This is a genomic window from Streptomyces sp. NEAU-YJ-81 (assembly GCF_017592595.1).
In the GTDB taxonomy this organism is placed as follows: domain Bacteria; phylum Actinomycetota; class Actinomycetes; order Streptomycetales; family Streptomycetaceae; genus Streptomyces; species Streptomyces hygroscopicus_B.
Window position 1 is genome coordinate 1 of sequence record NZ_JAGFNO010000008.1, and the last position, 227,661, is coordinate 227,661.

Annotated in this window: 203 protein-coding genes, 2 tRNA genes and 6 pseudogenes; 125 read left to right on the forward strand and 86 right to left on the reverse strand. The window is 70.7% G+C overall.

Translation table 11 applies throughout. The annotated features are described in order from the left end of the window. Positions 1-14 precede the first annotated feature (14 nt). Positions 15-248 (reverse strand): hypothetical protein, encoded by a 234-nt coding sequence (locus tag J5X86_RS19425; protein WP_208518054.1) that lies wholly within the window; start codon positions 246-248, stop codon positions 15-17. 328 nt (positions 249-576) lie between these two features. Here J5X86_RS19425 and J5X86_RS19430 point away from each other — a divergent pair, with 328 nt between their 5' ends. Continuing rightward, positions 577-1,428, forward strand: a complete 852-nt coding sequence (locus J5X86_RS19430; RefSeq protein ID WP_208518055.1) for a hypothetical protein — start codon at positions 577-579, stop codon at positions 1,426-1,428. A 410-nt stretch (positions 1,429-1,838) separates the two neighbouring features. Then, entirely contained in the window at positions 1,839-2,108 is a 270-nt protein-coding gene (locus tag J5X86_RS19435; RefSeq protein ID WP_208518056.1) for a hypothetical protein, read from the forward strand. A gap of 444 nt (positions 2,109-2,552) precedes the next feature. Here J5X86_RS19435 and J5X86_RS19440 read toward each other — a convergent pair whose 3' ends face one another. Continuing rightward, entirely contained in the window at positions 2,553-2,909 is a 357-nt protein-coding gene (locus tag J5X86_RS19440; protein ID WP_044570566.1) for a hypothetical protein, read from the reverse strand. Between the two features lie 378 nt (positions 2,910-3,287). On the opposite strand from J5X86_RS19440, the gene J5X86_RS19445 reads away from it, so the two are divergent. Then, a complete protein-coding gene (locus J5X86_RS19445; RefSeq protein WP_208518057.1) occupies positions 3,288-3,470 on the forward strand; it encodes a hypothetical protein in 183 nt (60 codons plus the stop codon). A 39-nt stretch (positions 3,471-3,509) separates the two neighbouring features. Then, complete coding sequence (locus tag J5X86_RS19450) at positions 3,510-4,070, forward strand: GrpB family protein (protein ID WP_243980855.1); 561 nt, start codon at positions 3,510-3,512, stop codon at positions 4,068-4,070. A gap of 403 nt (positions 4,071-4,473) precedes the next feature. Here J5X86_RS19450 and J5X86_RS50775 read toward each other — a convergent pair whose 3' ends face one another. The 3 genes from J5X86_RS50775 to J5X86_RS19460 all read right to left on the reverse strand — a co-directional run bounded on the left by J5X86_RS50775 (position 4,474) and on the right by J5X86_RS19460 (position 6,794). Further along, positions 4,474-5,112, reverse strand: coding sequence for a transposase family protein (locus J5X86_RS50775; protein WP_308124672.1), 639 nt, complete (start codon positions 5,110-5,112; stop codon positions 4,474-4,476). Further along, positions 5,034-5,423, reverse strand: coding sequence for a hypothetical protein (locus tag J5X86_RS50780; protein WP_243980857.1), 390 nt, complete (start codon positions 5,421-5,423; stop codon positions 5,034-5,036). Before J5X86_RS50780 ends, J5X86_RS50775 begins: the two co-directional genes overlap by 79 nt. 624 nt (positions 5,424-6,047) lie before the next feature. Further along, positions 6,048-6,794 carry an alpha/beta fold hydrolase gene (locus J5X86_RS19460; RefSeq protein ID WP_208518059.1) on the reverse strand — a complete coding sequence of 249 codons (747 nt, stop codon included), beginning with the start codon at positions 6,792-6,794 and terminating at the stop codon, positions 6,048-6,050. 93 nt (positions 6,795-6,887) lie between these two features. Here J5X86_RS19460 and J5X86_RS19465 point away from each other — a divergent pair, with 93 nt between their 5' ends. Continuing rightward, a complete protein-coding gene (locus J5X86_RS19465) occupies positions 6,888-7,430 on the forward strand; it encodes a TetR/AcrR family transcriptional regulator (RefSeq protein WP_099014814.1) in 543 nt (180 codons plus the stop codon). 130 nt (positions 7,431-7,560) lie between these two features. Here J5X86_RS19465 and J5X86_RS19470 read toward each other — a convergent pair whose 3' ends face one another. Further along, positions 7,561-8,019: a VOC family protein gene (locus J5X86_RS19470; RefSeq protein ID WP_243980859.1), complete on the reverse strand. Its 459-nt coding sequence runs from the start codon at positions 8,017-8,019 to the stop codon at positions 7,561-7,563. Here J5X86_RS19470 and J5X86_RS19475 point away from each other — a divergent pair. Next, the gene (locus J5X86_RS19475; protein WP_243980994.1) at positions 7,979-8,281 is read left to right on the forward strand and encodes a hypothetical protein; all 303 of its coding nucleotides are present in this window, start codon (positions 7,979-7,981) and stop codon (positions 8,279-8,281) included. The genes J5X86_RS19470 and J5X86_RS19475 overlap by 41 nt on opposite strands. Before the next feature lie 630 nt (positions 8,282-8,911). On the opposite strand, the gene J5X86_RS19480 is transcribed toward J5X86_RS19475, so the two are convergent. Then, on the reverse strand, positions 8,912-9,850 hold the full coding sequence (locus J5X86_RS19480) for an AraC family transcriptional regulator (RefSeq protein WP_079258828.1): 939 nt from the start codon (positions 9,848-9,850) through the stop codon (positions 8,912-8,914). 81 nt (positions 9,851-9,931) lie between these two features. Between J5X86_RS19480 and J5X86_RS19485 the strand changes: the two genes are divergently transcribed. Beyond that, positions 9,932-10,771: an SDR family NAD(P)-dependent oxidoreductase gene (locus J5X86_RS19485; protein WP_208518061.1), complete on the forward strand. Its 840-nt coding sequence runs from the start codon at positions 9,932-9,934 to the stop codon at positions 10,769-10,771. 122 nt (positions 10,772-10,893) lie between these two features. After that, positions 10,894-11,523: an NAD(P)H-dependent oxidoreductase gene (locus J5X86_RS19490; RefSeq protein ID WP_208518062.1), complete on the forward strand. Its 630-nt coding sequence runs from the start codon at positions 10,894-10,896 to the stop codon at positions 11,521-11,523. A gap of 678 nt (positions 11,524-12,201) precedes the next feature. Here the strand turns inward: J5X86_RS19490 and J5X86_RS19495 are convergent. Further along, positions 12,202-12,483 carry a hypothetical protein gene (locus J5X86_RS19495; RefSeq protein ID WP_243980861.1) on the reverse strand — a complete coding sequence of 94 codons (282 nt, stop codon included), beginning with the start codon at positions 12,481-12,483 and terminating at the stop codon, positions 12,202-12,204. A 6-nt stretch (positions 12,484-12,489) separates the two neighbouring features. Continuing rightward, positions 12,490-12,723, reverse strand: coding sequence for a hypothetical protein (locus tag J5X86_RS50785; RefSeq protein WP_243980996.1), 234 nt, complete (start codon positions 12,721-12,723; stop codon positions 12,490-12,492). Here J5X86_RS50785 and J5X86_RS19500 point away from each other — a divergent pair. Next, entirely contained in the window at positions 12,692-13,126 is a 435-nt protein-coding gene (locus J5X86_RS19500) for a transposase (protein WP_243980863.1), read from the forward strand. The genes J5X86_RS50785 and J5X86_RS19500 overlap by 32 nt on opposite strands. A gap of 212 nt (positions 13,127-13,338) precedes the next feature. Here the strand turns inward: J5X86_RS19500 and J5X86_RS19505 are convergent, their stop codons facing one another. Both J5X86_RS19505 and J5X86_RS19510 read right to left on the reverse strand, forming a co-directional pair. After that, a complete protein-coding gene (locus J5X86_RS19505; protein WP_208518063.1) occupies positions 13,339-15,072 on the reverse strand; it encodes an alpha/beta hydrolase in 1,734 nt (577 codons plus the stop codon). 69 nt (positions 15,073-15,141) lie between these two features. Beyond that, entirely contained in the window at positions 15,142-15,396 is a 255-nt protein-coding gene (locus J5X86_RS19510; RefSeq protein WP_208518064.1) for a helix-turn-helix domain-containing protein, read from the reverse strand. Positions 15,397-16,525: 1,129 nt separating this feature from the next. Between J5X86_RS19510 and J5X86_RS19515 the strand changes: the two are divergent. Beyond that, positions 16,526-16,984, forward strand: a pseudogene (locus J5X86_RS19515) (transposase); the annotation flags it as partial. A gap of 12 nt (positions 16,985-16,996) precedes the next feature. Here J5X86_RS19515 and J5X86_RS19520 read toward each other — a convergent pair. Together J5X86_RS19520 and J5X86_RS19525 are read right to left on the reverse strand one after the other, a co-directional pair. After that, positions 16,997-18,181: an alpha-hydroxy-acid oxidizing protein gene (locus J5X86_RS19520; protein ID WP_208518066.1), complete on the reverse strand. Its 1,185-nt coding sequence runs from the start codon at positions 18,179-18,181 to the stop codon at positions 16,997-16,999. Positions 18,182-18,195: 14 nt separating this feature from the next. Further along, entirely contained in the window at positions 18,196-18,813 is a 618-nt protein-coding gene (locus tag J5X86_RS19525) for a TetR/AcrR family transcriptional regulator (RefSeq protein WP_208518067.1), read from the reverse strand. A gap of 350 nt (positions 18,814-19,163) precedes the next feature. Here J5X86_RS19525 and J5X86_RS19530 point away from each other — a divergent pair, with 350 nt between their 5' ends. The 9 genes from J5X86_RS19530 to J5X86_RS51990 all read left to right on the forward strand — a co-directional run bounded on the left by J5X86_RS19530 (position 19,164) and on the right by J5X86_RS51990 (position 30,340). Further along, a complete protein-coding gene (locus tag J5X86_RS19530) occupies positions 19,164-19,985 on the forward strand; it encodes a class II aldolase/adducin family protein (RefSeq protein WP_374229270.1) in 822 nt (273 codons plus the stop codon). Positions 19,986-20,117: 132 nt separating this feature from the next. Further along, a complete protein-coding gene (locus tag J5X86_RS19535; protein ID WP_208518068.1) occupies positions 20,118-21,611 on the forward strand; it encodes an MFS transporter in 1,494 nt (497 codons plus the stop codon). 75 nt (positions 21,612-21,686) lie between these two features. Then, positions 21,687-22,778: a mandelate racemase/muconate lactonizing enzyme family protein gene (locus tag J5X86_RS52480; RefSeq protein ID WP_079258835.1), complete on the forward strand. Its 1,092-nt coding sequence runs from the start codon at positions 21,687-21,689 to the stop codon at positions 22,776-22,778. Positions 22,779-22,868: 90 nt separating this feature from the next. Next, the gene (locus J5X86_RS19545) at positions 22,869-23,726 is read left to right on the forward strand and encodes a fumarylacetoacetate hydrolase family protein (RefSeq protein ID WP_162496077.1); all 858 of its coding nucleotides are present in this window, start codon (positions 22,869-22,871) and stop codon (positions 23,724-23,726) included. Between the two features lie 138 nt (positions 23,727-23,864). Next, positions 23,865-25,382, forward strand: coding sequence for a long-chain fatty acid--CoA ligase (locus J5X86_RS19550; RefSeq protein ID WP_208518069.1), 1,518 nt, complete (start codon positions 23,865-23,867; stop codon positions 25,380-25,382). An 11-nt stretch (positions 25,383-25,393) separates the two neighbouring features. Continuing rightward, complete coding sequence (locus J5X86_RS19555) at positions 25,394-27,124, forward strand: CocE/NonD family hydrolase (RefSeq protein ID WP_208518070.1); 1,731 nt, start codon at positions 25,394-25,396, stop codon at positions 27,122-27,124. A 672-nt stretch (positions 27,125-27,796) separates the two neighbouring features. Further along, a complete protein-coding gene (locus J5X86_RS19560; protein WP_243980866.1) occupies positions 27,797-29,302 on the forward strand; it encodes an amidase in 1,506 nt (501 codons plus the stop codon). Positions 29,303-29,725: 423 nt separating this feature from the next. Further along, entirely contained in the window at positions 29,726-30,163 is a 438-nt protein-coding gene (locus tag J5X86_RS19565) for an HIT family protein (protein ID WP_208518071.1), read from the forward strand. A gap of 48 nt (positions 30,164-30,211) precedes the next feature. Beyond that, the gene (locus J5X86_RS51990) at positions 30,212-30,340 is read left to right on the forward strand and encodes a hypothetical protein (RefSeq protein WP_279595256.1); all 129 of its coding nucleotides are present in this window, start codon (positions 30,212-30,214) and stop codon (positions 30,338-30,340) included. A gap of 669 nt (positions 30,341-31,009) precedes the next feature. Here J5X86_RS51990 and J5X86_RS19570 read toward each other — a convergent pair. After that, positions 31,010-32,386 carry an FAD-binding oxidoreductase gene (locus J5X86_RS19570; RefSeq protein ID WP_208518072.1) on the reverse strand — a complete coding sequence of 459 codons (1,377 nt, stop codon included), beginning with the start codon at positions 32,384-32,386 and terminating at the stop codon, positions 31,010-31,012. 124 nt (positions 32,387-32,510) lie between these two features. On the opposite strand from J5X86_RS19570, the gene J5X86_RS19575 reads away from it, so the two are divergent. Next, positions 32,511-33,125, forward strand: a complete 615-nt coding sequence (locus J5X86_RS19575) for a TetR/AcrR family transcriptional regulator (RefSeq protein ID WP_208518073.1) — start codon at positions 32,511-32,513, stop codon at positions 33,123-33,125. Here J5X86_RS19575 and J5X86_RS19580 read toward each other — a convergent pair. Beyond that, positions 33,085-33,519: a hypothetical protein gene (locus J5X86_RS19580; protein ID WP_243980868.1), complete on the reverse strand. Its 435-nt coding sequence runs from the start codon at positions 33,517-33,519 to the stop codon at positions 33,085-33,087. The two genes, J5X86_RS19575 and J5X86_RS19580, sit on opposite strands and share 41 nt — an antisense overlap. Positions 33,520-33,700: 181 nt before the next feature. On the opposite strand from J5X86_RS19580, the gene J5X86_RS19585 reads away from it, so the two are divergent. Continuing rightward, complete coding sequence (locus tag J5X86_RS19585; protein ID WP_208518074.1) at positions 33,701-34,501, forward strand: SDR family NAD(P)-dependent oxidoreductase; 801 nt, start codon at positions 33,701-33,703, stop codon at positions 34,499-34,501. A 341-nt stretch (positions 34,502-34,842) separates the two neighbouring features. Here J5X86_RS19585 and J5X86_RS19590 read toward each other — a convergent pair whose 3' ends face one another. Further along, entirely contained in the window at positions 34,843-36,735 is a 1,893-nt protein-coding gene (locus J5X86_RS19590; RefSeq protein ID WP_208518075.1) for a S9 family peptidase, read from the reverse strand. A gap of 427 nt (positions 36,736-37,162) precedes the next feature. Here J5X86_RS19590 and J5X86_RS19595 point away from each other — a divergent pair, with 427 nt between their 5' ends. Continuing rightward, positions 37,163-37,816 carry a GPP34 family phosphoprotein gene (locus tag J5X86_RS19595; RefSeq protein WP_208518076.1) on the forward strand — a complete coding sequence of 218 codons (654 nt, stop codon included), beginning with the start codon at positions 37,163-37,165 and terminating at the stop codon, positions 37,814-37,816. Positions 37,817-38,502: 686 nt separating this feature from the next. Continuing rightward, positions 38,503-39,723 (forward strand): DMT family transporter, encoded by a 1,221-nt coding sequence (locus tag J5X86_RS19600; protein ID WP_208518077.1) that lies wholly within the window; start codon positions 38,503-38,505, stop codon positions 39,721-39,723. Positions 39,724-39,849: 126 nt separating this feature from the next. Here J5X86_RS19600 and J5X86_RS19605 read toward each other — a convergent pair whose 3' ends face one another. Together J5X86_RS19605 and J5X86_RS19610 are read right to left on the reverse strand one after the other, a co-directional pair. Beyond that, positions 39,850-41,379: an AMP-binding protein gene (locus tag J5X86_RS19605; RefSeq protein ID WP_208518078.1), complete on the reverse strand. Its 1,530-nt coding sequence runs from the start codon at positions 41,377-41,379 to the stop codon at positions 39,850-39,852. Positions 41,380-41,750: 371 nt separating this feature from the next. Further along, on the reverse strand, positions 41,751-42,320 hold the full coding sequence (locus tag J5X86_RS19610) for a TetR/AcrR family transcriptional regulator (RefSeq protein WP_208518079.1): 570 nt from the start codon (positions 42,318-42,320) through the stop codon (positions 41,751-41,753). Positions 42,321-42,748: 428 nt separating this feature from the next. Between J5X86_RS19610 and J5X86_RS19615 the strand changes: the two are divergent. Beyond that, positions 42,749-43,716: pseudogene (locus J5X86_RS19615) on the forward strand (NADP-dependent oxidoreductase). A 719-nt stretch (positions 43,717-44,435) separates the two neighbouring features. After that, a complete protein-coding gene (locus J5X86_RS19620; RefSeq protein WP_044570451.1) occupies positions 44,436-44,690 on the forward strand; it encodes a hypothetical protein in 255 nt (84 codons plus the stop codon). A gap of 331 nt (positions 44,691-45,021) precedes the next feature. Here J5X86_RS19620 and J5X86_RS19625 read toward each other — a convergent pair whose 3' ends face one another. The 7 genes and pseudogenes from J5X86_RS19625 to J5X86_RS19655 all read right to left on the reverse strand — a co-directional run bounded on the left by J5X86_RS19625 (position 45,022) and on the right by J5X86_RS19655 (position 54,387). Next, entirely contained in the window at positions 45,022-45,645 is a 624-nt protein-coding gene (locus tag J5X86_RS19625; RefSeq protein WP_208518080.1) for a TetR/AcrR family transcriptional regulator, read from the reverse strand. A 590-nt stretch (positions 45,646-46,235) separates the two neighbouring features. Continuing rightward, positions 46,236-47,945, reverse strand: a complete 1,710-nt coding sequence (locus J5X86_RS19630; protein ID WP_208518283.1) for an MDR family MFS transporter — start codon at positions 47,943-47,945, stop codon at positions 46,236-46,238. A 240-nt stretch (positions 47,946-48,185) separates the two neighbouring features. After that, positions 48,186-48,863, reverse strand: coding sequence for a DUF3159 domain-containing protein (locus J5X86_RS19635; protein WP_208518081.1), 678 nt, complete (start codon positions 48,861-48,863; stop codon positions 48,186-48,188). Positions 48,864-49,455: 592 nt separating this feature from the next. Further along, positions 49,456-50,304: a MerR family transcriptional regulator gene (locus J5X86_RS19640; RefSeq protein WP_208518082.1), complete on the reverse strand. Its 849-nt coding sequence runs from the start codon at positions 50,302-50,304 to the stop codon at positions 49,456-49,458. 133 nt (positions 50,305-50,437) lie between these two features. Then, a complete protein-coding gene (locus tag J5X86_RS19645; RefSeq protein ID WP_243980870.1) occupies positions 50,438-51,673 on the reverse strand; it encodes a peptide synthetase in 1,236 nt (411 codons plus the stop codon). Positions 51,674-51,763: 90 nt separating this feature from the next. Beyond that, a pseudogene (locus J5X86_RS52490) lies at positions 51,764-53,226 on the reverse strand (alpha/beta hydrolase family protein). Positions 53,227-53,766: 540 nt separating this feature from the next. Beyond that, complete coding sequence (locus J5X86_RS19655) at positions 53,767-54,387, reverse strand: TetR/AcrR family transcriptional regulator (protein WP_208518084.1); 621 nt, start codon at positions 54,385-54,387, stop codon at positions 53,767-53,769. A 138-nt stretch (positions 54,388-54,525) separates the two neighbouring features. Between J5X86_RS19655 and J5X86_RS50805 the strand changes: the two are divergent. After that, positions 54,526-54,882: pseudogene (locus tag J5X86_RS50805) on the forward strand (chitinase); the annotation flags it as partial. 241 nt (positions 54,883-55,123) lie between these two features. On the opposite strand, the gene J5X86_RS52880 reads toward J5X86_RS50805, so the two are convergent. Then, positions 55,124-56,356 carry a polyprenyl synthetase family protein gene (locus tag J5X86_RS52880; RefSeq protein ID WP_374229271.1) on the reverse strand — a complete coding sequence of 411 codons (1,233 nt, stop codon included), beginning with the start codon at positions 56,354-56,356 and terminating at the stop codon, positions 55,124-55,126. A gap of 350 nt (positions 56,357-56,706) precedes the next feature. Between J5X86_RS52880 and J5X86_RS50810 the strand changes: the two are divergent. The 4 genes and pseudogenes from J5X86_RS50810 to J5X86_RS19675 all read left to right on the forward strand — a co-directional run. Further along, positions 56,707-56,790: pseudogene (locus tag J5X86_RS50810) on the forward strand (hypothetical protein); the annotation flags it as partial. 109 nt (positions 56,791-56,899) lie between these two features. Beyond that, entirely contained in the window at positions 56,900-57,043 is a 144-nt protein-coding gene (locus J5X86_RS50815; protein WP_243980998.1) for a hypothetical protein, read from the forward strand. Positions 57,044-57,150: 107 nt separating this feature from the next. After that, complete coding sequence (locus tag J5X86_RS19670) at positions 57,151-58,119, forward strand: SDR family oxidoreductase (RefSeq protein ID WP_243980908.1); 969 nt, start codon at positions 57,151-57,153, stop codon at positions 58,117-58,119. Between the two features lie 212 nt (positions 58,120-58,331). Continuing rightward, positions 58,332-58,547: pseudogene (locus J5X86_RS19675) on the forward strand (type II toxin-antitoxin system Phd/YefM family antitoxin); the annotation flags it as partial. 27 nt (positions 58,548-58,574) lie between these two features. On the opposite strand, the gene J5X86_RS19680 reads toward J5X86_RS19675, so the two are convergent. Together J5X86_RS19680 and otnK are read right to left on the reverse strand one after the other, a co-directional pair. Beyond that, positions 58,575-59,213, reverse strand: coding sequence for a class II aldolase/adducin family protein (locus J5X86_RS19680; RefSeq protein WP_208518085.1), 639 nt, complete (start codon positions 59,211-59,213; stop codon positions 58,575-58,577). Then, positions 59,210-60,505 (reverse strand): 3-oxo-tetronate kinase, encoded by a 1,296-nt coding sequence (otnK, locus tag J5X86_RS19685; RefSeq protein WP_208518086.1) that lies wholly within the window; start codon positions 60,503-60,505, stop codon positions 59,210-59,212. Before otnK ends, J5X86_RS19680 begins: the two co-directional genes overlap by 4 nt. 138 nt (positions 60,506-60,643) lie before the next feature. Between otnK and J5X86_RS19690 the strand changes: the two genes are divergently transcribed. The 3 genes from J5X86_RS19690 (at position 60,644) to J5X86_RS19700 (ending at position 64,299) form a co-directional block, all read left to right on the forward strand. Further along, positions 60,644-62,056 carry a homoserine dehydrogenase gene (locus tag J5X86_RS19690; protein WP_208518087.1) on the forward strand — a complete coding sequence of 471 codons (1,413 nt, stop codon included), beginning with the start codon at positions 60,644-60,646 and terminating at the stop codon, positions 62,054-62,056. Beyond that, positions 62,053-63,405: a gluconate:H+ symporter gene (locus J5X86_RS19695; protein ID WP_208518088.1), complete on the forward strand. Its 1,353-nt coding sequence runs from the start codon at positions 62,053-62,055 to the stop codon at positions 63,403-63,405. Before J5X86_RS19690 ends, J5X86_RS19695 begins: the two co-directional genes overlap by 4 nt. Before the next feature lie 66 nt (positions 63,406-63,471). Beyond that, positions 63,472-64,299 carry a DeoR/GlpR family DNA-binding transcription regulator gene (locus J5X86_RS19700; RefSeq protein WP_208518285.1) on the forward strand — a complete coding sequence of 276 codons (828 nt, stop codon included), beginning with the start codon at positions 63,472-63,474 and terminating at the stop codon, positions 64,297-64,299. Between the two features lie 74 nt (positions 64,300-64,373). On the opposite strand, the gene J5X86_RS19705 is transcribed toward J5X86_RS19700, so the two are convergent. From J5X86_RS19705 to J5X86_RS19715, 3 genes are all read right to left on the reverse strand, one after another. Further along, positions 64,374-65,666: an MFS transporter gene (locus J5X86_RS19705; protein WP_243980872.1), complete on the reverse strand. Its 1,293-nt coding sequence runs from the start codon at positions 65,664-65,666 to the stop codon at positions 64,374-64,376. 353 nt (positions 65,667-66,019) lie between these two features. After that, a complete protein-coding gene (locus J5X86_RS19710) occupies positions 66,020-66,772 on the reverse strand; it encodes an SDR family NAD(P)-dependent oxidoreductase (RefSeq protein ID WP_208518089.1) in 753 nt (250 codons plus the stop codon). Continuing rightward, entirely contained in the window at positions 66,769-67,086 is a 318-nt protein-coding gene (locus J5X86_RS19715; protein WP_208518090.1) for a hypothetical protein, read from the reverse strand. The genes J5X86_RS19710 and J5X86_RS19715 overlap by 4 nt, the downstream gene beginning before the upstream one ends. A 70-nt stretch (positions 67,087-67,156) precedes the next feature. On the opposite strand from J5X86_RS19715, the gene J5X86_RS19720 reads away from it, so the two are divergent. The 3 genes from J5X86_RS19720 (at position 67,157) to J5X86_RS19730 (ending at position 68,689) form a co-directional block, all read left to right on the forward strand. Then, positions 67,157-68,062 (forward strand): LysR family transcriptional regulator, encoded by a 906-nt coding sequence (locus J5X86_RS19720; protein WP_208518091.1) that lies wholly within the window; start codon positions 67,157-67,159, stop codon positions 68,060-68,062. Positions 68,063-68,153: 91 nt separating this feature from the next. After that, complete coding sequence (locus J5X86_RS19725) at positions 68,154-68,438, forward strand: type II toxin-antitoxin system Phd/YefM family antitoxin (RefSeq protein ID WP_208518092.1); 285 nt, start codon at positions 68,154-68,156, stop codon at positions 68,436-68,438. Next, positions 68,435-68,689 (forward strand): Txe/YoeB family addiction module toxin, encoded by a 255-nt coding sequence (locus tag J5X86_RS19730; RefSeq protein ID WP_137967268.1) that lies wholly within the window; start codon positions 68,435-68,437, stop codon positions 68,687-68,689. Before J5X86_RS19725 ends, J5X86_RS19730 begins: the two co-directional genes overlap by 4 nt. A 240-nt stretch (positions 68,690-68,929) precedes the next feature. Here J5X86_RS19730 and J5X86_RS19735 read toward each other — a convergent pair whose 3' ends face one another. Both J5X86_RS19735 and J5X86_RS19740 read right to left on the reverse strand, forming a co-directional pair. Next, entirely contained in the window at positions 68,930-69,511 is a 582-nt protein-coding gene (locus J5X86_RS19735) for a Uma2 family endonuclease (protein WP_208518093.1), read from the reverse strand. 52 nt (positions 69,512-69,563) lie between these two features. After that, a complete protein-coding gene (locus J5X86_RS19740; protein ID WP_208518094.1) occupies positions 69,564-71,030 on the reverse strand; it encodes a M1 family metallopeptidase in 1,467 nt (488 codons plus the stop codon). 132 nt (positions 71,031-71,162) lie between these two features. Between J5X86_RS19740 and J5X86_RS19745 the strand changes: the two genes are divergently transcribed. From J5X86_RS19745 to J5X86_RS19775, 8 genes are all read left to right on the forward strand, one after another. Further along, positions 71,163-71,408: a hypothetical protein gene (locus J5X86_RS19745; protein WP_208518095.1), complete on the forward strand. Its 246-nt coding sequence runs from the start codon at positions 71,163-71,165 to the stop codon at positions 71,406-71,408. Positions 71,409-71,438: 30 nt separating this feature from the next. After that, positions 71,439-71,561 (forward strand): hypothetical protein, encoded by a 123-nt coding sequence (locus tag J5X86_RS51995; RefSeq protein ID WP_279595294.1) that lies wholly within the window; start codon positions 71,439-71,441, stop codon positions 71,559-71,561. Positions 71,562-71,803: 242 nt separating this feature from the next. Continuing rightward, complete coding sequence (locus tag J5X86_RS19750) at positions 71,804-72,556, forward strand: GntR family transcriptional regulator (RefSeq protein ID WP_208518096.1); 753 nt, start codon at positions 71,804-71,806, stop codon at positions 72,554-72,556. Positions 72,557-72,778: 222 nt separating this feature from the next. Then, positions 72,779-74,515 carry a cytosine permease gene (locus J5X86_RS19755; protein ID WP_208518097.1) on the forward strand — a complete coding sequence of 579 codons (1,737 nt, stop codon included), beginning with the start codon at positions 72,779-72,781 and terminating at the stop codon, positions 74,513-74,515. 166 nt (positions 74,516-74,681) lie between these two features. After that, positions 74,682-76,394, forward strand: coding sequence for an APC family permease (locus tag J5X86_RS19760; RefSeq protein WP_243980873.1), 1,713 nt, complete (start codon positions 74,682-74,684; stop codon positions 76,392-76,394). Between the two features lie 174 nt (positions 76,395-76,568). After that, on the forward strand, positions 76,569-76,754 hold the full coding sequence (locus J5X86_RS19765; RefSeq protein ID WP_078643335.1) for an SPOR domain-containing protein: 186 nt from the start codon (positions 76,569-76,571) through the stop codon (positions 76,752-76,754). A gap of 280 nt (positions 76,755-77,034) precedes the next feature. Continuing rightward, positions 77,035-77,475 carry a (deoxy)nucleoside triphosphate pyrophosphohydrolase gene (locus J5X86_RS19770; RefSeq protein WP_208518099.1) on the forward strand — a complete coding sequence of 147 codons (441 nt, stop codon included), beginning with the start codon at positions 77,035-77,037 and terminating at the stop codon, positions 77,473-77,475. 246 nt (positions 77,476-77,721) lie between these two features. Next, the gene (locus J5X86_RS19775) at positions 77,722-80,415 is read left to right on the forward strand and encodes a SpoIIE family protein phosphatase (protein ID WP_208518100.1); all 2,694 of its coding nucleotides are present in this window, start codon (positions 77,722-77,724) and stop codon (positions 80,413-80,415) included. A 67-nt stretch (positions 80,416-80,482) separates the two neighbouring features. Here J5X86_RS19775 and J5X86_RS19780 read toward each other — a convergent pair whose 3' ends face one another. The 4 genes from J5X86_RS19780 to J5X86_RS19795 form a co-directional block, all read right to left on the reverse strand. Next, positions 80,483-81,253 carry a succinate dehydrogenase/fumarate reductase iron-sulfur subunit gene (locus J5X86_RS19780; protein WP_208518101.1) on the reverse strand — a complete coding sequence of 257 codons (771 nt, stop codon included), beginning with the start codon at positions 81,251-81,253 and terminating at the stop codon, positions 80,483-80,485. Continuing rightward, positions 81,250-83,205 carry a fumarate reductase/succinate dehydrogenase flavoprotein subunit gene (locus J5X86_RS19785; RefSeq protein WP_208518102.1) on the reverse strand — a complete coding sequence of 652 codons (1,956 nt, stop codon included), beginning with the start codon at positions 83,203-83,205 and terminating at the stop codon, positions 81,250-81,252. Before J5X86_RS19785 ends, J5X86_RS19780 begins: the two co-directional genes overlap by 4 nt. Positions 83,206-83,220: 15 nt before the next feature. Beyond that, positions 83,221-84,072 (reverse strand): hypothetical protein, encoded by an 852-nt coding sequence (locus J5X86_RS19790; RefSeq protein WP_078643342.1) that lies wholly within the window; start codon positions 84,070-84,072, stop codon positions 83,221-83,223. A gap of 75 nt (positions 84,073-84,147) precedes the next feature. After that, the gene (locus J5X86_RS19795) at positions 84,148-84,432 is read right to left on the reverse strand and encodes a hypothetical protein (RefSeq protein WP_078643343.1); all 285 of its coding nucleotides are present in this window, start codon (positions 84,430-84,432) and stop codon (positions 84,148-84,150) included. A 307-nt stretch (positions 84,433-84,739) separates the two neighbouring features. Between J5X86_RS19795 and J5X86_RS19800 the strand changes: the two genes are divergently transcribed. From J5X86_RS19800 to J5X86_RS19830, 7 genes are all read left to right on the forward strand, one after another. After that, positions 84,740-86,896 (forward strand): ABC transporter family substrate-binding protein, encoded by a 2,157-nt coding sequence (locus J5X86_RS19800; protein WP_208518103.1) that lies wholly within the window; start codon positions 84,740-84,742, stop codon positions 86,894-86,896. A gap of 302 nt (positions 86,897-87,198) precedes the next feature. Next, on the forward strand, positions 87,199-89,094 hold the full coding sequence (gene typA, locus J5X86_RS19805; RefSeq protein WP_208518104.1) for a translational GTPase TypA: 1,896 nt from the start codon (positions 87,199-87,201) through the stop codon (positions 89,092-89,094). Between the two features lie 534 nt (positions 89,095-89,628). Continuing rightward, positions 89,629-91,272, forward strand: coding sequence for an ABC transporter substrate-binding protein (locus J5X86_RS19810; RefSeq protein ID WP_208518105.1), 1,644 nt, complete (start codon positions 89,629-89,631; stop codon positions 91,270-91,272). Between the two features lie 148 nt (positions 91,273-91,420). Then, entirely contained in the window at positions 91,421-92,347 is a 927-nt protein-coding gene (locus J5X86_RS19815) for an ABC transporter permease (RefSeq protein WP_059145286.1), read from the forward strand. Continuing rightward, positions 92,340-93,314, forward strand: a complete 975-nt coding sequence (locus tag J5X86_RS19820) for an ABC transporter permease (RefSeq protein WP_208518106.1) — start codon at positions 92,340-92,342, stop codon at positions 93,312-93,314. The genes J5X86_RS19815 and J5X86_RS19820 overlap by 8 nt, the downstream gene beginning before the upstream one ends. Positions 93,315-93,325: 11 nt before the next feature. Further along, on the forward strand, positions 93,326-94,384 hold the full coding sequence (locus J5X86_RS19825) for an ABC transporter ATP-binding protein (RefSeq protein WP_208518107.1): 1,059 nt from the start codon (positions 93,326-93,328) through the stop codon (positions 94,382-94,384). Then, the gene (locus J5X86_RS19830) at positions 94,377-95,534 is read left to right on the forward strand and encodes an ABC transporter ATP-binding protein (RefSeq protein WP_208518108.1); all 1,158 of its coding nucleotides are present in this window, start codon (positions 94,377-94,379) and stop codon (positions 95,532-95,534) included. The genes J5X86_RS19825 and J5X86_RS19830 overlap by 8 nt, the downstream gene beginning before the upstream one ends. Before the next feature lie 81 nt (positions 95,535-95,615). Here the strand turns inward: J5X86_RS19830 and J5X86_RS50820 are convergent, their stop codons facing one another. Next, positions 95,616-95,771 (reverse strand): hypothetical protein, encoded by a 156-nt coding sequence (locus J5X86_RS50820; RefSeq protein WP_243980874.1) that lies wholly within the window; start codon positions 95,769-95,771, stop codon positions 95,616-95,618. A 35-nt stretch (positions 95,772-95,806) separates the two neighbouring features. Here J5X86_RS50820 and J5X86_RS50825 point away from each other — a divergent pair, with 35 nt between their 5' ends. From J5X86_RS50825 to J5X86_RS19850, 4 genes are all read left to right on the forward strand, one after another. After that, positions 95,807-96,016 (forward strand): hypothetical protein, encoded by a 210-nt coding sequence (locus J5X86_RS50825; protein ID WP_243980875.1) that lies wholly within the window; start codon positions 95,807-95,809, stop codon positions 96,014-96,016. A 159-nt stretch (positions 96,017-96,175) separates the two neighbouring features. Further along, complete coding sequence (locus J5X86_RS19840; RefSeq protein ID WP_208518109.1) at positions 96,176-97,060, forward strand: helix-turn-helix transcriptional regulator; 885 nt, start codon at positions 96,176-96,178, stop codon at positions 97,058-97,060. Between the two features lie 12 nt (positions 97,061-97,072). Continuing rightward, the gene (locus J5X86_RS19845; protein ID WP_208518110.1) at positions 97,073-97,273 is read left to right on the forward strand and encodes a DUF397 domain-containing protein; all 201 of its coding nucleotides are present in this window, start codon (positions 97,073-97,075) and stop codon (positions 97,271-97,273) included. A 274-nt stretch (positions 97,274-97,547) separates the two neighbouring features. Further along, positions 97,548-98,066 carry a hypothetical protein gene (locus tag J5X86_RS19850; protein ID WP_208518111.1) on the forward strand — a complete coding sequence of 173 codons (519 nt, stop codon included), beginning with the start codon at positions 97,548-97,550 and terminating at the stop codon, positions 98,064-98,066. 3 nt (positions 98,067-98,069) lie between these two features. Here the strand turns inward: J5X86_RS19850 and J5X86_RS19855 are convergent, their stop codons facing one another. From J5X86_RS19855 to J5X86_RS19875, 5 genes are all read right to left on the reverse strand, one after another. Further along, a complete protein-coding gene (locus J5X86_RS19855; RefSeq protein WP_374229272.1) occupies positions 98,070-99,107 on the reverse strand; it encodes an ABC transporter ATP-binding protein in 1,038 nt (345 codons plus the stop codon). Further along, the gene (locus tag J5X86_RS19860; RefSeq protein ID WP_208518112.1) at positions 99,100-100,206 is read right to left on the reverse strand and encodes an ABC transporter ATP-binding protein; all 1,107 of its coding nucleotides are present in this window, start codon (positions 100,204-100,206) and stop codon (positions 99,100-99,102) included. Before J5X86_RS19860 ends, J5X86_RS19855 begins: the two co-directional genes overlap by 8 nt. A gap of 119 nt (positions 100,207-100,325) precedes the next feature. Next, positions 100,326-101,363 carry an ABC transporter permease gene (locus J5X86_RS19865; RefSeq protein WP_208518113.1) on the reverse strand — a complete coding sequence of 346 codons (1,038 nt, stop codon included), beginning with the start codon at positions 101,361-101,363 and terminating at the stop codon, positions 100,326-100,328. After that, positions 101,356-102,279, reverse strand: a complete 924-nt coding sequence (locus J5X86_RS19870; RefSeq protein WP_208518114.1) for an ABC transporter permease — start codon at positions 102,277-102,279, stop codon at positions 101,356-101,358. Before J5X86_RS19870 ends, J5X86_RS19865 begins: the two co-directional genes overlap by 8 nt. A 3-nt stretch (positions 102,280-102,282) precedes the next feature. Next, on the reverse strand, positions 102,283-103,923 hold the full coding sequence (locus J5X86_RS19875; protein WP_208518115.1) for an ABC transporter substrate-binding protein: 1,641 nt from the start codon (positions 103,921-103,923) through the stop codon (positions 102,283-102,285). Between the two features lie 415 nt (positions 103,924-104,338). On the opposite strand from J5X86_RS19875, the gene J5X86_RS19880 reads away from it, so the two are divergent. Both J5X86_RS19880 and J5X86_RS19885 read left to right on the forward strand, forming a co-directional pair. After that, a complete protein-coding gene (locus J5X86_RS19880) occupies positions 104,339-105,463 on the forward strand; it encodes an epoxide hydrolase family protein (RefSeq protein WP_208518116.1) in 1,125 nt (374 codons plus the stop codon). Between the two features lie 108 nt (positions 105,464-105,571). Continuing rightward, on the forward strand, positions 105,572-105,769 hold the full coding sequence (locus J5X86_RS19885; protein WP_208518117.1) for a hypothetical protein: 198 nt from the start codon (positions 105,572-105,574) through the stop codon (positions 105,767-105,769). 11 nt (positions 105,770-105,780) lie between these two features. Here the strand turns inward: J5X86_RS19885 and J5X86_RS19890 are convergent, their stop codons facing one another. Next, positions 105,781-106,182, reverse strand: coding sequence for a type II toxin-antitoxin system VapC family toxin (locus J5X86_RS19890; protein WP_208518118.1), 402 nt, complete (start codon positions 106,180-106,182; stop codon positions 105,781-105,783). A gap of 27 nt (positions 106,183-106,209) precedes the next feature. Next, on the reverse strand, positions 106,210-106,485 hold the full coding sequence (locus J5X86_RS19895) for a hypothetical protein (protein ID WP_208518119.1): 276 nt from the start codon (positions 106,483-106,485) through the stop codon (positions 106,210-106,212). A gap of 119 nt (positions 106,486-106,604) precedes the next feature. On the opposite strand from J5X86_RS19895, the gene J5X86_RS19900 reads away from it, so the two are divergent. Beyond that, entirely contained in the window at positions 106,605-107,300 is a 696-nt protein-coding gene (locus tag J5X86_RS19900; RefSeq protein ID WP_208518120.1) for a M15 family metallopeptidase, read from the forward strand. A gap of 7 nt (positions 107,301-107,307) precedes the next feature. Next, positions 107,308-108,090, forward strand: coding sequence for a GNAT family N-acetyltransferase (locus J5X86_RS19905; RefSeq protein WP_308124654.1), 783 nt, complete (start codon positions 107,308-107,310; stop codon positions 108,088-108,090). A 48-nt stretch (positions 108,091-108,138) separates the two neighbouring features. On the opposite strand, the gene J5X86_RS19910 is transcribed toward J5X86_RS19905, so the two are convergent. From J5X86_RS19910 to J5X86_RS19930, 5 genes are all read right to left on the reverse strand, one after another. Continuing rightward, positions 108,139-109,284, reverse strand: coding sequence for an ABC transporter ATP-binding protein (locus tag J5X86_RS19910; RefSeq protein ID WP_208518121.1), 1,146 nt, complete (start codon positions 109,282-109,284; stop codon positions 108,139-108,141). 19 nt (positions 109,285-109,303) lie between these two features. Then, a complete protein-coding gene (locus J5X86_RS19915) occupies positions 109,304-110,377 on the reverse strand; it encodes an ABC transporter ATP-binding protein (protein ID WP_208518122.1) in 1,074 nt (357 codons plus the stop codon). A gap of 19 nt (positions 110,378-110,396) precedes the next feature. After that, on the reverse strand, positions 110,397-111,374 hold the full coding sequence (locus J5X86_RS19920; protein ID WP_078643376.1) for an ABC transporter permease: 978 nt from the start codon (positions 111,372-111,374) through the stop codon (positions 110,397-110,399). Between the two features lie 91 nt (positions 111,375-111,465). Continuing rightward, positions 111,466-113,259, reverse strand: coding sequence for an ABC transporter substrate-binding protein (locus tag J5X86_RS19925; protein WP_208518288.1), 1,794 nt, complete (start codon positions 113,257-113,259; stop codon positions 111,466-111,468). 71 nt (positions 113,260-113,330) lie between these two features. Next, on the reverse strand, positions 113,331-114,335 hold the full coding sequence (locus J5X86_RS19930) for an ABC transporter permease (RefSeq protein ID WP_208518123.1): 1,005 nt from the start codon (positions 114,333-114,335) through the stop codon (positions 113,331-113,333). A 476-nt stretch (positions 114,336-114,811) separates the two neighbouring features. Here J5X86_RS19930 and J5X86_RS19935 point away from each other — a divergent pair, with 476 nt between their 5' ends. Further along, the gene (locus tag J5X86_RS19935; protein ID WP_208518124.1) at positions 114,812-116,053 is read left to right on the forward strand and encodes a hypothetical protein; all 1,242 of its coding nucleotides are present in this window, start codon (positions 114,812-114,814) and stop codon (positions 116,051-116,053) included. Positions 116,054-116,259: 206 nt separating this feature from the next. Here J5X86_RS19935 and J5X86_RS19940 read toward each other — a convergent pair whose 3' ends face one another. Continuing rightward, on the reverse strand, positions 116,260-118,422 hold the full coding sequence (locus tag J5X86_RS19940) for a S9 family peptidase (protein ID WP_208518125.1): 2,163 nt from the start codon (positions 118,420-118,422) through the stop codon (positions 116,260-116,262). A 319-nt stretch (positions 118,423-118,741) separates the two neighbouring features. On the opposite strand from J5X86_RS19940, the gene J5X86_RS19945 reads away from it, so the two are divergent. From J5X86_RS19945 to J5X86_RS19980, 8 genes are all read left to right on the forward strand, one after another. Beyond that, on the forward strand, positions 118,742-118,936 hold the full coding sequence (locus tag J5X86_RS19945) for a hypothetical protein (protein ID WP_078643382.1): 195 nt from the start codon (positions 118,742-118,744) through the stop codon (positions 118,934-118,936). Between the two features lie 62 nt (positions 118,937-118,998). Beyond that, positions 118,999-119,883 carry an N-acetyl-1-D-myo-inositol-2-amino-2-deoxy-alpha-D-glucopyranoside deacetylase gene (gene mshB / locus J5X86_RS19950; RefSeq protein ID WP_208518126.1) on the forward strand — a complete coding sequence of 295 codons (885 nt, stop codon included), beginning with the start codon at positions 118,999-119,001 and terminating at the stop codon, positions 119,881-119,883. Further along, positions 119,880-120,248, forward strand: a complete 369-nt coding sequence (locus tag J5X86_RS19955; protein ID WP_059145262.1) for a DUF6113 family protein — start codon at positions 119,880-119,882, stop codon at positions 120,246-120,248. Before mshB ends, J5X86_RS19955 begins: the two co-directional genes overlap by 4 nt. 196 nt (positions 120,249-120,444) lie before the next feature. Then, a complete protein-coding gene (locus J5X86_RS19960; RefSeq protein WP_208518127.1) occupies positions 120,445-122,658 on the forward strand; it encodes a hypothetical protein in 2,214 nt (737 codons plus the stop codon). 161 nt (positions 122,659-122,819) lie between these two features. Further along, on the forward strand, positions 122,820-123,797 hold the full coding sequence (locus J5X86_RS19965; protein ID WP_208518128.1) for an ABC transporter ATP-binding protein: 978 nt from the start codon (positions 122,820-122,822) through the stop codon (positions 123,795-123,797). Next, complete coding sequence (locus J5X86_RS19970; protein WP_208518129.1) at positions 123,794-124,537, forward strand: ABC transporter permease; 744 nt, start codon at positions 123,794-123,796, stop codon at positions 124,535-124,537. Before J5X86_RS19965 ends, J5X86_RS19970 begins: the two co-directional genes overlap by 4 nt. 102 nt (positions 124,538-124,639) lie before the next feature. Beyond that, positions 124,640-125,911 (forward strand): sensor histidine kinase, encoded by a 1,272-nt coding sequence (locus J5X86_RS19975; protein ID WP_208518130.1) that lies wholly within the window; start codon positions 124,640-124,642, stop codon positions 125,909-125,911. Between the two features lie 90 nt (positions 125,912-126,001). After that, the gene (locus J5X86_RS19980; protein WP_043235457.1) at positions 126,002-126,607 is read left to right on the forward strand and encodes a response regulator transcription factor; all 606 of its coding nucleotides are present in this window, start codon (positions 126,002-126,004) and stop codon (positions 126,605-126,607) included. 652 nt (positions 126,608-127,259) lie between these two features. Here the strand turns inward: J5X86_RS19980 and J5X86_RS19985 are convergent. Together J5X86_RS19985 and J5X86_RS19990 are read right to left on the reverse strand one after the other, a co-directional pair. Further along, positions 127,260-128,096, reverse strand: a complete 837-nt coding sequence (locus tag J5X86_RS19985; RefSeq protein ID WP_208518131.1) for a transglutaminase-like domain-containing protein — start codon at positions 128,094-128,096, stop codon at positions 127,260-127,262. Between the two features lie 18 nt (positions 128,097-128,114). Continuing rightward, a complete protein-coding gene (locus J5X86_RS19990) occupies positions 128,115-129,131 on the reverse strand; it encodes a GNAT family N-acetyltransferase (protein ID WP_208518132.1) in 1,017 nt (338 codons plus the stop codon). 114 nt (positions 129,132-129,245) lie between these two features. Here J5X86_RS19990 and fdxA point away from each other — a divergent pair, with 114 nt between their 5' ends. Together fdxA and dapC are read left to right on the forward strand one after the other, a co-directional pair. Next, positions 129,246-129,572 carry a ferredoxin gene (gene fdxA / locus J5X86_RS19995; protein ID WP_014054705.1) on the forward strand — a complete coding sequence of 109 codons (327 nt, stop codon included), beginning with the start codon at positions 129,246-129,248 and terminating at the stop codon, positions 129,570-129,572. Positions 129,573-129,785: 213 nt separating this feature from the next. Then, complete coding sequence (gene dapC, locus J5X86_RS20000; protein ID WP_208518133.1) at positions 129,786-130,907, forward strand: succinyldiaminopimelate transaminase; 1,122 nt, start codon at positions 129,786-129,788, stop codon at positions 130,905-130,907. A 60-nt stretch (positions 130,908-130,967) separates the two neighbouring features. Here dapC and J5X86_RS52885 read toward each other — a convergent pair whose 3' ends face one another. Together J5X86_RS52885 and J5X86_RS20010 are read right to left on the reverse strand one after the other, a co-directional pair. Beyond that, positions 130,968-131,558: an ATP-binding protein gene (locus J5X86_RS52885; protein WP_374229273.1), complete on the reverse strand. Its 591-nt coding sequence runs from the start codon at positions 131,556-131,558 to the stop codon at positions 130,968-130,970. Positions 131,559-131,773: 215 nt separating this feature from the next. Continuing rightward, the gene (locus tag J5X86_RS20010) at positions 131,774-132,694 is read right to left on the reverse strand and encodes a hypothetical protein (RefSeq protein ID WP_208518134.1); all 921 of its coding nucleotides are present in this window, start codon (positions 132,692-132,694) and stop codon (positions 131,774-131,776) included. 160 nt (positions 132,695-132,854) lie between these two features. Between J5X86_RS20010 and dapE the strand changes: the two genes are divergently transcribed. Next, positions 132,855-133,925 carry a succinyl-diaminopimelate desuccinylase gene (gene dapE, locus J5X86_RS20015; protein WP_078643394.1) on the forward strand — a complete coding sequence of 357 codons (1,071 nt, stop codon included), beginning with the start codon at positions 132,855-132,857 and terminating at the stop codon, positions 133,923-133,925. Between the two features lie 253 nt (positions 133,926-134,178). Further along, on the forward strand, positions 134,179-134,928 hold the full coding sequence (locus tag J5X86_RS20020) for a TIGR00730 family Rossman fold protein (RefSeq protein WP_208518135.1): 750 nt from the start codon (positions 134,179-134,181) through the stop codon (positions 134,926-134,928). A 49-nt stretch (positions 134,929-134,977) separates the two neighbouring features. Here the strand turns inward: J5X86_RS20020 and folP are convergent, their stop codons facing one another. Further along, on the reverse strand, positions 134,978-135,838 hold the full coding sequence (folP, locus tag J5X86_RS20025; RefSeq protein ID WP_208518289.1) for a dihydropteroate synthase: 861 nt from the start codon (positions 135,836-135,838) through the stop codon (positions 134,978-134,980). A gap of 138 nt (positions 135,839-135,976) precedes the next feature. Here folP and J5X86_RS20030 point away from each other — a divergent pair, with 138 nt between their 5' ends. Both J5X86_RS20030 and J5X86_RS20035 read left to right on the forward strand, forming a co-directional pair. Next, on the forward strand, positions 135,977-136,474 hold the full coding sequence (locus tag J5X86_RS20030; RefSeq protein ID WP_308124655.1) for a DivIVA domain-containing protein: 498 nt from the start codon (positions 135,977-135,979) through the stop codon (positions 136,472-136,474). After that, the gene (locus tag J5X86_RS20035) at positions 136,471-137,067 is read left to right on the forward strand and encodes a DNA-3-methyladenine glycosylase I (protein WP_208518136.1); all 597 of its coding nucleotides are present in this window, start codon (positions 136,471-136,473) and stop codon (positions 137,065-137,067) included. Before J5X86_RS20030 ends, J5X86_RS20035 begins: the two co-directional genes overlap by 4 nt. 54 nt (positions 137,068-137,121) lie before the next feature. Here the strand turns inward: J5X86_RS20035 and J5X86_RS20040 are convergent, their stop codons facing one another. Beyond that, positions 137,122-137,928: an enoyl-CoA hydratase-related protein gene (locus J5X86_RS20040; protein WP_208518137.1), complete on the reverse strand. Its 807-nt coding sequence runs from the start codon at positions 137,926-137,928 to the stop codon at positions 137,122-137,124. Positions 137,929-138,288: 360 nt separating this feature from the next. Here J5X86_RS20040 and J5X86_RS20045 point away from each other — a divergent pair, with 360 nt between their 5' ends. Beyond that, positions 138,289-138,456 (forward strand): DUF3117 domain-containing protein, encoded by a 168-nt coding sequence (locus tag J5X86_RS20045; RefSeq protein ID WP_003966491.1) that lies wholly within the window; start codon positions 138,289-138,291, stop codon positions 138,454-138,456. 122 nt (positions 138,457-138,578) lie between these two features. On the opposite strand, the gene J5X86_RS20050 is transcribed toward J5X86_RS20045, so the two are convergent. Next, positions 138,579-139,244: an O-methyltransferase gene (locus J5X86_RS20050; RefSeq protein WP_014054715.1), complete on the reverse strand. Its 666-nt coding sequence runs from the start codon at positions 139,242-139,244 to the stop codon at positions 138,579-138,581. Between the two features lie 130 nt (positions 139,245-139,374). Between J5X86_RS20050 and sigE the strand changes: the two genes are divergently transcribed. The 5 genes from sigE to J5X86_RS20075 all read left to right on the forward strand — a co-directional run bounded on the left by sigE (position 139,375) and on the right by J5X86_RS20075 (position 144,825). Next, positions 139,375-140,193 carry an RNA polymerase sigma factor SigE gene (sigE, locus tag J5X86_RS20055; protein ID WP_208518138.1) on the forward strand — a complete coding sequence of 273 codons (819 nt, stop codon included), beginning with the start codon at positions 139,375-139,377 and terminating at the stop codon, positions 140,191-140,193. Then, complete coding sequence (locus tag J5X86_RS20060) at positions 140,190-141,113, forward strand: anti-sigma factor (protein WP_208518139.1); 924 nt, start codon at positions 140,190-140,192, stop codon at positions 141,111-141,113. Before sigE ends, J5X86_RS20060 begins: the two co-directional genes overlap by 4 nt. A 518-nt stretch (positions 141,114-141,631) precedes the next feature. After that, entirely contained in the window at positions 141,632-143,476 is a 1,845-nt protein-coding gene (locus J5X86_RS20065; protein WP_208518140.1) for a trypsin-like peptidase domain-containing protein, read from the forward strand. Positions 143,477-143,576: 100 nt separating this feature from the next. After that, on the forward strand, positions 143,577-144,047 hold the full coding sequence (locus J5X86_RS20070) for a sec-independent translocase (RefSeq protein ID WP_208518141.1): 471 nt from the start codon (positions 143,577-143,579) through the stop codon (positions 144,045-144,047). A gap of 118 nt (positions 144,048-144,165) precedes the next feature. Next, positions 144,166-144,825, forward strand: a complete 660-nt coding sequence (locus tag J5X86_RS20075) for a hypothetical protein (RefSeq protein ID WP_208518142.1) — start codon at positions 144,166-144,168, stop codon at positions 144,823-144,825. 101 nt (positions 144,826-144,926) lie between these two features. Here the strand turns inward: J5X86_RS20075 and J5X86_RS20080 are convergent, their stop codons facing one another. From J5X86_RS20080 to J5X86_RS20090, 3 genes are read right to left on the reverse strand one after another with little or no spacing between them, the layout of a single operon-like run. Continuing rightward, a complete protein-coding gene (locus tag J5X86_RS20080) occupies positions 144,927-146,081 on the reverse strand; it encodes an Mrp/NBP35 family ATP-binding protein (RefSeq protein ID WP_078643409.1) in 1,155 nt (384 codons plus the stop codon). Positions 146,082-146,123: 42 nt separating this feature from the next. After that, positions 146,124-146,654, reverse strand: coding sequence for a DUF1003 domain-containing protein (locus J5X86_RS20085; protein ID WP_208518143.1), 531 nt, complete (start codon positions 146,652-146,654; stop codon positions 146,124-146,126). After that, positions 146,644-147,927: a magnesium transporter MgtE N-terminal domain-containing protein gene (locus J5X86_RS20090; protein ID WP_208518144.1), complete on the reverse strand. Its 1,284-nt coding sequence runs from the start codon at positions 147,925-147,927 to the stop codon at positions 146,644-146,646. The genes J5X86_RS20085 and J5X86_RS20090 overlap by 11 nt, the downstream gene beginning before the upstream one ends. Before the next feature lie 187 nt (positions 147,928-148,114). On the opposite strand from J5X86_RS20090, the gene J5X86_RS20095 reads away from it, so the two are divergent. Then, positions 148,115-148,864, forward strand: a complete 750-nt coding sequence (locus J5X86_RS20095) for a hypothetical protein (RefSeq protein WP_208518145.1) — start codon at positions 148,115-148,117, stop codon at positions 148,862-148,864. A gap of 180 nt (positions 148,865-149,044) precedes the next feature. On the opposite strand, the gene J5X86_RS20100 is transcribed toward J5X86_RS20095, so the two are convergent. After that, positions 149,045-149,590: a hypothetical protein gene (locus J5X86_RS20100; protein WP_208518146.1), complete on the reverse strand. Its 546-nt coding sequence runs from the start codon at positions 149,588-149,590 to the stop codon at positions 149,045-149,047. A gap of 85 nt (positions 149,591-149,675) precedes the next feature. On the opposite strand from J5X86_RS20100, the gene J5X86_RS20105 reads away from it, so the two are divergent. Then, a complete protein-coding gene (locus J5X86_RS20105; RefSeq protein WP_208518147.1) occupies positions 149,676-150,635 on the forward strand; it encodes a DMT family transporter in 960 nt (319 codons plus the stop codon). Between the two features lie 115 nt (positions 150,636-150,750). Here J5X86_RS20105 and J5X86_RS20110 read toward each other — a convergent pair whose 3' ends face one another. Beyond that, a complete protein-coding gene (locus tag J5X86_RS20110) occupies positions 150,751-151,851 on the reverse strand; it encodes a magnesium and cobalt transport protein CorA (RefSeq protein ID WP_208518148.1) in 1,101 nt (366 codons plus the stop codon). A gap of 449 nt (positions 151,852-152,300) precedes the next feature. Between J5X86_RS20110 and J5X86_RS20115 the strand changes: the two genes are divergently transcribed. The 6 genes from J5X86_RS20115 (at position 152,301) to J5X86_RS20140 (ending at position 156,945) form a co-directional block, all read left to right on the forward strand. Next, positions 152,301-152,906, forward strand: a complete 606-nt coding sequence (locus J5X86_RS20115) for a suppressor of fused domain protein (protein WP_208518149.1) — start codon at positions 152,301-152,303, stop codon at positions 152,904-152,906. A gap of 163 nt (positions 152,907-153,069) precedes the next feature. Continuing rightward, on the forward strand, positions 153,070-153,711 hold the full coding sequence (locus J5X86_RS20120; protein ID WP_059145236.1) for a DUF6758 family protein: 642 nt from the start codon (positions 153,070-153,072) through the stop codon (positions 153,709-153,711). A 298-nt stretch (positions 153,712-154,009) separates the two neighbouring features. Continuing rightward, entirely contained in the window at positions 154,010-154,864 is an 855-nt protein-coding gene (locus J5X86_RS20125; RefSeq protein ID WP_208518150.1) for a PHP domain-containing protein, read from the forward strand. 100 nt (positions 154,865-154,964) lie between these two features. Beyond that, on the forward strand, positions 154,965-155,570 hold the full coding sequence (locus tag J5X86_RS20130) for a MarC family protein (protein WP_208518151.1): 606 nt from the start codon (positions 154,965-154,967) through the stop codon (positions 155,568-155,570). Positions 155,571-155,621: 51 nt separating this feature from the next. Next, positions 155,622-155,840: a hypothetical protein gene (locus J5X86_RS20135; RefSeq protein WP_208518152.1), complete on the forward strand. Its 219-nt coding sequence runs from the start codon at positions 155,622-155,624 to the stop codon at positions 155,838-155,840. A gap of 175 nt (positions 155,841-156,015) precedes the next feature. After that, entirely contained in the window at positions 156,016-156,945 is a 930-nt protein-coding gene (locus tag J5X86_RS20140) for an NYN domain-containing protein (protein WP_043235464.1), read from the forward strand. A gap of 100 nt (positions 156,946-157,045) precedes the next feature. Here the strand turns inward: J5X86_RS20140 and J5X86_RS20145 are convergent, their stop codons facing one another. Then, positions 157,046-157,912 (reverse strand): alpha/beta fold hydrolase, encoded by an 867-nt coding sequence (locus tag J5X86_RS20145; RefSeq protein WP_208518153.1) that lies wholly within the window; start codon positions 157,910-157,912, stop codon positions 157,046-157,048. 113 nt (positions 157,913-158,025) lie between these two features. Further along, complete coding sequence (locus tag J5X86_RS20150; RefSeq protein ID WP_243980876.1) at positions 158,026-160,404, reverse strand: DEAD/DEAH box helicase; 2,379 nt, start codon at positions 160,402-160,404, stop codon at positions 158,026-158,028. Positions 160,405-160,867: 463 nt separating this feature from the next. Here J5X86_RS20150 and J5X86_RS20155 point away from each other — a divergent pair, with 463 nt between their 5' ends. After that, positions 160,868-161,656: a ferritin-like fold-containing protein gene (locus J5X86_RS20155; protein WP_243980877.1), complete on the forward strand. Its 789-nt coding sequence runs from the start codon at positions 160,868-160,870 to the stop codon at positions 161,654-161,656. Between the two features lie 147 nt (positions 161,657-161,803). On the opposite strand, the gene J5X86_RS20160 is transcribed toward J5X86_RS20155, so the two are convergent. The 4 genes from J5X86_RS20160 to J5X86_RS20175 form a co-directional block, all read right to left on the reverse strand. After that, complete coding sequence (locus J5X86_RS20160) at positions 161,804-162,076, reverse strand: hypothetical protein (RefSeq protein WP_078643430.1); 273 nt, start codon at positions 162,074-162,076, stop codon at positions 161,804-161,806. A gap of 207 nt (positions 162,077-162,283) precedes the next feature. Next, the gene (locus J5X86_RS20165; RefSeq protein WP_059145230.1) at positions 162,284-162,511 is read right to left on the reverse strand and encodes a DUF3107 domain-containing protein; all 228 of its coding nucleotides are present in this window, start codon (positions 162,509-162,511) and stop codon (positions 162,284-162,286) included. Positions 162,512-162,732: 221 nt separating this feature from the next. Further along, on the reverse strand, positions 162,733-163,374 hold the full coding sequence (locus tag J5X86_RS20170; protein ID WP_014054739.1) for a TetR/AcrR family transcriptional regulator: 642 nt from the start codon (positions 163,372-163,374) through the stop codon (positions 162,733-162,735). Positions 163,375-163,511: 137 nt separating this feature from the next. Then, positions 163,512-163,742, reverse strand: a complete 231-nt coding sequence (locus tag J5X86_RS20175) for a hypothetical protein (RefSeq protein ID WP_208518155.1) — start codon at positions 163,740-163,742, stop codon at positions 163,512-163,514. Positions 163,743-163,950: 208 nt separating this feature from the next. Here J5X86_RS20175 and J5X86_RS20180 point away from each other — a divergent pair, with 208 nt between their 5' ends. The 7 genes from J5X86_RS20180 (at position 163,951) to moeZ (ending at position 172,992) form a co-directional block, all read left to right on the forward strand. Continuing rightward, positions 163,951-164,985 carry an alpha/beta fold hydrolase gene (locus tag J5X86_RS20180; protein WP_208518156.1) on the forward strand — a complete coding sequence of 345 codons (1,035 nt, stop codon included), beginning with the start codon at positions 163,951-163,953 and terminating at the stop codon, positions 164,983-164,985. Next, positions 164,969-166,477, forward strand: a complete 1,509-nt coding sequence (locus J5X86_RS20185) for a DUF3152 domain-containing protein (RefSeq protein WP_208518157.1) — start codon at positions 164,969-164,971, stop codon at positions 166,475-166,477. Before J5X86_RS20180 ends, J5X86_RS20185 begins: the two co-directional genes overlap by 17 nt. A 203-nt stretch (positions 166,478-166,680) precedes the next feature. Next, complete coding sequence (locus J5X86_RS20190) at positions 166,681-168,501, forward strand: DUF3492 domain-containing protein (protein ID WP_208518158.1); 1,821 nt, start codon at positions 166,681-166,683, stop codon at positions 168,499-168,501. Then, positions 168,498-169,808: a hypothetical protein gene (locus J5X86_RS20195; protein ID WP_208518159.1), complete on the forward strand. Its 1,311-nt coding sequence runs from the start codon at positions 168,498-168,500 to the stop codon at positions 169,806-169,808. The genes J5X86_RS20190 and J5X86_RS20195 overlap by 4 nt, the downstream gene beginning before the upstream one ends. A gap of 112 nt (positions 169,809-169,920) precedes the next feature. Then, a complete protein-coding gene (locus J5X86_RS20200) occupies positions 169,921-170,973 on the forward strand; it encodes an NAD-dependent epimerase/dehydratase family protein (RefSeq protein ID WP_208518160.1) in 1,053 nt (350 codons plus the stop codon). Further along, the gene (locus tag J5X86_RS20205; protein WP_208518161.1) at positions 170,961-171,728 is read left to right on the forward strand and encodes a spherulation-specific family 4 protein; all 768 of its coding nucleotides are present in this window, start codon (positions 170,961-170,963) and stop codon (positions 171,726-171,728) included. The genes J5X86_RS20200 and J5X86_RS20205 overlap by 13 nt, the downstream gene beginning before the upstream one ends. 85 nt (positions 171,729-171,813) lie before the next feature. Further along, positions 171,814-172,992 (forward strand): adenylyltransferase/sulfurtransferase MoeZ, encoded by a 1,179-nt coding sequence (moeZ, locus tag J5X86_RS20210; protein WP_078643444.1) that lies wholly within the window; start codon positions 171,814-171,816, stop codon positions 172,990-172,992. A gap of 120 nt (positions 172,993-173,112) precedes the next feature. On the opposite strand, the gene J5X86_RS20215 is transcribed toward moeZ, so the two are convergent. From J5X86_RS20215 to J5X86_RS20225, 3 genes are all read right to left on the reverse strand, one after another. Further along, entirely contained in the window at positions 173,113-174,717 is a 1,605-nt protein-coding gene (locus J5X86_RS20215) for an alpha/beta hydrolase (protein WP_208518162.1), read from the reverse strand. A 96-nt stretch (positions 174,718-174,813) separates the two neighbouring features. Further along, the gene (locus tag J5X86_RS20220) at positions 174,814-176,322 is read right to left on the reverse strand and encodes an alpha/beta hydrolase (RefSeq protein ID WP_208518163.1); all 1,509 of its coding nucleotides are present in this window, start codon (positions 176,320-176,322) and stop codon (positions 174,814-174,816) included. Positions 176,323-176,466: 144 nt separating this feature from the next. Further along, positions 176,467-179,232: a lysylphosphatidylglycerol synthase transmembrane domain-containing protein gene (locus tag J5X86_RS20225; RefSeq protein WP_208518164.1), complete on the reverse strand. Its 2,766-nt coding sequence runs from the start codon at positions 179,230-179,232 to the stop codon at positions 176,467-176,469. Positions 179,233-179,453: 221 nt separating this feature from the next. On the opposite strand from J5X86_RS20225, the gene J5X86_RS20230 reads away from it, so the two are divergent. From J5X86_RS20230 to nudC, 5 genes are all read left to right on the forward strand, one after another. Beyond that, positions 179,454-179,843, forward strand: coding sequence for an MGMT family protein (locus tag J5X86_RS20230; protein ID WP_208518165.1), 390 nt, complete (start codon positions 179,454-179,456; stop codon positions 179,841-179,843). 311 nt (positions 179,844-180,154) lie between these two features. Next, positions 180,155-183,373, forward strand: a complete 3,219-nt coding sequence (locus J5X86_RS20235; protein WP_243980945.1) for an ATP-dependent DNA helicase — start codon at positions 180,155-180,157, stop codon at positions 183,371-183,373. 95 nt (positions 183,374-183,468) lie between these two features. After that, positions 183,469-187,137, forward strand: a complete 3,669-nt coding sequence (locus tag J5X86_RS20240) for an ATP-dependent DNA helicase (RefSeq protein WP_308124658.1) — start codon at positions 183,469-183,471, stop codon at positions 187,135-187,137. Positions 187,138-187,191: 54 nt separating this feature from the next. Then, the gene (locus J5X86_RS20245) at positions 187,192-188,607 is read left to right on the forward strand and encodes a dipeptidase (protein ID WP_208518167.1); all 1,416 of its coding nucleotides are present in this window, start codon (positions 187,192-187,194) and stop codon (positions 188,605-188,607) included. A 51-nt stretch (positions 188,608-188,658) separates the two neighbouring features. Next, the gene (gene nudC / locus J5X86_RS20250) at positions 188,659-189,594 is read left to right on the forward strand and encodes an NAD(+) diphosphatase (protein ID WP_208518168.1); all 936 of its coding nucleotides are present in this window, start codon (positions 188,659-188,661) and stop codon (positions 189,592-189,594) included. Between the two features lies 1 nt (position 189,595). Here the strand turns inward: nudC and J5X86_RS20255 are convergent, their stop codons facing one another. Beyond that, a complete protein-coding gene (locus J5X86_RS20255) occupies positions 189,596-189,838 on the reverse strand; it encodes a mycoredoxin (RefSeq protein ID WP_014054756.1) in 243 nt (80 codons plus the stop codon). Between the two features lie 146 nt (positions 189,839-189,984). On the opposite strand from J5X86_RS20255, the gene J5X86_RS20260 reads away from it, so the two are divergent. From J5X86_RS20260 to J5X86_RS20275, 4 genes are all read left to right on the forward strand, one after another. Then, on the forward strand, positions 189,985-192,279 hold the full coding sequence (locus J5X86_RS20260; protein ID WP_308124660.1) for an ATP-dependent DNA helicase UvrD2: 2,295 nt from the start codon (positions 189,985-189,987) through the stop codon (positions 192,277-192,279). Positions 192,280-192,419: 140 nt separating this feature from the next. Further along, positions 192,420-192,686, forward strand: coding sequence for a hypothetical protein (locus J5X86_RS20265; protein ID WP_208518169.1), 267 nt, complete (start codon positions 192,420-192,422; stop codon positions 192,684-192,686). Between the two features lie 115 nt (positions 192,687-192,801). Beyond that, positions 192,802-193,164 carry a WhiB family transcriptional regulator gene (locus tag J5X86_RS20270; RefSeq protein ID WP_208518170.1) on the forward strand — a complete coding sequence of 121 codons (363 nt, stop codon included), beginning with the start codon at positions 192,802-192,804 and terminating at the stop codon, positions 193,162-193,164. After that, entirely contained in the window at positions 193,161-193,472 is a 312-nt protein-coding gene (locus J5X86_RS20275; RefSeq protein ID WP_014054760.1) for a hypothetical protein, read from the forward strand. The genes J5X86_RS20270 and J5X86_RS20275 overlap by 4 nt, the downstream gene beginning before the upstream one ends. 185 nt (positions 193,473-193,657) lie before the next feature. On the opposite strand, the gene J5X86_RS20280 is transcribed toward J5X86_RS20275, so the two are convergent. Together J5X86_RS20280 and J5X86_RS20285 are read right to left on the reverse strand one after the other, a co-directional pair. Next, a complete protein-coding gene (locus J5X86_RS20280; RefSeq protein ID WP_208518171.1) occupies positions 193,658-195,190 on the reverse strand; it encodes an AarF/ABC1/UbiB kinase family protein in 1,533 nt (510 codons plus the stop codon). Positions 195,191-195,265: 75 nt separating this feature from the next. Continuing rightward, on the reverse strand, positions 195,266-196,405 hold the full coding sequence (locus J5X86_RS20285; protein WP_208518172.1) for a ThiF family adenylyltransferase: 1,140 nt from the start codon (positions 196,403-196,405) through the stop codon (positions 195,266-195,268). 265 nt (positions 196,406-196,670) lie between these two features. Here J5X86_RS20285 and J5X86_RS20290 point away from each other — a divergent pair, with 265 nt between their 5' ends. From J5X86_RS20290 to J5X86_RS20305, 4 genes are all read left to right on the forward strand, one after another. Next, a complete protein-coding gene (locus J5X86_RS20290) occupies positions 196,671-197,294 on the forward strand; it encodes a M48 family metallopeptidase (protein ID WP_208518173.1) in 624 nt (207 codons plus the stop codon). A 146-nt stretch (positions 197,295-197,440) separates the two neighbouring features. After that, positions 197,441-199,234, forward strand: coding sequence for a TerD family protein (locus J5X86_RS20295; protein ID WP_208518174.1), 1,794 nt, complete (start codon positions 197,441-197,443; stop codon positions 199,232-199,234). Between the two features lie 11 nt (positions 199,235-199,245). Then, positions 199,246-199,929 carry an AIM24 family protein gene (locus J5X86_RS20300; RefSeq protein WP_208518175.1) on the forward strand — a complete coding sequence of 228 codons (684 nt, stop codon included), beginning with the start codon at positions 199,246-199,248 and terminating at the stop codon, positions 199,927-199,929. Between the two features lie 16 nt (positions 199,930-199,945). Further along, on the forward strand, positions 199,946-200,704 hold the full coding sequence (locus J5X86_RS20305) for an AIM24 family protein (protein WP_208518176.1): 759 nt from the start codon (positions 199,946-199,948) through the stop codon (positions 200,702-200,704). A gap of 71 nt (positions 200,705-200,775) precedes the next feature. Here J5X86_RS20305 and J5X86_RS20310 read toward each other — a convergent pair whose 3' ends face one another. Further along, positions 200,776-201,303 (reverse strand): NUDIX hydrolase, encoded by a 528-nt coding sequence (locus tag J5X86_RS20310; RefSeq protein ID WP_208518177.1) that lies wholly within the window; start codon positions 201,301-201,303, stop codon positions 200,776-200,778. Beyond that, complete coding sequence (locus J5X86_RS20315; RefSeq protein WP_208518178.1) at positions 201,300-202,784, reverse strand: zinc-dependent metalloprotease; 1,485 nt, start codon at positions 202,782-202,784, stop codon at positions 201,300-201,302. The genes J5X86_RS20310 and J5X86_RS20315 overlap by 4 nt, the downstream gene beginning before the upstream one ends. A 192-nt stretch (positions 202,785-202,976) precedes the next feature. On the opposite strand from J5X86_RS20315, the gene J5X86_RS20320 reads away from it, so the two are divergent. The 4 genes from J5X86_RS20320 (at position 202,977) to J5X86_RS20335 (ending at position 206,344) form a co-directional block, all read left to right on the forward strand. Beyond that, positions 202,977-204,086 (forward strand): NAD-dependent epimerase/dehydratase family protein, encoded by a 1,110-nt coding sequence (locus J5X86_RS20320; protein WP_078643469.1) that lies wholly within the window; start codon positions 202,977-202,979, stop codon positions 204,084-204,086. Between the two features lie 187 nt (positions 204,087-204,273). Then, positions 204,274-204,732 carry a molybdenum cofactor biosynthesis protein MoaE gene (locus J5X86_RS20325; RefSeq protein WP_093470487.1) on the forward strand — a complete coding sequence of 153 codons (459 nt, stop codon included), beginning with the start codon at positions 204,274-204,276 and terminating at the stop codon, positions 204,730-204,732. A gap of 257 nt (positions 204,733-204,989) precedes the next feature. Beyond that, positions 204,990-205,172, forward strand: a complete 183-nt coding sequence (locus J5X86_RS20330; RefSeq protein ID WP_208518180.1) for a hypothetical protein — start codon at positions 204,990-204,992, stop codon at positions 205,170-205,172. Between the two features lie 77 nt (positions 205,173-205,249). Continuing rightward, positions 205,250-206,344, forward strand: coding sequence for a PDZ domain-containing protein (locus J5X86_RS20335; RefSeq protein ID WP_208518181.1), 1,095 nt, complete (start codon positions 205,250-205,252; stop codon positions 206,342-206,344). Between the two features lie 21 nt (positions 206,345-206,365). Here J5X86_RS20335 and J5X86_RS20340 read toward each other — a convergent pair whose 3' ends face one another. Beyond that, positions 206,366-206,932: a PPA1309 family protein gene (locus J5X86_RS20340; RefSeq protein ID WP_208518182.1), complete on the reverse strand. Its 567-nt coding sequence runs from the start codon at positions 206,930-206,932 to the stop codon at positions 206,366-206,368. A gap of 134 nt (positions 206,933-207,066) precedes the next feature. Here J5X86_RS20340 and J5X86_RS20345 point away from each other — a divergent pair, with 134 nt between their 5' ends. The 4 genes from J5X86_RS20345 to J5X86_RS20360 all read left to right on the forward strand — a co-directional run bounded on the left by J5X86_RS20345 (position 207,067) and on the right by J5X86_RS20360 (position 212,435). Next, positions 207,067-210,012, forward strand: coding sequence for a UPF0182 family protein (locus J5X86_RS20345; RefSeq protein ID WP_208518294.1), 2,946 nt, complete (start codon positions 207,067-207,069; stop codon positions 210,010-210,012). Between the two features lie 70 nt (positions 210,013-210,082). Next, positions 210,083-210,156, forward strand: a tRNA-Met gene (locus J5X86_RS20350). Positions 210,157-210,337: 181 nt separating this feature from the next. Continuing rightward, positions 210,338-212,185, forward strand: a complete 1,848-nt coding sequence (locus J5X86_RS20355) for a tetratricopeptide repeat protein (RefSeq protein ID WP_208518183.1) — start codon at positions 210,338-210,340, stop codon at positions 212,183-212,185. Positions 212,186-212,358: 173 nt separating this feature from the next. After that, a tRNA-Met gene (locus J5X86_RS20360) sits at positions 212,359-212,435 on the forward strand. An 81-nt stretch (positions 212,436-212,516) separates the two neighbouring features. Here the strand turns inward: J5X86_RS20360 and J5X86_RS20365 are convergent. Next, the gene (locus J5X86_RS20365) at positions 212,517-212,930 is read right to left on the reverse strand and encodes a Fur family transcriptional regulator (RefSeq protein ID WP_059149453.1); all 414 of its coding nucleotides are present in this window, start codon (positions 212,928-212,930) and stop codon (positions 212,517-212,519) included. A gap of 162 nt (positions 212,931-213,092) precedes the next feature. Between J5X86_RS20365 and J5X86_RS20370 the strand changes: the two genes are divergently transcribed. Beyond that, the gene (locus J5X86_RS20370; RefSeq protein WP_208518184.1) at positions 213,093-214,559 is read left to right on the forward strand and encodes a catalase; all 1,467 of its coding nucleotides are present in this window, start codon (positions 213,093-213,095) and stop codon (positions 214,557-214,559) included. Between the two features lie 162 nt (positions 214,560-214,721). Here J5X86_RS20370 and J5X86_RS20375 read toward each other — a convergent pair whose 3' ends face one another. Beyond that, positions 214,722-215,114 carry a cyclic nucleotide-binding/CBS domain-containing protein gene (locus J5X86_RS20375; RefSeq protein ID WP_208518295.1) on the reverse strand — a complete coding sequence of 131 codons (393 nt, stop codon included), beginning with the start codon at positions 215,112-215,114 and terminating at the stop codon, positions 214,722-214,724. 174 nt (positions 215,115-215,288) lie between these two features. Next, a complete protein-coding gene (hisN, locus tag J5X86_RS20380; protein WP_208518185.1) occupies positions 215,289-216,083 on the reverse strand; it encodes a histidinol-phosphatase in 795 nt (264 codons plus the stop codon). Positions 216,084-216,254: 171 nt separating this feature from the next. Here hisN and J5X86_RS20385 point away from each other — a divergent pair, with 171 nt between their 5' ends. Continuing rightward, positions 216,255-216,815 (forward strand): TetR/AcrR family transcriptional regulator, encoded by a 561-nt coding sequence (locus tag J5X86_RS20385; RefSeq protein ID WP_208518186.1) that lies wholly within the window; start codon positions 216,255-216,257, stop codon positions 216,813-216,815. A gap of 20 nt (positions 216,816-216,835) precedes the next feature. Here J5X86_RS20385 and J5X86_RS20390 read toward each other — a convergent pair whose 3' ends face one another. The 4 genes from J5X86_RS20390 to J5X86_RS20405 form a co-directional block, all read right to left on the reverse strand. Further along, complete coding sequence (locus J5X86_RS20390; protein WP_014054781.1) at positions 216,836-217,159, reverse strand: multidrug efflux SMR transporter; 324 nt, start codon at positions 217,157-217,159, stop codon at positions 216,836-216,838. A 213-nt stretch (positions 217,160-217,372) separates the two neighbouring features. Beyond that, the gene (gene rsgA / locus J5X86_RS20395) at positions 217,373-218,380 is read right to left on the reverse strand and encodes a ribosome small subunit-dependent GTPase A (RefSeq protein WP_208518187.1); all 1,008 of its coding nucleotides are present in this window, start codon (positions 218,378-218,380) and stop codon (positions 217,373-217,375) included. Positions 218,381-218,392: 12 nt separating this feature from the next. Beyond that, the gene (aroA, locus tag J5X86_RS20400; RefSeq protein ID WP_208518188.1) at positions 218,393-219,769 is read right to left on the reverse strand and encodes a 3-phosphoshikimate 1-carboxyvinyltransferase; all 1,377 of its coding nucleotides are present in this window, start codon (positions 219,767-219,769) and stop codon (positions 218,393-218,395) included. A 138-nt stretch (positions 219,770-219,907) separates the two neighbouring features. Further along, positions 219,908-220,621: a M50 family metallopeptidase gene (locus J5X86_RS20405; protein ID WP_078643485.1), complete on the reverse strand. Its 714-nt coding sequence runs from the start codon at positions 220,619-220,621 to the stop codon at positions 219,908-219,910. 48 nt (positions 220,622-220,669) lie between these two features. Here J5X86_RS20405 and J5X86_RS20410 point away from each other — a divergent pair, with 48 nt between their 5' ends. The 5 genes from J5X86_RS20410 (at position 220,670) to J5X86_RS20430 (ending at position 225,227) form a co-directional block, all read left to right on the forward strand. Next, complete coding sequence (locus J5X86_RS20410) at positions 220,670-221,488, forward strand: SOS response-associated peptidase (RefSeq protein WP_208518189.1); 819 nt, start codon at positions 220,670-220,672, stop codon at positions 221,486-221,488. After that, positions 221,488-222,156, forward strand: coding sequence for an alpha/beta family hydrolase (locus tag J5X86_RS20415; protein ID WP_208518190.1), 669 nt, complete (start codon positions 221,488-221,490; stop codon positions 222,154-222,156). Before J5X86_RS20410 ends, J5X86_RS20415 begins: the two co-directional genes overlap by 1 nt. A gap of 302 nt (positions 222,157-222,458) precedes the next feature. Continuing rightward, the gene (locus J5X86_RS20420; protein WP_043235475.1) at positions 222,459-223,148 is read left to right on the forward strand and encodes a sigma-70 family RNA polymerase sigma factor; all 690 of its coding nucleotides are present in this window, start codon (positions 222,459-222,461) and stop codon (positions 223,146-223,148) included. Further along, positions 223,145-223,462, forward strand: a complete 318-nt coding sequence (rsrA, locus tag J5X86_RS20425) for a mycothiol system anti-sigma-R factor (protein ID WP_078643487.1) — start codon at positions 223,145-223,147, stop codon at positions 223,460-223,462. Before J5X86_RS20420 ends, rsrA begins: the two co-directional genes overlap by 4 nt. A 304-nt stretch (positions 223,463-223,766) precedes the next feature. Beyond that, complete coding sequence (locus J5X86_RS20430) at positions 223,767-225,227, forward strand: HD-GYP domain-containing protein (protein ID WP_208518191.1); 1,461 nt, start codon at positions 223,767-223,769, stop codon at positions 225,225-225,227. Positions 225,228-225,388: 161 nt separating this feature from the next. Here the strand turns inward: J5X86_RS20430 and J5X86_RS52000 are convergent, their stop codons facing one another. Beyond that, complete coding sequence (locus tag J5X86_RS52000; protein ID WP_208518192.1) at positions 225,389-226,321, reverse strand: hypothetical protein; 933 nt, start codon at positions 226,319-226,321, stop codon at positions 225,389-225,391. Here J5X86_RS52000 and J5X86_RS20440 point away from each other — a divergent pair. After that, positions 226,292-227,527, forward strand: a complete 1,236-nt coding sequence (locus tag J5X86_RS20440; RefSeq protein WP_208518193.1) for an HD-GYP domain-containing protein — start codon at positions 226,292-226,294, stop codon at positions 227,525-227,527. The genes J5X86_RS52000 and J5X86_RS20440 overlap by 30 nt on opposite strands. Positions 227,528-227,661: the final 134 nt, after the last annotated feature.

Here is a 227,661-nt window from a genome sequence, read left to right on the forward strand (position 1 = left end):
AGGTGCGGGCGGGGTCAGGGCTGGTTCGGTGCTCGGCCGGGGCCCTCGGGGCCCTCGGAGGGGCCCCCGCCCTCGGTGCCCTCGGCGGGCCGCCGTGGCGGGCGGCCCCGGCGCGGGATCGGGCGCACCGCGCCGGGCAGCCGGCCCGCGTCCGCGAGCGCCTTGCGCAGCAGGAACTCGATCTGCGCGTTGGCGCTGCGCAGCTCGTCGTTGGCCCAGCGCGCGAGGGCGCACTCGTTCTCGTTCAAGCTGTCGGATTCTCATCGCATCACGCGCTGAGCGGCGAACGAGACTCCACCGAGGTGACAAACGGGACAGGTTCGGGCCGTGGGCGAGTCCGCTGCCGTGAAAGCCATGTCCTTTGAGAAGGCCGAGGGTCAGCCGGAGCGGTGGCGTAGAGCTGTGCTGGCTGTAGGCATGCCGGGCGAGCTTGGCGGAGCAGGTCGTGGGTCGACAAAGGCAAGACCGTCGGTGCTGCGCACAGTCGCAGCGCGGCTGGAGGTAACTGGAGCTGGTCGCGTGGCACGTACTGTCCGACCTGGTGGGGTAGTTGACCTTGCTCTAGGGTCATCATGCATGAGCTCTGCTGACGATCAGAATTTCGGTGTCCAGGTCGACGTCCGAGTGCGGCAGGCCGATCTTGGCCAAGACGGCTGGGCAAGCACGATCGGCATGGCCCGCTGGCTGGAAGACGCCCGGATTCGGCTGCCACTGCGCCGCTTCGAACGCCTCACCGGTACGGGCGGGTTCGGCCCGTACCAGATACTGCTCGTCGGCCAACGGGTCAACCGGCTCGCTCAGGCTGGACCGACCGGTACCCGCGTGCAGGTGCACACCGGCGTTCGCCGGGTCGGGCGCTCCTCATTCACCTTCGAACAGGCGATCGTGGTCGGCGGCAAGCATGTGGGGAGTGGCGATGCCACTGTCGTGCTGGCCGACAACTCGGGGCCGCTCCAGCTTCCCGACGAGTTGATCGCCGATCTCGCCGAGATGCAGCTACCGGAGACAGGATCGTCGGCAGCTGCCCGTCCACGCCCAGAGCGCCTGCAACGTGCCCACTACCTGTATTGGGCCCCGCTGCGTTCCCGGATCGGTGACGTCGACTCCAACCAGCACGTCAACTTCATCGCACTGGCCACTTGGTACGACGAGGCCGTCGCCACGTTCACCTTGCACTCGATCGGGACGAGTGGTGCGGGCTCGGTGCCAGATCTACCCCCTTGGTCGTACCAGATCCAGTATCTCGGTGAGGTGACCTACCCGGGCGACTACGAGATCGGGCTCACGGTCCGCTCCGTCGACACCGAGTCCGTGCACTACGAACTCGGTGTCTTCCGCGACAGCACCTGCCTGGGCGTGGCCGACGCCGTCGGCCCACTCGGCAAACTGACGGCCGAAGCTCTGGAAACGGCCCGGGCAGCGGACTAACCACAGTCTCTCGGGGCAGGCCCAGGTTCATCCCGACATCGCGGCGCCTTTGGCCCCGATTCGCCGACGGCAGCGGTGTGCCCTGGCCGGTCCATTGGCCGAAGCAGCACCGTCGGTGCCGCAGCAGGCCTCGTCCGAGCAGGGGACACTCTTCGACGGGGCCTGACTGGGCCTGACTGGGCTGCGGCCTCCCCTGCCGGACCAGGCCGCCTCCCCTAGCGCGGCCTGGTCAGCTCGCCCTGCCAAGCATGTCTTCCACGTTGCACAGTCGGTGCCGACGGCCCGTAGAGAACCGTCGGCACTGACCTTCCGACGACCCGGAGAAGCCGGTGCAAGCGCGCAAGCGTCACCCATCCGGCGGACGTTCGTTCTTTTCTACGGATCAGCACCCTGGAGCGGGGGGAGCGCCGGTGGGCCCGTCGTTAGTGATCGAAAGGCTTGAGTTTCAGCGTGGCGGAGTCTGGTACGCCCGCTACTTCACAGGCTCGGTGACGTTCCTGGTCGGGCATTCGAAGTCGGAGAAGTCGACCGCCATCGAGGTTCTGCTGTATCCGCTCGGGCTGACGACTGCGACGGTGATGCCGGAGGTGCGCAGCTGTCAGTACATCCGACTGGTCTTCCGGGTCTTCTCTGTCAAGTCCAGCGTGTTGAGAAGTGCCGCGCGCAGGCGGGCATGGTGAGAACCCGTCTGTAATCCTCCGGCGATCTTGTGGTGGCGCTCCAGAGGCTGCACTCGGGCCCCGGCGTCACGGGTGTGGGTGGCAGCAGCCCTTGCGGGGAGCTTGTAGGCGCTTCGACCTTGGAAGGTGCGCCTACCGCTACGAGGCTTCCCGCCGGATTCTTGGGCTCGTGGGGCGCGGAGTCGCCCTCCTCCAGCAGCACGGTGACGCCTGCTTCATGCAGAGGCGATGTAGCCCGCCACGGCAGGGTGCGCGGCCGGGCGTCGTTGAAGCGGGGCAGCGGGGTGATCGGCGAGCCGAGACCGATCCCCTCGGTGGTCAGGCCGAGGGCGAGGGTGTCGCTGATCGCGGCGGCCCATTTCGTGAGCGTGTTGTTGGTGAGGGCGGCACCGGGGATGCCCTCCGCGACTCATGTCGAAAGCGGACTGCCCTATCGGCGCAGCGTCAACTCGCCACGCTCGTAGATCCATCGCCGCTGAGGAGGGTGCGCAGCCGGCGAGCTACGTCGGTGGTGCTGTGCCCGTCCCACACGGGTGCCGTCTCTACCTCGGGCACGTCACCGAACAACGACCAGCTATTGGCTCGGTAGTGATTGCTGACCTGCCCCGTGGGGAGCTGGGCCATGACGATGAACCAGCCGCCCCCGAAGCATGGTTCACCGTCGTGGTGCTTCCATGAGCGGACGACGGGATACCTGGCGGCCAGCCACGCCCGGACTGCGTGTGCGTGGTAGAGCAGCCTGAATTCGTACAGCTCGTCGAAGGTGTGGAACCCGTCGGAGACGCTGCCGGTGTCGGTCATTACTGGCTCCAAATTGTGTAGAGCCCGCGGCGCGGGTTTCGCCGCTAACACGCGGCGGGTCTTGCCCACCTTGCTGGGCACCTCCACAGCCTGGCCGGGCTGAAATGGTCAGCCCGCGAACGTAACTCAGGCCAGACTTCATTGCAAGCGTTGTCTGCCGAGAGCCGCTCGAGTAAGGACCCGGGATAGCGGCGGCGGACTTAGGGACCGCTCGCAGATCGGGTTCTTGTGTACTGCACTCACAGCAGGGACGCCGACATCGTTAGCCCCGGCGCCAACAAAGTGTCCGCAGTGATGTCGGAGGGGCAGCCGCTCATCCGAGGGGCCAACAGTCCTCTGGCCCGCCTCAGGAGCCTGTTGGTTCGCGCGCCGCAATCCATGCCGCTGAGCAAGGACCACTGTGCCTGGGCCGAGCATGTCGCGCCGCACGGTAGAATCGACCTTTTCCGGGTCGAGCAGGAACGCGTCGCCGCTCTCGGCGCGACGCAGGTCCCGATCCGCCGAGCCCGCGTGACGACGGCGAGGCTCGACGAAGCCGCCAACCGCAGCCCCGTCGCTTGAGGTGGTGAACTGGCGCAAGACGTAAAGGATGTGTTGGTGATGCACAGCAGCAAGCCTCGTCGGCCGGACGTCACGACGGTCGAGATCATCGGTGGTCCAGAAGCGCTCGAGGTCGGCCTTGGCAGCTATGACGCCCGGTGGGCGGAGGTCTACCTGCATCACCGGCGTCGGATCCTTGACGCGTTGGCGGCAGTGGACGTCGATATCGAGCACATTGGATCGACTTCGGTTCCAGGCCTTGCCGCCAAACCGATTGTTGACATCGTCGTCGCGGTGGCCGACATCACAGCAGAGGAGGACTACCTCGACGGGCTGTTGGCCGCAGGTTACGAACTGCGGGTACGCGAGCCAGGACATCGGCTCGTGCGTACGCCGACTCGCGACGTTCACGTGCACGTATATGAACGAGGGGACGCAGCGGTGCACGAGTACCTTCTCTTCCGTGACCACTTGCGCACCGATGCAGACGATCGCGCCCTGTACGAGAGTGTCAAACGAGCTCTGCTCAGCCGGCAGTGGAACGACATGAACGACTACGCCGACGCCAAGAGCGACGTCATCCTCGCGATCAAGACTCGAGCCAGGGCAGCCCGCCAATGACGCGGGATGGTGTCACGGGTTTGTGATCTGTGAATATGTTCGACTGGCGACGCCTACGTCACCGGCGCAGAACAGTCATGAGTCACGAACTGCCACCGTCACCGGGACCTACTGAGGTTTGCGGGTTGTCGTCGGTGGTGACGGTTGATGATCTCTGCGGTATGCCGGTGGTATGCGTTATCCGGAGGGTGGGGGCCTGACCGCTGAGCCTCGGCTCTTCGTGAGGGGATCCGGCTCCAGGCTGCGGAACGCTTCGCTGCGGGTGAGAAGACCGCTGTGATCGCGAAGGATCTGCGGTGAGTGTGCGGTCGGTGGACCCTGGCCCGCGTCCAGGCGGTGGTTCGCCGCTACAAACCCGGCGAGCCGAGCCGTCTCATCCACCGGCCCCGCACCCATCTCCTGCTCAAGGGCGCCCGCAAGAGCAACGGTACGAGGCCGAGCACGACTGGCTCACCACTGTCCGCCTCCCGGCGTATGCATCTGATGGCATCCGGGTTGTACGGAGGCGCGAACCAGCCGTCGGCCTCGTTCCACGCCTGCAGCCCGCCCACCCGACGGTGAGGATGCGCCAGCTCTTCAGGTGCGCGCAGCCGTGCTCGATGGGAGCGTGGGCGGCGGCCAGGATCCGGTTGGCCTCCTTCTCGCCCGGGGTGAGCTTGCGGGCGAGGGTGGCCTTGTAGCCGATGACGATCACCGGATCGTCACCGCCGTGGGCGAGGTCGAGGAAGCCGAGGTCGGCCAGGGCGCCGAGGCCGGCCGCGCGTAAGTGAGTGAGGATGTGGTCGCGGCGGGCGGCGGCGATGTCGTGGGTGCGGCCGGGAGGGGCCGCGGAGATCCAGATCAGGCGGCCGTTTTCGTCGGTGAGGGCGAGGAAGTGCTGGTCGTGACGTCGTTGCTTGCCGGAGTAGTTGGGCCGGTTCGCCCTCCGGGTGCGGCGGACGGTGGGGATGAGGGTGCCGTCGATCAGGACGACCTCACCACCCCGTCCGGCGATCTTCTTGCATGCGCGGTCCAGCGGGGCGCTTGGGCGGCGAGCAGGGATATCAGCTCATCTCGCCAGCGGCGCACAGTGGTGTCGCCGACGGCGTTGCCGCCGACCATGTCAGCGATGCGCTGGTCATGGCGGAGCACGGCGAGCACGATGATGACAATCTGTCCGGGCGGCAGGGCCCGCCAGCGGGATCCGATCTTCTTCAGGTGGCGGGTCAGCAGATCAGCGCAGTATTCGTTGGCTCTTCGGGACACCGGCAGGCGGCACTGGTAGACAGGGAAGCCGGTATGCCCGCCCACCTGTGCCGTCTTCGCCTGCGCCGAGGGCATCTCCGCGTCCAGTTCGCGTGCGTCCGCTCCCACGCGCGCGTGGCCACCGCGAGTTCCTCGCGTTCGGCACGGGCCGCATCGAGTCGCTCGGCCAGGAGCTTCTCCTCCTCGTCGAGTTCAGCCCGACGAGCCGCGACGCGTTCGGCGATCTCGTTGATCTCCGTCATCCCGCGAGCCTACGAAGCCGTACGCCTCCGCGACCTGGAAACGGACGGACCGGCCTTGACCGCCGCCTGACGATCAAGGCCCCAGACTGCCCACGACCAGCACGAGCACCCTCCCGAACGATCACGCCACCCCGATGACCTGCGACTTCAAGATGGCGGGGCTTCAATCACATCACCGCCGCCCTCGACCGGCTCGCACTCCTGCCGGACCCCGGCTGACCAGCCAATGCACCCGTCCCTACGAACGACCCCTCCAGCCGGAGCAGTGGAACCCGGCATCCACCCGAGACGACACTCGGGCCCCCGGCCTACCTCACCTCGGTCCACTGCACGAAGACGAGCCACCGACTCCATCGGCGGCTCGTCGTGAAACTTCGAGGTTGGAGGTCGTTCTCTTTTCGAGCCCCATGTGCGGTTTCTGCTGGTCAGGCATGAGGTAGCGGTTGGCGCCGAAGTCTCGCTCCGTCACCGACCGAGATGTCATCGGATGTCATGCGGGCCGGGAGTCCCAGAATCGGTTGAGTACCTCCGCGCCCCGGTCAGGGTCCTGGAGCATCCAGTAGTGCGTGAGGTGGTCCAGTTCCACTGCCTGTGCTCCGAGTCGTGCGGCCATGTCCAGGTCCATCGCGGGCTGTGCCATGGGATCGCCGGTCGGGATCAGGACGAGCCCCGGCGCCTGAGTGGGGCGGTCGAAGTCCTTGCCCCAGTCGGTGTGGAAGTTGGGCCAGGCCGAGCGGTAGAGCGTCAGGATGGCCGTGCTCATCTCCTCGTCGTGGACGGTGTCGACTTCTGCCGCCAGTTCGGCGCTCATCCCCCGGGGGCGGAGGTAGTCGCCGAAACCAGGACTGCCGGGGGCCTGGGTGCGCAGCGACGCGAGCAGTTCCTCGCCCTCCGGGCTCTTCTGGAAGAGGGTGGCCGCCTCGTGCCACTGATAGTCGGGGTGCCAGCCGTGTGCGACGTCGGACACCCAGCTGCGTACCGGAACGTCGTAGGCGGAGACGATCCGCATCACCAGGTGCGCGCCCCAGTCGTGGCCCACGAGGTCGACGGGCTCGCCGAGGGCGCGCAGCTCCTTCGCCAGCCAGCCGGCATACGCCTCCTTGCCGTCCAGGTGAGCCGGGCGAGGGCTGCCGAATCCGGGCAGCCGCAGGGTCGTGGCGGGGCGGTCGATCCGCGCTCGGATGTCGTTCCAGAGGGAGGGCGTCTCGGGTACTCCATGGATGAACACAACGGTCATGACCGCTCCTGACGAAGTGAAGTGGATTACCTATCCACTTCACCGTAGCATCCACCTGATAGGTTATCCACATGGGTATGCGAAGGAGGGATCATGAGGTCGGATGCCGCACGCAACAGGCAGAGGATCTTCGATGAGGCCCGCGGTGCCGTCATCGGCGGGGAGACTGCGCTCACCCTCAACGAGCTCGCGCGCAGGGCGGGTGTGGGGGTCGGGACGGTTTATCGGGTCTTTCCCACGCAGCGGGCCATGCGGGAGTCCGTCTTGGAAGAAGCGGTCCGAGAGCTCATCGATGCGGCGGCCGTAGCCGGCGGATACTCCGATCCCGCCAAGGCTCTCGTCGACTTCCTCCGCACGGCGCTGCTGACCGCTCTGGCGCGACCGGGCCTCACCGACGTTCTGATCACCGGGTCCGACGAGACAGAGTCTCTGCACCGGGCCAAGGGAGAGCTGGTCGAGGTCACCGCCGACCTGCTCGCACGCATCCGCCCTGTCCCTGCCCTCACCGGCGAGAACCTGCTCAAGCTCCTGTGCGGCCTGATCCACGCCGTCAGCGAGCACCCGGCGGAGCGGCAGGGGACCGCAATCGACAACTACCTCGACATCCTCCGTGCCGGCCTCGCATCCGCCCCCTGACGACCGGGCTCTCGGTGCGGGCGAGGCCCGGACTCGGATGCTGCGCCGGAGGCTGCATCGTGCCGCTTGTCATGCAGCCCTCCTTGACCGGCCCGCCGCGGTGTCGCGTACGTCCGGGACCGTGTCGTCGTCAGGCGTCTTCGCCGACCATTTCGATCAGCTCGATGGCCGGCCCATGCGCCAGACCGTCCAGGTACACGAAGCGTGTCAGCCCTGCGACCGATGCCTCGAAGGTGGCAGGAGCCGCTTCTCCCGTCGCTCGCAGCGATCCGAGGCACTGGCCGATGCTTCCCACCACGTAGGCAAGGTGGTGGACGCCTTCTCCGTGGAGGTCGAGGTGCTCCGTGTACGGCGAGCGGCCGTCGAGCGGCTGGATCAGTTCGATCTCGGAAGATCCCGTCCTGAGCGTTTCTCGTAATCGGTGACGGCGCGGTCGAGGTCTTTCACGACGATGCCGACGTGGAAGAGAGGCGGAAGGGCGATGGGCACGGGCATCCCTCTCGATTCGATGAACTGAGCTGTTTCCGACCCTGCGCACGGCCTGGCTGATGGCCTGGGACCAGGTGGAACACGAACTGGCCGCGGTCATCGCGACTCGGCTCGGACTCAAGCCCTACGACCTTGAGGTATGTCTGCACGCCGCGGCCGCTGCGGCCGCCCTGCGAGTCATCAACGAGTACGTCGGAGCCGGTCTTCTGGACGGCGCCGATCCGCGGAAGCTCGGTGACGAGAGTTTCGCCTTCATCGCGGACGCTGTCCGCGCGGCCACCGGGGGCGCCGTGGGCGACCAGGTCCACATCGATGAGGCGCCCGCCGAGCCGGACGAGGGCGCCGCCAATCGACAGGAGTAAGCGGTGCCCCCTGAGCGGCAGGAGGGGCCCGGCTGCTGCCGCAGCACCGTGTAGGCCGCTCACCCGTCAGTCTCCCGGAGCATGACAGCGCCGTAGCGGGCAGGTACCGTCGCAGCGCAGAGGGCGGCATCCGCTGTGAGTACAGCGATGTTGTGGCGCCGCAGACGGCGGTCCATGGCGCGCCGGGTGGCTTCGGTGACCCGGCGCCTGGTTCAGCTCAGCACTCACTGTGCCCACGTGAACCCTATGGCCCGGAGCGCCATTTTCGGCGAGTATCAGCCAGCGGGGCCGGGCAGCGGAAGCGTGATCACTCCCGCGACGGCTACGGCCGGTCGGGCTACGAAGACCCCGGCTCTCCATTCCCGATACAGCGGCCGGTGGCGTCTGGCCCAGCCCGGCGCCCTGGAACCGGGCGGTTTGTCCGCGGCGAATACGTCCGGGGTCGAGACGGCCTCAGCCGGAGCCGCGTACCCCCGGCAGGAAGCGCCCAGGATGACCGCCTGGTCCGGGGCGCCCGGCGCGGATCACGCGGGTCGGACACCTCGGCGAGCCGCTTCAGCAGCACGGGCACCTCCAACGGGTTGCGGACGCCGCCCTCCGCAACTGGCCACCTGTCTGATCTCCTGCCCGTCAGGCTTCGGCCATGCGGCGGAACTCGCTCGGGTTGGTGCCCCGGAGTCTTTTGAACGCCACGCTGAACGCGAACGGATCGGTGTAGCCGACGGCGCGGGCGACATGAGCGACAGTCGAGGACTTTTGCTCGACGAGAAGATCCGCCGCCAGCGTCATGCGCCAGCGGGTCAGATAGGTCAGCGGCGGTTCGCCGAGCAGATCGGCGAACCGTTTTGCCAGTGTCGAGCGGGAGACCCCCGTACGCCGGGCCAGTTCGCCCACCGTCCATGGCGCCGCCGGTTCGGTGTGCAGAAGTCGCAGCGCCTGGCCGACCACCGGGTCCTTCTGGGCGGTCCACCAAGCCGGGGGGTGGCTGCGTTGGTCCAGCCAGGTGCGCAGCGTGCACACCAGCATCCAGTCAAGGAGCCGGTCGAGTACGACCTGCTGGCCGGGTTCGTCGCGGGCGACCTCGGAGGCGAGGTGGTCCAGCACCGGGTCACCGGTGTCTCCGGCGTCCACGCGCAGCACGACGGGCAGCGCGTCCATCAGCCGTCGGCTGATCTCGCCGCGGACCGGATAGGCGCCGACCACCAAAGTCGTCGCACCACTGTCGTCGTCGCCCCCTTCGCCGGGATCGTGCCAGCCCAGTCGATGCCGGGTGCCGCCCTGCTCGGGCGTCGCACAATCCTCTCCGCAGACGATCGGCTCGGCCGCGCTGTCGGGTTCGTCGACGAACGTGAATGTCGTGGGACCGCGCACCACGATCGTGTCGTGGGCGCCGAGGCGCTCAGGCGGACGCCCCTCCGGCACGATCCAGCCTGCCCCGGTGAGGACGGTGCACAGGGTCAGCGGCGCACCGTCCACGAAGTGCAGTGACCAGGGCGGGGACAGCGTCGAACTGCCGAACAGGGAGCCGCGAGCCCGCACCCCGCGGAACAGGTCACTGGTGACGTCCACAGCCACAGGGTAGACGATCGCAAAGATATTGCGGCTTCTTACCCATGTGAGCGTGTGGCCGGTGCGTGTTCAGTGGTTGTCATGACGCGAAAGACTCACCTCGTTCTCGGTGCGACCGGCAGGACGGGCCGCAGGATCGCCGCTCGACTGCGGCTGCACGACGCCCCGGTACGAGCCGCCTCCAGGTCGAGCCGGATCCGGTTCGACTGGTCCGAGCGCGACGGCTGGGACATGGTCCTGCGAAACGTTGATGTGGCCTACGTGGTGCCCCCGCCCGTGCCGGGTCCGGTGCACGAGTTCGCGGTGCGGGCCGAAGCTGCCGGAGTGCGGCGGCTGGTCCTGCTCTCCGGGCGCGGTGCGGACGGCTGGGGAGACTCCGCCTTCGGACAGCACATGCGGTCGGCCGAGGAGGCCGTACGCGGCTCGTCACTGGGATGGACCGTCCTGCGGGCGTCGAACTTCGCCCAGAACTTTGACGAGGACGTCTTCCACGCGCCACTGGTCGCAGGCGCACTGGCACTTCCGGCCGGCGAAGTTCCCGAGCCCTTCATCGACGTCGAGGATCTCGCCGATGCCGCGGTCGCGGTGATGACCGAAGGGGACCGGCACGCCGGACGGGTGTACGAATTGAGCGGTCCCCGCTCCCTCACCTTCGCCGAAGCCGTTGACCTGATCTCCCGGGCGTCCGGACGGCCCCTCACCTACCGTCACATCACCCGGGACGAGTACGTCTCGTCCCTCGCCGGGCAGGGCCTGAGCCGACACGACGCCGAGGACATCGCCGCCATGTTCACACTGATGGAGAGCGGACTGATCGCCGAGACGACGGACGAACTGGCCTCCGTGCTGGGACGGGCGCCTCGAACCTTCGAGGAGTACGTCGTCCGGACAGCCGCGGCGGGCGCCTGGGACGAGCGATGAACCGCCAGGCACTTCACCCCGGGGCGCAGCCGACGCCGCCGTGTGCACCGGTTGCCCATACGGGCGACGCGGCGCCTCGCAGTACCGCCCCGGATCCACACCCCGCAGACGGAAGTACTGACATGAGCACTGATGACAACAACTCGCTGACCCTGGTGGTCACCGCACACCCGGATTCCGACTCCCTGACTCACCACGTGGCACAACGGCTCATCTCGGCCCTCCGCCCCAGGGCGGTCGAGGTGGCGGACCTGCACCGCGAGCAGTTCGACCCCAGGTTCACGCCGGTGGACCGCCGGGCCTATCACGAAGGCGGCAACCACCCTGCCGATGTTGTCCGCGAACACCGCCGTCTCGACCGCGCCACCGACCTCGTCCTGGTCTTTCCCGTGTACTGGTGGTCCATGCCGGCGCTGCTGAAGGGATGGATCGACCGCGTGTTCGTCAACGGCTGGGCCTTCGAGTTCTCGGCCGACTCGGGTGTGCGCCCGAGGCTCCAACGGCTCACGACACATCTGCTGCCCGTCGCCGGCGCCGACTCCGGCACATACGAGCGTCACGGATATGAACGGGCGCTGCGGACGCAGATCGAGCACGGCGTCGTCGACTACGTCGGAAGCCGCCGTGGTGTCACCGCGTTCATCCACGAATCCGAGCAACTCTCCTCCGCGGCCACGGCGGCGAGCGTCACACGCGCCGTACGCGCCGTCAGCGAGGCCGTACGGACGGAGAAAACTGTTTCCGAGGTTTGACGTGCTGGATGTGCTGGATGGGCTCCGACGGGCGCTGTGAGGATGCTGGATACGACCATCTCGACGGGCCTTTTCGCAGGTAGGAGCGCTGCACTGAACGTACCGCTTCGCGTACGTCGTCGTTGCCGGTCAGGGTGAGGTGGTCGTCGGCCTTGAGGCCGTGTCAGCCGTTCCTCGATGAGGAGCTGCTTCCTGTCCTTGTCGGCGGCGGTGAGATGCCTGCCGCTGCGCACGGCCTGGCTGATGGCCTGCGACCAGGTGGAACACGAACTGGCCGCGGTCATCGCGACTGGGCTCGGACGCAAGCCCGACGACCTTGAGGTGTGTCTGCGCGCTGCGGCCGCTGCGGCCGCCCTGCGAGTCATCAACGAGTACGTCGGAGCCGGTCTTCTGGACGGCGCCGATCCGCGGAAGCTCGGTGACGAGAGTTTCGCCTTCATCGCGGACGCTGTCCGCGCGGCGCTTCCCGGCCACCTGATCACCCTCGGACGGCCCCCTTGGGTGAAAGCCCAAGGTCAACGTGACCAATGTCCGACGACCCGATGCCGTTCTCCGGCGGGACCGCCGGCACTCTCGGATGCTCGGGTTGCACGCCTCACACGGGCCTGGAACCGGCGTCGACAGTCCCGCTGGGGAGCGGCGTGGCGGCGAAGACGCAGTCCGGGTCGACCGCAAACTTCACGGCGAGCGTGCGTTGCTCTTGCTTTCGCCGTCCTCCCACAATGAGATCAGCTGGACCATCAGGTGCGGTTCGCGTCGGCCGAAAGCCGTCGAGCCGAGGGGTAGACGGGCGGCGGCACCATGGAACTGATGCCACACGATCGCGGAGAACGGTGAGGTGAACTCCCGTGCAGCCCGGTCCAGGACGGTCGCCATGGAGCCGGCGAACCCCATGTCTACCGTCAGCTCATCCGGGCCGTTCTGCAGGATCCCACCGAGGTTGGCGGGAATGTGCGGCATCGGTGTTCACTCGTGAACCGTCGGCCAGGACGACTTCTGCGCCGAGCGGGTCGGCGCCGCCTCGGGCGCAAGGTCAGCCCCGCCACCGTCCGTCGGGTGCTGCGCGCCGCCGGTCTCGGTCCCGCGCCGCGTCGCCAGCCGGCGTACGGTGAGTGGGCGGCGTTCCTCAAAGCCCAGGTCAGCGGCCTGCTTGCCACCGATCTCTTCTATGTCGACACCATCGGCCTGCAGCGGCTCCACGTGCTATTCATCATGGAAGTGCGCACCCGCACCGTCCATATCCTCGGCGTCACCGCCCACCCCACCGCCGCATGGGTCACCCAGCAGGCCCGGCAGTTCCTATGGCAACTCGGACCCTCCACGCAGCCCCAACTGCAACCCACACGCAGAACGCTTCATCCGCTCAGCACGGGAAGAGTGCACCGACCGTGTCCTGCTCTTCGACCGTGGCCACGCCGAGAAGATCCTCCACGACTACGCACACCACTTCAACAGCCACCGACCACACCAAGGCCGTGACCAACTCGCGCCCAGCGACAACCCGAACGTCATCCCCCTGCCTGCAGCCCGGATCAAACGCCGACAAGCCGTCGCAGGCTTCATCAACGGTCGTCGATCCGCTTGCGCCCCCGGATACCGGTAGCGGCGTGGTGCATACCCAACATCACCCGCTCTTGGCGGACCAACGGCACCGCTTTCGGACCGGCGTTCCAGGCTGGCAGGTGGTTGCTGACGGGGGTGCGTCTTCAGGAGGCGTTGGGTGTTCTGCCGTGTGGTTGGTATGTCGGGGAGGCACACTTCGGCAACCACAGCTCGGGATGGCGCGTTCGCCTCTTGAGACAGGGGTGGGGATGGCTACTTGTCTGTGGGCTGCTGCCAGATCGAGTGGTGTTCGAGCGCGGTGTCGAGGCGTTCCTGCTTGCTCTGCCGGTCGGCTGTGTGCTCGGCGGCGGGGGAGGTGTCGGCCGGCACGGAGGGGCGTGGGGCGGCGGTGCAGTTCGATCGGCGCGGCGGCAGGATGCCGTGGATGAGGTAGTCGTCGACCCGCTGAGTGACGCACTTGTTGGTGCCGTAGTGCCCGTGTTCGCCGCTGTCGCGGACGGAGATGAGGTGGTTGCCGAGTGCGTCGGCCATGGCGGGGCCACCCTCGTACTGCGTGGCGGGGTCGCCGTCGCCCTGGATCACCAGCCCGGTGGGGTAGCCGTCCCGTTCGAGCGAGACCGGCTTCTCGGGCGGAGTGAAGCTGCGGAAGGTGCAGTTGGTGGGGGCGGCGCCGATCACGCCGCTTCCGTTGCCGTCACGGAAGGGGTACTTCGCGCGGTAACGCCGCATGTCCTTGTAGTACGTGTTGAGGTCGGTCGGCCATTCGACCTCACAGCTGACGGTGTCGTACACCCCGGGGTCGAGCTTGGGCTTGTCCTGCTCGGAGAGCAGGGTCGCGGCGGCGGTGCCGGCGTCGCGGGACAGGACGGTTTTCTTGTCGGCCGCCCGCCGGAGTTCGCCGACCACTTCGGCGGTGACGTCCCATATGGGGCGCGGTTGGGTTGCCTGGGCGAGGAAGGAGTCCAGTGTGGTGCGGTCGAACTTCTCCGGCCACGAGACGGGCCAGTCCTTGGGCGGCTTCCGGTCGAGCGGCACCGGGTTGTCGGCCAGGGCGGTGGCCAGGGCTTCGACAGTGGCCAGCACGTCCTGCCGGGAGGTGCCCAGGTGGTAGGTGTTGTCGCGTTCGGCGACCCATTCTGCCCACTGTTCGACGTTGTACCGGACGCCGACGGACTGCATCAGGGCCTGCTTGCGCCATAGCCAGCCTGGGTGCATGGCCGAGTCGAGCACGCTGCGGTTGAGCCGGTCGGGGAAGAGGCTCCCGTAGACCGCGCCCAGGTAGGTGCCGTAGGAGTACCCGAGGTAGTTGATCTTCCTCTCGCCCAGTGCCGCCCGGATGATGTCCATGTCCCGGGCGGTGTTGGCGGTGCTGATGTAGGGCCGGAGGTCTCCGCCGCCTCGCTGGCACGCGGCCTCGCGGGCGCGGGCGTAGTCGGTGTAGGCAGAGAACTGCTCGTCGCCGGGCCGGGTGGTGTCCGGCCGGGGGTCCTTGATCCTCTCGCAGTGGAGCCGGCTCGCGCGGCCGACGCCCCGCGGGTCGAACCCGATCAGGTCGAAGGCGTCGGCCAGTTCCGACTCGCGGGCCCCCAGCGGCATGGCGAGACCGCCTCCGCCCGGACCTCCCGGGTTGAACATCAAGGCGCCTTTCCGACGGGCGGGGTCCTTGGCCTTGATACGGCTGACCTCGATGCGCAGCTGGCCGTCCTCGGGTTTGGCGTAGTTCATCGGCACCACCGCCGTGGCGCATTCCATGAACTTCCACTGTCCCTTCCACGGATCGACGATGACCCCGTCGTCGGGCTGCTCCTCGGGGGGCAGCGGCTCGGGATCCTCGCACTGCTGCCAGTCCAGCTTCTGCCCGTAAAACGTGGTGAGTTCATTGTCCGCGGCGGGCGCCGCCGTGCTGTTCTCCAGTGTCAGCACCGCCGTTATCCCGAAAGCGAGCACCACACCGGCACCGCGCCGCACTCCTCTTACCGTACGCACAACTCGTGCTCCTAATCGACGTGGACGAGATCGAGACGAATGTCAGGGAGGCCGACGTTGCGGAAAGATTCAGATTTCAGCCTTGGCACGCGGCAGATCGAGGTGCGTGATGAGTCCGCCGTCGTGGTTCGGGGTCAGACGTAACCGGCCGTCGTGTGCGATGGCCAGTCCGAGCCCGTGCCCGCAGCAGGGCCGCGGCGAGTTCGTGAACACGCCAGCGTTCGCGTCCCACACCTGCTCGCCTACCTGCTCCGCGCGCAACACCCCGCCCTCGGCCTGCATCAGCGCCCGCAGCACCGCGAATTCCTTCGGGGTCAACCGCACCGGACGGCCCTCCCGGCACACCTCGGGCGAAACGGATCCAGCCGCACGCTTTATGACTCCAGCAATGGCGGACGCGCCGACTGGATACGCCGCTCCAGCGCCCTCAACCGCGCGACCAGCTCAGGGAACTCGAACTTCGACAGGTAGTCGTCAGCAGCGAAGCCGGACAACCGGTCCCGCAGCGATCCCGCGGCCGAGAGCATCAGCACCCGACACCCGCGGGTTTCCCGCCGCGTCCTGTGCGCGCCTCATCACCGTGTACCCCGGGCCGATCCCGGTCCAGCACCATCACCCCGTAGTTGTTGACTGCGATCAGCTCCAGCGCGTGGCCTGTACGTCATGCACGACGTCAGCGGCGATGGCCGCCCAGCGACACCCCGCGCGGATCGCATCAGCGAGATACAGCTCATCCTCGACAACCAACACACGCGCTCAAGGCTCCTCCCTCGCCATTCCCTCCTCACCACCCAATCACCGTAAGTGTTCAGAAATGTAAGGGCCCCGGCTGCTCCGCGGAGCTCGCCCGGTCGGGCCGCAGGATCGGCGCGCGACCAGCGCCAGCAGCGCCGGCCGCAGTCCCGGATCCAGGTCACTCGCCCTCTTCCGGCCTCCGCCCGCTCGGCGGACCCGACCCAACGGGCCTTGACCGGACTCCAGTTCAGCAACCCCACGCGAGCCCGTGCCCTCCCGGTCAGCGATGGTGAGGGCGCCGAGTCCGCATGTGTAGATCAGCCAAGCCGCACGTGGGCGCGCCGTACGGCGGCGATCCGTACTCGAGGGTGGACCCGTCGGGTGACCCCCAGCCGGCGCAGGTCCATATCGAGCCGGTCGATGCGCTCACTCATCGTCGTCACGGTGGCACATCCTGCCAGCCGCCAGCTCCGCTGGTAGAGGTGTCTACAGAGTGAAGGGGCGACCGCGGCGATCCACCAGCTCGTCGCTCCCCGCTGATGGGTCCGACCGCCTACCCACCCTTCGGGGAACCCTGCCAGGAGTCGCGCCCCGGCCGCACCCTGCGCGGAGAAGGACCAACGAGTCCTTGGAGAAAGTTCTTCATGAGGCACGCTGTGGGGTAGGTGGTCTTGTTCCTCAGGGGGGATGGCTCGGCCGAAGCCGTGGGAGATCGGCGCTGGCGCAGTGGCAGGCGGCCGGTGTGTGGAGTGAGCTTCAGCAGGTACTGCTGGACCGGTTGCGGGCGGCGGACTGCCCGGACTTCTCCCGTGCCGCGATCGATCCCTCGCCTGTGCAGGCCGAGCGGGGGCGAAGCCGCCCAAAAGTCGGTCCGAGTCCGGTTGACCGCGCACGGCCGGGCTCGAAACACCATGTGCTGACCGACGGGAACGGTATCCCGTTGAGGGTGTCGCTGACCGGCGCCCACCCCAACGACGTCACCCAGCTCCTGTCGCTGGTCGATGACCTGCCGCCGGTGCGGGGCAAGCGGGGCCGGCCCCGCCGCAAACCGGGAGCGGTCTACGCCGATCGCGGGTACGACCGCGACATCTGCCGCCGACGGCTCCGCGAACGGCGCATCACTTCGCGGATTGCGCGTCGCGGACAGGCCCACGGGTCGGGGCTGGGCCGCGCTCGCTGAAAGCAACTCCTAAGCGGAAGCCTTCTTGTCCCAGCCTCGGACGAGCACGTCCGGGGTGAGATCTGCGATGCTGGCGTAGCCGTTGAGGCCCATGGTCAGGTCTGCTTCGGCGAGCAGGCAGGAGAGGACGAATTCGATACCGGCCTGGCCTCCGATCGCGGCGCCGTAACCGTAGGGGCGGCCGATGCCGACGGCGGTGGCACCCAACGCGAGGGCCTTGACGATGTCAGGGCCTGAGCGAAGACCGGAGTCGAAGATCACCGGCATGGTGTCGGCGGCCTCGACGACCGCGGGCAGCAGGTCGAGGGCGGGGGCGGTGGCGGCCTGCCGGCCGCCGTGGTTGGAGCAGTAGATGGCGTCGACGCCACCGTCACGAGCGCGGCGTACGTCGTCGGGATGGCAGATGCCCTTGAGCAGGAGCGGGAGGTCGGTGAGGCTGCGCAGCCAGGTGAGGTCGTCCCAGGTCAGGGTGGGATTGCCGAAGGTCGTCGCCCAGTGCATGGTTGCGGCTTCTGGATCCTCCTCGGGCGGGGCGGCAAGCCGTGAGCGGAAGACCGGGTCGCTGAAGTAGTTGGCCAGGCAGTATCCCCGCAGTTGGGGGAATGTCGCGTGCCGCAGGTCGCGGGGCCGGTAGCCCAGGGTCCAGGTGTCGAGGGTGACCACGATGCCGCTGAAGCCGGCGGCATCGGCGCGGCGGACGAGGCTTTCCGCGAGGTCGCGGTCGTTGGGTGTGTAGAGCTGAAAGAATCCGGGAGTGTCACCGAGTGCGGCGGCGACGTCCTCCAGTGGGTCCTGCATGAGGGTTGAGGCCACCATCGGCACACCGGAGGTCGCCGAGGCAGCGGCGGTTGCGAGGTCGCCGTGCTCGTCGTCGGTCATCACGCCGATGACACCGATCGGTGACATCAGCAGCGGGGTAGGGAGCCGGTGGCCGAACAGCTCGACCGACAGGTCGCGCTCGGCTGCGCCGGCGAGCATGCGCGGCATGATCCCCCACTGCTCGAAAGCGGTGACGTTGGCGCGCTGGGTGTGCTCATCACCGGCCCCACCCGCGACGTAGTCGAACAGTCGGTGTTCCAGCCTCTCCCGCGCAGCCGCTTCCAGGCCCGCGAAAGTCACCGGGTACGGCGGCGGATTGTCGCCCCCGAGCCCCGTGAAGTAGAGCCCGATATTGAAGTCCGCGTAATTGGCCATCTCGTCTCTCGCTCCTACTGGCGGTCGGTCCTCTGGGAATCGCTCGAGGGGTCGGAGGAGGCCCGCGAGAATGCGTCGAGAACCGTCGGCAGCATCAACCGCTCCATGAGCCGGGCATCGAGGCTTCCCGGCTCCACGAACGCCTGGGCGTTGCCACCTTCGCGCAAGGCGACCGCGAAGCGGCCCACCAGAGCGGGATCAATGACGAACTCGCGGCCGGCCATCGCCAGTAGTTCGGTGAAGATCCGCCCGATCTCCTGACGGACCTCCTCGTCCTTGCGGGCCAGGGCGGCCGCCGCCGCGGGGTTCCGGATCGCATACAGCGTGAACTCTGTCGAAATGAGGAACCACTGCCGATCGTTGTCGGACTGGCGGCTCGCGAGGCTGGCGAAGTGCTGGAGCGGATCGCTCGCTCCAGAAGCCTGCTCCAGCGCGGTACGCAACCGTGTGAGCGTCACATCGGCATGCGCCTCGAACATAGCGAAGAAGAGCTCGTCCTTGCTTGCGAAGTTGGAGTAGAACGCGCCGCGTGTGAAGCCGCCCCGCTCGCAGATCATTCCGATACTGGCCCCGTTGAAGCCACGCTCGGCGAAGACCTCGGCGGCGCTCGCCAGCAGCCGGGCGGTCGTCACGGCACGCTGGCCGGTCGATCCTCGTGGCACTGCTCCTCCATGCTCGTCCCTGCAAGATACATGAGTGTATCCGAAAACCTCCAGCCAGCGTGCGTCGATAGCGACGCTTCTCACCAGAGCTGCCGGTGTGGCGTGAGTGGTGCGCGCACCGGCCGAGCGGTGGAACCCCCGGGCCGCTACGGGTCGTTCCCCCCTGACTGGCGTTCCCTCGCAGGTAAGAGGCCCATGCGGCCACCGGTCACGCCACCCTCGTCGGTCCCGGGTGGACCGCGCCGCTTGACAGGTCGGCCGGATAGGGCCAAGTATCGGCCCTATCGCATACAGGGCTGTATCTTATAAAAGGAGTAGCGATGACAAGCGCCGTCACGCCCGAGGTCCTGGAGATGGTCCGCGCCAGCATCGGGCCGGCTCCCGACGACTTCGAACTGCCGCTACCTCCGGTCAACCTCACCGTCGAGGAGGAGCGGGAGCACCGCAAGCGTGAGCTGGCGGCCGCGTTCCGGGTCTTCGGCAGGCTCGGTTTCTCCGAGGGAGTGGCCGGCCACATCACCGCCCGCGATCCGGAACACACCGACACCTTCTGGGTCAATCCGTTCGGCATGAGCTTCAACCAGATCAAGGTGTCGGATTTGATCCATGTCGACCACGTCGGCAACCTGCTCCATGGCAAGCGACCGGTGAACCGGGCGGCGTTCTGTATCCACTCCGAGGTTCACAAGGCCCGGCCGGATGCGGTCGCCGCCGCCCACGCCCACTCGCCGTACGGCAAGACCTTCGCCACGCTCGGCATCCCGCTCGCGCCGATCACGCAAGACGCGTGCGCGTTCTACGAAGATCAGGGGCTCTACTCCGACTTCCGCGGCGTCGTGAACGACACCGAGGAGGGCCGCCGGATCGGTGTCGCGCTCGGCGGTGCGAAGGCGGTCATCCTTCAAAACCACGGTCTCCTCACCGTGGGGCAGTCCGTCGCGGCCGCCGCGTGGTGGTTCATCACCATGGAGCGCTCGTGCCAGACCCAACTACTGGCGATGGCTGCCGGCACGCCGACCCTCATCGACCACGACACCGCGGTGGACGTGCGCCATCAGACCGGGAATCCGGTCGCCGGCTGGTTCCAGTTCCGGCCTCTGTGGGACCAGATCGTCGCGGACTCTCCCGATCTGTTCGACTGACCTCCGCACACCCGCTATGACCGTGGTCAGCGTCGCCGGCGCAGCTTCCGCAGACTCGCATGAATTCCGTCATGCAGCTGAGTGCTGACGCTGTGCCCGGTGTGGTCCACAGATCGAAAGGTTCCCCTCCCGATGGCAGCCGACACACACTCAGCCGCCGCTCCACCGCGGGGCCTGGTTGTCTCGCGACTGGCGAAGGTGATCGGACTCCTCGTCTTCACCGAACTCGTCTACGGCATCATGCGCGGCTTCTACAGCCCGATCATCACCGATGTCGCCGACCACCTCGGTATCTCCGATGGCGATTTCAACTGGTTCGAGACCACCCAGCACGGCATGGGAGCACTCATGGTGCTCGCTTTCTCCCGACTCGGTGACGTCCGAGGGCACAAGCAGGTGCTGATCTGGACGACGTCTCTCACGGCGGTGGGGTCGTGGATTTTGGTGTTCGCCCCGTCGTTCACCACTTTTCTCATCGGCTACGCGCTGCAGGGGGCATGCGCTGTCTGGCTCCCGATCGAGATCGCGATCATCTATCGACGGACAGCGGGGTCCAAGGACCACCACCGCCTGAGCCGACACGCGGCAGGATTTCTTGTCGGTGCGTTCTACATCTCGATCATCGCCGGGTCCGTCTCCAGCGGCGCCCTGGCGGGCGCGGTGCCGCTCCCGGTGTCGCTGTCGATCCCAGCCGTCCTGACCACTGCCTGCATCATCGTCGTCCGGTTCGGCATCGAAAGTGACGAGCCGACTGCCTCTGCGGCGCGTCCGGACTGGGTGGGGCTCGGGCTGCTGGCGGCCTCGCTTGCCTTGTTCCTGGCCGGCATGGTGTTCCTGCATCTCCAGGGTGCGACGAGTCCACTCGCCTGGCTGCTCGTCGTCGCTTGCCTGCTCATCCAGATCCCGTTCGTACGCTACGAAGCACGACAGCGCGAACCCGTGATCGACGTGCGGCTTTTGAAGATCCGCGCGCAGTGGCCCGTGCAACTGGCGGCGCTCTTGTTCGGCATCGCGGTTCTCGGCGCCGAGATCCCGCTCGTCACCTTCGCCCGCACGGACCCCGACGTCACAGGCTATGGATTGGGCGCCGGTGCACAGTTCGTGTCCGTCGCGATCGGAACTCACGTCATCTTCATCGCGATCGGTGCGGTCGTCTTCCCGTTTGTCGCAGGTCGGCTCGGAGCACGCCGGGCGGTGGTGTCCGCGGCATTCGTCGGCGCGGCCGGATTTGGCCTCTGGCTTCCCTTCCACGATTCGCCCGGCCAAGCGGTGGTCAACCTGGTTGTCACCGGTCTGGGATCGGGAGCCGTCATGGCTGCCTTTCCCGTTTTGGCAGCGGCGGCGGCGCCATCGGATCGAACGGGATTCGCTACGGGAATGACCAATGCGGCCAAGACCATCGGCGGCACCATCGCGACAGCTGTCTTCGCCATCGTGTTGTCCGCGACTGGTTCGCTGGAAGGGCTGGACGAGGGATACGCCCCCCTTTCGGGATACCTCACCGTGTGGACGACCTGTGGAGCAGCCGCACTCCTTGCCGGCCTCACGCTGTTACTGCTTCCGCGGTCAGTCGGCGACGAGCCCGCGACGACGGACTCAGCTGTATCGCAGTCGGGAGGTCACTGAATCCTCCTGTCCGTCGACGGCAGTCCGTGACAGCAGCACCCAGCAAAGCGCCCCCTTCCGACGAAAGGACCCCACGTGGCCGTCATCACCCAGGCCGAGGTGCACCACCTCGCCGTCCCGCAGCCGCACCCGATCCGGAGCAGCTACGGGTCCGCCCTCGATGTCCTCGGTGTGGTGGTGGTGCGGGTCACGGACACCGACGGCAGGGTGGGGGAGGGGTGGACCACCGTCATCGGCGGCGGTGGCGCCTCCGTGGCGTCCTTCCTCAGCACCGAACTGGTTCCGCTGGTGATCGGGGCTGACCCGGCACGTGTCCGCGACCTGTGGCAACGCATGTTCATGCACTCGCTGAGCCGGGGCCGCAAGGGTGTGGCCATGTACGCCATCTCGGCGGTCGACATCGCGGTGTGGGACCTGCGCGCGAGGACGGCGAATCAGCCGCTCCATGCCCATCTCGGCAGCGTGGCCCCCGAGGTCCCCGTCTACGGAGACGGCTGCTGGGTCTCGTTGTCACACGACGAGCTACGGGCGGCCGCCGAGTCCTACGCCGCCCGCGACTTCTGGGGCGTCAAGCTGAAGGTCGGAGCAGACCTCGACGACGCGGTCCGACGGGTCGAGATCGTCCGCGACGTCGTCGGCCCGTCCGGTCGTGTCATGGTCGACGCGAACCAGCGCTATGACCTGCTCACCACGCGTCGTTTCGCCGCCGCGATCACCGACCTGGACATCACCTGGCTCGAGGAGCCGATCCTCGCAGACTCCATCCACGACTACGGTCGGCTGCACGGCACGATCGGGGTGCCGATCGCCGCCGGTGAGAACGAGTACTCGCGTTACGGATTCCGAGAGCTGCTGGAGCACGGAGCCGTCGACATCCTGCAACCCGATGCCCATCGGATGGGCGGAGTCACGGAGTTCATGCGCGTCCTCACACTCGCCGACACCTGGAACATCCCCGTGGCTCCCCACACCTCATGGGAACTGCACAGTCAGTTGGTGTGCTGTGGAACCACAGCCCTGGTAGTCGAATATTACGACTGGCTGCCAGAAGACTTCTTCGCGGTCCGTCCGGAGGTCACGAACGGTTTCGTGGCGGTGACTCAGGCGCCAGGAACAGGTGTCTCGATCGATCCCGCCTCGTTCGAAAAATACCAGGTCGCGCAATAACCGCTGCGGACGCCGCGCGCGACCCCCGACGTCAACTCCGGCTCCGGCACTGGCTCGAGAACGTTGCGACATTCCAGGAAGGCACCTCACATGGGCATACGGCTGGTTGGTTTGCGCGAGACCGGCGGGAACACCGTCGTCGCGAGGCTCGCCGAGGATGGCGCCGGCGTCGCGCCGATCTGTGGGCTGGAAGAGTTCTGGGCCGATCCCCACCATGCGGTGACGCTGCCACCGACCGGACCTTCGCTGCCCGCGACCGATGTCGACCTGGTTCCGCCCGTGCTTCCCGACGCGCGCGTGATCTGCGTCGGCTTGAACTACCTGGCGCATCTGGCCGAGGGAACGTACGCAGCAGACGGGATCCCTCCTCATCCCACGCTGTTCGCTCGCTGGCCGGCCTCACTTACGGTGGATGGGGCGGAGATCCCGGTTCCCCTCGATGAGGACGGTCTGGACTGGGAGGGGGAGGTCGTCGCCTACGTCGGCGCGACCCTCACCGACGCGACGCCGGAAGAGGCACTCGGTGCGGTGGTGGGTTACTCGACGTTCAACGACGTCACCGCACGCAGAGCGCAGAAGCTGACCTCGCAGTGGACCCTGGGGAAGAACGCCGACCGTTCCGGACCGCTCGGGCCGCTGGTACCCGCCACAGAGGTGGGCGACCTCCGCCACGGGCTCACCATCCGGACGCGGGTCAACGGTGAGGTGGTGCAGGAGGGCAGTACCGACCAGATGGTCTACACCGTCGGTGACACTCTCGCGCTGATCAGCCGCACGTTCGCCCTCCGTGCGGGCGACCTGCTCGCCACCGGAACCCCCTCAGGAGTCGGCTACGCGCGCACGCCGCCCTGGCTGATGCAGCCCGGCGACGTCGTCGACGTCGAGGTCGAGCGTCTCGGCACCTTGCGCAACACCGTCGTGGCCCGTCCCGGCCGGGTCGCGCAGTGACCGGGCCGCTGGATGGCCCCCATCACCGGAGCGCATATGGAGCGCGTTTCGTGAGTCGGCAACGCGTGCTCGAGCCGCCTTGGTGTCGGACAGTCCGCTCCGCATCGAGTGAGTCGCCTCATCGAAAGGGAAACGGCCATGACTGGATGTCACCTCGCCGGCCTGCTGGAGAACTCGGCCGGTATGTATCCGGAGCGCACCGCAATCGTGTTCAGCGACACCAGATTGACCTATGCCCAGGTGGACAGGGCGGTGAACCAGGTGGCGAACCTGCTGGTCGAGTACGGCGTGAAGCCCGGCGACAAGGTTGCGCTCTCGTGTCCGAACCTGCCCTTCTTCCCGATCGTCTACTTCGGCATTCTGAAAGCCGGCGCGACTGTCGTGCCGCTCAACGTGCTGTTGAAGGCGCGCGAGGTGGCCTACCACCTCAATGATTCCGGCGCTGTCGCCTACTTCGCCTTCGAGGGCACGGCGGAACTCCCTACAGGCGACACGGCACGCCAAGCGGTCGACGGGACTGATGTCGCTCTCATGGTCTTCGGGAGCGGGCCGGCGCCGTGGTCGCAGCAGTCGCCCGCCTTCGAGAGAGTCGAGCGCCACGACGACGACACCGCGGTGATTCTCTACACCTCGGGAACGACCGGTCAGCCCAAGGGCGCCGAGCTGCGCCACCGCAACATGCACTTCACCGCGCTGTCGGGTAAGGGCATGTACGGCGCGGACGCAGAAAGACCCGACACATACCTGTGCGCACTGCCACTGTTCCATGCCTTCGGCCAGACGGTGATCCAGAACGCTGCGTTCGCCTTCGGCGGCACTGTGGTGATGCTGCCGCGTTTCGAGGCCGCATCCGCGATCGCCACGATGGTTCGCGAGAAGGTCACGTTCTTCGCAGGTGTGCCCACCATGTACTGGGCTCTGCTCGGCGCGCTGACCCCCGACGTCCCGGTCGCCGAGATCGCCGCCAACCTCCGCGTCGCCGCCGCAGGTGGCTCAGCACTACCTGCCCAGGTGCACACGGACTTCCAGAATCGCTTCGGCGTCACCATCCTCGAGGGATACGGGCTGTCGGAGACCTCTGCCATCTCGTCATTCAGCGTCTATGGGGAAGACCCGCGCGTCGGCTCCATCGGTAAGCCGATAGCAGGCGTCGAGATGAAACTCATCAACGACGACTGGAGCGACGTACCCACGGGCGACCCCGAGATGATCGGCGAAATCGCGATCAAGGGCCCCCAGATCATGAAGTGCTACCACGGCCGGCACGAGGCCACAGCCGAGGCGATCAAGGACGGCTGGTTCCGCTCCGGCGATCTGGCCAGGAAGGACGGCGACGACTACTTCGTCATCGTCGACCGGTCCAAGGACATGATCATTCGTGGCGGCTACAACGTCTATCCCCGCGAACTCGAAGAGGTGCTGATGACGCATCCTGCGATCTCGCTCGTCGCGGTGGTCGGTGTCCCGCACGACTCCCATGGCGAGGAGATCAAGGCCGTTGTCGTGGCCGAGCCCGGCGCCAAGGTCACCGCGGACGAGCTCGTCGCCTGGGGCAGGGAACATTTCGCCGCCTACAAGTACCCGCGCCTCGTGGAGTTCCGCGATGCGCTGCCCATGACGTCCACCGGAAAAATCCTCAAGAGAGAGCTGAGCTGATGATGGCACACATGCGAGACCAACCCGCCGAGGTGGACGGGATCACGATCGACTGGGACGCCCCGATCCGCGTCAGCGACGGCACGGTTCTGCGCGCAGACGTGTTCCGTCCGACGGAGCCGGGCGACTACCCCGTGATCCTGGCGATGGGCCCCTACGGAAAGGGGCTGCACCTGGCCGACGGCTACCCGGCCAACTGGCGGCGCATGCATGAGGCGTACCCGGAGGTGGCGAACGGGTCGACGGGTCGCTACCAGAACTGGGAGATGGCGGACCCCGAGAAGTGGGTCCCCGATGGATATGTGTGTGTTCGTGTCGACTCCCGGGGCAGCGGACGGTCCCCGGGCTTCTTGGACGTCTTGACCGCGCTCCAGGCTCGTGACCTCTACGAGTGCATCGAGTGGGCCGGGCAGCAGGAGTGGAGCAACGGGAAGGTCGGCCTCCTCGGTATCTCCTACTTCGCGGCCAACCAGTGGCAGGTGGCCGCCCTGCGGCCACCTCATCTCGCGGCGATCTGTGTATGGGAGGGCTTCGCCGACCACTATCGCGAGGGTGCGCGCCATGGCGGAATCGCGTGCGAGTTCGTCAAGGGAGCGCAGGCACGCCAGATGTTCACCGTCCAGTACGGCATGGGTAGCCGGGGACCGACCGACCGCAACACCGGCCGTCCCGTCGCTGGTGACGTCGATCTCGATGACGATGTCCTGCGGCAGAACCGGCGCGACCTCTACGCGGAGCTCCTTGCGCGCCCGGTGAACGGAGAGTTCTATCAGGAGCGCTCCGCCGATCTGTCCCGGATCGAAGTGCCCTTGCTGTCGGCTGGCAACTGGGGCGGGATGGGACTGCACACGCGCGGAAACGTAGAGGGGTTCCTGGCAGCCGGATCCGAGCTCAAGTGGCTCGAGATGCACGGGGACACCCACTTCAATCCGTTCTACAACGATCGCGGGCTCGGGCTGCAGAAGCAGTTCTTCGGCACATTCTTGAAGGGGGAACAGAACGGCTGGCTGGATCGGCCGCCCGTCGAGCTTCTCGTGCGCCATCCAGGAGAGAGGTTCGAACCGCGATTCGAGCAGGAGTGGCCGATCGCACGGACCGAGTGGACCGAATTCCATCTGTGTCCGGAGACCATGGAGTTGCGCACCTCGCCGGGCGCCTCGGGCACGTTGAGCTACCAGCCGGAGCACGAAGACCTGCGCTTCAGGCTCCCGCCTGCCGGTCACGATCGAGAGTTCACCGGTCCAGCCGCAGCGAAACTGCGGATCTCGTCCGCCACGGCCGACGCTGATCTCTTCTTGAGCCTGAGGCTCTACGACCCGCAGGGCACCGAGGTCACGTTCATCGGGTCCAACGACCCGAAGGTGCCGATCGCGTTGGGATGGCTCCGCGCCTCCCATCGGCGACTCGACACCGACAGGTCCGAACCCTATCGACCGGTGCACAGCCACGACACCATCGAGTTCCTCGTCCCCGGCGAGCCCGTCGACGTCGACATCGAGATATGGCCGACGAGCATCGTGGTCCCGGCCGGCTACGTCCTCGAGCTGGGCATCGGTGGTCGCGACTACAGCAACCAAGGTACGGAAATCGAGAACGCGATGTACCCGACGACGGGCGTCGGCCCCTTCATCCACACCGACCCGGAGGATCGTCCATCAGAGATCTTCGGCGGCACGGTCACCCTGCACTTCGGTCCCGATGTGACGTCGTACCTGCTGCTCCCGGCGATCCCGGCTCCGTGAGCAGTCGCTAGGCGGATCTGCGCGCACAGCGGATGGCGACTGTAAGGAAGTGACGAGGTGGACAGCTTCCGCTGGCGACGCAGATCCGTGGGCCCTGTGGGTCCGGAGCACCAGCCAACGGTAAACGGGTACCTCGGCGACACCGTCGCGGAGGTACCCGTCGTCGTGAACCGCCGGGCGTGCCGGGTGGCGCGGGTGCGGGTCGTCGGACGCCGATGCCCGAGGACCTGCGCGAGTACGTCCCGGACGACGGTGAGGGTCAGGTGCCAGGTCGGGGTTGGGAAGGCCAGACCGCGCGAAATGGCGCGCATCAGCCGCAGCCCACTGACGACGTCAACTCGGCATCGCAAGACGGCGGACGGGCCTACGCCGGCCCGGCAGCCGGACACCCCTTCTGCCTCCGGTCAGCCTGAGCTTCATCGCGTGCCCGCGTCCGATGCTGCGCCCAGAACTCGGCGTGGTGTGATTCCGGTATCCATGAGCTTGACTGTGCCGTTGCGGCACAGTGTTGACTCAGGTCAGGGCTGATCAACATCGCTACGCAGTGTCTGACGCGGTCGTGACCGGCCGGCCGAGACCTGCGTGAGGCCGTGGCCGGGACGCCGATGACCGAGGCGTGACGTTGGACATGCCGCGGACCGGCCCCCTTATCGCTCTGATGGGAACACTCGTATGGGTATTACTTGGGATGAGTACCGGGAGCACGACGCCGTCGGGCTGGCCGGGCTGGTGAAGTCCGGGGCGGTGAGCCCGGTTGAACTGCTCCAGGCGGCGATTGACCGTGCCGATGCCGTCGAACCGACGATCAACGCGATCCGCCACCGACTCGACGACGACGCCCTTGCCCGCGCTCGCGGCCCGCTGTCCGGGCCGTTCGCCGGCGTCCCGTTCCTGATCAAAGACTTGGGCCAGCATCTCGCCGGGGTTCCGACCGGCAGTGGGAATCGGTCACTGGCACGCTTCCCGCGCCCGGAGACGTCCACGGTGGTACAGCGTTGGCTCGACGCCGGTCTGGTCGTGTTCGGCCGGACCGCGACCCCCGAGTTCGGTGCTCGGGCGATAACCGAGCCGGTCGCGGGGGGCCCGACCCGCAACCCCTGGGACCTGTCGCGGACGCCCGGTGGCAGCTCCGGCGGGTCCGCGGCGGCCGTCGCGGCCGGGGTCGTCCCGGTCGCGGGCGGGAACGACGGCGGGGGCTCCATCCGGATTCCGGCTGCGGCCTGTGGGCTGTTCGGGCTCAAGCCGGGGCGTGGCGTCGTCCCGTCCGGGCCGGACGTCGACGAGGTCTTCCACGGCGCCGCGGTGCAGGGCGTGCTGTCGCGCACGGTCCGTGACTCCGCCGCGATGCTCGACGTGCTGGCCGGCTCCGCACCGGAGGGCCCGTACCGGGTGGCTCCGGCGGAGCGTCCGTACGCCGACGCCGTCGTCGACGCCCCGCGCCCGCTGCGGATCGGGCTGACCACGGTGTCCTCGCTCGGCGGACCGGTTGATCCGCAGGCGGCCACTGCGGTTCGGGACGCGGGGGAGCTGCTCACCGGACTCGGACACGTCGTGGAGGAATCCGCCCCGGCCATCGACGGGCAGCGCCTGGCCACCGACTTCCTCACGACCTGGTACGCGATGGTCGCCGCCGAGGTCACCGCCGCACGGGAGTTCACCGGCTGTGCCGAGGACGACTTCGAGATCGAGACCCGGATCATGGCTGCGATCGGCCGGAGCCTTTCGGCGCCGAGATATCTGGCCACGCAGTCCCGCTGGCACCAGCACACCCGGGCGCTGGCCGCGTTCCACGAGCGCTACGACATGCTGCTCACCCCGACCACGGCCCGGCCGGCGTGGCCGATCGGCGAGTTCGATCTCGCCTTGCCGGTCCGGCTCGCCACACGGAGGCTGCTGGCTGCCCGGCTCGGCGGTGTGCTGGGCCGGATGAACCTCGTCGAGAAACTGGCCACCGCGAACCTCGAGCCCGCGCCCTTCACCCAGCTGGCGAACGTGACCGGGCGTCCGGCGTCGTCGGTGCCGCTGTACCGGACGTCGAGTGGGCTGCCGCTCGGTATCCAGTTCGTCGGGCGCCCGGGTTCGGAGTTCGAGCTGCTGGCACTGGCCGCGCAGCTGGAGCGGGCGTGGCCGTGGGCGCATCTCTGGCCGTCGTTGCCCGATTCGCCGTCCGCGGCCTGACGTCTCTCTTGGCACGGACAAAAATGCGTACATCCACTCATTCTTGGAATTCTTCTGGCTGATTGCTGATCGAGCGGTGCCGGACTCACCCGATCACGCGCGTGGTTGCGGAGGTGAGGAGCTTGGCCACGGTTCGCCGCGCGCTGCTTTCGTACGGCGTCCGGCTCCGCCCCGTCGTATGCCAACCGGGCCACCCGAGAAGGGGGTGCGTGCTGCCAGCCGCGGGGGGCACGACGTGCGCCGATCTCCGGGGTGGTCCGGGCTGCGTCGGACTTGGTCATCTGTGCTCAGGGCATTGCGATGGACGCCTTGGGCGGTTTATCGGGCCAGCCATGCAGACAGCCTTCGAGGCCATTCTGGACGACCCGCAGTTTCCGATCCCCGAGCAATATGGACGCTGCTTTGTGTGACAGAATGTCACGTATGACTACTTTGTTCTCACGCATTATCGCTGGCGAGCTGCCCGGGCGCTTCGTCTGGCAGGATCCGGAGATCGTCGCTTTTCTGTCCATCGCTCCGTTGCGGCCTGGTCACACTCTTGTTGTGCCGCGGCGTGAGGTCGACCGGTGGACGGACGCTGACGGGACCCTCCTGGCGCGTTGCTTCGAGGTAGCCCAGGCCATTGGGCAAGGGGTGCAGCGGGCTTGGAAGGCTCCGCGCGCCGGCCTCGTCATCGCAGGCTTTGAGGTACCGCATTTGCATATACATGTCGCGCCGGTCTGGGACATGTCCGACTTTGATTTCAGCAAAGCCAAGGAGGAGGAGGATCAGTCAGCTATGGACGAAGCCGCAGCAAAGCTCCGTGCCGCCCTGCTGGAACTCGGTTATGAACAGGCAGGGGACTTCGGCCCCGGAGTGTGAACCGGAACTCGTGCGAGCTCCCAGACCGCTGGCGAAGATCTGCTCGGCGTGGTTGTTGAGCCCGTAGCCGAGGTGGACATCGACACGGTGGCCGAGCGGATAGCCCGTGAGCTCAAGGAGGCAGGTGCGATGTGCTGGAGCCCCGAACTGGCCGCCGCCCGGGCCCGCGTTCCCTGAGCTCGACTCTGTCGGGCATCGTGAGGCTCTCGAGGCCGGCTTCGTTGAGCGTGCCGAAGGCTGGCTTGCGGTAGTCGCGGATTGTCCCCTCGACGCCCTCGGGCGAGGTGGCCTCCGGCTCCGCCACGCCGAGTCGGCGGTCGAGGGCGACGCCACGGTGCCGGCGCTCTTGGGCGAGCGCTGCTCGTCGGCCTGGTGCAGGAGGCGGGTGCGGGCTTTCTCGGCCTCGGGCAGGCGCGCGGCCTGCTTGTGTCCGCCGGGACAAGGGCGGCAGCTTGGAAGCCAGTTGCTCCGGGGCGGCGGGGGGCGAGGGTGTCCGGGCACTGCGGTGATGGCCGCGTCGTACACCTTGGCGGCGCGGCCCTTGACCCGGAGGTCACCGATTGTGGCCGGACTGAAGGCCGGCAGTGGGAAGACATCGCCGATCTGCGTCTCTCACACGTGCTGTAAGGCGTCGAACGTGCGCGGCCCGGCGCCCGAGCTGGTGGAGTCCAGGAGGGAACGCACCGCGCGACCCGTCGACCTTCGCTCCAGTGCTGTTCACCGTCTGCCCGTCCCCTCCACGTGGTGCTCCGGCACCGGTGTCAGCGCCGCTGGGCTCCGGAGACAGGCTCACAACCGGTTATTGCGGAGCCCGAAGCGATGGCCGACAATGACAAGACGCGGACCTCAGACGGACGGGACCGGCAGGGGAATAGCGCGGAACACCCCATCAGGGTCGAATCGGTGCTTCGCCGCGAGCAGCCGTTCGGTGTTCGGTCCGTAAGCGTGTGCGATCTGCTGGGTCTCGTCGGGCCCCAGCAGGTTGGGGTAACCGCCCGGCATCGCCTCGGATTCCAGCACCGCGGAAACGTCACGTGCCCATGCGCGGTGTTCCGGCTCCCGGGGGTCGCCCGGTTCCCAGCGGGCGATGGTCTCCACCATGAGATGGGGAGTGCGGTTTCCGAATGCCGTGTCTGTCGCGGGTATCCGGGACGCGATGCCGTGCAGGCTGTGGAGGGAGACGGCGGACAGCGGCGAAGTCAAAGTGTCACCCGCGTCGAGGAGCGCTGCCCGCGCAGCGGAAGTGAGCGCGGGGACCGTCCGCGTGCGGATCTCGACGTGCTTGCCGTACGGGAACATCGCGTCGGTGCTCGCCAGCATGTCGTGACCGGTGGTGGGGCCGAGTTGAGCGACCAGAGGCTCACCGAGGGCGGTGAGCCGCGCCAGCGTTTCCTCGCCGGCTCGGGCGTCGTCGCCGCTCCACGTCGGCATGACGAACACGGCGGGCGCTCCGTCCGGGCCGGCGAGGACGCCGCACTGCACGGTCAGCTCGTCGCGCCCTTCGGGCACGAACTCCGCCAGCCGGGCCAGCACCGCGGACGCCTGCGCCCAGGGGAACAGGATGGTGCCGGACAGGAGCGTCGGCGTCCGGTGGAGCTGGACGCGCATCGCGGTGACCAGGCCGAAATTGCCGCCGCCGCCGCGCAGCGCCCACAGCAATTCGGGCTCCCGCTCGGCATCGGCCGTGACCAGTGAGCCGTCGGCGAGCACTACGTCCGCGGACAGCACGTTGTCCAGCGCGAGCCCGAACCGGCCGCTCAACGGTCCGTAGCCGCCGCCGAGGCTCAGGCCCGCCATGCCGACGGTGCCGACGGTGCCGGTCGCCGCGGTCAGGCCGAAGGGCCGGGCAGCGCGGGCGAGGTCGGCGCCGGTCGCTCCTCCGGCCACCTCGGCCACCGCTGTGTCCGGGTCCACCCGCACTTCACGCATGCCGGACAGGTCAATGGTCAGACCGCCGTCGGTCAGCGCCCGGCCGGCCCAGTCATGTCCGCCGCCGCGCACCGAGAGCGGGACGCCGTGCTCCTGGGCGGCCAGGACTGCCGCCCGGGCGTCGGCGGGGGTGGCGCAGCGGACGACCACGTCGGGGCGGTGTGCGACCGCGCCGTTCCACACGTTCACGCCGGCGTCGTAGGCGGACCCGGAGGTGACGACCTGGCCGTTGTCGATCGTGCGGCGGAGGGCGTCGGCCAGGCGGTCGATCCGTTTGTCCGTCGATGTGGTCACGAGCTGCCTTTGTCTCGGAGAGGGGTAGGTGACGTGTTCAGAATATGACTCTGTTCATCAGAGTCAATCTCTGATGAACAACTGAACGCTCTGAACTCGGCTTAAACGCTATGCTCACCAGGCCATGACGTCATCGCCCACGAGCCGCCGCGCCGAGTACGCGGAAGCCACCCGCGCCGCCATCGTCGACGCCGCCCGCCAACTCTTCGCCCAGCAGGGATACTTCGCGACCACCGTCGAGGACATCGCCAAAACCGCCAGGGTCGCGCCCGCGACCGTCTACGCGGTCGGCGGCGGCAAGCAGGGGTTGATCAGCACGCTCGTCGACCTGTGGAGCCAGGCCCCGATCGTCGAGGAGACACAACGCCGCCGGGCGGAACTCACAGACACGGACGAGATCCTGCGGAACGCGGCCGCCACCGTGCGGAGCATGCGCGAGGAGTACGGGGACATCATGCGGGTGGCGTTGGCCACCGCCCCGCACCACGCCGCGGTCGCCGAGGGTCTGCGCGTCGCGACCGGGCGGTACCGGGATGCAGTCGCCGCCCTCGCCAGGCGGCTGGACGAGGTCGGCGGCCTGCACCCCGACTGCACGGTGGAGCAGGCGACCGACGTGCTGTGGTTCTACCTCGGCTACGCGGGCTTCTTCACGTTGGTCGACGACAGCGGCTGGACCTTCGACCAAGCCGAACACTGGCTCACCCGACAAGCCGGTGCGGCCCTGCGCGCGGCACCCTGAGACCACAGGTACCGGTCGCGCACCGACGACGTGGTTGGCCCGCCGTCGTAGACCATCCGGTCAGGCAGCCGAAATCGCGGCCCCCGACATCGTGCCGGGCCCAAAGACGTCGGAAGCTCTCGCTGCGCAGGGACAATTCGCTTACCAGCGCCTCCAGGTCCGGATCGTCGACCTCCGTGCCGGCCAGCTCGCGCAGGCAGGCCACGAAGTCCTGACGCGGATCCGGTTCGACCAGGAAGTTGTCCGGCTCCAAGAACACGGTTCGGACGAGGTTGGTTCCCGGTGTGTGCGCGGGGGAGAGGGCCTGGGCCAGCGGATTCGCCGCCAGCACCAGGAAGGTATGAGTCTGTACGAACGCGGGCGTCGCCGGCCAGGAGTCGATCAGCCGGGCCAAGGTGGGAGACACCCGATGGCGGTGAGCATGCCGGCGCGAACGCGGGACAGAGTTGGCGAGCGCGAACAAGTGCGTGGTCGCGGACTCGTCGAGCCGTAGAGCCTGGGCGAGCCTCGGCTGCGACGCGGGATCTAGCGTCGGGTCCATGGCAGCAGAAACACTTGACGGCCTGACCGCCGTCGTGACCGGCGCCAGTTCCGGCGTCGGCGCGGCCGCGGCACGGCGGATGGCCGCGATGGGTGCGTCCGTCGTCGTCGTGGGCCGTGCGGTGACCAGAACCCGTGCTGTCGCCGACGAAGTCGGTGGCACCGCCCTTCCCGCGGACTTCGCGCGCTTCAGCGAGGTGCGCGAACTCGCTCAGCACCTGATCTCCCGTGTACCGCGGATAGACATCCTGGTCAACAACGCCGGCATCGTCTCGCCCAAGCGGAAAACGACGTCAGACGGTCATGAATTGACCGTGCAGGTCAATTTCCTATCTCCCTTCCTGCTGACATCGCTTCTCTGGGAGAAGCTCCTGCAGGCCCCCTCCGCCCTTGTCATCAACACCAGCTCCAGCCTCTACCGGTTCGGCAAGCTCGGCCCGGACGATCTGGATCAGAATCGGAGCCGTTACGGGCAGATGCGCTCGTACAACGCCTCGAAGCTGGCAAGTGTCGTACATGCCGCCGAGATCAACCGCCGGGCACCGGACACGATGACCGCTGTTGCGTTCCACCCTGGCAGTGTCCGCTCCGGCCTCGACCGCGACTCCGCACTGGTCACGGCAGCAAAGGCAAGCCTGATCGGTCGGCGCCTGACGCGGTCACCGGAGGAGGGCGCCGAGCCGATCATCAGAATCGCCACCACCGACCGCAGCAAACTGAGAGACGTCTTCTACAACCGGCTTGAGCCGGAGCCACTGCGCACCCCTGCCGCGGACGCGGATCTCGGTGCCCGGCTGTGGCAGCGGGCCCACGAGCTCACCGACGCATCGACATAACAGTCCCTACTGAGACGACGTCCTATCCGGCAGATCCTGGGTCGCGGTGGTGAACCGTATGGCCATCGGCGACTTACCCGTGGCCCCGTACGCGATAGGTCCGCGGCGACGGGGCCGGCCTCCCTGACGGAGCGGGCGCTGGCTCCGTTCCGGCTCGCCGAGGCTCCCTCAGGCGCTCGCACCTCGCGCTTTCCCGCCCCCGCTTCCCACAGCACCTCCGCAGCCGCTGGGCAGAGCATCCGCTGATGGCGGCCGCGGAGACTGCGGCCTCGGGCTGCGGGTCCTCACGGATTTCCGACCGCCGACCGCCGACCGCCGACCGCCACGGCCCGGACGGCGGTTTACGTCGCGTCCCGGCCGTGTCCGAGATGCTCGTCCAAGAAGCGCTCCACGGCGCGGTACAAAGCGATCAAGTTCTCCGGGTTCTCGACGGAGTGCCCTTCGTCCGCCATGAGCATGTACTCGACCGGAACCCCCCGTGCCCGGAGGGCCTGGACCATGTTGTCGGATTCTGCCTGTGCTACCCGGGCGTCATTGGCGCCCTGGGCGATGAGCAGCGGTGTACGGACCTGGTCCACCCGGCTGATCGGTGAGCGGGCCAGCATGTCGGCCTCCTGCTGCGGATCCGCGGGGTCGCCGACCCAGCGGAACCAGTTGGCGGCAAGGGCCGGCCGGACGAACTCCGGCTGACTGCGCATGAAGCTGGCGAGGTCGGAGACTCCGAAGATGTCCACCGCGGCGGCGAAGACATCGGGGGTGAAGGTGACTCCGACCAGTGCCGCATAGCCCCCGTAGGAGCCGCCCAGGATCGCCACCCGGTCCGGGTCCGCGTATCCCTGCTCGATGGCCCAGTTCACACCGTCGATCAGGTCGTCGTGCATTTTGCCGGCCAGCTCCCCGATGCCGGCCTTCATGAACGACTTGCCGTACCCCGTGGAGCTGCGGAAGTTCACCTGAAGCACCGCGTAGCCCCGGTTGGCCAGCAGTTGGACGAGAGGGTTGAATCCCCAACTGTCCCGGTCCCAGGGACCGCCGTGCACGAGCAGGACCAGCGGCAGTCGGTGCGGCTCTGTCCCGATTGGCAGTGTCAGGTGGGAGGGGAGTGCGAGACCGTCCCGAGCGGTGAACGTCACCGGTGTCATCGGCGCCAGCTGCTCGGGATCCAGGTGACCACGGGGCCGGAACAGCAGGCGACTCTCGCCCGAGGAGTGGTCGTAGAAGTATGTGGCCCCGGGATCGCGGTCGTCGGTGAAGCTGACGACCCACCGCTGCTCGCTCTCGTCGGACGAGATGGAGGCCAGGTCGCCCTCGGACAGGTTCCTCAGGTTCTCCAGGACCTCGGCGAAGTGCGGGTCCAGTGCGTGGATCACCTGTCGTTCCCCGAGGTAGCGAACTCCGATGAGCTCGCCGGTACGCCGGCTGAAGATGAGAGGCGAGGGCAGTGCGGGAAAGACACGGGCTCGTGTGTCCAGGTCGTACTGCGGGTGGGAGTCGACCTCCGTCTCCTCGCCGGTTGCTGTATCCATCCTGGCCAGGCGGAGTCTGTCCGAGCCCCGGTTCGAACCGAAGAGCACGCCGCCGGCGTCGGGGGTGACCTCCAGCGGATAGACGCCCAGCGGATAGTCCGCACCGTCGAACTGCGCGATGTGGCGCAACGTCTGCGTGGCCTCGTGCCGACGCGAGAGCCGGAGGTCGCCCTGTTCGGTGACGTCGATGGTGAAGGGGTCTCCGCTGCCGCCATAGAAGAGGGTGGTGGCAGCGCCTTCGGTGTTCTCCGCGAGGGTCCGCAGGTCACCGGTGGCGATGTCCAGTTCGAAGAGGTCGAACGCAGCGGGGTTCCGGCTGTTCAAGGAGAACACCGCCTTACCCGGCCGCGCGGCGGGCAGCTTCAGATCCATGATGCGTGCGCCGGGGAAGGGGGTCAGGTCGGTCGCCGCTGCGTCGGGGTCTTCGAGGTCGACGCGGTACAGGTGGCGGTTCTCGTCGCCCCCCTGGTCCCGGGTATAGAGCAGCCACCTCGGATCGTCGGTCCAGTGGTAGCTCAGCAGGTTGCGGTCCTCGGAGGTGACCCGCTGGGCGTCCCCGGGCGTGTCGACACTCTCGATCCACAGGTTCAGGTGGTTCTCCCAAGGAGCCAGGTACGCGATCTTGGTGCCGTCCGGCGAGAGGGAGGCTCTCGAACGGACGGGAGGGGCGAAGAACTCCTCGACGCTGATGGTCTTCGGCAATGCCATGTCGGTCCTTCCTGTGGCTGTGCCCGACAGCGAGTGGTGAGGCCCCGCGACTGAACGGCAGGGGCTCTAGGTGGATCCGCAGCCTCCGGGCCGCGACCGGAGCTGTCACTTAATGACATTGTCATTAAGTGACAGTCATAGCAAGTGCGCCACACGCTGAGCCGCCCGCGCGGCGACGGTCAATGCGTGGCGCAGATCACGCATGCGAGGGGTGGTCGAGGCGTGTCACTAAGTGTCAGACTTGCATTTAGTGACGCATTGGTGAAGCCGCTCACGGTGACCTCGTCAGCGCCTTCCCTGCAGGGGGAACCTCAGCCGGTGCTTTAACGGAACGCGCCCTTTGTGTGTCGCGCCACATCAGTTTGAACTGATGGCAAAGGGTGTCAATAGTCACCCCGTCCTGTTTCCACGCATTCAAGGAGTCCACATGGATCTCACGCTTCCCCAGCAGATCTACCTGTGCGCCTACGCCTTCGAAAAGAATAAGTTCCCGGCTACTCTTCTGCAGTTCCGCGGTCAGCGGCTGCGCGCTGCGGCCCTGGTCGAGTTGATCCTTGCGGGACAGGCTGAGACCGACGGACGCCACGTTCGCCCACTTGGAGACCTGCCACCGACCGACCCGTTTCTCGCCTCTGTTTGGGAAGAGCTGCGCAGGAGGCCGAAGCGCTGGATGCCACTGGTGCACAACGCTGCGCACAAGGCGGAGAAGCCGGTCGAAGACCAGTTGACGGCTGCTGGGATCATCGAAAAGAAGGCCGGCCGCACCTTGAGCCTGCTTACGGGGAGCAAGGTTGTCTTGCGGCGGGAAGAGGAGGCCCGAGCCGTGCAGCAAGCGTTGCGTACGCGGGTCACCACCACTCCCGACCCGTCCTCGCTGCCCCTGGCGCAAGTGGCACTGCCGGTGATCGCCCTGGAAAGCGACGCGACCATGGGGGTCGTACTGGACCGTCCCGAGCGCCGTAAGTACAAGCGCACGCTTGAGGAATTCGCCAGGACATTCGATCGAGGAATACCGGGCCTGCGCAAAGCCCTGACAAACTCGGTGCTTTCCAGTCGGTCTGTCGGCGGCGGGTGGAGCTGACCAAGTCAAACCTAAGAATGCGTGCGTCCTCACAACGCGAGCCCCAAGGGACCGGATCAACACGTTGCTTCACGGCCCCTGCGCCGTTGGTGTGGTATGCGCGTACCCGGCGAGGTTCGTGACCAACTTGCCATGGGATGCCCCGTTTTGTTCCCTCATCCGAATGAGCGGCAGCAGTGGCGGCGCTGGCCGCCGAGGCCCGGTTGCCGCGAAGGCAGGCTGTGAACCGGCCCCCATTCCCCCTGCTCGGCGTGGAGGGGCATCACCCGGCCACCCGTCACGGGTCCTCGTCCTCCCGTACACGAATGAACCGCGGCGAGCTTTTCCACGTTGAGACGAGCGACGCCAAGGACCGCACCCCCCGGTCACGCGCCACGCCACATTTCCTCCGCCGTTCTCACCATGCATCTGCTGCCCACGGGCCAACTGACCGCTGAGGACGAGTCAGCGGTGGCCCGCCCCACCTCTCTTCCGAAGCCTTCAGGGTTCGTTCCCCGCTACCCCGTCACCCCCCGTTTCGGGGACACAGAAGACATGTACTTAATAGTGAATACTGGACAGAAGTCGAACGACTTCACCACGCTCATGCCCTTGCCTTCGGGGCATACCGTTCATCTGCCGGACGGCGACCGCGAAGCCTCGGTGCCGGCCACGACCCGACCGACCGCGGCCGGCGGTGGGGGCGCGTGAAATCCAAAATCGATCCGCTGACCGTCGCGGCGATGGCGGTCGCCGTGGTCGCCATCTCGGCCACCGCCCCTCTCACCGCCGCCGCCTCCGCCGCGCCGCTCGCCATGGCCTTCTGGCGCAACGCCCTGGGCTTCGTCACGCTCGGGCCGTTCCTGCTGATACTGCGCCGCCGCGAGGTGGTGCGTGTCGCACGCGGTGAACGCGGCCTGCTGCGCCGGGGGCAGTGGCGGCCCCTGGCCTACGGCTTCCTCGCGGCCACGTCGCTCGCCCTCCACTTCGCGGCTTTCATGACGAGCACGCGGATGACCACGGTCGCCATGTCCACGGCACTCGTGGCCACTCAGCCCGTTTGGCAGGCCCTCATCGCCGCGGGCCAAGGCGTCCGGGTCGCTCGCAGGACCTGGGCGGGCCTGACGCTCGCCGTGGTGGGAGCGGCCGCGGCCGCCGGTCTCGACATACAGTCCGGCGGCGCGGCACTGATGGGCGATCTACTCGCCCTCGCCGGGGCCGTGGCTCAGGCCGGATACACCGCCCTGAGTCAAAAGGCTCGCACAGATATCAGTACCCCCATGTATTCGACGGTCACCTCGCTGGTCTGCGGCCTGGAACTCCTCGCCGTCTGCTGGCTGGCCGACATCCCACTCACAGGATTCGATACATCCACCCACCTGTCGCTGCTCGGGCTGCTCATCTTCCCCCAGCTTCTGGGGCTCGGCTCAATGAACTTCGCCCTCGGCAGGGCATCGGCAACGACGATGAGTGTCCTGCTGCTGCTGGAGACTCCGGTGGCCGCTCTCGCCGCATGGTGGCTGATGGGGCAAGGTGTCGAGCCCACATCCTTCCCCGGGCTCCTGCTGATCATCGTCGGCGTCACCGTCGTGATTACGAGCGGCGACGGGGAACAAGCCGCGCCACAGCAAGGCAAACGCCGCAAGGGAACACCGCCGTATCCGGACCACACCCCGTACATGCCACAACTACCGCCGACGACCGGTGGATTCACCACCGGTGAGCGGGAACCGGCCACGCCGCACCGAGCTTTCATGGCCGCCTGGCCGACGTCACCGGAACCTCAGCCTTTCGGGCACCATGCCAAACGGGATCCCAGAGTGGCATGGGCGGGACTCGGCACGGACGAGAATCCGACGATCACGCTCACCTATCACGGCGCCGGGGCCTTCGACACCGAGTATTCGGGCAGGCCGCAGGTGGAGTAAGTGCCTGATCGCCAAGTGCCACAGGCCGCTCAGCGGCCGTACTCCCTACTTCGGCCAGTCCGAGCTGGGCCACTGACGGCCCAGGACGAAAGCCTGTTCCTCGATGGAGAGCGGGCTGACCTCGTTTTACCTGTGCAGTCGCGTCCGCAGCAGCTTCTTGTCCGGCTTGCCTGCGTCCGTCAGCGGCAGTTGGTCGGCGAAGGTGATGCGCGTCGGTTCGTACATGGCTCCGCGCTGTTTGCGGACCATGGCCCGCAGTTCGCCTGCGTCCACCTCGGCCTCCGGGGCCCGCACCACCACCGCGTGCACCTGTTCCGTCCGGTCGCTGTCGGGCACGCCGAAGACCGCGCTCTGCAGTACCTGGGGGTGGGAGTTGAGGAGGTCCTCCAGTTCGGTGGTGTAGACGTGGCCGCCGACCACGACGATCATGTCCTTGATCCGGTCGACGATGGTCAAGTAGCCCTCGTTGTCCAGGAATCCGACGTCGCCGGTGTGCAGCCAGCCGTCCCGCAGTACCTCGGCTGTGAGTTCGGGCTGCTTCCAATAGCCCTGCATGACGTGCTGGGAACGGACGCAGATCTCGCCGTGTTCGCCGTGGGGCAGGTCGTGGCCGTCCGGGTCGCGGATGGCCACCTCGACGCCGTCGAGGACCCTGCCCGCGGAGCGCAGCCGTTCGGGGCGGTCCGGGTCGTGGTCCTGGGGCCCGAGGACGCTGATGCTGCCGGACTCGGTCTGGCCGTAGCCCTGCAGGAGGACGGGGCCGAAGCGGCGTATCGCATCGGCGATGCGGGCCGGGGACGCCTGGCAGCCGCCGTACATCAGCTGACGCAGGCTTGAGGTGTCGGTACGGCCCGCGTCCGGGTGATCCATGAGCCGGTACAGGAGCGGCGGCAGCAAGTAGAGGTGGGTGATGCGCTCGCGGTCGATCGCCGCGAGCACCTGGCCCGGGTCGAAGTCCTCCAGCAGTACCACGGTGCCGCCTTCGGCCAGCAGGTGGTCAGCGATCAGCCCGGCACCGTGCGCGAGGGTGGTGGCCACCAACTGCCGGGGCAGGGCGGCCTCTTCCCCGCGGGGCGTGCGGGGCATCCGGCCGGCCCTCTCGAAGCTGGTGCAGATGCCCTTGGGGTGGCCGGTGGTGCCGCCGGTGTGGCGGATGGAACAGATGTCCCCGGGGCGGGCCAGGCCCGATATCGGCTCAGCGGACTCGGCGGCAGCCAGCTCCAGCAGGTCGGTGCCCAGCTTGCTGACGCCGAGCGTCAGGACGTGCGGCACCGGGGCCCGGGCGATGACCTCGGCGGCCTGCTCGGCGTGAGCGGGATCGACGATCAGCGCCTGGGTCTCCACGTCGCGCACGATGGCGGCCTGGGCGTCGGCGGAGAGCTTGTTGTAGAGGTGGTTGACCTGGCAGCCGACCAGGTTGGCGGCATAGCGGGCGGCCAGGGCCTCGGGGAGATTGCCGCTGAGCAGCGTCACGGTCTGCCCGCGCCCAAGGCCCTGGGTGCGCAGTGCGTGTGCCAACCGGTGGACCAGGTCGCGGAGTTGCCCGGCGGTGATCCGTCGGCCTTGGTGAACCAGCGCCTCGTGTGCGGGTGCGGCCCCGAGCGAATCCAGGATGTCATCCACGAACGAGCGGAAAGGCGGGGAAGTTACGGACATATCAATTTCCTCCTGATGTGCGTTGTGCTGTTCTTGCGCACTCACCCGACACGACGGCGAGCAGGGCGGGCGAGTGGCTGTGCTGGTGCATCACATCCGTCACTGCTCCGCCTGGCGAAGACCGAAGAGCTCCTGGTTCTCGGCCCGGTACAGGGCTCGCGGGCCGGGTGCTCCAGGAAGCGACGACCCGGGGCGGCGGGCTTGCCCGTGGTCTGCGCCGCCGAGGCCCCGAGGCCGACAGCGACGGTCGCCGCGACCGCGGTGGTGACAACGGCACCGGTGGTAACCGTGCGCCGGACGTTCGTTCTTGTCATTGCTTCCCTCATGATCTGTGAGCCCTGCCCACCCCCGGCGGGGGATGGGAGCAGCGGTCAGGCGGTGGTCCAGGTGCGGAGAAGGCGGTCGAGGGCATCGATGGTCCAGGTCCACGACTCGCCGGGATCGGGGCTGCTGTGGGCGTAGGATCCGGCGAGCTCCAGGTCGGTGAAGCCATGGAGGACGGCCCCGAGCAGGCGGACCGCATGGGTCTGCTCGGGCTCGGGCAGGCCGTAGCCGCGCAGGACGGCCCGCATCATCTGCGAGTGCCGCACCGCGGCGCTGGAGGCCGCGGTCTGCGAGTCGAGCTGGAAGCGGGAGGCTTGATACCGGCCCGGGTGCTGCCGGGCGTAGTCGCGGTACACGGCAGTGAGTGCGGCCAGGGCGTCCCTTCCGGAGCGCCCCGCCACCGCGTCGGCGGCCCGGTCGGCCATCTCCTCCAGGGCAAGCAGGCAGATGCGGGTCTTCAGATCCTGCGCGTTCGCCACATGGGCGTACAGACTCTGGACCTTCACGCCGACATGCCGGGCGAGGGCCGACGGGGTCACCTGGCCGAAGCCGATCTCGTCGGCCAGTTCGGCGCCGACCTGGGCCAGTCTGTCCAGGTTCAGTCCTGCTCGGGCCATGATGTGCTCCTCCGCTCCAACGAAGGCCATCATGCAATTGCCTGAAGCTTTCAGGCAAGTCGGTTCCCGGCCCCGCTTCCGCACCGCCGACGCCGCCGGGACCGTCGACTCGCCCGCGGGGCGCAGTCATCCAACCTGGCGACGCCATCCAGAGGTGGCCTCCGGGTTCTCGCCCTCAACACCCGGCATGGAGCAGAACGTCACTCTCAGTTACATGTCGCTTCGGCGTGGCTTCGGGGGCGCAGGGCCGACGGCTCCGCGGCCGGGGCCCTCGGAGCCGCGCCTCCGGCTGAACCGTCGGCGCCGTAGTCCCGTTGTTGCTCGCCAAAGGGCACACCCGGAGTCGGACAGGACCGGTCGGACCGGTCTGTCCTGGAATTGCATGAATAAATGTTGCATTTTCATTCATGAAGGCAAGGTAGGGCATTATGCGCGCAGCCCGCTTCCGTGCATACGGCGGAGCGGAGAGCCTGGTGATCGAGCAGGCCCCCGACCCCCACCCCGGAGCTGGTGAGATCTGTGTCCGCGTCGCGGCGGCCAGCGTCAATCCCATCGACTGGGAGCTGCGCACCGGCGCGCTGCAGCGGCTGGTTTCCCTGGACCTGCCCGCCATTCCCGGGCGCGAGGCCGTCGGCGTGGTCGACGAAATCGGTGCCGGAGTGCGGGGCATGCGCATCGGCGACCGTGTCTTCGGGCTGGGCGGTGTCACCGGCGCAACCGCGGAGCTGGCCATCCTCTCGGCCTGGGCCAAGCTCCCGCCACGTGGAACGATGAGCAGGCCGCGAGCGCCGGTCTGGTGTCCGTGACCGCGATGCGTGGACTGAACGCGCTCGGCTCCCTCACGGGGCGCACCCTTCTCGTCGAGGGCGCCGCCGGAGGCGTGGGGAGCGCCGCAGTCGAGATCGCTGTAGCGCAAGGTGCCACCGTGATCGGGACCGCCAGCGAATCCAACCATGAGTTCCTCACCTCTCTCGGCGCCGTTCCCGCCACCTACGGCCCCGGCCTCGCACAGCGCCTCACCGCTCTCGCTCCGCACGGCGTCGACATCGCCCTCGACACCACGGCCTCCGCCTCGCTGGACGACCTCGTCGCGATTACGGGCGACCCGACGCGCGTCGTGACGCTCGCCGACCAAGCGGGCGGGCAGCGCGTGGGCGCGCGTGTGTTAGGGGCGGACAACGACTCCACCCTCCTGTCCGCGGCCGCGGAACTGGGCCGGCAAGGCCGCTACACACCCCGTATCGAACAGACCTATCCCCTGGAGGAAATCGCCGACGCCCACGCGCACGCCGAGCGCGGACGCACACGCGGGAAGATCGTCGTCTGTATCCGAAGTGTGGGCACGGCCCAGGCGCGGTCGGCCCGCCACGGGATGACCCTTGTGAGCCGGCGCTGACTGCTCAGCGCTGGACGGCTGCCGCGAGGGTGTCGATGCGGTTCTCGTACCCCCGGCGGGCCTTGTGCGCTGCGTCCGGCGCGGTCGGGGCGCCCTGTGGGCCGCCGAGCGGCTGGCAGCGCACGGCGGGAGCGGCGGCGATGCGCAGCGCGTAACCCGGCCTCGCCGTACGGTCACGCCCTGGTCGAGCGCGGCCCGCTCGGCGTCGTCGGGCTCGGTCGCGCGGAGGAGTTCGGCGAGCTTGCCCGGCATGTCGAGGGTGACCGACTGCTCCGGGGCCGAGGTGGCCTCGTGGTCGGCCGCGGTGTGGTCGGGAAGGTTGGGTGTGACGGCTCTCGGATGCCAGGCCACTTGGCCGAGGACGACTACCCGCGCATCGAGCAGTCCCTTGGCAGTGACGCGTCGTGTGGGAATCAAGTCCCACTGGCAGCCGGTGCGGCCCTGGTGGAGGGGTGCGTTGACGATCTCCCGCATCTCCTACCGGCCCTGGTGGCCGCTGACCAAGGAGTGCGGGGCCTGCCATGCGGCGATCTTGCTATGACTCAGGTCACTCCCCCAAGGGGGACCGTTGACGACACTAAATGTCATAATGGCAGTTAGTGCCGGGGCTGTGTGGGGGCAGCATGTCGATCAAGACGCGTTGCGAGCCGCGGAGCAACCACGCACCGGATCCCTGGTGCCCTACCTGATGAACAGTGCAGCGCACAGAAGGAGAACTTATGAAGTCGTGGCGTTCCCGCATCACCGCCGGCCTCGTCGTCGGTGCCGCAGCGATCGCAATCCCGCTGACCGCCACCAGTGCTGTCGCCAGTCCCCCGCCCGGCAGTGGCTGGCACGTGGCTGGTGGTATGACGTATGACTCGAAGGGGCAGTGCGAGGCTGAGGAGCTGTCGAACGCCCAGCACAACGGGTATGACGAGGTGTGGTGCGACGGTCCGGGTGGTCGCGCCGAGTACACCGTCTGGGTGCGCTGACCACTTCCCAAGGCGCAGAACAGTCGGCCGCCCTGGCGCGCTGCGCCGGGGCGGCCCGGCTCCCCGATGTCTCACCATCCGCCCCGGTCCATCCGCTGCCGCTTGGGCCGCAGGCCCGTGGGTGGGAGGTGCCCCGGCCGGCGAGCAGCGCTGATCCTCGTCACCGAGCGGTACCAGTACCACGAGCCGGTCTCGCCGGTCCTCCAAAAGGACCGGCGAGACCGGCTCGCGTCGTGGAGTCACCGGACCGGGCGTAGCGCCGTCGTCAGGGCTCCTGCTGCCAGGGCAGGTATCCCGACCCGTTGTACCGTCCGCGGCGTGTCGTGGTCGCTCAGGCGGTGACGGGATCTCCCACGGCTCCGCCGGTGGCCGTGCGTACCGCTCGTGCGATCCGGGCAGGCGCGTCGGCGAAGTCCCGGGGATCGGTGCCCTCCAGGATGGCGGCGCCGATGTGCTCGTTGAGGACCCGCAGCGCGGCCGAGGCCGCAGCGGCGTGCAGGCGTACGTCGAGGTCCTCGGCCGGAAGTCCGAGTCGCTCCGCGATGATCTCGGCCATCTCGCGCTCTACTTGGTCGCATGCCATCAGCCAGGCCGTACGGATGGCCGGCTCCGTGTCGGCCAGCCGGATCATCTTGATCGCGAGCTCGGTGTCCATCCGCTCCACGTCACTGGCCTCACGACCGAACTTGCTGCTCTCCGCGGCGAAGTGCACTTCCAGCGAGAGCTGCGGAGGCCAGCTGCGCAGCGTGGACATCTCCCACTCCACGCCCCGCATCACGATTGGCTCGGCGCAGCTCTCCTTGCTGCGGAAGTGGCGCCAGATGGTGCGCGTCGACAGGCCCACGGCCTCGGCGATCTGGTCTCCGCTGGTCGCGTCGACGCCCTGCGCCCAGAAGAGCCGGGACGCTTCCCGTGAGACATCCAGACGCAGGCGGTGGCGCCGCTGATCACTCATGCCGCCACGTCCTTTGGTCGGTGCCGTACCGGCCATCCCTTTGCTCCTTGCTCCCGACTGCAAGTGAAAGGATGGCATTTAGTGACGCCGCTGACCAGTCAGTGAATACGACGGAGCTGGTCCTCGCGACGGGTCTTGCTCGACGGCTCCGGTGTCCATGGCAAGGGGCGGGGTCCACACCACGGGGGCCGCGAAGCTGCGGGCCGGCCTGCCGTCCGACCGGCCCGTCGCCGGGAGCCCGCGGGTGGGTAGTACGGGGCCGACCACGACGTGGGCGTCACCTGGCCCCGGGGCGCTCTCCCTCGTCGGCATGGCCGTACGGACGACCAAGGCCCCCGGGGCGCTCCCTCATCGTCGGCCGTCCTGACGACCGAGAGCGAACCCTGGACGGATGAGTCCGATGCGCGGCAACCTCGACGCGTTCGTGGAGCGGGTCTTCCACTGAGACCGACAGGGGCTCCACGGCCATCGTCGCCGAGCCCCTGTCCACTCCTTGAACCACCGTCAGGAAGGCGATACGGCTGCTCGCAACGGACACGGACTTCTGGTTCGACAACCACTGGATCGTGGACTGCACACCAGCCAGCCGATCACGAAGGGTGCCCGGGACGATCCACCGTCCCGGCCACCCTGCTGTTCCGGCCTCGTTCGTTACGGCCGCCGCCCGGACCGGACGGAACCGACCCCTGGCCGCAGGGCTCCTCCACCCCCCTGGTCGACCCCTCGGCGACGTCGGCACGGGGCGTGTCGGCGGGGGCCGAGAGGGCGCGGCCGCCGGTGGCGATGGCGCTCTCCTCGGCGAGTCGCTCCGTGCTGGTGGTTGTCTTGAGCGGCTTCTCCTCGATGAACAGAACGGCGATCAGCGCCAGCAGGGCGAACGGGGTGGCCCAGAGGAAGAGTTCGGCGGTGGCGGTGCCGTAGGCGTTCTCCACGAGCGCGCGCAAGGGGGCGGGCAGGGTCGTCGGGTCGGGGACACCGTGCCCGGCTGCGCCTCCCGGCGTGTCACCTCCCGCCGCGCGGCCGGCGGACAGTTCGGTGGCGACGCGGTGGGCGAGGACCGCCCCGAGGACGCTGGTGCCCACGGTCCCGCCCATGCTGCGCGAGAAGGACAGGACGGAGGTGGCGCTGCCCAGAGTGTTGGCGGGCACGTCGTTCTGCGCGGCGAGGACAAGGTTCTGCATCAGCATGCCGACGCCGGTCCCCAGGACGGCCATGTAGACGCTCAGCACAAAGAAGGGCGTGTGGGATCCGATGGTGGACAGCAGGGCGAGGCCGGCGGTCATGAGGACGGTGCCTGCCACGAGGTACCGCTTCCACCTGCCGGTCGCACTGATCCGGTGTCCGGCGAACGTGGAGGCGGTGAGCGATCCCAGGATCAGCGGCAGGCTCATCAGACCGGCGGTCGTGGGCGACTTGCCCATGGCCACCTGGAAGAACTGTGAGAGGAAGACGGTGCCGCCGAAGAGGCCGACACCGGCCAGCAGGGAGGCCAGGCTGGTCAGCGCCACAGTGCGGATGCGGAAGATGCTCAGCGGGATGATCGGCTCGGCGGCCCGGGACTCGACCCGGACGGCAGCCGCCAGCAGCAGCGTTCCGCCACCGACCAGGGCGGCCGTCTGCCAGGAGAACCAGTCGAACGTGCTGCCCGCCATCGAGACCCAGATGAGCAGTGGGCTGACACCGGCGACGATCAGGAAGGCGCCGAGCCAGTCGATTTTCACATCGCGGCGGACGTGCGGAAGGTGCAGTGTGCGCTGCAGCAGCGCGATGGCAAGGAGCGCGAACGGCACGCCGATGAAGAAGCACCACCGCCAGCCGAGCCAGGAGGTGTCCACCAGGAGGCCGCCGATCAGCGGGCCGGCCACGGTGGCGCCGGAGAAGACGGCGCCGAAGACGCCGGAGTACCTGCCCAGCTTCCGCGGGGGGATGACGGCCGCCATCACGACCTGCGTCAGTGCCGTGAGTCCGCCTGCCCCCAGGCCCTGCACCACCCGGCTGAAGATCAGCATGCCGGCACCTTGGGAGAATCCGGCCACGAGCGAGCCGACCACGAACAGTCCCAGCGATATCTGGAGGAGCACCTTCTTGCTGTAGAGGTCGGACAGTTTGCCCCACAAGGGAACGGTGGCCGTCATGGCCAGCAGCTCCGCGATGATCACCCAGGTGTACGAGGATTGGCTCGCCCCCAGCTCGGCGGTGATCCGGGGCAGCGCGTTGGCCACCACGGTTCCGGCGAGGATGGCGACGAACAAGCCAGCCACCAGTCCGGAGACCGCCTGAAGTACCTGCCGGGGCGGCATCGTCGCCGCTTCCGGCTTCGTCGCGGGTGAACCGTCGGTCGTCACTGAGTCTTCCCTGGCCTGTGTCACACCCGGCGAACGGTGGATCCGGCGGCGTCGTCGCTCACTCATCCCAGGTCCGATGCGATTGCGCACCTGCATGGGGTCACCTCGTCATCTATCCGTGGGAACAAACGCCACTTGTGCCGGACGGGCCGTGGGGGCCCGTCCGGCACGGACTGGGAGCGGAGAGGGCGTCGGTCAGGTGCGCTTGGCGGGCAGCAGTCCTGCGGCCTTCAGTCGCTTGTCGGAAGCCCGGGCGGCCCAGGCGACGGCCAGGAAGCCGACGGCGAGGAGCGGGTAGCCCATGGCGATCTTGGCGAAGCCCAGCGAGCCGACCTCGTCGGCCTGGTAGAGGTATTGCTGGACGGCGAACCGGGCGCCGAAGATGGTGGCCAGCACCAGGGTGGCGATGTCGTAGTAGAGCCGCGAGCGCTTGTCCGCCCGCCAGACGGTGCCCTTGCCGGTCGCCGAGTTCCAGATCAGGCCGGCCAGGGGCCAGCGCAGTACCACGGAGAGGGCGAAGGCGACGGCGCCGACCAGGCTCAGCCAGATGCCGATGAGGAAGAAGTCCTTGGCGGATCCCGTGTACCAGGAGATGCCGGCGGCGACCGCCACGCCGAACACGCCGCCGAGCGCGGGCTGGAGCGACTCCTTGCGCGCCAGCCGCTCCACCGCGATGCCCAAGGCGACGAGCAGGGCGGCGAGGATGCCCACCTTGAGTCCGCCGACGTTGTTGGCGACGACGAACACCACGGCGGGCAGCGCCGAGAAGATGACCCCCTTGATGCCGCCCGCCTGCTCGAGCGCCGACTTCTGCTTCCGTCGGCCTGCCGTCTGCACGTCGGTCGCCGACTCCTGGGGCCTGGTGGTCTGCATGGTGATCAGCTCTTCCGGGTTTATCTGGGAGGACGGGGTGTCACTAAATGCCATTCTGGCGGTAAGTGACGCGAGAAACCAATGCGTGTGCCGTGATCTGGGTCACACTCGACGAAGCCCCTGGTCAGCGAGTCGCCCGTCGTTACCTACGGCGGCGCGGTCCGTACGGCGGTTCGGCGATCGCCGTCGACCTGTCCCGGATTGGCCGGCTCGCTCAGTTCCGATGTCCGACGACCCGCGTGAGTGCGCCACGGACGACGGTGAGGGTCAGGCGCCCGGCGGTGCGTCGGCGCCGCTCCGGCCGCTACGCCCGGACGCGGCGGCAGCCGATCACGGGCTCCATCGATTGATTGACCCCATCTCAGGGCTCTGACCCGCACCGGCATTGATCAGCTAACGTCCGAGGGCACACGTGCCGGCGGTACGTGACGCCCTGATGAGCCCGCGGCGCCTCTCGCGGCTACGGTCCGGACCGGAGGCTGGCTCAGCTTCCGCATCCCAGGCCAACGGCTCAGCATGTGGAACAGATGTGGGACGCGTACCACGCCGGTCGGCTTGGCACGGTGGTTGCCGCGCTTCCTGCGCTTCCCCGCTATGGCCTGGGGCCATCCGACTCAGACGCGTGTACCAGCGATGCATATACGCACATCGCTACGTGCAGGGAATCTACGCCGTGTCGATCGACGCCCTCCGCGCCGGCCGGGTGGGGTGGATCCGGTGCTGCGTGGAGAAGCGGTTGCAGGCGGCGGAGGACGTCGAGCTGGGCGGGGTTGTAAAGGTCCTCGATGGCCTTGCCGATCGTCTGCGCGGCGAAGTGCGCGCCGCCCGGGGCGTCGGCGTGGGCGTTCCGCAGCCCGGGGTGCTCCGCGTGGAGCGCGCGGACGTAAGGGGCAGTGCGCTCGGCCAGATCCTGCCGGGTCTGTTCGTCGGCGTCGGCGGGCAGGGCGGCGAACTCCGATGCCAAGGGATAGGTGGGACGGCTTCGCAGCAGCTCGGAGTAGGCCCGCAAACCCTGTGGGCCGAGGATTCGGGTCATGACGACGATGAATGAGCGGTCGACGTCGGACAGTTGCGCTTCTGCGGCGGCCGGGGCGAACTCGGATGGCAGGTCGGTCGTCGCGGCTTGGCGCAGGATGAGGCCGAGCTCGATGCGAGCCTGTCGGAGTCGTTCGATGGTGGTGGCGAGTTCGGTGTCGAGAGCGCGCAGGGCTTCCTCGGGTTGGTCGTCGGAGTCGCCCATTGCGGCGATCTGGGACAGGGAGAACCCGAAGTCGGTCAGGCGTTTGATGCGCAGCACCCGGATGAGGTGAGCGACGCCGTACTGCTTGTAGCCGTTGGCGCGTCGCTCTGGCTCCTCGAGCAGACCGACCTCGTGGTAATGGCGTACCGCCCGCAGGGTCGTGCCTGCGATCTCGGCGATCTCGCGGGTGCTCCAGGCCATTGATCGTTCCCGTGTTTCGAAAGCGGCTCCGTCGACGCGGTCACGCCGACGGGGAGGGTGTCGCGCTTGAGCCGCCCTGAAAGGAGTGTCAGCGGGCGTAATCAGCGCGCGGAAGGCGAGCGGGTGGACACACTCATGCGCGAGGTGGCTCGGCGCAGGCTTCGGCCAGTACGGCGCCCATCTCCGGGACGAGTCCGGCGACGGGGGTGTGAGTCAGCTCCGTCATCCGGAGCCGCCCGCCGACGGTGACGACACCCAGAACGTGTTCGCCTCGCAACTGGGTGATCTGCGCCGGGCCCCACAGCGCGGTGAGCGCGTTCCCGCTCCGCCGACTCGGGTGCGCGACCCCGAGGTTGGTGATCTGAATGTCGGCCGCGGTGGCGGCGGCCATCATCGCCTCGGCGTCGTCGCCGCTCGATGGGGAGTGTTCCGCGAGAGCCGCGGAACCGGCCTTGAGCGCGTTCGGTGTGCGCTGACGGGAGAGCGAGGCGCGGGAGTGACGAGCAAGCGTCCAGAAGTCGTGCGCGTCGTGCGCGTCGCTCCCCGTCCGGGCGCCCATGAACCGGACCACCACTTCGTCGGGCAGATCGACCGCACGGCGCAGGTCCACCGGGCTCAGGACCCGCACGAACTCGCGCCCTCGTCGGTGGAGTACCACCGTGGCGGCGGCGCACAGCGCGGCATGCACGGAAGTGCGCTCAAGACGACACCGACGGACAAGGCGCGTGGTCAGTCCCTGATCCAGGGCAAGAGCGTCGACGTGCGGGGTGTGCCCGGAGAAAGGCGTGAGCTCGCCGACGGCGTTCATGCGCGCGTCCTCCTCCGCGGGCGCGCTGGTCGTCGCGTCGCCGGTGTCCGCCGCCCCGTTGACGTGGGCGAGGAGTTCCTCCTGCGCTTGTGGGACGGTGCCCGGCGGCAGCTCCTCACCGCCCAGGGCCGCCACCAGGTCCAGCAGGGCCCGCAGGCCGCCGACGCCATCGGCGATCTGGTGGGCGAACGTGAGCACGACTACGCACCCCGACTCCCGTGGGATGAGCGTGGCCCGTGCCAGGGGCCCTGGCGTCGGGGGTATCGGCCGCGTCTGCTCGACGGCGACGACGGATTGCCACGGAGTGCCGTGGGCGGCTACCTCAACGGGGATCGCGCCTTCGGAAACCCGGAACACGGCCTCGGGCGCGCCGTGATCAACCGCGACCCCGAGCAACGGATGCCGATCCTGCAGCGCCGCCAGCGCCGACGCCAGCGTGGTCGCCGATACGCGCCGATTCACCTCGGCGACCAGGGAGAACTGGAGCGGGTTGCGGCGCATGTAGAAGTCGATGGTTCGCTCGCACGCGCCCAGTGTTCGAACGACGTGGCCTCGGCTCATGGTCATCCTTGTGTTGTCTCTTCTCGTCCTGGAGGTCGCCGGGCCCGGAGTCGTGGCGTGGGGGTGCAGGCTCTGGTGCGTCTGTCTTTCTCAGGGGGTGCGGCCGGGGCAGACCGATCCGGCGGGCTGCTGTCCGCCCAGGTGGCGGGCGAGGAAGCGGTCAGCGGTGCGGAACATGTCGATGGTGTTGTCCGGGTTCACGAAGCCATGGCCCTCGTTCTGTTTGACCAGGTACTCGACCTCGACGCCACGGGCGCGGAGTGCGTCGACGATCTGGTCGGACTCGGCCTTGACGACGCGGGGGTCGTTGCCCCCTGGACCACCATCAGCGGTGTGCGGATCTGGTTCGCCCGGCTGATCGGCGAGCGGGCCCACAGCTCCGCCTCCTGCTCCGGGTCGCTTGGATCGCCGGCGTGGAGGTACCAGTTGTTGATCAGGTGCGGCTTAACGAACTCCGGTACGGTGCGCAGGAAGGTGACGAGGTTGGAGATGCCGCAGAAGTCGACGGCCGCGGCGATGACGTCGGGGGTGAAGGTGACGCCGACCAGGCTGGCGTAGCCACCGTAGGAGCCGCCGAAGATCGCGACCCGGTCCCGGTCCGCGTACCCCTTCCGGACGGCCCAGTCGACCGCGTCGATGAGGTCGTCGTGCATCTTCCCGGCCAGCTCCCCGATGCCCGCCTTGACGAACGCCTTGCCGTAACCGGTCGAGCCGCGGAAGTTGACCTGAAGCACCGCGTAGCCGCGGTTGGCCAGTAACTGCACCACGGGGTTGAACCCCCAGCCATCGCGGTACCACGGTCCGCCGTGCACCAGCAGCACCAGCGGCAGCCCGGCCGGCTCGGCCCCCGTGGGCAGGGTCAGATACGAGGGGAGGGCCAGTCCGTCGCGTGCGAGGACCGTGACCGGTGTCATGGGGGCGAGGACCTCGGGACCCAGATGCGGATACGGCCTGAACAGCAGCCGGCTCTCGCCCGTGGAGTGGTCGTAGTAATAGGTGACACCGGGGTCGCGGTCATGGGTGAAGGCGACCACCCACCGCTGCCCGCTCACGTCGGACGACAGGGTGGACAGGTCGCCGTCGGACAGCTTCTCCAGGTTCTCCAGCACCGCGCCGAAGCGCGGGTCCAGCGGGTGGATCACCTGCCGCTCGCCGAGGTAGCGCACCCCGAGCAGCTCTCCGGTCCGCCGGTCGCGGATGAGCGGCGACGGCAGCGACGGGGAAACGGTGGAACGTGTGTCGAGGTCGAAGAACGGGTGGCTGTCGACCGGGGTCTCCTCGCCCGTGACCAGGTCGAGCCTCGCCAGCCGGGTCAGGTCGCTGTCCCGGTTGGAGCCGATCCACGCACCGGTACCGTCCGGGGTGAGCTGGAACGGCTGGACGCCCAGCGGGTAGTCGGCGCCGTCGAACGTGGTGACCGGGCACAGTGTCCCCGTCCCGGCCTCCCACCGCGCCAGCTCGATGTCACCGTCAACCGTCCAGCTATGGGCGTACAGCTCCCCGTCAGGCGTGCACAGCCACCCGGCGACCTGGCCGGGGTTCTCGGCCAGCATCGTGAGGTCACCAGTGGCGATGTCGAGCTCGAAGAGGTCGAACTCCGTGAGCTTCCTGCGGTTCAGACTCAGGATCGCCTTGCCCGGCCGCCTGACCTGCGGTTCGAAGCCTATGATCTTGGCACCGAGGAAGGGGGTGAGATCGACCGCCTCGGCATCCGGGTTCTCCAAGTCGACCCGGTAGAGGTGCCAGTTCTCATCTCGGTCGCCGTCCTGTTCGTAGAGCAGCCACCGCGGATCGTCGGTCCAGTGGTAGGTATGCACGCTGCGGTTGTCGTCGGCGGTGACACAGCGCGCCTCCTCATCCAAATCGACGCTCTCCACCCAGACGTTCAGTCGTTCCCGCCACGGCGCCAGGTAGGCGATCCTGGTGCCGTCGGGCGAGATCGAGGCCCCGGTACGGACGGGCGCGCTGAAGAAGTCCTCGACAGCGAGGTGCGCCAACCTCGCGCGGAATGGCGGACATGCGGACACTCCTTCTGGTTTCAGCTCAGCTCAGCTCAGCTCAGTTCGGCGCCGTGCGGTTCAGCGCGGTTCCGTTCAGGCGATGGGGCCGCCGACGACTCCACCGGTGGCTGTGCGGATCGCGTGGGAGATGCGCCGGGCGACGGCCGTCATGTCGGTGAACGGCGTGAGTTCGGCGCCGGTGAGGACGGCGGCGCCGATGTGCGCGTCCAGGACCCGCACGACCGCGGCGGCCGCCGCGGCGTACATGCGCCCCTCCAGATCACCGGCCGGGCGCTCAAGACGGTCACCGATGATCACGCACATCTCGCGTTCCACCTGGTCGTAGGCCATCAGCCAGACGGTGCGGAGCGCCGGCTCGGTGTCGGCGAGCCGAATCATCTTCATCGCGAGCAGGTTGTCGACGGGCGGTGGCTCGTGACTGATCCTGGTCAGTTCCGTCGCCAGATGGTCGTCGAGGGACTTGTGCCGGGGCCAGCTGCGCATCAACGACACCAGGGTGACGACACCCTGCATGATGACCGGTTCCGCGCAGCTCTCCTTGCTGCGGAAGTGCCGCCAGATGGTGCGCGTGGACAGGCCCACCGCCGCCGCGATCTGATCGCCGCTCGTAGCGGCCACCCCCTGCTCCCAGAACAGGCGCGCCGCCTCCCGGGAGATCTCCAGCCGCAGCCGCGCACGCCGCTGCTCGCTCATCCCCCTCCACCGCCCTTCTTCGTCGTCATGGCGCTCCACCCCCTCCCGTTCTGTCATTAAGCGATATCTTGTCACTAAGTGACGCGATCATGCAAGTGTAGACCTGAAGACCTTCGGGTCCGGTGAGGCCGGCTGCGCTACAAAGCCGCCGGCGACACCCTCGGTCTTGATCTGCTGAACAACCCCGCGCTGGTGGAGACCAACTCCGCGGTGGCCTGAAAAGTCGGCCTCTGGTACTGGAACACCCAGACCGGCCCCTGGAACATGACGCCGCCGCACGACGCCACAGCCGGCGGTCCCGGCTTCGGCGAGACAATCCGCTCCATCAACGGCGCCCTGGAATGCGGCGGCGCGAGCCCCGCCCAGGTGCGGAGCCGCATCGATACCCACCAGAAATCCACCCTGAGCAAGGGGACTGGATCCGCCAGGCCGAAGCCGACGCCGACGTCGGCGAACGCGACGACCTGCTCACCACCGCCGAGCGTGGGAAGCTGACCACCCTGCGGAAGAGAATGCCCAGCTCAAGCCGGCGAACGAGGTCCTGCGGACGGCCTCGGCCTTATTCGCGGCCCAGCTCGACCCGACCCGGCCCAGGTGACAGCGCTCCTGGACGAGCACCCGCACCTGGGGTCGAGCCCGTACTCCGGGAACCCGAACGACGCCGCCAGGATGTGGCGACCGATCCCTCTTGAGGTACCGATCCACGAGGTCTCGCGCTGGCTCGGCCACAAGTTGATCAAGACCACCGTAGACATCTACGGTCACCTGGTCCCGAAGCGTGGGACCGTTGTCGGGACGTCATGCAGAACGCCATGCGCCCGGCTGTGACAGGCTCGCAGGCGTCTTCCTCCGCAGCGTGACGTACTGGATGTGCTGGATGAGTTCCGACGGTGCTGGATCGGTGCTGGATGCGATCAGCGTGACCGACGTTTTTGCAGGTGGGAGCACTGCGTTGAACGTTCCGCTTCAATGTGTGAACTCCAGCACGTCGCTGAACCTGGCGAATGCGCAGGTCAGATGGGATGGGATAAGGCAGGTCAGAAGGGCTCGACCCTTCGGGGCGGGCTCTTGGCCTTTCCCGTGCTGGTCGGCTGCTTCTTCCCGCAATGGGCGGCGTACGACGATCTCGCTGCGCGCTGAGTTCGGCGCCCTGCGCCAGGGGCAACCGGGTCTGCCCGCGGCAGAACCGTGTACGCGCTGTCCGGGGGGAATCCGGAGCCGCTCGGCCAGCGAGTTGGAGGGGGCGGGTTTTCCTGGGCGTTTCCCGGGCGGGATGCGGCGTCCGGGGTTCGGACGCGACTGAGATGCGGGTCGCGGGGACACGGCGGGCCGGCTCGGGAACGCCTCGCGCGCCGCTCAGCCCCGACTGACCGAACCGCTCGGCCCGCTCGCGCCCCAACCGGTCGGCGTACCAATCGGCCACGTCCGTGTGCGGCGCGGGTCGGCCGCGCCGCAGCACCGCCCGGTCCATCACGTCGTCGTGGACGAGCGCGCAGGTCTGGAGCAGTTCCAGGGCGCCTCCGATCCGCAGGGCCGCTGCAGCGGACGCCGGGTCCCGGCCGGCGCAGGCCCGCGAGGCCCACCACACCAGCTGCGCGCGCGTGCGCTTGCCGCCCTCCAGAGTGAAGCGGGTCACCCGTTCGGCCAGCTCCTCGGCGAACAGCGGATCCGCCAGTCGAGCGCGGTGCAGGCGCTCCGCCAGCACATGGTCGAGCATCCGGCCGACGGCGCCGGGCACGTCGGCGTCGACCTGGCGCACCTCGGCGGATCCGGTGGGAAGCGGCCCGCTCGCCGCGGGCCACGCCTCCGTTGTGCCATGTCCTGCGCCGCCGTCGACCACCGGCCTGCACAGAGGTGACGCCACGGGCGCCTCCGCCACCGCGACCAGGCGCGGCGGCGCGGTCGCAGGGTGGTTCTTCGCGTGGGTGGGACGCATCCTGGTTCCTTCCGCCGTGTCCGTCGTTCTCATCTCATGTTTGCTTCGGCGCGGACGGCGCGGACGGCGCGGACGGCGCGGACGGCGCGGACGGCGCGGACGGCGCGGACGGATGCGCGAACGCCCCACGCGATCGTGGCGACCACCGCCCCTTCACGGTGCCGTGTCCGGCGCTCGCCGTCAGGAGGTGCTCTGCATCCGCCGGGGTACACAATGTGGAAAACCGGGCCGGGACATCCGGGAACGGGGTCCCGTGGGACATCCGCCACGCGGTGGCACGGCAATCACCCTCGGAGCCCATCACCGTTGTAGGACCCCGCCGCCGCGAGTTCGGAAGCAGACCGAGGAAGGGAGGCGCCGTGCCGGAGACGGACGTGGCCGTTGTGGGGGCGGGCGCTGCCGGGCTGTCGCCGGCCCACCGGCTCGCCGGACGCGTTCCCGGCCTGCGGACGCCGTCCGTGGTGCTGGTGGACGCGCCGCCCGGTCCGCTGCGCCCGCCCCCACGGACCTGGTGCTACTGGGGGCGGACCCGGGCGGTTCGACGCGGCGGTGCAGGCCGAGTGGCGGTGACTGAGGGTGCGTCCGCGCACCGGCTTCCCGGTCGAGGGGGACATCGCCCCGCTGCGGTATCGAACGATCCTCTCCGACGACTTCGAGCGCGCTCTCAGGGCCCTGGCCACGTGGGGGCGGACACCCGCCGTCCGCGGACGGTCGGACTGATCGGCCTCGCGGGACCGGACTGGTCCCGCCGGACCGAACCCGCTCCTGCGCAGACGAGGACGCCGGAACAACCGCAGGGACAGACCCGTCGGCAGGAGAGGCGGACCATGAAGACAAGCGGACGAGGACTCGGCCGCCACGGCATCGCCCGTCGCCCGAGCCCGCACACCGGCGTCTCAGCGCTGCGCGGACGCGTGGCCGTCGTCACCGGAGCCGCCCGCGGCGTCGGCGCGGCCCTCGCCGCCGCGCTGTCCGAGGCCGGAGTACGGGTGGCGCTGCTCGGCCGGGAGGAGGAAAGGCTGCGGGAGGCGGCGGCCGGGCTGCCCGCGCCCACCCTGTGCGTCGAGGCGGACGTCACCGACCCGGCCGCCCTGGACGCCGCCGCACGCGAGGTCGAGGCACGGCTCGGCCCCGCCGACGTCGTCGTGGCCAACGCGGGCATCGCCGTCAGCGGGCCCTTCCGCGACACCGATCCCGGCCTGTGGCGGCGGGTCGTCGACGTCAACCTGACCGGCGCCGCCAACACCGTCAGGGCCTTCCTGCCCCACCTCACCCGCACTCGCGGCTACTTCCTCCAGGTCGCCTCCACCGCCTCGTTCGGCTCCGCGCCCATGATGAGCGCGTACTGCGCCTCCAAGTCGGGCGCGGAGTCCTTCGCCCAGGCCCTGCGCTGCGAGCTCGAACCCGATGGCATCGCCGTCGGCGTCGCCTACCTGCACTGGACCGGCACCGACATGATCGGTGGCATCGATGACAACCCGGTACTGCGGGCCCTGCGCGCACACCAGCCCCGGTTCGCCCGCCGCGTCCAGACCCCGGCGCGGGTGGCCGGCCTGCTCACCGCCGGCATCGTCCGCCGCGCTCCCCGCGTCTACGCGCCGCCCTGGCTGCGCTGGTGCCAGCCGCTGCGCCCGGTCTTCCCCGCCCTCGTCGCCCACATCTCCCGGCGCGAGCTGCGGCGCCGGAGCGGGGCCAAGTTCACCGCCGGCACCGGAGTAATGGGCGCGGGCGGCCGCGCCGACTGGAACGCGCACCGGTCCGCGGCGAGTCCGCGGCCGGGCGGGCAGACAGACTGACCGGCAAGGACGTTCGGATCGAACCGGCCCCGCCGGCCCCGCCGGATCACTCGACCGGATGAACCACCCGTCCGCCCCGGAAGCGGCTTTGGATCACCCGCGTGAGGACGACGACGCGGCAGCCACTCGGCCCGGCCCGCCCGCCATCCGCCGGCGGGCGGCGGCGGCCCGCTCGTCGGCTGTGCCGCCCTGGCCGTGGCAGAGCTGCCGGCGTGCTCGTCTCGGCCGAGGACTATGCGGCGCTGCGCGAGGGCTCGTACCGGCTGCGCTCGCCTGCGAACGCTCGCCGACTGCTCAAGGCGTACGGGAACGCGCTGGGCGACATCAACGTGTCGGAGCGGGAGCTGATCGACCCCGACCAGGCGGCCGAGCCGGTCATCGTCGAGGGGACACGGTGGGCGGCCACCGCGTGTGTCCCTCGCTCGTGATCGAGGGACACAGGCGCGCGGCGGAGATCAGCCGGACCAGGGCGAGCCGTAGCGCCGGGCGAGCGAGCGGACGACGTCGGGGGGCAGGAGCCGGGGTGTGCGATCGCCGAGCAGCAGGAGCAGCGCACTGACCTCCTCGAGCTCGATCGCGGCCGCGACGGCCGCGCTCATGGAGCGGCCGACGGTGATGGGTCCGTGGTTCTCCAGCAGGGCGGCACGGAACGGATAGGACAGCCGGGCCACCGCGTCGGCCTGTGCGGGATCGCCCGGGTCCGCGTACGGGATGAGCGGGGTGGTGCCGACGCGCGTGACGAAGTACGGGGTGAGCGGGGGCACGGCGGAGTGCTCGGACCAGGGCGGCAGACAGCTGACCGCGGTGGCGTGCCGGGAGTGCAGGTGTACCACGGCGGCGGTGTCCGGATCGCGCCGGTAGAACGCCAGGTGCAGCGGGAACTCCTTGGACGGCCGGGGCCCCGCGCGGTGGCTGCCGTCCAGGCCGATGACGCTCAGTGAGGCTTCATCCACCGCTGCCAGGTCGGCGCCGGTCGGGGTGATCAGCACGGTGTCACCGTCGCGGACGCTGAGGTTGCCGGAGGAGCCGGGGCTCAGGCCCAACGCGGCCAGGTGGGCGCCCGCCCGTGCCAGTTCGTCGCGCGGCTCGCTCACGCCAGCTCCTTCCAGGCCGTGGTGAACATCGAACGGGCGCCGAAGTTGCCGGACTTGAGCGCGAGGTCGACCGGGCGGCTGCGGCCGTCCGCGAGCCTGGCCTCGGTGTGCACCCACGGGACACCGGGCGCGATGGGGGCGCCGACGCGCAGCGTGCCGGCGCCGAGCGCGGTGACCACGGCGCCGGAGGTCTCGCCGCCCGCGACCAGCAGGCGGTGTGCCCCGGCGGCGACGAGCTCCACGGCACAGCGGGCCAGGGCCGACTCGATGAGGCCCGCCGCGTCCGGGAGCGCCCCGGCCACGTCCTCGGCGCCGTCGGAGGCGTAGAGCAGTGGGGGCCGGTCGGGGCCGGCGCGCCAGGCGTCACGGGCGAAGGCCACCAGCGCGGTGACGGCGGCGTCCGGATCGGCCCGCAGGGCGGCCAGGTCGAGCTTGCGGTGCGGCAGCCACTCGCGCGCGTGCCGGACCTGATCCCGGGTGGTGGCGGACGCGCTGCCGGAAAGGATCGCACCGGGTCCCGGCCCGGCGGCGGAGCGGGCGCGGGAGGCTGTTCCCTCGTGGGGTCCGGCGAGCCCGAGGGCGAGCCCGGCGGCCCCGGTGACCAGCGGCAGATCGGCCGTGGCGGTGGCGATGGTGCGCAGGTCGTCGTCGGTGATGGCGTCCACGACGCTCAGCGCTTCCCGGGCCGACGGCTCGTGCAGGGCACGGCGTACGGCGTCGGCGCCGGCACGCACGGTGTCGTGGCCGATGAGGTGGACCGGCCGCCGGGTCTGGGGGGCGAGCAGGCGCCCGAGGTGGGCGTCGCGCATCGGGGTCAGCGGATGGTCCCGCATGGAGCTCTCGTCGAGCAGTTCGTCATGGACGAAGAGACGGGCCCGGTAGACGGTGCGGCCGGTGGCGGGGAAGGCGGGCACGACGACCGTGCCGGGGGCGCCCAGCTCGTCGAGGAGCGCGTCCGCGACGGGGCCGATGTTGCCTTCGGGGGTGGAGTCGAAGGTCGAGCAGTACTTGAGGTAGAAGCGCCGGCAACCGGCGGCTCGTAGCGCGTGCAGCGCCGCGAGAGAGTCGGCTACGGCGTCGGCGACCGGTGCGGTGCGTGACTTCAGGGCGACGACGACCGCGTCCGGCTCCTCCTCTTCCGGCCCACCTGGGTTCCCCGTGCCGGGGTCGGCGGTGGAGGCGGCGCCGGGTGGCCCGACGGTGACCACGGTCCTGAATCCGCGGGCCACGAGCATGGTGGCCAGGTCCGTGGCGCCGGTGAAGTCGTCGGCGATGGCCCCCAGGTACGGCATCGACTCTCCCTCGTCGTTCTCCCAGGCCCCAGGCGATCCGCAGGAGCCTTGATGTGAATATATGTTACAAGAGTTGACGCTGAAGTTACATTCTGGCTAGAAATTGTGCGTTGCTCAGGCTCAGTGAGGAGAGCGCGCATGAACCTCCACCACCTGTTCGCCGACAGCGACGGGAGGTCGGTCCGCTACGCCCTGTCGGGAGCGGCCGGCGGCTTCGCCCGTACCCTGCTGGCCCAGACCCGGCTCATCCCCCGGCTGTCCCCCGTCGCACTCTGCGACCTCGACATCGGCCGACTGCGGACCATGTGCCGCCAACTCGGCTACCCGGAGGCCGACCTGGCGGACTGTGCCGACGCGGCCGCGGTCGCGCGGGCCGCCGAGGCGGGACACATCGCCCTCGTCGCCGACCCCGCGCTGCTCGGCACGGCCCGGTGGGACATCCTCGTGGAGGCGACCGGCAATCCCGCACAGGGCTTCCGGATGGCCCGCGAGGCCATCGCGGCCGGCCGTCACGTCGCCATGGTCAGCAAGGAGGTCGACTCCGTCGCCGGCCCACGGCTCGCCGCGCTCGCCGCCGCCCGCGACGTCGTCTACACCACCGCGGACGGCGATCAGCCCGCCAACCTCATCGGCCTGATCACCTGGGCCGAGACACTGGGCCTCGACATCGTCGCCGCCGGCAAGTCCAGCGAGTACGACCTGGTCTTCGATCCGGACCGGTCCACCGTCAGCATGCTGGACACCACGATTGACGCGCCCGCCCTCGCCGGTCTGCTCACCCTCGGCGACGATCCCCGCACCACGCTGGCCGCCCGCGCGGCGGCGGTGGCCGCGCTGCCGACCGGCGCCACAGCCGACTACTGCGAGATGGCCGTGGTGGCCAACAGCACCGGCCATCTGCCCGACACCGAGCTGCTGCACTACCCCGTGGCACGCCCCGCCGAACTGGCCGACGTCTACGCCCTGCGCGAGCACGGCGGCCTGCTGCACCGTCCGGGCGCCGTCGACGTCTTCCGCGCGCTGCGGCTGCCCGGCGAGGCGTCCTTCGCCGGCGGCGTGTTCGTGGTGGTGCGTACCCACGACCCCGAGACCTGGGAGACCCTGCGCGGCAAGGGGCACGTGGTCAGCCGCGACGGCCGCTACGCGGCGATCTACCTGCCGTACCACCTGATGGGCGTGGAGACCCCGGTGACCCTGCTGTCCGCGGTGCTCCAGCACCGGCCGTCCGGCGGCACCGAGCCGCGCCTGCGCGCGGTGCTCGCCGGTCGCGCCCGGCACGCCCTCGCCGCGGGCACCGAGCTGTCCATGGGCGGGCACCACCACGACCTGGCCGGTGTGCAGGCCGTGCTGCTCCGCGGCGAGGACGCACCCGCGGACGCCGCACCCCTGTACCTGGCCGCGGGCTCCCGGCTGACCCGGGACGTGCCCGCGGGCGGGCTGATCACCTTCGCCGACATCGAGGGTTACGACTCCGAGCTGGCCGACGCCTGGTACGCGGGCGCCGCCGGGGACGCGGACTCCTGCGGCACCGGCGGGAAGGCGCGGGTATGAGCGACAACGCACAGCACCTGCTGCTCGCGGGAGCGGCCATCGTCGTCCTGGTGCTGCTGATCACCCAGCTGAAGCTGCACCCGTTCCTGGCGCTGTCGTTCGCGGCACTCGGCCTCGGCTTCGCCAACGGCCTCGGCCCGGACACGGTGATGGACCACTTCGAGACCGGGTTCGGGGACACCCTCGGCGACACCGGCGTCACCATTGGCCTCGGCACCATCCTCGGCGCCATCCTGCTCGGCACCGGCGGCGCGGACCGGATCGCCGACGCCTTCCTCGGCGCCCGGCCGGTGAAGTGGATACCCACCGCCATCACGGCCGCCGCCCTGCTCATCGGCATGCCGCACCTGTTCGACGTCAGCTTCATCATGCTGGTGCCACTGGTGTACGCGGCGGCCAAGCGCACCGGCTCGCACCTGCTGTGGGTCGGGCTGCCGATGGCGGCCGGCCTGTACGTCTCGCACGGCCTGCTGCCCCCGCACCCCTCTCCCACGGCCGCCGTCTCCGCCTTTCACGCGAGCACCGGTCTCACCATCGTCTACGGCCTGTGCATCGGCATTCCCATGGCCGTGGTGACGGGCCCGGTGCTGACCAGAGTCGCCAGCCGGTGGTTCGGGCCCGCCCCCGACCTGGACAACGGGCCGGTGCCGGAAGGCGACGGGGCCGAGGGGAACGGTCGTCCGGCATCCCTGGTCCTGTCGCTGATCACCGTGCTGCTGCCGCCCGTATTGATGCTCATCGGCACCCTCGGCACCAAGAACATCGGCGAGGACAGCGGTGCCTACCCGTTCTTCGAAGCCTGCGACAACCCCATCCTGTCCCTGCTGACCGCCGTGGTCTTCGCCGCCCTCGCACTGGGGCTGCGTTCCGGCTTCCGGGGCCGGGCGCTGCAGAAGATGACCGGCAAGGGGCTGGGCTCGATCGGGGCCATCGTGCTGATCCTGGGCGCCGGCGGCGCGCTGAAGGAGATGCTCTCCGCCACCGGCGTGAACACGGCGATCGTGGACTACACCCACTCCTGGCCCATATCCCCGCTGATCCTCACCTGGACCATCGCCGCCCTGCTGCGGATCTGCCTCGGCTCCGCGACCGTGGCCACCACCGCCGCGGCCGGCATCGCCGCCCCGCTGCTGGCCACCCACCCCGGTCTGTCCCCGGAGTTGATGGTGCTGGCCGCCGCGTCCGGATCGGTCATGCTCTCGCATGTGAACGACTCCGGGTTCTGGCTGTTCAAGGAGTACTTCCAGCTGTCCGTCGGCCAGACCCTGCGCACCTGGACGCTGATGCTTTCGGTGCAGTCCGTCCTTAGTCTGGGCGGCATCCTGCTCCTCAGCACCATGGTCGGTTGAGGTTGGAGGAGGATGGAGGCCGATAGTGGTCCGGAGGACGACCCGCTCGAAACGGAGAACACCGGGATGACCCCCTCGCGTCAGGCGGAGCGTCCGCCGCTCATCCCCGACCAGCGTCGCGAACTGCTGCTCAAGCACCTGCGGCGAGACGGTGTGCTGAGCGTGCAGCAGATCAAGCAGCTGTTCGGCGTCTCGCACATGACGGTACGGCGGGACATCGCGGAACTGGAACAACAGGGCCTGGTGTTCTCCGTGCCGGGCGGCGTGCGGATCGCCAGCCACGTCCCCCACGAGCCGAGCTTCCAGACCAAGTCGCTCACCGAGCAGCGGGAGAAGCGCGCCATGGCGCGCGAGGCCGCCACACTGGTTCGGGACGGCATGACGGTCTACCTCGACGCGGGCACCACGCTCCACGCGCTCGTGCCGCACCTCGCCGAGCACCGCGAACTCACCGTCGTGACCAACGACTTCAACGCCGTCGAGCTGCTGAACGGCGCCCGCCACCTGGAGGTCATCCACATCGGCGGGCTCGTCGAACCGGACAACCGCTCCAGCGTGGGACGGCTGGCCGCGGCCACGGTGGGGCAACTCGTCCTGGACACGGCTTTGATCAGCACCAGCTCATGGGACCTGATCCGAGGGGTCACCACCCCCTCCGAGCAGAAGGTGGAGGTCAAGCAGGCGGCGATGGCGGCGGCCTCGCAGTCGGTTCTGGTGGCAGGGGCGTCGAAGTACGGCACCTTCGGCAAGTACAAGGTCACCTCGCTCCGGTCGTTCGACGTGATCATCACGGACACCGGCCTCACCGAGGCCGCGGCGGAGGGCATCCGCGGGGAGGGCACCGACCTCCGCCTGACCTCCCCAGCACCGGATCCGGACGCGGACGACGCCTGAGCGCCGGTCGCACGGGTACCCGGGGCGTCTGCCGGCCCGTGCGCTGTCCGCGGAGACCAGCGGACGAGGCGGCGTCAGGGACGCAGCGAAGCCTTGATGGCGCGGCGCGGGTGTGGGACGGCCCTGGTCGTGGGGGTTCGTCCGCCGGCGGCCTGGGCGAGGGCCGCGCCGAGGACGGCGGGGACGGCGAAGAGGATGAAGTTCCACCGGGGTGCCAGGTCGGCCGCGAGGAGCCAGCCGCCGAGCGTGGGGCCGGCGATCGCGCCGATGCGGCCCACCCCGAGCGCGACACCCACCGCGCTGGCCCGCGCTGTCACCGGATAGGTGCGAGAGATGTACACATTGAGCAGTCCCTGGACCCCGACCGCGCCGCAGCCGCCGAGGATCACGATGCCGTAGAGCACCGGCAGCGGCAGTTGGGCGCTCATGCCGACGATCGCGGCGGCTCCGAGGGCGAAACTGGCGGTGACCGCTCCCTTCGATCCGGCACGGTCGGCCAGCAGCGCCATGGCGAGTCCGCCGACGGTGGCGCCGAGATTCAGCAGGATGAGGAAGGTCTGCGAGGATCGCAGCGGATAGTCCGCGGTCCTCATCAGCTCCGGCAGCCAGGTGTTCATGCCGAAGATGAGCAGGAACGAAAGGGCCGCCATGGCGCAGAACAGCAGTGTGGTGGTGAGGTAGGGCGGCCTCAGCACCAGCCGTACACCGCGGCTGCCGGGGGCCGGGGCCGACATGCTCACCGCCTGCTGGTACTCCGTGGACTCGGGCAGCCAGGCGTACGCCATGGGCAGTACGAGCAGCCCGGCGAGCCCGCCGACCAGGTACTCCGCATGAAAACTGTGCCCGCTCAGCAATGTATTGGCGGCGAAGGCCGCGAACGCGCCGCCGATGGGCGTCCCGCACTGCACGATCCCCGAGTACAGATTCTTCCGTCTGTCAGGAGCGAGTTCGAAAATCAGCGGGGCCATCGCCGGGTAGATCGCACCGGCGCCGAGTCCGACGACGAAACGGCCCGCACCGAACAGGGACGGGAGGGGTGCCGCTGCGCAGGCGAACATCCCGGCGCTGACGAGCGCGGCACTGACCAGGGTCGTACGGCGCCGGCCGAACCGGTCGGTGAACTGGCCGACCAGCAGGGAGCCGACGAGCATACCGATGGGCGTGAGACTGCCCAGCAGGCCGACCATGGCGACCGTGAGGTCCCAGGGCCGGTAGTCGAGCAGCAGCGGTGTGGTCGCGCCGAAGGCGACGAGATCGAAGCCTTCCAGTGTCATCACCGCCAGGCCGACGGCGAGTGTGGTGCCGGTCGGCGTGGGCAGGCTGCGGGGCGGTTTCCCGCCCGTGCGGGGGAACGCGGGTGTGCTCAAGGATCCGATTCCGTTCTTACCGCCTCTCACCCGGGCGCTGCGCCGCTGATCACGGCCATGCGCGGAACGGCGGAGGTACGTCGGTGCGGCCCGCCGGGGTGGGCCGGGTCAGGGGAGGGGCTCGTTCGTGGGGTCCGGGCAGGGTGGGTTGGGCCGTGCCCGGTGGGGCGCGGGGTACGGCACGGGATCCCCGCACCCCTCCCACTGAGTGCCGGGGCCCGAGCGCGATCCGCCGGCTCGGGCCCCGACGGCCCCCTCCGCACCCGGCTCCTCAGGAGCGCGGGCGACGGAGAGGGCGGGGGCGGGGGCCACGTGACCTCAGGAGGGCCTAGTACCCGTGCGCGGCGGGTTCGTCAGGCCCGCCGTCCGCCGTCGACCGACAGTGCGATGCCGGTGATGTAGGACGCCGCGTCCGAGCAGAGCCAGACGGCGGCGGCCGCGGCCTCCTCCGGGTTGGCCATCCGGCCGAGCGGCGTGATCGCCTCCTGCATGGCGATCAGGTCGGTACCGGCCGCCACCCGCTCGAACCCGGGAGTGCGGGTCGGGCCGGGGCAGACGGCGTTGACCCGGATGCCGTCCGGCGCGTAGTCGACCGCGGCGACCTTGGTGAGCCCGACGATGCCGTGCTTGGCGGCCACGTAGGCGGGGGCGGTCGGGATCGCGTACAAGCCGCCGTTGGAGGCGATGTTGACGATCGCGCCGCCCTGGCGGCGGCGCAGTGCGGGCAGTTCGTACTTCATGCACAGGAAGGTCCCGGCCAGGTTGACATGCACCACGCGCTCGAACTCGTCCAGTGTCATCTGCTCGAGCTGCCGGTGATGGGAGTCCAGGCCGGCGTTGTTCACGGCGAAGTCGAGGCCCCCGTACTCCGCGACCGTACGCTCGACGGCCGCCCGCACGGAGTGTTCGTCGCCGATATCGACGGGGAGGGCCAGTGCCTCCCCACCGTCCTCCCTGATCATCTCGACGGTCTCGGCGGCCGTGCTCTCGTTGATGTCGAGCACGGCGACCGCGGCGCCGCACCGGGCGAACTCCAGCGCCGCCGCGCGGCCGATCCCGCTGCCCGCGCCGGTGATCAGTCCCGCTTTCCGGGACGCGGCGCTCATGCCAGCGGCTCGTGGTTGGCCCAGGCGACCTTGTACGGGTGCCGCGACTGCCAGTGGTGGATGACCTCGTGCAGGGCGGGCGCGGCGAACCCCTTCGCCAGAGCGTCGGTGTCGGCCACGGCGAACTGCACGATCGCGGTCGCGATCAGCGCGGGAATGGCCTCCTCCCCGGGGACGGGAATGTGGCGGCGGGCTACGACCGACTGCGCGAGACCGGTGTCGAGCATGGCCCGTTCGATATCCCCGAGGTATTGGTCGAGTTCCGCGTCAGGCAGAGGCTGATCGAAGGAAACGATCATCGTGTGCTGGATCATGTGGCAATTCTTGCGACCGTATGCCACAAGTGTCCAAGATCAGTATGGAATTCAGCGATAACCTACAGGCATGGTTGAACTGGAGACCCGCGAGCTCGAGTACTTCATCGCAGTCGCCGACGAGCTGCACTTTGGCCGGGCCGCCGCCCGGCTCTCGATCGCCCAGCCGGCGCTGTCGAAGGCGATCCGACGGATCGAGACCCGGCTCGGCGTGCCGCTATTCCTCCGCTCCAGCCGGCACGTCGAGCTCACACCGGCCGGGGAAGCGTTGCAGGAGCACGGACGGCACGCGCTCAACGCGGTCGCCGCCGCCGTCCGCAGCGCCCGGCGCGCCGTCGACACCCAGGCCCACCTGCGGCTCGTACTCAAGCCCGGGGGCGACGCCGGCCTGCTCTCCGGGATCCTGGCCGAGTACGCCAACCAGCCCGATGCCCGCCGGGTGGACGTCCTGTTCAGCGGCCCCGCCGACCGCACCGACTTCCTGCTCGACGGCCGGGCCGACGTCGGTCTGCTCTACGTACCGTTCGACGATCTCGCCGGCCTGGACCACGAGACGCTCCACGCCGAGGAGCGGGTGGCCATCGTCCCCTCCGCGCACCGCCTGGCCGGGCTCGCTGCGGTGCGGATGGCCGACCTGGAGGGTGAGACACTGCCGCGCTGGAAGGGTGTGCCCGGGGGCGACGGCACCGGTCCGGAGGTCGCCGACGTGGTCCAACTGCTCCAGATGATCAAAGTGGGCCGGATGATCGGGGTGCTTCCCCGGTCACTCGTCGAGCCGCTCCCGCCCGGCCTGGTCGGTGTACCGGTGTCCGACGCCCCGCTCAGCCGCCTCGTGCTCGCCTGGAACGAACAGGACCGCCGCCCGCTGCTCGCCTCGTTCGTGGCGGCGGCGCTGAGGGTTTCTCCCGGAATGGCCGGCATGGTCGGGGCCGATGCGTCAGGGGCGTCCTTGGCGTCGGGCCGAGGGGGCATCTGAGCCCCCTTACGGGCATGCCGCCATCGTGCTGGGACGGTGCCGGGATAGGAGTGGTACGTTATTCAGTACCACTGTCGGGAAGGGGTAGGTCATGTCCATAACTGCGAGCGAAGCCCGCAAGGCTCTCTTTCCGCTGATCAAGAAGGTCAACGACGATCACGAGGCAATCGAGATCGTGTCCAAGCATGGCAACGCCGTGCTTGTCTCGGCCGAGGACTACGCGGCGCTGCGCGAGGGCTCGTACCTGTTGCGCTCGCCTGCGAACGCACGACGACTGCTCAAGGCGTACGAGAACGCGCTGGGCAACATCAACGTGTCGGAGCGCGAGCTGATCGACCCCGACTCGCCGGATGCGACCGGTGAGGGTGGCGCGTGAGGCTTGTCTTCGAGGATCAGGGCTGGGAGGACTACACGTCCTGGCTCAAGAACGATCGCAAGATGCTGGCTCGGATCAACAGGCTCATCGAGGACGTCAAGCGCGACCCCTTCGCGGGGATCGGCAAGCCTGAGCCGCTCAAGTACCACTTGCCCGGAGCGTGGTCGAGGCGGATCGACGACGAGCACCGCTTGGTCTACCTGGTCACGGACAAGGAGATCGTGATCCTCGCGGCTCGCTATCACTACTGACTGGAGTCCCGACCGAGCCGGTCGTAGGGATCGTGATGGACGACCCAGGGAGCACCAGAGCCTGCGGACTCCCGCAGGCGACCGGGTGACGACGAGAGCCTCCCGCAGTCGGCTGCGGCTTGTCACCATCGACACCGAACCGAGGTGGCCCTGACTCGTTGCAATGTGCGACGGCGATCCGCTGACGCGCGAAGGGGGCCGGACTGTGTGGTCCGGCCCCTTCGGATTCCCTTCGATTCCTCAGCTGCTTTGGTTCGGTAGAAGCTCGCTCAGCTCGATCTTGACCTTGAACGGGACGGGCCGCTCCAGTGTCTGCCGGAAGATTCCGGCGGGTGCGTAGGCACCGGTCGGCCCGTCGAGCTCGTATACGTGTACGACGGGCGTGCCGTTTTCTTCCTCCACACACCAGTAGTGCCGGATCCCCGCCTCCGCGTACTTGCGCAGCTTGACCGTGCGGTCGCGGTGCGCGGACTCGGGCGAGACGACCTCCACCACCAGCTGTACGTCCTCCGGGGCGTACCAGGTGCGATCGGGATCGAACGGTTTCGTGGTCACCAGGAGATCGGGTTCCGGGCGATTGCGGGCGTCGAGCCGTATGGTCATCTCACGTTCGATGTCGAAGCCGTCTGCCGCCTGCTCCATCAGCGTGGTGGTCAGGGCAGTGACGAGACGGCCATGCCATGACCGCTGGGGCGACATCATGAAAACGAGAGCTCCGTCGATCAGCTCAGTGTGGCGCGGCGCCTCTGGGAGGCGGTCCAGGTCCTCCGCGAACCAGCCTTCCGCGCGCGGTGGGCGCATCCAGTCGGGCAGTGCGGTCATGGCTCAACGGTAGCGGTTTCGGGCGACGGAGGAGCGCCACCTTCCCCTGCCGTCACGGCTTCTTCGGCTTGCCCTTGTCGTACAGCCAGACGTCGAAGAGGCGGGTCAGGTCCTTGCCGGACTTGCCTTCGCACAGCTCGATGAACTGCTTCGTGTCCGCGTTGCCGTGCCGGTGGTCCTTCAGCCACGTGCGGAGGATGGAGAAGAAGGTCTTGTCGCCGACGGCCCGGCGGAGCTGGTGCAGCACCATCGCGCCGCGGCCGTAGACGGGCGGGTCGGAGACGCTGGCGACGCTCGGGGGATCGGCGGGCGGGAAGTCCCAGATGCCCTCGCTCTCGTCGTCGGTGCCGTCGTAGAAGTCGTCGAAGATCTGCTGGGCGGTGCGGCCGTCGTGGTCCTCCTCCCACAGCCACTCGGCGTAGGTCGCGAAGCCCTCGTTGAGCCACATGTCCTTCCAGACCCGGGGGGTGACCGAATCGCCGAACCACTGGTGGGCGAGCTCGTGCACGACGAGCGTCTTGTCCGGGGCCGCGTCGAAGTACGGCTTGGTCTGGGTCTCCAGGGCGTAGCCGAGGCCTGGGAGGTGGTCGACGACCGCGCCGGTGGAGGAGAAGGGGTACGGGCCGAAGGTGCGGCTCTCCCAGGTGATGACGTCGTCGACCTGGTCGGCGATGCGCTTCGCGCGGTCGGCCTCGGTGGGGTCGACGGCGACGTGGACCGGCAGGCCCTTGCCGGTGGTCGTGGTGCGGACGTCGAAGCGGCCGATGGCGACGGTGGCCAGATAGCTCGCCATGGGCTCGCCCGTGTGCCACCGGAAGGTGGTGTGGCGGTCGCGGGTCTGCCGGCCCTTCAGCTCTCCGTTGGAGACGGCGGTGTAGCCCTCGGGAACAGTGACGTCGATGTCGTAGGCGGCCTTGTCGGAGGGGTGGTGGTTGCCGGGGAACCAGGCCATGGAGCCGGTCGGCTCGCCGAGCGCCACGGCGCCGTCGTCGGTGCGGATCCATCCCTCCTTCCCGGTGTCCTCGCCGGTGAGGGTCTTCGGCTTGCCGTCGTAGACGACGGTGGCCGTGAAGGCGCGGCCCTTGGGGAGGGCTGAGGCGGGGGTGAGGACCAGCTCGGTGCCGCTGCGGGCGGCCTTGGCGGGGCGGCCGTTCACCGTGGCCTTACGGACGCGCAGCCCGGCGAGGTCGAGGTGGAAGGAGCGCAGGGCCCGGTCCGCGCGGGCGGTGATCCGGGCGGTGCCCTTCAGGTGACGGGAGGCGGGGGTGTAGTCGAGTGCCAGGCGGTAGCTCCGCACGTCGTAGCCGCCGTTGCCGAGCCGGGGGAAGAGCGCGTCGCCGACCCCCGCGGTGCCCGCACCGGCGCCGGACGCCCCGGCCGCGCCCTGCGCCCCGGAGCCACCGGTGCAGCCCGCGACGCACAGCGCCATGAACAGCACGCCGGGCAGCACCCGCGAGATGCGGCGAACGGTCCTGGGTGCCACGCGGTGGGGCTCCCAGGCGAGCGGTTCGTCGTCCATCGCGGTCCCTACGCTTCGGCGGCTGCTGCTCAGGAGAGTAGCTGGCACCGGGGCCCGCCCGGCGGAGATCCGGAGCCCGCCCGGCGGCCATCAGGACCAGCCCCGCGCCGCCTCCACGATCAGTCTTCCGATGTGCCCCGGCTCCGGCGCGGCGACGACCTGGGCCCTGGCTTCCTGGAGGCCGCCGTCGGGGTCAAGCGCGAGGACCCGGAGCAGGTGGTCGCGTACACCCGCGAGGCGCTCCACCTGGCGCGAGAATTCTCCTCCGGCTATGTCGCCCATAGACTCCAAGCCCTGCGTTCGGAGTTCGGCCCACTCGCTCGTGAGAGGCGTATCGCGGATCTGGACGCCGAGATCAAGGCACTGAGTGTGATGTGACGGAGGGGATGGATATGTCGCAGACCGAAGGTGCGCCTGACGCGTGAGCAGAAGGGCGGCTTCGTCGCGACGTGCTGGATCGCGCAGATGTATCAGCACTTCGAGGATCCGAAGCCGGGGTACGTGGCCGACTGGGCTGAACTCCCCGACTAGCAGCAGGAGACGGACGCGGACATCTTCGAGGCGATCGAGAAGAGCGTGAGCTGACGGGGCGAGAGCGCGTCGCGGTTGCAAAGGGCGGGGCGGGGGCCGGGGTTGGGCAGCTCAGCGGGCTTTGGGCGAGTTAAACGTCTCTGAGCTGCAGTTCACCACTTCTAGTGAAGCTATGGCCTTGAGTTGCAATCGACAACGCTGGGTTGCCAAGCTGTGGCTGACTGTCAACCCAGGGAGTGCACGTGGCCTTTGGTGACCAGCCCGCATACCTCCGCGTCGCCGACGATCTGCGGAAGAAGATCGCCGGGGGTGAGCTGCCACCGCATGCGCGTCTCCCCTCTCAGGCCAGGATCCGGGAGGAGTACGGGGTTTCGGACACCGTCGCCCTCGAGGCCCGCAAGGTGCTGATGGCCGAGGGGCTGGTCGAGGGGCGGTCGGGGTCGGGGACGTATGTGCGGGCCCAGCCGGTGCCGCGGCGGGTGGTGCGGGGTGGGTTTCATACCGCTGGGGAGGCCACGCCGTTCCGGCAGGAGCAGGCCGATGAGCGGGTCATCGGGAGCTGGGACGCCCACAGTGAGCAGGAGGAGGCCGGGGCGGAGATCGCCGGGCGGCTGGGGATCGACGTGGGGGAGCGGGTGATGCGCACCCGCTATGTGTTCCAGTCGCAGGGGGAGGCGGTCATGCTCTCCACCTCCTGGGAGCCGTTCGCCGTCACCGGCCGTACGCCCGTGATGCTGCCCGAGGAGGGTCCGTTGGCCGGGCGCGGGGTCGTCGACCGGATGGCCGCCCTCGATCTGGTGGTGGACAACGTGGCGGAGGAGGTCGGCGCGCGCCCCGGCCGGGCCGAGGAGGTGCTGGCGCTCGGCGGGGTGCCGGGGCACTGGGTGCTGGTCACCTCGCGTACGTACTTCGCGGGCGGCCGTCCGGTCGAGACCGCCGATGTGGTGGTGCTCGCCGAGCGCTATCGGGTCGCCTATCGGCTGCCGGTGAAGTGATTCTTCGTTCGGCCCGTGGGTGCTCGGCGTCTCCGTCACCGTTCGCCGCTCCCGCCGGCGCTCACCGATAGTCGGGCGGTCCGCCCCGGCGCGTCTTACCGCGAATTAACCGCCTCCCCGCCGCCGTAACGGTCCGGCAATGCCGCACCGCCGCCGCCCGTCACCTGCGGCTTCTAGCTTCCTGGGGCTAACGGAACGGCCCGAGCGACAGGGGAAGCCGGTATGACGGATACGGTCGATGCGGTCGGCACGGTCGATACGGCCGCACCCGAGGCGGGAGCGTCCGCGGCAGCGGCCTCGCGGCGTGGCTACGCCCGGCTCGCGGCGGACGAGAGCCGCGAGGACTACTCGCTGCGCTACGCACCCCACTCCTACCGCCGCTGGTCGCCGACCATGGTCGCCTCGACGGCGCTCGGCGGGATCGCCTATCTCGCGGACTTCGCCATCGGCGCGTCCATCGTCTTCACCTACGGCTTCACCAGCGGTATCGCCTCGATCCTCACCGCGGCGACGATCATCTTCCTGACCGGTATCCCCATCGCCCGCGCCTGTGCGACCTACGGCCTGGACATGGACCTGATCACCCGCGGTGCCGGATTCGGCTACTTCGGCTCGACGCTGACCTCGCTGATCTACGCCAGCTTCACCTTCATCTTCTTCGCGCTGGAGGGCTCGATCATGGCGCAGGCCATGCATCAGGCTCTCCATATCCCGCTGCCGGTCGGCTATCTGCTGACCACCCTCATCGTGATCCCGATCGTCTTCCGCGGCATGGGCGCGCTCGCCAAGGTGCAGGCGTGGACCCAGCCGGTCTGGCTGATCGGGCTCGCCCTGCCGTTCGTGGCGCTGGCCTTCGAAGCGCCGGACTCCTGGGGCGCGTTCGCCTCCTTCGGCGGGACCGAGGGCGCGGGCTCCGGTTTCGACTGGATCGGATACGGCCTGGGCACGGGCGTCGCGCTCTCACTGATCGCGCAGATCGGTGAGCAGGCCGACTATCTGCGGTTCATGCCCGCGAAGACCGAGGAGAACCGGCGGCGCTGGAATCTGGCGGTCCTGGCCGCCGGCCCCGGCTGGGTGGTCATCGGCGCGGCCAAGCAGATCGGCGGCGCCTTCCTCGCGTTCGTGGCACTGGGCGCGGTCGGCAAGACCCATGCGCTGGAGCCCATCGCCCCGCAGATCGAGGCGCTGAAGCCCTGGCTGGGCTCGGTCGCGCTGCCCGCCGCCGCGCTCTTCGTGGTGGTGTCCCAGATCAAGATCAATGTGACCAACGCCTACAGCGGCTCGCTGTCCTGGTCCAACTTCTTCTCCCGGGTCACCCACCGCCACCCGGGCCGGGTCTGGTACATCTTCCTCAACCTCGCCATCGCGCTGGCGCTGATGGAGATGAACATGTTCGCGGCGCTCAACAAGCTGCTGGGCTTCTACTCCAACGTCGGCATCGCCTGGATCGCCGCCGTCGCCGCCGATCTGGTCATCAACAAGCCGCTCGGGCTGAGCCCGAAGTACATCGAGTTCAAGCGGGCGTATCTGCATCCGGTGAACCCCGCCGGATTCGGTGCGATGGTGATCGCCTCGACGGTCTCGATCGTCGCCTTCTTCGGGGCCTTCGGGGAGGTGGCCGAGGCGTTCTCGACCTTCATCGCCTGCGGTCTGGCGCTGGTGCTCTGCCCGCTGCTGGCCTGGCTCACCGGGGGCCGCTACTACCTGGCCCGGCAGAACCCGGTGAACGGGCCCGGTGCCGAGGTCCCGGACATCACCGCCACCCACCTCTGCGCCTCGTGCGAGACGGCGTACGAGCTGCCGGACATCGCCGACTGCCCGGTGCGGGCGGGGGCCGTCTGCTCGCTGTGCTGCTCACTGGACGCCGAGTGCGGTGATGTCTGCCGTAAGGCGCCCACGGGCGAGCCGGTGCTGATGCCGCTCCCCAGTGTGCGTACGGGCCCGACCACCGGCACCTGATCGTGGACCCCGCCCACGGCTCCTGAGCCCCGGCCCCGCTCACGGCTCCTGCGCCCGGTTCCCGCCACCGGAGCCCGAGCGCGGTTCCAGCGTCCGCTGTTGCAAAACTCACATCGGCGCAGGTGAAAGGGGTTACTGGAAGGTGATCATCCATTTCGCTCTTACGATGGTCCGGTTTGTGTCCGGTCGTCGGGGGGCGAAGGGAGTGCCAGGAACGTTGAGCACGGAGCAGGGTTCCCACTCGCATTATCGAAGGTCACTCGGACCGGTGGCCCTCACCGCCGTGGGTCTCGGGTCGATCATTGGCTCCGGCTGGCTCTTCGGCGCCGAGCGCGCCGCCGCGCTGGCCGGGCCCGCCGCCATCCTGGCCTGGGTGATCGGCGCCGCCGTCGCCCTGACCATCGCCCTGACCTACTCCGAGCTGGGTTCGATGTTCCCCAAGGCCGGCGGCATGGTCCGGTACGGCCAGTACTCCCACGGCTCGCTGGCCGGATATCTGGCCGCCTGGGCCAACTGGATCGCCATCGTCTCGGTGATCCCCGGTGAGGCCACCGCCTCCGTGCAGTACATGAGCTCCTGGGACTTCGGCTGGGCCAAGGCGCTGTACGACGGGAAGGAGCTGACCGGCAGCGGTGTCGCGCTCGCGTCCGTGCTGCTGCTCTTCTACTTCTTCCTCAACTGGTTCGCGATCACGCTCTTCGCGAAGACCAACACCGCGATCACCGTCTTCAAGGTGGTCGTGCCGACTCTGACCGCCGGGGCCCTGCTGCTGTCGCACTTCGACACCGGCAATGTCACCGGCCACGGTGGCTTCACCCCCAATGGCTGGAGCTCCGTGTTCACCGCGGTCGCCGTCTCCGGCATCGTCTGGGCCTACAACGGCTTCCAGTCCCCGCTCAACATGGCCGGTGAGGCCCGTAACCCCGGGAAGTCGCTGCCCAAGGCCGTCATCAGCTCGATCCTCATCTCGCTGGTGATCTACGTCGCCCTGCAGATCGCCTTCCTGACCGCCGTCCCCGCCGCGGATCTGCGGCACGGCGGCTGGTCCGGGCTCTCCTTCAACTCCCCGCTCGCCGATCTGTCCCTGGCCTGGGGCCTGAACTGGCTGGCGATGCTGCTGTACGCCGACGCCTTCATCTCCCCGTCCGGCACCGGCATGATCTACGCGGCCACCACCTCCCGCATGATCCAGGGCGTCCAGGAGAACGGCCATCTGCCGGGCATCTTCGGCAAGGTCGACCCCAAGACCGGCATTCCGCGCCCGGCGCTGCTGCTCAACCTGGGGATCGCCTTCATCTTCCTCGCGGTCTTCCGCGGCTGGGGCTCGCTGGCCGAGATTGTCTCCGTCGCGACCGTGATCTCGTACATCACCGGTCCGGTCGCCGTGATGTCGCTGCGCCGCCTCTCCCCGGACCTGCCGCGCCCGGTGAAGCTGCGCGCGATGCCGGTGATCGCGCCGATCGCGATGGTCTTCGGTTCGCTGGTGCTGTACTGGGCCCGCTGGCCGCTCACCGGCAAGGTCATCTTCATCATGGCGATCGGGCTGCCGATCTGGGCCTGGTACGAGCTGCGCAAGCCGTGGGCACAGCTTCGGCCGCATCTGGCCGCCGGTGCCTGGATGGTCACGTATCTGCTGGTCATGGCGGCGGTGTCGTGGGCCGGTGGCAAGGAGTTCGGTGGCCGCGGCTATCTGCCGGGTGGCTGGGACATCCTGGTCGTCGCCCTGATCGGGCTGGCCTTCTACGTCTGGGGCGTACGCAGCGCATGGCGTAATCCGACGCTGCTGGAGGCCGAGCGCGAGCTGGGCACCGCCCCGGCCGGTGAGGACAGTGAGGACAGTGAGGACGACGACCGGGCGAAGGCCGACGCGCGCGTGTGAGGCATACGTCTGAGGACATACAACTGAGACATGGCCGGATGAGTGCCTCGTTGTAAGAACACGTATCCGCTGCGTGAAGGTAGGGCGTAGGCTCGGGCATATGCGGATCGGGATTTCCTTCATGGTGTCGCGGGGGCGTACGCCCGGGCGGGCCACAGCGGAGAGGGCGGGGAGATGAGTGACGGGAACGCTGTGCTGCCCTGGCTCGTGATCCGCCAGGACACCAACGGCAACCGCTACCGCGTCGGGCGCTACGCCACGAGGACGGAGGCCCAGGAGGTGGCCGACCGCCTGGAGGGCCAGGGCCAGGAGCAGTTGTACGTGGTCGAGCGGACCGCCGCGACCCGTCAGTCCGGCTAGGCCGTCAGTCCGGCCGGCTGGTCGGACCAGTTGGCCCGCGGGAATCGGCTCGGCCGGCAAGAACCGGGCCCGCCCGCAGGATTCGGGTCAGCCCGTAAGGATCCGGCCAGCCCCCGAATGGGGTCAGCCCGCAGGAATCCGGTCAGTCTTCCCGGAATTGGGCCGGCCCACAGGAATCCGGCCCGTCCGCAGGAATACGTACATCTTCCCGGGCCCCGGGGCGTCCGCCTCGGGGCCCTGGTGTGTATCGGCGCAGGCCAGGCAGGCTAAGGTGCGGCGCATGAGCGTGCGTGTGGTGGTGGGTGGAGCGGTGTTCGACCGGGGGCGGCTGCTGGCCGCGCGGCGCAGCGCCCCGCCCGAGCTCGCGGGCCGCTGGGAGCTGCCCGGCGGCAAGGCCGAGCCCGGGGAGACCCCGCCGCAGACGCTCGTCCGCGAACTGCGCGAGGAGCTCGGGGTCGAGGTCGAGCCGCTCGAACCGCTGCCGGGGGAGTGGCCCTTGAAGCCCGGCTATGTGCTGCGGGTGTGGACCGCGGCCCTGCGTTCCGGTGAGCCGCGCCCGCTGGAGGACCACGACGAGCTGCGCTGGCTTCCCCCGGACCGGGTGGACGAGGTCGACTGGCTGGACGAGGACCGCCCCGCGGTGGCCGAGGCGGCCCGCCGGCTGCGCGCGGCCGAGGGCGCCGAGCAGGGCGCCGAGGGCGCCCCTCCGCGTACCCCTTGAGACCGTCCCGCGCGGGGCCTGTTCGAGGTCTCGTACAGGGAGAATCCATGGGGTTCGAGCCGCCTCCACCTGGTTAGGAGTGAGGGGGAGCGCTGATCATGAGCGCTTCACCAAAAGCCGGGACGGAAACCGATGGCGGGCTGAGATAGTGCTGTGATCGTGAAGACCGTACTCGGGATGGCCGATGTGCTGGATACTCGGCTATCTGGAGCCGGTCGGAGCACCTGAGCCGGAGGGGACGGGCGCATGAGCGAGAAGCCAGCGGGGGCTGATATCCCCGAGGAGACGGTTGGTTCGCAGGTGTCGCCGGTGTCACAAGGGTCTTCGGTGCCGGACATGTCGCCCATGTCCTCGATGTCGGCGGTGTGGCAGAGCAGCCCGCCCGGCTCGATCTATGACTACATCCAGGTCGCTTCCTTCGCGCTGGGTTCCGACGGCCGGATCGCGCAGTGGAGCGAACGGGCCGCGGAACTACTGGGGCTGACGGCGCGTCAGGCCATCGGCAAGGATCCGGTGGAGGCGTTCGTACCGCCCGAATACCAGGAGACCGGCCACCGCGCGGTCGCCGACATCCTGGACGGCCGGGAGTGGACCGGGCTGGTCCCCTACCGTAGCCCCCGGGCGCCGAGCGGACATGGCATCGCCGAGGTCTATGTGATGCCCGCTCAGGATGAGGACGGGAAGCGGGCCGCGCTCTGTATCGCGGTGGACGTCAGTGCGTTGCGCGGGCTGGAAACCGATCTTGCTTCTTCACAGGCCGTTTTCGGTCAATCTCCGCTCGGTTTCTTCCTCTTCGGGACCGATCTGCGGATGCTCCGGGTCAATGAGCGTTTTGCGAAGGTTTTCGGCCGCCCCGCCGAGGAATACCGCGGGGTGACCCCGCACGATCTGCTGCCGCGCGGCGAGGCCGACCGGCTGGCCGCCGCCCTGCGCCAGGTCCTGGACTCCGGGCAGGCGCTGACCGATATGCCGCTCATGGGCCAGACCCCGGGCAGCACCGACCGCCGCCGCTGGTCGGTCTCGCTCTACCGGCTGCACAGCGGCTCCGGCCGCCCCATCGGCATCGCCGGACTGGCCACGGACGTCACCGGCCGCCGCCGCGCCGAACAGGAGGCCGCGGGCGTACGGCGCAATCTGGCGCTGCTGAACGAGGCGGGGGCTCGAATAGGCACCTCGCTCGATCTGGAGACCACCGCCCGGGAGCTGCTGGACGTGGCCGTGCCGCAGTTCTGCGACCTGGCCTCCGTCGACCTCTACCAGGGGCTGCTCTCCGGCGACGAGACCCCGCCCGGACTCGCCGACGGCAGCGCCGAGTTGCGCCGCGTCGCCTTCGCCAGCGCGGTCTCCGACGGCCCGGTCGCCTTCGGCGACATCTGCCGCGTCAACACCGCCGAGGACCCCAAGCCCATCCAGGTCGGCGAGGTCCACCGCTACCCCTTCAACTCCCTGTGCGCCCACGCCCTGCGCACCGCCCAGGTGCGGGTCGTCCCCGGCCGGGACGGCAGTGAGAGCCTGGAGTTCGGCGCCATGCTGCAGTCCACCCTCGTGGTGCCGATGGTCGCCCGCGACACCGTCGTGGGCCTGGCCCAGTTCTCCCGTACCAAGGGCAGCGAGCCCTTCGGCGAACGGGACCGCGCGCTCGCCGTCGAGCTGGCCGCCCGCGCCGCCGTCAGCATCGACAACGCCCGGTTGTACCGCAGAGAACATGAACGCGCGCTGATACTGCAGCGCAGCCTGCTCCCGCCCGGCGACCCGGAGGCCGCCGGGCTCGACATCGCCTGCCGCTATCTGCCGGGGAACGCGGCGACCGAGGTGGGCGGCGACTGGTTCGACGTGATCGAGCTGCCCGGCCACCGCACCGCGCTGGTGGTCGGCGACGTGATGGGGCGGGGGCTGCGCGCCGCCGTGGCCATGGGCGAACTGCGCACCGCCGTACGCACCCTCGCCCTGCTCGACCTGGAGCCCGCCGAGGTGCTCTCCGCGCTGGACGAGATCGCCCTCGGTCTCGGCACACCGGGCGGCTCGCACGCCGGCGCGCGGCCGGGATCGCGCGCCCGTGGCAGTAAGGCCGACGACTCCTCCGACCTGACCGAGGTCTACCTCGCCACCTGCGTCTACGCCGTCTACGACCCGGTCACCCGCCGCTGTACCTTCGCCAACGCCGGACATCCGCCCCCCGTCCTGGTGGAACCGGGTGAGAACGCCCTGCTGATGGAGGTCCCGCCCGGCATGCCGCTCGGCGTCGGCGGCGAGCCGTTCGAGGAGATCGAGGTCGAGCTCCCGGACGGCGCGCTGCTGGCCCTCTACACGGACGGTCTGGTCGAGTCCCGCGACCACACCCTCGACGAGGGACTCCAGGCCCTGCGCGCGGCCCTCGACACCCCTGACGGCGCCGACGGCGGGAACGCCGCGGCCGGATCCCTCGAGGACGTCTGCGACCACGTCCTGAGCACCCTCGACACCCACCACGGCGAGGACGACATCGCCCTGCTGATGGCCCGGGTGCAGGGCCTGTCGGCCGAGTCGGTCGGCGACTGGCACCTTCCCAGCGCCCCGCAGTCCGTGGGCCGGGCCCGCGAACTGGCCCGGGAGCAGCTCGAGTCCTGGGGTCTGGACGGTCTGGTGGACACCACCGAGCTCCTGGTCAGCGAGCTGGTGACCAACGCCCTGCGGTACGGCGAGGGCGAGATCAGGCTGCGGCTGCTGCTGGACCGCACGCTGGTGTGCGAGGTCTGGGACGGCGGTCTGGTCCAGCCCCGGCGGCGGCGCGCCCGGGACACCGACGAGGGCGGGCGCGGGCTGCAGCTGGTCGGGCTGCTCAGCGCGGGCTGGGGGAGCCGCAGGACCCCGCTCGGCAAGACCGTCTGGTTCGAGCTGGCCCTGCCGGACGGCCGGTCCTCGGGGCCGGACTCGGTGGAGGCGCTGCTCAGCCTCTGGTGATAGCGGCGGGCCGGGCGCGGTCATGGCAGCGGGCCCGCCATCGGCGGGCCCGCGACACGAAGGGGAGCTACTGCCCCCGGCGCCGGATCTTGTTGCCGAGCCAGACCAGCGGATCGTACTTACGGTCCACCGCCCGCTCCTTGAGCGGGATCAGCGCATTGTCGGTGATCTTGATCTCCTCGGGGCAGACCTCCGTACAGCACTTGGTGATGTTGCAGTAGCCCAGTCCGTGCTCCTCCTGGGCGGTGCGCTTGCGGTCCAGCCCGGTGTCGGCCGCCGCGTCCAGCGGATGCATGTCCAGCTCCGCGACCCGCATCAGGAACCGCGGCCCGGCGAACGCCTCCTTGTTCTCCTCGAAGTCCCGCACCACATGGCAGGTGTCCTGGCACAGGAAGCATTCGATGCACTTGCGGAACTCCTGCGACCGCCCCACGTCCTCCTGCCACATCCGGTACTCGCCCGGCCCCACCCCCTCCGGGGGGACGAAGGACGGCACCTCGCGGGCCTTGGTGTAGTTGAACGACACGTCCGTCACCAGATCCCGCACCACCGGGAAGGCCCGCAGCGGGGTGATGGTGATCGTCTCGGCCCGGTCGAACACCGACATCCGGGTCATGCACAGCAGCCGGGGGCGGCCGTTGACCTCGGCGCTGCACGAACCGCATTTGCCCGCCTTGCAGTTCCAGCGGACCGCCAGATCGGGGGCCTGGGTCGCCTGCAGCCGGTGGACGATGTCGAGCACGACCTCGCCGTCGTTGACCTCGACGTGGAAGTCCTTCAGACCGCCGCCGTCCTGGTCGCCCCGCCACACCCGGAAGTGGGCCTCGTACGCACTCACTGGGTCAGCTCCTCGTCCGTCAGGTACTTCACCAGCTCGTCCTTCTCGAACAGGTTCAGCAGATCGGGCCGGATCGGCGGCATCTCGCGCCGCTCCAGCCGGATCTGGCCGTGTCCGGTGTCGGGTGCCGCCAGCCCGCCCGAGGGGTCGGAGAGCCGGCAGACCAGATTGCGCCGCCGCCATTCGCGGTCCATCTCCGGGCAGTCGTCGCGGGTGTGCCCGCCACGGCTCTCGGTCCGCTCCAGCGCGGCACGGGCCACGCACTCGCTGACCAGCAGCATGTTGCGCAGATCGATCGCCAGATGCCAGCCGGGGTTGAACTGCCGGTGCCCCTCGACCCCGGCGCGGCGCGCCCGGACCCGCAGACTGGCCAGCCGGTGCAGCGCCTCCTCCATCTCCCCGGCCTTCCGGATGATCCCCACCAGGTCGTTCATCGACTGCTGCAGCTCCTGGTGGAGGGTGTACGGGTTCTCCGGCGGCCCGGCCGGACCCGCGCTCTCGTCCGGCTCACCGGCCTCGGCGCTGAACGGGCGCAGCGCCTCGGCCGCCGCCAGGTCCAGCTGGGTCTCGTCCGGTACCGGACGGGTGCCCGAGGCCGCGGTCTCCTGGGCGTAGCGGGCCGCGTGGAGCCCGGCGCGGCGCCCGAAGACCAGCAGATCGGAGAGGGAGTTGCCGCCGAGCCGGTTGGAGCCGTGCATTCCGCCTGCGACCTCGCCCGCGGCGAACAGACCGGGCACCCCGGTCGCGGCCGCGGTGTCCGGGTCGACGTCCACCCCGCCCATCACGTAGTGACAGGTCGGGCCCACCTCCATGGGCTCGGCGGTGATGTCGACGTCCGCGAGCTCCTTGAACTGGTGGTGCATGGACGGCAGCCGCCGCTTGATGACCTCGGCGGGCATCCGGGTGGACACATCGAGGAAGACCCCGCCGTGCGGGGAGCCCCGGCCCGCCTTCACCTCGGCGTTGATGGCGCGGGCCACCTCGTCGCGGGGGAGCAGCTCGGGCGGGCGGCGGTTGTGGTCCGGATCCTCGTACCAGCGGTCGGCCTCGCCCTCGGACTGCGCGTACTTCTCCTTGAAGACGTCCGGAATGTAGTCGAACATGAAGCGCTTGCCCTCGCTGTTGCGCAGCACCCCGCCGTCGCCGCGCACCGACTCGGTGACCAGGATCCCCTTCACCGAGGGCGGCCAGACCATACCGGTCGGATGGAACTGCACGAACTCCATGTTGATCAGCGGGGCGCCCGCGAGCAGCGCCAGCGCGTGGCCGTCGCCGGTGTACTCCCAGGAGTTGGAGGTCACCTTGAAGGACTTGCCGATACCGCCGGTGGCCAGCACCACGGCCGGGGCCTCCAGCGCGAAGAAGCGCCCCGACTCGCGCTCGTAGCCGAAGACACCGGCGACCCGGTCGCCGTCCTTGACGATCCGGGTGACCGTGCACTCCTGGAAGACCTTCAGCCGGGACTCGTAGTCGCCGGTCGCGGCCTTGTCCTCCTGCTGCAGGGAGACGATCTTCTGCTGGAGGGTGCGGATCAGCTCCAGGCCGGTGCGGTCCCCGACATGGGCGAGGCGGGGGTACTCATGGCCGCCGAAGTTCCGCTGGGAGATCTTGCCCTCCGGGGTGCGGTCGAAGAGCGCGCCCCAGGTCTCCAGCTCCCAGACCCGGTCCGGGGCCTCCTGGGCGTGCAGCTCGGCCATCCGCCAGTGGTTGAGGAACTTGCCCCCGCGCATGGTGTCGCGGAAGTGCACCTGCCAGTTGTCGCGCTCGTTGACATTGCCCATGCTGGCGGCGATGCCGCCCTCGGCCATCACGGTATGGGCCTTGCCGAACAGCGACTTGCAGATGACGGCGCAGCGCATGCCCTGCTCGCGGGCCTCGATCGCGGCCCGCAGCCCGGCGCCGCCCGCGCCGATCACGACCACGTCCCACGCCTGCCGCTCGACTTGCGTCATCGATGAGCACCTCTCCTAGAAAAAGCGGGGATCGTCGAAGGCACCGCTCGCCACCAGATAGACGTAGAAGTCCGCGACGGCGACGCTGATGAGAGAGGCCCAGGCCAGCTGCATATGGCGGGCGTTGAGCCCGCTCACCCAGCCCCAGAGCCGATAGCGCACCGGGTGCCGGGAGAAGTGCTTCATCCGGCCGCCGACGATATGGCGGCAGGAGTGGCAGGAGAGGGTGTACGCCCAGATCAGCGCGATGTTGGCGAGCAGCACCAGGGTGCCCAGGCCCATATGGCCCCAGCGTCCGTGCTCGTCTCGGAAGCCGAGCACGGTGTCATAGGTGAGGATCCCCGCGACGATCACCGCGAAGTAGAAGAAGTAGCGGTGGATGTTCTGCAGGATCAGCGGGAAGCGGGTCTCGCCGGTGTACTTGGCGCGCGGCTCGGCGACGGCGCAGGCGGGCGGCGAGGCCCAGAAGCCCCGGTAATACGCCTTGCGGTAGTAGTAGCAGGTGAGCCGGAACCCCAGCGGGAAGATCAGGATCAGCAGCGCGGGGGACAGACCCCACCACGCGCCGAAGATCTCCCAGTTGGCGCCGCCCTTCATGGGCACGCAGTTCTGGGCGACGCAGGGCGAGTAGAAGGGGGAGACATACGGCTCTGCGTAGTAGTCGTCCCCGGCGAAGGCCCGCCAGGTGGAGTAGACGATGAACGCGAACAGTCCGGCGGCGGTGATCGCCGGGGAGAGCCACCAGCGGTCGCTGCGCAGATGACGGGCGGGGATGGCGGCGCGTGACGCGCCGTGCACGCCGTGCGGGGCCGTCCCGCCGCCTGCGGGCGCGGGTGTGGTGGCTTGGGGGTCGGTGCCTGTGGCCAAGGGGAACTCCGCGGTGGAGTGGTATGGGGGGACGATGGGGGGCGCCCCGACGACGGGAGGCGCGCCGGGCCGTCCCTAGGGCGCGTGGCGATCGCGCGCGCCGAGGCCCTCGTCGTCGACGTCCGACCACAGCGCACTGTTGTACGGCGCGTCGGGGACCGGAACCATCTCGGGGCGTGGTCGCTCCTCGGGCGCGGTCTCGCGCAGGAGGGCGAGGCTCTCGCGGAGGTGGTCCGCGTCGGTGCGGACACGGCGTATCTCCAGCCCGCCGGCGCCCACCCGCTGCTCCAGCCGGGAGACGGAACGGACCAGGTCATCGAGACAGCGCTGGACGGCCGTCAAGTCGTCGGTCAAGGACATGACTTGCCCTCACTTCCGCGGTTGCGGTTGGCGACGCTCATGCGACAGCGAGTGTTACGCGCCACGGTCGTGGTTGTGAAGGGATCTGTCGGGATTGGCGGCGCCACCGGCGCGATTCCGCCGCCGCGCGCCGGAGTGCGCGCCCGCCGCATTGATCCGGTCGGGTGATCCTTTCCCCTCATGGCCGTCTCCATGGCCTTCTCGGCGTGCTGTCCCATAAACCGTCGCTTTGAGTGAGGACTATATGCGATCAGCGTCACACTATGCCAAATGCGCATATATCCGTCACCCTGCGGAGGTACGAGCCATGCCCCTCACCAAGCGCCGCCGCGCCATGCTGCTCGCCGCGGGGGTGATGCTGCCGCTGCCCGTACTGACCGGCTGCAGCTCGGACGACGACGGCCCGCCGCCGCCCGCCGCCTGGGACATCGCCTCCGCGCCGCGCAGCGCGACCACCGGTACCGGCACCCTGCGCTGGGCCCTGGACGCGGCACCCAGCACCCTCAACGCGTTTCAGAAGACCGCGGACACGGGCACCCAGCGGATCGCGGGCGCCGTGCTGCCCTCCCTCTACACCCTCGACGCCCGGGGCAGGCCCCAGCGCAACGGCGACTATCTGACCGCCGCCGACGTCACCTCGTCCGACCCCAAGCAGGTCGTGGTCTACAAGCTCAACCCCAAGGCGGTGTGGAGCGACGGCCGCCCGATCGGCGCGGAGGACTTCCAGGCCCAGTGGCGGGCGCTGCGCGGCACCGACGAGGCGTACGGGACGGCGCGCAACGCCGGATACGACCGGATCGCCAAGATCGAACCCGGGGACAAGGAACACGAGGTCAAGGTCACCTTCGCCAAGCCGTACACCGACTGGCGCTCGCTGTTCACCCCGCTGTACCCGAAGAGCGTGATGGGCAACCCGGCGGTCTTCACCGCACCGGCCGCCAAGGGGCTCGCGGTCGGCGCCGGGCCCTTCATGGTCCGCGAGGTCTCGGACGGCTCCGTCACCCTGGTCCGCAACCCCCGCTGGTGGGGCGACCGGGCGCGGCTGAGCGGGGTGGTCTTCCAGGCGGTGCCGGCGGAGAAGCGGGCCGAAGCCCTGATCGCCGGGCAGCTCGATCTGGCCGAGGTGGACCGGGCCACCGCCCGGCGCATCCGGGCCACCGCCCCGGACAAGCGGGCCGCGGGCACCAAGCAGGGCTCCTCGGCCCCGGGCAAGGCGGGCGCGCCGGAGCCGTCCACCGGCGGCCGGGAGGCGGCCGGAGCCGAGGGAGGGGCCGAGGGACGGGCCACTGGCGACACCGACAAGAACCGGTCGCAGACCCGGGCGCTGAGCAGGTTCACCCTGCGCAAGGCCCTGGACTCCGCCTACACCCAGCTCGCCCTCAACGGCACCAAGGGCCCGCTCGCCGATGAGCGGGTGCGCCGCGCGGTGGCCCGCGCGATCGACCGGAAGGCCCTGGCGAAGCTGGTGCTGAAGCCGATGGGGCTGCCGTCCGAGCCGCTCGGCAACCATCTGCTCATGGCGGGCCAGCCGGGCTACAAGGACCACAGCGGCGCCCTCGGAGACAAGGACACCAACGCCGCGCAGTCGCTGCTGGCGGACGCGGGCTGGCGGGCGGGCGACGCCGGCCGGCAGAAGGCGCTCGACGGCAAGACGGACGACCGGGGCAGGCGGCACAGCGTCCCGACCGCCACCGCCACCGCCACCGCCACCGCCACGGACCCGGCCACCGACGGTGCCACTGCCACGGACCCGGCCACCGACGGCTCCACGGGCACGGACCCCGCCACCGACAGCGCCTCCGGAAGTGCGTCCCAGAGCGCCTCCGGCACTGCCTCCGCCTCCGCCTCCGCCACCAACTCCGAGCGCCCCTCCGACGCCGCCCCTGCGGCCGGTGACGCCGGGCGGTCCGGACGGCTCGGGGAGGCGGCCGTCGTACGGAAGAAGGGACGGCCGCTGGTGCTGCGCTTCGTCCTCCCCGACGACCGGACCGCCGCCCCGCTGAGCACGGTCGGCGAGCGCATCGCGCGGATGCTGGAGAAGATCGGCGTCCGGACCGAGATCACCAAGGTCCCGGGCGAGAGCTACTTCCGGGACCACATCGCCACCGGCGACTACGACCTGGCCCTCTACTCCTGGCCCGCCTCCGCCTACCCGGCCACCGACGGCCGCCCCATCTACGCCAAGCCGCAGCCCGCCGCCGACGGCTCCCTGGTCGTCGAGCAGAACTACACCCGGGTGGGCACCGACCAGATCGACCAGTTCTTCGACCAGGCGCTCTCCGAGCTGGACGGCGGTGCCTCCCGTTCCCTGGTCAGCCGCGCTGACTCCCGGATCTGGGCGGCGGCCGGATCGATTCCGCTGTATCAGCGCCCCCAGTTGATCGCGATGCGCAAGGGCCTGGTCAACGCGGGTGCCTTCGGCTTCGCCACCCCCCGCTACCAGGACATCGGCTTCCGCCGCTAGGGGGAGTCCGGCGGGTCTTGGCGCCTGCGGCGGGCTGCTCCCCTCCCCGCCCCTTCCCGAAACCGGGGCTCCGCCCCAGACCCCGGACCGGGGCTCCGCCCCAGGACCCCGGGGTCTGGGGCGAAGCCCCTGGTATCGGGAAGGGGCGGGGAGGGGAAAGATCCGGCGGGGACGGGCTGCGGCATCCGTCTCCGCGCCGTCCCCGTACCATGGGGGTGAGGCCGAGGCGTGATCAGCCCGGCGGAAGGCGCGTCGCACAAGGAGCGCGCCGCCACCCACGAAACCGGGAGAAGCGCGCTTCTATGCCCACGCGCCACGACATTCGTAACGTCGCCATCGTCGCCCACGTCGACCACGGCAAGACGACCCTCGTCGACGCCATGCTCAAGCAGGCGGGTGCGTTCGCCGCCCACCAGCAGGTGGACGACAGGGTCATGGACTCCAACGACCTGGAGCGCGAGAAGGGCATCACCATTCTCGCGAAGAACACCGCCGTGAAGTACCACCCGGCGGACGGCGGCGACCCCGTCACCATCAACATCATCGACACCCCCGGCCACGCCGACTTCGGCGGTGAGGTCGAGCGCGGTCTGTCCATGGTCGACGCGGTGGTCCTGCTGGTGGACGCCTCCGAGGGCCCGCTGCCGCAGACCCGCTTCGTGCTGCGCAAGGCGCTCCAGGCCAAGCTGCCGGTGATCCTGTGCATCAACAAGACGGACCGCCCGGACTCCCGGATCGACGAGGTCGTCAACGAGGCGTACGACCTCTTCCTGGACCTGGACGCGACCGAGGAGCAGATCGAGTTCCCGATCGTCTACGCCTGCGCCCGTGACGGTGTGGCCTCGCTGACCAAGCCGGAGGACGGCACCGTCCCGGCCGACAGCGACAGCCTCCAGCCGTTCTTCTCCGCGCTGCTGGAGACCGTCCCGGCGCCGGAGTACGACTCGGCCGCGCCCCTCCAGGCCCATGTCACGAACCTGGACGCGGACAACTTCCTCGGCCGTATCGCGCTGCTCCGGGTCGAGCAGGGCGAGCTGAAGAAGGGGCAGACGGTCGCGTGGATCAAGCGCGACGGCACCATCTCCAACGTCCGGATCACCGAGCTGATGATGACCGAGGCGCTCACCCGCAAGCCCGCCGAGGTGGCCGGCCCCGGTGACATCTGCGCGGTCGCGGGTATCCCGGACATCATGATCGGCGAGACCCTGGCCGACCCGGAGAACCCGATCGCGCTGCCGCTGATCACCGTCGACGAGCCCGCGATCTCGATGACCATCGGCACCAACACCTCCCCGCTGGTCGGCCGCGGCCCCGGCGGCAAGGGCGCCGACAAGTCGGCCGTGAAGGACCGGAAGGTCACCGCGCGGCTGGTCAAGGACCGGCTCGAGCGCGAGCTGATCGGTAACGTCTCGCTGCGCGTGCTGCCCACCGACCGCCCGGACGCCTGGGAGGTGCAGGGCCGGGGCGAGCTGGCGCTGGCGATCCTGGTGGAGACCATGCGCCGGGAGGGCTTCGAGCTGACCGTCGGCAAGCCGCAGGTGGTCACCCGGGAGATCGAGGGCAAGCTCCACGAGCCGATCGAGCGCATCACCATCGATGTGCCCGAGGAGCACATGGGCGCGGTCACCCAGCTCATGGGCACCCGCAAGGGCCGGATGGACAACATGTCCAACCACGGCTCCGGCTGGGTCCGCATGGAGTTCATCGTCCCCTCCCGCGGTCTGATCGGCTTCCGTACCGAGTTCCTGACCGCGACCCGCGGCACCGGTATCGCGCACTCCATCCACGAGGGCCACGAGCCGTGGTTCGGCGAGCTGAAGACCCGTAACAACGGGTCGCTGGTGGCCGACCGCTCGGGCGCGGTGACCGCCTTCGCGATGACCAACCTCCAGGAGCGCGGCGTGCTCTTCACCTCGCCGGGCACCGAGGTGTACGAGGGCATGATCGTCGGCGAGAACTCCCGCTCCGACGACATGGACGTCAACATCACCAAGGAGAAGAAGCTCACCAACATGCGGTCCTCCACCGCTGATGTGACCGAGTCCCTGGTCCCGCCGCGGCTGCTCTCGCTGGAGCAGTCCCTGGAGTTCTGCCGCGACGACGAGTGCGTCGAGGTGACGCCGGAGACGGTACGGATCCGCAAGCTGGTGCTGGACCAGAAGGAGCGCGCCCGCAGCGCCTCCCGCGCCAAGCGCTGACGCTCACGCCTGGGCGCCGGGCGTCACGCCCGGGCGCCGGGCGCCGGGGCTCGCTCCGGGCGCCGATGCGCACTCCGGAGTCGATCACGGAGCGTAGGCGCCCCCCTGTGCGTCAGTGAGCTGCCAGCGGCCCGGACCCCCCGCTTCCACGGCGGGGGTCCGGGCTGTTGCCATGTCAGGAAGGTGACAGTCAAGCGGTTATCCGGATCTGAGCGTCCGGGTATCGGAGTCCAGGCTCCGCATGATGTGTTAACAGTCCGTTTCGCGTGTGTCTGTCTGGGGCAGTTTTGTCCGGATTTCGAAGCTCCGCGCGTAGATGCTGTGACCAAAGCGAGACCCATAAGGTGTGGTTTAAGGGCCGGACGTGCTCAATCATGGGGTCCATTGAGCTCGGGTCAATGGGTCACACGCTGTGGGGAGCGCGGACCTACGAGCACATCTGGGGGGTTCCGGTCCCTTTCGCTGTCAGGGGTGTCAGCGTGTCTCCGGGCGCCCCCTCTCGTAGTGACAGTGGACTCCTGAGGAGGCAAACCCATGCGCGGTGCCAAGAGCGCCAAGTGGGTCGCGTTGGCAGCGGTCGTGGCGCTGGCCGCGACCGCCTGCGGTGGTAACGACAGCGACAGCGGCAGCAACGATATGAACAAGGGGACGGCGGACCCGAACGGGATACTCACCGCCCAGCTGAGCGAGCCGCAGAACCCGCTGCAGCCGGCGAACGCCAAGGAGAGTCAGGGCAGCCGCGTGCTGCGGACGATCTTCGCGGGGCTGGTGGACTACGAGCCGGGCACCGGCAAGCTGGTGTACGTCAACGCGGAGTCGGTCACCCCCAACAAGGACTCCTCTGTCTGGACCGTCAAGCTCAAGCCGGGCTGGAAGTTCCACAACGGTGAGACCGTGACCGCCAAGTCCTACGTGGACTCGTGGAACTGGTCGGCCAATGTGTCGAACAACCAGACCAACTCGAGCTGGTTCCAGGACATCAAGGGCTACGAGGACGTCCACCCGGAGAAGGGCAAGCCCAAGGCCGACAAGATGTCCGGCCTCAAGGTCGTCAACGACAACGAGTTCAAGATCGAGCTCAACAGCTCGGTCTCGTACTTCGCCTACAAGCTGGGCTACGACGTGTGGACCCCGCTGCCCACCGGGTTCTTCAAGGACCCCAAGGGCTTCGGTGAGAAGCCGGTCGGCAACGGTCCCTACAAGTTCGTCTCCTGGGACCACAAGAAGATGATCAAGGTCCGGAAGTTCGAGGGCTACCAGGGCCCGAACAAGGCCAAGAACGGCGGCATCGACTTCAAGAACTACACCACCGCCGACGCCGCCTACTCGGACATTCGCTCGAACAACCTCGACTGGATCGAGCAGGTCCCGACCACCGCGCTGACCAACTACAAGTCCGACCTCGGCAAGCGCGCGATCGACGAGGAGTACTCGGCGGTCCAGTCGGTCGTCCCGGCCTTCTACACCGACCAGTTCAAGGACATCGACCCGAAGGTCATCCAGGGTCTGTCCATGGCGATCGACCGTGACACGATCACCAAGACCGTGCTGCACGGCTCCCGCACCCCGGCCGACAGCTTTGTCGCCCGCGGCGTGATCGGCTACAAGGCCGGTGCGCTCAAGGACCAGGTCACCTACGACCCGGCCAAGGCCAAGGCCCTCATCAAGGAGGGCGGCGGTGTCCCGGGCAACAAGATCTCGATCCAGTTCAACGCCGACCAGGACCACAAGCCCTGGGTGGACGCGGTCTGCAACAGCATCCGCAAGGCCACCGGCGTCGACTGCGTCGGCGACTCCAAGCCCGACTTCCAGGCCGACCTGAACGCGCGTGACAAGCACCAGGTCAAGTCGATGTACCGCGGTGGCTGGGTGCTCGACTACCCGGTCAACTCGAACTTCATGAGGGACCTGTACGGCTCCAAGGCGGCCGGTAACACCAGCGGCTACGCCAACAAGCAGTTCGACGAGCTCGCTTCCAAGGCCGACAAGGCCGCCACCCTGGATGAGACCGTCAAGCTCTACCAGCAGGCGGAGCAGGTCCTCGCCAAGGACATGCCGGCGATCCCGCTGTGGTTCTACAAGGTCAACAGCGGCCAGTCCAACAAGGTCCTGGGGAAGATCCCCTACGGCCAGGACGGCGACCCCATCTTCACCGACGTCCAGGTGAAGAAGAAGTAATCATCGGGACCGCCGGCCGGTGCCGCCGCTCCCCCCACCGGGGAGCGGCGGCACCGGCCCGCAGGCGTGAGGCCCGCAGCTCATCCCCCCACCCGCGTGGCGCAGACGAGACGTGGCCTTCGCCGCCCCCCAACGGCATGGAGGCATGATGGGGCGCTATGTCGCCAGGCGACTGCTCCAGATGATCCCGGTGTTCATCGGGACTACTCTGATTATTTTCCTCATGGTCCACGTACTGCCCGGTGACCCTATCCGGGCGATGTGGGGAGACAAGGCCGCGGACCCCGCGCAGGTCGCGTCCCTCCGCCATGAGTTCGGGCTGGACCAGCCTCTGTGGAGGCAGTACATCGACTACATGGTCAACCTCTTCCAGGGAGACTTCGGCAAGACCTTCGGCGGTCGCCCGGTCTCCGAGGAAATGGGGATGGCCTTCCCGGTGACCCTCCGCCTCGCGGCGGTGGCCCTCACCATCGAGATCATCGTCGGCATCGGGCTCGGTGCCTGGGCCGGTCTCAAGGCCGGCCGCGCCGTGGACACCGGCGTCCTGATCTTCACGCTGATCGTCATCTCGATGCCGGTCTTCGTCCTCGGCTACCTGGCCCGGTTCATCTTCGCCGACGAGCTCGGCTGGCTGCCACCGAATGTGCAGAACTCGATGGACGTGGAGCAGCTACTGCTGCCCGGCTTCGTCCTCGCGATGCTCTCCATGGCGTATGTGGCCCGGCTGACCCGGACCACGTTCGCCGAGAACCTGCGCGCCGACTACATGCGCACCGCGCTCGCCAAGGGCCTGCCGCGCCGCCGCATCATCGGCGTCCACCTGCTGCGCAACTCGCTGATCCCCGTGATCACCTTCCTCGGCACCGATGTCGGCGCGCTGGTCGGCGGCGCGGTGGTCACCGAGGGCATCTTCAACGTCCAGGGTGTCGGCAATCTGCTGTTCAACGCGCTCGGGCGGCGGGAGGGCTCCACGATCGTCGGGGTCGTGACCGTCTTCGTCCTCGTCATCCTGCTGATCAACCTAGTCGTCGACCTGCTGTACGCGGTCCTGGACCCGAGGATCCGGTATGCCTGACATGACCAAATCCCAGTCCGGTACGGCGGTCGACACGGCGGTCGACGCCGTGGCCCCGCCGACCGAGGTGGACACCGCCCCCGCCGGCCCCGCCGCCCAGGGCAAGCCTCGCTCGCTGTGGGGCGACGCCTGGTTCGAGCTGCGCCACCGGCCGCTGTTCTGGGTCTCGGCGGTGCTGCTGGTACTGCTGCTCAGCATCGCGATGTTCCCCGGTCTCTTCACCGGCGCCGACCCCAAGGACGGCGACCTGACCAACCACTTCCTGACCAAGCCGGAGCTGACGCACTTCTTCCAGGCCGACTGGTTCGGCTACGACGGGCAGGGCCGTTCCATCTACGCCCGGGTCATCTACGGCACCCGCGCCTCCATCATGGTCGGTGTCGGGGTGACGGCCGTGGTCACCGTCTTCGGTGGCCTGCTGGGCATGCTGGCCGGGTACTTCGGCGGCTGGATCGACTCGATCGTCTCCCGCATCGTCGACATCTTCTTCGGTCTGCCGTTCCTGCTCGGCTCGATGGTCGTGCTGAACGCGTTCACCGAGCGCAAGGTGTACGTGGTGATCGCGGCGCTCGCCTTCCTGGGCTGGACCACCATCGCCCGCGTGATGCGCAGCTCGGTGATCACGGCCAAGCAGGCGGACTACGTCACCGCGGCGCGCGCCCTCGGCGCGGGCACCAACCGGATCCTGTTCCGGCACGTACTGCCCAACGCGCTCGCGCCCACCATCGTGGTCGCGACGATCTCGCTCGGCGCCTACATCTCCGCCGAGGCCACGCTGTCGTACCTGGGTCTCGGCCTCGCCGACCCGACGATCTCGTGGGGCATCGACATCTCATCGGCCAAGGACGCCATCCGGGACAACCCGCATGTGATGCTGTTCCCGGCCGGAATGCTGAGCCTCACGGTCTTCGCATTCATCACGCTCGGCGACGCGGTCCGCGACGCCCTCGACCCCAAGCTGCGCTGAGGAGGGCGTACGTGACCACCATCGAGAAGACCGCGGACGACGCCGTCCGCGAGGGTGCAGGCGACGACGGCACCCCACTGCTGGAAGTCCGCGATCTGCATGTGGAGTTCCACACCCGGGACGGTGTCGCCAAGGCCGTCAACGGCGTCAACTACAGCGTCGACGCCGGTGAGACGCTCGCCGTCCTCGGCGAGTCCGGCTCCGGCAAGTCGGTGACCGCCCAGGCGATCATGGGCATCCTCGACATGCCGCCCGGGAAGATCCCGCAGGGCCAGATCCTCTTCCGCGGCGAGGACATGCTCACCATGTCGGGGGAGGAGCGCCGGAAGATCCGTGGCCGGAGGATCGCCATGATCTTCCAGGACGCGCTCTCCTCGCTGAACCCGGTGCTCTCCGTCGGCTATCAGCTCGGCGAGATGTTCCGGGTCCACCAGGGCCTGTCCAAGAAGGAGGCCAAGGCCAAGGCCATCGAGCTGATGGACCGGGTCCGCATTCCGGCGGCCAAGGAGCGGGTGGCCGACTATCCGCACCAGTTCTCCGGCGGTATGCGCCAGCGCATCATGATCGCCATGGCGCTCGCGCTGGAGCCCGACCTGATCATCGCCGACGAGCCGACCACGGCCCTCGACGTCACCGTCCAGGCCCAGGTGATGGACCTGCTCGCGGAGCTCCAGCGTGAGTACAACATGGGTCTGATCCTGATCACCCATGACCTGGGCGTGGTCGCGGACGTCGCCGACAAGATCGCCGTGATGTACGCGGGACGGATCGTCGAGACCGCCCCCGTGCACGAGCTCTACAAGCGCCCGGCCCACCCCTACACCCGGGGCCTGCTGGACTCCATCCCGCGCCTGGACCGCAAGGGGCAGGAGCTCTACGCGATCAAGGGGCTGCCGCCCAATCTGCTCAAGATCCCTTCGGGCTGCGCCTTCAACCCGCGCTGCCCCAAGGCGGAGGACATCTGCCGTACGGACGTCCCCGCGCTGGTGCCGGTCACCGAGCAGGACGGCACGGAGCTGCCGGGCCGCGGCAGCGCGTGCCACTTCTGGAAGGAGACCCTCCATGGCTGACACCGAGAACAATGAGGCGGCCATGGAACCGGCCGTGGACGCCACCCTCAACGTCACGGAGGTGGAGACGGTCGACGCCGCCACCGAGGACGAGGCGGTCGCGGCCATCGAGGCCAAGGTCGACCGCGGCGAGCCGATCCTCCAGGTGCGCAATCTGGTCAAGCACTTCCCGCTGACCCAGGGCATCCTCTTCAAGCGGCAGATCGGCGCGGTCAAGGCGGTCGACGGCATCTCCTTCGACCTCTACCAGGGCGAGACGCTCGGCATCGTGGGCGAGTCCGGCTGTGGCAAGTCCACCGTCGCCAAGCTGCTCATGACCCTGGAGACCGCCACCGCGGGCGAGGTCTTCTACAAGGGCCAGGACATCACCAGGCTGTCGGGCCGCGCGCTGCGGGCCGTCCGCCGCAACATCCAGATGGTGTTCCAGGACCCGTACACCTCGCTCAACCCGCGTATGACGGTGGGCGACATCATCGGGGAGCCCTTCGAGATCCACCCCGAGGTGGCCCCCAAGGGCGACCGGCGCCGCAAGGTCCAGGAACTCCTGGACGTCGTCGGCCTCAACCCCGAGTACATCAACCGCTATCCGCACCAGTTCTCCGGCGGCCAGCGCCAGCGCATCGGCATCGCGCGCGGGCTCGCCCTCAACCCGGAGATCATCATCTGCGACGAGCCGGTCTCCGCGCTCGACGTCTCCGTCCAGGCACAGGTCATCAACCTGATGGAGGGGCTGCAGGACGAGTTCAACCTGTCCTACATCTTCATCGCCCACGACCTGTCCATCGTCCGGCACATCTCCGACCGGGTCGGCGTGATGTACCTGGGCAAGATGGCCGAGATCGGCTCCGACACCGAGATCTACGACCACCCGACGCACCCCTACACCCAGGCGCTGCTGTCGGCCGTCCCGGTCCCGGACCCGGAGTCGCGCGAGGGCCGCGAACGCATCATCCTCACCGGCGACGTCCCGTCCCCGGCCAACCCGCCCTCCGGCTGCCGCTTCCGCACCCGCTGCTGGAAGGCCGAGGACAAGTGCGCCAAGGAGATCCCGCTCCTGGCCATCCCGGAGCGCTTCGCCGGATCGGACTCGCCGGCGGCACACGAGTCGGCGTGCCACTTCGCGGAGGAGAAGGACGTGGTCCACGCCTAGCGCTGCCGCGCGGGCCCGCTGTTGAACGACGAGGGCCGCCCGGACCGTGATCACCACGGTCCGGGCGGCCCTCGCCGTCGTTCAGGACGCTGTGAGCGGCGGGTTCAGCGTGAACCAAACGGCCTTGCCGGTGACGCCCGCATCCTTGTCGGTGTAGTCGTGCACGCCCCAGGTGTCGGAGCACGACTCGACGAGCGTGAGCCCGCGCCCGCTCTCGTCCTCGGCGCCGGCCGCCACCGCCTGCGGCAGCCCGCAGCCGGAGTCCCCACACGGTGACCCGGAAGTCGGGTGGCATCGGCTCCCAGTCCATGCTGACGTACGCGTCGGTGGTGGTGTTCCGGTACGAGTTGGTGACCAACTCCGACACGAGCAGTTCGGCCCTGTCGATGATGCAGTCGAGCCGCGCCGCCTTGAGGATGTGGCGGATGCTGGCCCGTACGACGCCCACGGCGCGGGGGTCGTGGGGGATGAACAGGCCGTAGGACCAGGGCTCTTCGGGCATGCGCATGGGGCAGCCTCCAGGTGAGTGCTTTCTGTGACTGACGCCATACGTAACGTAGCGCGGCGGGTTGCCAATTCACAACACAATCAGCACGCTTCGTGGTTGAGTGGTCACACTGTCTACGACGAGGGAGGGCGTTATGGGGCTTCGGGCCAACCCTACGTATCGCCAACGACGCTTCGGAGCTGAGGTTCGCAGGCTACGCGAACGTGCTGGCCTAAGCGTTGGCCAAAGCGCCGCGGTGATGAACATGAACCAGTCGCATATCAGCAACGTTGAGTCCGGACGTACCGGCCTATCGCCTGAGCGGCTACGCGCCCTGACTGGAGCCGTAGGTTGTGAAAGCACAACCTACGTTGACGCGCTTGTGGCGATGGGCCAGGCATCGGGCAAAGGCTGGTGGAGTGCGTATCGCGACAAGGTGCCCGTCTCACGCATGGACACGGCCGAGCTGGAGGCCGGTGCCGATGCGATGCTCTGCTATGAGCCAATGTTCGTGCCGGGGTTGCTGCAGACCCGAGAGTACTCGGCGGCGATCCACCAAGCCGGGTACGTCCCTGCGTCACGCGAGGACAACGACTCGTCCGTCGAGTTCCGCCTGGAGCGCCAGAAGGTGCTCGTCGGCGAGCAGCCTCCTCAGTTCCATGCGGTGGTCCATGAGGCCGCGTTGCGCACCACGTTCAATCGTCGCGACATCATGCGCGCCCAGTTGCTGAGGCTGATCGAACTGTCCCGGCTGCCCAACGTCACGGTCCAGATCCTCCCGTTCGATGGCCCAGTGCCGTTCGGTACGTCCTTCACGCTGATCCGGCCCAGCGTGGCGGAGTTGAGCACGGTGATCGTGCCGCACATCGAGCAGTCGCTCTACCTGGGCGACAATGCCGCGATCGCTCGATACAACGAGGTTTTCGCTATTATGTGCGAAGTGGCGTTGCCTCCTGTCGACGCGACGGTTTCGCCGGAGGCGCATGGAGTGAAGGACTCGCTGGGGTTGATCCAGCGGCTCCTCTATCCCCTGCTCTAGGAAGGCGCACGCATGTCTCAGCTCAGGTGGCGGAAGTCGAGCTTCAGCGAGGGCCACACCGACACGTGTGTCGAACTCGCCGCCGACTCCGTCGGCACCTCCCACCTCCGTGAGAGCGACGACCCGGAGGTCGTCATAGCCACGACCCCCGCCGCGCTCCGCGCCTTTCTACGGGCCGCCAAGGCGGGGAGATTCGACCGCCTCGAAGGGTGAGCGGCGCCCCTCCCGGTACCCCTTCCGGAAATGCTTGATCTCGCGCAACTAATTTGTCAAACGTTTTTCAGAGGGGTACCCCACCCCCCCGGCAATCCGGAGGCGATCGGGCAGTCCGGCAACGGCCTCGGCCCCCGAGCACGGGCGCCGCCACTGGTACCCACCCCGGCGGCCCGGCGCCCGGCGACGGCGCCCCGCCCCCCACCCCCCGACCCATGCTCAAATGCGCCGAAGGCGCGAGACGGCGCCGCACCGCACCTCGTAGGGTCGTGGCATGACCGCCCCTCACTCTCCGGTGTACCAGGAGTACTACACCCGCATCCCTTTCCAGCTCTTGACGGGCGCCGAGTGGAAGCGGCTGGTGGCTTTCCGGGCCGATGAGTCCGGCGTCACCCTGGGCGGCGCCGTATTGCGATACCACCGGTTCCTGGCCGTCGTGCCGTGGCGGGACATCGAAGCCGTCGTGGTGTGGGCCACGCAAACCCCCAGCGAGAAGCCGGTACGGTACATAGGTCTGAAGCTGCGGCCGGGCGTTCCTGCGCCTCCCGGCCCCAACCAGAAGCTCACCCCGCAGTTCGCCGCGGGTTTCGCACCGCACCTCGAGTACGAGGTCGTAAGGAACAGTCGGCGCATCTTCCTCTGGAAGGTCGATCAGGCCCGGCTCTCCGCCGCCGTCCAGGCGTTCGCCCCCCACGTTCAGCTACGTGCCCACCCGGTGCACCGGGAGCGACCGGGGGAGGGAAGCGCGCTGGGGAACGACTCCGGCGGGAGCATTTTCGACATCTTGCCCTGAACATCATGCCCTGACCTCCGCGCGCTCCTCCGCGAAGTGGCAGGCCGAGGCGTGGGCGGCCGGGCCCGCCAAGCCCGTCGGCACCGCCAGCACCGGCACCTCCGCCGCGCAGCGCTCCCGCGCCTTCCAGCAGCGGGTGCGGAAGCGGCAGCCGGAGGGCGGGTTGGCCGGGGAGGGGACGTCGCCGGCCAGGAGGATGCGTTCGCGGCGCTCGCCCGACTCCGGGTCCGGGACCGGGACGGCGGACAGCAGGGCCTGGGTGTAGGGGTGCGTGGGGTGGTCGTAGATCTCGGAGCCCGTCCCCGTCTCGGCGAAGCGGCCCAGGTACATCACGGCGACCCGGTCGGAGATGTGCCGGACCACCGACAGATCGTGGGCGATGAAGACGTACGCCAGGCCGAACTCGTCCTGCAGCCGCTCCATCAGATTGACCACCTGCGCCTGCACCGACACGTCCAGCGCCGAGACCGGCTCGTCCGCGACGATGACCTCCGGCCGTAGCGCCAGGCCCCGGGCGATGCCGATGCGCTGGCGCTGGCCGCCGGAGAACTGGTGGGGATAGCGATTGGTGTGCTCGGGGCTGAGGCCCACGACCTCCAGCAGCTCCTGGACCGCCCGCCGCCGGTCGCCCTTGGGGGCCGCCTCGGGGTGGATCTCGAAGGGCTCCCCGATGATGTCGCCCACTGTCATGCGGGGGTTGAGAGAGGTGTACGGGTCCTGGAAGACCATCTGGATGTTGCGGCGGACGGCCCGCAGCGCGCGGCCCGAGAGCCGGGTGATGTCCTCGCCCCGGTAGTGGATCGTCCCGGCGGTCGGCCGTTCCAGGCTCACCAACAGCCGGGCGACGGTGGACTTACCGCAGCCGGACTCGCCGACGATGCCGAGCGTCTCCCCGCGCCGCAGGGCGAAGGAGACCGTGTCGACCGCCCGGACGGCGCCGACCCGTCGCTTGAACACCACGCCCTGGGTCAGGGGATAGAGCTTGGCCAGGTCGCGGACCTCCAGGACCGGCCCGTCGGGCTCAGACATGCGCTCAGGCATGCAGCTCCTCCTTCCAGAAGTGGCAGGCGCTGGTCCGCCCGCCGGACGCGGAGGACGCCGGGGGAGCACCCGTCGGGGAGGAGCCTGCCGGGGACGCGCCGGGCGGGGACGAGCCCGCCGGGGGCGCCCCTGGCGGGGACGAGCCCGCCGCCACCACCTCGTACAGCGGCGGCCGTTCGACGCGGCAGACCTCCTGGGCGCGCGGGCAGCGGGGGTGGAAGGGGCAGCCGGAGGGCATGGCGAGGGGGCTGGGCGGCGCTCCCTTGATCGCGTAGAGCTCCCCGCCCCGGTGGCCTCGCTCGCCCCGCTGGTCCACGCGCGGCACGGAGTCCAGCAGTCCGCGCGTATACGGATGGGCGGGGCGGCGGTAGAGGTCGCGCACCGGTGCGGTCTCCACGATCCGGCCCGCGTACATCACGGCGATGGTGTCGGCCACGTCCGCGACCACGCCCAGGTCATGGGTGATGAGGACGAGCCCCATGGCGTACTCCCGGCGCAACTCCGCGAGCAGGTCCATCACCTGGGCCTGGACGGTGACGTCCAGGGCCGTGGTCGGCTCGTCGGCGATGATCAGCTCCGGCTCCAGCGCCATCGCCATGGCGATCATGATGCGCTGGCGCATCCCCCCGGAGAACTGATGCGGATAGTCCCCAGCCCGCTGCCCCGCCGCCGGGATGCGGACCCGGTCCATCAGCTCGACCGCCCGCCGCCGGGCGTCCTTGCGGGACATCCCCCGGTGCACCTCGTACATCTCGGCGAGCTGGGCGCCCACGGGGATCACCGGGTTGAGGGCGGAGAGCGCGTCCTGGAAGATCATCGCCATCGCGGCGCCCCGGATCCGGCGGCGCTCCCGCGCGCCCATCGTCAGCAGATCCCGCCCCCGGAACAGCACTTGACCGCCGGTGACCCGGCCGGGCGGGGAGTCGAGGATGCCCATGACGGCCTGGGCGGTCACGGACTTGCCGGACCCCGACTCGCCCAGCACGGCGAGGGTGCGGCCCGCGTCCAGGCCGTAGCTCACCCCGCCGACGGCCTCGGCGACCCCGTCGCGGGTGCGGAATTCCACGCGCAGGTCGCTTACCTCCAGCAGGCGGGTCACGGCAGGTCAGCTCCTCATCGCAGCTCGGCGGCGAGCCGTCGCGGCTTGGGGTCGAGCCGTCGCGGCTTGGGGTCGAGCCGTCGCGGCTTGGGGTCGAGCCGTCGCGGCTCGGGGCCCAGTCATCGCAGCCTGGGGTCGAGTGCGTCGCGCACCGCGTCGCCGAGCATGATGAACGCGAGCACCGTGAGGGACAGCGCTCCGGCGGGCCACAGCAGCATGTGCGGGGCGTTGCGGATCTGGGTGGCGGCGGAGGAGATGTCGATCCCCCAGGAGATGGTGGGCGGTTTGAGCCCCACGCCGAGGAACGACAGCGTGGCCTCCAGCGAGATGTAGGTGCCCAGCGCGATGGTCGCGACGACGATCACGGGGGCCACGGCGTTGGGCGCGATATGGCGCAGCAGCGTCCGGCCGCTGCCGGCGCCGAGCGCCCGCGCCGCCTGGACGTAGTCGTGCTCCTTGACGGTCACCACCGAGCCGCGCGCGATCCGGGAGATCTGCGGCCAGCCCAGCAGCACGATGAAGCCGACGACCGGCCAGACCGAGCCGCTGGTGACCACGGACAGGAAGACCAGACCGCCCAGCAGGATCGGGATGCCGAAGAAGACATCGGCGATCCGCGAGAGCAGCGCGTCCCACCAGCCGCCGAAGTATCCGGCGAGCCCGCCCAGCGCGCTGCCGAGCAGCGCCGCGCCGAGGGTGGCGCAGATGCCGACGGTGATGGAGGCGCGGGCGCCGTAGACCGTGCGGGTGTAGACGTCGCGGCCCTGGAGGTCGTAGCCGAAGGGGTGGCCGGGGGCCGGGCCGTCCTGCGCCCTGGCGAGGTCGCCGTGGTACGGGTTGCCGCTCGCGATCAACTGCGGCCAGATCGCGATGAGGACGAGGAAGAGGATGGTCAGCGCGGAGAGGATGAAGACGGGGTTACGGCGCAGATCGTGCCAGGCGTCGGACCACAGCCCCCGTCCGGTGGGCGCGGCCGGTCCGCCGGAGCGGCGGCCGGGCTCCTTGCGCCAGGGGAGGGGGAGGCGCCAGGGGCCGCGCCGTGGTCCGCCCTTCAGGGTCTGGGAGCCGGGGGTGGCGAGGTCCATCGGACCGCCGCCGCTGCCGGCCGGTGCGATCGCCTCGGTCATGTCGTAGCGCGGGTCAAAGGGCTCAGGCATACCGGATCCTCGGGTCGAGCACGGCGTAGAGGAGGTCGACGAGCAGATTGGCGAGCAGGAAGACGATCACCAGGATGGTCACGAAGCCGACGACGGTCGGCGAGTTCTGGCGCAGGATGCCCTGGTAGAGCTGGTAGCCGACGCCGTGGATGTTGAAGATCCGCTCGGTGACGATGGCCCCGCCCATGAGCGCGCCGATGTCCGTGCCGATGAACGTCACGACCGGGATCAGCGAGTTGCGCAGCAGATGGCGGGTGACGATCCGGTGGCGCGGCAGCCCCTTGGCGACGGCGGTGCGGACGTAGTCGGCGCGGGCGTTCTCCACGATGGAGGTGCGGGTGAGGCGGGTGGTGTACGCGAGCGACACCAGCCCCAGCACCACCCCGGGCAGCAGCAGTTCGGTCAGCGGCGCCGCCGGGGAGACCGACGGTCTGGCCCAGCCCCAGGTCACGCCGAACAGATACTGCAGCACCGTGCCGCTGACGAAGGTCGGGACGGCGACCACGACCAGGGTGAGCAGCAGCACCGAGGTATCCAGCCCCCGGCCGCGGCGCAGCCCGCTGAGGACGCCCAGGGTGATGCCCAGCGCCATCTCGAAGACGACCGCGACCACGGTGAGCCGGAGGGTGACGGGGAACGCGCTCGCCATCAGCTCGGTCACCGGCTGCCCGTTGAAGGCCGTACCGAAGTGCCCGCTGAACACCTGCCCCATGTAGTGCACGTACTGGCGCCACAGCGGCTCGTCCAGATAGAGGTCCTTACGGATCCGCGCGGCGGTGGCGGGGTCGGGGGCCTTGTCGCCGAAGAGCGCGGCGACCGGGTCCCCGAGCGCGTACACCATGAAGAAGATCAGGAAGGTGGAGCCGATGAACACCGGGATCATCTGCAGCAGTCGGCGCAGCCCATAGCGGCCCATGGCTCAGCCGACCCTGATCCGTGCGTAGACCGGGACGCTGAACTGGTTGAGCGCCACCTCGCTGAGCCGCTGCGAATAGCCCGCGCTGCCGTTCTGGTACCACAGCGGAATGGCGGGCATCTGCTGGGCGAGGACCTTCTCCGCGTCCCGGAAACCGGCGATGGCCCGGCCGTCCGCGGAGGCGGCGTTGGCCTGGTTCACCATCCGGTCGAAGCCGGTGTCGCTGAAGTGGCCGTCGTTGGAGGAGGCGCCGGTGTAGTAAAGGGGCTGCAGAAAGTTCTGGATCAGCGGATAGTCCATCTGCCAGCCGGCCCGGAACGGCCCGGTCATCTCCTTGCCCGCCATCTTGTTGCGGTAGTCGGCGAATGTGCCGATCGGCTTGCCGACACAGGCCCGGTCGCTTCTCAGCACGGTGTTGACGCTGTTGCAGACCGCGTCCACCCAGTCCTTGTGGGAGCCGCTGTCGGCGTTGTACGTGATCGTCATCCGGCCGCCGGGCAGTCCGCCGCCCGCCTTGATCAGCTTGCGCGCCCGGGCCGGGTCGTAGCGGCAGGCGTCCCCGCACAGCCCCGGCTCGTAGCCGCCCTGGCGGCGCAGGACCGGTGAGGTCCAGTCGGTCGCGGGGGTGCGGGTGCCGTGGAAGATCCGCTCGGTGATCTGCGCGCGGTTGATCGCCATCGAGATGCCCCGGCGGACCGTGGCCTTGGCCGGGCCGCTCCAGGCGCGGTCGTACATCGGGAAGGTGAGGGTTTGGATGATCCCGGCGGGCTGGTTGATGTAGCGGTCGCCGAGATCGGAGCGGACGAACTTGAGCTGCTGCGCCGGGACATCGTCGACCAGATCGAGATTGCCCGTCTGGAGATCGGTGTAGGCGGTGTTGTTGTCGGTGTAGACGCGCAGATCGACGCCCTTGTTACGGGCCTTGTCCGGGCCGCGATAGCCGCCCCAGGCGCGCAGCTTCATCACCGAGCCCTTGGTGTACGACCGCACCTGGTACGGGCCGTTGCCGACGGGCTTTCTCAGCCAGGCGGCATGGTCTTCGAAGAACGCCCGGGGCAGCGGCGCATAGGCGTTGTAGCCCAGCGTCTTGGGCCAGGTGGAGAACTTCTGGGTGAGCCGGACGGTGAAGGTCCGCTCGTCCTTGACCCGCAGCCCGGAGAGGGTCTTGGCGGTGGGGGCGCCGCCGGAGGCGGGATGGACCTTGTCGTAGCCCTCGATGTACTCGAAGAAGTAGGCGTTGCGCTGCTTGTGGTCGATCCGGGCGCCGTAGTTCCAGGCGTTCACGAAGGACGCGGCGGTGACCTTCTCCCCGTTGGCGAACCGTCGGCCCTGCTTGAGGGTGATGGTGTAGTTCCGCTGGTCGGAGCTCTCGATCCGGTCCGCGAGCGCGTTCTTGGCCTCGCCGGTCCTGGGGTCGTAGCGCTTGAGCCCGCGGAAGATCATGTCGAGGACCTTGCCGCCCTGGACGTCGTTGATATTGGCCGGCTCCAGCGGATTGGGCGGATCGCCCCAGGACGAGCGGACGACACCGTCCTCGGCGCCGCCGTCCCCGCCGCCGCAGGCCGTCAGGGGCAGGGCGACGGCGGACACGCAGAGCGCGGACAGCGCGCGCCTGGCACGCAGGGAATACGGGGCTCCGCGCATGGCGCCTCCCGAGGATCCGGTCCAAGATCCGTCTTTGGCCCCATCTGACATCCCCTGGGGCGACGGCGCACGTCGATGACCGCTGTCCGGGGTGGCGGGCGGTGGATGAAGCGACGTTGGTGAGGCGCGATGGGGGGAGGAAGCGCGATTGGGGAAGCGCGAGCCGAGCGGTACGTCCCTCGCTCGGCAAGCGCTTTCTAGAGCACTGTCCCGTAAGAACACCCCAGATTTCAAGTGCTGTTACCGGACTTGGAGCGATCCATTCCCGTCTCGGGTGATAGGAGAAGCGCAAGCGTTTCATATCCGGCGCCGCAGGCCGCCGAGGGCCGTTGGCCCCGGCCGCTGGCCCCGGGCGCCGCACGCCCCCGAGGGTCGCGGACGCTCCCCGTCCGCGACCGCCTCTACCGTGCGGGCCATGGAGATCCACCCCTTCCGCATCGCCGTCCCCCAGCCCGACCTCGACGATCTGCGCCGACGCCTGCAACACACCCGCTGGCCGGAACCGCTCCCCGGCGCCGGCTGGTCCGACGGGGCCTCGCCCGACCACGTCCGCGAGCTGGCCGGATACTGGGCCACCGGCTTCGACTGGCGGGCGCAGGAGGCGCGGCTGAACGCGTTCCCCCAGTTCACGACGGAGATCGACGGGCAGCGGGTGCACTTCCTCCATATCCGCTCACCCGAGCCGGCTGCCCTGCCGCTGCTGATCACCCATGGCTGGCCCGGTTCGGTCGCGGAGTTCACCGAGGTCATCGGCCCGCTGACCGATCCGCGCGGACACGGGGGCGACCCGGCCGACGCCTTCCACGTCGTCATCCCGTCCCTCCCCGGCTTCGCCTTCTCCGCCCCGCCCCGCGAACCCGGCTGGGGCATCCGCCGCATCGCCACCGCGTGGACGGAGCTGATGCGGCGCCTGGGGTACGAGCGCTACGGCACGCAGGGCGGCGACTTCGGCTCGCTGATCTCCCCCGAGGTGGCCCGGGTGGCGCCGTCCCGGGTCGTCGGCGTACACGTCAACGCGCTGGTGACCGCCGGGTCGGCCGACCCGGCCGGACCGGAGGAGCTGACCCCGGCGGAGCGCTCCCGGCTGGCCGGTGTCGAACGCTGGCACCGCGAGCTGTCCGGCTACGCCGCCATCCAGGGCACCCGCCCCCAGACCCTGTCCTACGGCCTCGCCGACTCGCCCTCCGGCCAACTGGCCTGGAACCTCGACTGGTTCGCCGCCCACGGCGACAAACCGGACGCCCTCGACCGCGACGCGGTCCTGACGAACGTCTCCCTCTACTGGTTCACCAACACGGCGGGCCCCTCCGCCCGCCTCTACAAGGAGGCCGCCTCGGCCTGGGGCACACCCCCCGAACGCTCCGGCGTCCCCACCGGCGTCGCGGTCTTCCAGGGCGACACCGCGATCCGCCGCCTCGCCGAGCGGTGGCATGCGATCACCCACTGGTCGGAGTTGGGGGCGGGCGGCCACTTCGCGGCGATGGAGGTCCCGGAACTGCTGGTGGGGGACGTACGGACGTTCTTCCGCGACCTGCGCTGACCGGGGCCCGTACGGTCCGTACCGGTGAGCCCCGCTCGGGAGGGGTCCCGAGCATTCCCATGGATGATGGCCGCCCTGTCGCCGAGGTGAGAACCAAGGAAGTCCGCCATGACCCCTGTGCAAGTTGACTGGCTGTCCATCGTGTTCGCCCCCATCGGCGTCATCGCGCTGGTGTGTGCCTTCTTCGCACGACGTTCGTCGTCCCAGAGGGACGAGCCCATGCCTGCCTGGGGCAAGGCCGTCCAGGGTGTGGGGATGGTCCTCGTGATGTGCGTGGCCCTCACCAACATGATGTGGGGCACGTGAGGGGACTTGAATCAGACCTGCTGTACGGCCACCAGCTTGCCTCGGCTGCCAAGCCGGTCGAGCAGATGCCGAATGTCGTCGGGGTCGGAGGTGGCGATCGTCGCCCGCTGCCGCACGGCGAGCACCGCGACGGCGCCGTCCACCGGATCGGACGTTCCCGCTCGGGCCAGCAATTCCCCGATCTCCCGGGCCGCTGTCTCGTCCATGACCGCCACATCGCAGCCCTTGAGCAATTGCGCCAAGCGCGCCTGCCGCGCTCCGTCCCGCCACACCTGGGCGACCACAGCCGCGGGCACCAGGGGCACGCCGCCCGCGGTGAGATAGGCACGGTGAGCTCTCCAGACCTTCGTCTGGGAACGCTCGGCAGCAATCAACATCCCCGCGTCATAGACGACGGGACGCAGTACGGTCATCGGTTGTCCCCCCGGGCACTTGCGAAATCAAGCCGCGTGATCGTCAACGCCGGAGCTGTCGTCCGCGACGGGCCTCGTGACCGTGTCCATGAAGTCATCCACCCACGCCTGCTCTTCCGGAGTGGGTGGTCCGATCTCCGCGAGCACCTCTTCCGCCGCGATCAGCCCTGCCTCGATCTTGGCCGCGCGCTCGGCCGCACGCGAGAGCCAGGCCGAGACACTCATTCCCTCGCGGTCCGCCGCGTCCTTGGCCGCGCTCAGGGTCTCGCTCGGGATCGTGATCGTGACACGTTCGAGGCTCATACCGGCGATCATACGGGCGGACTGCCCATTCCGGGCGCCCACGGACGGCGGTTCATCCGAACGAGGGGATGGGCAGATTACGGGGCGGCGGACGGACCGGTGCGCGTGAGGAGAGCCCCATGACCAGCTCGCCCTTCCCGGCGGATCAGCGGATCGTCCTGATCGGCGACCCACGCGTCAGGGCGGTCCCGGTACGCGAATGCGGCGAACCGCTGGTCGACTGCCGGGGCCGGATGCGCGTGGACACCCGGCGGGCCGATCCGGCGGGACACTTCGCGCACCTCCGGGCCGGAGTCGCCGAACGGCTTGAGCGTGCCGAGAAGTCGCTGCCGGACGGCTGGCGGTGGCTGCTGGTCGAGGGCTACCGGCCCCCGGCGCTCCAGCGGGAGATCTTCGACGGCTACGCGGCCACGCTGCGGAAGCTCGATCCGGACGCCGACGAGGAGCGGATCCGCACGGCCGCCAGCCGCTGGTGCGCCCCGGCGGAGACGGCCGGGCACGTCGCCGGGGCGGCGATCGACTTGACCGTCTGCACCCGCGACGGCGTGGAAGTGGACATGGGCAGCCCGGAGGCGGCCACGCCGGAGGAGAGCGGCGGGGCCTGCTACACCCACGCCCCCGGCCTGCCCGAACGGGCCCGCGAGAACCGGGCGTTGATGATCGAGGCGCTGTCCTCGGTGGGCATGGTCAACTACCCCACCGAGTGGTGGCACTGGTCGTACGGAGACCGCTACTGGGCCTGGTCCACGACCGCCCCCACCGCCGTCTACGGCCCCGTCCCGGAGGACGCCCCCGATGTGCGGGTTCGCCTATGATCGCGAGGTGCCGCAGAACGACTTTGAGCGCGTCCAGGACTTCCGGATCTCCTTCGCCCGTCGTCAGGCCGGTGAGGTGCGGGAGGTGCCGGGGGGATTCCTGGTGCTGCATAGCGGTTACGCACGCTCCCATGAGCACAATCAGCTCCATATCGTCGGGCCCGCCGACCCCGAGGGCCTTCCCGCCCTCGCCGACGAAGTCATGGCCTTCCTTCCGCACCGCCGGATCACGGTCCATGACGAGGCGCTGGGGCTTCTCTGTGTGCCCGCGCTCGAACGGGCCGGGTACGGCCATGTGACCGAGGTGCTGATGGTCCACACCGGGCCGGTGCCGGAGGCCACGGCGGCCGATGTGGTGGAGCGGGAGCTGGGGCCGGATCCGCACGGGCCGCTGCGGCGGGCGGTGACGGCGCAGCAGCGGCGGTGGATGCCGGACGCGGACGAGCGGACCGTGCACGACCTGGTGGAGCGGCGTACCGCGCGGCGGGCCGGGGCCGAGGAGGTGCTCTTCCTCGCCGCCCACGACGACGGCGGCGAGGTCGCCTCCTGGGCCGATCTGTATCTGGAGCCCGCCGCCGGGATCGCCCAGATCGAGGAGGTGGCGACGGCCGAGCCGTACCTGCGCCGCGGCCACGCCGACACCGTCCTGACCGCGGCGCTGCGCCGCGCGGCCGCTGCGGGGTGCGGGCTGCGGTTCCTCGTCGCAGACCAGGACGACTGGCCGCTGCACTGGTACGGCCGCCGCGGGTTCACCGCCATCGGCCGTGCGCATGCCTTCTCGCGCTTCTGAGATCGCCGAGACCCCCATAGGCCACTGAGCCCGAGAGGGGCCAGTCCCTTACGGCTCCTTGCGCGGTGGCGTTCCCGTCCCCGACTCCGCCGCGATCAGCGCCGGATCGAGGACGACGTCCTCCTCGCGGGCCTCGAGGGTCGGGTCCTCGGGGAAGTGACAGGCGGACAGATGGCCCTCGCGGTTGCCGTCCAGGCGCAGGAGCGGCGGCTCTTCCCGCGCGCACTTGTCCTGGGCCTTCCAGCAGCGGGTGCGGAAGCGGCAGCCGGAGGGCGGGTTGATGGGGGAGGGCACGTCCCCGGCGAGCCGGATGCGTGTCCGACGGGCGGTCGCCTCGGCGGCCGAGGCATCCCCGGTGTCCGCTGTGTCCTCGGCCATCACCACCGCCGCGTCCGGCACCGCGGACAGCAGGGCGTGGGTGTACGGGTGGCGGGGGCGGTTATAGATGGAGTCGCGGTCACCCACCTCGACCACCTTGCCCAGGTACATCACGGCGACGCGCTGCGAGAAGTGGCGTACGACGGCGAGGTCATGGGCGATGAACAGGAAGGCGATGCCCAGTTCCCGCTGGAGCTTCTGGAGCAGGTTGACGACCTGCGCCTGGATGGAGACGTCCAGCGCCGAGACCGGCTCGTCGGCGACGATCAGCTTGGGTTCGAGGGCGAGCGCGCGGGCCACGCCGATGCGCTGGCGCTGGCCGCCGGAGAACTCGTGCGGGAAGCGGTTGTAGTGCTCGGGGTTGAGTCCCACGATCTCCAGCAGTTCGCGCACCCGGGCCTCGCGGCCGCCCGGCGGATTGATGCCGTTGATCTCCATGGGGCCGGAGATGATGGTGCCGACGGTCTGCCGGGGGTTCAGCGAGGAGTACGGATCCTGGAAGATCATCTGGATCTCGGAGCGGATCGGGGCCAGCTCCTTGCGGCCCGCGTGGGTGATGTCCTGACCCCGATAGGTGATCTTCCCGGCGGTGGGCTCCAGCAGCCGGGTCAGCAGCCGGCCCGTGGTGGACTTGCCGCAGCCGGACTCGCCGACCAGCCCGAAGCTCTCCCCGGCGTGCACGGTCAGATCGATCCCGTCCACCGCCTGCACGGCCCCGACCTTCCGTTTGAACGGAAAGCCGCCCATGATCGGGAAGTGTTTGGTCAGCTTCTCGGTGACCAGGAGGGGTTCGGGTGTGCCCGACTCGATGCTCATGCGTCAGCGCTCCTAGGCCCTAGCCCAGCCGGGGCTTGATCTGCTCGGTGAAGAGGGTCTGTTTCCGCTCGGCGCCCAGGTGGCAGGCGGCGCCGCGGCCGTCCGGCAGCACGGGCCGCTCGGTGGCGCAGCGGTCGCCCGCCACCTGGTCGGTGTAGTGGCACCGCGGATGGAAGGGGCAGCCCGGCGGGGGGCTGAGCAGGCTCGGCGGGGAGCCGGGGATGGGGTTCAGCGGCTCGTCCACGGCGGAGGACAGCCGTGGCATGGAGCCCAGCAGCCCCCAGGTGTACGGATGCTGGGGCGCGCGCAGCACCTCGCGGACCGTACCGCGCTCCACGGCCCGGCCCGCGTACATCACCAGCAGATCGTCGGCGGTGTTGGCGACCACGCCCAGGTCATGGGTGATGAGGATGATCGCGGAGCCGAACTCCTGCTGGAGGTCCTTCAGCAGATCCAGGATCTGGGCCTGGACGGTGACGTCGAGGGCGGTGGTCGGCTCGTCGGCGATCAGCAGATCGGGGTCGCAGACCAGCGACATCGCGATCATCGCGCGCTGCCGCATCCCGCCGGAGAACTGGTGCGGATAGTCGTCCACCCGCAGGCGGGGGTTGGGGATGCCGACCTTCTCCAGCATCTCGATCGCCCGCGAGCGGGCCTCGCTCTTGGAGGCGCCGGTGTGCTTGCGGTACGGCTCGGCTATCTGGCGGCCCACCGTGTAGTACGGCGACAGGGCGGTCAGCGGATCCTGGAAGATCATCGCCATGGTGTTGCCGCGCAGCCGCTCCAGGGTGCGCTCGGGCGCCCCGGTCAGCTCCTGACCGTTCAGCAGGATCTCGCCGCTGACGGTGGTGGTGCGCGGGTCGTGCAGGCCCAGGACGGTGAGGTTGGTGACGGACTTGCCGGAGCCGGACTCGCCGACGATGCCGAGCGTCCGGCCGCGTTCGAGGTCGAAGGAGAGGCCGTCGACGGCCTTGACGATGCCGTCCTCGGTCGAGAAGCGCACATACAGATCGCGTACGGACAGGAAGGCGCCGTCGCCGGGACCGGCCGGTGGGGGCGTCGCGCCGTCGTCGGGCTTGGTGAGTGTGGTCATCTCGGCAGCTCCGGGTCTGTCAGGCGAGGCGCACGCGCGGGTCGATGAAGGCGTAGGCGGCGTCGACCAGGATGTTGAACACCACGATGGCCGCGGAGCTGACCAGCATCACGCCCATCAGCATGGGCAGATCGGTGAGCTGGACGGATTCCACCGCCAGCCGCCCGATGCCGTGCAGGGTGAAGGTGTACTCGGTGACCATGGCCCCGCCGAAGAGCGATCCGAGGTCGATGCCGAAGATGGTGATGATGGGGGCGATGGCGCCGCGCCAGGCGTAGCGGAAGAAGACCGTACGGCCGGAGAGCCCCTTGGCTCTCGCCGTGCGGACATGGTCCTCCTGCAGTTGCTCGACCATCTGGGAGCGGGTCATCCGGCTGTAGTTGGCCAGGAAGATCAGGGAGAGCACCACCCAGGGCAGCAGCATCCCGCTGAACCACTTCGCCGGATTGTCGGTGAAGGGGTAGTAGGCGGGCTGGTCCATGATCCCCAGACCGCTGACGAACCAGGCCAGGGCGAGCACTCCGACGAAGTAGATCTGCATCGAGGCGCCGAGCAGCGACAGCGAGCTGAAGAACTTGTCGATCCAGGTGCCGCGCCGCCAGGCCGCGATCATGCCGATGCCGATCCCGCAGACCAGGAACACGGCGGCACCGCCGAGGGCGAGCGAGAGGGTGGTGGGGAAGCGGTCGGCGATGGTGCCCCAGACGGGCTCCTGGCTGACGAAGGAGTAGCCGAAGCAGGGGGCGCTGCAGTGCCCCACGGCGAAGTCCCGCCCGGCGACGATCCCCACCATGAACTTCGCGTACTGGACCGGCACCGGCTGGTCCAGGCCCAGGTTCTTGTTGATCATGGCGAGCGAGACGGGGTCGCAGTTCTTGCCGCAGGCGAGCCGGGCCGGTTCGGCGGGCAGGGCGAAGAAGAGGAAGAACGTGATCGCGCTGATCAGGATCAGGATCACGATCGCGCCGAGGGACCGGCGGGCGAGGAATCTCAACATGACGTCGGTGATCTTCCGCTAGGGGCGGGTCCCGGCCGCACCCGCCGATACGGGTGCGGCCGGGGTCTGCGCTGCCTGGGTACGGCCGCGGCTACTTGATGAAGATGGCCGTCGGGTCCACGGCCCCGTAGACCGAGTTGAACTTCACTCCGCCGATGCCCGAGCCCCAGAGGGTGAACAGCCGGTTGTAGAAGGTCGGGACCGCGGGGACGTCATCGGTGAGGATCTTCTCGCTGAGCTTGATCCACTCCGAGGTGGCCCGGCTGAGGTCGCTGACCTTGGTGACCTTGCCGATCTCGGCGTTGACCGCCGGGACGTTGAGGTGCGAGTAGTTCGAGGAGTCGTCGTAGACGTTCTCGCCGCCGTACACCGGCGGGACCACGGTCGAGGCGGACGGCCAGTCGGCACCCCACGAGGACCGGTACAGGTCGAACTTGTTCTTGACCTTTCCGATCTGCGTGTAATAGGTCGACTGGTCGATCTCCTTCTTCTGAATCTTGAACCCGGCCCGCTCCAGGGCCTGCTGGACGACCACCGAGGCGTCCTGGTGGGTGTCACCGTTGCCGTAGGCGTAGACGAGCTCGTAGTTCTCCTTGCCCGCCTCCTTCAGCAGCTCCCTGGCCTTCTTGGCGTTGCCGCCGGGGTACTTCTTCTTCTGGAACGGGTCGAAGGAGGGGTCGTAGCCCTTGAGCGTGGGGCCGACCAGCCCGCCGCCGACCTCACCGCCCTTGGGGCCGCCGAACTGCTGGAGGTACTGCCCGCTGGGGAAGGCCCAGGCGATCGCCTCGCGCACCTTCTTGTCCTTGACCCGATCGGTGTTGATCGAGACGACGTCCACATAGGGCTGCGTCTCGGTCAGCGACCGGGCCATCGCCTCCTTGTCCTTGAGGACCGTGGAGATCTGCGAGGGGTCGACCGCGTTGGTGAGCGTCATCCCGTTCCGGTCGGCGCCCTTGCTGGCCTGGAGCCGGCGGGTGGAGTCCACCCACTGGTGGCCGAAGGAGACGTTGAACCCGTCGACGTACTGATGACGTATCGAGTCGGTCTTGGGGTCCCACTGGTCGTTCTTGACGAACTCGACGCCCTTGCCCGACTTGAAGTTCTTGACCTTGTACGGGCCCGAGGCCAGCGGGGCCTTGTCGTACTTCTCCTTGGTGTCCTTGCCCGGCGGCACCGCGCCGATATTGGGCATGCCGACCGCGAACGGCACCTCGGCGCGCGGCTGGTCGAAGTGGAAGACGATGGTCTTGTCGTCCGGGGTGTCCAGCACCGACGAGGGCAGATGCTTGCCCTTGTAGGGGCCGTCCGGAAGCGCCTTACGGTACTTCTGGCCCTCGCCGGAGAGCCACTGCTGCAGATAGGTCGGCCCGTTCGTCTGATACGGCGCGTAGAGCCGCTCGACGGCCTGCCGGACGTCCTTGGAGGTGATGGGCGAGCCGTCCTCGTACTTCAGCCCGTCCTTGAGGGTGTACGTCCAGGTGCGGCCGCCGTCGGAGGACTTGCCGGTGTCGGTGGCGAGGTCGCCGACCAGCTTGGCCTTGCCCGTCTTGTCGTCGAACTGGTAGTTCGTCAGCGTCCGGTTGTAGAGGGTCTGCGCGATCAGCTCATCGCTGACGTAGATCTGCCCCGGGTCCAGATGCTCGAAGGCGTCCCGCTGCAGCACCGTGACGGTGCCGCCCTTCTTGGCGCCCGGCAGGTCCTTGGCCGGTCCGGTGGAGTCGGCGGCGGTGCCGAGGGTGATGTCCTGGGACTCCATCTTGGGCTCGTTCGACCCCTTGGGCTCCGAGCCGCCGCCTCCGCTGCTGCACCCCGCGAGCGCAAGGGCGCCCGCGGCCAGGGCGACGGTATAGGTACGGGCTCTGCGACTGTTCTTCTTCGGCGTCATCGTGGTCACTGCACCTGCCTCATCGGACGGAAGACTTGCCGTTCTCTGCCTCGGGCCCTCCGGCCCCCCGGTCACCGCGTGGTCTTCGGGTCCATCGCGTCCCGGACCGAGTCCCCGAGCAGGTTGAAGGCGACCACGAAGACCACCATGGCGATGCCGGGGAAGAACATGTAGGTGATGTCGCCCTCGTAGAAGTTCGCGCCCTTGGCGAACATCCGGCCCCAGTCGGGTGTCGGCTCCACCACGCCGACGCCGAGGAAGGACAGCGCCGCTTCGGTCGTCACGAAGTTCGGCAGCATCAGCGTGGACTGCACCAGGATGGGCGTGACGAGGTTGGGCAGCAGCTCCTTGCGGACGATCCGCCACGGCGAGGCGCCGGTCACCCTGGCCGCCTCGACGAACTCACGCTCCCTCAGGGACAGCACCTGGCCGCGCAGCAGCCGGGCGAGCTGCATCCAGCCCAGCAGCCACAACACCATCACCAGGGCCGTCACCCGGAAATAGGTGGGCGTCTCCTTCTGCGGGCTGACGAACAGCGCGGTGACCACCGGCATGAAGGCGACGAAGAAGAGCTGCTGCGGAAAGGACAGCAGCAGATCGATGAGCCGCCCGAGGAAGTAGTCGGTGCGGCCGCCCAGATAGCCCGCCACCACGCCGATTACGATGCCGGTGACCGTGGACAGCACGGTCGCGGCAAGCCCGATCAGCAGCGAGGTGCGGATGCCGTAGACGAGCTGGGTCAGCACATCGCGGCCCAGCTTGGGCTCGATGCCGAACCAGAACTCCCCGTCGATGCCCCCGTTGGGCTTCATCGGATAGCCGGTGAGGGGGTCCAGCAGCTCGGGCCGGTCCAGGCCGTAGGTGGTGTACGGATCCTTGCCGTACAGCGAGGAGATCACCGGCGCCAGCACGGCGACGGCGAAGAAGAAGATCACCACGCATGCGGAGATGACACCCGTGCGGTCGCGCTTGAAGCGCCGCCACATGAGCTGCCGGGGCGCCAGACCGGCCGGCGCCTCGCCCTCCGTGCCCGGTGCGGTCTTCTCGACCACGCCGGACTGCGATGGACTCGTCATCGCGTAGCGTCCCCCCGCACTGGTGTCACACCGTCAACTCGCGTTATCTATGCGCGTCATGTCGCCGCCCGCTCGCCAGGGTGGTGCGTGCGTACCGGGTTGAGCGGACTTTCGCAATCGGGGAACGGCCCAGTCAAGGGGCCGGGGAGGGTGGATGTGCCGCTCATTCGAGTCTTGAGCGAAGATTTGGCAGATCGAGGTCAAGGCGTGCTTGACAGGGATCCCCCATGGGAGACAAAGCATGTTCTATAGGCAGGAAGCGCGTTAACACACAGGCAACTCATCCGTCGCAACACCGATATACGGACGCGTCAGGCTGATCTGCGTACGGCCGTGCGGGTGCCGTGGACCGGTCGGGGCGCGCCATGTGGCCCCGGCCGGTCGCCCCCCCCGGCGGCCGCCGGACGGTCACGATCCGTATTTTTCTTCGCCCCGCGACGGTTGCCCGGGGTACGAGGCGGGGGAAACCTACGGCTATGGGGCAGGGACGGATACTCAACAGCGGAGGGCGCCTTTTCGGGGCGCTCGTCTGCGCGGTTCTCGGGCTGATCTCGCTGGCGTGGATCATCCACGACCTCGACAAGGCCGACGAGGCGAACCATCTGTGGTGGACGTGGGCGGGGCTGCCGTTCCGGGCCACTGGAGGGATCTTCGGTTCCTCCCTGCTCGACCTCGTGCTGCTGCTGGTCTACGCGGTCGTCGGGATCACCGCCCTGCGCTCACCGGCCGCCGCGGGCGCGCTCGGCACGGTCGCGGTCGTGACCGTCGCGGTGCGCCTGCCCAGCCTGTGGAACCTGAACTCCGACTGGCTGCAGGGCATCCCCGGCGATCTGAAGACGCGGGCCAACCTCAGCGCCTGGGCGCAGGTGGTGCTCGGCGGGCTGCTGCTGGCCGTGGTGGCCGCCGCCCGTCGCCCCGCCGACCTCGCCCCGCCCGGACACCTGGCCTCGCCCGCCGACCGGCCGCCGGGCCGCCCCTCGCCCGGGGCGGCGGTCACCGGCGCGCTGTTCCTGGGCGCCGGCGGGGCCGTCATCGCCGCCTGGCAGATCTACTGGGCCCAGGAGCGGGGCTGGGAGATCTACAAGTACCTGCTCACCGGCAAGCACACGCTGCCCACCCTGCTCTCGCCGCCCGGTGCCTGGACGGCGTGGGCGGCGGTCGCGCTGTGCCTGGCCGCCGCGGCGGCCGCGCTCGCGCGTGCCCCGCTGGCGCGCCCGCTGGGGATGACGGCGGCGGCGCTGGTCATGGTGACGGGGATCAGCGAGGCATCGCTCTACATCAAGCTGGACTATGTGGACCACCTCAGTGATCTGCCGACGGTGGGCGTGCTCAGCGTGCTCACCGGCTTCTTCGAGGCGATCGCGGGGCTGATCGCTCTCCTGGCACTGGCTCGGCGGGGTGTTGAGGACGACGCCGCGTTCACCGGGGCGCCGGGGCCGGGCGCCCCGGCGTACGGCGGCTATGACGGCTATGGGCCCGGGGGCTACGACGACGGCTCCGGGGCCGGAGGCTACGGCGGCGGCTACGGGAGCGGTGGCTACGGGAGCAGCGGAGACGGGAGTGGTGGCTACGGAGGCGGGGGATACGGCGGCGGGGGTTACGGCCCGCCGCCGCCCAGCACCCCGCCGCTGGTGCCCCCTCCGCCCGGGGCCCCGCCCGCCGTGCCCCCGCCGCCGTCCGCACCCCCCGCGCCTCCCGCACCGCCGCCGGGCTGGTGACGCCGGGCCGGTGACGCCGGGCCGGTGACGCCGGGCTGGTGACCGCGGATCAGCGCGGCCCCGGGGCCCAGGCCCTGTCCGGTGCGGTTCGGGTGCGCCCCGAAGGGGCGCGGGGCTGTGTCGATATGCGGCTCCGCCGCGTGGGCGACCAGCCACGACGCAGCCGCAGACAAAGGACGGCAGCTTGCGGCTCTTCCCGCGGAGCGCTACCGCATCCCGAGGGACCGCTTGAGGAAGTCCACCTGCAGCAGGAGCAGATTCTCCGCGACCTGCTCCTGCGGGGTCATATGGGTCACCCCGGACAGCGGCAGCACCTCGTGCGGACGGCCCGCGGCCAGCAGCGCCGAGGAGAGCCGCAGGGTGTGCGCGGCCACCACGTTGTCGTCCGCCAGACCGTGGATGATCATCATCGGCCGGGCGGTCTCCGCCGCGCCGGACAGCCCCTCGTCGGTCATCAGCGCATTGGCGGCGTAGACCTCGGGCTGTTCGTCCGGCAGGCCCAGATACCGTTCGGTGTAGTGGGTGTCGTACAGCCGCCAGTCCGTCACCGGGGCGCCCACCACGCCCGCGTGGAAGACATCCGGGCGGCGCAGCACCGCCAGCGCGGCCAGATAGCCGCCGTAGGACCAGCCGCGGATGGCGACCCGGCCGAGGTCCAGCGGATAGCGCTCGGCGAGCGCCGTCACCGCCTCGACCTGGTCCTCCAGGGTGACCGCGGCCAGTTCGTCGCGCACCGCCTTCTCCCAGGCGGGGGAGCGGCCGGGGGTGCCGCGGCCGTCGGCGACGACCACCGCGAAGCCCTGGTCGGCGAACCACTGCGAGGTGAGGTGGGCGTTGTGCGAGGCGACCACCCGCTGGCCGTGCGGCCCGCCGTAAGGATCCATCAGGACCGGCAGCGGTCCGTCGCCCTCCCGGTGGCCGCTGGGCAGCAGCACGGCACAGGGGATGTCCCGCTTGCCCGCGAAGAGGAGCTCGGGGCGGGCGGTGATGACGGGCCGCTCCGCGTACGAGGCGATCTCGGCGATGCGCTCGGCCGCGCCGTGGTCGGCGGGCCGGAGGATCTCCACGCTCACCCCGGGCCGCTCCAACCCCGTGTACGCCAGTGCGAGCACCTCACCGCCGCGCGTCGCGGAGTGGACCGCCGGGAAGGGCCGCTTACCGACCGGCTCCCAGCCGCCCTGGTCGCCGCTGCCCCGGAACCAGGCGCGGTGGACGTCGATCTCGCCCGGCTGCTCGGGCAGCGGAGCACCGGTCCCCGGAGAGGCGGAGAACAGCACGTCGTCCGTGCCGATGTCGAGGACCGCGCGCACCTGGAGGGCGCCGGACGTCAACTTGCGGTCGCCGACCATCAGCACCCGGGCGCCGCCCTCGTCCGCGATGCGGACGAGTCGTCCGTCCTCCGTCCAGGCCGGCACCCCGGGGAAAAGATCCAGCCAAACCGCGTCCTCGTCCACATGGACCGTGCTGGTCCGTCCGGTGTCGGTGTCCACGGCCAGATAGAGCTGGCTGCGCTGGTCCCTGGCCTGGACCAGAAGCAGGGGCGGACCGTAGGCCGACCAGTGCACCCGCGCGAGGTACGGATAGCGCTCCCGGTCCCACTCGATCTCCGTACGGGAGCCGTCCAGACCGAGCAGAACCAGCCGCACCTCGGCGTTGGCGGTGCCCGCGGCGGGATAGGCGGCTTCCGCGGGCTTCTGGCCAGGGTGGGCCGGGTCGGCGGTCCACCAGCGCTGTACGGGGGCGTCGTCGGCGCGGGCGGCCAGCAGGGCGTCGCTCCGCGGCGACCACCAGAAGCCGCGTGAGCGGTCCATCTCCTCGGCCGCGATGAACTCCGCGAGGCCGTAGGTGACGGTGTCCTCCTCCGGCTCCGCGAGCGCCCGGTCGTCCTCGCCGTCCGTGCCCGTGACCCGCAGTGCCCCGCCCGCCGCATAGGCGATGTGGCGGCCGTCGGGCGAGGGGCGCGGGTCCACGACCGGACCGGGGACGCGCAGCTCACGGGTGGTGCCCGCGGGCAGATCGGTGGTGAAGAGCCGTCCGGAGAGGGCGAACGCGGCCCGCTCGACGGCGGCGTCCACCGCGTAGCCGACCACTCCGGCCGACCCCTCGCGGCTGCGCTCGCGCCGCGCCCGCTCCTCGGGGGACAGCTCCTCGCCGGCGCCGCCGAGCAGCTCGGCCGGGTCGGCGGCGGGGTACTCGCGCTGCCCGGCGAGGTCGTGCACCCACAGGAGGCCGGTCCGGTCGGTGCCCGAGCGGGAGCGCAGGAAGACGACGCGTGAATCGTCGGGGGCCACGGTCAGGGCCCGCGGTGCCCCGAGGGTGAAGCGTTGGGTCCGCGCGTGCTGCCGTGGGAACGAGAGCTGTCCGGTCATAGGGCGAGCGTACGGCTCAGGATCATCGCGAGGGAGAGTACGGATCGGTAGGCCGGGGCGGGGTTGCCCCTGGCACGGTCCGGCCGGAACGACGCGGGGGTCAACCGGCCCCACATGATGGCGAGATGGCGCATAACCACCGAGAAACCGCCCCGGGGGCGCGGAAGTTCGTGCGATCAGGCATGCGCCCCTGTCATGCTCCCGTGCACCGAGTCATGTGTACACCGCCATAGTTATGATCGATTGCGCATAGTGGGTAGCCCCTCTGTGGCATCAATATGTTGTCCGTCCGAGTGCGTGTATCTGGAGGTGAGCCGCTGTGGCGCTCTCGATCTCGGTATCAGTGCTATTGCTGATCATCGTCTTCATGCTCGTAAACAAGGCAGGGCTGAAGGGGGTTCATGCGGTCGTCTGTGTCCTCCTCGGCTTCTACCTGGCGAGTTCTTCGGTAGCCCCGACGATCGACGACCTCACCACCAATGTGGCGGACATGATCGGCGGCGTGAAGATCTGACCCCGAGCGGGGCCGGGGTGTGCGGCCCGTGGGCACTGGTGTGCGAATCGTAGGCTGTGCCCATGACCGCTCTTCCCGCCCGTCGTCTGCTGCTGGTGCACGCACATCCGGACGACGAGTCGATCAATAACGGCGCGACCATGGCGAAGTATGCCGCCGAGGGCGCACGCGTCACCCTGGTGACCTGCACCCTCGGTGAGGAGGGCGAGGTCATCCCGCCTGCCCTCGCGCATCTCGCCGCCGACCGCGACGACGCGCTCGGTCCGCACCGGATCGGCGAACTCGCCGCGGCCATGGACGCTTTGGGGGTCGAGGACCACCGCTTCCTGGGCGGTCCCGGCCGCTATCGCGACTCCGGGATGATGGGCGCCCCGCAGAACGACCGGCCGGACTGCTTCTGGCAGGCCGACCTGGACGAGGCCGCGGGGCACCTGGTGGCCGTGGTCCGCGAGATCCGGCCACAGGTGCTCGTGGCGTACGACACCCATGGGGGGTACGGCCACCCCGACCACATCCAGGCGCACCGCGTGGCGATGCGCGCCGTGGAGCTGGCCGCCGACGCGGACTTCCGCCCGGAGCTCGGCGAGCCGCACGACATCGCGAAGGTCTACTGGAACTGCGTGCCGCGCTCGGCCGTCGAGGAGGGCTTCGCCCGGCTGCGGGCCGCGGGCCGGGACTCCCTCTTCCCCGGCGTCGCCACGGTCGACGACGTCCCCGGAGTGGTGCCGGACTCGGACGTCACCGCGTTCATCGACGGCACCGCCCATGCCGGGGCGAAGGCGGCGGCGATGCGCGCCCACGCCAGCCAGATCGCGGTGGACGGACCCTTCTTCGCGCTCTCCAACGACCTGGCCCAGCCGATGTTCGTCCATGAGCACTACCGGCTGGTCAAGGGCGAGGCAGGGGCGGGCCGCGAGGACGACTTGTTCGCGGGGGTGGCGGCATGACGGCCCTGCGCCTGGGCGGATACGCCCTGCTCGCCGTGGCCGGGGTGCTGGTCGGCGCCGCGGGCGCGCTGGTCCAAGCGGCATGGTTCCCCGGCGGGTTGCTGCTGGCGCTGCTCGCGATCGCGGGCCTGTGCTACGGCGGGGTCAAGGCCGCGGGTGCCCGGATGGGCGGCGGAGTGCCCGCGGGGGCCTGGACGGTGGCCGTGTTGCTGCTCACTTCCTCCCGCTCGGAAGGGGATTTCCTGTTCGGCGCCGGGCTCGGGTCGTACGCTTTCCTCCTCGGCGGGATGTTCATCGGTGTGATGTGCGCCACGTTGCCTCTGGTGCCGCAACCTCCTGGCCCGCCGGTCCGACTTGGTAAGTGACGTGACGTTTTCGGCACGACGTCCCCGGCACTTGGGGGCCCTTCGGACATGCGGCGAAGGGTGCGCCTCGGGCGTACCGGATGCGGTGATCCGGCGGCCGTCAAGTGCGCGTCCGCACCGCCCAGTATGGTGGTGCCGCCGCCGAGCCGCCCGCGCGAGGTCTGACGGGCGGCGGAGCTAACTGGGAGAACCTGCTTTGAGCCGTGAATCTGACAGTTCGTCCTCCGGGCCCCGGGAGGGAAGCGGCGGTGCCGCCTACCCGTCGGGCACCCCGCCGTACGGATCCCGCCAGTACCCCTCGCCGAACCCCACGCAGGAGGCTCCGCAGGAGTTCGCCGACGACGGGCAGGTGCGGGCCGCGGCCAAGCCGGAGGAGCCGAAGACCGAGACCACGCTGACGACCCGGATCAAGATCAACATTCCGGGGTCGCGGCCCATCCCGCCGGTGGTCATGCGCACGCCCGTCGCGGAGGACGGCGTACCCGCGCAGCGCTCCGGCGGGGACGACGACGCCCCCGAGCCCACCAGCGCCCTGCCCCGGGTCGACTACCCGCCGACGCCGGAGCGCGGTGTGCCGGCCGAGCCCGGCGGGCCCGACGAGCCTTCCGAGAACCGCGAGAAGAAGGGCGACGGCGAGCAGCGGACCAGCGACTGGTTCTCGCCCCGTAGGCCCAGGGGCGGTTCGTCGGCCACCGGCAGCACGCCGACGCCGCCGATGACCCCGGCCCCGGACACCACTCAGGGGTTCCCCGCGCCGGACACCACGCAGGGATTCCCCTCCCCGGAGATCACTCAGGGATTCCCGGCGCCGGACACCACCCAGGGGTTCCCCTCTCCGGACACCACCCAGGGGTTCCCGGCCCCGCAGCAGGGCGGCGGCCCCGTCGCCGATCTGCCGTACTTCACCGACGCCCAGGCCCCGTCCGGGCACCCCGAGCCGAACGGGCCCACCACCGGCCCGGTCACCGGCGGCATGTTCATGCCGCCGTCCGGCCCCGGTGCGGGCCCGCACGACAGTGAGTTGCTGGCCCCGCCCGGACCGGGCCCCGCCGGCGGCCTGTACGGCGGTGACCCGCAGACGCCTCCGGGCGGGGTGGGTCCGCTGGCCGCTGGCGGCCCGGCCGCCCAGCCGCCGACCCCGCCGGGCGGCTCGCCGATGTCCGGCAGCCTCGGCGCCACCACCGGCGCGGGCCCGCTGACCGGCCCCGGGGAGGGGTTCAGGGGCGACCTCGGGAGCGATCCGTCCCCCTCGCTGTTCCGCGACCCCGAGCCCACGCCGGGCGGCGGGGTGCCGCCGGACCAGATCTCCAGCGACACGCTGGTCAGCGGGGTGCCCGTGGTGCCGTCGAGCGAGGGCCGGTCCCGGCCGCCGGCGCCGCCCGCACCGGGTGGCCCGGGAGCCCCGGCGCCCGGCGGCAACAGCGCCCCGGCGCCGTCCGCTCCGAAGGCCGGTAAGCCCAAGAAGAAGGGCCGTTCCAAGGTCGTCATGGTCGCGGGCCTGCTGTTCGTGATCGCGGGCGGGGCCTACGCCGCCGGTCTGGTGATGAACCACGCCGATGTGCCGAACGGCACCACCGTCCTCGGCGTCGACATCGGCGGCAGCGCCAAGGAGGTCGCCGTCGACAAGCTGGACGCCGCGCTGGGCAAGCGCACCACCGCCCCGCTGACGGTGTCGGTCGACGGCCAGCAGAAGGAGATCAAGCCCTCCGTCGCGGGCCTGGCGCTCGACACCGAGGCCACGGTCCGGGACGTCGCGGGCCGGGACTACAACCCGGTCACCGTGATCGGCTCGCTCTTCGGCGGCACCCATGAGGCCGACCCCGCGGTCACGGTCGACGAGGAGAAGCTGCGGGACGCCCTGGAGCGGCTCGCGGGCGACTCCGGCACGGCCCGCGAGGGCGGTATCGACTTCAGCTCCGGCAAGCCCGTCGCGGTGTACGGCAAGGAGGGCAAGGGGCTGAACGTGGACACGGCGGTCAAGGCCGTCTCGGAAGGGTTCCGCCTGCGCGCCGAGACCGGCCAGAACAAGGCCATCACCCTGCCGGTCGCCGTGCGCCGCCCCACGGTCAGCGACGCCGAGGTCAACCGGAAGATGAAGAGCTTCGCCAAGCCCGCGATGTCGGGTCTGGCCACCGTGCAGACGGACGCCCAGCACTCGATTCCGTTCGGTCCGGACAAGTCGCTGCCGAAGATCCTTTCCATGAAGGTGATCGACGGCAAGCTGGTGGAGCACTACGACCTGTCGGTCCTGAAGCAGCTGTACGGCAGCACCTTCGACGGCGTTCTGCTCGAACGGGGCGACGGCAGCAAGAAGCCCGTCACCCCGGAGGACGTGGAGTCCGCGCTGCGGCAGGCGCTGCTCGGCAAGACGCCCAGCGACCGCATCGGCGTCATCGGCAAGGAGAACTGAGCGGCCCCCGCTCGTTCACCACGCGGCCCCCGCCCGGCACCGGGCGGGGGCCGCGTCGTGTGTCCCCGGCCCGTCATGCCCCGACCCATGACATCTGTCATCCCCAGGTCACGACCGCTGACACTGCCGGGCGCCGCCCGCCCTCGGCCAGGCTTGTGGCCATGACCGCAACGACCGCTGTTTCCGCCCCCGGCACCGGGGCCGCCACCATGGGCGCCCCGCCCGTGGTCCGCTTCGAGAAGGTGAACAAGAGCTACGGCAGTGTGCGCGCCGTGGCCGATCTCGATCTCACGCTGTACCCGGGGGAGACCGTCGCCCTGCTGGGACCCAACGGCGCCGGCAAGTCCTCCAGCCTCGATCTGCTGCTCGGCCTGCGCCACCCCGACTCCGGCCGGGTGGAGGTCTTCGGCACCACCCCGCGCCAGGCCATCGTCCGTGGCCGGGTCGGCGCGATGCTGCAGAGCGGCGCTCTGATGGAGGACGTGACGGTCCGCGAACTGGTGGGGCTGGCCTGCGATCTGCACCCCAAGGGCCATCCGGTGGACGAGGTGCTGGAGCGGGCGGGGATCGCCGAGATCGCCTCCCGCAAGGTGAACAAGCTCTCCGGCGGTCAGGAGCAGCGGGTGCGCTTCGCGTTCGCCACCGCCGGCGCCTCCGATCTGATCGTGCTGGACGAGCCCACGACCGGTATGGACGTGTCGTCCCGGCAGACCTTCTGGGGCGCGATGCGGGAGCAGACGAAGCAGGGCCGCACCATCCTGTTCGCCACCCACTACCTCGATGAGGCCGACGCCATCGCCGACCGGGTGATCGTGCTGCACGGCGGCCGGGTGCTGGCCGACGGCTCGTCCGCCGAGATCAAGGCGATGGCCGGGGCCCGGCGGATCTCCTTCGAGCTGGACGGGCCGATCGACGAGACGACGCTGCGCGCCCTGCCCGCGCTGACCGGGATCGAGATCTCGGGGCGTACCGTACGAATCCGGTCCACCGACGCGGACGCGACCGTGCACGCGGTCTACGGGCTGGGGCTCTATCCGCACGGCCTGGAGGTCACCGGCCTCGGCCTGGAGCAGGCGTTCCTCGCCATCACCGACGCCGCCACCGACGCCGCGCTCACAGGTGAGGAGTCCGCACGATGAAGGCGCTGGTCAAGCTGGAGATCGCGCGGACCCTGCGCAATCGCAAGTTCATGTTCTTCACGGTCATCTATCCGCCCGTGCTCTTCCTGCTGATCGCGGGCAGCACCGACGCCGACGACCGCGTGCCCGGCACCCGGCTGTCCATGCCGCTCTACTACATGGTCGCGATGGCCTCCTTCGGGGCGCTGACCGCCGGGCTGATGGGCAACGGCGAGCGGATCGCCAAGGAGCGCGAGGGCGGCTGGACCCGGCAGCTTCGGCTCACCCGGCTGCCCGGGCGCGGCTATGTGGCGGCCAAGATCGCGGTGGGCGCGGTGGCCACCCTGCCGTCGATCGTGATCGTCTTCGTGGTGGCCGCCGCCGTCAAGGGCGTACGGCTGGACGCCGCCTGGGAGTGGGCGGCGCTGACCGGCGCCATCTGGGCGGGCTCCCTGGTCTTCGCCGCGCTGGGGGTGGCCATCGGCTATCTGGCGACCGGGGACGCGGTCCGCCCGCTGACCATGATCATCTACTTCGGTCTGTCGATCCTCGGCGGGCTGTGGATGCCGACCACGTCCTATCCGCAGTGGCTGCGGAACATCGGCGACTATCTGCCCACCCACGCCTACACCGCCCTCGGCCAGGCGATCGAGCTGGGCGGCGCCCCGCACGCCAAGGACGTCGCGCTGCTCATCGGCTATCTGGCGCTCTTCGCGGGCGGCGCGGCGTGGCTGTACCGCAAGGACACCCGTAAGGCGTGAGGGACAGCCGTAAGGCGTGAGGGACAGCCGTAAGGCGTGAAGGACAGCCGTAAGGCATGACCGAGGGCGTGACCCGAGGCGTGATCCGAGGAGCGAAGAACCATGGCCGACCGGGCCGAGTGGACCGACGGCGATCCGGAGTGCCGCCCCGGCGTGCGCCGCCGGCTGACCTGGTGGGCCGACGCGATGGCGTACGACGACGAGCACGACCGGCTGGCCACCATCGGCCAGAGCCCCGAGAACCGCCGGCAGGTCCTGATCAAGCTGATGTGGATCGGGATCTGGATGGCCTATATGGGCGCGCCGGTGAGCGATCTCGCCGATGGCCACCACACGGTCCCCGCCACTGTGTGCGGTGCGCTCGGTCTGCTGGCCTTCGTCGCCATCTATCTGGTGCTGGTTTTCCGGCACACCGGCCGGGCGCTGAGCCGGGCCGCCGTCTTCGGGGCGCTGGGCATGATCTGCGTGCTCGCCGCCGTTCTCACCCTCACCATGGGCGACGCCTGGTTGGTGCTGTGCGTCTATGTGTCCGTCGCCTACGGGGCGGTGCTGCCGCTGCGGCTCTCGCGGTGGGCGATTCCGCTGAACACCGCGTTCATGGTGGCCGTCGGGGTGCTGGTGCGCGGTTCGCACGGGCTGGTGTCCGCCCTGGTGATCCCCTCGCTGCTCGGCGGGTTCGCGATGAGCGGGGTGCGGCAGATGGTCCGCACCACCCGGGCGCTGCGCGCCGCCCGCGCCACCGTGGCCCAGCTCGCCGCCAACGAGGAGCGGCTGCGGCTCGCCCGCGATCTGCACGATCTGCTGGGCCACTCGCTCTCCCTGATCACGCTCAAGAGCGAGCTGGCGGGCCGGATGCTGCCCGACAAGCCCGAGCAGGCGGCGGGGCAGGTCGCCGATATCGAACGGGTCAGCAGGCAGGCACTGGTGGACGTCCGGGAGGCGGTCAGCGGCTTTCGCCGCCCCACCCTGGAGGCCGAGGTCGCCGGGGCCCGTACCGCCCTTGCCGCCGCGGGCATCGCCGCCGACCTGAGCCGGGCCGCCACCCACCACCCCGACCTTCCGCCCGACCAGGAGGGCGCGCTGGCCTGGGCGCTGCGCGAGGCGGTCACCAATGCGGTGCGGCACAGCGGGGCGCGTCGCTGCACGGTCACGCTCGACGAGACGGACGACGAGCTGTGCCTGACCGTCACCGACGACGGCCGCGGCGCGACCGGCCCGCACGGCAACGGGCTCACCGGGCTGGCCGAGCGGCTCCAGCTCGCCGACGGCCGCCTGGAGACCGGCCCCGGCGAGCGCGGCGGCTTCACCCTCCGCGCCCTGGTCCCGCTCTCCCGCGGCGCCCACATGGAGCTGCCCTCACAGGCCGCGCCCTAGCACGGGCCGCGCCGTAAGGAGCGCGCCGGAGGGACCGCGTGGAGGGAGCGCGCGGAAGAGCGGAGACGAGGAGCGGATACGCTGCGGGGCGTGATCCGGGTACTGCTGGCCGAGGACCAGTCCATGGTGCGGGAGGCGCTGGCCGCGCTCCTCGGGCTCGAGGACGAGATCGAGGTCATCGCGCAGGTGGCCCGCGGTGACGAGGTCGTGGACGCCGCCCGGGCCCATCGCCCCGATGTGGCGCTGCTGGACATCGAGATGCCCGGGATGAGCGGGATCGAGGCCGCGGCCGCCCTGCACCGGGCCGCGCCCGGGATCCGGATCGTGATCCTTACCACCTTCGGCCGCCCCGGCTATCTGCGCCGTGCCATGGAGTCCGGCGCCGACGCCTTCCTGGTCAAGGACGCCCCGGCGGCCCAGCTCGCCGACGCCATACGGCGGGTGCTGCGCGGGGAGCGGGTCATCGACCCCACGCTGGCCGCCGCCGCGCTCGTGGACGGGGCCAGCCCGCTGACCGCGCGGGAGCGCGAGGTGCTGCACGCCTCGGCGGACGGCTCGACCAACGCCGAGCTGGCCCGCGCCCTGCACTTGTCGCCGGGCACGGTCCGCAACTACCTCTCCACGGCCATCCAGAAGACCGCCGCGCGCAACCGGGCCGAGGCCGTCCGCATCGCCCGCGAAAAGGGCTGGCTGTAGCCGCGCGGGCTTTCCCCTCCTCCTTCCCGACACCTACCGATATGCGGCTCCGCCGCGTGGGGGCCCGGCCCCGGCCCCCGCCGGGGCTCCGCCCCTGGGCCCCGCTCCTCAAACGCCGGAGGGGCTGGAAGGCCGGGCCGCCGCCCCGCGACGGTCGGCCCACCGGAGGCGCAGGGTCCTGCCCGGCGGGATGTTCCCGGGCCCACGATGCCCGTACGACGCCCCCAGCGTCCGCCACTGGCGCCCTGGCCACCACCGGACAGCCGCCAGGCCCTGCCCGGTGGATCTTCCCGGGCCCCCGGCACCCGCATGGCCCCCCGGCCACCACCGGGAGGTGCCCCCTGCACCGGACGCCCCGAGCCGACGACGCCCGGAACGGCGCGCCCAGCGCTCGCCACTGTGCCCCTGGCCGCCACCGGGACATGCCCCCCGCACCAGCCGCCGCGGGCCCCGAGGCCGAGCAGCCGCCGATGCCACAGGCACGAAGGCCCACCGGACAGCCGCTAGGCAGATCGGCGGAAGTACTGCGGTTCGAAAGGCGCCCTGAAGGGGCGCGGGCTGTGCGCCGATGTGCGGCTCCGCCGCGTGGGCGACCGGCCACGATGGCGCCGCAGACGATCGACGGCAGCTCAGGGCACTTTCAGGGGGGCGCTTAGTTGAGCATCGCGCGGGCGGCGCGGGCCTCGTGGCGTACGGTCTCGGCGGCGTCGGGTTTCACCGCCTCCACCACCTCCGCGTAGTCCTCCAGCTCCTTGGCGCCGGTCATGAAGTCGCCCCGCTCCACCAGGAGTTGTGCCCGCTCGTAGCGCAGCTCGGCCGGGTGGCTGGGCAGCAGCAGGGACAGCTCGACCGCCCACAGCCGGACATCGGTGCGCTCGGGGCGGGCGGACGCCCAGGCGCGGATGTTGTTGAGGATCCGCAGCACGATGTCCAGCGGCCCGGCCGGGGTCAGCATCGACGCGGAGAGTGGGGCGCCCGTGGCCCCTGACACCAGCGTCGCCGCGTCCTCACTGGACAGCGGCCGCCCGCCGTCGTACGGATCGGCCAGCACATGGCCTCCGTAAGGATCGCCGAAGCCGACCACGAAGTGGCCCGGCAGCGCCACCCCGTACACCGGCGCGCCCGCCCGCCGCGCCACCTCCATCCACACCACGGACAGCAGGATCGGCAGTCCACGGCGGCGCCGCAGCACCGTGTGGAGGAGCGAGGACCCCAGCCGCCGGTAGTCGGCCGGGCCGCCCCGGAAGTCATGGCGCTCGCCGAGGAGGCGGGCCAGCGCGGTGGCCCAGTCCTCGGGGCCGCCGGGGGAGAAGGGGAGCTGACCGGCCAGCCGGTCGAGCTCGATCTGCGCTTCGTCGAGTCCGGCCTCGTCCAGTCCGGAATCGGCCTCCATGCCGACCAGCAGGCACAGCAGCGCCAGATCGGGGCGCTCTTCGCGGGCCGCGTCGGCGAACCGCCGGCGGCGGGACGTGTCGTTCATCCGTGGCATAGCCGACTCGTACCCTGCTCAGCGCACATCCTGTCCAGATTCGCGCCAGTGATGGTAGCTGTGGTGGACGGTGAAGCCCATGCCCTCGTAGAGGGCCTGCGCACCGTCATTGTCCGTCTCCACCTGGAGATACGCGGCCGAGGCACCCTCGTCGAGCGCCTTGCGGGCCAGCACCGTCATCACGGCCTTGGCCAGGCCCTGGCGCCGCCGCTCCGGGGCGACCTCCACGGCGGCGAATCCGGCCCAGCGGCCGTCCACGACACAGCGCCCGATCGCGTCCGGGGCGTCTCCCTCCCGCCCCGCCACGGTGGCGAACCACACGGACGGGCCGCCCGACAGTACCGTCCGCGCCTCGGGGGAGGGCTTGCCGGACGACCGCTGGTAGCGGGCCAGCCAGGCGTCGTCGAGCCGGCGGGAGAGCGTCACCGCCGAGGCGTCGGCGTCCAGGTCCCCGATGGGGGCGAGCGCCGCGATGCGTATCCGCGACGAGACCTCACGCGTCCAGCCGCGGCTCTCCAGCTCCGCCGCAAGCAGCTCCTGGGTGCCCTCGGCGCCCGTGCTGACCTGGATGTACGCGGGCAGCTCCCGCGCCGCGTACCAGTCGGTCACCCGGCGCAGCGCCTCGTCGAGATCCGTCCCGGGGTCGCCGAGGGGCAGTACCGAATTGGCGCGCCGGGTGAATCCGCCCGAGGCGCGCAGCGTCCACTCGCCCAGCGGCTCGCTGACCACGGGCGGCCAGGCCCTGGCGGCGACCCGGTCCAGCTCGGGCGCGGTCGCGGCGGGGCCACGGCGGCGGGCCGGAGCGGCGGGCACCACCTTGCCCGCCACCAGGGACGATTCTGCGATCCGCACCGGCTCACCGGTGCGCCGCGTGATGGAGAGCGAGCCCTCGGTCCACGATGTGAGAACACCGACCACGTCGGTGAAGGTGGGGGCGGGCTCACGCTCCCCGGTGATCAATCTGACCGAGACGCGTTTTCCCACGTCATCCGGGGTGATCCGGACTTCAAGACGTCCGCCAGTGGTGAAATCCACAGCTCAGTCAGCCCCTCATGTGCGTCTGGTGCCCAAGAACGGAGATACTAGGTGCGGGCATCGACGACGCCGCGCTCCCGCGCGATAGCAGCCCTAACGAGGAGGAACGACAGCGTGACCTACGTCATCGCGCAGCCTTGTGTCGACCTGAAAGACAAGGCGTGCATCGAGGAGTGCCCCGTCGACTGTATCTACGAGGGCCAGCGGTCCTTGTACATCCACCCGGACGAATGCGTCGACTGCGGGGCCTGTGAGCCGGTCTGCCCGGTCGAGGCGATCTTCTACGAGGACGACACTCCCGAGGAGTGGAAGGACTACTACAAGGCGAACGTCGAGTTCTTCGACGAGCTCGGTTCGCCCGGCGGTGCGAGCAAGCTCGGCCTGATCGAGCGGGACCACCCCTTCATCGCCGCGCTTCCGCCGCAGGAGCACGACGAGTAACCCTGCCCCGGCGACAGCGCCCGGAAGCAGCCGGCGGTCCCGTATGGCCTGTGGCCTGCGGGACCGGGCTGTTTTACCGGGCGCTCCCGGCGTTCCCGTGGGTCCCGGGTCTCCCCGGGATCCACCGGTTCGGCCGGAATCCACCGGGTTCCCGGGCCCTCGGCCCGGGCAGTTCGAAGAACCCGGGCAGTTCCGAAGAAAGCGAGCCACCCCGTGCCACCCGTATCCGCCCGCCTCCCGGTCTTCCCCTGGGACCGGCTCGAACCGTACAAGGCGATCGCCGCGGCCCACCGCGACGGCATCGTCGACCTCTCGGTGGGTACCCCCGTCGACCCGGTCCCCGGGCTGATCCGCGCGGCCCTCGCCGACGCCTCGGACAGCCCCGGCTATCCGACCGTCTGGGGCACGGCCGCGCTGCGCGACGCCCTCACCGGCTGGGTGGAGCGGCGGCTGGGCGCGGCCCGGGTGACCCATACCCAGGTGCTGCCGGTGGTCGGCTCGAAGGAGCTGGTGGCCTCGCTGCCCGCGCAACTGGGCCTGGGCTCCGGCGACCGGGTCGCCTTCCCGCGGCTCGCCTATCCGACGTACGAGGTGGGCGCGCGGCTGGCGGGCGCCGAGCCGGTGCCGTACGACACGCGGACATTTGCGGCTGGCGCCGCGGGCACCGACCTCGACCCGGCCGGGCTGAAGCTGCTGTGGCTCAACTCCCCGTCCAACCCCACCGGCCGGGTGCTGTCCAAGGACGAGCTGCGCACCGCGGTCGCCTGGGCGCGTGCCCACGGGGTGCTGGTGGTCAGCGACGAGTGCTATCTGGAGCTGGGCTGGGAGGCGGACCCGGTCTCCGTGCTCCACCCGGACATCTCCGGCGGGTCCTTCGAGGGGCTGGTGGCGGTCCACTCGCTGTCCAAGCGGTCCAATCTGGCGGGCTACCGGGCGGCCTTCCTCGCCGGTGACGAGACGGTGCTGGGCGAGCTGCTGAAGATCCGCAAGCACGGCGGGATGATGGTGCCCGCACCGGTGCAGGCGGCCACGGTCGCGGCGCTCGGCGACGACAAGCACGTGACGGAGCAGCGCGAGCGCTATGAGCGGCGCCGGGCCGCGCTGCGGTCGGCGCTGGAGGGCCAGGGCTTCCGCATCGAGCACAGCGAGGCGTCGCTGTATCTGTGGGCGACGCGGGACGAGCCGTGCTGGGACACCGTGGGCGCCCTCGCCGAGCTGGGCATCCTGGTGGCCCCGGGCGAGTTCTACGGCACGGCGGGGGAGCGGCACGTCCGGGTCGCGTTCACGGCGACCGACGAGCGCGTGGCGGCGGCGGCCCGGCGACTGGCGGGCTGAAAGAGCTGAAGGGGCCCGGAGAGTACGAGACTCCCCGGGCCCCGTGTTGGTCCGGCGAAATCAGCCGAGCAGCGGCAGGCCCTTGATCGGCAGGTCCTTGACCGGGAGGTCCGAGCCCTGCGGGGCGCTGGGCGCGGGCGCCTGCGGGGCGGCGGCCTGGGCGGGCTGCGCGGGCTTGGCCGCCTTGCCCTTGCCCTTGGCGTGGGCACCGCCCTTGCCCTTCCCGTGTCCGAGAGCCCTGCCCTCGCCCTTACCGGCGACCTTGGCGTGGGCGGCCCTGGCCGGGGCGGCCTTGGCCGCCTTGGTGGCCTTCGCGCCCTTGGCCGGCTTCGCGGGCTTCGCGGGTTTGGCAGGCTGGGCGGGCTTGGCCGGGGTCACGTTCGCCGGGGCGGTCCTGCCCGGCAGGATCTCCTTGACGGTCCCGCCGGCCTTGCTGCTGACGTCACCCGCCGTGCTCCCGACCTGCTGCGAGGCGACGTCGGCGACCTCACCGACCGAGGCGGCGTCCAATGAGGACAGCCCCAGCTTGGAGGACTGCGGCTGGGCCGGCTCCGCCGCACTCGCGACCCCGGCGGCGCCGACGACGGGTGCCGCGCTCGCCGCGACCAGCAGTGCGGCCCGGGCGATCCGACGGGTGAGAGGGAGGGACATGGTTCTCCTTTGGCGGAGGGACAATTGGCGTGCGGTGCCCGGCGATTCGGACGCTGTGAATACCGCGTGAACCCCGCGAAGGTTGCGGTGAGACAAGGCAAAGAGTTGGCAATGCGTCGCATTATCCGGTTCTGCGTGTAATACGCCCGGACCATTCCTCCGTACGTGCCGCACAATGCGCCGTCAACCGCCCTGAACTGCGGTGATTCCATGCGCTATCGCATGGTGACGATCCGCACTTCCGCCCGGGAAATCCCCTTGGCCGGACGCCAACCCGCTGCGGAATTCCGGGCGTTCCATTCGCGCTCGCCGTAAGAGACACGTTCGATGCGCAACTCGTCCGAGTGGGCCACCGCCCAGTGCGCGATCTCCCAGCCGCGCTGCCCCGCGCGCCCCGGAGCCGCCGCCTTCGGCACCGGAACCAGCACCGTGTGCGGCGAGGGGGCGGCCTGCTTTCCGCCGCCGTGCCCGGCCAAGGCCGGCCGTGCCTCCGTCTCGGAGCCGAACTCCCGCTTCAGCGACGCCCGTACGCGCACCGGATCGCCCGCCTGACCGTCGTCCGGCGGCCCCGGGCAACTGAGGGCCGCCCCGGAGCGCCCGGTGAGGGCTCCGGTCAGCACCACCGCTTCGGTCTCGTGCTTCGCGTACGCCTGGGGGAAACCGCTGCGCTGCACCCGCTGCGCCGCCACCGTCAGCGGCAGCCGCGAATAGCCGGGCAACCGCACCAGGTCGTCGTAGAACTTCCCGGCGGCGTAGACCGGATCACGGATCTGCCGCACACTGCCCCAGCCCTGGGAGGGGCGTTGCTGGAACAGCCCCTGCGAATCCCGGTCCCCGTGGCGGATGGTGCGCAGCCCCGACTCCTGCAGGGCGGTGGCCAGTGCGATGGTGACGGCCCGTTCCGGCAGTCCGCGGGAGGCGGCCACGGCCTCGATCGTGGCGGCGTTCACGGTCTGTTCGGGGGAGAGCCGCACATCCTCGCCGTTCGCCCGTACGACACAGCGCGGCGGTCCCACACCACCCGTCAGCAACTGCGCCGCCAGGTATCCGGCCAGCGCCAGCAGTACGGCACAGGCGACCGCCGCCCGCAGCAGCCGGGCGCGGTGGGAGAAGACGGACAGGGGCACGCGCCACACGGTACTGGAGCTCGCGCGGCCTCGCCGGATCACGGGCGCGGGGTGGGGAACACCACGTCGCGAGCCGCTTGGGCCGCCGGGGCCGGGGCCGGGGCCGGGCGCTAGGGCCGCCGTGGCCGGGGCCGCTGGGCGCGAGGGCCGACCGGCTAGGGTCGGCCGTATGGCACACCCAGAACTCGACCTGTCCCTGGACGCGGCCCGGCTCACCGCCCGGCTCGTCGACTTCCCCTCGGTCAGCGGTGAGGAGAAGGCGCTCGCCGACGCCGTGGAGCAGGCCCTGCGGGCCCTGCCGCATCTGACGGTCGACCGGGACGGGGACGCCGTCGTCGCCCGTACGAACCTCGGGCGGGACGAGCGGGTCGTGCTGGCGGGCCATCTGGACACCGTGCCGATCGCCGACAACGTGCCCTCCCGCCTCGACGACGACGGCGTGCTGTGGGGCTGCGGCACCTCCGATATGAAGTCCGGCGTCGCCGTACAGCTGCGCATGGCCGCCACCGTGCCCGAGCCCAACCGCGACCTCACCTTCGTCTTCTACGACCACGAGGAGGTCGCCGCCGAGCTCAACGGGCTGGGGCGGCTGGCCAGGAACCACCCCGAGTGGCTGGCCGGGGACTTCGCCGTGCTGCTGGAGCCCACCGACGGCAAGGTCGAGGGCGGCTGCCAGGGCACGCTGCGGGTACGGGTGAAGACGCAGGGGCGGCGCGCCCACTCCGCGCGCAGTTGGCTCGGTGAGAACGCCATCCACAAGGCCGCGCCGATCCTGGACCGGCTGGCCGGATACGTCCCCCGGCGGGCGGAGATCGACGGGCTCACCTACCGCGAGGGCCTCAACGCCGTACGGATCGACGGCGGCCACGCGACCAACGTCATCCCGGACTTCTGCACGGTGACCGTGAACTTCCGCTTCGCCCCCGACCGCTCCGAGGAAGAGGCGCTCGCGCACGTCCGCGAGGTCTTCACCGGCTTCGACATCGAGCTCACCGACAGCGCGCCCGGCGCCCTGCCCGGTCTCGGCCACCCGTCGGCCGCCGCCCTCGTGGCGACGCTCGGGGTGGAGGTGGCCCCCAAGGACGCCTGGACCGATGTCGCCCGCTTCTCGGCGCTCGGCGTGCCCGCCGTGAACTACGGGCCCGGCGATCCGAAGCTGGCCCACACCCGCGAGGAGCACGTACCGGTCGCCGCCGTCCTGGAGGCCGAAGAACGACTGCGCGCCTGGCTGGCCCACTAGCGGCGCCGGGCGGCCGGACCCGCCGCGCGGGGGCCCGGCCCCGGCCCCCGCCGGGGCTCCGCCCCTGGACCCCGCTCCTCAAACGCCGGAGGGGCTGGATTGCGTTGCCCGGCGGCGCCGGGTGGGCGTTGGACCTGTGATCAGCGGTTCGGTGGGTGAGCGTGGCCGGGATTTCGGCTCCAAGCCGCCCGAGGGGCCTACCCTGAACCACAGATCTTTGACCAGATCTTGGTCTTGGCGAAGGGAGCACACAGTGGGCAACGCCGAAGAAGAGCGAGCGCTGCACGAGCAGCGTCTGGGCCCGGTCGTGCGCCGCCGCGACCAGATGCGACCCGAGACGACCGATCAGCGGCTTCTGGACACCCAGGGGGCCACGCACTGGGTGCACGAGGACCCGTTCCGGGTGATGCGCATCCAGTCGGAGTTCGTCGAGGGCTTCGGCACCCTGGCGGAGCTCGGCCCGGCGATCAGCGTGTTCGGCTCCGCCCGTACGCCCGAGGGGTCCCCGGAGTACGAGGCGGGGGTGCGGATCGGCCGGGGCCTCGTCGAGGCGGGCTTCGGGGTGATCACCGGCGGCGGCCCGGGCGCGATGGAGGCCGCCAACCGCGGCGCGACCGAGGCGGGCGGCGTCTCGGTCGGCCTGGGCATCGAGCTGCCGTTCGAGCAGGGCCTGAACCCGTACGTCGACATCGGCGTCAACTTCCGCTACTTCTTCGTGCGAAAAACGATGTTTGTGAAGTATGCCCAGGGGTTCGTGGTGCTTCCCGGCGGGCTCGGCACGCTCGACGAGTGCTTCGAGGCGCTCACCCTCGTCCAGACCAAGAAGGTCACCCGCTTCCCGATCGTCCTCTTCGGCAGCGCCTACTGGAAGGGCCTGGTCGACTGGCTCACGAACACCCTGATCGCGGAGGGCAAGGCGTCCCCGCACGATCTGGACCTCTTCCACCTCACCGACGACATCGACGAGGTGATCGAGCTGGTGACCAAGGAGTCCGGCGTCTGACGGCGCGCTCCTGGTCGCCCCGCCGGGCCGGTCCCCGGCGGGTTTCCCCTCAGGCCAGTCCCCGGCGGGCGACCGCCGGGGGCCGGTGGCCCGCGATGGACGACACCATGTCCAGCACCTGACGGGTCTCGGCCACCTCGTGCACCCGGTAGATCTGGGCCCCCAGCCAGGCCGATACGGCGGTCGTCGCGAGCGTGCCGATCAGCCGCTCCTTGACCGGCCGGTCAAGGCTCTCGCCGACGAAGTCCTTGTTGGACAGCGAGACCAGGACGGGCCAGCCGGTCTCCGTCAGCTCGCCCAGCCGGCGCGTGGCCTCCAGTGAGTGACGGGTGTTCTTACCGAAGTCATGGCCCGGGTCGATCATGATCCCGTCGCGCCGCACCCCCAGTTCGAGGGCGCGCTCCGCGAGCTCCAGGGTGACCCGCAGGATGTCCTCCACCACATCGTCGTAGCCGATCCGGTGCGGGCGGGTGCGCGGCCGGGCCCCTCCCGCGTGGGTGCACACCAGCCCGGCGCCGTGGCGGGCGGCGACCTCGGCCAGCTTGGGGTCGACCCCGCCCCAGGCGTCGTTGAGCAGATCCGCGCCCGCGGCGCAGACCGCCTCGCCGACCTCATGGCGCCAGGTGTCCACGCTGATCACCACGTCCGGATGGCGCCTGCGCACCTCGGCCACGAAGCCCACCGTGCGGCGCGCCTCCTCCTCGGCGCTCACCTCGTCACCCGGTCCGGCCTTGACGCCGCCGATGTCGATGATCGCGGCGCCGTCCGCGATCGCCTGCTCCACGCGGGCCAGGGCGGGCTCGTCCCGGAAGGTCGCCCCCTGGTCGTAGAAGGAATCCGGTGTCCGGTTCACGATCGCCATGATCACTCGCTCGTTCTCGCCGAACTCACGTCGTCCCAGCCGCAGCATCCGAACTTCCTTCATGTCTTCTTCCAGGTTGCGGGCAGCGACGATAACTGTCGGAGGGGCATGGCACGATCGGTGCAGACAGTTATCGAGGCCGACGGACACAGACTCAACCATGCATCTGACGGGGAGACGATCACCGTGTTCTTGTTCTTGCTGATCGCGCTGGTCGTGGTGGTCGGCGGGGTCACGCTCGCCGTCGTCGGCGGCGGTGACGGCCCGCTCACCGAGGCGCCCCCGGACCGGCTGGACGAGCCGCTGCCCGCCGACCGGCCGCTGGCGCGCGCCGATGTGGAGGCGCTGCGCCTCCCCATGACGCTGCGGGGCTACCGGATGGCTGACGTCGACGATGTGCTGGGCCGCCTCGGTGCCGAGCTCGCCGAGCGCGACGCCCGGATCGCCGAGCTGGAGGCGGCGCTCGCGGGCCCGCACCCGAAGCCGTCGTCGCCCCCCGGGCCCGGCCCCGATTCCCTGTCGGTCCCGGAGAGCGACCACGGCTTCGGGCGGAGCGGCCGCGAGGGGCCCGGCCCCGAGTGGCCCGGCTTCGACGAAGACGGCTTCGAGGGAAACCTCTTTGAGGGGCGCGGCTACGACGGGCGCGGCTATGAGGGACACGGCTACGAAGGGCAGGGCGCATGAGCGGGCAAGGTGTGGTTCCGGGGCCGGACGGTCTGCTGCGCTGTCCCTGGGGCCTGGAGGCCGAGACCATGGCCGACTACCGCGTCTATCACGACACGGAGTGGGGCCGCCCGGTCCATGGCGATGACGCGCTCTATGAGCGGATCTGCCTGGAGGCGTTCCAGTCCGGGCTGTCCTGGCTGACGATCCTGCGCCGCCGGGAGGGGTTCCGGGCCGCCTTCGCCGACTTCTCGATCGCGAAGGTCGCGGAGTTCACCGAGGCCGACGAGCAGCGGCTGATCGGCGACCCCGGGATCATCCGCAACCGGGCCAAGATCGCCGCCACCATCTCCAACGCCCGCGCCGCGGCGGCCCTGGCGCCCGGTGAGCTGGACGAGCTGATCTGGTCCCATGCCCCGGCCCCCGACGGCCGCCCGGTGCCGCGGACTGCCACCGATGTCGCCGCGATCACCCCGGAGTCCACGGCCCTCAGCCGCGACCTCAAGAAGCGCGGCTTCCGCTTCGTCGGACCCACCACGGCCTACGCCCTGATGCAGGCATGCGGCCTGGTCAACGACCATCTGGCCGACTGCCACAGCCGCGACGCGGTCTGAGCCCCGGCCGTGACGCGGTCTGAGCCCCGGCCGCCGGCGGCCGGGGCGAGCCGGTCAGCGGCCGGTGAACCTCGGCTTCTCCTTGTTCACGAACGCGTTCACCGCGATCGCGTGGTCGTCCGAGGCCCCCGCGCGGCGCTGCAGTTCGTCCTCCATGGCCAGGGACTCGGTGAGGGTGTGGCCCGCGGCGAAGGCCAGGGACTCCTTGAGCGCCGCATAGGCCGCGGTGGGGCCCTCGGCCAGCCGCCGGGCGACCGCCGCCGCCTGGTCGGCCAGTTCGTCGGCCGGGACCACCCGGTGGGCGATGCCCAGGTCGAGCGCCTCCTGGGCGTCGATACCGCGCGGGAAGAGCAGCAGATCCGCCGCGCGGCCGTATCCGATCAGCCGCTGAAGGGTCCAGGAGACCCCCGAGTCGGCGGTCAGCGCGACCCCGGCGAAGGAGGTGTTGAAGGAGGCGGTGTCGGCGACGATCCGGTAGTCGGCGGCGAACGCGAAGCCCGCCCCGGCGCCCGCAGCGACGCCATTGACGGCGGCGACCACGGGCTTCGGCATCCCGGCGATCGCGGTGACGATCGGGTTGTAGTGCAGCGCGACCGTGCTCATGGTCGAGCCCTCGCCGCTGCCGTCACGGTCGGCGGCCAGCAGGCCGATGTGCTCCTTGAGGTCCTGGCCGACGCAGAAGGCCCGCTGCCCGGATCCGGTGAGCAGCACCGCCCGCACCGCCGGGTCCTCCGCGGCCTGCAGCAGCGCGTCGCGCAGCGCCACCTTGGTGTCGATGTTCAGGGCGTTCATCGCGTCGGGACGATTGAGCGTGATCGTCGCGAGGCCCTCGGCGAGGTCGTAGAGCACGGTGTCGGCCATGGCGGTCCTCCGGCGGTGGGGCGAGGCAAGTTGGCGGGTGGCTCGGGCGGTGGCCGCACCGGCGGGCCCGCGAGGGGACCCGCCGCGGCGGTCAGCGCACAGCATGCCGGAGATCATGACCGACCGACATGTGACCTGCGTCAAAGAACCGACCCTTCGTTCGGTCACGGCGGGCGTACGCTACCGCGACCCCCTCCCCGAATTGGGTGGTTTTGGGGGACCGCCTCGTACAGGCGTTGCCGACCGATGTTGGTCATCGGGTCATGCCATGCGGGATAATGAGAGTGAAGCAACGTGTTCGATGCCGGTGACACCTGGGTTGTCGGCTGCGATGAGCTGGTTTCAGGAAGGGGAACGAGCATGGCGGCCATGAAGCCGCGGACGGGCGACGGCCCGCTCGAGGTGACCAAGGAGGGGCGGGGCATCGTCATGCGCGTTCCGCTCGAAGGCGGCGGTCGGCTCGTCGTCGAGCTGACACCGGACGAGGCCGACGCCCTCGGCGACGCCCTGAAGAAGGTCGTCGGCTGACGGCTTGCGGCCCACCATCACCCGCGCGCTGCCCCGGCGGCCGGTACGTCAGGTACCGGCCGCCGGGGCAGCGCATGTAAGGGGTTCCGGTACGAGGCGGGGGGCCGGCCGGGTCGGCCGTTTCAGCCCCGCTTGACCGCGCAGAGCAGGCCGTCGCCGACCGGCAGCAGGGACGACTGCAGCACGGTGGACTCCCGGACGGTCCGCAGCAGCTCGCGTACCCGCAGCACCTCCGTGGGCTGGGCGGCGGAGTCCACGGTCCGCCCGTTGGTGAAGACCCCCTCGAAGCAGACCAGCCCGCCGGGCCGCAGCAGACGCAACGATTCGGCGAGGTAGTCCAGGCACTCCAGCCGGTCGCCGTCGCAGAAGACGAGGTCGTATCCGCCGTCGGCCAGCCGGGGCAGCACATCCAGGGCGCGGCCGGGGATGAAGCGCGCCCGGTTCCCGGTGAACCCGGCCGCGCGGAACGCCTGCCGGGCGAACTGCTGCATCTCCGGTTCGGTGTCCACGGTGGTCAGCACGCCGTCCGGGCGCATCCCGCGCAGCAGATGGATCCCCGAGACGCCCGTCCCGGTGCCGATCTCGGCGACGACCTTGGCATCGGCGGCGGCAGCGAGCAGCCGCAGCGCGGCGCCGGTGCCCGCCGACACCGAGCGCAGCCCTGCCTCCCGGGCCCGGTCACGGGCCCAGTGAAGGGCTTCGTCCTCGGCGACGAACGCGTCGGCGAACGCCCAGCTCGTCTGCCGGTTGCCGGTAATGACCCTCTCCTGTCCCCGTAGTTGGCGCAACGGTGACTGTATCCGCTGCGCTCGGGAACCCGCAGATGGGACCAGGCGTTGTAGAAGCCGGGGGGACCGTATGGATCACGACCAAATGCAGGTCAAAAATGCTTATCCGGAGCTAACGGGCGAGGTGGATATGGTAGGGGCTCTACTGGAGACCACCAGAGCCGACAGGGGAGGTGCGGCTGCGGCCGGTGACCGGCGAGTGCTGAAGCGCTTTCGCAGGTCAGTGGGCGAGCCGAAATCCGTGACCAACACTGCTGACCGTTCTCGCCCCCGTAGCCCAAAGGGCACGGGAGGTGCGCCCCTCGCCGAGCCTGCCACCACCGCGACCTTCGCCACGGACGCGGACGCGCCGGCGTGGACGCCTCCTACCTGGGAGGAGATCGTCAGCACGCACAGCGCACGGGTCTACCGCCTCGCCTACCGGCTCACCGGTAACCAGCACGACGCCGAGGATCTCACCCAGGAGGTGTTCGTCCGCGTCTTCCGCTCGCTGTCGACGTACACCCCGGGCACATTCGAGGGCTGGCTGCACCGCATCACCACCAATCTCTTCCTCGACATGGTCCGCCGTCGGCAGCGCATCCGCTTCGACGCCCTCGGCGAGGACGCGGCGGAGCGGCTCCCCAGCCGCGAGCCCTCTCCCCAGCAGCACTTCAACGACACCCACTTCGACGCCGATGTGCAGCAGGCGCTGGACACCCTCGCCCCGGAGTTCCGCGCCGCCGTGGTGCTCTGTGACATCGAGGGGCTGTCGTACGAGGAGATCGCGGCCACTCTGGGCGTCAAGCTGGGCACCGTGCGCAGCCGCATCCACCGCGGCCGCTCGCATCTGCGCAAGGCGCTGCAGCACCGTGCCCCCGCGGCGCGGACCGGTCAGCAGCATGAGGTCGCCGCGGTGGCGCCGAGTGTCACGGCCCCCCGGCTGAGCGGGGAGGTCGGAATCGCGTGACCCGATCAGGCGGTCCGTCCCCCGCCGAGCAGCATCTCGGCGACCGCCTTGCGGCTCTGGTCGACGGTGAGCTGGGGCATGACGCGCGTGAGCGCGTCCTCGCCCATCTCGCCACCTGCTGCAAGTGCAAGGCGGAAGCCGATGCTCAGCGTCGGCTGAAAAACGTGTTCGCCCAGACGGCGCCCCCGGCACCGTCCGAGGGCTTTCTGGCGCGTCTGCAGGGCCTGCCGGCCGCGGGCGACGACGGTATGGGCGGCTCCCCCTTCGGGGGCCCGAGCGTCTTCGGCCCGCGCGAGATGCGCGGCGCCCCACGGGACGTCCGCGAGGTGCGCGACGTCCGGGAGCCGCAGGAGAGACGGGAGCGGGCGTTCGCCTTCGTGCCCACGATGCCCCCGGGCACCGCGATCGCACCGGCGGCATCGGCTCGTGCCTCACGTCAGCGCGGCTTCAGGATCCATGAGGTCGAGCGCCCCGCCCCGCGCCGCAGGTTCGCCTTCGCGGCGGCCGGAGCGGTCTCGCTGGCGGCCTTCGCGCTCGGCGCGGCCCTTCCGCTGGACGCGGCGGTCGACCCGCCGGGAAGTTCGGCCGACGGTGCCGATACCGCGGTCGCCCCGGTCGACGCCGACGCCGCCGTGAGCACGGGCGTCCGGGAGCGGACCCGCCAGGAGGTGGGGCTGTTGGCCACCACGGACACCCGGACGGGCACCCCGTCCCCGACGGCCACCCCGCATCCACCGGCCCTGCGCCAGCCCGTCGGGGCGGCGCTGAATCCGCTGATACAGCCGATTCTCTCGGTCACTGAGCTGCTGCGGACGTCGAACTCCACACCCCCGGCCCCCGCGCCGACTCAGATGGAGGTCCCGTCCCGGCCCACGTCGGGCGGCTCGCCGTATCTCGGGGTCAGCGCGCCCCCGAAGTAGTGCGACGGCGGTGACGGCGCGATGTCGCCGGCCGCCCGTCTCTTTGCCGATCATGACAAGGTCTTTACGTCCGCCCTGCGCGAGCGCCGACGGACCTGATTGAATCGGCTCCGGGCAGCGCGGCTCGGGCAGGTGAGCCGAGGGGCGCGGTGCCCTGGTCCCGGATGCTTGGCCTTACCGGCCGGGACACCCACCGGGCAAGCCGAAGGGTGCTTGGCCTTACCGGCCGGGGGGCATTCCCAGCGGTGGCTGGGGTAAGCCGAAGGGCACCGTAGTGTGTCCGGGTGCTTGGGCTGACCGGCCGGGGGCACCTCCCAGCGTTGGCTGGGGGCGAGCCGAAGGGGTGCGTCGCTGTCGTAAGGGAGCCGCGCGCGGGGAGCGAGGGCTGCGATCGATATGCGGCTCCGCCGCGTGGGCGACCGAGCACGTCGACCGTCGACAGGGGGTACCTCCCAGCGGTAGCTGGGGGAGACTTAGGCGCCCCGGAGGCGAACCGAGCCCTCAAAAAAGAGGAGATCATGGACGAGCCGAAGGCTCCGAAGCCGAAGCCGAAGTGGTGGAGCCGCCCGGTCGCCGCACGGCCCGGCGACCAGTCGAGCGACGCGGCGGAGGGCGCCGAGGAGCGTACGGAGGCTGCCGCCGCGCAGGCGCCGCCGGAGCCGGTGGACGCGCCCATGGAGGGCCGTGTGCCCGAGGAGCCGGCGCCCCGGCCGTTGCACGAGCCCGACCCGTACAGCACCCCGCCCTACGGCGGCCCCGGGCCCTGGGCCCCGGCCCCGCCCGTCCAGCACCCGGTGGCGACCCCCGCGCAGGGCACGCATGTCCCGCCCGGTATGGCCCAGGCGCCGCCCCCGGCCCCCGGCATGGCGCAGGCGCCGCCTCAGACGCCGCCCCAGGCCCCCGGGACGCCCCAGGCGCCGCCTCAGGCGCTGCCCCCGGCCCCCGGTATGGCCCAGGCGCCGCCCCAGGCCCCCGGGACGCCCCAGGCACCGCCCCCGGCCCCCGGGATGACCCCGCCCCACGGCACCACCCTGCCGCCCGCCGCGGGCCCCGTACCGGGGCAGAGCGCGCCTGCGCCCATGCCGCCGCACCCCGGGATGACCCCGCCGCACGGCACACAGCTCCCTGTGGGGCCCGCAGATCCCCATCGGCCCGCCCCGATGGCGCAGCCCGCCCCGACCGCCCAGTGGCGCGGCTACGACCCCTGGACCGTGGTCCCGCCGCCCGCCGCGCCCAAGACGCCGAAGACGGTCTCCCGCCGCGGCGCCTGGATCGCCGTGCTGCTGATCGCCCTGGTCGCGGGGTGCGTCGGCGGCGGCATCGGCGCGTACGCGGAGCGGGACAACGCTTCCGGCGGCGTCGATGTGAAGCTGCCGCAGGCCCCGGTCGAGAAGGAGGCCAGGGCCCCGGGGAGCGTCGCCGGGATCGCCGCCAGCTCGCTGCCCGGCGTGGTGACCATCCATGTGCGCGGCAGCTCGGAGGAGGGCACCGGCACCGGCTTCGTCCTCGACAAGCAGGGTCATATCCTCACCAACAACCATGTCGTCCAGCCCGCCGGCGCGGACGGCGACATATCGGTGACGTTCAACAGCGGCCAGGACGCCAAGGCCGAGATCATCGGCCGCGACGCCGGCTATGACCTGGCGGTCGTCAAGGTCGACCGCGTCTCCGGGCTCACCCCGCTGCCGCTGGGCAACTCCGACTCCGTGCGCGTCGGCGACCCCGTCGTGGCCATCGGCGCCCCCTTCGACCTGGCGGGCACCGTCACCTCCGGGATCATCAGCGCCAAGGAGCGCCCCATCACCGCGGGCGGCGAGAAGGAGGACGGCAGCGACGTCAGCTATGTCGACGCGCTGCAGACCGACGCGCCGATCAACCCGGGCAACTCCGGCGGCCCCCTGGTCGACCGCAAGGGGCGGGTCATCGGGATCAACAGCGCGATCCGGGCGGCCGACGACGGCTCGGGCCTCGGCGGCGGCCAGGGCGGCAGCATCGGCCTGGGCTTCGCCATCCCGATCAACCAGGGCAAGCGGGTCGCCGAGGAGCTGATCAACACGGGGAAGGCCACCCATCCGGTGATCGGCGTGACCCTCGACATGGGCTACACGGGCGACGGCGCCCGGGTGAACACCAAGGGCGCCGGCAGCGGCCCGCCGGTTACTTCCGGCGGCCCCGGCGACAAGGCGGGGATCAAGGCCGGTGACGTGATCACGGAGGTGGACGGCGTCCCGGTGCACAGCGGACAGGAGCTGATCGTGAAGATCCGCAGCCACCGCCCCGGCGACCGGCTCGAGCTCACCGTCAAGCGCGGCGGTAAGAAGCGCACCGCGGGGCTGACCCTGGGTTCGGCGAGCAGCGGCTGACGCGCGATGTTGGCCCGGCTGTCTCCCGCGCCGACCCCGCCGCCAGGTACGGTGTTGAGTGGCCCAGGCCGGGGCCCCAGACGTCTTGAGGAGCTGCAAGGTGTTGGACATAGGACCTCTCGAGCTTGTCGCGCTCGTTGTCCTTGCGGTGCTCGTCTTCGGCCCGGACAAGCTCCCGAAGGTGATTCGGGATGTCTCGCAGTTCATCCGGAAGATCCGGGAGTTCTCCGACAGTGCCAAAGAGGACATCCGCTCTGAGCTGGGGCCGGAGTTCAAGGACTTCGAGTTCGAGGACCTCAACCCCAAGACCTTCGTGCGCAAGCATGTGATGGACTCCGATGAGCTCGGCCTGAAGGAGATCCGTAACGGCTTCGACCTCCGTAAGGAGATGGCGGAGGTCGCCGACGCGGTGAACGGCCGGGAGAGTGATTCGCCGCAGGGCTCTTCAGGGGCTTCCGGCACCACCCCGCTGTCCCTGTCCAAGGGCGACTCCAGCACGCCTGACCTGCTGCGCAAGCGCGAGGAGCCGAGCCGCGAGGAGCGTCCGCCTTTCGACTCCGACGCCACTTGATCCCCCCGTATGCCCGGCCTGGTTGACCCGTATGGCTATCCTCCCTTTGTCCGGGGTGAGGGTCGCCCGAGGGGGGCGGGCCGCCCACAACGCAGGGCAACGAGGAGGCCGCGCGCACATGGAGACCACGGGTCGGCTAGGGGAACGAGGGGTGGCAGCGACTGCGCAGGGGATGCCCGCCGATGCCCGGCGGAGCGTCGACGGCTATCTGATGGCCGGCTTCCCCTGGTACGGGCTTGACGAGGCGTTCACCGGCCCCCGCTGGCTGATGCAGGTGGGCGCGGCGGCCGATGGCATCGTCGAGTACGGCTCGACCGGCCATGGCGAGGAGCCGTCGCTGCGCGTCGAGACCGATATGGACCAGCAGCGCTTCACGGTGGTCGTCACCGTCGCCAGCCGCCCGGGGCGGGACAGCGCCGACGGCACCGGCAAGCTGGAGGCCACCTCGGTCTCCTCGGCCGCCTGGCTGGCCGGGTCCGGTCTGTTGTCGTGCACCTGGCCGACACGGATGGAGCGGGCGCTGCGCCAGGACTGGCTGGACCAGCAGACCGCGATCGCCTGGGAGCTGGCGGACGATCTGGAGGGCGAGAGCTGGTCGCGGCTTTCGCTCCCGGTGGACGGGGTGCCGACCGACTTCCACTACCGCGAGTCGGAGTACGGCTGGGTGCTGGCCGGAACGGCGGGCGAGGACGTGCACATCGGGGCGTACGGGCGCGGGATGAGCGCCTACGGCCTGGGGTTCGCGGTGGTCAAGGACATCACCCGCTACGACTCGTAAGGCAGGCGCCAAAGGCTCAGGGGCGGCTTCCCGAGGAAGCCGCCCCTGAACCGTAAGGCCGTGGCCGAGCGCGAGCCGTAAGGCCGTTGCCGAGCGCGCGCTCAGAACTTGTTGCGCGGGGTGACGCCCAGCGACATGCCCGCGAGGCCGCGCTGGCGTCCGCCGATCTTGCCCGCGATCGCCTTGAGCGCGCTGCCCGCCGGGGAGTCGGGGTCGGTCAGCACGACCGGCTTCCCCTCGTCGCCGCCCTCGCGCAGCCGTACGTCGATCGGGATGGAGCCCAGCACCGGCACCGTCGTGCCGGTGGTCCGGCTGAGTCCGTCGGCGACCACCTGGCCACCGCCGGTGCCGAAGACGTCGACCATCTCGTCGCAGTGCGGGCAGGGCAGCCCGGACATGTTCTCCACGACGCCGACGATCTTCTGATGGGTCTGGACGGCGATCGCACCGGCCCGCTCGGCGACCTCGGCGGCAGCCACCTGCGGCGTCGTCACCACCAGGATCTCGGCGTTGGGCACCAACTGGGCGACGGAGATCGCGATATCGCCGGTGCCCGGGGGGAGGTCGAGCAGGAGCACATCGAGGTCGCCCCAGTAGACATCGGCCAGGAACTGCTGGAGCGCGCGGTGCAGCATCGGGCCGCGCCAGACCACCGGGGCGTTCCCGGGGGTGAACATCCCGATCGAGATCACCTTCACGCCGTTCGCCGACGGCGGCATGATCATGTTCTCGACCTGGGTGGGGCGTCCGTCGGCGCCCAGCATGCGGGGCACCGAGTGGCCGTAGATGTCGGCGTCCACCACGCCGACCTTGAGCCCGTCGGCGGCCATCGCGGCGGCCAGGTTGACCGTCACCGACGACTTGCCGACGCCGCCCTTGCCGGAGGCCACGGCGTAGACCCGGGTCAGCGAGCCGGGCTTGGCGAAGGGCACCTCGCGCTCGGCCTGGCCGCCGCGGAGCGAGGTGGCCAGCTCACGGCGCTGCTCGTCGCTCATCACATCGAGTTCGACCGTGACCCCGGTCACACCCTCGACCTCGGCGACCGCCGTCCGCACGCTGCTGGTGATCGTGTCCCGCATCGGGCAGCCGGAGACTGTGAGGTAGACCACCACGGCGACCGAGCCATCCGCCGCGATCTCGACGGATTTGACCATGCCGAGGTCGGTGATCGGCTTGTGGATCTCCGGGTCGTTGACCGTCGCGAGCGCGGCGCGTACCGCGTCTTCGCTCGGCGCTGGGAGGGTGTCGGTAGCCATATGGAGATGGTACGGCGCCGCGGGCGGGAGGCGGGATGGGCGTCAGCGGTCGCGTTCCTCACTCGGCCGGGGTTCGCCGTGGGCGCCGGGCCGCGGGGCGCTCCGTCCGCCGTCCGGCTCCCGGCGCAGGTCCTCAAGCTGGTCGCGGAGCCAGTCGCGGGTGGCGACCTCGCCCAGGCCCGTCCGCAGCGCCGCGATCTCCCGGGTGAGGAACTCGGTGTCGGCGATCGACCTTTCGTTCTGCTTGCGGTCCTGTTCGAGGTTGACGCGGTCGCGGTCGGCCTGGCGGTACTGGGCCAGCAGGATCAGCGGGGCGGAGTACGACGCCTGGAGCGAGAGCATCAGCGTCAGGAAGATGAACGGGAATGGGTCGAACCGCAGCCGCGGCGGCGCCAGGATGTTCCAGGCCAGCCATAAGGCGACGAAGGCGGTCATCCAGGCGATGAACCGCCCGGTGCCCAGGAAGCGCGCGATCCGCTCCGACGCCCTGCCGAACGCCTCGGGGTCCCAGCGCGGCAGCGGGCTGCGGCGCCGCGCCTTGGGCCGGTCCAGCCGGATGCCCTCACCGTCCATCGGCGGCCTCCGGCAGGGCCATCCCGGCGTACAGCTCGCGCTCCCGCCAGTCGGACGGCAGCAGATGGTCCAGCACGTCGTCGACCGTCACGGCGCCGAGCAGGGAGCCGGTCTCGTCCACGACGGGCGCCGCGAGCAGGTTGTAGGTGGCCAGATGGCCGGCGACGACGGGCAGCGGGGTGTCCGGCGGCAGGGTCGGCAGATCGGTGTCGACGGACGCCCCTACGAGGGTGAACGGCGGGTCGCGCAGGAGCCGTTGGAAGTGGATGACGCCCAGATAGCGGCCGGTGGGCGTCTGGTCGGGCGGGCGGCACACATAGACCTGGGCGGCGAGCGCGGGCGTCAGGTCCTGGTTACGCACCCGGGCGAGCGCGTCCGCGATGGTGGCGTCCGGGCGCAGCACGATCGGCTCGGTCGTCATCAGACCGCCCGCCGACCCCTCCTCGTACGACATCAGCCGCCGCATGTCCGCCGCGTCGCGGGGGCGCATCAGGTCCAGCAGCCGCTCCTTGTCGGGTTCGGGGAGCTCGGAGAGCAGATCGGCCGCGTCATCGGGGTCCATGGCCTCCAGGACGTCGGCCGCGCGCTCCTCCTTGAGCTTGCCGAGGATCTCCACCTGGTCGTCGTCGGGCAGCTCCTCCAGGACGTCCGCGAGCCGCTCGTCGTCCAGGGCCGCCGCCACCTCGCCCCGGCGCTTGGCGGACAGGTGGTGCAGCACATTGGCCAGGTCGGCGGGGCGTAGCTGCTCGAAGGTGGCCAGCAGGTTCTCCGCGCCCTGTCCCTGCTCCTCCAGCGAGAATCCGGTGACCGCCGACCAGTCCACGGTCAGCGCCTCGCCGCGGCGGCGCAGCGCGCCGGTCTTGCCGCGGCGTACGAAGACCTTGTCGACCTCCCACTCCCGGCGCGCGGGCAGCTGGGTCATGGCCACGTCGAGGACCGTCACCGGCTCGCCGGTCTCGACCACCCGCACCGTGCGGTCGAGCAGTTCGCCGAGGACCAGGGTCTCGGTGGGGCGTTGTTCGAAGCGGCGCATGTTGAGCACACCGGTGGTGATGACCTGGCCGGACTCCACGCCGGTCACCCGCGTCATGGGCAGGAAGATCCGGCGGCGGCCGATCACCTCGACCACCAGGCCGAGCACCCGCGGCGGGCGGCCGGCCAGCCGCAGCATCGCCACGACGTCGCGCACCCGCCCCACCTGGTCGCCGTTCGGGTCGAAGACGGCGACGCCCGCGAGATGCGAGACGAAGACCCGGGGGGCGCCTGCCGGCATGCCCTGCCTCCCCTCGTATATGGGGTTTTGTGGTCATTCAAGGTAATGATCCGCTCTTCACCGGGTTCAGGCTAACGTGCCCGCACCTGCCCTGCCGCCGGGCGAGGGCGGTACGGCACCCTGCGGACACCGCGGGACGGCACCGGTACGCTGCCCTACTGCACCGGCATCAGGAGGCAGAGCGGACGTGCGCACCCGGAACAGGGCTGTCGTTGCGGCGATGTGCGCGGGGTTGGCCGCCACGCTCGCCGCGTGTGGCGGCGGCGGTGGGGAGAAGGACCCCGACGCGGGGACGAACGGCGTGGGAAAGCTCCCCGCCACGAAGATCGAGAGCAAGGCCCGTCAGGCGGTCGCCGGCGCGAGTTCGGTGCGGCTCTCCGGCACGCTCGTCACCCAGGGAGCCACCTACAAGCTGAACATGCGGCTCAAGGCCGACGGCGGCACGGGCCAGGTCTCCACCAAGGGCTCCAGCTTCGAGCTGCTGCGCGTCGGCAAGGAGCTCTACCTCAAGGCCGACGCGGGCTTCTGGTCACACGACGGCGGGGACGAGGGACACGGCGGCGCGGCCGACGCGGCCGGGAAGCTGGACGACAAGTATGTGAAGGTCCCCTCCGGCGACCCCTCCTACCAGCGGCTCAGCGGTTTCACCGATATGAAGCTGCTGCTGGACGGGTTGCTCGGCCTGCAGGGCAAGGTCGCCACGGGCGACCACGGACAGGTGGACGGCGTACGGACGATCCGCATCAGCGCCGGCAAGGCCGGTGAGGGCGGATCGCTCGATGTCTCCCTGGAGGGCCGGCCCTATCCGCTGCGGCTGCAGCGGGCGGGCGGCGCGGGCGTGATCCAGCTCGCGGACTGGAACAAGGGCTTCAAGCTCGCCGCCCCGGAGAAGGGCCATGTGCTCGACTACGGGCAGCAGATCCCGGAGGCGCCGTAGTCGGCCCTGCGGAAGCCGTAGCCGTGAGCGCCCGTATGGGCGGCGAGGGCGCGTCCTTGAAGCCGGGGCGCGTCCTTACCGGGCGTCAGAGCCAGGGCGCGCCCTTACGGCGGGCGTCAGGGCTGGACCGCGGCCTTACGGGCGTCGGAGCCAGGCCCCGGCCTCACCCGGCGTCAGAAGCTACGACGCGTCCTTACGGGCGCCACGGGCGCGCTTCTTGCGGCGGGCGAGGAGCTTCGGGAGCGCCGCCGGGATCGGCCGACGGGTGGTCGCCGGGGACGGCAGCGGGGCCGCCGCCAGGGAGCCGGTGGGGTGTTCGGCGAGCGCCCCGGGCGTGGGCTCCAGCCGCAGCACCCGGCATTCGCGCGCCCAGCGCTCCGCGATGTGGTCGGCGTCCGTCGCGTTCAGCCGCTTGCCCTTGAGCTCGTCGACCACCGCGGTCCACGCCTCGCCGCCCGGGGTCAGTTCGACCACCCGCGCGGGCCAGCCGACCAGGCGCCCGCCCTTGTCCTTGCTGCGCACGGTCACCGTGGCGCTTCCGCCGTCGGTCAGTCCGAGGCCCTGGAGGGGCTGCTCCTGGGGCCCGTCTCCGACGAGGCAGGCCGCGCCCTCGTGCCAGATGTGCCACAGGGCGCGCGGGGCGCCTTCGGTGCCCTGGACCCAGATGAGGGCGGACTTCTTGGCCGCCTCCTCGACAAGGGCACGGTCCATCGGCGTCTGCGTCATGCCGACAGCCTAGGCCAGTCACGCACCCGTCCCAGCCTGTGAAAGGTCAGTTCCGTCTTATGCTCATGCGCCTTACGCTGGCGCCGTGCCCACCGCCCGTGCCGCCCGCAACCCAGCCCACACCACCACCCCCGCCGCACTCGGTGACGGCGGTCGTCCCGGTGGTGGCGTTCCCGTCGACATCGCGCTCCTTACGGTCGCCATCGCCGGTGTCTCGCTCTCCGCGCCGCTGGCCGCCGCGACGGTGGCGCCCGCACTCGCCATCGCCTTCTGGCGCAACGCCATGGCGGTGGGCGCGCTCACCCCGTTCGCGCTGTGGCGCCACCGGGGCGAGCTGCGCGGGATGGGCCGCCGGGCGGCGCTGCTGTCGGTCGGGGCGGGGGCGCTGCTCGCGGTGCACTTCGGCGCCTGGCTGCCGAGCCTGCACATGACCTCCGTGGCCTCCTCGACCGCGCTGGTGACCACGACCCCCATCTGGACGGCGCTGCTGCTGCGGCTGCGCGGCCACCGCCCGCCCACGCTCGCCTGGCTGGGCATGGGGCTCGCGATCCTCGGTGTGGTGATACTCACCGGCGTCGATCTGTCCGGTTCCCCACGCGCCCTGCTGGGCGACGCGCTCGCGCTGCTGGGCGGGGTGGCGGCGGCCGGGTACGTGCTGCTCGGGGCGGAGGTGCGCCGTTCGGTGAGCACCACCGTGTACGCCTATGTCTGCTATGCCACCACCAGCGTGCTCCTGCTGCTGACCTGCCTGGTGGCAGGCGCGCGGCTCGGCGGCTACAGCGGCACCACCTGGCTGCAGCTCGCGGTGCTGACGGTCACCGCACAGTTGCTGGGGCACACCCTCATCAACCGGGTGGTCAAGGGCCTCGGCCCCTCCATCACCTCGACCGCGATCCTGCTGGAGACGCCGGGGGCGGCCCTGATCGCGGCCCTGTGGCTGGGCCAGATGCCGCCCGTGGCCGCCTACCCGGCGCTCGCGGTGATCCTCGGCGGGCTCGCGCTGGTCATCATGGCGGACGGTAGGAAGTCCCGCCCGGGCCGGTGAAGGCCCCCTCGGACGGGCCAAGGCCCCCTCGGACGGGTCACAAGGCCCCCTCGGACGGGCCCGGCCGATAGGGGCCCGTCCGTCCGCGGTCCGGCCCTGGAGTCGGCCGTTGCGCCTACAGCCAGCCGTTGCGCTTGAAGCCGCGGTGGATCGCGAAGCAGATGCCCACGGTGACGACGAGCACGGTCGGGTAGCCGAACTTCCAGCGCAGCTCCGGCATGTAGTCGAAGTTCATGCCGTAGATCCCCGCGATCATCGTCGGCACGGCGAAGATCGCCGCCCAGGATGTGATCTTCCGCATGTCCTCGTTCTGCGCGACCGTGGCCTGTGCCAGATTGGCCTGGAGGATCGAGTTCAGCAGGTCGTCGAAGGCCAGCACCTGCTCGTTGACCCGCGCCAGATGGTCCGCGACATCGCGGAAGTACGTCTGGATGTCGGGGTCCACCAGCCGCATCGGCCGCTCGCTCAGTAGCTGCATCGGCCGCAGCAGCGGCGAGACGGCCCGCTTGAACTCCAGGACCTCGCGCTTGAGCTGGTAGATCCGGCCCGCATCGCCGCCCCGCCGGGAGGTCGCGGCCGAGAAGACATCGATTTCGACCTCGTCGATGTCGTCCTGGACCGCGTCGGCGACCGCGAGATAGCCGTCGACGACCTGGTCGGCGATGGCGTGCAGCACCGCGGAGGGGCCCTTGGCGAGCAGTTCGGGGTCCTGCTGGAGCCGGTGGCGCAGGGCGCGCAGCGAGCCCTGGCCGCCGTGCCGCACGGTCACGATGAAGTTCCGGCCGGTGAAGCACATCACCTCACCGGTCTCCACCACCTCGCTGGTCGAGGTGAGTTCGGCGTGCTCGACGTAGTGGATGGTCTTGAAGACGGTGAAGAGGGTGTCGTCGTACCGCTCCAGCTTGGGCCGCTGATGGGCCTGCACCGCGTCCTCGACCGCCAGCGGGTGCAGCCCGAACTCCTGGGCGATCCCGGCGAACTCGCGCTCGGTCGGCTCATGCAGCCCGATCCAGGCGAACCCGCCCTCCTCGCGGACCCGCTCCATGGCCTGCGCCGGGCTCACGTGGTCGCTGACCCGCTTGCCGTCGCGGTAGACCGCGCAGTCGACCACGGCGCTGGTGACCGACGGGTCACGCGTCGCGTCGTAGTCACTGGAGGTACGGGTGCGGCGCAGAGCGGGGCGGACGGCTGCACGCAGGTCACGGATCATCGACATGACGGGCTCCTTCACGAGGCGGCCGTCAGCGGCGGGCGCGCGGCGCAGCGCTGCGCCCGGAAGGTGGACGTACGACACCCGGTGCCCGTACGTCCGCAAAGCGGGCGGCGCTCCGTGCGATGGCGCTGACGGAAGTTCTTCGGAACTGAACAAAGCGGTACGAAGGCGCTCTACCGTCAGATGCCCTGGATGCGAGATGGCTTCGCGTGTTTCACCGCCGGGGGGCGGGGTACGGAAGGCTTCAGATCATGAAGTCGCATACCTAGGGGAAACGACGGGAGAACTGTCGGTACTGCACGGTCGACTAGGATCCACCGCAGCCCCACCTCCTCCGGCCGGTCCCCCGTGAGGGACGACGTGTAACTCCCTGGGCAGGGATTAAGGCTATCAGTCGGCAGAACCGTTACGTCGCCGCTTTGCCCGTTCGATACGCGATCTATGCTCACCGCATGTCAGACGTTCTTCAGCTGGTCGAGGCCCGGTTGACCACCGCGCTGGGCGAGCCGGACGCCCGCGCGGCCATCACTTTCGTCGGTACGGACCGCATTGACGTGCTGCGATTCCGGGACGAGAGCGATGTGATCCGCTACGCCACCCTCGGTATGTCGGACCATCCGATGACCAGCCCGACCGCCGCCGTCGCCGACCCCCTGCGCGGGCCGCGCGCCGAGCTGATGCTGACCGTAAGGGCCGGCGGCCGCGGCCCCGACCTCGCCATCCTCGACGAGGTGCTCCGCCCGCTCGCCGTGCTGGCCGCCTCCCCCCAGGTCGAGGGGGTCGTGGTGACGCCCGGCGCGTCGCTGGAGCTCGGCGGGCCGCTGTGGCCCGGGGCGTCCTTCAGCTCCGTCCTGGTCGCCGAACCGGGCGGCCTGGTCGAGGACTTGGAGCTGCTGGAGCCGATGGAGCCGGTGCGCTTCCTGCCGATGCTGCCGATGACCGCGAACGAGGCGGCGTGGAAGCGGGTGCACGGCGCCGGCGCCCTCCAGGACCGCTGGCTGCGGCACGGTACGGATCTGCGCGACCCGGCGCGGGCTGGGGTGTCGCTGACGGGCTGAGGCCCGTAAGGACATCTTTCGCGGGCGAGGCGCCGGACGAACCGCGGTGCCGACGGCCCATCCCTCCCGGGCCTGGCGCCGGACGGGAACTCCTGCGGGAAGTGACCTCCGGACGGGTGATCGTCCTTGACGCGACGACGGCCGGGGAGGACCGTGGGGGCCTATGAGGGGCGAACCCAGTTGCCCGAAATGCGGTGGCCGGGTGCGAGCACCCGGTCTCTTCGCCGACTCCTGGCAGTGCGGAGTGCACGGCACGGTGCACCCTCAACAGCCGGTCGTTCCGCCGAGCGTCGAAGCGCTCGTGGTGGTCACCAACCGCGCCCGGGTGCCCGTGTGGATGCCGTGGCCGCTGCCCGTGGGCTGGCTGTTCACCGGTGTGGCCTGCGCCGGGGACGACCGCAGCGGCGGCCGGGCCACCGCCGTGGCCTGCTCCGGACCCGGACCGCTGGGCGGCCCGGGGGAGCTGCTGCTGATCGCCGAGGAGCTCGGCGTCGGGCTCGGCGCGCGTTTCGCGGGCATCCCGGGGCCCGATCCGGGGCCGGGGATGCGGGTCGACAAGCCGCCGCACGTCAAGGTGCTGGCCGCCGGGCGGCCCACCCCGCTGTGGCATGTCGAAGGCACCCCGGACGACCGCGCCGTCTTCGCGGGCGAGGCGTGCGGGCTGTGGCTGTGGGCGGTCGTCTGGCCCGAGCAGACCGGGCTGCTGATGTACGACGAGATGGTGCTCACCGATCTGCGGGACGCGGGGGCCGAGGTCGACCTGGTGCCCTGCGGGGCGCTCTCACCGAGGCTGCTCTCGCCCTGAGCGGCCGCGCCGCCGGAGCCCAGGCCCTGTCCGGCGGATCGTCGCGGGCCCGCGACGCCTGGCACGGCGCCCCAGCTACTGATGGGAGGTGCCCCCCCTGCACCAGACGCCGCGGGCCCCGCGGCAGCCGCTGATGTCACAGGCGCGAAGATCCACCGGACAGGGCCCAGTCGTCGGAGTCTCGCCGCTGCTGGCGGCTCCAGCGCGGGTCAAGGGGCGCTGACCCGGGTATCTCCGGGCGAGGTTATGCTGGGCCCGTCCCATCGGTCCGTCCCGAACGCAGCTTGGAGCCCGTGCCGTGCGCATCGATCTGCACACCCACTCCACTGCCTCGGACGGTACGGACACCCCCGCCGAGCTGGTGCGCAATGCCGCCGCCGCGGGGCTGGACGTCGTCGCGCTCACCGACCACGACACCGTCGGCGGCTATGCGGAGGCGACGCGGGCGCTGCCCTCCGGGCTGACACTGGTCACCGGCGCCGAGCTGTCCTGCCGCCTGAACGGGGTGAGCCTGCACATGCTGGCGTACCTCTTCGACCCGAACGAGCCCGAGCTGGCGGCCGAGCGCGAGCTGGTGCGCGACGACCGGGTGCCCCGGGCCCAGGCGATGGTCGCGAAGCTGCGCGAGCTGGACGTGCCGATCACCTGGGAGCGGGTGGCGGAGATCGCCGGGGACGGGGCCGTCGGACGGCCGCACATCGCCACCGCGCTGGTCGAGCTGGGCGTCGTGGCGAGCGTCTCGGACGCCTTCACCCAGGACTGGCTGGCCGACGGTGGCCGGGCGCATGTGGAGAAGCACGAGTCGGACCCCTTCGAGGCGATCCGGCTGATCAAGGGCGCCGGCGGGGTCGCGGTCTTCGCCCATCCGCGGGCCGTCAAGCGGGGCCAGTGCGTACCGGAGAGCGCGATCGGCGAGCTGGCGGCGGCGGGTCTCGACGGTATCGAGGTCGACCACATGGACCACGACGAGGACACCCGCGCGCGGCTGCGCGGCCTCGCCGCCGAGCTCGGTCTGCTCGCCACCGGCTCCAGCGACTATCACGGCAGCCGTAAGACCTGTCGGCTCGGCGAGTACACGACCGACCCCGAGGTCTACGGGGAGATCGTGCGCCGGGCGACCGGGGCCTTCCCGGTGCCGGGCGCGGGCGGCTGAGCGCGCCCCCTCCCGCTGTCCCTTCCCCGCTTTCCCTTCCCTCCGTTTCCCGTACCGCATCAGCGCCGCACCGCTGCTCATCCCCGCAAGGCCATTCACCGTGTTCGACGTCGCCGTCTTCGGCTCCCTCTTCCTCACCCTTTTCGTGATCATGGACCCGCCGGGCATCACACCCATCTTTCTCGCGCTGACCTCGGGCCGTCCGGCCAAGGTGCAGCGCAGGATGGCGGGCCAGGCGGCGGCCGTCGCCTTCGGCGTCATCGCCGTCTTCGGCATCGGCGGTCAGCAGATCCTCGACTATCTGCATGTCTCCGTCCCCGCGCTGATGATCGCGGGCGGGCTGCTGCTCCTGCTGATCGCGCTCAGTCTGCTGACCGGTAAGAGCGACGAGCCGAGCCAGACCAAGGACGTCAATGTCGCGCTCGTCCCGCTCGGCATGCCGCTGCTGGCCGGGCCGGGCGCGATCGTCTCGGTGATCCTCGCCGTCCAGCACGCGCCCGGGCTCGCCGATCAGGTGGCGGTGTGGTCCGCGATCGTGGCCATGCATGTCGTGCTGTGGATCACCATGCGCTACTCGCTGCTGATCATTCGCGTGATCAAGGAAGGGGGAGTGGTGCTGGTCACCCGGCTGTCCGGGATGATGCTCTCCGCCATCGCGGTCCAGCAGATCATCAACGGGGTCCTCCAGGTGGCCCATACCGCCTGACATGACACAAACGCCCCCGTACCGTCGCGGTACGGGGGCGCTCGACACTCTGTGCTGCTGGAGAGCCTTACGGCACTACCGGGCGGCGGTCTCGGCTGGACGGATGTAGATGCGCTGGCCGATAGCGGCGGCCTGCTGCACGATCCGGTTGACGGAGGCGGCGTCTACGACGGTGCTGTCGATGGCACTGCCATCGACATCGTCAAGGCGCATGATCTCGAAGCGCAAAGTGGCTTCTCCCTTCGTCTGATCCTCCTGAAGGAGAACTGATGTGTACGGAGTCGCGCAGCTTCGCTGCCGCGCCCTCCTGTACGTGTTCAACGAGAGGGTCCCCCAAAAACATTCCCTACGCTAATAAAATTTTTTCGCAGCCTAAGTATCTGCTGGTGGCCGGTGCGGGGTCCGGTTGTGCCTCTCACACGGCCGCCCGGAGAATGAACCGCGTATGAGTGAAGCGATGCCTCCGGGCCAACCAGACCTCGCCTCGATCGTCGCGGGCATCGAGCGCACCAACGAGCTGCTGCAGCGCGTGCTCGCCGAGGTCGCGACCACGCCTTCGACGCACGCGATCTTCGTGGACGCGGGGTATGTCTACGCGGCTGCCGGCCGGCTCGTCGCGGGCACGGAGGACCGCCGCGCGTTCGAGCTGGACGCCGAGGGGCTCATCGAGGCGTTCATCGACAAGGCGCGCACGATCTTCCCGGACAGCAGGCTGCTGCGCGTCTACTGGTTCGACGGCGCCCGGCGCCGGATCCACACCCCGGAGCAGCAGAGCATCGCGGAGCTGCCCGACGTCAAGGTCCGGCTCGGCAACCTCAACGCCAACAACCAGCAGAAGGGCGTCGACTCTCTCATCCGCTCCGACCTGGAATCCCTCGCCCGCCACCGCGCCATCGGCGACGCCGTGCTGATCGGCGGCGACGAGGACCTGGTCTCCGCCGTCGAGGCGGCCCAGGGCTACGGGGCACGCGTCCATCTGTGGGGCATCGAGGCCCTCGACGGGCGCAACCAGGCCGAGCCGCTGCTGTGGGAGGTCGACAGCCAGCGCACCTTCGACCTCGACTTCTGCAAGCCGTACGTCACCCGGCGGGCCACCGGCTACGAGCTGAACGGCGACTCGCCGCTGTGCGGGCCCGCCCCGACCCGGGACGAGGTGCGCTTCGTCGGGGCGCAGATCGCCGCCCAGTGGCTGTCCGCACGCGGCCGGGAGACGCTCGCGGAGCTGCTGCCGGGCCATCCGTATCTGCCCGGCTCCGTGGACCAGGAGCTGCTGATCGACGCGGAGGGGCTGCTGCGGCTCTCGCTGCGTGCCCACGCCGATCTGCGGCGCGCCCTGCGGGATGGCTTCTGGGAGCATCTGCAGGCGCAGTACTGAGCCGCTCCGACTCTTTTCCCGGCTCCCGGCGCATCTGATCCGCTTCGGGCTCGGCCCAGGTCGCGTTTTGGCTCGGCCCATGTCGCTCAGCCCACGTCCGTCAGCCCACGTCGCGCCAGAAGGAGGTCAGGGCGTCGGCGGTGGGGTGGGCCCGCTCGGTGTTGGGGGAGTGCCCGGCGCCGTCGATCACGGTCCGGCGGGCGGCCAGCCGTTCGGCCATCTCGTCGATCAGCGGTACCGGCCAGGCGTAGTCCGACTCACCGGAGAGCACATGGGTACGCAGCCGCAGCGCCGCCAGCTCATCGACCCGGTCCGGCTCAGCGGCGAGCTGCCGCCCTGTGACGATCAGCTGCTCCGGTACGGTCCCGAGCCAGCGCTGATGCAGGAACTCCGCCACCCCGGGCGGTGTCGCCGCGTCGGCCGCCTCGGGCGGATCCAGCTCGCGCATCGCCTGCCATACGGACTCCATGTCCATCACGGTCAGCGCGTCGATCAGCAGCTTGATCCGGGCGCACTGCGGGGCGGAGATGGCCGCCGGGCCGGAACTCATGATCGTCAGCGAGGCGAACGCGCCCGGGTCGCGCAGTACGGCCGCCCGCGCGATCAGCCCGCCGAGCGAGTGCCCGAGCAGATGGACCGGGTCCTCGGTCGCCGCGCTCAGGGCGGTGGCCTGCGCGAGCAGGTCCTGGGCCAGCTCGTCCTGGGCGTACGCGGCCTCCTTACGGGGGCCAGGACTCTCGTGCTGCCCCCGCCCGTCGGCGGCGACGACCCGGAAGCCGGCCGAGGCGAGCGGCTCCAGCAGCGCGATGAAGTCCTCCTTGCTCCCGGTGAACCCCGGGACCAGCAGGACGGTCCCGCGCGCGGCCGAAGCGGGCCGCGCGTCATGGACGGCGAACTCCCCGCGCGCGGTCCGGAGGCGGTACGCACGGGCGCCCGCGGGCAGTGTGAGAAAGGGCGGCCTGCTCATGGGGATGAGGCTATACAGGTCGCGGGAAACGGTACGTGAACGCCCAGGGGCCCGCCCCGCGGTGTCGCGGAACGGGCCCCTGGCCATGCCATGCGCTGTGGCGCGGTTGCGCGTCAGCCCTCGGTAGCGGCCTCGACGGCCTCGGCGGCCTTGGCGCGCGTACGGCGCCGGGGCTTGGCCGTCGCGGCCTCGGCACCGGCCTCGTCCGCGGCCGGTGCCGCCGTGGCGGCCTTGGCACGGGTCCGGCGCGGCTTGGCGGGGGCCTCGGTGGTCTCCGTCTCCGGCTGTGCGTCGGCGGTGTCGGCCTTGGCGGTGGCGCGGGTGCGGCGCCGGGGCGTGGCCGCCTCGGCGGTGCCCTCGGCCGTCTCCACGGCTTCGGCAGCCTTGGCACGCGTACGGCGCCGCGGCTTGGCGGCTTCGGCGGCGTCGGTGGCCTCGGCGATGCCTTCGGCGGTCTCGACAGCGGCTTCCGCGGCCTTCGTGGCCTTGGCGCGGGTGCGCCGCGGCTTGGCGGGGGCCTCGGTGGTCTCCGTCTCCGGCTGTGCGTCGGCGGTGTCGGCCTTGGTGGCGGCGCGGGTGCGGCGCCGGGGCGTGGCCGCCTCGGCGGTGCCCTCGGCAGTGTCGACAGCGGCTTCCGCGGCCTCGGCAGCCTTGGCACGGGTGCGACGGCGCGGCTTGGCGGGTGCCTCCACGGCCTCCGGCTGCGCCTCGACGGTCTCGGCGGCCTTCACCGCGTCCGTCGTGCCCTCGGCCGTTTCCACGGCGGTCTGGGCTGCATCGGCGGCCTTGGCGCGGGTGCGGCGGCGCGGCTTCGTGGGTGCCTCGACGGCAGCCTCCGCGGCCTCCACCGTCGTCACCGTGGTCTCCGCCGACTCGACGGCGACGGCGCTCGCGGACTCCTGCGCGGCGTCCTCGGTGCCCTCGGCCGTCTCGACGGCCGCTGTCGCCGACTCGGCGGTCCTGGCGGCGCCCCGGGTGCGGCGGCGGCGCGGCTTCGCGGAAGCCTCGGCGGGCTCCGCCTCCGGCTGGGCCGCCTCCGCCGTGTCGACGGCGGCCGTGGCCGCCTCGGGGTGGGCCGTCGCCGCACCGCCGCGCGTACGGCGGCGTCGGCGGGGCCGACGGGGCTCGGTGGCACCCTCGGCGGTGTCGGCGGCGGACTCGGCCGCCGCCGCGCCCTCCGGGGCGCCCGTGCCGTCCGCGGACATACCGCCACGGGTGCGGCGGCGTACCCGGCGGCCCCGCGGGGGGCGCTCCTCCGTGACCGGGGCGGCGGCCCGGCGGCTGCGGCCACCCCGGCCTCCGGTCTCGCCCAGGTCCTCGATCTCCTCGGCGGCGAGCCCCGCCCGGATGCGCTCACCACGCGGGAGCACACCGGTGGTGCCCTCGGGGATGTTCAGCAGCTCGAAGAGGTGCTCGGAGGTGGAGTACGTCTCCTCCGGTTCATGGAACGCCAGGTCCAGCGCCTTGTTGATCAGCTGCCAGCGCGGGATGTCGTCCCAGTCGACGAGCGTGATGGCGATACCCGAGGCGCCCGCGCGACCCGTACGGCCGATGCGGTGCAGATAGGTCTTCTCGTCCTCGGGCGACTGGTAATTGATCACATGCGTGACGCCCTCGACGTCGATGCCGCGCGCGGCGACGTCGGTGCACACCAGCACGTCGACCTTGCCGTTACGGAAGGCGCGCAGCGCCTGCTCGCGCGCCCCCTGGCCGAGGTCGCCGTGGACCGCGCCGGAGGCGAAGCCACGGCGCGCGAGCTGATCGGCGATGTCGGCGGCGGTCCGCTTCGTCCGGCAGAAGATCATCGCGAGCCCGCGGCCATCGGCCTGCAGCACCCGGGCCACGACCTCCGGCTTGTCCATGGAGTGGGCGCGGAAGACATGCTGGGTGATGTTGGCCACGGTCGCGCCCTCGTCGTCCGGCGCGGTGGCGCGGATGTGCGTGGGCTGCGACATATAGCGCCGGGCCAGCGAGATGACCTGGCCCGGCATGGTGGCCGAGAAGAGCATCGTCTGGCGTTTGGCGGGCAGCAGCTGGATGATCTTCTCGACGTCGGGCAGGAAGCCCAGGTCGAGCATTTCATCGGCCTCGTCCAGGACGAGCGCCTTGACGGAGGAGAGCCGCAGCTTCTTCTGACCCGCCAGGTCCAGCAGCCGGCCCGGGGTGCCGACGATCACGTCGACGCCCTTCTTCAGGGCCTCGACCTGCGGTTCGTAGGCGCGGCCGCCGTAGATCGACAGGACGCGGACGGCGCGGACCTTGCCGGCCGTCAGAAGGTCGTTGGTCACCTGCTGGCACAGCTCGCGGGTGGGGACGACCACGAGCGCCTGCGGCGCGTCGGTCAGCTGCTCGGGCTTGGCCCGGCCCGCCTCGACGTCCGCGGAGACGACAACGCGCTCCAGCAGGGGCAGGCCGAAGCCCAGCGTCTTGCCGGTGCCGGTCTTCGCCTGGCCGATGACGTCGGTGCCGGAGAGGGCAACCGGAAGCGTCATCTCCTGGATGGGGAACGGGGACGTGATGCCGACGGCTTCCAGGGCCTCGGCCGTCTCGGGGAGGATCCCGAGTTCTCGGAAAGTGGTCAGGATGCTTGCCTCTTCTGTGAGACGCGGCGAGAAGCGGCGAAGGGGGTCGCACGGCGCCCGGGTGCACCGGCCTTGGGGATGGCCGGTTCGGCGCGGGACCACGGCCTTCGCTCGAGCGCTCACGCCGCGAGCGGGTCCCTCCTGCCGTACGCAAAAGTGATGCGCGCCGCGCGGAGGGCGGTCGGGTTTGGAGCCGATCGGGCCACCGACCGGGCATCCGCATTCGTGGAACAACCCGCCGATACTCGACGGGCGCATTTATCACTGTACCCCGGATGCACGCATCTGTGACCGGGCAGTCCGATGCGGGGCATCCGTGGGCATGGCTGACCAGGGCCTTCCCCCGGGCGCGGAGCGGGCTATTGTGCGCTCCATGGAGACGCCTGACACGCCTGAGACGCCCGCCGCGCCCGCCGGGGACCACGCAGCTTCGGGGGAGGGCAGCGGGGAGAAGGCCCCGGCGCCCACCGGGATCGCCGCCCAGAACTGGGACACGGCGGCCGCCGATCCGCAGTACCGGGCCGCCGTGGTGGATCTGCTCGGCGCCCTCGCCTACGGCGAGCTGGCCGCCTTCGAGCGGCTGGCGGAGGACGCCAAGCTGGCGCCCACGCTCGAGGACAAGGCGGAGCTGGCGAAGATGGCGTCCGCCGAGTTCCACCACTTCGAGCGGCTTCGGGGCCGGCTCTCGGCGGTCGGCGAGGAGCCGACGGCGGCGATGGAGCCGTTCGCGGCGGCCCTGGACGGGTTCCACCGCCAGACCGCGCCGTCCGACTGGCTGGAGGGCCTGGTCAAGGCGTACGTGGGCGACTCGATCGCCAGTGACTTCTACCGCGAGGTCGCGGCCCGGCTGGACTCCGACACCCGTGATCTGGTGCTCCAGGTGCTCGACGACACCGGCCACGCGTCGTTCGCGATCGAGAAGGTGCGTGCCGCGATCGAGGCCGATCCGCGGGTCGGCGGGCGGCTGGCGCTGTGGGCGCGGCGGCTGATGGGCGAGGCGCTGTCGCAGGCCCAGCGGGTGGTCGCGGACCGCGACGCGCTCTCCACGATGCTGGTCGGCGGGTTGGCGGACGGCTTCGACCTGGCGGAGGTGGGCCGGATGTTCTCACGGATCACCGAGGCCCACACCAAGCGGATGGCCGCCCTCGGGCTCGCCGCCTAAGCCCTTCCGGCGGATCTTCGCGCCTGTGACCTCAGCAGCGGCTGACGGCGCGGAGCCCGCGGCGTCTGGTGCCAGGGGCGCCTCCCCGGGCTATCCGGGGGCGCCGTGCCAGGCGTCGCGGGCCCGCGAAGAGCTGCCGGACGGGGCCTACGCCGGGACCGAACGCCGGCGGCCCGTCCTGGCGGGGCGGATGAGCAGCGACAGCAGGGCCGCCGCGAAGCCGAGCGCGACGATCAGCACGGGGGCGGTGTGCCCCGAGCCCAGCACCGTATGGGTCAGCAGAGCGCCCAGCAGCGCGGCGGCGGGGCCGGTGGACAGGACGAGGCGCCGCGCGGGCAGCCTTCGGGGGAGCCGTTGGAGCGCCCCGTACGCGATGACGAGACCGATCAGTACCGAGGCGAGCGCTTCCCAGAACAGCATTGGCGCGTCCTTCCCGTAAGCGGATCGGAACCGACACGTGATCACGCGTCGGTCGAGCCCGTCCTACCCGTGCCCAAGCGAGGGCAACCCTGCCCACGGGGGCGGTCTGTGGTGCCCGGCGTGCCGGGGGCGTGCGGGCGCGCGCACAAACAGCGACGGGGTTTGGTGGAAGATTCCACCAAACCCCGCCGCCGTCGGCTGAATACGTCAGGCCGCGCCGAAACCGACCTTGCGGGCGCTCGGCTCGCCGAGCTCGATGTAGGCGAGCCGGTCGGCCGGGATCAGGACCTTACGGCCGTGGCTGTCCTCCAGGATCAGCACCTGAGCCTTGCCGCCGAGCGCCTCGGCCACCAGGCGCTCGACCTCCTCGGCAGACTGCCCGCTCTCCAAAGTGATCTCGCGGGGCGCGTGCTGCACGCCGATCTTGACCTCCACGGCCTTGTCCCTCCGACGGTCATTTGGGGTAGCGCGGCCATCCGCGCTGTACCCAGCACACCCTAGCCGTGCCGGGACACCCGCCGGGGGCCGCGGGCGCACGCCGGCAGCGAACACACCCGCCGCCCGCGAACACGCCCCGTCGCGGCCCCGAGCTCGCGGCGCCGTGCCCTCGCGCTCACGGCGCCGCACCCTCGTGGCCGGAAATGGCGCCCGGGTGCTCAGTGGCCGCCTTCGGCCCCGTGCAGCGGGAAGCCCGCGATACCGCGCCAGGCCAGCGAGGTGAGCAACTGCACGGCGGTCTCCCGTGGCACCTCGCTCTCGCTGGAGAGCCAGTAGCGCGCGACCACCTGGGAGATCCCGCCGAGGCCCACGGCCAGCAGCATCGATTCGTCCCTGGACAGTCCGGTGTCCTCGGCGATGACCTCGCTGATCGCCTCGGCGCACTGCAGCGAGACGCGGTCCACGCGCTCGCGCACCGCGGGCTCGTTGGTCAGATCGGACTCGAAGACGAGCCGGAAGGCGCCGCCTTCCTCCTCGACATAGGCGAAGTACGCCTCCATGGTCGCCGCGACGCGCTGCTTGTTCTCGGTGGTCGAGGCGAGCGCGGTGCGCACCGCGTGCAGCAGGGACTCGCAGTGCTGGTCGAGCAGGGCGAGATAGAGCTCCAGCTTGCCCGGGAAGTGCTGGTAGAGCACTGGCTTGCTGACCCCGGCGCGCTCGGCGATGTCATCCATCGCCGCCGCGTGGTAGCCCTGGGCCACGAAGACCTCCTGAGCGGCCCCCAGGAGCTGATTACGTCGGGCTCGGCGCGGAAGGCGCGTACCCCGTGGGCGCGCCTCGGTCTGCTCGATGGCTGTCACGCCGCCTCCCAATGAATGATCCCTATGCACGATGTCCATCGCGTCCGCCATCGTACTTTTCGGTAACAGCGCGGCGCGCGGTTCGTGCGGAGAATTTCACGGACCGGACTCTATGAAAAGCCCACAAATAACGCAGGTCATCGGTAGTCCTCCTCGTTCACCTCGACCACCCGGGCCTGTTCCGCGCGGTCGGCCTCGTTGGCTTCCACGAACTCGTCCGCCCTGGGCGGTTCGTCGCGGCGGGCGATCACCTCGCGATGTTGTTCGGCGGCGTCCGCCTCGGGCGCCTCGACGTCGTACACGGCGGTTTCGTCGGTGTTCTCGACGGAGTCCTCGAAGGTGTCGGGGTCGGTTGGGTCGATGGACATGTGCTCCCCTTCCCTGTGCCCTGTGCCGGCTGCCACTGGCGGCCGCCCATGGTGGCGTCCCACTGAGGGCTTACCCACTGGCGACTACCCAGGGGCAAGGCGATCGCCCCTGTGACTTACGAGCCTAGGAGAGGTCACTTTCGGACGCTACGCGGTCTGTGAGCGTGAACACACGGTCGCGCGCGTGATCGTCTCGTAACATTGGCGCATGTCTTCGACCGAGCCGCCGGAAGCCCGCATCGTCGCGGCGGTCCCGCCCGCGAGGTCCGTGCGGGTCGGAGCGGGTGAGAAGCTGCGGACCGCTTCCCTTCCGGGGCTCACGATGACCGTGCGCTGCCGTCCGCCGTCCGCTTCCGGGCTGCCGCCCGCGCTCTTCGTGCACGGCCTCGGCGGCTCCTCGCAGAACTGGTCGGCGCTCATGGAGCTGCTCGCCGACCGGGTGGAGGGCGAGGCGCTCGACCTCCCCGGTTTCGGCGACTCCCCGCCGCCGGACGACGGCAACTACTCCATAACCGGCCATGCCCGCGCCGTGATCCGCTATCTCGACGCGCAGGGCCGCGGGCCCGTCCATCTGGTCGGCAATTCGATGGGCGGCTCGATCGCCACGCGCGTCGCGGCGGTGCGGCCGGATCTGGTGCGCACCCTCACTCTTGTCTCGCCCGCGCTGCCCGAGCTGCGCCCGCAGCGCACGGCGGTGCCGACCGGTCTGCTCGCGGTGCCCGGGGTGACCCGGCTGTTCACCCGCATGACGAGGGACTGGGACGCGGAGCGGCGCACCCGCGAAGTGATGTTCCTCACTTTCGGCGACCCCTCTCTTGTCAGTCGGGAGGACTTCGCCTACGCGGTCGAGGAGTTCGAGCGCCGGCTCGCCCTCCCGTACTTCTGGGACGCGCTGAGCCGCTCGGCACGCGGTGTCGTCGACTCGTACACCCTGGGCGGCCAGCACTCCCTGTGGCGTCAGGCCGAGCGGGTGCTCGCCCCGACGCTGCTCGTCTACGGCGGCCGCGACCAGCTGGTGTCCCTAAGGATGGCGCAGCGGGCGAACACCACCTTCCGCGACTCGCGTCTGCTGACGCTGTTGGACGCCGGGCATGTGGCGATGATGGAGTATCCCGAAGCGGTGGCGCGCGGGATGCGCGAGCTGCTCGATGGCGTTGAAGAACGAGATGACCGGGACAGCCGGAAGGCGCGGGGGGCCGTACCGGCGTCCGGCGCGGACGGGAGCGGTGCGGCGCGTGGGTAAACACAGCGCACGTGGCAGCCAGGAAGGCCGGGAACGCCGGTCCGCGGCGGCGGGCTCCGGACAGGGGCACGGCTCGGGCCCTGAGTTCGTCGAGCACATCGCACCCGGCCCGGCCCCGGAGGACGACAGACCGGGCACCGGACGGCGCCGCGCCGCGGCGGGGCCCGGTGCCGTGGATCCCGGTATGACCCCGCCGCAGGGCGTGCCGAGGCTGCCCTACGGAGCGGGCGGCCCCGCGGCACGCACCAGGGGCGGACATCCCGAGCAGCGCGAGGCGGGCGGCGGCTGGGGCGCGGTCGGTGGCCGCGGCGGCGGTCCGGGCGGGGCCAGGAGCCCCGGCGGTCCCGGCGGCCAGCGGCCCCCTTACGGCATGCGCACCATGAACCCGCCGCAGCGCCCGACCACAGGCGGCACGGGCGGCGCGGCCGGTCTGATGCCCGGCCCGCGCAAGGAGTACGTCGAGGCGTTCGACACCCCCGACGCCCTGGACTGCGACGGCGATGACGTATTCGCCGCCGGAGCGCCGGGCGGAGTGCCCCCGCAGCGCCGTACGCAGCGGGCGGCCACCCCCTCCGACGGGATCGGCGGCGGCTCCGGCGGCGACGGCGGGAGCGGACCGGACGACGACGAGACAGGACCCGCGGGCAAGGGGGCGCGCGGCGTCACCAAGAGCGGTAAGGGGCGCACCTTCACCGGTGTCGCCGCCGCGGCCGTGACCACCGTGCTGGCCGTCGTGGTGGCCGGACAGGTCGCGAGCGGACCGCACGGCGGCGGTAAGACGCAGGCCCAGGACGGCCCGGAGCGTGGCGACGCCGCCGCCCGCGGCGGTCGCGACTCCCGCGCCGACGACGGTCGCGGGGCGGCCCGCTCGGCGGGCCCGGCGGCCCCCGTCACCTACGACGCGAAGATGGCGACCGTCTTCCCGCTCGACGCCAAGCTGCGCGGCTCCGGCTCCTTCCAGGCCGTCGGCGGGCACGACAAGGCCCCCGGCCGGGGTCAGGTGATGCGCTACCGCGTCGATGTGGAGAAGGGACTGCCGCTCGACGGCAAGCTGTTCGCCGAGGCCGTGCACAAGACGCTCAACGACGACCGCAGTTGGGCGCACGGCGGCGTTCGCACCTTCGAGCGGGTCTCGTCCGGCCATGCGGACTTCGTCATCACCCTCGCGAGCCCCGGGACCACGGCGGTGTGGTGTGCCAAGTCCGGCCTCGACACCACCGAGGACAACGTCTCCTGCGACTCGGCGTCGACCGAGCGCGTCATGATCAATGCCTATCGGTGGGCGCAGGGCGCCAAGACCTACGGCGACGACAAGATGCACTCGTACCGCCAGATGCTCATCAACCACGAGGTCGGCCACCGTCTCGGCCACAACCACGAGATCTGCTCCAGGCAGGGCGCGCTGGCGCCGGTGATGATGCAGCAGACCAAGTTCCTGTCGACGGACGGCGCCACCTGCCGCCCCAACGCCTGGCCGTTCCCCAAGGGCTGACGGCCCCGCACCGGCCCATATAGCGTGCCCCAACGCCTGAATTCCCGATAGGTCACGTGCGTTCACCCCTTCCGGTGGTGCGACGGACAACCGTCCGTCGCACCGGGGCTCTGCGCGCATAACGTGCTCCCGCTGCCTGACGGCGGCCGCCGCCGGTGACGGCGGCAGGACGACGGCCCGTTTGGGAGATCGGGGGTGCGCTCATGCGCGTAGGACTGCTTACGGAGGGTGGCTATCCGTATGCGATCGGTGATGCGCGGGTGTGGTGCGACCGGCTGGTGCGCGGCCTCGCCCAGCATGAGTTCGAGGTGTACGCGCTCAGCCGCGGCCCCGGCCAGGAGGCCGGAGGCTGGGGCGAGCTGCCGCGCCACGTCGGCCTGGTGCGCACCGCGCCGCTGTGGGGCGAGCCGGAGCGCCGGCGGGGCGGGCGCGGCGGCCGTCGGCAGCGGCGGCGGTTCGCCGAGCACTTCGGGGAGCTGGCCGCGGCGATCAGCGCGCCTTACGGTTCCGGCGCGCCCCATGGCTCCGGCGTGCCCGGCCGCTCCACTGCCGAGGCGGACCGTTTCGCCAATGGTCTCCACGGCCTCGCCGACCTTGCCGGGGAGTACGGCGGGCTGTCCGCCGCGCTCCGCTCCGAGGACGCCGTAAGGACGCTGGAGCGGGCCTGCCGCACCCTCGGGGCGCCACACGGCGCCCACCAGGTGCGGGTCGCCGATCTGCTGACCGTCACCGAGGCGCTGGAGCGCGCGCTGCGCCCGCTGTCGCTCGACTGGTACGGCGACGGGGCCGGAGGCGATCCGGGGCTGTCCGGGGTGGACCTGTGCCACGCCGCGACCGGCGGCGCGGCGGTACTCCCCGGGCTGCTGGCCAAGCGCCGCTTCGGCACACCCCTGCTGCTCACCGAGTACGGCGTCCGGCTGCGCGAGTGCTATCTGGCGGGTGCGGCCGACGCGGCGGACGGCCGGCCGCTCCCCGGGCCCGTACGGACCCTGCTGGCCACGTTCCACGGCCGGCTGGCCGCCGAGGCGTACGCACGGGCGGATCTGATCACCCCGGGCAATACGCATACGCGGCGCTGGCAGGAGCGGTGCGGCGCCGAGCGGGAGCGGCTGCGCACCGTCTACCCCGGCATGGACGCCGCCCGCTTCGCGGAGGTCGGCGAGCAGGGCGCGGCCCAGTCCGGCGGCGACGACCGGACGCTGGTGTGGGTGGGCCGGATCGAGCCACCCAAGGACGTCATCGCCCTGCTGCACGCCTTCGCGGAGGTGCGCAGGTGGCAGCCGGACGCCCGGCTGAGGATCATCGAGACCCGGCGCGGCGAGGATGCGGAGACGGACGGCTATCCGGCCCACTGCCGGGCGCTGGCCGAGCATCTCTTCCCCGACGAGGCGGCGGACGCCCACTCCGCCGGTGACAACCCGGTCTCCTTCGAGCGGCTCGGCGACCCCGAGGTGCCGACCCTGGCCGACGCCTATGGGGCGGGCGGCGTCGTGGTGCTGTCCAGCGTGGTCGAGGGCTTCCCGGTCGGGCTGGTCGAGGCGATGTTCTGCGGACGGGCCACGGTGTCCACGGATGTGGGCGCGGTGTGCGAGGTCATCGGCGGCACCGGGCTCGTGGTGCCCCCGCGCAATCCCCGGGCGCTCGCGGATGCGTGCCTGGCCATGCTGGGCGACCCCGAGCGCCGCGCGCGCCTGGGCGCCGCCGCGCGCGCCCGTGCGCTGGAGCTCTTCACCGTCGAGCAGAACGTCGCGGCCTTCCGCGGGATCTATCTGGAGCTGATGTCGCACTGCCCGGTGCGGCGCGAGGAGGTCGGTGAGGGCGGCGGGCCGCTGCCGTTCGCCCGTCCCGCCGAGGCACATGTCCCGGGGCGCTGGACCGCGGGCCGCGACGGCGACGGCTTCGGCCACTGGCTGCCCGGCCCGCTCGCCTCCCGCTCCGCCCCGGAGCACACCCCCACCTGGGCCACCCCACCGCCGCGTGAGCCGCTGGGCGTGGGCCCGCGGCCGTCCGAGGAGGGCGCATGACCACGCCTCCCCGGTGGAACGGCCGGTTCGATCCGGCCTCCTCCGACCGCGGCCTCGGCGCCCTGCCCGAGGTCCGGGTGCCGGTCTCCCGGCGGCCGGACGAGGCGTCCGCGCGCACCGGTGCCGGGAGGGGACAGGGGAAGGGCCGGCGGGGGCCCGCCGATCCGGTGCGGGCGCTGATGCACCACCACCACGACCTGTGCGCCCGCGCCGTCGACCCGCTGGAGATCGCCGCAGGGCTGGAGGCCCATGGTGTGACGGACCGCACCGCCGCACGCTTCCGGCACCGCGATGTCTTCTCGCTCGCCGAGGAGTTGTACGCCCGGGTGCCGCGCGCCGAGGAGCCCGCACCCCCGGTAGCTCCCGCGCCGGGGAGCGCGCTGGCGGCGCGCATGGCGCTCGGGGCGCTGTGGCTGCTGCCAGGCGCCCTGTGCGTGGCGACCGCCTCCGCCGTCCTCCGCGTCGATGCCATCCGTAAGGACGCCACCGTCGGCCTCGCCGTGGGCGCGGGCGGCGCCGCCCTGACGGTCATCGCCCTGTGGCTGTGCCTGCGCCGCGGGCCCCTGCGTGTCCATGGGAGCGGGCGCGGGGGCCGTATCGCGTACGCCCTCGGCGCCGGCTGGCTATTCGGCTATGCCGCCGTCGGGGACTGGCTGCTCACCGGGCTCCTCGACGGACGTCGTCCTTACGAAGCGGCGCCCGCGACGCAGGCCGCCGTCCTCCTCGCCCTGGCCGCCGCGCCCGCCGCGTGGTGTGCCCGCTGGTTCGCCGTAAGGGCGCGCCGCAGGCTGGCGGTCAGCCGTGGGCTGGAGGAGTTCGCGGCAGGCGTGCGCCCACTGTCCGCGGGTGTGGTGACGGCCTTCGTCTGTGGTCTGGCGGCCCTGGTGCTCGCGGCCCGGCTCACGGTGCCCGGATCACCCCCCGTCGCCACGCTCCCCTCGATGGCCGAGGCGGCCGTCGTGGCGCTCTGCGCGCTGCTGTTCCTCGCCCGGCTGCTCGCCGTCCACGGCTTCCGCAAGGCCGCGCTGACTGGCACCGCCGTGGCCTGCGCGGTCCAGGCCGCGGCCCTGGTGACGGCTGCCGCCGCCCGGCTGCCGGGCGCCGCGCCGCTCGGCGCGCCCGTGGCACGGCTGACCGCCGCCCAGGGCACGGCCGCCATCCCCGCGGCCGCCTGCGGCGCCGCCGCGCTCGCGCTGCTGATCTACGCGTTCGGCGCCCTGTGCCGGGCCTCCGCCCATGGCGGCCCCGGCGCGCGTACCGCTCGTACCGCCCCTGCCCCCGGCACCGCCCCGAACCGCGTCCCGTAAGGCGCTCACCGAACCCGCCACCCCCCGTCCTTCCCCCCTTAATGAGTCCGAGGAGCAACCACATGAGCTGCGACACGACCGATCAGCGCGCCGGCACGGGGAGGCGCGACCGATGAGAGTCCTGTTGCTCGGTTCCGGCGGATTTCTCGGCCGCTATGTCGCCGAACACCTGCTTGCCGACCCCGCCGTCCAGCTCACCGCGCTCGGCCGCGGCGATGACGCCGATGTGCGGTTCGACCTCTCCAACGGCAGTCCCGGGGCGCTCACCCGCTTCCTCAACGCGGTCCACCCCGGCGTCGTGATCAACTGCGCCGGGGCGACCCGCGGCGGGGCGCGCGAGCTCACCCGGCACAACACCGTCGCCGTGGCGACCGTCTGCGAGTCGCTGCGCCGCAGCGGCTGCGGCGCCCGCCTCGTCCAGATCGGCTGCTCCGCCGAGTACGGGCCCTCGCAGCCCGGCTCGTCGACCGCCGAGGACGCCGTGCCGCGCCCCGGCGGCCCGTACGGCGTGAGCAAGCTCGCCGCGACCGAGCTGGTGCTGGGCTCCGGGCTGGACGCGGTGGTGCTGCGGGTCTTCTCGCCCGTGGGGCCCGGCACTCCGGCCGGTTCGCCGCTGGGGCGGCTCGCGGAGGCGATGCGGCGCGCGATGCAGTCCGGGGAGAGCGAGCTCAAGCTGAGCGGCCTCGGCGTGCAGCGCGACTTCGTGGACGTACGGGACGTGGCGCGGGCGGTCCACGCGGCCTCGCTGTCGGCCGCGCAGGGCGTCGTCAACATCGGCACCGGGCGCGCCGTACGGCTCCGCGAGGCGGCCTCCGTGCTCGCCAGGGTCGCGGGCTTCGGCGGCGCCCTGCACGAGATCGACAGCCCGCCGGGGCGCGTCCCGGCCGCCGCCGGCCATATCCCGGCGCCCGCCCACCCCCATGGCACGGCCCACGCCCATGCCACCGCCCACGGCCACGCGCCCGCTCACCTCCAGGCGGCGGCCGAGCACGGCGGCGGCCCGGGAGGCGCCGGCAACGCGACCACCTACCCCTATCCGGACGGCTGCGGCAGCTGGCAGCAGGCCGATGTGCGCACCGCCCGCGACCGGCTCGGCTGGCGTTCCCGGATCCCACTGGAGGAGTCGCTCGCCGACATCTGGATGGAGGCGGCATGTCGCATCTGATCCCCGCGGGCCCCTCGCACGACACCCCGGCCACCGCCGACCGGCTGGGCTTCGGAGTGCCCGGCTACGCCCACCCCCTGGTCGCACCCACCGAGTGGGCCGAGCTCACCCGCCCCGGCACGCCTCTGCACTGGGCGGTCCTCAACGTCTCCCGCGGCCCCGGCACGAGCAGGGATCCGCACTGCCTTACGGCGGCGTCGAGGCTGCGCGCCACGGGCGTACGGGTGCTGGGCCACCTCGACCTGCGGTGCGGCACCCGCCCCTTCGGTGAGCTGATCAGTGACGCGAACCACTTCCTGGACTGGTACCAGGTCGACGGCTTCTGTCTGGACCGCTGCCCGGTGGACCGCCCCGGTCTGCCGGACGTCCGCCGTACGGTGGCCACGCTGCGCGCGCTGCTGGGCGGGGTGTATCTGGTGCTCGGCCAGGGCATCCACCCGCATGAGGGCTATATGGAGCTCGCCGATCAGCTCGTGACCTTCCGGGGTTCGTGGGCGGATTACCGCTGGTCCCAGGTGGCCGAGTGGACGGCGGGGTATCCGCCCGAACGGTTCTGCCACCAGGTGCACGGCGTCCCCCGCCGTCATCTCGAGGAAGCGCTGAGGATCGCCCGCTGGCAGGGAGCGGGCACGATCTACTTCACCGACCGTACGGCCCATCCTGAGGGGCGGACCTGCGCGGATTCCCCCTGGAAGGCCCTGCCCGGCTACTGGGACGAAATCGTCTCGCGACTCGGACCACGTGTCATGGAATGAGATGGGGCGTGGCAGTGTTACGAGAAGAAAACCTCCCCGCTCACGCGGGGGTGAACCGTTTGCTCCCTTCCCTTACGGAGTCCCCGTGTCGCTGCCACCGCTGGTCGAGCCGGCTTCCGAGCTCACCGTCGACGAGGTCCGCAGGTACTCACGCCATCTGATCATCCCGGATGTCGGGATGGACGGGCAGAAGCGGCTGAAGAACGCCAAGGTGCTCTGTGTGGGCGCGGGCGGCCTCGGCTCTCCGGCCCTGATGTACCTCGCCGCGGCCGGCGTGGGCACGCTCGGCATCGTGGAGTTCGACGAGGTCGACGAGTCCAATCTGCAGCGCCAGATCATCCACAGCCAGGCGGACATCGGCCGCCCCAAGGCGGAGTCCGCCCGTGACTCGGTCCTGGGCATCAACCCGTACGTCAACGTCGTGCTGCACGAGGGCCGCCTCGAGGCGGACAACGTGATGGAGATCTTCTCCCAGTACGACCTGATCGTGGACGGCACCGACAACTTCGCCACCCGCTATCTGGTCAACGACGCGTGCGTGCTGCTGAACAAGCCGTATGTCTGGGGCTCGATCTACCGCTTCGACGGCCAGGCGTCGGTCTTCTGGTCCGAGCACGGCCCCTGCTACCGCTGCCTGTACCCGGAGCCCCCGCCCCCCGGCATGGTCCCGTCCTGCGCCGAGGGCGGCGTGCTGGGCGTGCTGTGCGCCTCCATCGGCTCGATCCAGGTCACCGAGGCCATCAAGGTGCTCACCGGCACCGGCGACCCGCTGGTCGGGCGTCTGATGATCTACGACGCCCTGGAGATGACCTACCGCCAGGTCAAGGTCCGCAAGGACCCCGACTGCGCGGTCTGCGGTCCGAACCCGACCGTCACCGAGCTGATCGACTACGAGGCGTTCTGCGGCGTGGTGTCGGAGGAGGCCCAGGAGGCGGCGGCCGGTTCGACGATCACTCCCAAGCAGCTCAAGGAGTGGATGGACGACGGCGAGAACATCGACGTCATCGATGTCCGCGAGCCGAACGAGTACGAGATCGTCTCGATCCCCGGCGCCCGGCTGATCCCGAAGAACGACTTCCTGATGGGCGGCGCCCTCCAGGACCTTCCGCAGGACAAGAAGATCGTCTTGCATTGCAAGACGGGTGTCCGGTCGGCGGAGGTCCTGGCCGTCCTGAAGTCCGCGGGCTTCTCCGACGCCGTCCATGTGGGCGGCGGCGTGATCGGCTGGGTCAACCAGATCGAGCCCGACAAGCCGGTCTACTGATCTCCTGACGCACCGCGCACCAGGGGGCCGGACCCGCCGCACCGACGGCGGGTCCGGCCCCCTTGCCGTTCCATGAGCCCCTTACGGCGGGCCCGGCCCTCTTAATGCTCCGTGAGTCCCTTACCGGCAGGTCGTGCCGCCCGCGGGCACCTTCCCGTCCAGCAGATAGGCGTTCACGGTCTTCGTCATACAGGCGTTGCCGCTGTTGTACGCGCCATGGCCCTGCCCCTTGTAGGTGACCTCGACGCCCACGCCCTTGCCCAGCTCCTTGACCATCTTCCGCGCCCCCTCGTACGGGGTGGCGGGGTCGCCGGTGTTGCCGACCACGAGGATCGGCGCCGAGCCCTTGGCGGTGACGTCCGGGGTGTCCGTGGTGCCGTCCACCGGCCAGTCGGTGCAGCCGAGCAGGCCCCAGGCCAGATACTCGCCGAAGACCGGTGACGCCTTACGGAAGCGCGGCAGCTGCGCCTTCACATCGGTCACCGTGTAACGCTGCCTGTCGTCCACGCAGTTGATGGCGGCATTGGCGGCGTTGATGTTGCTGTAGTGGCCGTCATCGTCGCGGCCGGACATCGAATCCGACATGGCGAGCAGCAGATTGCCCTCGTCGAGCTGCATCGCCTCCTGCAGCCCGATCGTCAGGTACTTCCAGCTCTCCTTGTCGTAGAGCGCGGCGGCGATGCCGCCCAGCGCCCCGTCCTGGGTGAGCTTGCGGCCGCTCTCGGTGGACAGCGGCTTCTTGTCGAGCCTCTTCAGGAAGTCGACGATCCGGTCCGCACCGGCCGCCGGGTCGCCGCCGGTCGGGCAGGCCGCGCCCTTCTTGGCGCAGTCCTCGAGGTAGTTGTCGAGCGCGAGCTGGAACCCCTTCGCCTGGCCGTAGGAGCCCTGCTCGGGGTCCTCGGTGGGGTCGACCACGGCGTCCAGGACCGCGCGTCCCACCCGGCCGGGGAAGAGGTGGGCGTAGACGCCGCCGAGTTCGGTGCCGTAGGAGATGCCGAAGTACGACAGCTTGTCGTCGCCGAGCACCTGCCGCATGAGGTCCATGTCGCGGGCGGCGCTCACGGTGTCCACATGGGCGAGCACCGTGCCGGAACGCTTCTGGCAGCCCTTGATGAAGGCCCTGGCGTCCGCCATCGCTGTCTTGACCTCGGCGTCGTTGTCCGGAGTGCCGTCGACGGAGTCGGAGGCGTCGATCTGCTTGTCGCTCTGGCAGGTCACCCCGGCGCTCTCTCCGACCCCCCGCGGATCGAAGCTCACCAGGTCATAGCGTGAGCGCAAGGTGTCGTAGGCGGCGGCGAAACCGGGGAGCGAGGAGACCCCGGAGCCGCCGGGTCCGCCGAAATTGAACACCAGGGAGCCGATGCGCTTGCCCGGCCCGTTGGCCTTGGCGCGGATCATGGCCAGATCGATCGTCTCGCCCTTGGGCTTCGCATAGTCCAGCGGCGCCTTGAGCGTGGCGCATTCCCACCCATCTCCCGGCTTCTCACCGGTGCCCTGGATCGCGGTCGGGGCAGGGCAGGACGACCAGTTGAGCTTCTGAGCGGTGAGCGAGCCCGGCAGCCCGGAGTCCGAGGGCGCGGCCGGGGCCGGTGCCGAGGGCTTGGCCGACGCCTTGCCCTGCTCGCTTCCCCCGTCTCCGTCGCAGCCCGCGACGGCGATGAGGGCGACCATGGCGGTCATGGAGACCAGCGCCCTGGTCCGTATGGTGCGTGGGGAACTCGGCATATCCGGAGATCCTATGAGGAGGCGGGGGCGGAATCGTCCGTACTTCTTCTCAATGCCGTCACGGTTCGCCAGGCGGGCCCGGGCGCGGACCCGGGCCTAGCCGCAGACCTGGCCCTTCTCCGGCACCTTGCCCTGCAGCAGATAGGCGTTGACGGTCTTTCGGACGCAGGCGTTGCCGCCGTCGTACGCCCCATGGCCCTCGCCCTTGTAGGTGAGCTCGATCCCGACCCCGGGCCCCAGCTCCTTCGCCATCCGCCCCGCACCCTCGTACGGGGTGGCCGGGTCACCGGTGTTGCCGACGACCAGGATCGGGGCGGCCCCCTTGGCGCTCACGTCGGGTGTGGTCCAGGCGCCGCGGACCGGCCAGTCGGTGCACTGCGTCAGGCCCCACGCCATCATGTCGCCGAAGACGGGGGAGACCTTACGGAAGGCGGGCAGCTTCTGCTCGATGTCCGCGACCGTATAGCGCTGCTTGAAGTCGGCGCAGGTGATGGCGGTCAGCGCGGACTGCAGGGTGCTGTAGCGCCCGTCCGGGCCGCGTCCGTTCAAGGCGTCGCCCAGGGCCAGCAGGATTCTGCCGTCGCCCTGTTGGGCGCCCGCGATCCCCTGGGTGAGGTACTGCCAGTAGTCCCGGGAGTACAGGGACTGCGCGATACCGCCGTCGGCCAGGGACTCGGTCAGCTTCCGGCCGCCGTAGCCGCGCACCGGATGGCCGTCGAGCCGCTTCATCAGCGAGCGGATCCGGGGCTGGGTGGGGCAGCTGTAGACGCTGCTCTTGGTGCATGCCTTCAGATAGTCGCTGAGGGCGCGCTGAAACCCCTTGGCCTGGGCGAGCGCGCCCTGCTCGGGTGTCTGCATGGGGTCCACGACTCCGTCGAAGAGGGCTCGCCCCACCTTCTTCGGATACAGATGGGCGTAGACGCCGCCGAGTTCGGTGCCGTAGGAGACGCCGAAGTAGTGCATCTTCTTGTCGCCGAGGACGCGCCGCATGAGGTCCATGTCACGGGCGGCGTTGGTGGTGCCGACGTAGGGCAGGATCGTGCCGGAGTTCTTCTCGCATGCGGCGGCGTAGGTCTTGACCCGGCGGATCTGGCTCTTCACCTCGGCCTTGTTGTCCGGGGTGGAGTCGGCGGCGTAGTAGGCGTCGAGCTGTTTGTCCCCCAGGCAGCGCACCCCGCTGCTGCGGCCGACCCCGCGCGGATCGAAGCTGACCAGGTCGTAGCGGGTGCGTAGCTGCTTGTAGCTGTTGGCGAGGGCCGGAAGGGTGGCCACGCCCGAACCGCCGGGGCCGCCGAAGTTGAAGATGAGCGAGCCGATCCGGTGGCGCCGGTCGGTGGCCTTGGCGCGGATCATGGCGATGCCGATGGTCCGGCCGTGCGGCTTGCGATAGTCCAGCGGCGCATGGAGCGTCGCGCACTCCCACTGCCCGCCCGGGGCCCTGGTGGCGGCCGCGTCCTGGTTCGGGGAGGGGGCGGGGCAGCCGGACCAGTGCAGCTTCTGATGGGCCGAGGTGTCCGGCCGTCCGCCGCCGCTACCGCATCCGGCGGCCAGGACGGCCAGCAGCAGGGCGGTGGACAGCGCACCGAGGCGCAGAGGTCGGGACACGGCGGCCCTCCCGGGGGTGGCGGCGTATCGCCATCCTGCGGGCGGCGGGCGCCCCCCGCGCGCACAGCGGGGGCGTACGGGTGAGAGAGGAAGCCGGGGCGGCCGGGTGCCCGCGGGAGGGCTCCGGTGGGGCGTCCAGGGCCCCTACAGCGCCTCTCTGCGGGTGAGGTGGGTGAAGGCCACCCAGCCGGGCAGCACCGGCAGCCAGAAGACCATCAGCCGGAAGAGCAGCACCGCGGGCGCGGCGGTCTCGTACGGCAGCCCGGCGAAGGTCAGACCCGCGATCAGGGCGGCCTCGACCGCGCCCACACCGCCGGGGGTGGGCGCCGCCGACCCCAGGGCGTTGCCCGCGAGGAAGACGACGGCGATGCTCGCGTAGCTCAGCTCACCGCCGAACGCCCGGATCGCGGAGTCGAGGCACATCACATTGGCGGCGGTCAGCAGCAGGGTGCCGCCGATGCCGGTGAGCAGCTTCTTGGGCCGCTGCAGCACGTCCAGCATGCGCGGGATGACGCCCGCGAACAGCGACCGCACCCGGGTGGACACGAACTTCCGCAGGACGGGGATCGCGGTCACCACCAGGACCAGCACGGCGGCCGTCAGCAGCCCGGCGATCACGGTCCGGGACGGCGAGAGCGCCGGGGTGCGCTCGGTGCCGGTGATGTAGCCGAAGGTCAGCAGCAGCACGATATGGCTGGCGAGCCCGAACAGCTGGGAGGCGCCCACACTGGCCACCGCGAGCCCCGGCCGCACCCCCGCGCGCTGTAGGAAGCGGGTGTTGAGGGCGACGCCGCCGACCGCCGCGGGCGCCACCAGCTTCACGAACGAGGCGGCGACCTGCGCCAGCACCGTCCGCGGCAGCGGCACCTTCTCCGGGACGAAGCCGAGCAGGCTCAGCGCCGCGGCCAGATAGGTGAGCGCGGAGAAGAGGAGCGCGAAGATGACCCAGATCCAGTTGGCCTCGCCGACCAGGGCGCCCAGCTTGAGGTGGGTGAACTGGGACAGCAGGAAGTACGCGGCGAAGGCCCCCGCGCAGAAGCTGACCAGGGTGCGCGGCTTGATGCGCTCCAGCCGCTCGGGCTCTATCGGCGCCTGCGGCCTCACCAGCAGCACCTGCTGCCGGATCTGGGAGAGCAGATCCTCCTCGCGGGCGTCCTCCAGCGCCTCCTCTATGGCGCGCTTCTCCGCCTGCTTCTCGGCCTTGCTGGTCCTGCGGTCGCTGGTGGCCGCCTCCGGGGCCCCGGCCTCCTGGGCGTTCGTTTCCTCGGCCTCCTGCGCCTCCTTGGCCTCCTTGGCGGCGTGTGACGCCTCCAGGACGGCATCCCGCTGGCGCTGGGCGCGCTCGCGTGCGAGCTGCCGCAGGGTCGCGCGGGTGCCCCGGCCGAGCGCCAGGGGCTGCAGCAGCGGCAGGCTGTCGGCGACCGCGTCCGGGCCGAGGACCGCCACCGCGGCGGCCACGGAGCGCTCGGCACCCACGCGCAGACCCAGGGTGGTCATCAGCTGTGCGACGTCCATCCGCAGCACCACGTCACCGGCCGCGATCTCACCGCCGCGCAGATCGGTCAGGATGACCGTGCCGTTCCGGTCGACCAGCAGGGCGTCGCTGTCCAGCCGCCGGTGGGCGATGCGCCGCGACTGGAGTGCCTGGACCTCGTGCCAGGCCCCGGCCAGCAGCTCGTCGGTGATCGCCTCGTCCGGCAGGGCGTGCAGCGGACGCCCGCCGACATGCTCGTAGACCAGCATCACGGCGTCCGGGCCCAGCTCGGAGGTGGCGATCAGCTTGGCCGCGTTGGCCCCGGCCGCGATGGCCGCGTAGGCGAGCAGCGCCTCCTGCTCCAGGGCCTGGCGCAGCGACTGGAGGCTGCGGGGCGGGGTGATCGTCCGCAGTGTCAGCCGCTGCCAGACGCCGTAGAAGAAGCCCTGGGCCTGCTGCTCCCGGTCGACCACGGTGACGTCCAGGGGCGGGCCGTCCTCCAGGGTGACCAGATAGCGGCGGCTCCGGTCGCCGTGGCCGCCGTGCACGTCCTCGGGCTCCTCGGCGCGCATGGCGCTGACCGGGTTGAAGCCGACGCGGCGCAGCCCGGCGAGCAGGTTCTGGCCCGTGGGGCGCACATTGGGGGAGCCGACCGCATAGAGCGTGCCATAGGCCACCGTCCAGCCGATGAGCACCGTAAGGATGATCGAGAACGGTGTGGTGTAGCCGCCCACGAGCACCGCGAAGGCGTCGAGCAGCAGTACGCACCACATGGCCACCCGCCAGCGCGGGCGCCGGGCCATGCCGACGGCCGTCATATAGGCGATGACAGGGGCGAGATAGCCGTGCACGGGGTCGCTGAAGGCGCCGCCGGGCGCGGGCTGGGTGAGCGCCTCCCGGATCGAGCTGGGGGCTGCTCTGGCGACCCACAGGTCCGTGGCGAGGGACACTCCGTGGGCCAGCACCGCGGCCAGCACGCCATCGGCGATCCGCAGGCCGTCCCGTTTGATCAGCCGCTCGAAGGCGAACGCCACCGGCAGGACGAGAACGGCCACCCCGGCCGTGAGCCCCGCGAAGTCGATCAGGAGTGGGGGCGCCTGGTTGGCGCCGTGCCCGATGTCCTTCTCCAGGCCCGCGGTGGTGCCATGGGCGAAGGCCGCGATGGCCAGTACGACGGCCATGCCGAGGACCCCGAGCAGCAGCCGCAGCAGATCGGCGGGGCGGTGGACACGGGCGGGCAGCAGCGGCTCGTCCCCGGAGACCCGGTCCACATGGCCCTCCGGTCCGTCCGGGCCGCAGTCATCCCCCGCCTCCGGGGGCTCCTGCCGGCCGCCGGACGGCGCCTTGGAGTGCGGCAACGACTCCGGGGTGCGGGCCTCCTCCTCCGGAGGCTGCGCACCCTGCTGCTTCGCCGTCTCTTCTTGATCTCGTATCACCAGTCACCGCCCGGAAGATGGTGGCATGCCCGGGCTGCGGAGGGGGGCATCAGGGTGCATTTCGGGGACGTGAACCCCGAATGGTACGCCGTGCTGAGGATTCCCGCACAATGCGTGATCGAACCGCAATCCGCCCCCCAGCGGGCCCCTCGCCACCGCTCGCGGGGCGCTCGGCGCGGCCGTCGGCGGGGCTGTCGGAGGGGTGCGGCAGGATGGGGCGGATGAGCCGGGAGAGCAGGGAGAGCAAGGAGCCGGGGGACGGGGACAAGGCTGACGAGCTGCCCGAGTACGCCGAGCGGGTGCTGGACGTGGCCGAGTCGATCCCCTCCGGCCGCGTGATGACCTACGGGGACGTCGCGGAATGGCTGGAGGAGGGCGGGCCGCGCCAGGTGGGGCGGGTGATGGCGCTCTACGGGGGCGCCGTGCCGTGGTGGCGGGTCGTGCGTGCGGACGGTGTGCTGCTGCCCGGCCATGAGCTGCGCGCTCTTGACCACTACCGCGAGGAGGGCACCCCGCTGCGCGAGGCGGCGCGCTCGGCCGAGGGCCATCTGCCGCGGATCGACATGGCCAGGGCGCGGTGGGACGGGGGCGGGCAGGACCACGGCCGGTAGTGGGGCCGCATGCGGTGATGTTCCGGGGCTGCGGCAGCCGTGCCGGGGCGCGGCGTGCGCGGGGGCGTGCGCGGGGGCGTACGGGTGTGCGGTTTCGCGCGGGGCGGTACCGATATGCGGCGGGTCCACGGGCGTACCGGCGGTATCCACAGCCATACGGGTGAGGTCCTGCCGTGCATGAGAGGCTGTCCCGCACCCAGCCAACCCACCAGGACCGGCGATCCAACGTGAGCTCCTCCCCCTCGTCCCTTCCACGGCAGCGGCAGGCGCGGCAGCCCTCCTCACGGCAGTCGGCCTCGGGCGTCTACCGCCTGCTCCGTCATCGGCCGGAGCCCGGCGCCCTTCCTGCCCTGGACGCACGGCAGCGCGCTGTGGTTGAGCATCGGGGCGGCCCTTTGCTGGTGCTCGCCGGGCCCGGTACGGGCAAGACGACGACGCTCGTGGAGGCGGTGGCCCGCCGGGTGCGCGAGGGCGCGGACCCCGAGCGGCTCCTGGTGCTCACCTTCAGCCGTAAGGCCGCCGTCGAACTGCGCGACCGCATGGCCGCGCGCCTGGGCGGCGCGAGTGCCCCGCGGGCCACGACCTTCCACTCCTACTGCTACGCCCTGGTCCGCGCCCACCAGGACGTCGATCTCTTCGTCGATCCGCTGCGGCTGCTCTCCGGGCCGGAGCAGGACGTCGTCGTCAGGGAGCTGCTCGCCGGGCAGGCCGAGCTGGCGCGCGAGGGCCGGGCCTTCGTCCGCTGGCCCGACGACCTGCGCGCCTGCCTGACCACGCGGGGCTTCGCCGACGAGGTGCGCGCGGTGCTCGCCCGCAGCCGGGAGCTGGGCCTGGGCCCACGGGCGCTGGGGGAGTTCGCCGAGCGCACCGGGCGCCCCGACTGGTCCGCCGCGGCCGGCTTCCTCGCCGAGTACCTCGATGTCCTGGACGCCCAGGGGGTGCTGGACTACGCGGAGCTGGTGCACCGCGCGGTGCTGCTCGCCGGGCGGCCGGAGGTCGCGGCCGAGCTGGCGGGGCGGTACGACGCCGTGTTCGTCGACGAGTACCAGGACACCGACGTGGCCCAGGGCCGGCTGCTGGGGGCGCTCGCGGGCGGCGGCAGGACCCTGCTCGCCTTCGGCGACCCCGATCAGTCGATCTACGCCTTCCGCGGTGCCGACGTGGGCGGCATCCTCCGCTTCCGCGAGGACTTCCCGCGGGCGGACGGCCGGCCCGCCGACATGGAGGTCCTCACCGTTTCCCGCCGCTCGGGGGCCGCCCTGCTCGCGGCCACCCGGCGGATCACCGGCCGGATGCCGCTCACCCGGCTGCCCGCGCGAGCCGTAAGGGCGCATCGGGAGCTCGACGCCGCTCGCGACGGTGGCCGCGTCGAGGCGTACACGTACCCCACCGCGGGCGCCGAGCTCGACAACGTCGCCGACATTCTGCGCCGCGCCCATCTGGAGGACGGGGTGCCTTGGCGTGAGATGGCCGTCCTGGTGCGCGCCGGGGGGCGCTCGATCCCCGGTGTGCGCCGGGCGCTCACCTCGGCCGGCGTCCCCGTCGAGGTGGACGGCGATGACATCCCGCTGCGCCATGAGCCCGCCGTGGCCCCCCTGCTGACGGCGCTCCGCGCCGCCGCCACGGCCGCGCTGCCGGACAGCGGCGGGCTGTCCGCGGTCCTCGGCGTCGAGACCGCCCTGACCCTGCTCACCTCGCCCCTCGGCGGTATGGACGCCGCCGATCTGCGCCGCCTGGGCCGTGCGCTGCGCGAGGAGGAGCGGTCCGCCGGACGCGCGGTGCCGCGCCCCTCCGACGTCCTGCTCGCCGAGGCGCTCGCCGAGCCGGAGCGGCTGGCCGTCCACGACCCGGCGTACGCACGTGGCGCCCAGCGGCTCGGGCTGCTGCTGCGCACCGCCCGGGAGGCGCTGGCCCGGGGCGGCACCGCCGAGCAGGCGCTGTGGCAGCTATGGGACGGCACCTCCTGGCCCGGCCGGCTGGAGCGGGCCGCGCAGCGCGGCGGCACCGCCGGGCGGAACGCGGACCGTGACCTCGACGCGGTGTGCGCGCTGTTCGAGACCGCCGCCCGCGCCGAGGAGCGCACCGGCGGCCGTGGCGCCCTCAACTTCCTGGAGGAGATCGACGCCCAGGACATCGCCGCCGACACCCTCTCCCGCCGGATGGTCCGCCCCGACGCCGTACGGCTGATGACCGCCCACCGCGCCAAGGGGCTCGAATGGGCCCTGGTGGTCGTCGCGGGGGTGCAGGAGGGGCTGTGGCCCGATCTGCGGCGGCGTGGCTCGCTCCTGGAGGCCGACCGGATCGGCCGGGACGGACTGGCCGAGCCGCTGCCGCCGGGCGCGCTGCTGGCCGAGGAGCGGCGGCTGTTCTACGTGGCGGCGACCCGCGCGAAGGAGCGGCTCGTGGTCACCGCCGTCAAGGCCGCCTCCGAGGACGGGGACCAGCCCTCCCGTTTCCTCACCGAACTTGGCGTCCCGCCCACCGACGTCACCCAGCGGCCGCGCCGCCCGCTGTCCGTCGCCGCGCTCGTCGCCGAGCTGCGCGCCACCACCGTCGACCCGGACGCCTCGGAGGCGCTGCGCGACGCCGCCGCGCGCCGGCTGGCGCGGCTCGCGGCGTTGCGCGACGAGGAGGGCCGGCCGCTGGTCCCGGCCGCCCATCCGCACCGCTGGTGGGGGCTGCACGAGCCGACGCACAGCGAGGTCCCGCTGCGCGACCGGGACCGGCCCGTGGCGCTGTCCGGCAGCGCCCTCGACCAGCTCGTCAACACCTGCTCGCTCCAGTGGTTCCTGGGGCGCGAGGTGAAGGCGGACGCGCCCTCGACGGCCGCCCAGGGCTTCGGCAACGTCGTGCACGTCCTGGCCGACGAGGTCGCCTCCGGCCGCACCCCGGCCGATCTCGCGGTCCTCATGGAGCGCCTGGACTCCGTATGGGACGCGCTCGCCTTCGACGCCCCCTGGAAGTCACGGCAGGAGAAGGAGCAGGCACGGGCGGCCCTGGAGCGCTTTCTGCACTGGCATGTGATGGAGCGCGGCGGCCGTACCCCGGTCGCCACCGAGCACTCCTTCGACGTCACGCTCGAAGCCGACGTCCATAAGGTGCGCATCCGCGGCAGCATGGACCGCGTCGAGACGGACGGCGAGGGGCGTGCCTACGTCGTCGACTTCAAGACCGGAAAACAGGCCGTGACCCGCGGCGACGTCGAGCACCATCCCCAGCTGGCGGCCTATCAGCTTGCGGTGCGCGAGGGCGCCGTCGACGACCTCTTCGAGGGCGGGCGCCCCGAGGCGGGCGGCGCGGAGCTCGTCCAGCTGCGGCAGGGCGCCGCCAAGAAGGACGGCGGCGACGACGTCCCCAAGGTCCAGGCCCAGGAGCCGCCGGACGGCGAGTGGGTGGGGCAGCTGCTCGCCACGGCGGCCGGGCGCGTCCTCGACGAGCGGTTCACCCCGACCACGGGCGACCACTGCGAGCGCTGCGCCTTCCGCGGCGCGTGCAGCGCCCGGGCGGAGGGGCGCCATGTGGTCGACTGACGCTTTCGCGTATCGGGCCTGGATTCCGGGGCGGCCGCCCACCGGGGCGGCGAGGGCGGCGGGGCATGTCGGTGGGCACCGATAGCCTCACTGGAGTGTCAGCCCGCATCACCGATCCCGAGGAGCTCAAGGAACTCCTCGGGATCCCGTTCACCCCGGAGCAGGTGGCGTGCATCACCGCACCGCCCGCCCCGCAGGTGATCGTCGCCGGGGCGGGCTCCGGCAAGACCACGGTGATGGCCGCCCGCGTCGTCTGGCTGGTCGGCACCGGACAGGTCGCGCCCGACCGGGTGCTCGGCCTCACGTTCACCAACAAGGCCGCCGGAGAGCTGGCGGAGCGGGTCCGTAAGGCCCTCGTCGCGGCGGGCATCGTCGATCAGGACCCGGATCCGGGCGCCAGCGAGGAGGCCGCGGGCGAGCCCGTCATCTCCACGTACCACGCCTTCGCCGGACAGCTGCTCAAGGACCACGGGCTGCGCGTCGGCCTGGAGCCGAGCGCCCGGCTGCTCGCCGACGCCACCCGCTTCCAGCTCGCCGCGCGCGTCCTGCGCTCGGCGCCCGGCCCTTATCCGGCGCTCACCCGCCCCTTCTCCGACCTGGTCACCGATCTGCTCGCGCTCGACGCCGAGCTCGCCGAGCACCTCGTCCCCGCGGGGCGGCTGCGGGCGTACGACACCGAGCTGCTGCGGACCCTGGAAGGGACGCGGCTCACCAACGAGGCGCTGCGCAAGGTACCCGAGGCCGCCCGCGCCCGCCAGGAACTGCTGGGCCTGGTCGAGGCGTACCGCGAGGAGAAGCGGCGCCGCGATCTGCTCGACTTCGGCGACCAGATCGCCCATTCGGCCACCCTGGCCCTCGACCACCCGGAGGTCGGCCGGATCCTGCGCGAGCAGTTCGAGGTCGTCCTGCTCGACGAGTACCAGGACACCTCGGTCGCCCAGCGGCTGCTGCTGTCCGGTCTCTTCGGCGGCGGCACCGGACACCCCGTCACCGCCGTCGGCGACCCCTGTCAGGCCATCTACGGCTGGCGCGGCGCCTCCGTGGCCAACCTGGACGACTTCCCCGAGCACTTCCCGCACGCCGACAGCCGCCCGGCGGGGCGCTTCGCGCTCAGCGAGAACCGGCGCAGCGGGGGCCGCCTCCTGGACCTCGCCAACGGGCTGGCCGCCCCGCTGCGCGCGATGCACGAGGGCGTCGAGGCACTGCGCCCCGCGCCCGGCGCCGAGCGGGACGGAGCGGTGCGCTGTGCGCTGCTGCCCACCCACGCCGAGGAGCTGGCCTGGCTGGCCGATTCCATCGCCCACTTGGTGCGCACCGGCACCCCGCCCGGTGAGATCGCGGTCCTGTGCCGTACGGCGGGTGACTTCGCGCAGATCCAGGGCGCCCTGGTGGAGCGGGACATTCCGGTTGAGGTGGTGGGCCTGTCGGGGCTGCTGCATCTGCCGGAGGTGGCCGATCTGGTGGCCGTCTGCGAGGTCCTCCAGGATCCGGGGGCCAACGCCGCGCTGGTCCGTCTGCTCACCGGGCCGCGCTGGCGGATCGGCCCCCGCGACCTCGCGCTGCTCGGCCGCCGCGCCCGCGCGCTGGTCTCCCACGGCGGGCCGGACGGGGCGGAGGACGATCCGGACCTACGGCTCGCCGGGGCCGTCGAGGGCACCGACCCCTCCGAGGTGATCTCCCTCGCCGACGCCCTCGACACCTTCCTGGAGGCGGGCGGCGGCCCGGACGACGGGCTGCCCTTCTCGGCCGAGGCACGGGTCCGGTTCGCCCGGCTCGCGGCCGAACTCCGCGAACTGCGCCGCTCGCTGGCCGATCCGCTGATGGACGTGCTCCACCGGGTCCTGACCACCACGGGCCTGGAGGTCGAGCTGTCCGCCTCACCCCACGCCCTGGCAGCGCGCCGCCGCGAGACGCTCGGCAACTTCCTGGACGTCGCGGCCGCCTTCGCGGGCCGGGAGGGCGGCGCGGCCGTGGAGGGCGAGGCCACCGTGCAGGGCTTCCTCGGCTTTCTGCGCACCGCCGCGCAGTACGAGAAGGGGCTCGACAACGCCCTCCCCGGCGGCGAGAACACGGTCAAGGTGCTCACCGCCCACAAGTCCAAGGGGCTGGAGTGGGACGTGGTGGCGGTGCCGGGGCTGGTCGCCAAGCAGTTCCCGAGCGAACAGTCCCGCGAGTCCTGGACGGCGAACGCGAAGGTCCTGCCGCATGAGCTGCGCGGGGACGCGCGGACCCTCCCGGACGTCACCGCGTGGGACAGCAAGGGGATCGCGGCCTTCAAGGACGCCATGAAGGAGCATCAGCGGACCGAGGAGCTCCGGCTGGGCTATGTGACCTTCACCCGGCCGCGGTCGCTGCTGCTGGGCTCCGGCCACTGGTGGGGCCCCACCCAGAAGCGGCCGCGCGGCCCGTCGGCCTTCCTGGACGCGCTGCGCGAGCACTGTGAGGCCGGGTACGGCGAGGTCGAGGCATGGGCCGAGCCGCCGGAGGAGGGCGCGGAGAACCCGGCCCTGCGGGAGTCGGCGGCCGACCGGGCCTGGCCGCTTCCGCTGGACCCGGCCGCGCTGCGCCACCGGCGGCGCGCCGCCGATGTGGTGCTCGCCCATCTGGCGCGCATCGAGACGGCGGGAGAGGGGCCGACCGCGCATGACGGGGGGCACCCCTCGGCTGACGGAGACCCGTTCCCGGAGCCCATGGACGACCTGCAGCCACCGGAGGAGCCTGAGCCCCCGGAGGACCCGGAGTGGCCCGAGCCTCCGGAGGACCCTTACGCGGACGCGGACGCGGACGCGTACGGCGAGGCTGCCGACGACCCGTACGAGGACGAACCGTACGGCGACGGGCCACACGCCGATCCTTACGGCGCACCGGAACCCGGTGTGCCGGATATCACGCGAGAACCGGCCGAGGACGAGCTGGCGCCCGAGGAGGCCCGGCTGGCCGATTCCTGGGACCGCGATCTGGACGCGCTCGCCGGGGAGCTGCGCCGCGCCCGCGAGACCGTGCACGAGGTGCCGCTGCCGGGGACGCTCACCGCCTCCCAGCTGCTGCGCCTCGCCGCCGACCCGGACGGCTTCGCACGGGAGCTGGCCCGCCCCATGCCCCGGCCGCCGCGCCCCGCCGCGCGGCGCGGCACCCGCTTCCACGCCTGGGTCGAAGCGCGCTTCGAGGCGCTGTCGCTGCCCTTCCTCGGCCCCGACGAGCTGCCGGGCGGCGAGGAAGACGAGGCGGAGATCGCCGACGAGCGGGATCTGACCGCGCTCAAGGAGGCGTTCGCGCGCACGCCGTACGCCCGTCGCACCCCTTACCGCGTGGAGGTACCGGTCCAGCTGACCCTTGCGGGCCGCATCATCCGCGGCCGGATCGACGCGGTGTACCGCGCGTCCGGGACGGGCCCCGACGGCGGCCCGCGCTACGAGATCGTCGACTGGAAGACCGGCCGCTCCCAGGACGCCGACCCGCTCCAGCTGGCCATCTACCGCCTCGCCTGGGCCGAGCAGCACGGACTGCCCCTGTCGGCGGTCACGGCGGCGTTCGTGTACGTGCGCAGCGGTGAGGTCGTGCGCCCCGCCGGGCTGCCCGGCCGGGCCGGGCTCGAGCGCGTCCTGCTCGGGGAGCCGGGCGGCGGGACCGGCGGCGGAACGCTCGGCGAGCCGGAGGACGTGGATGGGGGCGCGGAGGCGGACGTGGCCGGGGATGGGGCCGGGGGCGCGACCGGAAGTGACCGTATCGACGCCGAAACCGTCACCGAGAGCGAGCGCTCATGAGCGGCCCGGAGGCCCCCGCCCTCGTCCCGCCGCGGGCCGGATAGGCTCACATGCATGAGCAACACCCCGGAAACGGACAACGCCGTCCGCGCCTATGTGGACGACCATCGCGCCGCCTTTCTCGCCGAACTCTCCGAGTGGCTGCGCATCCCGTCCGTATCCGCCGACCCGGCCCGCGCCGACGACGTCCGGCGCAGTGCCCAGTGGCTGAGGGACCACCTGGCCGCGACGGGCTTCCCGGTGGCTGAGATATGGGACACACCGGGCGCCCCGGCCGTGTTCGCCGAATGGCCGTCCGGCGATCCCGACGCCCTTACAGTGCTCGTCTACGGGCACCACGACGTCCAGCCCGCCGACCGCGCGGACGGCTGGCGCACCGACCCCTTCGAGCCCGTCATCGAGGACGGCAGGCTCTACGCCCGCGGTGCCGCCGACGACAAGGGGCAGGTCCTTTTCCACACCCTGGGGATACGGGCGCACCTGGCCGTGACCGGCCGCGGCGCGCCTGCGGTGAACCTCAAGCTGCTGATCGAGGGCGAGGAGGAGTCCGGCTCCCCGCACTTCCCCGAACTGGTCCGCGCGCAGGCCGACCGGCTGGCCTGCGACACCGTGATCGTCTCCGACACCGGGATGTGGTCCGAGGACACCCCGACCGTCTGCACCGGCATGCGGGGCCTCGTCGAATGCCAGATCGATCTCCACGGACCCGCCCAGGACATCCACTCCGGCTCCTTCGGCGGCGCGGTCCCCAACCCGGCCACCGAGGCCGCCCGTCTGGCCGCCGCGCTGCACGACGCCGACCGAAAGGTGGCCATCCCCGGCTTCTACGACGGTGTCGTGGAACTGACCGACCGTGAGCGCGAGCTCTTCGCCGAGCTGCCCTTCGACGAGGCGGGCTGGCTGCGGACCGCGCATTCCCGGGCCTCGCTCGGCGAGGCGGGGTACTCCACCCTGGAGCGGATCTGGGCCCGTCCGACCGCCGAGGTCAACGGCATTGGCGGGGGCTACCAGGGGCCGGGCGGAAAGACCATCGTGCCCTCGGCCGCCCAGCTGAAGCTGTCCTTCCGGCTGGTGGCCGGGCAGGACGTGGAGAAGGTCCAGTCGGCCGTACGGGACTGGGCCGCCGCCCAGCTCCCGGCCGGTATCCGCCATGAGATCACCTATTGGGGCGCCACCCGCCCCTGTCTGACGCCGCTGGACCACCCCGCGCTCCAGTCGGTCGTCCGGGCCATGGGGCGCGCCTTCGGCCAGGAGATCCGCTTCACCCGCGAGGGCGGATCGGGCCCCGCCGCCGATCTCCAGGACGTCCTCGGCGCTCCGGTGCTCTTCCTGGGCATCTCGGTGCCGTCCGACGGCTGGCACGCGCCCAACGAGAAGGTCGAGCTCGGCCTGCTCATGAAGGGTGCCGAGACGGCCGCCCATCTCTGGGACGATCTCGCCGAGAGCGAGAGCGAGAGTGTACGGAAATAGCTCGCTTATGTACGTAAACCACCCATTTCGCTGGGGGAGTTGGAAGCAACCGTGACCACCTGGACCGACCACGCCACCGACCGGCCGATCACGCTCGCTGCCCCGGGCGGCATCGACCGCTCCGCGCATCACCGCCTGGACGAGGCGTGGCTGGCGGCGGCGTGGAGTCACCCGACGACGCGTGTCTTCGTGGTCTCCGGCGGCCAGGCCCTGGTCGACGACAGCCCGGACGGCCGCACCGAGCTCGTCATGACCCCGTCCTTCGAGGCCCCGCCCACCGAGAACCACCGCTACTTCCTGGGCACCGACCAGGAGGGCGTGCGCTACTTCGCGCTGCAGAAGGACTCCCTGCCGGGGCGGATGGACCAGTCGGCACGCCCCGCCGGGCTGCGCGAGGCGGGCGCGCTGCTGTCCGAGCGCGACGCCGGGCTGCTGGTGCACGCGGTCGCGCTGGAGAACTGGCAGCGGCTGCACCGCTTCTGCTCACGCTGCGGTGAGCGCACGATGATCGCGGCGGCGGGCCATATCCGCCGCTGCCCCGCGTGCGGGGCCGAGCACTACCCGCGGACCGACCCCGCCGTGATCATGTTGGTGCGGGACGAGCAGGACCGCGCGCTGCTGGGACGCCAGGTGCACTGGCCGGAGGGGCGCTTCTCGACGCTGGCGGGCTTCGTGGAGCCGGGCGAGTCGATCGAGCAGGCCGTGGTCCGCGAGGTGGCGGAGGAGGCGGGCGTCACGGTCGGCGAGGTCGAGTATGTGGCCAGCCAGCCATGGCCGTTCCCGTCCAGCCTGATGCTCGGCTTCATGGCGCAGGCCACGTCCTCCCGGATCCAGGTGGACGGGGAGGAGATCCACGAGGCGCGCTGGTTCTCCCGGGACGACCTGCGGGCCGCGATCGAGTCCGGAGAGGTCCTGCCTCCGTCCGGTATCTCGATCGCGGCCCGGCTGATCGAGCTCTGGTACGGCGAGCCGCTGCCGCGAGGCTGACTCAGCCGCCGACCTTGGCCTTGACCTGCGCCAAGGACGGGTTGGTCAGGGTCGACCCATCAGGGAAGAGAACGGTCGGCACCGTCTGGTTGCCGCCGTTCGCCTTCTCGACGAAGGCCGCGGACTCCGGGTCCTGCTCGATGTTGATCTCGGTGTAGGCGATGCCCTCGCGGTCCATCTGCCCCTTCAGGCGGCGGCAGTAGCCGCACCAGGTGGTGCTGTACATCGTCACAGTGCCGGACATCGGTCTTCGCTCTCCTCGGGGTCGTGGTGGGTGGGCAGAAGGTGAACGCTCACCCTCCGCCGGTCATTCCCGGATTCATATGACCGGAAGGCCATGGCTGTGGACAACCGGCACGGGGGTCCCAGGGGACCTGGCAGCATGGCGGGGTGACTGCAGCAACGTCCTCCACTCTGTTCCCGCAGGGCTCCACGTCGGGCTCCTACGCGGCCACGCCGCGTGACGCCGACGCGGTGCTCGACGGGCTCGACCCCGAGCAGCGCGAGGTGGCGACGTCCCTGCACGGCGCGGTGTGCGTGCTGGCCGGGGCCGGCACCGGCAAGACCCGCGCCATCACCCACCGGATCGCCTATGGGGTGCGCGCGGGCATGCTCCAGCCCGCCAGCGTGCTGGCCGTCACCTTCACCAACCGGGCGGCGGGGGAGATGCGCGGCCGGCTGCGGCAGCTCGGCGCGGGCGGGGTGCAGGCGCGCACCTTCCACTCGGCGGCCCTGCGGCAGTTGCAGTACTTCTGGCCCAAGGCGGTCGGCGGTGAGGTGCCGCGGCTGGTCGAGCGCAAGGTGCAGCTCGTGGCCGAGGCCGCCGCGCGGTGCCGGGTCCGGCTGGACCGCAATGAGCTGCGGGACGTGACCGGCGAGATCGAATGGTCGAAGGTCACCCAGACCGTGCCCGAGGACTATCCGGCCGTGGCCGCCAAATCCGGCCGGGAGGCCCCCCGCGACGCCGCTGAGATCGGCCGGATCTACGCCACCTATGAGCAGTTGAAGCGCGACCGCGGCGTCATCGACTTCGAGGATGTGCTGCTCCTCACGGTCGGTGTGCTCCAGGAGCGGCACGACATCGCGGATCAGGTGCGCCGTCAGTACCAGCACTTCGTGGTCGACGAGTACCAGGACGTCAGCCCGCTGCAGCAGCGGCTGCTGGAGCTGTGGCTGGGCGACCGGGACAGCCTGTGCGTGGTCGGCGACGCCAGCCAGACCATCTACTCCTTCACCGGCGCCACCCCCGACCATCTGCTGGACTTCCGCACCCGCCACCCCGGGGCCACGGTGGTCAAGCTGATCCGGGACTACCGCTCCACCCCGCAGGTGGTCCATCTGGCCAACGGGCTGCTCTCCCAGGCCCGTGGCCGGGCCGCCGAGCACCGGCTGGAGCTGGTCTCCCAGCGGGAGGCGGGCCCCGACCCGGTCTACGCCGCCTATGCGGACGAGCCGGCCGAGGCCGAGGGCACCGCCCGCCGGATCCGTGAGCTGATCACCCCGGTCGAGCAAGGGGGTGGCGGCGTCCCGGCGAGCCAGATCGCGGTCCTCTACCGGGTCAACGCCCAGTCGGAGCTCTATGAGCAGGCGCTGGCCGATGCCCAGGTGCCCTATCAGCTCCGCGGCGCCGAGCGGTTCTTCGAGCGGCCCGAGGTGCGCGAGGCGGGGCTGCTGCTGCGCGGCGCGGCGCGCGGGAGAAGTGCCGACCCGGCGCTCGCGGACGCGGACATCCCGTCCCAGGTGCGGGCCGTGCTGGGCACCCGTGGCTGGACGCCCGAGCCCCCGGTGGGGTCGGGCGCGGTGCGCGACCGCTGGGAATCCCTGGCCGCCCTGGTGCGGCTCGCCGAGGACTTCGCGGGCAGCCGCCCCGGGGCCACGCTCTCCGATCTGGTGGCGGAGCTCGACGAGCGGGCGGCGGCGCAGCACGCCCCGACCGTCGAGGGTGTGACCCTCGCCTCACTCCACGCGGCCAAGGGCCTCGAATGGGACGCCGTCTTCCTGGTCGGTCTCACCGAGGGGATGGTGCCGATCACCTACGCCAAGACGGACCAGCAGATCGAGGAGGAGCGCCGGCTGCTCTATGTGGGGGTCACCCGCGCCCGTCACCATCTGACGCTGTCCTGGGCGCTCTCGCGGGCTCCGGGCGGCCGGGCCTCGCGTCGCCCCACCCGCTTTCTCAACGGGCTGCGGCCCGGCTCCCAGGCCGTGGGTGCCCGCACCCTCGGCGGGGCCGGCGGGATCGAGCGCGGGGCGGCGGCCCCGGGCGGGGGCGGCGGGGTGCGCAGGCGGCGCGGTCCGGTCCACTGCCGGGTGTGCGGCCGGGCGCTGACCGACGCGGGCGAGATGAAGCTGATGCGCTGCGAGGGCTGCCCGTCCGAGCTGGACGAGGCGCTCCATGAGCGGTTGCGCGACTGGCGGGCGGAGCAGGCGGGCTTGCTGGGGCAGCCGGCCTATTGCGTGTTCACGGACAAGACACTGCTCGCGATCGCCGAGGCCGTTCCGGAAACCGAATCGGAGCTCGCCCGCATCGCCGGTGTCGGACGACGCAAGCTCGACCGGTTCGGAGCCGACGTTCTCGCGCTGTGCGAGGGGCGGGAACTGCCCTCGGCAGTCGACGGCGAGGGGGACGACGGTGCCGGGGGAAGCCATTCGGGTGACCCTAGGCAAAACTCGACGGAAAAATAGTTTGCGCGCGCGGAGGCCATACCCATAGCCTTCCGAGCACGGAGACAACGGCCCTTCCAGGAGCCGAGGATTCCGTGTTGTACTGAACACCCGGACTGGTTTCGATCGGTCCCTGAGACGCCGAGAGGAGGCGAAGACCAGTGATCAGCTTCATCAACACCATCAAAAAGGCCGATCGATCGGTCGTCGCCACCTGCCTGCTCGGCTCCGCGCTTCCTGGCACCGGTATGCCCGGCGTCGATGAGGCGCGCCTCAGTGAGCGACCGATCCAGGCACCTGCGGTAACGGCAGTGGCACAGGCAATGGCCTATGCCTTTGCGGCCAATGGTGCCGAATCCCGGACGACGCAGCAGCACCACAAGAAGTGGGCCTTCCGCAGGCTCGAACCCTGGAGTTATCCAGCCTGATCCAGGATCAGGTCGGCACCTTCCAGGGCCGCGGAACCCACACCGGGATCCGCGGCCCTTTTGATTTGCCAGAGCCCGGCCACCAGCCGGACCAAAGAGACGAGGACCACACACCGTGCAACTCAACGCACACACCCCGTCCGCATCGACCGACCTGAACCGACCGCCTGACTCCTCGGAGGACTCCTTGACCCCGCTCACCGCCCTCACCGAACTCGATGAGGCCATCGAGAACCTGGGTGTAGCTGTTCCGTGCCGTTCGTACGACCCGGAGGTCTTCTTCGCCGAGTCCCCGGCCGACGTCGAGTACGCGAAGTCGCTGTGCCAGACCTGTCCGCTGCGTGAGGCCTGCCTCGCCGGTGCCAAAGACCGTCGCGAGCCCTGGGGCGTCTGGGGCGGGGAGCTCTTCGTCCAGGGCGTGGTGGTCGCCCGCAAGCGGCCGCGTGGCCGCCCGCGTAAGAACCCGGTTGCGGCATGAGCACCACCGGCACCATCGATCGCCCAGCGACGCACGACCCCATGAAGCAGGTCCCGACGATGACCCCACCGGTCTCCGACACCCCAGCACCCGAAACCTCCGGCGCGCCCGAGTCGCGCCAGAACAGGAACCGAGAGATGCAACTCATCCAAGAAGCCCTGGCGCGTGCGCATATGCACGACCGGCTTCAGGAGGCAGAGTCCGAACGGCCCGCCGCTCGGCTCGCCGCCGCCCGCCGGATGCAGCGCCGCGCGGAGCGTGCCTCGCTCCGCGCCCGCCGCGCCCTGGCCATGGCGCTCATGCAGTGACCACCAGGTGCGGCACCGGCCAGAGCCGGGGCTGACATCACCACACGCCGACGGGTCATACGCTGACCCGTCACGTGACCACAGAGGGCCGGTCCGATCGGACCGGCCCTTTGGCTACCCCGAAGCGCCCGCGCTCCGGGGCGACACCACCCGGCGGCGGAGGCCCGGCCGGGTGGCGCGCGTGCTCAGGCTGAGGTCTCCGCGGCCTCGGACTTCTCCTCGGTGCCTTGTGCGGCACCTTCTCCGGCTTCGGCGGCTTCGGCGGTTCCAGCGGCTTCTTTGGCTGCGGGGCCTTCTTCGGTTCCGGCGCGATCTTCGGCTTCGGCGGCTTCTCCGGTTGCGGTGGCTTCTTCGGTTTCGGCGCGGTCCTCGGACTCCGGGTCCTCGGCGAAGCCGGGGACCCACGCTTCGAGTTCATCCCGCAGCCGCACCGTGGCGCCCAGCTGGCACAGCACCCCGATGGTGCTCAGGGTCACCCGGTGGATCAGCAGATAGGCGGGCGGCAGATTCAGCTGATTGCTCAGCTCATAGACGGGGGAGTGACGGTCGGCCATCCGCGCTGCCTGGCTGCGCAGCCACTGCCGGTCGAAGACGAACGCGTCGACCTGGGCCGGTTCGAGCATCGGCAGCAGAAAGTCCAGCAAGTGGTCCGGGTCCATCTCAATGGTCGGCTTGACGAAGCCCTCCCCGCGCATCAGCTCGTAGACCCCCATGGCGTCGCCCTGGAGCGCCATGCGCAGTGCGATGCCGATGGGCTCCGGAAGCCCTTCCGGGAGCCGGTTCACCGAACCGAAGTCCAGCACCCCCAGCTTCCACCGCTCCGGCGGTCCGTCCGGGGCGTCACCGGTCAGCAGCCGGAAGTTTCCCGGATGCGGATCGGCGTGCAGCAGCCCGGTGCGGGACGCCCCCGAGAACAGGAAGCGGGCCAGCAGTTGCCCGGCGCGGTCCCGCTCCTCCTGGGTGCCGTCGGCGATCACCTCGGAGAGCGGTATCCCCTCCAGCCATTCGGTGATCAGTATCTGATCGCTCTGGTGCACCACCTCGGGCACCACGATCTCCGCGTCCTGTGCGTACTCCTCCGCATGGGCCCGCTGGGACGCCGCCTCCAGTTCGTAGTCCAGCTCCTCGGCGACCCGCTCGCGCAACTCCGCGATCAGCGGCTTGATGTCCAGCCCCGGCACCAGCGGCCCCAGCACCCGGGCGAACCGGCTCAGTTGGTTGAGGTCGGACAGCAGCGCCTCGCCCGCGCCCGGGTACTGCACCTTGACCGCCACCGTGCGCCCGTCGTGCCAGACCGCCCGATGCACCTGCCCGATCGAAGCGGAAGCCGCCGGCTTGTCCTCGAACTCCTGGAACAGCTCCGGCCAGTCCGGGCCCAGCCGCTCCTCCAGCGCCGCGTGGACCGTGCGGCTGGGCATGGGAGGGGCCGCTTCCTGGAGCTTGGTCAGGGCCGCCCGGTAGGGCCTGGCTATCTCCTCGGGCAGCGCCGACTCGAAGACCGACATGGCCTGCCCGAGCTTCATGGCCCCGCCCTTGAGCTCACCGAGGACCTTGAACATCTGCTCGGCGGTGCGCTGCTGTACCTCGCGCGCGACCATCTCCGCCGGCCGTCCCCCTATCCGCTTCCCGAGCCCCCACGTGGCGCGCCCCGCGAATCCCAAGGGCAGCGCCGCCAGTTTGGCGGTACGGGTGATCGCCTTGCGCGGCAGATCGGTCATGCGCCCCTCCAACTACAGCCGTGCCATCCCGGAGGGTGGCCCCCGGGCCCCCGTCGCCCACTCCACGGACGTGGGTCACCCGGACATTGTCGCGTGCGGTGCCTCTGCGGCCGAGGCATATACGGCATCCTCCTCCCCGGCCGCTCCGCAGCCGCATCCGGGATGTGCTACGACCGGACGCGCCTCCCAGACGAGGGAGGGAAGCGCCAACTCCCACCGGACACCCGCGCCCCCGGAAGGCCGGCCGTCGAGGAAGGCCAGCGCCTGCACCGCGGTGAGCCCCGCCACCACCATCGCCAGTGCCGCGTCACAGGCCGGCGCGGTCCGCCGGCGCCCGGACCGCCACTGCGCGAGCATCCGCGGCCAGACGGGCTCCCGCTCGGCACGGCCCGCCGCGGCGCAGCCCGCGCAGGGCGTCATGCCCGGCACCACCAGCGGCCCCACCACCCCCGTCGCCTCGATGACTCCCGCATAGAGATGGGGTGTACCGGAGGCGAGCAGCGGCTGGGCCGGCTCCGGATCCGGTGCGTACGCGGCGAGGCCGTCACGCGGGGCGATCACCACAAGCGCCAGACCGGGCTCTCCCGAGGGGGCCCGCTCTTCTGCGCAGGTCCGCTCACGCACCGACCGGCGCGGGAGCGGGCCGGGCGCGGTCTGTCGCACCACGCGGCGCGTGGCCACATCCCGGCGCTCCCCGATCTGCTCGGCCAGCAGCCCGCCGGGAGCCACATCCCAGGGCTCGACGCGGCCTCCGTCCACCACATCGACCCGGCCGATCCCCGAGCCCGACAGCGCGGCCGCGACCGCTGCCCCGACCCGGCCGGCGCCTCGCACCTGAACCCGCATCGCCCGCCGTGCGGCAAGCAGCCGCGCCGCCGCCCCGGGCTCGGGATGCAGCACCGACAGCGCCCCCGCGTCGGGCCGCAGCCGGTCCAGGGCCGCGGCGGGCTCACCGCCGTCCCTCGGCTCGTCCAGCAGACCGGCCGCCGCCAGCCGGTCCACCAGTGCGTCGGCCCGCCCCTCCGGCAGCCCGATGGCCCGGGCCTCCTGCCGCAGCAGCGGCAGCCCGCGTGTGCCGTCCAGCAGCTCCAGAAAGCTGCCCGTGGCTGTGTCCACCGGCCCCATCACCACCGCATGCGCCCGGGCCACCCCGAACTGGATCGTGTCCCGGCTCCGCCAGCCGCGCCGCAGCGCGGGCTTGAGCATCGGATGCATCGCCGCCCCCCGTTTGATGTTCTGTGTATCTTCGTGTCTGTACTTACCTATTCATGACTTTTCGCGTTGAGTCGCACCGGTTCGCTTCCGTTGCACCGCCCTCAGCATGCGGGCCGGCGCCCGGAGCCCGCAGAGCGTTATCCACAGGCGGTGGAATAAGTCGTACGAACACCGGTCGTACAAGCCGTGCACACCGTGGAGTGGTTCGGTCCGCAACAAGGTGCGGGGCGGGACTTCCCCGGCGGCCACCGGGTAACGTCGGGGCGTGCCCGCCGATCCGTCCTCTCGCACCGCGGGGGAGAACCCCCGCAGCGCCGCGAGCGCACCGCGCACCGTCCCGAGCCCGCAGAGCCGAGGCTCGGGCGCGAGCGCGGTCGAGGTCCGCCGGAGCACCCGGCGGCGCAGGACGGTCTCCGCCTATCGCGAGGGCGACCGCACCGTCGTCCTCATCCCCGCCCGGATGTCCGAGGCCGAGGAGCAGCGCTGGGTGAGCGTCATGCTGGACAAGCTGGCCGCGCAGGAGAGCAAGCGGATGCTGGGCGACGCGGAGCTGGCCGCCCGCGCCGAGCTGCTCTCCGGCCAGTACCTGGGCGGGCGGGCCCGGCCCGCCTCCGTCCGCTGGGTCACCAACCAGAACACCCGCTGGGGGTCGTGCACCCCCGCCGAGGGCAGCATCCGGCTCTCGCACCGGCTCCAGGGCATGCCCGAGTACGTCGTGGACTATGTGCTCCTCCACGAACTGGCCCATCTGCTGGTGCCGGGTCACGGTCGGCGCTTCTGGCAGCTTCTGGAGGCGTATCCGCGGACCGAGCGGGCGCGGGGCTATCTCGAAGGAGTCGTCGCCGCCGGGCGGTTGCCGCATCTCTCCGGGCCGGACGACCAGCCGTAGGGGCCACGCGCGTGCCGTAACGGAACCACCCCCGTGCCGTAACGGAACCACACCCGTGCTCCTTGGCGTCGCTCATAGTCGGCGGCAGCGGCTAGCCTGGCGCGCAATGCACTCACCGGTACGGCGATGGGGGACGGTCCTAACGTATGGCCAGGGAATTCCAGCGCGGCCACAAGGCCAGGATCAGTGATCTGACGGCCGGGAGGGATCTGTACGTCGGGGTGCAGATCGCCGGGCCCGGTCTGACGTTCGACATCAGCTGCTTCGGGCTCGACGCGGACGAGCGGCTGTCGGACGACCGCTACTTCATCTTCTTCAACCAGCCGAAGTCTCCTGAAGAAGCGATACAGCAACTCGGGGCGCAGGCCGGTGACACGGATTCGTTCCGCGTCACGCTCGACAGCATCCCCTCCGCCATCCAGAAGCTTTCGTTCACCGCGACCCTCGACGGCGCCGGGCAGATGTCGCAGATCGGCCCCGGCTATATCCGGATCGTCGCGGGCGGCGAGGAGGTGGCCCGGTATTCCTTCACCGGTTCGGAGTTCAGCACCGAACGCGCGGTGATGCTGGGCGACTTCTACCTCAAGGACGTCTGGCGGTTCGCCGCCGTCGGGCAGGGCTTCGACGGGGGACTGGACGCGCTGCTCAAGAACTTCGGCGGTGAAGTGGCCGAGGAGGAGCCCGCCCCCGCGCCCACCCAGGGCGTCGCGCCCGGTTTCGCGCCGCCCGGCCAGGCGGCCCCCGCCCCGGGCTTCGCGGCCCCGGCCGCGACGACTGCCCCGGCCGCCCCGGCGCCGCCCGCACCGCAACCCGCCCCCGCCTTCGGCGCTCCCCAGGGAACGCCGCCCCAGGGAACGCCGCCGCAGGGAACGCCGCCGCAGGGAACGCCGCCGCAGGGGATGCCGCCCCAAGGGATGCCCGCCCCGGGTACGCCTCCGCAGGGCCCGCCCCAGGGAACGCCCCCTCAGGGCGTTCAGCCGCCCGCCCCCGGCACCCCGCAGATGCACGGCGCCCCGACCATCGCCGCACCCATCGCGCCGCCCGGGCAGGTGCCGCCCCCTGGGCAGGTGCCCCCGCCCGGCCAGGTGCCGCCGCCCCCGCCTCCGGGCCAGCAGGCCCCCTTCGGGCAGCCTCCGGGCCAGACCCAGCCCGCCCCCGCGCCGTACGGCCAGCCGCCCGCGCAGCCGTACCCCGGCCAGGCCGGCCAGCCCGGCCACCCCGGTCAGCCCGCTCCTTACGGTCAGCCGCAGGCCATGGGCGCCCCCCAGGGCGGTGGCGCGCCCGGGCTCCAGGCCGCGCTCGCCCAGTACCGCGAGGCGCCCACCGGCCAGCGCTGGACGCCGCAGAACCCCCGGCTGATGCGGGTCGACCTCGGCGTCGGCGGGCAGCCCGTGCTCGCCCGCCAGGGCACGATGGTGCTCTACCAGGGCAAGGTCGACTTCAGCTACAAGGGCGCCGGCTTCCGCGGCCGGATCGTCGGCAACGCGACCGGCCAGGAGATGCAGCTGATGCGCTGCACCGGCCAGGGCCAGGTCTTCCTCGCCGAGAACGCCGCCGAACTCCACCCGATCGAGCTCCAGGGCGACGCCATCTGTGTCGCCGCCGAGAACGTACTCGCCTTCGACGAGTCGCTGCACCACGAGGTGCGCCGGATCGAGGGCCACGGCATCCCCGGCGGCGCGCTGTTCACCATGCAGTTCCAGGGCACCGGCACCGTCGTGGTGAAGACCGAGGGCACGCCGGTCGTCCTCCCCGTCACCCCGACCACCTTCGCCGACAGCAACGCCATCGTGGCGTGGTCCGCCGGATCCCAGGTGATCATCTCCAGCCAGGTGCGGCTGCGCCGCAGCGCCTACCCCGGCCACAGCGGGGAGACCGTGAACCTCCAGTTCCGTGGCGCGCCCGGCAACTTCATCGTCGTCCAGCCCTACGAGGTCTGAAGGAGCCCGTCATGGACCAGCAAATGATCTCGGGCTTCGCACCCGCCCCGGTCGCCGCTCGTATGGAGAACCACGGCGCCAGCCTGCTCAAGGTCGCCATGCAGAGCGGCCAGGACCTCTTCGCCCGCACCGGCTCGATGGTGGCCTACGAGGGCTTCGTCCAGTACGAGCCCAACCCGCCCGCGGTACGTCAGAGGGCCTCCCAGTGGCTGACCGGCGAGGGCGCCCCGCTTATGCGGTGCAGCGGCGACGGACTGCTCTACCTGGCCGACTACGGAGCCAACGTCGTCTGCATCAACCTCAACGGCGATGCGCTGTCGGTCAACGGCACCAACCTCCTCGCCTTCGACGCGCATCTCCAGTGGGGCGTCGAACGGGTCAAGGGCATCGCCAAGTTCGCCGGGCAGGGCCTGTTCAACGTGGGCGTCTCCGGCACCGGCTGGGTCGCCCTGACCTCCCGCGGCACCCCCATCGTGGTCGACTGCGGCCGCGGTGAGGACGAGACCTATGTGGACCCGGACGCACTCGTGGCCTGGTCCTCGGGGCTCAAGGTGAAGGGCAAGCGCAGCTTCAAGGCGTCGTCCCTGATCGGCCGGGGCAGCGGCGAGGCATATCAGCTCGGCTTCTCCGGGCAGGGCTTCGTCGTCGTACAGCCCAGTGAGGACAGCACCGACCGGCTCCGGGCCCGGGGCTGAGGGGGAGGGACACCAGATGCAGAGCCCGCTTTTCGCCTTCACCGAGGCCCAGACGCAGGACCGCTACGCGCTGCAGAACCCGCAGCTGCTGCGGGTCGCCCTGAGTGGCCATGAGGATGTGCTCGCCCGTAAGGGCAGCATGGTCGCCTATCAGGGGCTCATCGAGTTCGACGGCGAGTACCAGACGCCGGGGCAGCGCATGACCCGCAGCCGCGCCGGTGAGGGCCTGGACCTGATGCGCTGCTCCGGGCAGGGCACGGTCTACCTCGCCAACCTCGCCCAGCACATCCATGTGATGGACGTGGACCACGACGGGCTGACCGTCGACAGCTCCTATGTGCTCGCGATCGACTCCACGCTGCACTGGGAGACGATCGCGGTGGACAGCCAGTACGGGATCTCCGGCTCCGGCAAGTACAACCTCAACATCTCCGGCCACGGCAAGGTCGCGCTGATGACCTCGGGGCAGCCGCTGCTGCTCCAGGTCACCCCCGACAAGTACGTCAACGTCGACGCGGACGCCATCGTCGCCTGGTCCAGCTCGCTGCGGGTCCAGATGCAGGCGCAGACGCACTCCTCGGGCGTCTGGCGGCGGCGCGGCAACACCGGCGAGGGCTGGGAGCTCAGCTTCCTCGGCCAGGGCTATGCCCTGGTGCAGCCCAGTGAGCTGCTCCCGCCGCAGAACGCGGTGATGGGGGGTGGCGTGGCCGCGCAGTTCGGCATGGGCCAGCAAGGTGCCCGCGGTCAGAACCAGGGCAACATCTTCAGCAACTGACCGAGGCCACGTTGATCACGCTGATGGAGCACGGCGGCCGCGGACTCCCCGGTTCGCGGCCGACGCGCTCCTCACAACAGCGCGCGGGTGCGCGTCACCAGGTGCCGCACCGACTCATCGGCCACATCCGCCACCTCGTCGTAGCCGAACCAGCGCAGATCCAGTGACTCGTCGCTGATCGCCGCCACCGCGCCCCGGGGCGCGACCGCCGCGTACTGAACGTCCAGATGCCAGGCGCAGGGGGTGTGGTGCCGGTCGAGCCGTACCGGGCCGCCCGGCAGCAGCGTCAGCCCCTCGATTCCGGACTCCTCGGTGGCCTCGCGCAGCGCCGCGCCCGCGAGCGTGGTGTCATCCGGCTCGCAGTGGCCGCCCATCTGCAGCCACATCCGCAGCTTCCGGTGCAGGGTGAGCAGCACGCGCTTCCGGTCCGGGTCGACCACCAGGGCGCTCGCCGTGATGTGGCCGTCCCCGCACGCCTTCCACATGCCGTCCGGATACGCGGCCAGATGGTCGCCGTAATGCCGCCGCAGCCGCTCCTGGGCGGCATCGGGCGCGGGCCACTCGGTGAGCACCCGCGCCGCGTCCTGGTGCAGACTCACTTCTCGCCGTCGCCCCGGTCGTCGTCCTCGCCGCCCTCGCTGTCCTTACGGAGGTTGGGACGGTCGGGGTCGTCCTTGCGGAGGTCGGGGCGCTCGGGGCCGTCCTTACGGTCCTCACCGCTCGCCGCCTCACCGAGGATCTTGTCCAGCTCGGAGAAGTCGAGCTGCTCGCCGTGGACGAAGCCGTCCGGGTCGTCGAGGTCCTGTGCCGTCGGCAGCATGTCCGGATGCGCCCACAGCCCGTCGCGTCCCTCCAGGCCGCGGGCGTCGGTCAGCGAGGCCCACAGCCGGGAGGCGTCCCGCAGCCGGCGCGGTCGCAGCTCCAGGCCGATCAGCGTGGCGAAGGTCTGCTCGGCGGGGCCGCCGCTCGCCCGGCGCCGCCGCAGCGTCTCGCGCAGGGCGTCGGCGGACGGCAGATGCGGCTTGGCGGCGGCGTGCACCACCGCGTCCACCCAGCCCTCGACCAGTGCCAGAGCGGTCTCCAGACGCGCCAGCGCGGCCTTCTGCTCGGGGGTGTCCTCGGGCTGGAACATGCCCTGCTGCAGTGCCTCCTGCAACTGCTCGGGGTGGGTCGGGTCGAGCTGGCCGACCGCGTCCTCCAGCTTGGCGGTGTCGACCTTGATGCCGCGGGCGTACCCCTCGACCGCGCCGAAGAGGTGCGAGCGCAGCCACGGCACATGGGCGAAGAGCCGCTGGTGGGCCGCCTCGCGCAGGGCCAGATACAGCCGGACCTCTTCCTTGGGCACGCCGAGGCCGGAGCCGAGCGCCGCGATGTTGACCGGCAGCAGGGCCGCCTTGCCCGCCGGGCCCAGCGGCAGCCCGATATCGGTCGAGCCGACCACCTCGCCGGCCAGCACGCCCAGCGCCTGCCCGATCTGGGTGCCGAACATGGCGCCGCCCATCGAGCGCATCATCCCGAGCAGCGGGCCGGCCATGGCCTGCATCTCCTCGGGCAGCACATCACCCATGGCGGCACCGACCCGCTCGGCGACCGGGTCCACCAGGTCCTTCCACACCGGCAGGGTCGCCTCGACCCATTCGGCGCGGCTCCAGGCCACGGCGCTCCCGGAGCCCGAGGGCAGCGAGGTGACGCCGTCCAGCCACAGGTCCGCCAGGCGCACGGCCTCCTGGACCGCGGCACGGTCGGCGGGGCCGACGCTCTCGTCCTTACTGCCGTCGGCGGTGCCGCGCGCCACGGTCTGGCGTGCGATGTCCTTGGCCATGTCCCAGTTCACCGGGCCGCCCTCGTAGGAGAGCATCTGCCCGAGCTGCTGGAAGGCGGCGCCCAGGTCGCCCGGATTCAGCGAACCGAACATCGCGGCGAACGGGTTGTCCGCGCCGCCCGCTCCGCCGGGTCCGCCGCCGAACCCGAAGGGATCCGCGGGGCCCTGCTCGCCGCCCTGGCCGCCCTTCTTCTTGCCGTCGTCGCCGTCCTCCGGCTCCTCCGGCGGAAGGCCGAATCCGAATGGGGTGTCACTCACGGGTTTCCTCGGCTCGTTGGGCCACCGGCTCCCGGGCCGGTGGCGGATGCCCGACATCACCACCCAGCCTAGACACCTCGCCGGTTTCCGGGCTCGGTGCTTCGCTGATCGCCGCCCTGCGGCAGGATGGACGTCACCTGGTACGTATGCGTGCATGCGCTCCGTACTGAAGACAACCGCTGGAGACGCCCGGTGAGTTCCCCAGACCGAGAAGTTCGCGCTGCGCGAAACGATACGGCTCGCACCGCACGACGACCCGTCGTCGCGGTGACCGGTGCCGCCTCGGGCCCAGGTGCCCTGCTCACGCAGCGGCTCGCGGAGTCCGAAGAGGTCAAGCAGGTCCTGGCCATCGATGAACGCCGCGGTGAGGTGACCGAGGCGCAGTGGCATGTGCTGGACGTCCGCGATCCGGCCATCGCCGAGAAGCTGCGGGGCGCGGACGTGGTGGTGCACCTCGCCGTCGACCTGGACCTGGGCACCGACTCCGCCGCCCGCACGGCCTACAACGTGCGCGGCACCCAGACCGTCCTTACGGCCGCCGCGGCGGCCGGGGTGCGCCGGGTGGTGCTGTGCACCTCCGCGATGGTCTACGGGGCGCTCCCGGACAACGCCGTGCCGCTCGCCGAGGACGCGGAGCTGCGGGCGACCGCCGAGGCCACCGGCGTCGGCGATCTCCTGGAGATCGAGCGGCTCGGGGAGCGCGCGCCCCGGGCGCATCCGGGGCTGAATGTGACCATCGTGCGCCCGGCGATCCTGGTCGGCGGCACGGACACCGCGCTCACCCGCTACTTCGAGTCACCGCGTCTGCTGGTCGTCGCCGGATCCCGTCCCACCTGGCAGTTCTGCCATGTGGAGGACCTGGTCGGCGCGCTGGAGTACGCCGCTCTGGAGAAGGTCGAGGGTGAGCTGGCGGTCGGTTGCGAGGGCTGGCTGGAGCAGGAGGAGGTCGAGGAGCTGTCCGGAATCCGGCGCATGGAGCTGCCCTCGGCGGTCGCCCTGGGCGCCGCCTCCCGGCTGCACCGGCTCGGTCTGACGCCGTCCCCGGCCGGCGATCTCGCGTACACGATGCACCCGTGGGCGATCAGCGGCAGCAGGCTGCACGCGGCGGGCTGGCGGCCGCGCTGGACCAACGAGGAGGTCCTGGCGGAGCTGCTGGAGGAGGTCTCCGGCCGCCATACGGTCGCCGGCCGGCGCCTGGGCCGTAAGGACGCCACGACACTCGGCGCCGCGGGCGCGACCGTGGCCCTGGTGGGCACCGCGGCGATCGTGCGCCGCGCCCGTAAGGCGCGGCGCAGGGCCTGAGACGGGTCTGGCGAGGGCCTGAGACGGGTCTGGCGAGGGCCTGAGACGGGTCTGGCGAGGGCCTGAGAAGGGTCTGGCAAGGGGCTTGCCCAGGGCCTGTGACGCGCCTGGCACGGGTCTGGTCCGGAAGGCGCCTTCCGGGATCCGGTATTACGCGAGGACGGGACGGTGCGGCACGATGGACGGCATGGCACATTCGTACGATCACCCCGGCGAACTCGCGGCCGCCAACCCCATCCGGCTGCTCGCCGTCCGTGACACGCCCCTGTCCGTGGACGAGGTGTTCGGGGCGGTGGGCGATGCCGCGGCGGGCGGTACGGCGCTGTTCGTGGGCACCGTGCGCAACCACGACGGAGGCGCGGAGGTCGGCGCCCTCGGCTACTCCGCGCATCCGACCGCCGAGGCCGAGCTGCGCCGGGTGGCCGAGAAGGTCGTGGCCGACTTCCCCGTGCGCGCGCTGGCCGCTGTGCACCGGGTGGGCGATCTGGTGATCGGCGATCTGGCCGTGGTGGTGGCCGTCTCCTGCCCGCACCGCGCGGAGGCGTTCGCCGCCTGCCGCCGTCTGATCGACGACCTCAAGCGCGAGGTGCCGATCTGGAAGCACCAGTCATTCGCGGATGGGACCGAGGAATGGGTGGGCGCGTAGCGCCTCGTTGAGGGGTGGTGGTCGGGTGACGGGAGGGCGGGTGGGCGCGTAGCGCCTCGTTGAGGGGTGGTCGGGTGACGGGAGGGCGGGTCGGGGCGTAGGTCGGGGCGTAGAGGGAATGCGCTAGAGCACGGAAGGGTGTACTCCACTTGCGTAACCCCCACCCTGCCGTGAGCGTTGACCTGGCAGAGGACTAATCTGCTCATCTGTCAGTCGCGGTCGTGAGCCGCGATTTTTCCAGGGGTCGGGAGGCTGCTGTGGGTGCGCTTCTCTGGTTGCTGATTCCGCTGTTCGCGGCGATAGCCGCGGCGATATACGCGGGCATAGCCGCCCGAGCCGTAAAACGGAAGTCCGGGGGGGACGTAGCTGAGTTGGCCGGATACGCCCGCTTCCGCGAGGCGATGGAGCGCCGGCCCTCCGATTCGGACGCCGCGGCCTGACCGCGCCCCGTCCGCGCCGCCCCTCGTACGGACGGCCCCGACAGTGGACTGACGGACGGGTCCCGTACTGTCGTTCCATGCCACGCCGCACCGCGACGATGCTCGCCTCCCTTCTGATGCTGATCGCGCTGCTCTGCGCCGGAGTGCTGATCCCGGTGCCGTATGCGGAGATGTCTCCCGGGCCGACGTACAACACCCTGGGCGAGCACAACGGAGAGTGCGTGCTGCAGATCTCGGGCCGCAAGAGCTGTGAGACCACGGGTGGCCATCTGAACATGACCACGGTCCGCGTCACCGGCTCCGAGTACCGGATGAACCTCGTGGAGGCCGTCTACGGCTGGCTGGCGCACGATGACGTGGTCGTGCCGCACAGCACCCTCTACCCGGACGACAAGACCCCGGACCAGGTCGACCAGCAGAACGCCGAGGAGTTCACCCAGTCCCAGGAGTCCGCCAAGGTCGCCGCGTTGCGGGCGCTGAAGAAGCCGGTCACCGCGCATGTCATCGTGGGCGCGGTCCAGAAGGGCGCCCCGGCCCAGGGCAAGCTGCACGCGGGTGACGTGATCAAGTCGGTGGACGGCACGGCGGTGCGCGAGCCCGATGACGTCGCCAAGCTGGTCACCAAGCACAAGCCGGGCCAGAAGGTGGTCTTCTCGGTCGTGCCGGCCAAGGACGTGGCCGCGGCGGAGAAGCGCGGCAAGCAGCCCACCGGCGAGGAGCGCGTCACGATCACCACCGCGAAGGCGGACCAGGGCCCCTCCCGCGCCATCGTGGGCATCCAGGCCGGGGTCGACTACACCTTCCCGTTCCGGATCGACATCAAGCTGGCGGACGTGGGCGGGCCCAGCGCGGGTCTGATGTTCGCGCTGGGGATCGTGGACCGGCTGTCGTCCGGGGATCTCACCGGAGGGAAGTACATCGCGGGCACCGGCACCATCGACGACAAGGGCACGGTCGGTCCGATCGGCGGGATCGAGATGAAGACGATCGGCGCGCGCGACGCGGGCGCCCGCTACTTCCTGACGCCCAAGGAGAACTGCGCGGCAGCCGCCAAGGACGTGCCGGGCGGCCTGCGGCTGGTCAAGGTGCACACGATCGACGACGCCCTCAAGGCGCTCGAGAAGATCCGTAAGGGGGACACCGCCGGTCTGCCGAAGTGCGCGACGGGCTGAGCGGCGCCCCCCTCTCAGTGGTCAGTCGGTGGCGAAGGTGGCGGCGAGCGCCTCCGCCAGGCCCGGCACCAGGCCGGCACCGGTGAGCACCTCGGTCGGGGAGTCCTTCTCCCGCAGCCGCAGTGCCGACTCGCGCCCGCCGTCCCGTAGCACGGCGACGGTCATCCGGACCTCCTGGCGGTCCGGGTGCTCGGCGACCCACTTGGCCAGCTCGGCGTCGGCCAGGCCCTTGGGTACGGAGCCCTCGGCGGACGGCGGCAGCATCTGCCGCTCGACGGTCAGGGCGCAGCCGGTCACGGCGTCGGGCCAGGCGATGGTGGCGAGGAACTCGTCCAGCGGGGCGCCGGAGGGCAGCTCGTCCTGCTCGATGGGGGTCAGGGTGATGGCGGTCTCCTCGCCGCCCTCGTCAAGGCCGAGCTGGGAGGCGAGGCCGGGCTCCTCGGCGCGCAGCCGGGCGGTGTCGACGAGGGCGAAGAGCCGGGCGGGCTGGTCCCAGCCGAGCCCTGAGGCGTACTCGTCAATTTCGAGGACGGCTCGGGTCAGAGGATTCGAGGCCAGCGGGTCGGTGCCGGGGGTTGCGTTGGACATGGTTCATATCGTGCCCTGTTCGGACCCGGAAACGGGAACTGAGTAAAGCCTGAGTAAGTTGCATCAGGTGGGCCCTGGAGTTCAGGGTCCCTCAATCGACAGCGAACTTCGAGGTGCGCACCTTGGCTTTCCAGATGCCGGACCGCGGCGGAGGCCCGACGGGGCCGCGGATGAGAGTCGGCCGACCGTCCCGGCGTGCCAGAACACTGCTCATGACCTTGGGCGTGCTGGCCGTATTGGCCATGCTCTTTGTCATGTTTGCCGGGTTTTGGACGGATTGGCTCTGGTATCGCTCGCTTCATTACTCGTCCGTCTTCAGTACGACCCTGAAGACGAAGATCGGGCTGTTCTTCGTCTTCGGCGTGCTGATGGCCACGGCGGTGGGGATCAACATCTGGCTGGCGCACCGGCTGCGGCCGCCGCTCAGCGCGATGTCCATGGAGCAGCAGAGCCTGGACCGCTACCGGATGGGCATCGCCCCGTTCAAGAAGTGGGTGCTGCTCGCGGTCACCGCCCTGGTCGGGCTGATCGCGGGCGCCTCGGCGGCCGGCCAGTGGCGGATCTGGCTGCTGTGGGTCAATGGGGTGCCGTTCGGCCAGAAGGACCCGCAGTTCCACAAGGACGTGGCGTTCTACGCCTTCGATCTGCCCTGGTACCGCTTCCTGCTGAGCTTCGGCTTCGCGGCCACGGTGCTCTCGCTCATCGCCGCCGCCCTGGTGCACTACCTCTACGGAGGACTGCGGGTCACCAGCCCCGGTGCCCGCGCGACCGCCGCGGCCACCGGCCATCTGTCGGTGCTGCTGGGCGTCTTCGTCGCACTCAAGGCGGTGGCGTACTGGCTGGATCGCTACGGCCTCGCGGTGAAGTCCAGCGACTTCAAGGCGACGGGCAACTGGACAGGTCTGCGCTATGTGGACGCCAATGCCTATCTGCCCGCGAAGACGATCCTGTTCTGCATCGCGGCCATCTGCGCGGTGCTCTTCTTCGCGACGCTGTGGCGCCGCACCTGGCAGCTGCCGGTCATCGGCTTCGGGCTGATGGTGCTGTCGGCGATCCTCATCGGCGGGCTCTACCCGGCGATCGTGCAGAAGTTCCAGGTCCAGCCGAACGAGCAGGCCAAGGAGGCGCCGTACATCCAGAAGAACATCGAGGCCACGCGCCAGGCGTACGGCATCGATGACTCCAAGGTGGCGGACTACTCCGGCAAGAACGACAGTGAGGGCGGCGAGAAGCTCCGTAAGGACGCCAATACGACGGCCAGTTACCGGCTGATCGACCCCAGCGTCATCTCGCCGACCTTCCAGCAGCTCCAGCAGGAGCGGAAGTACTACCAGTTCCCCTCGACGCTCGACGTCGACCGCTACAAGGGAGCCGACGGCAAGGACCAGGACACCGTCGTCGGTGTGCGCGAGCTGAACCTCAACGGCATCCCCAAGCGGAACTGGATCAACGACCACTTCACCTACACCCATGGCTACGGCATGGTGGCGGCGAAGGGCACCACGACCGATCCCAACGCGGACCCGGCCGGCTCGCCGGACTTCACCGAGTCCGGGCTGCCCACCAAGAGCTCCAGCGGCGGCGGGGTCGGCACCTACAAGCAGCAGGTCTACTACGGCGAGAAGACCGATCAGTACTCGATAGTCGGTGGCCCCCAGAAGGAGCTCGACTACGAGAAGAACGGCGAGAAGACCACCAGCTACAAGGGCAAGAGCGGGGTCAGCCTCTCCAACCCGGTCAACCGCGCCGCCTACGCGGTGGCGTTCGGCGAGCCCCAGATCCTCTACTCGGGCGCGATCGGCGACGGTTCGCGGATCCTGTACAACCGCACCCCCAAGGAGCGCGTCGAGAAGGTCGCCCCCTGGCTGACCATCGACGGCGACGCCTATCCGGCGGTGGTCGGCGGCCGGATCAAGTGGGTCGTCGACGCCTACACCACGACCAACGGCTATCCGTACGCCTCGCGGACGACCCTGGGCGACAGCACGGCCGACTCGCTGAGCGACGGAGACCGCTCGGTGGTCGCGCAGCAGAACAAGGTCAACTACATCCGCAACTCGGTCAAGGCGACCGTGGACGCCTACGACGGCACGGTCAAGCTCTACGAGTGGGACACCAAGGACCCGGTCCTGAAGACCTGGGAGAAGGCGTTCCCGGGCACGGTCGAGCCCAAGGAGAAGATCAGCAAGGACCTGATGGAGCATCTGCGGTATCCGCAGGATCTCTTCAAGGTCCAGCGCGAGCTGCTGACCCGCTACCACGTCACCGACCCGACGCAGTTCTACAGCGGCAGTGACGCCTGGCAGGTCCCCGAGGACCCGACCCACAAGGACGGGAACGCGGTACCGCCGTACTACCTGAGCATGAAGATGCCCGACCAGAAGGGGCAGACGTTCTCGCTGACGACGACCTTCACCCCCAACGGGCGTCCCAACCTGGGCGCGTTCATGTCGATCGACGCGGATGCCAACAGCAAGGACTACGGCACGATAAGACTGCTGAAGGTCACCTCCAACGTGCCAGGGCCACAGCAGGTGCAGAGCGAACTCAACGGTGATCCGGAGGTCGCCGAGTTCGTCCGGAACCTCAGAGGCACCGACTCCGACATCGAGTACGGCAATCTGCTCACCGTGCCACTGGACGACGGCTTCCTGTATATCGAGCCGGTCTACGCCCGCGGTGGGAGCGCCAACTACCCGCTGCTGAAGAAGGTGGGCGTCTCCTACGGCAAGGAGACCGTCTTCAAGGACACCCTGGGCGAGGCCCTGGACGCCGTCTTCGGCGAGTCGTCCGAGGAGCATCAGCCACCGGGCGACGGCGGGCAGGAACCGCCGTCCAGCGCCAACCCCACGGTGAAGGAAGCCCTCAAGGACGCCCAGGAGGCGTATCAGGACGGCCAGGACGCGCTCCAGAAGCAGCCGCAGGACTGGGAGGCGTACGGCAGGGCCCAGGACGATCTGAGGGACGCTCTGAACCGCGCGGCCAAGGCGGAGGAGAAGGCGGGCGACAAGCCGGGGCAGAAGCAGAACCAGCCACAGAGCCAGAGCGCCGCCGACGGCTCCGGCAAGAAGGGCGGCTGACCCTCTGACGACCTGCGAGAACGGCCGGGCGGCCGACCCCGCGCACCGTGATACGGTGGTGACAACACAGCGCGGGGTGGAGCAGCTCGGTAGCTCGCTGGGCTCATAACCCAGAGGTCGCAGGTTCAAATCCTGTCCCCGCTACTGACAGACACGGCCCGGATCCGCAAGGATCCGGGCCTTGTTGTGTGTTCTGCGAGCGTCCACTCGGGGAATGCGGATACAAGCGTTTGGGTTGTCTCTCTGTGGGCATGTCGACAAAACGCTGAAGTGACCTCCTCGGCTGCGGTATACCAGGTGTACGCCGGATGCGGGTGATGCCACGATGGGATTTATGGGGGACAGGGTCAGTCTGTTGGAGACAGGGCGTTTTGCGCATACGCACGACGATGCCGAGGAGGAGACCCGGCACCGTCGTGCCGCCGAGGCCGGTGACACCGCCGCGATGAGCGCACTGGGCGCGCTGCTGCTGCGCCGTGGCGACGTCGACGGCGCGGAACCGCATCTGCGGGGAGCCACCGCGGCGGGCGATCGCGCCGCCGCCAACAACCTCGGCGTTCTGCTGCACCAGCGCGGCTACGCCGACGAGGCGGCCGGCTGGTGGCGCATAGCCGCCGTCGCCGGATCCGCCGCCGCGGCCCACGCCCTGGGCCGGCACCACCGTGAGCGGGGCGATGAGCCCGCCGCCGAGTACTGGCTGCGCCAGTCCGCCGAATCCGGCCACACCCTGGGCGCGTACGCGCTGGGCGATCTGCTGGAGCACCGCAGCGACATCGGCGCCGAGCGCTGGTTCCGCACGGCCGCCGAGCGCGGCCACCGCGAGGCCGCGTACCGGCTCGCCCGCATCCTGGACGACCGCGGCGACGAGGGCGACGAGCCGGCGGCCGAGCGCCGCCGCGGCGCCGACGGGGCCGGGCGGGAAGAGGCCGAGCAGTGGTACCGGCAGGCCGCCGCGCGCGGCCACCGGCGCGCCGCGCTCCACCTCGGCACGCTGCTGGAGAAGCGCGGTGAGACCAAGGAGGCCGGCCGCTGGTACCTGATGTCCGCCAAGGACGGTGAGTCCCGCGCCGCCTGCGCGCTGGGCTTCCTGCTGCGCGACGCGGGCGACACGGACAGCGCGGCGGTCTGGTGGCACCGGGCGGCCCAGGACGGCGACGGCAACGCCGCCAACGCGCTCGGCGCGCTGCACGCCGACCGGGGCGAGACCCAGACCGCCGAGCGCTGGTACCGCGCCGCGCTCGACGCCGGGGACATCAACGGCGCCTACAACCTCGGGCTGCTCTGCGCCGAGCAGGGCCGCACCGCACAGGCCGAGCAGTGGTACCGCCGCGCCGCCTACGCGGGCCACCGCGAGGCCGCCAACGCGGTCGCCGTGATGCTGCTGCAGCGCGGCGACGCGGCGGGCGCCGAGCCGTGGTTCTCCAAGGCGGCCGAGGCGGGCAGCGTCGACGCCGCGTTCAACCTGGGGATCCTGTACGCGGGCCGGGGCGAGGGCCGGGCGGCCCGGCAGTGGTACGAGCGGGCCGCCGCCGCCGGGCACACCGAGGCGGCGCTGCAGGTCGGCCTCGCCCTGCAGCGGGACGGCGACCTCCAGGGCGCCGAGCGCCATCTGCGCTGCGCCGCGGGCGGCGGCAGCGCCGAGGGCGCCTTCCGGCTGGCCGCGCTGCTGGACCGCTCGTCGGTCGGCGGCGACCCGGCGACCGGCACCGGTTTCGGCAGCTCGTCGGGGACGCGCTTCCCGACCCCGCCGCCCGACGACGGCTCCGGGCCGCACGTCCCCGAGTACGAGGAGTGGTACGAGCGCGCCGCGCGCCAGGGCCACCGGCGGGCCCAGGTGCGGGTGGGCATGTTCGCGGCCGCGCGCGGCGACGTGGTCGAGGCCGCGCGCTGGTACCGGGCGGCGGCCGAGGCGGGCAGCAGCAACGGCGCGTTCAACCTGGGGCTGCTGCTGGCCCGGGAGGGCAGCGAGCCGGAGGCCGCCCTGTGGTGGACGCGTGCCGCCGAGGCGGGGCACGGCCGGGCCGCGCTGCGGCTCGCGCTGCTCGCGGCCCGCCGCGGGGCGCTCACCGAGGGGCAGCGGTGGTGTGCGCGGGCGGTCGAGCTGGGGCCCGCGGAGGTCGCCGAGCGCGCGGCCCGGCTGCGGGACGCGCTGCAGCAGGAGCTCACGGCGTAGCAGGAGCTCGTGGAGTAGCGGCAGCTCGCGCGTAGCAGGAGCTCGCGGCGTAGTGGGTAGCTCACGGCGTTGTGCTCCGGGCCGGAACCCCGGCCCGGAGCCACCGGCGGGCGTCCCGCCGCTAACCGGTTTGCTCTTGCTGTCCACCCCGGGTTAAGGTTGCAACACAACGACGCGGGGTGGAGCAGCTCGGTAGCTCGCTGGGCTCATAACCCAGAGGTCGCAGGTTCAAATCCTGTCCCCGCTACCAATACGAAAGGCCCGGATCCTCCAGGATCCGGGCCTTTCGCCTGTTGTGGCCGTCTGTCGTGGCCGTCTCTCGCCGTCGTTGTCAGGCCGCACAGTCGGGGCAGAGCCCCCGGTAGGTCACCTCGACCGCGGAGATCGCGAAGCCGTAGCGCTCCTGCGTGGGCAGGTCGGCGAGCAGATCGCCGGAGGGGTGGACATCGCGGATCGTGCCGCACTTCGCGCACACCAGGTGCTGATGCGCGTGATGTGCGTTCGGGTCGTAGCGCTTGGCCCTGCCGTCCGTGGTGACCTCGATCACCTCGCCGAGCGAGACGAGCTCGCCCAGGGTGTTGTAGACGGTCGCGCGGGAGATCTCGGGCAGGCGCTCGGCCGCCGCCGCGTGGACTTCGTCGGCGGTGTAGTGCACATGGTCCCCGTCGAGGACCTCGGCGACGACACGCCGCTGCGCCGTCAGCCTCCAGCCGCGTCCCCTGAGCCGTTCCAGCAGGTCACTCATGCCATTCACCTATCAGTCAGATAAGGACAAGGGTAGCAGCGGACGAGTCCTTGACCAGATCGGGTACGACTTTCCAACGCTTCTTGACTTAGACATTGTCCAATGTAGGATCAAGAACAGCCCCAGACCAAGGGACAGAATGCGAGTACGCAGGAGGCGCACGTGACGGTCCAGGACAACATCACTGGTCCGCTGACCACGGAGTCCGGGGCTCCGGTGGCGGACAACCAGAACAGCGAGACGGCGGGCGTCGGCGGTCCGGTCCTCATCCAGGACCAGCACCTGATCGAGAAGCTCGCCCACTTCAACCGCGAGCGGATCCCGGAGCGGATCGTGCACGCGCGCGGAGCCGGTGCGTACGGCACCTTCACCGTGACCGCGGACGTGACCAAGTACACCCGCGCGTCGTTCCTCTCCGAGGTCGGCAAGCAGACCGAGACGTTCCTGCGCTTCTCGACGGTCGCCGGCAACCTCGGCTCGGCGGACGCGGTGCGCGACCCGCGCGGCTTCGCGCTGAAGTTCTACACCGAGGACGGCAATTACGACCTGGTCGGGAACAACACCCCGGTGTTCTTCATCAAGGACGCCGTCAAGTTCCCCGACTTCATCCACACCCAGAAGCGCGACCCGTACACCGGCTCGCAGGAGGCGGACAACGTCTGGGACTTCTGGGGGCTCTCGCCCGAGGCCACCCACCAGGTGACCTGGCTGTTCGGCGACCGCGGCATCCCCGCCTCGTACCGCCACATGAACGGCTACGGGTCGCACACCTATCAGTGGAACAACGCCGCGGGCGAGGTCTTCTGGGTGAAGTACCACTTCAAGACCGACCAGGGGATCAAGAGCCTCACCACCTCCGAGGCGGCCGAGACCAGCGGTCTGGACCCGGACAGCCACCAGCGCGATCTGCGCGAGGCCATCGAAGGCGGTGACTTCCCGACCTGGACCGTGCAGGTGCAGATCATGCCGGCGGCCGACGCGGCGAACTACCGCTTCAACCCGTTCGACCTGACCAAGGTCTGGCCGCACGAGGACTACCCGCCGATCGAGATCGGCAAGCTGGAGCTGAACCGCAACCCGCGGAACATCTTCGCCGAGGTCGAGCAGTCGATCTTCTCGCCGGCCCACTTCGTGCCGGGCATCGGCCCGTCGCCGGACAAGATGCTCCAGGGCCGCCTCTTCGCGTACGGCGACGCCCACCGCTACCGCGTCGGCATCAACGCCGACCACCTGCCGGTGAACCGTCCGCACGCGGCCGAGGCGCGCACCTACGGCCGGGACGGCTTCCTGTACGACGGCCGTCACGCGGGCGCGAAGAACTACGAGCCCAACAGCTTCGGCGGCCCGGCGGAGACCGGCCGGCCGCTGTGGCAGCCGTCCCCGGTCTCCGGCCGGACCGGCGACCATGAGGCCCCCTCGCATGCCGAGGACGACGACTTCGTCCAGGCGGGGAACCTCTACCGGCTGATGTCGGACGACGAGAAGGCGCGCCTGATCGAGAATCTGGCGCAGTTCATCGCCAAGGTCTCCCGCGATGACATCGCACAGCGGGCGATCGAGAACTTCCGCAAGGCGGACGCCGACTACGGCAAGCGGCTGGAGGCCGCGGTTCAGGCCCTGCGCGGCTGACGGACGCTTGCCGTATCAACCGAAGAGGCCGGACGCCGTTGGGCTCCGGCCTCTTCGGGTGCCGGGCGCGGTGTGCCGTAGGCGGGTGCGCCGGATGCGGCGCACTGGACGCGGGGTGCCGGGTGTGAAGTCCGGTTCCGGTTCCGGTCCGCCGGGGGCGCCTCAGGCCGGTACGGGCTGGGGAATCGGGGCCCAGCAGCGGATGATGTCGCGCACCGACACCACCCCGACGGGGCCGTCCGAGTCGAGGACGACCAGATGGCGGAAGCCGCCCTGGGTCATCGTGCGGGCCGCCTCGTCCAGCGTCCACCCGGGGGCGGCGAAGACGACATCGGCGGTGGTGTGGTCGTGCGCGGTCTCCTGGTCGGGGTCCTGGCCCGCCCCCACTGAGTTGAGGATGTCGCGCTCGGTGAGAATCCCCAGGCCGCAGGTGTCGGTATCGAGCACGATGGCTGATCCGACCCGGCGTGCGGACATCAACCGGGCGGCCTGACGGAGCGTGTGCGCGGGGCCGATGGTGAGGACCACCGAGCTCATGGCGTCACGGACGTGCATGGGCATGGATGGAGCCACCTCCTTGGTGAACCCATTCGAGAATAGATTCACAAGTTCACAAGGTCCTGGATTCTCATGTTCACATGCCTTGGTGGATCCAACAAGGGCGCGCGGAGGCCGACGGGCCGCTGAGCGCGCCCCGCGCTCCGGTTCACACTCCGGTTCCTTCGGTTCTCACGCCCGCAGATAGTCCAGCATCGCCCCGTGCAGCAGCCCATTGGACGCCGCCGCGTCGCCGCTGTTCGGGCCCGGTACGCCATCGAGCCCGGTGAAGCGGCCGCCCGCCTCCTGGACGATCACCGCGTTGGCCGCCATATCCCACAGCGACAATTCCGGTTCGGCGCAGATGTCCACCGAGCCCTCGGCGACCATCATGTACGGCCAGAAGTCGCCGTAGCCACGGGTGCGCCAGCAGGCGCGCGTCAGATCGAGGAAGCCGTTCAGCTTGCCGCGCTCCTCCCAGCCGCTGAGCGAGGAGTACGCGAACGAGGCGTCGGAAAGGCTGTTCACCTTCGAGACGGCCAGCCGCGACGCGGAGGACAGGCTGCGGCCGGTGTACGCCCCCAGCCCCTCGGCGGCCCACCAGCGGCGTCCTAGCGCCGGCGCGGAGACCACCCCGACCACCGGGCGGTCGCCGCCCTCACCGCGCTCCATGAGGGCGATCAGGGTGGCCCAGACCGGGACCCCGCGCACATAGTTCTTGGTGCCGTCGATCGGGTCGACCACCCAGCGCCGCGGGCCGCTGCCCACGTTGCCGAACTCCTCGCCGAGCACCGCGTCGCGCGGCCGGGCGCGCTGGAGGGAGCTGCGGATCAGCTCCTCGGCCGCCTTGTCGGCCTCGCTCACCGGCGTCATATCGGGTTTTGTCTCGACCTTGAGGTCGAGCGCCTTGAACCGCTCCATGGTGGTCGAGTCGGCGGCGTCGGCGAGGACATGGCCGAGACGCAGGTCATCGTGGTAGTCGGGCATGGCCGAACAGTATCGAGCGGAAAAGACCGGGAGCCACGCGACTCCACATGACCAGGGACGCGGGCCGTACGGGTCGGCCCGTGCGGGGCTCTTGACTTCATCTGGCGGCCCGTCAATTCTGTCGGGCACATGCCGCTGGGAGGCGGCGATGGCCCGCTCTGGGAGGCGACGATGCCCGCAGCGCGTGAATCCTTACTCGACGCGGCCTTCGCCGCGCTCGAGGGCCGTCCGTGGCCAAGGGTCAAGATGGCCGAGGTCGCGGCGGCGGCCGGGGTCTCCCGGCAGACCCTCTACAACGAGTTCGGCAGCAAGGAGGGCCTCGCCCGCGCTCTGGTGCGGCGCGAGGCCGACGCGTATCTGAGCGGGGTCGAGCGGGCGCTGTCCGGGGTGTCCGGCGCGGCGGGCCCCAGGGAGCGGCTGGCCGCCGCGGCGGTGTGGACGGTCCGCTCGGCGACCGAGAATCCACTGGTGCGGGCGGTGCTCACGGGCTGCTGGAACGAGCGGCTGCCGACGCCCGTAAGGACGGCACCGCCCGGCCCGCTGCCCGCGCCGGGCGAGCTGCTCGGCCAGGCGCGGGACCGGGCGGTGCGGCTGCTGGCGGGCGACTGGCCGCCCGGTGCGGTCGAGCTGCCGCTGGCCTTCGAGGCGGTCGCCAGGCTGGCCCTGTCGTACGTGGTGGCGCCCGCCCCGGCGGCGGATGTGGCCCGTATGGTGCGCACGGTGCTGGCCTGAGCCGACCCGGGCGGCCGGGCTCAGTGGGCCGAGCCGGAGAGCTGGAGTCCTATCACGCCGATGATCACCAGGCTGATGGAGACGATCTTGAGCATGGAGACGAGATCGTCGAGGAAGATCATGCCGTAGATCGCCGTCCCGGCGGCCCCGATCCCCGTCCACACCGCGTACGCGGGCCCCACGTCGAGCTTCTTCAGCGACAGCGTCAGCAGCCCGAAACTGCCGAGCGCGAACGCGCAGAACGCGACCGTCGGCCAGAGGCGGGTGAAGCCGTGCGAGAGCTTGAGACAGACGGCGAAGCCCGTTTCGAGAAGCCCGGCGACCACGACCAGCAGCCACGCCATAGACATGCCCTCCCGTGTCGCCGTCGGCTGCCGTCGCCCGGGACCCGCCCGGTCGCCTGGACTCCTTGATGCGATTATCCATTTACCGTCCCGGGCGGACGGCAAACACGCTCCCCAGGAGGCGTCCGGCGGATCTTGACGTCTGCGGCGGGCTGTTCCCCTCCCCGCCCCTGGTGAGGGGAAGGGCAGGGGGAAAGACCCGCCGGACTGGCCCTAGTCGCCCTCCCGCCGCTCCCGGGTCGCCAGCAGCCGTCGCAGGGAGTACAGCCGGGCCGGTTCGGCGTGGCCGTCGGCCACCCACTGGTCCAGCGCGCAGTCCGGCTCGTCGTGGCTGCAGGCGCGCGGACAGCCCTCGGTGCCCGGCTCCAGGTCCGGGAAGGCGTTGATGACCCGCGCCGGGTCCACATGGTGCAGCCCGAAGGACCGCACGCCCGGGGTGTCGATCACCCACCCCTTGGTGTCCGGCAGGGGCAGCGCGAGCGCGGAGGTGGTGGTGTGGCGGCCGCGGCCGGTGACCGCGTTCACCCGGCCGGTGGCCCGCTGGTGGTCCGGGACCAGCGCGTTCACCAGCGTCGTCTTGCCCACGCCCGAATGACCGACGAAGACCGTGATCCGGTCCGTCAGCCGCTCCCGCACCCGGTCTGCGGCCTCGCCGTCGGCCAGCTCGTCGCGGCTGGTGACGACGAAGGGGACGCCGAGCGGCTCATAGGTCTTCAGCATCTCCTCGGCGGGCGCCAGATCGGACTTGGTGAGCACGAGCAGCGGCTCGAGCCCCGCGTCGAAGGCGGCCACGAGACACCGGTCGATCAGGCGCGGGCGCGGTTCCGGATCGGCGAGCGCGGTCACGATCGCGAGCTGGTCGGCGTTGGCGACCACGACCCGCTCGTACGGATCGTCGTCGTCGGCGGTCCGGCGCAGGACGGAGGAGCGCTTCTCGACCCGTACGATCCGGGCGAGCGTGTCCTTGTCGCCGGAGAGATCCCCGACGACCGCGACCCGGTCGCCGACGACGACGCCCTTACGGCCGAGCTCGCGGGCCTTCATGGCGGTGATGGTGCGGTCCTCGACCAGGACCGTGAGCCGGCCGCGGTCGATCGTCAGCACGAAGCCCTCGGCGGCGTCCTCGTGCTTGGGGCGGATGTTGGTGCGCGGCCGGTTGCCCTTGCGATTGGGGCGGACCCGAACGTCATCCTCGTCGGTGTGCTTGCCGTAGCGGCGCATGAGTCCAGGCTCTCAGGATCTCCGCGCCGAGGTCGTCGTCGCGTCGAGCATCCCGGACCACAGGCCGGGGAAGTCGGGAAGGGTCTTGGCGGTGGTGGCCACGTTCTCGACCAGCACGCCGTCGACGGCGAGGCCGAGTACGGCGGCGGCGGTGGCCAGCCGGTGGTCCTCGTAGGTGTGGAAGATCCCGCCGTGCAGCGGCCGGGGGCGGATCCGCAGTCCGTCCTCGGTCTCGGCGACGTCCCCGCCGAGCTCGTTGATCTCCTTGGCGAGGGCGGCGAGCCGGTCGGTCTCATGGAGCCGCAGATGCGCGATGCCGCGCAGTACCGATTCGGAGTCGGCCAGCGCCGCGACCGCCGCGATCACCGGGGTGAGCTCGCCGACCTCGTGCAGATCGGCGTCGATCCCGGTGATCCGGCCCGTTCCGGTGAAGGTCAGACCGGCGTCGGTGAGCTCGTAGGAACCGCCCATCTCGGTGAAGATCCGGCGCAGTTCGTCCCCGGGCTGGGTGGTGCGCTCCGGCCAGTCGGGGATGGTCACCCGGCCGCCGGTGACCAGGGCGGCGGCCAGGAACGGCGCCGCGTTGGACAGATCGGGCTCGACGACCAGGTCGCGGCCGAGCAGCGCGCTCGGCGCCACCCGCCAGACGCCCCGCTCGCCGCCCGCCTCCGCGGTGTCCACCCGCGCGCCCGCCGCGCGCAGCATGTCGACGGTCATCCGGATGTGCGGCAGGGAGGGCAGCGCGGCGCCGATGTGGCGCACCTCGACGCCCTGGTTGAAGCGCGGCGCGGACAGCAGCAGAGCGCTCACGAACTGGGAGGACGACGAGGCGTCGATGCGGACCGGGCCGCCGTCCAGCGCCCCGCCGCCGTGCACGGTCATCGGCAGCGCGCCGCGGCCGTCGTCGTCGATGCGGGCGCCGAGGGCGCGCAGCGCGTCGATCACGCCGTGCAGCGGGCGCTCATGGGAGCGGGGGTCGCCGTCGAAGTGGACGGGGCCGTCGGCCAGGGCGGCGACCGGCGGCAGGAAGCGCATCACGGTGCCGGCGTTGCCGACGTCGATGGTGGCCGGGCCGTGCAGCCCCGCCGGGATGACCCGCCATGCCTCTCCGCCGCCGGAGGGGCCGCCCGAGCCGAGGGCGCCGTCGGACACCGTCTCCTCGATGCCGACGCCCATGGCGCGCAGGGCGGCGGCCATCAGGAGGGTGTCGCGGGAGCGGAGCGGGCGGCGCAGCCAGCCGGGTTCGGCGGCGAGCGCGGCCAGGATCAGACCGCGGTTGGTAACCGACTTGGATCCGGGCACGGTGACGGTCGCGTCCACCGCTCCATCGGCGGTCGGAGCGGGCCAGAGGGCGGTGTGATCGCCCGGGGAGGTCTCAATGCCGGTCATGGGTCTCACTTTAGTGGTTCGCCCGGAGTGCCAATCTTGATCGAAAGTGGTGAAACCCAGTCGAAACACGGCGCTGCTACCGGGCGCCGAGGGTCGCGCACTATGCGCCGGGGGTGGCGCGCCGGACGCGCGTACGGGTCACAGCCCCAGCAGCCAGCGCCCGCCGGCGAGCAGCGAACACAGCGAGACCACGTGGAAGAGCAGCAGCCAGGCGCCGGCCGGAATGCCCGTCAGCCGGGCCAGTTGGTCGGGGTCGGAGTCGTACGCGCCCCCGTGCCGGCGTTTGCGCTGGAGCTCGAAGGGCGGACGCACACCGCCCAGGAGGAGGAACCAGACCACGGCATACGCGAACCCCGCCTGGACGTCCGGCCCGGTCAGCCAGGAGACGAGGAAGAAGGCGGCTCCGCTGATGACGACCGTAAGGACGCCATACGCGTTGCGGATCATCACCAGCATCGCGACCAGCAGCGCCGTCGTCCCCCACAGCAGCAAGGTGATGTGGTTCGCCGCCAGCAGCCAGGCGCCGCCGAGGCCGAGCAGGGAGGGGGCGGTGTAGCCGGACGCCGCCGTGAGGATCATGCCCAGGCCCGTGGGCTTGCCGCGGGAGACGGTCAGCCCCGAGGTGTCCGAGTGCAGCCGTATGCCGTCCAGCCGCCGCCCGCTGAGCAGGGCGACCAGGGCGTGGCCGCCCTCGTGGGCGATCGTGACGGCGTTACGGGCTATTCGCCAGGCGGTACGGAAGACGACGACCGCGAGCGCGACCACACCGGTGGAGACGACCAGCCAGGTGGTGGGGTCGGGCTGGGCGCCGGTCACTCGGTCCCACAGATCGGCGGCGTTCGTTGCGTCCATGTGCGGGCGGCTCCTCGCGTCGGTAGGGGTCGTGGCAGTGTGGCACCTATGTGCGGTCGATACGCAGCGAGCCGGAGGCCGGAGGATCTCGTCGGGATCTTCGGAGTGGAGAAGTGGGAACCGGAGGAGACTCTGGCGCCGGACTGGAACGTCGCGCCCACCAAGGACGTGTACGCGGTGCTCGAACGCCCTCTTAAAGACGCCGACGAGCCGCGCCCGGTTCGCCAGCTCAGGGCGCTGAAGTGGGGGCTCGTGCCCTCCTGGGCGAAGTCGCCCGAGGGCGGCGCGAAGATGATCAACGCACGGGCCGAGACCGTGCACGAGAAGCCCTCCTACCGGCGCCCGTTCGCCTCCCGGCGCTGCATCCTGCCCGCCGACGGCTACTACGAGTGGGTCACCGCGGCGCAGGAGCGGCAGCTTGAGGAGAAGGGCAAGCGCAAGCGGCCCCGCAAGCAGCCGTACTTCGTGACCCCGGTGGACGGCTCGGTGATGGCCATGGCCGGGCTGTACGAGTTCTGGCGGGACCGGACGCTGCCGGACGATCATCCGCGGTCGTGGTGGGTGACCTGCACGGTGATCACGACCGAGGCGGACAAGGAGCCCTTCGGGGGCGGGAGCCACGACGAGGGGCCGCGGTCGCTGGCCGAGATCCATCCGCGGATGCCGCTGGTTCTCAACCAGGACCGCTGGGCCTCCTGGCTGGATCCCGCCCGCACCGACCCCGACGACCTGCTGCCGCTGCTGGCGCCGCCGCCCTCCGGGCTGCTGCGGGCCTATCCGGTGGCGACCGGGGTGAGTGATGTCCGTAACAACGGCCCCGAGCTGCTCGATGAGCTCGAGGCCCCGGAGGAGGGCACGCTGTTCTGATGGCCGCCAAGAAGACGGAATCGCCCGAGGTGACGACCGAGACGGTGCCGACCCCGGCCGGGGACGCCCGGATCACCTGGCACCACGCGCCCGGCGCCCATGCCCTGCTCGCCGCGAGCCACGGCGCCGGCGGGGGCATCGAGGCACGCGACCTGCGCGCGCTGGCCGCGGCGCTCCCCGGGTGCGGGGTGAGCGTGGCGCTGGTCGAGCAGCCGTGGCGGGTGGCGGGCAAGAAGATCGCGCCCGCGCCCTCGACCCTGGACACCGGATGGCGCGCCCTGTGGCCCGCGCTGGAGAAGGCCGGGCTGCCGATCGTGGCGGGCGGCCGCAGCGCCGGGGCGCGGGTGGCCTGCCGGACCGGCCGGGAGCTGGGTGCGAAGGCCGTGCTGGCGCTGTCGTTCCCGCTGCACTCACCGGGCAAGCCGGAGCGCTCCCGGGCCGATGAGCTGCTGGCCACGGGGGTGCCGACGCTGATCGTCCAGGGCGGCCGGGACCCCTTCGGACGGCCGGAGGAGTTCCCGGAGCTGCCCGCGGACATGGAGCTCGTGACGGTGCCGTACGGCGATCACGTCTTCGGTCTGCCGAAATCGGCGGATCTCGACGAGTCCGCGGCGCTCGCCCTGATCACCGGCGCCGTCGCCGACTGGCTGCCGCGCGCCCTGGCCTGACCTGCACGGGCCGGGGGAGGCGGGGCCGGGCGCCGGGCGCGGGAATGCGACGGAGGGGTCCCGTGTTGAAAGGGCCGTTGGTGCTCACCGTGTAAGAGGCACCGATACGCGGAATACGAGGAAAGGGAGTTCCCCGCATGGGTTCGCTTGCTTGCCCGGCCCGTCCGCACGGCGCTGACCTCGACTGGTCGCAGCTGCAGGCGGCACAGGCTGTGAAGATCGGAGCGGCGGGCGCACCGGATCGTCGTCTATTCTCCGATTCGAGCGGGTCCACATCCGGACCCGACGCGAAGCTGGAGGAGGTGGGTCAGGTCACTGGGACCGACGCAGGGACCGACGGCGTTACCGAGGGAGAGCCGGTCGAGCGGTCGCAGGAGACGTCCTCGGAGCGCAACGCGCGCTTCGAGCGGGACGCCCTTGCCTTCCTTGACCAGATGTACTCGGCCGCGCTGCGGATGACGCGGAACCCGGCCGACGCCGAGGACCTGGTGCAGGAGATGTACGCCAAGGCGTACGGGTCCTTCCACCAGTTCCGCGAGGGCACCAACCTCAAGGCGTGGCTGTACCGCATCCTGACCAACACCTTCATCAACTCGTACCGCAAGAAGCAGCGGGAGCCCCAGCGCAGCGCGGCCGAGGAGATCGAGGACTGGCAGCTCGCCCGTGCCGAGTCGCATATGTCGACCGGTCTGCGGTCCGCCGAGTCGCAGGCCCTCGACCACCTGCCCGACTCCGATGTCAAGGCGGCCCTTCAGGCCATCCCCGAGGAGTTCCGCATCGCGGTCTATCTCGCGGACGTCGAGGGCTTTGCCTACAAGGAGATCGCGGACATCATGGGTACACCCATCGGTACGGTGATGTCCCGACTGCACCGTGGGCGCCGCCAGCTGCGCGATCTGCTGGAGGACTACGCCCGTGGGCGCGGGCTGGTCCCCGCGGGCGCGGCCGCCGGGGCGGACGAGTCGCACGATCGGAAAGGCGCGGACTCATGAGCTGCGGAGAGCCGCATGAGACGGACTGCTCCGAGGTTCTCGATCATCTCTACGAGTTCCTCGACCACGAGATGCCGGACGGCGACTGCGCCAAGTTCGAGGTGCATTTCGACGAGTGCTCTCCGTGCCTGGAGAAGTACGGCCTCGAGAAGGCCGTGAAGAAGCTCGTGGCGCGGTGCTGTGGCCAGGACGACGTGCCCAGCGACCTCCGCTCGAAGGTCATGGGGCGGATCGAGCTGATCCGCTCCGGGCAGGTGGTGCCCGAGCGTGAGGTCACCGCGGAGACGAACGCTCCGACCACCGCCCAGGAGTGACCCCCGGCCTTGAGCGCCGGTGGATCGTCCCTCGATGACCGTTCGTCGATCGACTGTCCGTTGATCGACTGTCCTTCGACCGTCCGTCGATTGACCGTCCGCTGATCCTCAACCGGCCGGGTGACCGTCAAGGGCCGGGCGTGTTTCCGGCCCCACCTTCGGTGATCAGATCATCACTCGAAGGGGTGTAATCGGACAGTCCCTCCGATCTCATCCGCCCCAGTCCGGCCTAAGCTCCCCAACCACCTGACCCGCCTCGTCCTAGAGGGGCGGCGCAACGGACGTGGATGGGGAGGAGGACACCGTGCGGGCACTTCCCTACGGGGCGCGCGCCTATGTCCTGTGCGCCGTGCTCGCCGGGGGGCTCTGCGCCGCCCCGGCCGTACGGCCCGGAGCGGCCGTCTCCTGGGCCACGGCCGCCCTGCTCGCCGTGGTGCACGCGGTGGGCTCAAGGGTCCGCGCCCGCTGGTCCGAATGGTGCAGCCCCGTCCTTCTGGCCGGGGCTTTTCTGCTGCCGCCCGCCGCCGCGGCGCTGGTCGCCGTGCCCGGTGCGCTGCTCGCCCGCGTCGAGCGGCCCCCGGCCGGGACGCGGCGGGCCTGGCGCGCCGCACGGCTCTCGCTGGCCGTCTGGGCCGCCTCGTGCGCCTTCGCGGCTCTGGGCGGCCCTCGGGCCCTCAGCGCCCTGTGGGCGCTCGGTGGCGGCGTCCAGGACCCCGTTGCGCAGCTTGCCGCCGCCGAGGCATCCGGTACGCCCGGCTTTGCGTACGCCCTGGCGGCCGCCGTCGCCGCCGCGCTCGTCCTGGGGCTGACCGCCACCGCCCTGGAGGGCGGGGTGCTGGTCACCGCTGAGCGCCACTCCCCGCGCGCCGCCTGGTGCGGCCGGCTGCCCGGCGCGCTCGCCCCGTATCTGGTGCACGGGCCCGCCGGGCTCGCCATGGCGGTGCTCTGGCGCAGCCCTTACGGACCGGCGGCGGCCCTGCTGGTGCTGCTGCCGATGTACGTCTGCGCCTGCGGCTTCGTGCTCTACCGCCGCGAGAGCGCCGCCCATCAGGCCACCATCCGGGCCCTGGTCCAGGCGGTCGACATCAAGGACCGCTACACCCGGGGCCACAGCGAGCGCGTCGGCCGGGCCTCCGCGATGATCGCCCGCGAGCTGGGCATGAGCGGCGACCGGCTGGAGGGGGTGCGGATCGCGGGCATCCTCCACGACGTGGGCAAGCTCGGTGTGCCCACCCGGCTGCTGCGGAAGAACGGCCCGCTCACCCCCGATGAGCGCCGGGTGATCGAGCTCCACCCCGAGTACGGCGACGAGATGGTGCGCGGCATCGGCTTCCTGGGCGAGGCGCGGGCCGCGATCCTCCACCACCATGAGCGGCTGGACGGCAGCGGCTATCCGTACGGGCTCGCCGGGGCGCAGATCCCCGAGTTCGCCCGGGTGGTCGCGGTGGCGGACGCCTTCGACGCGATGACCTCGACGCGTACGTACCGCAGGGCCCGGCCGGTGGACACGGCCGTGGAGGAGCTGAAGCGGTGCGCGGGATCGCAGTTCGACCCCCGGATGGTGCGGGCCCTCAGCACCGCCCTGGACCGCCACGGCTGGCATGCGGCGGTCACCGCGGACGCCCCCGAGGAGCGCGGAAACGTCCCGCCAGATCCCCTGAGCCCGCCGCTGGAGCTGCCGCCCCTGGTGCGCGCGGCGGCCTCCGGCCCGGCGGACGACCCCGAGCCCCGCCCCGGCCGCGGCGGCCCTGGCGGTGCGCCATGAGCCCCACCCAGGACCCGCCCGCCGCACCCGGCCCGGACGGCCCGGACCGGGACCCCCGGCCCGGGCGGCGCTCGCGCCGCGCCGTCCCGAACGGCCTCGCGCCCGGGACGGCCCCCGTACGGGCCGGGAGAGAGCCCGGCCCGCCTGGTGCCCCGGACGCCTCAGGCGCCCCGGATGTCCCGGAAGCCTTGGACGACAGCGAGGCCCGCGGCCCGGACCGCCCCGGACCGCGCGACCGGGACGAGAGCGCGGCCCAGTGGCCATCCAGGGCGGCCCGCCCCGCCCCGGCACCGGCCGCACCCCGCCTCCCGAACGCCCTCCGCGGGAGCCTCGGCTGGCTCGCGGAACGACACGACCGAGCCCTCCACCGCGCCCGCCGACAACAAGGCGAGACCGCGCCCGCCTGTGAGGAGGCCCGGCCTACGGCCGCCGACGAGGGCGGTGGTCCGGCCGCGGACCGCGAGGGGGGCGGCGCTGCGGGCGTTCCTAAGGGGGGCCGGGGCGAGAACGTCCACGAGGAGGGCCAGGGCGCGGGCGTCCGTAAGGGAGGCAAGGACGAGAACGTCCGCGAGCAGGGCCAGGGTGCGGGCGTCCCCGAGGGAGACCAGGGCGCAGGCGCCCGCCAGGCGAGCCGTGATGCAGGCGTTTGCGGGAAGGGCCGTGGCGCGGGCCTCCCCGAGGGAGGCAGGGGCGCGGGGGGTCGCGAGGAAGGCCGCGGCGCGGCCGTCTGTAAGGGAGTCCAGGGCGCGGCCGTCCGTAAGGGCGACCAGGGCGCAGGCGTCCGTGAAGAGGGCCGGAGCGCGGGCGTCCGTAAGGGCGGCGTGGGCGTCGTCCGTAAGGGCGGTGCGGGCGTACGTCGGGCGAGCCGCGGCGCGGGTGTCCGTAAGGGCGGCGTGGGCGTCCGCTGGGCGGGCCGCAGCGCGGGTGTCCGTAAGGGAAGCCGGGGTCCGGGCTACCGCGACAGGGGCGTGGGCGCCCGGGGTCGACGGCGGGAGCGCATATCGGGGCGCCGTTGCGGCGGCCTTACCGTCGTCGCCGTCTACGGCGCGGCCGGGGCGCTTGCCGTGGTCGCGCTTGTGTGGACCGAGTGGCATGGGGTGCGGCAGCCGGAGGCGGCGCTGGCCTTCGGGGCGCTCATCGCCGTAGGGGAGGCGATCCGGTGCGTGGAGGCACCGCCCGCGCTTCCGGGGGGCAGTGGGGTGCCCGATCCACGTGGTGAGCCCGCGCCCGTCGCCGCCGCGGGCGCCCTCGGCTACGCCCTGCTCGGGCGGCTCGGCGGGGAGCCGACCACACACGGTGTCCTCCAGGTGGTCACCGTCGTCGTGGCCGCCTCCCTGGCCGGGCTGGTGGCGCCGCTGGCGCTCGGCTGCCCGGTCGACCCCGGCCACACCGCCCGCCGGGTGCTGACCGTCGCGTTCGCCGCCATCTGCTTCCAACCGCTGCACCGGACCGGCCTCTTGGCCTCCTGGTTCGGCCACAGCCCGTATCTCGTGGGCTATTTGCTCGCCCTGCTGGCCCTGACCGCTCTGTGCGACGCGGTCCTGGCCGCCGCCCTCGCCCGCGCCCGTACCGGCTGGCCTTACGGACCGCTGCTCCGCGACGAGCTGCGTTCGCTGCCCGGCGTGGCGGCGGCCGTCTGCGCGACCGCGGTGGTGATGCCGCTCACCGTGGCCGTCGCCGGGCTGTGGCCGGTGCCGGTGCTGGCGGTGCCGCTGCTGCTGATCCAGTACTCCTACCGCCGCTACGCGGGGATACGGGCCACCTACCGCCAGACCATCGCCTCCTTGGCCCGGTCGACCGAGATAGCCGGGTACACCCCGACGGGCCACGCCCGTGAGGTGGCCGCGCTGAGCCGGGCGGTCGGGCGTGAGCTGGGGCTCTCCGAGCCGCGGCTGACCGTGCTGGAGTACGCGGCGCTGATGCACGACATCGGCCAGCTCTCGCTGCTGGACCCGGTGCCCGCCGGGGCCACCGAGCCGCTGCCCGCCGCCGAGCAGCGCAAAATCGCGCTGCTCGGCGGCGCTGTGGTCCGCCAGACCGGGGTACCCGCCGAGGTGGCACAGGTCGTGGAGCGCCAGGCGGACCCGTACCGCGAGCAGCCGCTCGCCGCGCGTATCGTGCGCGCGGTGAACGCGTATACCGAGCTGGTCAGCGGGCCAGGGGCCGAGGGCGCGGCCGGGGCTGCGGCCCTGCGCGCCCTGGAGCGGCTGCGGCTGGCCACGGCGCGCGACTTCGACCCCATCGTGGTCGAGACGCTCGCCACGGTGCTGTCGCGCCAGGTGTACGGCCGGCCTCGGTGAGAACTCGCCGGTAATAAGCGGGGCTCCCGAGGGGCATGGTTGGATGCGAGGAGAGGGGTGCCAGGCCGAATGGCCGGTGGCAAGGAGGTGTGGAGGGCTTCGCATCCCGGCCGGAGGGTGAGGGGCCGGGCTGA

Excerpts from the sequence above, each read along its gene's own strand:
- J5X86_RS20355 (WP_208518183.1), top strand. The coding sequence starts at position 210,338 with ATGGGATTTATGGGGGACAGGGTCAGTCTGTTGGAGACAGGGCGTTTT.
- J5X86_RS20075 (WP_208518142.1), top strand. The coding sequence starts at position 144,166 with ATGGAGACCACGGGTCGGCTAGGGGAACGAGGGGTGGCAGCGACTGCG.
- J5X86_RS20150 (WP_243980876.1), bottom strand. The coding sequence starts at position 160,404 with ATGACGCTTCCGGTTGCCCTCTCCGGCACCGACGTCATCGGCCAGGCG.
- J5X86_RS20275 (WP_014054760.1), top strand. The coding sequence starts at position 193,161 with ATGAGCACCACCGGCACCATCGATCGCCCAGCGACGCACGACCCCATG.
- J5X86_RS19460 (WP_208518059.1), bottom strand. The coding sequence starts at position 6,794 with ATGACCGTTGTGTTCATCCATGGAGTACCCGAGACGCCCTCCCTCTGG.
- J5X86_RS19885 (WP_208518117.1), top strand. The coding sequence starts at position 105,572 with ATGACCCCTGTGCAAGTTGACTGGCTGTCCATCGTGTTCGCCCCCATC.
- J5X86_RS19710 (WP_208518089.1), bottom strand. The coding sequence starts at position 66,772 with ATGAGCGCCGCGTCCCGGAAAGCGGGACTGATCACCGGCGCGGGCAGC.
- J5X86_RS19450 (WP_243980855.1), top strand. The coding sequence starts at position 3,510 with ATGCACAGCAGCAAGCCTCGTCGGCCGGACGTCACGACGGTCGAGATC.
- J5X86_RS19715 (WP_208518090.1), bottom strand. The coding sequence starts at position 67,086 with ATGATCCAGCACACGATGATCGTTTCCTTCGATCAGCCTCTGCCTGAC.
- J5X86_RS19550 (WP_208518069.1), top strand. The coding sequence starts at position 23,865 with ATGACTGGATGTCACCTCGCCGGCCTGCTGGAGAACTCGGCCGGTATG.
- J5X86_RS19475 (WP_243980994.1), top strand. The coding sequence starts at position 7,979 with ATGGCCTGGGACCAGGTGGAACACGAACTGGCCGCGGTCATCGCGACT.
- J5X86_RS20065 (WP_208518140.1), top strand. The coding sequence starts at position 141,632 with ATGGACGAGCCGAAGGCTCCGAAGCCGAAGCCGAAGTGGTGGAGCCGC.
- J5X86_RS20325 (WP_093470487.1), top strand. The coding sequence starts at position 204,274 with ATGGCACATTCGTACGATCACCCCGGCGAACTCGCGGCCGCCAACCCC.
- J5X86_RS20120 (WP_059145236.1), top strand. The coding sequence starts at position 153,070 with ATGAGGGGCGAACCCAGTTGCCCGAAATGCGGTGGCCGGGTGCGAGCA.
- J5X86_RS19695 (WP_208518088.1), top strand. The coding sequence starts at position 62,053 with ATGAGCGACAACGCACAGCACCTGCTGCTCGCGGGAGCGGCCATCGTC.
- J5X86_RS19845 (WP_208518110.1), top strand. The coding sequence starts at position 97,073 with ATGTCTCAGCTCAGGTGGCGGAAGTCGAGCTTCAGCGAGGGCCACACC.
- J5X86_RS19800 (WP_208518103.1), top strand. The coding sequence starts at position 84,740 with ATGCCCCTCACCAAGCGCCGCCGCGCCATGCTGCTCGCCGCGGGGGTG.
- J5X86_RS20155 (WP_243980877.1), top strand. The coding sequence starts at position 160,868 with ATGGAGACGCCTGACACGCCTGAGACGCCCGCCGCGCCCGCCGGGGAC.
- J5X86_RS20145 (WP_208518153.1), bottom strand. The coding sequence starts at position 157,912 with ATGAGCAGGCCGCCCTTTCTCACACTGCCCGCGGGCGCCCGTGCGTAC.
- J5X86_RS19625 (WP_208518080.1), bottom strand. The coding sequence starts at position 45,645 with ATGAGTGATCAGCGGCGCCACCGCCTGCGTCTGGATGTCTCACGGGAA.
- aroA (WP_208518188.1), bottom strand. The coding sequence starts at position 219,769 with ATGACCGGCATTGAGACCTCCCCGGGCGATCACACCGCCCTCTGGCCC.
- J5X86_RS19775 (WP_208518100.1), top strand. The coding sequence starts at position 77,722 with ATGAGCGAGAAGCCAGCGGGGGCTGATATCCCCGAGGAGACGGTTGGT.
- J5X86_RS19755 (WP_208518097.1), top strand. The coding sequence starts at position 72,779 with ATGACGGATACGGTCGATGCGGTCGGCACGGTCGATACGGCCGCACCC.
- J5X86_RS19575 (WP_208518073.1), top strand. The coding sequence starts at position 32,511 with ATGACGTCATCGCCCACGAGCCGCCGCGCCGAGTACGCGGAAGCCACC.
- J5X86_RS19985 (WP_208518131.1), bottom strand. The coding sequence starts at position 128,096 with ATGCCACGGATGAACGACACGTCCCGCCGCCGGCGGTTCGCCGACGCG.
- J5X86_RS19485 (WP_208518061.1), top strand. The coding sequence starts at position 9,932 with ATGACGCGAAAGACTCACCTCGTTCTCGGTGCGACCGGCAGGACGGGC.
- J5X86_RS20405 (WP_078643485.1), bottom strand. The coding sequence starts at position 220,621 with ATGGACGCAACGAACGCCGCCGATCTGTGGGACCGAGTGACCGGCGCC.
- J5X86_RS19440 (WP_044570566.1), bottom strand. The coding sequence starts at position 2,909 with ATGACCGACACCGGCAGCGTCTCCGACGGGTTCCACACCTTCGACGAG.
- J5X86_RS20175 (WP_208518155.1), bottom strand. The coding sequence starts at position 163,742 with ATGTCCATCGACCCAACCGACCCCGACACCTTCGAGGACTCCGTCGAG.
- J5X86_RS20045 (WP_003966491.1), top strand. The coding sequence starts at position 138,289 with ATGGCGGCCATGAAGCCGCGGACGGGCGACGGCCCGCTCGAGGTGACC.
- J5X86_RS19940 (WP_208518125.1), bottom strand. The coding sequence starts at position 118,422 with ATGACCGGACAGCTCTCGTTCCCACGGCAGCACGCGCGGACCCAACGC.
- J5X86_RS19965 (WP_208518128.1), top strand. The coding sequence starts at position 122,820 with ATGACCGCAACGACCGCTGTTTCCGCCCCCGGCACCGGGGCCGCCACC.
- J5X86_RS20100 (WP_208518146.1), bottom strand. The coding sequence starts at position 149,590 with ATGACGCAGACGCCGATGGACCGTGCCCTTGTCGAGGAGGCGGCCAAG.
- J5X86_RS19770 (WP_208518099.1), top strand. The coding sequence starts at position 77,035 with ATGAGCGTGCGTGTGGTGGTGGGTGGAGCGGTGTTCGACCGGGGGCGG.
- J5X86_RS20200 (WP_208518160.1), top strand. The coding sequence starts at position 169,921 with ATGAGAGTCCTGTTGCTCGGTTCCGGCGGATTTCTCGGCCGCTATGTC.
- J5X86_RS19605 (WP_208518078.1), bottom strand. The coding sequence starts at position 41,379 with ATGTCCGTAACTTCCCCGCCTTTCCGCTCGTTCGTGGATGACATCCTG.
- typA (WP_208518104.1), top strand. The coding sequence starts at position 87,199 with ATGCCCACGCGCCACGACATTCGTAACGTCGCCATCGTCGCCCACGTC.
- J5X86_RS20365 (WP_059149453.1), bottom strand. The coding sequence starts at position 212,930 with ATGAGTGACCTGCTGGAACGGCTCAGGGGACGCGGCTGGAGGCTGACG.
- J5X86_RS20255 (WP_014054756.1), bottom strand. The coding sequence starts at position 189,838 with ATGTCCGGCACTGTGACGATGTACAGCACCACCTGGTGCGGCTACTGC.
- J5X86_RS19555 (WP_208518070.1), top strand. The coding sequence starts at position 25,394 with ATGCGAGACCAACCCGCCGAGGTGGACGGGATCACGATCGACTGGGAC.
- J5X86_RS20160 (WP_078643430.1), bottom strand. The coding sequence starts at position 162,076 with ATGCTGTTCTGGGAAGCGCTCGCCTCGGTACTGATCGGTCTCGTCATC.
- J5X86_RS19795 (WP_078643343.1), bottom strand. The coding sequence starts at position 84,432 with ATGTCCTTGACCGACGACTTGACGGCCGTCCAGCGCTGTCTCGATGAC.
- J5X86_RS19890 (WP_208518118.1), bottom strand. The coding sequence starts at position 106,182 with ATGACCGTACTGCGTCCCGTCGTCTATGACGCGGGGATGTTGATTGCT.
- J5X86_RS20300 (WP_208518175.1), top strand. The coding sequence starts at position 199,246 with ATGGACCAGCAAATGATCTCGGGCTTCGCACCCGCCCCGGTCGCCGCT.
- J5X86_RS20115 (WP_208518149.1), top strand. The coding sequence starts at position 152,301 with ATGTCAGACGTTCTTCAGCTGGTCGAGGCCCGGTTGACCACCGCGCTG.
- J5X86_RS19785 (WP_208518102.1), bottom strand. The coding sequence starts at position 83,205 with ATGACGCAAGTCGAGCGGCAGGCGTGGGACGTGGTCGTGATCGGCGCG.
- J5X86_RS20230 (WP_208518165.1), top strand. The coding sequence starts at position 179,454 with ATGAGCCGGGAGAGCAGGGAGAGCAAGGAGCCGGGGGACGGGGACAAG.
- J5X86_RS20080 (WP_078643409.1), bottom strand. The coding sequence starts at position 146,081 with ATGGCTACCGACACCCTCCCAGCGCCGAGCGAAGACGCGGTACGCGCC.
- J5X86_RS19720 (WP_208518091.1), top strand. The coding sequence starts at position 67,157 with ATGGTTGAACTGGAGACCCGCGAGCTCGAGTACTTCATCGCAGTCGCC.
- J5X86_RS19735 (WP_208518093.1), bottom strand. The coding sequence starts at position 69,511 with ATGACCGCACTGCCCGACTGGATGCGCCCACCGCGCGCGGAAGGCTGG.
- J5X86_RS20375 (WP_208518295.1), bottom strand. The coding sequence starts at position 215,114 with ATGCACGTCCGTGACGCCATGAGCTCGGTGGTCCTCACCATCGGCCCC.
- J5X86_RS19535 (WP_208518068.1), top strand. The coding sequence starts at position 20,118 with ATGGCAGCCGACACACACTCAGCCGCCGCTCCACCGCGGGGCCTGGTT.
- J5X86_RS19565 (WP_208518071.1), top strand. The coding sequence starts at position 29,726 with ATGACTACTTTGTTCTCACGCATTATCGCTGGCGAGCTGCCCGGGCGC.
- J5X86_RS19445 (WP_208518057.1), top strand. The coding sequence starts at position 3,288 with ATGCCGCTGAGCAAGGACCACTGTGCCTGGGCCGAGCATGTCGCGCCG.
- J5X86_RS19560 (WP_243980866.1), top strand. The coding sequence starts at position 27,797 with ATGGGTATTACTTGGGATGAGTACCGGGAGCACGACGCCGTCGGGCTG.
- J5X86_RS19500 (WP_243980863.1), top strand. The coding sequence starts at position 12,692 with ATGTCGACACCATCGGCCTGCAGCGGCTCCACGTGCTATTCATCATGG.
- J5X86_RS20410 (WP_208518189.1), top strand. The coding sequence starts at position 220,670 with ATGTGCGGTCGATACGCAGCGAGCCGGAGGCCGGAGGATCTCGTCGGG.
- J5X86_RS19820 (WP_208518106.1), top strand. The coding sequence starts at position 92,340 with ATGCCTGACATGACCAAATCCCAGTCCGGTACGGCGGTCGACACGGCG.
- rsrA (WP_078643487.1), top strand. The coding sequence starts at position 223,145 with ATGAGCTGCGGAGAGCCGCATGAGACGGACTGCTCCGAGGTTCTCGAT.
- folP (WP_208518289.1), bottom strand. The coding sequence starts at position 135,838 with ATGCTGCGGCTGGGACGACGTGAGTTCGGCGAGAACGAGCGAGTGATC.
- J5X86_RS19895 (WP_208518119.1), bottom strand. The coding sequence starts at position 106,485 with ATGAGCCTCGAACGTGTCACGATCACGATCCCGAGCGAGACCCTGAGC.
- hisN (WP_208518185.1), bottom strand. The coding sequence starts at position 216,083 with ATGCCCGACTACCACGATGACCTGCGTCTCGGCCATGTCCTCGCCGAC.
- J5X86_RS20085 (WP_208518143.1), bottom strand. The coding sequence starts at position 146,654 with ATGGACGGTGAGGGCATCCGGCTGGACCGGCCCAAGGCGCGGCGCCGC.
- J5X86_RS19520 (WP_208518066.1), bottom strand. The coding sequence starts at position 18,181 with ATGGCCAATTACGCGGACTTCAATATCGGGCTCTACTTCACGGGGCTC.
- J5X86_RS19590 (WP_208518075.1), bottom strand. The coding sequence starts at position 36,735 with ATGGCATTGCCGAAGACCATCAGCGTCGAGGAGTTCTTCGCCCCTCCC.
- J5X86_RS19915 (WP_208518122.1), bottom strand. The coding sequence starts at position 110,377 with ATGACCACACTCACCAAGCCCGACGACGGCGCGACGCCCCCACCGGCC.
- J5X86_RS19880 (WP_208518116.1), top strand. The coding sequence starts at position 104,339 with ATGGAGATCCACCCCTTCCGCATCGCCGTCCCCCAGCCCGACCTCGAC.
- J5X86_RS19530 (WP_374229270.1), top strand. The coding sequence starts at position 19,164 with ATGACAAGCGCCGTCACGCCCGAGGTCCTGGAGATGGTCCGCGCCAGC.
- J5X86_RS20190 (WP_208518158.1), top strand. The coding sequence starts at position 166,681 with ATGCGCGTAGGACTGCTTACGGAGGGTGGCTATCCGTATGCGATCGGT.
- J5X86_RS19700 (WP_208518285.1), top strand. The coding sequence starts at position 63,472 with ATGACCCCCTCGCGTCAGGCGGAGCGTCCGCCGCTCATCCCCGACCAG.
- J5X86_RS19970 (WP_208518129.1), top strand. The coding sequence starts at position 123,794 with ATGAAGGCGCTGGTCAAGCTGGAGATCGCGCGGACCCTGCGCAATCGC.
- J5X86_RS20195 (WP_208518159.1), top strand. The coding sequence starts at position 168,498 with ATGACCACGCCTCCCCGGTGGAACGGCCGGTTCGATCCGGCCTCCTCC.
- J5X86_RS19765 (WP_078643335.1), top strand. The coding sequence starts at position 76,569 with ATGAGTGACGGGAACGCTGTGCTGCCCTGGCTCGTGATCCGCCAGGAC.
- J5X86_RS19870 (WP_208518114.1), bottom strand. The coding sequence starts at position 102,279 with ATGGGCCGCTATGGGCTGCGCCGACTGCTGCAGATGATCCCGGTGTTC.
- J5X86_RS19645 (WP_243980870.1), bottom strand. The coding sequence starts at position 51,673 with ATGAGCCGAGGCCACGTCGTTCGAACACTGGGCGCGTGCGAGCGAACC.
- J5X86_RS19810 (WP_208518105.1), top strand. The coding sequence starts at position 89,629 with ATGCGCGGTGCCAAGAGCGCCAAGTGGGTCGCGTTGGCAGCGGTCGTG.
- otnK (WP_208518086.1), bottom strand. The coding sequence starts at position 60,505 with ATGCCGTACCTGGGGGCCATCGCCGACGACTTCACCGGCGCCACGGAC.
- J5X86_RS19725 (WP_208518092.1), top strand. The coding sequence starts at position 68,154 with ATGTCCATAACTGCGAGCGAAGCCCGCAAGGCTCTCTTTCCGCTGATC.
- J5X86_RS20205 (WP_208518161.1), top strand. The coding sequence starts at position 170,961 with ATGTCGCATCTGATCCCCGCGGGCCCCTCGCACGACACCCCGGCCACC.
- J5X86_RS20390 (WP_014054781.1), bottom strand. The coding sequence starts at position 217,159 with ATGGCGTGGCTGCTGGTCGTGGTCGCCGGGCTTCTCGAAACGGGCTTC.
- J5X86_RS20295 (WP_208518174.1), top strand. The coding sequence starts at position 197,441 with ATGGCCAGGGAATTCCAGCGCGGCCACAAGGCCAGGATCAGTGATCTG.
- J5X86_RS20110 (WP_208518148.1), bottom strand. The coding sequence starts at position 151,851 with ATGTCGATGATCCGTGACCTGCGTGCAGCCGTCCGCCCCGCTCTGCGC.
- J5X86_RS19920 (WP_078643376.1), bottom strand. The coding sequence starts at position 111,374 with ATGTTGAGATTCCTCGCCCGCCGGTCCCTCGGCGCGATCGTGATCCTG.
- J5X86_RS19875 (WP_208518115.1), bottom strand. The coding sequence starts at position 103,923 with ATGCGCGGAGCCCCGTATTCCCTGCGTGCCAGGCGCGCGCTGTCCGCG.
- J5X86_RS19690 (WP_208518087.1), top strand. The coding sequence starts at position 60,644 with ATGAACCTCCACCACCTGTTCGCCGACAGCGACGGGAGGTCGGTCCGC.
- J5X86_RS19740 (WP_208518094.1), bottom strand. The coding sequence starts at position 71,030 with ATGGACGACGAACCGCTCGCCTGGGAGCCCCACCGCGTGGCACCCAGG.
- rsgA (WP_208518187.1), bottom strand. The coding sequence starts at position 218,380 with ATGCGCCGCTACGGCAAGCACACCGACGAGGATGACGTTCGGGTCCGC.
- J5X86_RS19635 (WP_208518081.1), bottom strand. The coding sequence starts at position 48,863 with ATGCAGACCACCAGGCCCCAGGAGTCGGCGACCGACGTGCAGACGGCA.
- J5X86_RS20305 (WP_208518176.1), top strand. The coding sequence starts at position 199,946 with ATGCAGAGCCCGCTTTTCGCCTTCACCGAGGCCCAGACGCAGGACCGC.
- J5X86_RS52000 (WP_208518192.1), bottom strand. The coding sequence starts at position 226,321 with ATGCCACTCGGTCCACACAAGCGCGACCACGGCAAGCGCCCCGGCCGC.
- J5X86_RS20245 (WP_208518167.1), top strand. The coding sequence starts at position 187,192 with ATGAGCAACACCCCGGAAACGGACAACGCCGTCCGCGCCTATGTGGAC.
- J5X86_RS19925 (WP_208518288.1), bottom strand. The coding sequence starts at position 113,259 with ATGACGCCGAAGAAGAACAGTCGCAGAGCCCGTACCTATACCGTCGCC.
- J5X86_RS52880 (WP_374229271.1), bottom strand. The coding sequence starts at position 56,356 with ATGAGAACGACGGACACGGCGGAAGGAACCAGGATGCGTCCCACCCAC.
- J5X86_RS19815 (WP_059145286.1), top strand. The coding sequence starts at position 91,421 with ATGGGGCGCTATGTCGCCAGGCGACTGCTCCAGATGATCCCGGTGTTC.
- J5X86_RS19595 (WP_208518076.1), top strand. The coding sequence starts at position 37,163 with ATGGATCTCACGCTTCCCCAGCAGATCTACCTGTGCGCCTACGCCTTC.
- J5X86_RS20335 (WP_208518181.1), top strand. The coding sequence starts at position 205,250 with ATGCCACGCCGCACCGCGACGATGCTCGCCTCCCTTCTGATGCTGATC.
- J5X86_RS20280 (WP_208518171.1), bottom strand. The coding sequence starts at position 195,190 with ATGACCGATCTGCCGCGCAAGGCGATCACCCGTACCGCCAAACTGGCG.
- J5X86_RS19855 (WP_374229272.1), bottom strand. The coding sequence starts at position 99,107 with ATGCCTGAGCGCATGTCTGAGCCCGACGGGCCGGTCCTGGAGGTCCGC.
- J5X86_RS20215 (WP_208518162.1), bottom strand. The coding sequence starts at position 174,717 with ATGCCGAGTTCCCCACGCACCATACGGACCAGGGCGCTGGTCTCCATG.
- J5X86_RS20180 (WP_208518156.1), top strand. The coding sequence starts at position 163,951 with ATGTCTTCGACCGAGCCGCCGGAAGCCCGCATCGTCGCGGCGGTCCCG.
- J5X86_RS19470 (WP_243980859.1), bottom strand. The coding sequence starts at position 8,019 with ATGACCGCGGCCAGTTCGTGTTCCACCTGGTCCCAGGCCATCAGCCAG.
- J5X86_RS19610 (WP_208518079.1), bottom strand. The coding sequence starts at position 42,320 with ATGGCCCGAGCAGGACTGAACCTGGACAGACTGGCCCAGGTCGGCGCC.
- J5X86_RS19760 (WP_243980873.1), top strand. The coding sequence starts at position 74,682 with ATGGTCCGGTTTGTGTCCGGTCGTCGGGGGGCGAAGGGAGTGCCAGGA.
- J5X86_RS19490 (WP_208518062.1), top strand. The coding sequence starts at position 10,894 with ATGAGCACTGATGACAACAACTCGCTGACCCTGGTGGTCACCGCACAC.
- J5X86_RS20140 (WP_043235464.1), top strand. The coding sequence starts at position 156,016 with ATGAGTGAAGCGATGCCTCCGGGCCAACCAGACCTCGCCTCGATCGTC.
- J5X86_RS19495 (WP_243980861.1), bottom strand. The coding sequence starts at position 12,483 with ATGCCGCACATTCCCGCCAACCTCGGTGGGATCCTGCAGAACGGCCCG.
- J5X86_RS19430 (WP_208518055.1), top strand. The coding sequence starts at position 577 with ATGAGCTCTGCTGACGATCAGAATTTCGGTGTCCAGGTCGACGTCCGA.
- J5X86_RS19910 (WP_208518121.1), bottom strand. The coding sequence starts at position 109,284 with ATGAGCATCGAGTCGGGCACACCCGAACCCCTCCTGGTCACCGAGAAG.
- J5X86_RS19900 (WP_208518120.1), top strand. The coding sequence starts at position 106,605 with ATGACCAGCTCGCCCTTCCCGGCGGATCAGCGGATCGTCCTGATCGGC.
- J5X86_RS52885 (WP_374229273.1), bottom strand. The coding sequence starts at position 131,558 with ATGTCCCTCCCTCTCACCCGTCGGATCGCCCGGGCCGCACTGCTGGTC.
- sigE (WP_208518138.1), top strand. The coding sequence starts at position 139,375 with ATGGTAGGGGCTCTACTGGAGACCACCAGAGCCGACAGGGGAGGTGCG.
- J5X86_RS19620 (WP_044570451.1), top strand. The coding sequence starts at position 44,436 with ATGAAGTCGTGGCGTTCCCGCATCACCGCCGGCCTCGTCGTCGGTGCC.
- J5X86_RS19955 (WP_059145262.1), top strand. The coding sequence starts at position 119,880 with ATGACGGCCCTGCGCCTGGGCGGATACGCCCTGCTCGCCGTGGCCGGG.
- J5X86_RS20340 (WP_208518182.1), bottom strand. The coding sequence starts at position 206,932 with ATGTCCAACGCAACCCCCGGCACCGACCCGCTGGCCTCGAATCCTCTG.
- J5X86_RS19840 (WP_208518109.1), top strand. The coding sequence starts at position 96,176 with ATGGGGCTTCGGGCCAACCCTACGTATCGCCAACGACGCTTCGGAGCT.
- J5X86_RS20285 (WP_208518172.1), bottom strand. The coding sequence starts at position 196,405 with ATGCATCCGATGCTCAAGCCCGCGCTGCGGCGCGGCTGGCGGAGCCGG.
- dapE (WP_078643394.1), top strand. The coding sequence starts at position 132,855 with ATGGCACACCCAGAACTCGACCTGTCCCTGGACGCGGCCCGGCTCACC.
- J5X86_RS20090 (WP_208518144.1), bottom strand. The coding sequence starts at position 147,927 with ATGCCGGCAGGCGCCCCCCGGGTCTTCGTCTCGCATCTCGCGGGCGTC.
- J5X86_RS20345 (WP_208518294.1), top strand. The coding sequence starts at position 207,067 with ATGCCGGACCGCGGCGGAGGCCCGACGGGGCCGCGGATGAGAGTCGGC.
- J5X86_RS19545 (WP_162496077.1), top strand. The coding sequence starts at position 22,869 with ATGGGCATACGGCTGGTTGGTTTGCGCGAGACCGGCGGGAACACCGTC.
- J5X86_RS19865 (WP_208518113.1), bottom strand. The coding sequence starts at position 101,363 with ATGCCTGAGCCCTTTGACCCGCGCTACGACATGACCGAGGCGATCGCA.
- J5X86_RS20040 (WP_208518137.1), bottom strand. The coding sequence starts at position 137,928 with ATGGCCGACACCGTGCTCTACGACCTCGCCGAGGGCCTCGCGACGATC.
- J5X86_RS19930 (WP_208518123.1), bottom strand. The coding sequence starts at position 114,335 with ATGACGAGTCCATCGCAGTCCGGCGTGGTCGAGAAGACCGCACCGGGC.
- J5X86_RS19655 (WP_208518084.1), bottom strand. The coding sequence starts at position 54,387 with ATGAGCGAGCAGCGGCGTGCGCGGCTGCGGCTGGAGATCTCCCGGGAG.
- J5X86_RS19850 (WP_208518111.1), top strand. The coding sequence starts at position 97,548 with ATGACCGCCCCTCACTCTCCGGTGTACCAGGAGTACTACACCCGCATC.
- J5X86_RS20415 (WP_208518190.1), top strand. The coding sequence starts at position 221,488 with ATGGCCGCCAAGAAGACGGAATCGCCCGAGGTGACGACCGAGACGGTG.
- J5X86_RS19640 (WP_208518082.1), bottom strand. The coding sequence starts at position 50,304 with ATGGCCTGGAGCACCCGCGAGATCGCCGAGATCGCAGGCACGACCCTG.
- J5X86_RS20385 (WP_208518186.1), top strand. The coding sequence starts at position 216,255 with ATGCCCGCAGCGCGTGAATCCTTACTCGACGCGGCCTTCGCCGCGCTC.
- J5X86_RS19935 (WP_208518124.1), top strand. The coding sequence starts at position 114,812 with ATGGGGCAGGGACGGATACTCAACAGCGGAGGGCGCCTTTTCGGGGCG.
- J5X86_RS20035 (WP_208518136.1), top strand. The coding sequence starts at position 136,471 with ATGAGCGGGCAAGGTGTGGTTCCGGGGCCGGACGGTCTGCTGCGCTGT.
- J5X86_RS19830 (WP_208518108.1), top strand. The coding sequence starts at position 94,377 with ATGGCTGACACCGAGAACAATGAGGCGGCCATGGAACCGGCCGTGGAC.
- J5X86_RS19975 (WP_208518130.1), top strand. The coding sequence starts at position 124,640 with ATGGCCGACCGGGCCGAGTGGACCGACGGCGATCCGGAGTGCCGCCCC.
- J5X86_RS19465 (WP_099014814.1), top strand. The coding sequence starts at position 6,888 with ATGAGGTCGGATGCCGCACGCAACAGGCAGAGGATCTTCGATGAGGCC.
- mshB (WP_208518126.1), top strand. The coding sequence starts at position 118,999 with ATGACCGCTCTTCCCGCCCGTCGTCTGCTGCTGGTGCACGCACATCCG.
- J5X86_RS19630 (WP_208518283.1), bottom strand. The coding sequence starts at position 47,945 with ATGCCGCCCCGGCAGGTACTTCAGGCGGTCTCCGGACTGGTGGCTGGC.
- J5X86_RS19670 (WP_243980908.1), top strand. The coding sequence starts at position 57,151 with ATGAAGACAAGCGGACGAGGACTCGGCCGCCACGGCATCGCCCGTCGC.